Below are 230,686 nucleotides of genomic sequence, written 5' to 3' on the forward strand. Positions count from 1 at the left end.
CAGTACGCGAATCCTGATTTCGTTCATCTGCGTTTATTTTTTCTGGGGTTCAACTTATCTGGCCATGCGATATGGCCTGGATGAGCTGCCGCCGTTTGTTATAGCGAGCACTCGCTTCCTCATCTCAGGATCCATACTTCTTGTGCTCTGCGCGATTCGCAGGGTGCGAATGTTTCCGACCATACGTGAATTTGGGGTGCTCGCAACCATTGGCGTGCTTATGCTCGGTTGCGGCAACACAGCCGTTCTCTGGTCGGAGGTATATCTCTCCACCGGCCTTGCAGCCCTTCTTGTCGCTGGCATTCCCCTCTTCGCTGCCTTGATTGAGATGTTTCTTCCCAACAGCGAAGGTCTGCCTGCACGTGGATGGATCGGCATCACCATTGGCTTTGTGGGGCTCGCATTTCTGGTCTCTCCTGAACTCCGCAACAGCTTTCACGGCGACTCGCGACAGGTGATAGCCACAGCAGTCATTCTTGCCGGAGCCTTCTGCTGGACGGCTGGTTCCGTCATCTCGCGTCGCTCGACCATCGGAATCAGCGGATTCGCGGCAGCAGGTTGGCAGATGCTGTTCGGGGGAATATTCAACACCGGCATCATGTTCGCATCAGGCAGCTACCGTGGCGCGCATTGGAATGTGCAGGCATGGTCATCCATCTTCTACCTTGTGATCTTTGGCTCGCTCACGGGCTATACAGCATACATCTACCTGCTCAACAATGTGGCCGTCTCCAAGGTGACGACCTACGCCTATGTCAACCCGGTGATTGCCGTCATCCTTGGCGCAATCTTTATTCACGAGCGTTTCGTCGCCGCGGAGTACGTGGGGATGGCGTCGATCCTGTTGGCAGTATTTCTGGTCACGAGTTCGAAGCTGAAGACGGGCGCACTTCCCGCCGAAGTCAAAGACATCGCGGTCGGACGCAAAGCATAAGAGAAAGCAACACAATCCCTTCGCGCACCCTATAAACTACCGTTCAATAGAAAGCATCGATTCCTGTTGTCGTAAGGCATGGAGCGAGAGCTATGGTTCTGCTTTGGAAGTACTTCGCCTTCGGGTTCAGCGCATTGCTTCCGGTCATCAATCCACTGGTCTCTTCTGAATGAAAAGGACCCACAAACCACCGTGGATAAGGCGCACAAGCAGGTTGAAAGCAAAGAGCAAGCAAAGAACAACAGCCTCGAGCAGTGGGCCTTTTACCCACTTACCTTTCCTGTCACCGCCGGCCCCGGCGGTATTGTAGTTATGCTGACGCTCAGCGCCCATGCTTCCAGAAAGACGCTCAGCGACAACGTGCTTGCGCATGTCGGCCTGGTGCTCGCGGTCATTGTCTTGAGCGCGCTGGTCTATGTCTGCTACGCCTATGAGCCACAGATCACGCGCAAGATTTCGCCGTCAACCGCCCATGGCATTCCAAGAGTGGTGGCCTTTATCCTGCTCTGCATCGGCGTTCAGATCGCCGGGAATGGCGCTGCCACCCTGCTCGCAACCGTCCTTCAACATCGATAAACCTAGTAGCGCTTCAACATCTGTTCCGGGGCTGGATCTTGACGTCCGTTCAGAAGCCAATCGAGCCGGCTCCGAATATCCTCGTCTTTCGCCTCTCCCATGATGCGTGTAATCACTTGCCCCTGTTCATCCAGAATCAGGGTGCCGGGAACGATATCGCCCATGCCGAAGCGCCCCAGCAGCTCGGCACTCCCGCCTACCCAGACGTCGAGATGAATATCTTGCTTCATCAGATACGGCTCGATTTTGCCGCGGTCTTTTGCGTCATCAATCGACACTGCGACAAAGTGGACATTCCTGCCGGCAAACTCTTCGCTCAACTTTGAAAGCCGCGGCAACTCTTCGCGGCATGGAGCGCACCATGTCGCCCAAAAGCTAAGGACGACGATCTGGCCATGCAACCCGGAGAGCTTTTGCGAATGCCCCGCAGTGTCTTTCAACACAAGGCTGGGCACACTCTTCGCATCGGCAATCCGAGTTACACAGATACAGGCCATGCACAGAGCGATGGCTATCAGCTTCTTCATTCCCGCTCTCCGGCACATCTATTTAAAAGTGATGGGAAAGACTTGCGATCACCGTGTAATCCGCGAAGAACGCGTCGCCATTGGTCGTGTGGTTCTGTATCTCCGGCACGCTCGGCGGACGGTTCCGATACAACGCCCAAGGCCCATTCACCGACAAAACGGTGCCCCGGAAGTCATACATCAAGCCCGGATCGAGCGAGAGGATAAAGCCTGGACGGCGAAATCCATCACTGTCACCTAGCAGATCGCGCACCGGAACGCCCTCGCCGCGAATGCCAAGACTGACTGCAAGCCCGCGAAGCTTTGGCACCCCTTGCGAAAGGCCCGCACGGAAAAGGTACTGGTCGGTGACAGACATAACGCTCTGCCCCGGCTGACTCCGAAAGGTAGGAACATTACTCGTATTTTCCGGATTAAAAAGGTACTGGCCTTGACCGTAGAGATCCGATCCTTGCCAGAGGGACTTATACCCAACCGTGCCGAGAACGAATCCCCATCCTCCGTCGCCCGGCTGCATGGACTGGTCGGCCGTGGCCTTGATGACGTTCCCTTTGTAGAGCGCTGAACCTGTCGCGTTATTGATGCCCGTAGGCAGCTTGAGCGACGCGCTTACCGCTACATTGCCGCCATTCTCTGTAGGCGGACGAAAGAGCCACGACTGGGCGCCTAGAGTGATGTCCCCCAATCCACTAACCTGGTAGATTCCCACCGGAGGATAAATCTGGTTGCGGGTTCCGTTGTAGACAGGAACATCGGCAAGCAGGCTCCAACGCGGAGAGAGACGATACTCCACGCCGATGTCGAAAATATTCTGATGGTTCTCAACGGCGTTCGGGCGGGGGATCTCCTTGCTGCCTTGGAAATACTTATTAGAATTGAAGACGCGATAACCGATATCGACGGTGAGGTTATGTATTGACCAGCCGCCGCTGCTGCCTCCTTCGTCCGTCTTGACGAGTTGAGACATGGGTCGCTGGTTCGAGTGGGCGGCGACGCATCCTTGCGCGACAGCGCGTCCGGCTGCTAGCGTCATCGCAGCGAAGGCAAAGGACAAATATAGTCGCTTCTGATTTTTCATGAGGACTCCTTGTAGTGCTATGGCCTCAAAAACCTGCATGGATAACAAGTCTCTAGAGATGTGTCCCAACTCTACTTCGGGAACATAGATCTCGTCTTCAGCCAAAAGGATGAAGAAAACATCATGCTATTGGGCCATGACGTGCCACGTTGTCACCTGCTACTGTCCAGACTCCACGCACAAAGAAAAAATGCGCCGACTTCGTCATGAAGTTTCGGAAATTAATAATCCTTTTTTTTACATTCTTTCCGGAGGCAATTCCTTATGAGAATCATGAAACATACAGTTGCAGGCACAATTGTCCTTGCAGCGTTTACCTTCGCCAGCACCTCAAAACCGTCTCTCGCACAAGGCTGCGTTGCTGCCCATAGCGCCCAGCCAATTATCTCGGGTCTGGATTCTATCGATCACCCAGGTTCGTCCAACCTGCTGCATGGCCTTACCATCACCACTGGTTTCCGGACTTATAGTTCCTACAAGCATTACGTCGGTACGGTCTACCAACTGCAGCGAGAGATCGCGCATAACGAGGTACAGAATCACGTGGACCTCTATGATCTGTCCCTAAACTATCAAATCAATCCGCGCTGGAGCTTCATCGCAGACATTCCCGGCATGACAGCGACACGTCATCAGCAAGGCAACATCAATCGGTATCGTTCCGGCGGCATCGGCGACGTAACCGTCGGCGCTCAGGCATGGATCTGGCGTCCACCAACCGAGAGTCACGGCAACATCGCCCTCTCTGCGTCGATTAAGCTTCCCACCGGCATCAATGATGCCAAGGGGACGACCATCCTGAGCAACGGCCAGACGCAGGTGCGGCCATTCGACGAATCGATTCAACCGGGCGATGGAACCTGGGGATTCTCTCTCGCAACCGAGGCTTACCATCCGCTGCTTTTTCATACCTATGGATACTTCACCGGATCCTGGCTCTTCAGCCCGACAGACACAACCGGCGTGAAGACCTTCCGTTCGCAGCCTGGCGAAGAGATCAACTCCGCAACCGATCAGTACCTATGGCGCGGCGGTGTCTCCCGTGCGGTGCCGAAGGCACGTGGCCTTGCACTCAGCTTCGGCGGACGCATGGAAGGGGTTCCGGTGCGCGATGCCTTTGGAGCAAGCAATGGATTTCGCCGTCCGGGCTACGTCATCTCGATCGAGCCCGGCTTGATGTATTCCTACAGGCGTTATGAACTCAACGTCAGCGGCCCGTGGGCCATCCAGCGCAACCGCAAGAGAAGCGTGACCGACATCGCGCATAACACTCATGGCGATGCAGCTTTCTCCGACTACACCGTCCTCGCCTCACTCTCGCGTTCATTCTGATCAGGTGTACACGCACCTACGCATCAATGCCCGAAGATACGTCTCCGTGTCTTCGGGCATTGTGCAGTTATCCACTTTAGAAAAACTTTTACTTACTTGCGCTTCCAACGAACACCATCTTTGGAATCTTCAATCAGAATTCCCTTTGCAAGCAGATCGTTGCGAATGGCATCGGCGCGAGCGAAGTTACGAGTCTTCTTGGCTTGGGTACGTTCGGCGACAAGCGCATCGATCTCCGCGTCGCCCAGCGATAAATTATTAAGCAATTCCGGAGCGACTTCGCCGAGCCGTCCCTCCGCCTCCGCCCATGCAAGCGCGGCGCGTGTCAGTGCAGCATCACGATCTTCGAGCACTGCGAACACTCCATCGAAGAGTTCAAGCACACGAAGAATCTCGGCGACATTCCCAGCGCATAGCGTGCCCGCATCGGCAGCAGAGTTTGCCGTCCGCACCAGGTCGAAGATTGCCGCTCGCGCCTCGGCAGTGTTCAGGTCATTGGCCAGCGATGCCGTATAGCCTTGCTCGGCCTTCGCAGTGGCCGCGGCAATGTCAGCATTCAGTCCCTCCGCAAAGCCGCCCTTCAACATGCGCTGGTGAAACGTTCGCAGCCGCTCAATTGCGTTGGTCGACTCCGCAAGGCTCTCAAAAGTGAAGTTCATCTGGTGTCGATAGGGAACGGAGATCAACAGAAAGCGAATGGCCGACGCACGGTAGCCCTTCAGCAGAAGGTCGCGGAGCGTATAAAAGTTACCCTCCGACTTCGACATCTTCTTCCCTTCGACCAAGAGGAAGCGAACGTGCATCCAATGCCGCGCAAAGGTCTTTCCGCTAGCCGACTCCGACTGCGCGATCTCGTTCTCGTGATGCGGAAACATCAGATCTTCGCCGCCCGCATGAAGATCGAAAGAATCGCCTAAAAACTTCGTCGCCATCGCGGAGCATTCAATATGCCAGCCCGGCCTGCCCGAACCTAGTGGGGTATCCCAGTGCTGTTCCCCGGGCTTGCCTGCCTTCCACAAGGCAAAATCGCGCGCGGCATCCTTCTCATACTCATCGACATCGACCCGAGCGCCATCTTCAATTCCATCGAAATCTTTCTTTGAAAGTTTGCCGTACTCCGGAAACCGAGCGATGCGGAAGTACCAGCTACCGTCTTCGGTCTTATAGGCAATGTCCTTGGCCGCAAGCTCCTGAATAAGGCGGACCATATCCGGAATGCAGCTGGTGGCATGAGCAACATGCTCCGACGTCTGGATGCCGAGCGCATCGAGATCTTCAAAAAATGCCCGCTCGTACTTGGCCGTATATTCAGCAATCGGCACGCCCGCAGCGGCAGCGTTGCGAATGATCTTGTCATCAACGTCGGTAACGTTCATGACGTGCTTGGTATCAATGCCCTGCTGACGAACGAATCGCCGCAGCACATCGACGTGAAGAAACGTGCGAAAGTTGCCGATGTGGCCATAGTCGTAGACGGTGGGGCCGCAGCAATACATTCGCAGCGCGGGTGCGCCCACTGGTGCCAATGCTTCGACTTTTCCGCTCAGGGTATTAAAAAGTTCTATCGTTGCCACGTACGCTCTATCCTGCCGCAGCCGAGCGCGTAGCGCGGTGCAGACTGCTCTCCTTGGAATCCCCTGTCGATTTTAGCTGATAGCCGGGCACTTCCGCAGAAGCTGGCCTTTATGTCTGCCCCAGCCTAAGTTGGGGAGTCGCAGCAAGGTCCTCCGACGCAAAATCGCCCGCGAGAAACTTTGGCCACGCCGCTGCGGCAATCATGGCGGCGTTGTCCGTCGAAAGCGCCAGCGAAGGAAACGCAATGGGCAGCCCGCGCCGGTCTGCCTCCGCCTGAAATCGGCGGCGCAGCTCGCTGTTTGCCGCCACTCCGCCCGATACCACTACGCCACGCGCTCCAAACGTCTCAGCCGCAGCGAAGCTCTGGCGAAGAAGATTGCCCACCACGGCATACTGGAACGATGCGATCAGATCAAGCGTCTGCGCATCGCAAAGCTCGCCAACAGCCTCGATATCTGGCTTCGCATCGCCCATAACCGCAATCGCTCTACGCCGCGCTTCGACACTCTGCCGCATATGATGAGTTTCGACATAACGCAGGACGGCAGTCTTAATACCACTAAAAGAAAAATCAAATCCCGGTCTGCTCGTAGACACTGGCGCTTTCTTATTGGGCATCGATATTCCCTCGCGATGCGGCCGAGGCTTGATCTGCGCAAAATTGAAGGTGACCGCTCGAGGATTTCCACGCCCAGCCAGAGCATCCAGCCACGGCCCACCGGGATACCCAAGCCCCAGAAGCTTCGCGACCTTGTCGTAAGCCTCGCCTGCCGCATCATCCACCGTACGCCCCACGTTGCGATAGCTCCACGCGCCTGCCTCACTCTGCTGCGCCAGATAAAGATGCGTATGCCCGCCCGACACCACCAGCGCCAGCAATGGCAACTCCATAGCCACTTCGGATCTCTGCCGCGCCTCCATCAGAACCGCGTGGATATGGCCCTCCAGATGATTGACCCCAATCAATGGCTTGCCCAGTCCATACGCTAGCGCCTTTGCATAGGTAATCCCCACCAGCAGGGCCCCCGCCAGCCCCGGCCCTTCCGTCACAGCCACCGCATCCAGATCGTCAAACCCGACGCCAGCCTGGGCCATCGCCTCCCGCACCACCGGAACGATATTGCGAAGATGCTCGCGCGAGGCAAGCTCCGGCACCACGCCGCCATAGTTGGCATGAAGCGACATCTGCGAAGCCACCACATTCGACAGAACCACGCTCCCTGCCCGAACTACCGCCGCCGCCGTCTCATCGCAAGAGCTTTCAATGCCAAGAATCAGGCCCGTACCGCTGGTATCGCGCATCTCTTTATCATAGGGGAAGCTATGGCCAGTCCTGCCAACCCGAACTACATCGCAGCACGCAACATCGTGCTCGCCCTGCGCACTTCGGGCCATCAGGCTTACTTCGCCGGTGGATGCGTCCGTGATCTCCTCCTCGGTCACAAGCCAAAGGACTTCGACGTAGCCACCAGCGCAACGCCGGACATCGTGCAGAAGCTGTTCCCCAAAACCCTCGCCGTAGGCGCACACTTCGGCGTTATTCTCGTCTGCGATGCGTGCGGAATCACCACCGAAGTCGCCACTTTCCGCCACGATGGCGCCTACAGCGACGGCCGCCGACCTGATGCCGTCCGCTTCTCCACCAACCCCCAAGAAGATGTTCTCCGTCGCGATTTCACTATCAATGGCATGTTGCTCGATCCCACCATCTTTGAAAAGACCGGCGATGCCGCATCCGCAACCCTCGACTTCGTGGGAGGCCGCGACGATCTCGCCGCGAGAATCCTGCGTGCCATCGGCGAGCCCTCCCTCCGTTTCGCCGAAGACAAGCTGCGCATGCTGCGAGCCGTACGCTTCGCCGCGCGCCTCAACCTTGATATAGAGCCGCGCACGATGGCCGCCATCCGCAACGCCGCCGCACAGATCGACCAAGTCAGCAGCGAGCGCATCCGCGACGAACTGACGCTCATGTTGACCGAAGGCCGAGCCCGCCGAGCCTTTGAACTACTCGACGTAACGGGCCTCCTGCAGCAAGTCCTGCCGGAAGCAACCCGAATGCACGGCGTTCAGCAGCCTCCGCAATTCCACCCCGAGGGCGATGTCTGGACGCACACCATGCTGCTGCTGGAAAAACTCCAGCCCGGCTCCTCCCACACTCTGGCCTGGGGAGCGCTACTTCACGATATCGGCAAGCCGGCAACCTATCGCCCTCCAAATCCCAGGGACCCCAACGACCATATCCGCTTCAACGGCCACGTTGAGGTCGGCGTCCGCATCGCCGAAACGATACTCAGCCGCCTGCGCTTCTCCAACGAAGACACCGCACAGATCGTCAACCTAGTAAAGAACCACATGCGCTTCGGCGACGTCCTCCAGATGCGCCAGTCCACACTGAAGCGCTTCCTCCGCCTTCCCCAGTTCGACGAACACCTGGCCCTCCACTGGCTCGACTGCACCTCCTGCCACGGCGACCTTACCCTCTACAACTTCGCCCGCCAGCAGTACGAGGCCGTCCCCCCGGAGCACATCCAGCCGAAGCTTCTCGTAACTGGCCGTGACCTCATAGCCGCCGGCTATCGCCCTGGGCCTCAGTTCAAGGCCATGCTCGAAGCCGCGGAAGACGCCCAACTCGAAGGTCGCGCCACTACACAAGAAGACGCGCTCGCCCTCGTAAGAGAGCAATTCGGCGTGCCCGGCAGCCTTGTCTAAAAGAAAGTCGCAAGCAGAATAATTCCGGCAGCCAAGGCTGCGACCTGGTATAAACGATCGGTCCGGACAGGCTGCGTCGATTCCTCAGGACAGGAGGAACCCCTCACTTCCTGTCCGGGCGGAACCTCGGTCACGGAGAATGGCGGTTTGTCGATTGGGGAGCCCATATGCTTCTCCTGATGAAGGAGTAGATGCTCGTTTTAACGCGATGATGCACTTATATGTTCCGTTCTGTTGATGAAAATTGGACGAAGATAGAGGTGCGAACGCCGGCTTGATTCCTTCTGAGAAGATTTTTCGACAAGAGTATAAAATCTCGGCTTATGAGCGATCTGAATCAACCAGAAAAGACACCGGCTGCGCGGGCCGGTGCGGACGAACCGGCGATGTTTGGGACGAAGCCTCCTGCGGGTGCGGGAATACCGATGGTGGCATGGGCGGTGGCCGCGCTGGTGGTCGTACTGGTCGTCGTCGGGATGATCATGGCCGGACGTGGCAAGGGCCGCGCCACTCCCACAAATAGTGTGCAGCGTCTGGCTCCCTATGCCGGAAGCCTTCCCCTCTCGCAGCTCGCCATGAGCGAATCGACCAGCATCTCAGGCGGCAAGTCGACCTTTGTGGATGGGCACATCAAAAACACCGGCACTGCCACGGTGACGGGGATTACGGTCCAGGTGCTCTTCGGCAATCTTGAAGGCTCCGCTCCAACGATCGATACCCTTCCACTAACCCTGATTCGAACTAGGCAGCCCTATATTGACACTCAATCGGTTGCCTCCTCCCCGCTTAAGCCGGGCGACGAACGGGAATTCCGGCTGATCTTCGAGTCCATTCCGCAAAACTGGAACATGGAAATGCCCGAAGTAAGGGTGGTCGGAGTAGAGACAAAGTAGCCAGGCCATCAAGCAGGTCTCGCGTGTATAGGGCCAAACTACGTCTTCATCCCGCCCTTTGCCGTTGCCCCCTGATCGGTAGGGTGATGCAAATCGTGTCAAGATTCTTTTCTGAGATTTGGCAACTCCGCAATAGTTACCAGCCTGCCGGAAGATTTTGCTTGAGTCCGTTCTAATTCGTCCAGCCGCCCTGAACTCACCTGCTGCAATAAAATGTTTGTTTTCATTAACTTGATAGATTAATTAAGTTTGGCATGGCGGTTGCTCTAGTCACGGTGTCGACGTTTGACCAAACAAACGCAGGACTGTACACAAGGAGCAAAACGATGATGAAATCCGGCAGCACTTTTGGCCTCTCAGTTCTCATCTTAGGTGGTGCGATGGGCATCACGGCGCTCGCGCAGTCAAATGAGCCCCCCGTCGTCCAGACATCCACGACTAATGCAGCCACGACTAATTCAGCGGCAACCTCCAGCACAATGAACCCGGCGGATGGAACCACCTATGCCACCGGAAAGCCGTTGACAATGGAGTCCAAAGAAGGTTTCTGGGGTCATGTGAACCCGTTTGCCCGCAAAAAGTGGGTAAAGAGGCAGCTCGATCCGATCAAGGATCGTGACAACGAATTGGATCAGCTGCAAGCAAAGAATGCCAATGATATCCGCGATGTAGATTCACGTTCGCAGGCCGGAATTCACCGTGCCATGGAAGCGGCAAACACCGCCGATCAGCATGCTCAGGCTGCAGCCAGCACCGCAAACTCTGCTCAGACCCTCGCGGGCACGGCGAGCAACCGCACCGATGCTTTGAACACCACTGTTGGCAATCTTGACCAGTATTCAGAGGTGACTTCGGCTTCCATTCCTTTTGCAAAGGGACGCACCGCCTTAGGCCCTAAGGGTAAGGCCGATCTCGACGATTTGGCTACGAAGCTTGCTGGCGAAAAGGGCTACATCGTTGAAGTAGAAGGCTATAGCCGTGGCGGAGTACAGCCATCGCAAGCGATGGCTGACTCGGTCGTCCGTTATCTGGTCGAAGAGCACCAAGTCCCCATCTACCGCATCTACCGCACGGGAATGGGCAAAAATACCGCTAAATCGCAGGGCGAGGACAAGGCACTGACAAACGGTGTTCGCGTCGCGCTGATGCATAACAGTCTGGCGACGATGAACAACTCGGCCAGCAACGCTGTACCGGCCTCACCTCAGACTCCTCAGGCAACTTCGGGAGTGAGCGCACCGCCCGAACAGTAGCCCTTCCCCTTAGGGTGGCCTGGCAATCACGGATTCCAGACCGCCCGCAAGTTTGTCGAGTCAGCGACGAAGATCGCGCTCGCAAAAACCTCTCCTAACCAGAGAGAACCAAGGCAGATTGGCCCCTCTAAACGAGGGGCCGTTTTTTTGCTGCTTACGCCGTCAGTTCAAACTAATCAATTCAAAGTAATCAATGTCCATTTTATCGCTGACCCTTGCGCATGTTTCCAAGGCAGGAATTGCCGGATTCGCAGTTGCCCATTCCGAAGTCGCTGAATTTGTGGGTCAAATACTTCTCTTAGAGCCTGTTGAATTGACAGCCTGGTGAACAGCCAGAAGCTGCTCCAAAACCGCCTTCAACTTATCCAGGTGAAGCGCATTTGCTCCATCCGATTTAGCTTGAGCAGGGTTATCGTGAACTTCGAGGAACACGCCGTCCACTCCCGCGGCCACGGCGGCGCGCGTCAGAACAGGGATAAACTCAGGCTGGCCTCCGGAGACTCCATTGGCTGCGGAGGGCGTCTGGACGGAGTGCGTTCCGTCAAATACGACAGGAGCCAAGCCGCGCAAGACGGGCAGAGCGCGCATGTCGACGACTAGATTGTTGTAGCCGAAGCTGGCGCCGCGCTCGGTCAGCGAGACGCGCTGATTGCCGCTTTCGTGGATTTTTTCGACTGCGTGGCGCATGTCCCACGGTGCGACGAACTGGCCTTTTTTGACGTTGATCGCCCGCCCCGTTTCGGCAGCCGCAACCAGAAGATCAGTCTGACGGCAGAGGAAGGCGGGAATCTGTAAGACGTCCACCGCTTCCCCCACCGGCTTGCAGTCCTGTGGAGTATGCACGTCGGTCAAAACCGGCAGCCCATTGCTCTCAGCAATGCCGCGCAGAATCCGGCAGCCTTCGACCAGGCCAGGCCCGCGAAAACTCTTGATCGAGGTGCGGTTGGCCTTGTCGTAGCTTGCCTTAAAAATATAGGGGACGCCGAGGTCGGAGGCGATGCGCTGGATGGCGTCGGCCATCTTGCGAGCATGGGCTTCAGACTCGATGACGCAAGGTCCGGCGATGAGGAAGAGCTCACCGCGGCCTACAGGCACGTTGCCGATGTCGAATGGGTTGGTCACATGGCTATTTCATCACATCCGCGACCAGCCGTTGCGCAGAGAGAGGCTGTGCACCATACTCATCTGCATGGATTTCGAAATTTCTATTTTGAGAAATCTAACTCTTTTCGGAAAAAGTATGAATCCCGCACTCTAGTTTCTTGCCGCCCCAGCGTCCGCTGCGTGCATCGGCACCAGCCTCGGGAATAGCCGTGCAGGGCTCGCAACCAATGCTGGTATATCCCCGCGCATACAGCTCCAGCTCGGGTATCCCATGCGTCTCCGCGTACTTAAGAACATCCTCCCAGACCCAGTCCGCCAGCACGCTCACCTTCTTCAGGTGCCTGCCGGTTGGCAGCTTATGGTCCTCGACCTTCTTCAAGCCAGCCCGCGTAGGCGATTGCTCCCGCCGCAAGCCAGTAAACCACCAGTCAAACGGCTCCAAAGACCTCATCAGCGGCTCGACCTTGCGGATCTGGCAGCACTGCGTCGGCTGCACGATATGCAGCAGCCCAAACTTCGCCTCATGCTCTTCGAGAGTCGTCAAAGGCATCGCATTCACCAGGTTCAGTCCCCACTCAGCAACCATCCGGTCGCGGTAAGCGATCAGCTCCTTGAAGTGATATCCCGTCTCCAGAAAGATCACCGGCACGTCCCGCAGATGCTCGCGAAGCATATGCAGGACCACCATGTCCTCTGTCTGGAAGCTACTAGTCAGGCACACATTCCTGCCAGCCGAATCGCGCAAAACCTGCGCCACCAGAGCCTCCGCCGTCAACGCTTCGTAATCGACACCAGCCTCAAGAACGCTCATTCGCTCACTCCCGCTAACCGCAAAATCTCGTCGGCATCGCGTCCTTCGCCGAGTAAAACGCCATCCTCGGCAAAGCCTTCAATCCGCGCCAGCGCATCCACATCAAGCGACCGCGCAGTCACTGCGACCACACCAGCCAATTGCAGCGCTCTCACTGCGCCAGCCAAAGCAGCGTCGGGAATCAAGGCATCGTCCACCAGCACCGCAGGTTCACCGCGAAGCTGCAAAGCCTCGACCACACGCTCCGCCACGGTCTTCTGCTCCGGAACCCAAACCAGCACCGTCCGCGCCGTCGTCTCCGACGAAGTCTCCATCGCCGCGACGATCATTCCTGCGCCAACCGTGGCATTCGTCACGCCATCGATCAGAATCAGTGCGCCGGTACTGCGATTCTCTGCATACGAGTCAAAGAAGAGCGGCAGGCTGGTCTCGAACTCCACCTCCGCAATCTCATTCATCTCCAGGCGGTCAGCAGCCACTTCCTCGAGCGTTCCCACATCCACGCGATGCCGGATCGCCCTCACCGTGGCCCGCACCGTCCGCGTCGTGTGCTTGGCAACATACGTCCGCCCCACTACCAGCGGATCTTCGTGCATCCACACCACCATCGCACGAAAATGCCGGCTGATCTCGGGCATTGCATCCGCACCCGAAGCCGACACCAGCATCTCGCCACGGCTCACATCGATCTCGTCTTCCAACTCGACCGTCACGCTCTGTGGATACGCCGCTGCCTCCAGATCGCCGTCATACGTCACAATGCGTTTCACTGTCGTCTCACGCCGCGAAGGCAGCGCAATCACCCGGTCGCCCGCGCGCAGCGTGCCACGAGCCACCTGCCCGGCAAATCCACGAAAATTCGCATCCGGACGCAACACCAGCTGGATCGGAAACCGCACCGGCCCATTCACTTCACCCGCGCCAAGCGGCACCGTCTCCAGATAATCCAGCAGCGTCAGCCCCGTATACCATGGCGTAGCCGCGCTCGAAGTGACAACGTTGTCGCCTTCCAGAGCGCTCACCGGAATCGCCTCAACGCTCTTCAGACCCAGCCGCCGGGCCAGTTCCAGAAACTCGCCGCGAATGGCCGAAAACGTCTCCTCCGAATAGCCCACGAGATCCATCTTGTTCACTGCCGCCACCACATGCGGAATGCCCAGCAGCGAAGCAATGTAGGTATGCCGCCGCGACTGAGACAGCAGGCTTCCCTGTTTTAGATAAGCCTTCGCATCGATCAGCACAATGGCGACATCCGCGGTCGAGGCACCCGTCGCCATATTGCGCGTGTACTGCTCATGCCCCGGCGTGTCCGCGATGATGAACTTCCGCTTTGATGTCGAAAAATAGCGGTAAGCAACATCGATAGTGATGCCCTGCTCCCGCTCTGCTTTCAGACCATCGGTCAGCAGAGAAAAATCCACATGGCCACCCGAAGCCCGGTTCACGCGGCTCTTTGCCACAGCCGCAAGTTGGTCCTCATAGACGCTCTTGGTGTCATGCAGCAGCCGCCCAATCAGCGTGCTCTTACCGTCGTCGACGCTGCCGGCCGTAGTAAACCGCAGCATCTCCTGCTCAAGATGCGCCTCAAGAAACTCTTCAAACCGTACCGGCGACTCAGGTGTAATCGTATGCGTTCCCATTTAGAAGTAGCCCTCACGTTTCTTCGTTTCCATCGAGCCTTCCTCGTCGTGGTCGATCGCCCGGTTCTCCCGCTCGCTTCGGCGGAAGGTCATCAGTTCTTCAATAATCTTCGGCAGCGTGTCCGCGTCGCTGGGCATCGCGCCCGTGCATGGAGCGCACCCGAGGCTGCGCATCCTTACCTTCACCGTCTCGACCTTTTCTCCCGGCAGGAGCTTCATTCCCTCGCGATACAGCGTCAGCGCGCCACCCCGTCTGATCAGTTCGCGTTCCTTGGCAAAGTACAGCGGCACAATCGGGATTTTCTCCGCATACAGATAGAGCCAGATATCCAGCTCCGTCCAGTTCGACAGCGGGAATACCCGGATGCTCTCCCCCTTGCGCAGTCGCGAGTTATATAAGCTCCAAAGCTCCGGCCGCTGGTTCTTCGGGTCCCACTGCCCCGCCGTATCGCGGAAGCTATAGACCCTCTCCTTGGCCCGACTCTTCTCCTCATCGCGTCGCGCCCCGCCAAAAGCCGCATCGAATCCACCCTCTTCGAGAGCATCCAGCAGGCTCCGCGTCTTCAACAGACCGCAGCAGTTCTGCGTCCCAAGCGTATAAGGATTCGCTCCGCTCGCAATCGCCTCTTCATTGCGATGCACAATCAGGTCCGCGCCAATCTCCTTCGTGTACTCGTCGCGAAACGTGATCATCTCGGGAAACTTGTAGCTGGTATCGACATGCAGCAGAGGAAACGGGATCTTCCCAGGATGGAAGGCCTTCTGTGCCAGCCGCAGCATCACCGACGAGTCCTTGCCAATGGAATAAAGCATCACTGGCCGGGCAAACTCCGCCACCGCCTCGCGCATTATCGCTATGCTCTCAGCCTCCAGCGCCTGCAGATGGTTCAAGAGCGCCGGCTGACTTGGCTGGCTTATTGTTGCTTCTATATCGGTGGCAATCATAAGAGTTGTGTCTCCCAAAAGGCTGTATCTCGAAGAAACCTCAAACCGAGGGCTTCTGAGCAAATGGTCTGGGTTGTAGAAAAGGGGGGTATGGGTCGCTAGCGCGGACAGCGCGCCGTGACCATCCGGCAACAACAACACGCGCAGATGATAGGAGACACCATATATATAACTATAAATGCACAGCCTCCTGCCCGCAACCGCACCCTAATATCTGCTAAACTAACTCAGTCGGTACGGCGATCCAGCAAGCCCACCCAGGCGCTTGAGCCCCACGGAACGCACCTTTCCACCGGCATCTCACCGCAGTACATTCGGGGCGTAGCGCAGTCTGGTAGCGCACCTGGTTCGGGACCAGGGGGTCGGAGGTTCGAATCCTCTCGCCCCGACCATTTTTCCAATTTAGACTTTCAAAAATGGGTTGAATGGCTACCTGTAGGCAGACTTGACACTTACGGCGTCTACAGAAAAGTTCGAACACATCGATCTGAGCCGTTTAGCTTTTTCAGTGGATTCCTGCGAAAGTACAGTAAATAAACCTTATTCGCGACTTCGAAGACTTGCTGGTCGTCCAGTGCGCTCTCGGTGCGGGTGAGACCTCCGCAGAAGTCGTTGAATCAAAACGTGTCGGCGCATAAAAAACTCCTATGCTTGCTCTTTTTGGCGGCGAAGAGTAAATAATTGCTCTCAGTTTTCGCAAGCAATCTTGTACTCGGGCCAAATCAAAAACTTGCTGCTTCTTCATGGGAGACTTTATGCAACCGAGGAAACTACGGACGATTTTTGTCGCGGGACTACTTGTCTGCGGCACCCTCTTTACTGCCGCCGCGGGCTTTGCCGCCGAGAGAGCCACCCTTCAGGAGCGCGTTGCCGCGCAGCAGCAGGTGGAGTTCAATATTTATCTTCCACTCGAACATCGGGCGCAGTTGGAGACACTGCTCGCCGCGCTCCATAATTCGAGTTCAGCGCAATACCATAAGTGGCTTACTCCGAATGAATTCAACAGCAGGTTCGGCGCGAACGAGCACTCGGTCGCCACAATCGTGAATGAATTGAATGCCTATGGATTGAGGTCCGACCGGGTTTCCGCTCAACAGATCCAGGTCACCGGCGACGCACGCGCCGTCGAGCAGCTTTTTTTGACAGAGCTGCATGCAGCCACTTTCCCCAATGGCCAGAAGACGATTGCAGCGTCCCAGGCCATCTCGCTACCGGGATCGATGGCGGCCAGCGGCGCAGTCGTCACAGGCCTGTCAGCCTTCATTCGCGTGCACAAGCACTCGCACCGCGCTGCCACGGCCATTCCGGAAAACCGCTACAGCAACGTAGGGCCTTACTGGTTTGACGATCTCAAGCAGGCCTACCTGTATCCGAGCTATCAGGGCTACAACGGAAAGGGCGTGACCATCGGCATCCTGATGACTGGCGGCTACAACCCAGCAGACATGAACAAGTATTTTGCCCACGAACAACTCCCCACCCCGAAGATCACCGAGGTCGACATCGCCGGCGGCGCGCCCTTCGACCCGAACAACTCCTTCGAGACCCATCTGGATCTACAGCAGAGCGGAGGCATGGCGCCGAACGCCCATCTTGTGCTCTACAACATTCCCGACCTGACCGACAACCATATCCTTGCCGGACTGACGAAGATCCTCGATCAAAACCGAGCCGATGTGGTAAGCATGTCCTTCGGCGGCCCCGAGCTCGGCTACGAGCCTCAATATAACGGGGGGCAGGACGAAACGGCGCTCCTTGGCGTCTACGACGATATGTTCGCCCGTGGAACAGCGCAGGGAATCACCTTCATCGCTTCGTCCGGAGACGCGGGCGCGCTGTCGGTCCCGCCCGCGGCCTGTTTCGCTCCCAATGCAACCAGCGCCTGCGGCAGCGTTCTCGCTTCCGTGGAGTCACCCGCGTCAAGTCCGCACGTCACCGGCGTAGGCGGAACGAACCTCGTGACGACGATGAGTTCAACCTCGCTGGACTCGAAGTATGTCAGCGAGGCGGCCTTCGATGATCCGCTGGAAGGCGATATCTTCTATGGAACTCCAGCCACAGGCTCTGTGTGGGCCTCCGGCGGCGGCAACAGTATCTATTACAAGAAGCCGGCCTTTCAGTTCATGGTGAACACCGGATCGAACTACAGGACCGTCCCGGATGTCTCGCTGCACATGGGCGGTTGTCCTATAGGCGCGGTCCTGCCTTGCGGTCCCGACCGCAGCGCAGATATCGTCGCGATCGGCGGCAAGTACTACGGCGTCATTGGGACCAGCGCTTCCGCGCCTGACTTCGCCGGTTTGACGGCGCTCAAGATCCAGCGGATGGGATCGAGGCTGGGAAATGAGAACTACGACATCTACGCGCTGGCGAATTTGCAGCAGGCTGGATCCCTGAAGGTCTTTCATGACGACATTCCGGGTTACAACGGTCTGTATACCAGCCAAAAGGGATATAACCGCGTGCTCGGAAATGGGACGGTCATTGGCATCAACTTCCTCCTGGCGCCCGCCACTCCGGCTGCAGGAACCCCTCAGACTCCCAGCAATCCATAAAACCTGATTTTGCAAAAATAAGCCGATATAGCTCTATGGGCTATATCGGCTTTTGTAATGAGTTCTTACTGTTCGGAGACTATGTCTGTCGGTTGTTCTGTGGTATTTCCAGCATGCGAAACCTGCTGCGCAGGCTTAGCTTGTGTGCTTTGGGAACTATGATTTCCTGCATCGATAGTGATGTCTTGCGCTTCCCCGCTGTCTGGCAGGGTGGCATCGACGCAATGTCGTGAGGCATCGAAGGAAGTGCTTTGTAGTGTTTCGGGTTTGCCGTTCACTCGGATGGATTGGGGCTCACTGTCTATTCCGTAAATTTCCACGCGCAAGTTCTTCCACCACGCTGGATAGCTTCCCCGACGTTTACCGATATGGAGCTGTACGCCTTGTCTGGTTACCTCGCAATGAAAGTCCACACGTAGAAAGTCGCCGCGACTATAGGCATAGCTGATGCCGTCATCCAGGTAGAGGGAGCCTTTACAGTTGTTCCCTGGATAGACTCGTAGCGTGAGCGGTCCTTGTGGCGTCTCCATGGTGCTCTGCGTTAGAGGCTGCATGGGAAGAATCGAGCCTTCGCGCACATACACCGGAAGCACACTCAGCGTTGGGTGGACAACGACCGGCTTGCTTCGGGAGGTGCGGTGCTCGATCTTCTCGCCCGTCCAATAGTCGTACCAGGTGATAGGCGGCAGCCGAACCTGGTATGAATCCAGCTCATCGGGATAAGGCTGCGGCGCGACTAGCAGGTCGGGACCGAAGAGAAACTCGCTCCCCGCATCGAGGTCGATAGGGTGCTTGTCCTTCGTGGCATCGGGGAATTCGAGAAAAAGCGGGCGCACGATCGGCAGTCCGGTACGCGACATCTCTTCAGCCGTCGTATAGAGATAGGGCATCAACCGGTAGCGCTCCTCGATGTAGGCTCGGCGGATGTTTTCCTGTTCGGGACCATTGACCCAGGGTTCCTGATCTGCTGTGGTCCTGGAGGTATGGTCGCGGTCGATAGGCTGAAACGCGGCCAGCTCAAACCATTTGGTCAGTAGGTCGGGCTGTGGTGTCCCGGCAAAGCCCCCTACATCTGCACCGCTCATGGCGAAGCCGCTAAGGCCGAGGTTCAGCAGCATCGGTGTAGTCAGACGCAGATGATTCCATGTGCTGCTGTTGTCTCCGGTCCAGGTGGTCGCATAGCGCTGACCTCCCGCGTAGCTGGCGCGGGTGAGTACGAAGGGTCGCTGATCGGGAGCGAGCGTCCGCAGGCCGTCGTAGGTCGCGCGCGAATTCTCCATACCGTAGACGTTGTGGATCTCCAGATGATTCGCCGTACGGGGCGTAAAGCCCGGCTCGTCGATACGATGCTGCACGTTATCCGGCATGGTCTTGTTGGATACACCGAAGATAGCCGGTTCGTTCATGTCGTTCCAGAAGCCCGCAATGCCATCAGCCACGAACTGCCGGTAGAGCGAGCCCCACCAGGCGCGCGTGCTGGCGCGAGTGAAGTCCGGGAACACAGAAGTGCCTGGCCAGACCTGCCCTGTATAGATCGATCCATCTGGATTTTTGACGAAGTGGTCACCTGCGATGCCCGTGTCGTAGGGTGCATACCCGGCGTGGGGCAGGTCAGCGATGTGCAGATCAGTGATAGCAACGACGCGGAAGTCCTCCTTCTTCAGATCGGCGATCATCTGCGAGAAGTGTGGGAACTTTTCCGTGTCAACGGTAAAGGGCCGGTACTTCTGCTGATATTCAATGTCGAGATAGATGACATCAGCAGGAATTTTGTCGGTTCGCAGGCGGTTGGCGATCTCGCGCACTCTGGATTCGGGGTAATAGCTGGAGCGCGACTGCTGGTATCCCAGCGACCACAGAGGCGGTAATGGGGTGTATCCCGTAAGCCAGGCGTAGGAGCTCAGTACGTGCTTTGGATCCGGACCATAGAGGACATAGTAGTCAAGCGGACCGCCCTCCGAACCGAAGGAATAGGCCGTGTGGCTCTCCTTGCCAAAATCGAAGCTGCTGCGCCAGGTGTTATCCAAAAAGACTCCTGCGGCGCGTCCCCGACGGAACGTGAGAAAGAACGGAATGCTCTTATAGATGGGGTCGGTGGATTCCTGAAAGCCGTATTGATTGGTGTTCCACATCGTAAAAGCCTGGTTGCGGCGATCGAGCGGGCCAACCTTGTCACCCAGTCCGAAGTAATGCTCATCCTCTGGCATCGCCTTATAGACGCGGAATGCGCCCCCGTGAAACTCGACGGGGCGTCCTGGCTCATCTTCCTGGACAACATTTCCCTCGAGATCGGTAATCCGCAGGCGCATGGATGCCAGTTCGACCTGCACGCGCAATACCTGCGTGCGGAAGCCGACGCGCGTGCTGTCTCGCTCCGGCGTTACCGACACCGACTGGGTACGCGCGTCTTTTAGCGCAGCCCACGAAGCATCTTCGGGCAGCTTGCCTCGCAGCCCAACGCGGACCCGAATGACATCGTCGCGGAGTGCGGTAATCTGCATGATGGCGCGGCCACTGGTGAGCTCGATGCCGTTTGGCAAAGGCCGGCTCTGGGTCACGGAGTCGAGAATCACCAACTCATTGCGAGGTGTTTCGCCTGCGGAAGTGGATGAAGTGGAAGCAGGGCTGCTCGCGTGGGCAACCCCGGAGCACAACAGTACAGCCACGGCACAAAGTGCATGTAAATGTGTCTTCAAACCTTGATTTCCTCTCTTACCCGCTGCGGAAGAGAGACCTCTCCCGCAGTTCCGTTTTTTCACTGCACCTGGTAGATGGCTACTGTCTGGGGCGCTACGGTGAGGTGCACGGAGGTGCTGTCTGCGACAGCTTTAGAATTTGTCCGGAGCGCTGGCTCAAAGTGCGTACAGCCTTCGAGCGCGCTGTCCTTCAACGGGAGCGTGAGTTCGCGGGGCTGATCCGCGCGATTTGCAACAACCAGCACGCGATCTTCTTTATGGTTTGCAGTGCAGCCCGTCTGTATGTCGACAGCTCGCACGAAAGCGAAAGCCGATTGATCGGCAAAGATATCCTTCTGCTCGCCGGTTTTGAGAGACGTGTGCGCGGCGCGGTAATGAAGCAGAGCAGCCACAGTGGTGTACATATCCTGCTCCTCCGGCGTACGCCCCTGCGCCGTGAAGGCGTTCTTTGTATCGCCGGGGAAACCGCCGGGAAAGTCGTGCCGGTTGTCGGGATCTTTTCCGCCACGCATCGCAATCTCGTCGCCGGAGTAAATCTGCGGCATGCCCCGCATCGTGGTGAGCAGTCCAAAGCCCATCTTCAACTTCGCCGGCGTCGCGCCGGGCTCGGACATGAAGCGGCCAGTGTCGTGATTGCCGAGAAATGGGACGAGCCGCTCCGGATGCGGATAGAGGCGATCCTGACGCAGCACCTCGTCAAGAGCAGTCATAGGAGCATCTTTGACTAAAGTGTTACGCAGCGCAGAGAACATAGGGAAATCAAAGGGCGTGTCGAGTCCGCTATCGACGCCTTGGTGTGCCACGCCGCCGGCAAAGAATGATGTAATGGCCGGATCGTGGTTGAAGATTTCCCCCACCGTGGTGAGGTGCGGATAGAGTTCGTGCAACGTGGCATGGAAATCGTGCCAGAAGGTGCGCTGGACATAGGGAAAAGTATCGAGACGAAGTCCGTCGAGACCGGCAGACTCTACCCACCAGACTGCATTCTGGATTAAGTACTTCTCCACTAACGGATTGTCCTGATTCAGGTCGGGCTTCACATTGGAAAACCAGCCATCGACGACATCGAGCGACCCTTGTCCTCCCGCATCTGGAGAGACCAGTGACGCGAAGTTGCTTTTTGCCCTGCGATGGTCCATCGGCGTGCCGTGAAACCAGTCGGGCGTGGGCGGGTCCACTGCCCAGGGATGAGCGGGGCCGACGTGATTTGGAACAAGGTCGAGCACGAATTTCATGCCTCGGCTATGGAGGTCCGCAGCAAGGCGCTCATAGTCCGCCAGCGTGCCGAAGTGTGGATCGACCGCGTACATGTCTGTCGCGTCATAGCCGTGATACGCATGCGGCTCGCCGCTGCTCTCATAGGCAGGTGTGATCCACACGGTAGTGATGCCGAGTTGCTGCAGGTAATCGAGGTGCTGCTCGATGCCGCGAAGGTCACCTCCGTGCCAGGCGGTAGGCTTCGTGCGGTCCACCACTCCAAAACCGGGCGGAAAATTGTCGTTGGAGAGGTCTCCATCGGCGAAGCGGTCTGTCAGAATGAGATACATCGCGTCGGCGGAAGAAAATCCGCGATATCCTGCGGGTTTGCGCTGATTCAGTGAATACGGAACAGTCATGGATCCCGAACGGGCGCTCACATGGATATGGATATCCTGTGATGTTGCGCCATCGGTCTTCAACCAGACAAAGGCATAGTGGCCATTAGCGGAAACCTTGGACTTGTCGACCGAGACACCGTTGCCGGAAATCGTAAATTTCGCTTTGCGGAGGTGATCGCCGTGGAGCAGCAGCATGGGAGAAGGCAGCGCCGCCCACCAGTTTGGCGGATCGACTTTGTCGACGCACGGGCCCGCGACCGTGGCGCAGTTGTTCAACGGTGTCCGGCCGGATTGCGCAGAAGAATTTGCAGCGCCGGAAAAAATCAACAAACCGCCAAGCAGACACACCACCAGCCTGTTACAAAACATTGCAAACTCCTCTAAGAAAAAATACGTGACTATGCTGGCACTGAGGGCGCCACAAAAAATGCGCCACGGCGACTGCTTGCCGCCGTGGCGCCCAGGTATGGCAGGTTTAGAACATCACTTCGAAAGCGAGCTGGAGCTGGCGTTCCGAATGAATACGTGTTCCGTTGATCTGACCGAAGCTTCCGCTGTCTACACCCGTAATGGAAGTGGAGCACACAGCAGTAGCAGTACCACCACAACTGTCGAGGTTGCCGTTGGGATTGGTGAAGGCCGGCGTGTTGGTGAGGTTGTAAGCCTCGGCCCGGAAGGTCCCTGCCACCCGTTCGGTGATGGGAAACTTCTTGAACAACGACATGTCGACGTTGCGGTAGCCAGGGCCGGTCATCGCGTTGCGGCCCAGGGTTCCCGGCCGGATGTAGGTGCTGGTCTGTCCGTTAGGGTTGATAACCTGCGGGCGAACGAAGCTGGAAGTGTCGAACCACTCGTAGATGCTCTTCTTGTACCGCACAGGCTGGACCAGATCGGCACGGTTGTTAAGGCCGGCACTGACAAGCGACGTTTTGCCACTCGGCGAGGTGTAGAAATAATCACCGGTTGAGACGTCGAAATGGGTGCCCGAATTGATGGAGGCAATCGTGTTCAACTGCCATCCGCCAATGATTTCGTCCAGTGCCCACGGAATCTGGGAGCCAAACCGCTTGCCTCTACCGAAGGGAAGTTCTGCCAGCGCGCTGAATACGAAGACGTTGCGCTGGTCCTGGTCCGAGTTGCCATAGTTGTCCTTGAAGTCCGGACCTGTGGGCAGGATGAAGAGGCGGTTGCCGGGAGAGTTGGTGCCAGTGGTGAACGCACCGTTCGAGTTGTCCATGGTATGCGACCACGTGTAGGCAGCCGTGTACTGCAGACCATGCGCCATGCGGCTGTTCAGGAAGACCTGCAGACCGTTGTACCGGCCGATGCCGTTAGCTTCGCCGCGTGTGATGGAATTCAACGCCGGATAAAGCTTTGAGTTCGGCGCAGCGCCCAGGATCTGCGAGTTCAGGTTATACCAGGACAGAAGATGCTCTGACGCGGTGCCCACGTAAGAGATGTTCAGCGACGTGCTGGGCATCAACTGCTGCTGCCACTGAAGATTCCATTGCTGAACCATCGGTGTGGGCAGATTAGTATCGACTGAGATCAGACTCGAGTTCACAGGATTCGCACGATTAACCGTCTGGCCGAAGACCGGCAGCGGAAGGCTTCCCGTTGCATGCTGATTATTGTTGTCGTTTGCCGGCGCCTGCCCGGAGAACGTAATGCGGTAGCCGCCGTTCGTCGGAACATCAGAATAGCTGGTCGATCCTGCAAAGTCAGGATTGGAGCTAAGCTGTTTACCGACGCCGCCGCGGTCGAGGAAGTAATAGATACCGTAGCCGCCGCGGAGCACTGTCTTGCCCTCGCCGGTGAGGTCGTAGGCAAAACCAACACGGGGAGCGAAGTTCTTGAAGTTGGTGTGAACGATGCTCCGGGAGATGCCGTTAGCGCCCGCAACTTGCAGGGTCTGCGTGGCGAGATCGAAGTCCGACTGGTTGTTGTTCACTTCGTACGGGAAGGTGAACAGGTCATAGCGCAGGCCGAGATTCAGCGTCAGACGTGGCGTGACTTTCCAGTCGTCCTGGGCGAAATAGCCGGTCTCCCAATTCTGCGTGATGAAGTAGCGATCTGCCACTCCGATGCTATAGCTGCCAGCGAACCCGGCGACCATGTCAGACATGGAAAATCCAGTAAATTGCTTTCCGCTGAAGTCGAACAGTCCTTTGTTGTTGGAGCCGTGGAAGAAGGAGACCTGCCGCTTCTCAATGCTGGTGCCGATCTTCAGGGAGTGCTTGCCGTGAATCCAGGAGAGATTGTCGACAAACTGGTTGCTTGACTGTGGAACGGTGTACTGTCCGCCATCGCCGGTGTAGGCAAGAGTGCCGCCGTTGATCGCTGCGCCGCCACCCAGGTTAGAGTTGCGATTGGCGTTCACGATGCCGAGATTTGCAGATACCGGTATGTTTCCGAACGGCGGCAGATACCCATAGAAGTCATAGATGTGCCCGTACCGAAACTCATTGACGAGGTTGGCGGTGAAGATATGCGTGTAACCCACTGCCTCGCCGCGGGGGTGCTGCGGATTCATGCCCGAACCCGATCCGGCTGGCAGGTTGGGGAAGAGGCTCCCCTTAATCAGTACATCCTGACCATAGCTGTAACGGACGAAAAGAGTATCTCTGTGGGTTGCGATCAAATCCAGACGCACATCAAAATCATCCAGACGCTGAACCTGAGTCGGATTGGTGAAATAGTTGTTCTGGAGCGTGTTGTTGCCCTGGTCCGGACCGTAATTCGGGAGCGGGAAGGCGTTCAGGTAGTTGATTGCCGCCTGATTTTGACGCGATTGCGGAATAATGTTGCCGTTGAATGGCAGACAGGTGGTGGGGTCATAGATTGTCCCCTTTGGGCCGGCGGCGGTATTGCACTTGGTCACCACCGAATAAGGAACACTGGTTGTGATGGTGCTCGCGGAGCTCAGAAGTTCTGAGAAGTTGCCCTGCCGCTCCAGCGCGGTGGGAACGGTTTGGAAGGAGCTGCCGTTGGGCTGCTTCAGGCGCAGGCCCTGGTAATCGCCGAACATGAACAGCTTGTCGCGCCACAGCGGGCCGCCGAGCGTTCCGCCGAACTGGACGCGATGGAACGAGGCAGCCGGCTTGGTGGGTGCGAAGTAGTTAGGGCTGGCGTCGAAGATCTGATCGCGGTCAAAGACAAAGGCGGACCCATGAATCTGGTTCGTTCCAGATTTGATAGAGCTTTGCACGATCGCTCCGCCAGCGCGGCCGAACTCGGCCGGAGCCACCGACGTGGTGACGCGGAACTGCTGGGTAGCTTCAACGGGCGGGAAAAAGATGATGGTGTTTACCAGCGCATCGTTGTTGTCCAGGCCGTCGAGCTCGAAGTTATTGGACTGCGCACGCAGACCATTCACCGACAGCGCGGCGCCACCGGTCTCACTATTGCGCCAGGTCTCGGCGTTGCCGTTGAGGCCGGAAGCATCGGCACCGTAGGGTCCACGGGTAACGCCGGGCACGAGCAGCGCGAGCTGGGTGAAGTTACGCCCATTCAAAGGAAGCTCCGTCACCTGTCGGCCCTCGATGACCGCGCCGGTCGAAGAGGTCGTGGTGTTTACCAGCGGAGCGGCGTCGGTGACCGTCACGGTCGAGTTGACGGAACCCGGATTCAGATGGAAGTTCAGGGCCTGAACCTGTGAAACATCCAGCGCGAGGTTCTGTACCTGGCTCTCGAACCCATCGGCATGGACCTCAGCCTTATAACGGCCACGAACCAGAGCGCTGAAGTTAAACCTGCCGGATGCGTCACTGGTGGTTGCCGAGGAAGCCCCAGTCTCCAGGTTAGTGACGGTGACCTGCGCACCCGAGATGATAGCATTCGTCGAATCGGCGACCGTGCCCTGTATTTGCGCTGTATCGGTTTGAGCGTTGAGGCTCACAGCGAAGAACGCCGGCAGTAGGACCAAAAGCGCGACAGAAACGAACCATCGGCTAATAGAAGGCCGGACGTTTTGTTTTCTTAACATATATATGTTGCCTCCGAAAGCTATTTACCATCGCACGTTTCTAAGAAATCGTTTTGGGTCGTTGCGATGCTGCCTAGAACTAGACCTGCTGTGGGATACATTAGGCAATAGACTGCACCTCTCTTCCTCCGCAAATATTTCTTACTTGATAAGTTATTTGTATTCAATAAGATAAGATGGCAAATTAACTCCACTAACCCTGCATAGGAGCTTAACCCCACCTTCAAAACAGGTACTATTAGATGTCCCGATCAAGTCATTCATGGAAATTGCGAAAGAGCATCAGGAAAAAGGAGCAGCAAAGTTTAGGTTTGGGGTCTTTGAGGCAGACCCGCAATCTGGAGAGCTGCGTAAATCCGGCATGCGGATTCGCATTCAGGCTCAGCCCTTCCGCGTTCTGATTTTTCTACTGGAGCGCGCCGGCCAAATTGTCTCCCGCGAAGAGATCCAGCAGCAATTTTGGGCAGCCAACACCATGGTCGACATGGAGCGTAGCCTGGCCACCGCGATCCATAAGATACGGGAATGCCTCGGGGACACAGTCGGGAATCCTCGATTCATAGAGACGTTGGCCCGTAGCGGCTACAGATTTATTGCTCCAGTCCATCTCATCGTTCCGGCCATTCCGGACAGACCCGCGACAGTCGAACTTAATCCATCGCCGCCTTCTCATACCGAGCTGCAGCCATTACCAGCGCCCGCAAAGCCAGCAGGTATCTCTTATCCCATTGGATCGGTGCGCTTCTGGTCCGGAATTGCGCTCCTCGGAGCTTTAGCGGTAATTGGTGCATATCTAGCCGAACATCGAGCCGAAGCGCGCCTGGCCATTCCGCCCCATGTTGCCCAGGTGACGTTTTCAAATCGCGTTTCGCCGGGCGATCTGTTCTTCGAGAGCTTCCCAGGCACGGCAACCGATGGATCGCGGATTTATTTCACGCAGATTGAGAACGGGCGCCCTGTTCTGGCTGAGGTTCTTATCGCCAATGGCCAAACGGGCATCCTGCCGCTCCCCGAAGAACTGGCCACGCCGTCCGTGGATGGCATCTCCCCAGACGGGTTCCAGCTATTGTTACGCAATCATCTGGCAACATCACCGGAGCAAGCGTTGTGGATCGCCTCGACGATCGGGGGGGCAGCACGTCGGATCCCCGGCATCCTCGCCCACGCCGCGACGTGGATGCCCGATGGACAACACATCCTGTATGCGACTGGCAACGACCTTTATATCGCGCGCGATAACGGGACGGAAAGCCGCAAGCTGATCACCCTTCCCGGCCGCGCCTTCTGGATGCGCTGGTCCCCGGACGGGAGCAAGCTGCGGCTCACACTGGTCAACGATGAGACGCACATTTCTGCGCTCTGGGAGCTCTCTGCCGACGGCTCGGATGCGCACATGCTGCTCGGAAACTGGAACAGGATGCCTGCGGAGTGTTGCGGAAGCTGGACGTCTGACGGCAAATACTACGTGTTCCAGTCCACGGAGCAGGGAGAAAGCAATATCTGGGCAATCCCCGGGCAGCGTAGTCTCTTCGAGGATTCCGCGAAACCTGTTCCGATTACCAATGGCCCGCTCGATTACCAGGCGCCAATCACGGCGCGTGACGGCCACCGGATTTTCTTTATCGGACTGGACCCAAAGTCGGAGCTGCTGCAATTTGAGGCGCGATCCCACAGTTTTGTACCGTATTCCAGCAGCCTTCGCAATGTGCGCCGCGTCGAATTCTCACGTGACGGCAAGTGGATTGCCTGGATTCGACAGAGTGACAGTTCGCTGTGGCGCAGCCGCAGCGATGGATCGGCCGTCCTACAGTTGACTGCACGCCCTATGCAGGTGTTCAGAGTGCAATGGTCCCCTGACGACCGACAGCTCGTTCTAATGGCTCGCTCTACCGGGCAACCGTGGAAGATGTACATGGCGGACGCTGAAAACGGTCATCTGCAACCCGTATTGAACGAAGATCATAGCGAGGCTGATCCTAATTGGTCTCCCGACGGAAAATCCCTGGTCTTCGGGCGTTCGCCCGAGAGGATGGCCGAACCTTCCCAGCCCAAGGCAATCTATATGGTCGATCTGGCAACAAAGCAGGTTACAAAGTTGCCTGGATCCGACGGCCTGTTCAGCCCACGTTGGTCGGCGAATGGCAGGTACATTGCGGCGCTTTCCATCGATCAGACGAGGTTGATGCTATACGATGTGGCAGCAAAAACATGGCGACAGCTCGCCCAGCAGAATATCGACGATCCCACCTGGTCGCACGACGATAACACACTTTTCTTTCATGACTTTGCGAAAGCAGGCCAGCCCATCTACAAGGTTACTCTGACCACAGGAAAGGTAGAACAAGTGACCGATATGGGCGACCTGCACCTCGCGAATGTTGTCGATTACCGATTTGCCGGGCTGGCCCCGGGAGACATTCCTTTGGTCAACGCGATCATATCGGCGGCCGATCTCTACTCGGCAGATTTGCCGCACTAATGTGGGCACACCCGAACTAGCGGTCTATGGCGAGGCACCTTCGGTTTGCTGAGTAGAGGCTCGATAAAATTTACCGGTGGCAAGGATTGTTGAAGGATGGTCAGTCTGCCGAATGTATAGTTTGTGGCGGAACTTCTTTTGATAAAGATCGTTGCACTTGACCCGAAGTGGTGGCAGGCACCTGAAACTGGCATCTTTCAACTCGCGCCAGGCAGGCAGAAGGTCCCCTAATCGTAATACGTAATAAGAAGGATGAGGATTGCATGGAGGTGGGCCACAAACCATATAGCGGCGCCTCGCAGGTACGCTTCGGATGTTTCGAGATGGATCTGCAAAGCGGAGAGCTGCGCAAGTCGGGGGTTCGTGTCAGGCTTCAGGCCCAGCCATTTCGAGTGCTGGCCGTCCTGGTGGAGCATGCCGGAGAGGTTGTCACACGCGAGGAGTTGCAGCGGTGCCTGTGGGGCAACGTGACGACGGTCGACTTCGATCATGGCATGCACATCGCGATAAACAAGATCCGCGAGGTGCTGGAAGATTCAGCCGACTATCCCCAATTCATTGAGACGCTGTCTAGGCGCGGCTACCGCTTCATCGCTGCTGTCTCAGTCGTCGACGAAGTGGTCTCGGAGCGGGTAGTAAGCAGTATTGCGGAGCTACCCAATGATCTGCAACCGCATAACAGGGTGACACAGTTGCTGCCTTGGCTGTTGGCGGCCGTCAGCTCCGCTGCGCTGCTGAGCACCCTCCTGATTTTGTTTCTCCGGACGGAAGTCACCCACATCACGCCGCTCCGTATCCACGAGGTGACCTACTCCGGCCGAGTCTATCCTGGCCAACCACTGCAGGAGAGCCTGGCGCAGACGGCCACTGACGGCTCCCGCATCTACTTTCCTCAGATTGAGAACGGCAGGCCTGTGCTGTCGCAGACATCCATTGGGGACGGCGAGACCAGTACGCTGTCCATTGCCTCTACAATTCCTGCACCGATACTGGAAGACATCTCACCGGATGGCTCCAGGATATTAGTGCGCAACCAACTCGACCGCGAGACCGAAGGGCCGCTGTGGATTGTGTCAACTATTGGGGGTGCCGCGCAGCAGTTCTCCAACATCCTGGCGCACGACGCAACGTGGATGCCGGATGGACAGAAGATCCTCTACGCAACGGGTATGGATCTGATGGTCGCGAACGAAGACGGCACCGACCGACGGAGACTGGCGTCCTTACCGGGGCGCGCCTTCTGGCTACGCTGGTCGCCGAATGGCAAAGTGCTCCGCTTCACCCTGTTGAACACATTGGATCACATCACATCGCTCTGGGAGATGTCGGCCGACGGGAAGACGATCCGTCCATTGCTGTCAGGTTGGAGTCATCCCGAATCAGAGTGCTGCGGTAGCTGGACTGCTGACGGGCGATACTTCGTCTTCCAGTCGGCGCACAACGGGCTTAACAATATATGGGCGCTGGATGAGGGCCGCCTGCTCGGCGGGCTGCTCCCAAAGAAGCCCTTTCAACTAACGAACGGTCCCCTCAGTTACCAGTCACCCATTACGGCACGCACCGGGCATCAGATTTTCTTTCTCGGTCTGAACACACGATCGGAGTTGCTTCAATACGAGCCGGCACTAAAGCTCTTTCTGCCGAACAACAACATCCTCACCTCGGCGCAGTTTGTGCGGTTCTCACGGGATGGGCAGTGGGTGGCGTGGATCAGCCTTCGTGGCAGCACGCTGTGGCGCAGTCGGACAGACGGCACAAGGCGGTTACAGCTAACGACAGCACCGATGGAAGTCTACATGATGCAGTGGTCGGCGGACGGACGAAGCCTGGTCGTGATGGGACGAGAACCAGGCAAGCTGTGGCGACTCTATCAGGTGAACGCGGAGGATGCGGATCTGCACCCGCTGCTCAAGGAGGAGAGGAACGAGGCAGATCCCAACTGGTCCCCGGACGGCACCCAGATTGTGTTTGGCAGGCCGCCGGATGTAATGGCAGAACGGTCACAACCCAAGGCGATCTACCTTCTGGACCTGAAAACCCACACTTTTGCCCCGCTACCTGGATCGGAGGGGCTGTTCAGCCCCCGCTGGTCACCGGATGGCCGATACATTGCAGCTATACCACTTGGACAGCGCAGACTGATGCTCTTTGACTGGACCACCAAAACATGGAAGACACTGGTGTCGCAGCCCGCGGCCGACCCCATATGGTCCCACGACGGACGCTGGATTTACTTCCACAATTTTGTGGAAGAGTCGCAAGCCATCTACCGTGTGTCCGTCCCTGATGGCCACGTCGAGCGCGTGGCTGGTCTAGGCAATTTGCAATCGATTGACATAGCGGATTTCCGATTTGTCGGTCTGACTCCGGGCGATCAGCCGTTGATCCGGGCGCGCATGTCTACGGCCAATATCTATTCTGCCGACCTTAACGATACGATTGGAGCTCCCGTCCATATGGACCACTGAAGACGCACCGGAGTGGATGGGAACGGGGAAAGGTTCTTGTAGTTGTTTATTTTCTAGTGTTAGCAAACAAGAAGTGATTCGAACACAAATGTTCATTTCCAAGTTGTGCCGTGACCCATACGAAATCGTGCGGAGATGCTATTAGAACTCCTCCGAGGGATCAGCAAGTCAATTCATGAACCCGAGAATTGCAACATAAGCCGTTTGCTCCACAGCATCCTCATATCGCAGAGGGCAGGCAGGATGCGTGGGCCGATCACGAAGACCACCCGGAAACCAATTCCTGAGACGTGGGAGCACGCAGCTCGAGGTGTGGAGTAGTAGAAACGGCTATGCGCTTCCCACTTCTCCACACCCCGAATGCAACTATCGATCAGCAAAATCGCGGCGCTCACTAACAATGAATCTGGTACCGGTTGATATTTAATGCACAATCTCAACCGGGTTACTCTCTCGGTCGTCCCATGCCTTCGCGCCTTCCTGTGTGAGCTTACGAGCCGAATCGTCCCACTTGAGCGTTGTGATCTGCCTGTCTCCTTTTTCGTAGGCGTAGGTTGTGCCATCGTCGCTGTAGAGCGTAAATTTTCCGTTGGCACCGGGATACACTTTCACCTTCGCGATCGCCTGCTTATCATGCGTGCTTTCTACCGGGGTACCCAGGGGCAATATAGACCCAGCTCGTACAAAGAGTGGGATCGTATCGATTGGAGCCTTGACGGTGATGGTCTGTCCGCCGTGTACTTTCTCATTCGTCCAGTAGTTATACCAGTCCGTTCCTTCGGGCAGATAAACTTCTCGTGTGGTGGCTCCCTGATCAACCACTGGGGCGACAAGCAATGCTGGGCCAAACATGTACTCATCGGTTATATTCATGACCTTGTTGTCATGGGGAAAATCCATAAACAAGGCCCGCATGAAGGGTGCACCGGTCTGATGAGTAAACCAACCAAGCGAATAGATATAAGGCATCAGCGTGTACCGCAGCTTGAGATACTTCTCGAGGATCGGCTCAGCCTCGGTGCCATAGCTCCAAATCTCGTTGTAGCGGCGCGTTCCATGGGTGCGCATGGTCGGCAAAAAGGTTCCATACTCAAACCAGCGCACATAAAGTTCAGGATAGTCGTCATCATGTCCGACATTATCGCGCGCGCTCGTAGGATCAATGAGCGGCGGATGTGCCGGGGTATGTGTGTAGGGTAGATTCTGCCAACCGCCGATATCGTTTCCCGTATAGGCAATCCCCGAGGCCGCGACGTTGAGTCCGGTTGGAATCTGGCGGCGCAGCGTATCCCACGTAGGCGAAATATCCGACGACCAGAAGATCGCTCCATTTCGCTGTGCGCCCAGATAAGCATCGCGCGAGAGTGTGAGAGCACGTTGTTGCGGCTTGTCCCGGCGAACACCATCATAGATCGCCCCCGTATGAAATAGCGGGTACACATTGAGGTATTGTGTGCCGGGACCGACGCTGAGGTAAGCTCCATCTGGCGGCAGGTCTGGCTCGGTCTCATCAGCCCAGAAAAAGTCAAAGCCTTTCGCTGCAATATTGTCGCGAATCAAACTCCACCACCACTTCGCTGCCTCAGGATTAGTGGTATCGATGTCCGAACCGGCCTTGTCGTACGGCATTCCATCCACCGGCTTGCCCGGCGCCGGTTCATCGGCCGTCACGGGAATCCCACTCGCGTAGTGCTCAAACCAGCCTTTATCCAGCAGGAAATTGTAGTAGCGCGACCCCGGCGCAAATCGCGGCCACACGCTGATCATCGACTCGATATTTTGCGCATGCAGTTGTTTGTTCATCTCCGCGGGATCGGGCCATGCCTCGGGGTCGAAGTCATACTGCCCCATCTTGGTGTAATAGAACCAGTCGACAACAAGAATGTCCAGGGGCAGGTGACGTTCGCGATAGCCTTTGGCAACGGCGAGAACCTCTGCCTGCGAGCGATACCGCTGCTTGCACTGAATGAACCCGTACGCTGCCTTTGGCAGCATCGGAGTCGCACCGGTCAGAAGCCTGTAGCCTCCATAGATCTCATCAGTCGTCTTTCCGGCGATGACAAAAAACGAAACGCGTCTACCCAGTGTCGAGGTCCATTTTGTCTCACCATCAAAGGCCGGGGAAACAGTTGTCGACGATGGATTATCCCAGACGATTCCGTAACCTTTATTCGTTACCAGGAAAGGTACGCAGTAAGACGGAGAAGCTGGCGCTAGATAATTTGCTGCGCACGTAATGGGGCGCTGACGATGATCGAGATAGCCCTCTTGATTTTCACCCAAACCATAATAGTGCTCGTCATCGGCTGCCCGAAAGCTTGCGCCCACAGTATAAAGCGGCAGATCTTGCGCTTTGATCCCGCGCGCGTCCTTTAGTGTGTCGTCCTTCTGATTCAACTCCGCCATCTGCCATCCATTCATCTCAGCGAGTGGAGAGCCGTCGGGCAATGTGACAGAAATATCTGTGCCAGGAACGGAACCGGAAAAGAATTTAGCGGTATCCGGCAGCTTCGCATGAGGATCGTGGCGGTGTGCAGGCGCGACTGTCACAGTCATGCGCGAGCTTTGATAGATGTCAGCCCCGTTCTTACCTACGACATGCTTCCAGCCGGTCTGTTCTGGTTTCGCCACGAAGCCATAGCCCGGTCCCGCTTCTGCCTCTCGCGCGATCATGCTCAAGGTCACGCGCACAACATTTGGCGCATACGGCTCGATCGTAATCGTTTGCCCATTTCGCTCAAGTGGCAACGTCTGGCCAAGCGAGATAGCAGGAATAACTAGCAAAAGCACAAAGATAAAACGATTCATTAGAACCTCTGATATAAATTCAACTTACTACAAGTTCGTCATTAACGATTCGCTAATAGCGTAAGATTCGTTGACCTGTTTCCTGAAATCTTTCGACTCAGAGTTGGGATCATCTCTGAAATTGAACGAGAGGACGGGGTCTGGCGACGCTCGATGGCTGGAAGCAGAAGTTCGGCGGCAGGGTAGTTTGCGGCGCGGGATCGGGCGGTCCACTCAAGCAGCCATAACTGTCAACGTACTAGACCTGCGAGATACGTTAATATGGCGTGGTCACTGATTACTGAATTAGAGGCTACCTTCCTAAGACAACTTGTTTGGGTGACAGGTCTTTAAACAGCCCGAAGCGCGGAGCGGTATGACGATCAAAAGCGGCGGAAAAATTCAACGACTCCACTTAAGAATATTCCTGGTCCTTCTGTTGCTTTGTACGGCGCATGCGCAAGATCCATCGACGAAATTCTCCCAAGCCACACCAACCAGATGGAAAGAAACAAACTGGTGGCCAACCAGCGGGGCGCCTGCGGCTAGGGACTATGTAGGTGGAGATGCCTGCTCAAAGTGTCATGGAGGCATCGCGGCAAGCCAACGAGCTACTCCGATGTTTCAAGCCACGAGACAGCCATCGAACTCACCTTTGCTCACTCATCACGAACGACTTTCCTTCTCCGAGCCGGGCTACCACTACGTTCTGTCTCGCCAGCCGAACGAGACCAACTTTCTGGTTACAGATGCCACCCAGACAATATCGGCGCCAGTTGGCTGGGCGTTTGGGTCAGGTGAAGTAGCACAAACCTACGTGGTAAAGCACGATAACCAATACCTCGAGAGTCGGCTCACTTACTATACGAGCCTGATGGCGCTCGGAATCACGACCGGCCACTCCGCAACAACTCCAGGCAACATCGAGGAAGCACTTGGTGACCCCATTGATGCAGATGTGTTGCCACGATGCTTTGGGTGTCATACAACCGGATCCACTACATCAGGAAAATTCGATCCCGATCACGCAACTCTTGGGCTTACCTGTGAGGCTTGTCACGGGCCGGGCGAAAAGCATGTGACGGCCATGGACAATGGCCTGTCGGAACCAGCAGAAGGAACCATTTTCAGCGCAAAGAATTTGTCGCCGATGGATTCGGTTGATTTCTGTGGCGCCTGTCATCGAACCTCCGCCGATGTCGCAATGCTCCCATCCATCAACAGGGGAATTACGAACCTGCGATTTCAACCGTATAGATTGCAACGTAGCCTATGTTGGGGCGAAAAGGGCGACCCGCGAATCACCTGCGTAGCGTGTCACAATCCGCACCAGCCACTGGTTCGCAACCTGGCCGCATACGACGATAAATGCCTGAAGTGCCATGCCAATACGGGGGAGTCACCGTCTTCCACCCAGGTGGCGGGCTGCACGGTAGGTAAGAGCGGCTGCGCATCATGCCACATGCCAAAGTATGAGATTCCGGCGGTCCACGCAATGTTCACAGACCACTACATTCGAATTGTGCGACCAGGTTCCGGCTTTCAACCCTAATTATCAACAATTAGCGTCGAGTGCACGTCCAGGCGATGCAACAGCACGCACCATTTTTCTACAAGCTCCTAATCCTGATGGAAGACTTCTTCCATAGTGGCCCACCACTCACCTTCTGCGCGGCTTGCGAGAGGTTGCTGCATCGGACCCACAAGAGCCCACCACTCCCGGGTTGTCGGGTCTGCCGCCATCCTTGCCATATCGACTGCGAAGTCTTGTCCGTGATATTCAAAATAGCTGAAGAGAATGCCATCTTTGAGGAAGATCGAATAATTAGAGATATTGCATTCTCTTATCACTTTAAGTATCTCAGGCCACACCGAATGGTGATGAAGCTTATAAGCTTCTTCTGCTTCAGGCTTGAGATGAATCATCATTCCGTAGCGCTGCATCGCAAAAAGCCCTCTCACGCATGGATAAATCCCTGCCAAAGTTACCGATTGATGCCGGGAGCTCAAGCTTGACAGGTTTACTTACTTTCGACTGGAGTATCCAGTTCATCAATTGTGACTATTTAGTAACCCACTATCATCTTCGCGATGAGAGTGGGTCACCAGCTGCAACGAAAATGATCTAGAAGATGAATTTTCCACCCAGTTGCAATTGCCTCGCTGTACTTGCGGTCCCGTTAATCGTCCCAAAGCTGCTTCCATTATTCAGGTCGCTATTGGGAGTACCCATTGTTGGGTGGTTGAAGAGGTTGAACGTCTCAAGCCGAAACTCGAATCGTCGTTCACCCCGTATGGGGAACTGGCGGAAGATTGACGCGTCCATGTTGATATAGCGCGCGGAACGTAGCGAGTTTCGACCGGCAGTGCCAAAGGTATATTGCGCTGGAGACGTGTAGGCCGAGGGGTTGAATCCAAAGCCCTTGGGAACATTCTTTTGAGGATCACCTACAAGATTGGCATGTTCATATCCAGACCAGCCAACGTTCCCAGTGTTAGCGATGTCACTGCTGATGATGGGAGTGTAGGGGAGCCCTGACCGGGCTGTGAGGAAATTGTTGAGCTGCCAATTTCCAAGGATGTAGTCCGCCACGCCATTGCCCGTGGACCAGCGTTGTCCCTTACCAACCGGAACCTGGAAGATCGTGTTTTCGGTCAGGACGTGGGTGAGATCGGTACCAGACACAGAGCGGCTGCCGTATGCGCCTGGGTGGTAGGGATCGACTGGCGAGCCGCCCTCTGCACCGAACCATCCGTCACCGCCTTCGTTGATCGACTTGGACCAGGTATAGCCGACGGAGTAGGACAATCCATTCGAGTAGCGCTTATCCAACTGAAGCTGCGCTGCGTTGTAGGAAGCAGTTCCGGTGCTTCGGTCGTAGAAAGTCGGCCCGATATAGGGGTAGAGAGCCCGTGCCTGCGGATCGCCCGGACCTGGAGTCAGTGCAGTGTTGTAGTAGCCACCTACAACCACCCGATGAGAGGTGGACCCGACATAGTTGGCCGTGACTGCGGTAGAGGAGGTAAGTTGGCGCTGTACACCAACGTTCCACTGTTCCGAGTATGCATTCTTGATGTTCGGATCGTAAAACCACTGCACCTGGTTGAACGGGGTAGCGGCTGGGAACAGACCACTTCCTCCGCCACCAAACGGATCCTGCACGGTCATAGTCGGTGTGGGGGACGTCGCTCCTGGAGTCGTCGGCTGGTTCTGGCCGTTCTTAATCAACTGGCCGATGTCAGGCCAGGACCCTTCAATATTTTGCGCCATCTGGGAGACGGCGGCCCAGTTGTCATATACGACACCGAATCCACCATGGAGGACGGTTTTATTTCCGAGGCGATAGGAAACGCCGATGCGCGGCCCCCAGTTGCCCGTGAAGTTGTGAGCGATCTTGCCGCGCGGATCGACGACCACATGAGCAGGAAGCTGACCACTGGCGTCTGGAATGCACGGTGCGAAGCCTCTGGATGCACAGGTTGGTGGAAGCTTCTGCAGGACGTAGGTTCCATCTGCGAAGTTCATGTCGCCGGTCTCGATTCCGCCCTGCTGACCGATGGTGTCGTTAGTGCCATACGGAGGAAGGAAGGAGTAGTCGTAACGAAGGCCCCCATTGATGGTGAGCCTGGAGGTCGCCTTCCACGAATCCTGGAGGAAGAAGTCCATCACCCCACCCGGCCGGGTCTTTTCGTTTACATTGCGACGGTTGGCCCCGTCCGGAACGCCCAGCAAAAAGGAGGACAACGCATCACCTGTCGCTACTGGTTTGCCGTTAGCATCCAGGGGTGCCGTTGGGCTCGCGGTCTGCTGTGCCAGAAACGTCTGGCTGACCTGCGAGAGGGGGCTGGCGAAAGAATTGCTAATGAAGCCACCCCCGAAATGGATCTCATGATTGCTTATGATCTTGGTAAGTACGCCGCTGACCTGATGGCTATCTGTGGCTTTCGGCGTAAGGTTGATGCTCTCGCCACCACTCGCATAACCATTGATCCCCAGAGATGGAAGCAGGTTTCCACCTCCATTCCCAGCGAAACCGCCGGCAAACGCTTTGGTAAATCCGACTGTGGAGAAGATGTCGCTGATCGACTTGCTCCAGAGATTGGTGGAGTTCGATTGGACAGTTGTTCGAGCGTACTGCATCTGCAGAATAAGGCCCGGGCTAAAGATATGCACGTAGCTGCCTCCCCAGTTACGAGCAGGGACAGAATTTTCGCCCTTCAACCCGGGAAGCCCGCCTGAGTGGCTGACCACGTTGTTGATCATGCTGTAACGGAACCACGCAGAGTCATTCTTGAACAAGTGCTGGTCAATTCGGCCGGTAAACTCGTTCTGGGTTTGCACCGTCGGGGTCGTATCGATAGCGTTGTCACCATTGTTGTCGATGGGCGAACCAGCGGTGGGATAGACGAACTTGGCGTACGCCACCATGCGCTGATCGATCCTGTTCGCCGGTATCTGATTCCCCGGGAAGGGTGTACGAACGTAGACAGGGGGCGCCCCTGGAGGTGCTGTATTGGTGGTGGAGTACGGATCGTAGATCTGAGGTGCGCCGCTCTCATCGCCAGCCAATTGAGCCGCCGTTGGGACCTTCAGAAGCGTGCTGCTGGCGGCGTTATATCGAAAAGCCTGGTAGGCAACGAAGAAAAATGTCTTGTCCTTCCCGTTGTAGAGCTTCGGAATCCAGACGGGGCCGCCGACCGCTCCACCAAATTGGTTCTGATGATAGGTTGGCTTCGTGCTGCTGGCCGGGAGGAAGTATGGACGGGCATCGAGGGCTTCATTGCGGAAGTACTCCCAAGCCGAGCCGTGGAAAACGTTAGTGCCGGATTTGCTGACGACGTTGACGACTCCGCCTAGGACTGACCCATATTCTGCGCTGTCAGTGTGGGATACGACTTTGACCTCTTGAATGGCATCGATGATGGGAGGAACTGCGTAGGTGCTCAGAAGGCTCCCAAAATTATTGAGACCATCGGTCAGGAAGAAGTTGCTCCGGTTCGTCTGTCCGTTGATTGCGGGAAAGGTGAACGCCGCGCCCTCTGCGACAGGCGCGGAAAATCCGCCGCCACCCATGCCATTGTTTTGGCCGGTGCTGACGGGCACAACGCCGGGGGTAAGCGAAAGCAGTGCTGTGAAGTTGCGGCCGTTGGTCGGCAGATCATTGACCTGCTTGGTCGCAAGCACGGTCCCGAGGTTGGAACTGGTCGCATCCAATTGCTGTCCCTCTGCCTCAACGGTAACGACCGTGCTCTCCGAGCCGACGGACAAGGCAAAATCGATCGTTCCTGTCTGGCCGACGGCCAGCACGAACTGCGAGACTTTCTTCAGGCTGAAGCCCGCTGCGGACGCTTCAACCGTGTACCTGCCGGGCGTGAGGCTCGTGAAGACATATTCGCCGGCACTGTTAGTCACGCTGGTGAGAACCACCGAGGTATCCACCGCGGTCAGCGAGATCTTTGCGCCAGGCACTACGGCGGCGGTCTGGTCGCGAACCACTCCATTCAGTGCAGCGGTCGAAAGTTGTGCAATCATCGGAACGGTTAGCAGCAGAACGGCAAATATTGATAGAGTGGCAACCCTAAGCGCTTTATTTCCAATACATTTCATGTCCGCCTCCAAAAGTCTTTCAGATCTGCTTACTTGGTATCCGAGGCCCGAAAGCAATCGGCCTCCACAATCCCGGCCTTTTACTTCTACGTTTACTTTGATCGACACTTTGTAGCTGTCGGTCGTAATCAATGTCAAGGATAAAAACACTTTTTGATGAAGAAAAAAATCCACCGTGGGGTGGAGTCCGAACTCCTCTCCATTTTTCTTCGTCTCACCCTTGATTTCTGCGAGGAAACTCCAGGTGCAGGCTGCCGCTTCAGAGGATCAGATCGATGTAGAGTGTTGTGAAAGCATACTGGGGTTCGAAGCTGCATAAGGAAACGAACCGATATGAGGGCCATGAAAACTCAACGACGCGCGCGAGCGAGGTATACCCAATGGGTCTTGTGCGGCCTGTTCGCGACCCTGCTTGTCCTGGATGGCTTCGGGCAAGCGCAGAAAGCGATCGCCAGCGTGGCTCCAAATCTATTGGTCACAGTTCCAAACCGCGAGGGCTATGTCGGATCGGCAAGTTGTTCTCGTTGCCACCTTGGGATCTACAGGCAGTTTTCCAAAACCAGCATGGGCCGCTCCATGTCTCGGATCACACCGGAATTGCTGCAGACATTGCACACCTCTGCCGACCTCTACGACGCGAAACTGGACCGGCACTTTGAAGTCCATGCCCGAGACGGAAAGCTGTACCAAAGCGAATACCAGACGGATGCACAAGGGAAGGAAATATTTCGCAACACGCAGAAGCTGGACTGGATCATAGGAGCTGGAGCCAACGGGTTAGGAGCACTGGCGGAGCGAGACCACTACCTGTTTCAGGCGCCGTTATCTTTTTATTCGAAAACCGGCACATGGGGGCCATCCCCCGGGTACGAGTTCGGAGACTACGGATTTAATCGCCCCATCCTGGCTGGATGCATCTCTTGCCACAGCGGTCGTCCCCGGCCAGTTCCCGAAACAAACGGGAAGTTTGAGACCCCGCCGTTTACTCAGGTGGCCGTTGGCTGTGAAAACTGTCACGGGCCGGGAGCTGCTCACATTCACGCAATGGATTCAGGAGACAACTCTGACAACGGAAGCATGATCGTCAATCCCGCGGACCTCAGCATGGATTTAGCGAACAACATCTGTATGTCCTGTCACCAGACCGGCAATATACGAGTATTTCAAGAGGGCAAGACATATCAGGACTTCAGGCCCGGAACACCACTGGATCATGTTCTCTCTATCCTGATGGTTCCACCCGACAAGGCATCGCCTCCGCAGGCCGATCACCTGGAACACTTCTATTCAATGACGTTGAGCAAATGCTATCGGTCCAGCGGCGGACGCATGGGATGCATCACCTGCCACAATCCTCACGTTGAGCCCACTCAGGCGGAGGCGCCAGCTTACTTCAACGCAAAGTGTATGACCTGCCACACACAACAGAGTTGCACGCTCCCCAATGTCGCACGACAACGCACGACGCCTGCAGACAATTGCATCGGGTGCCACATGCCAAAGCGCGATGTGCAAGTGATTTCGCATTCAAGCATTACCAACCACCGCATTCTGGCTCGCTCGGACGAAAGCTTTCCTGAGAGCGCCTTCCATCAGACCACGGCGGCATTGCCCGATCTGATTCATCTCGATCCCGTTCCCGGAAGCAAAGAAGATGTGGTTCCGCCGCTCACGTTATTGCAGGCCTACGGCGAACTGGCCGCCACCAGGCCGGAGTACGTTGCCCCCTATTTGAAGGTATTGACGCAACTTGAGCAGACAGCCCCGGACAGCGCCTTGGTGCAGGCCGCCCTTGGCCGTAGAGACTTGAAGAGTGGCAAATTGCCGGAGGCAGTCGATCATCTGCAGCGTGCTGTGAAGCTTGGGTCACAACAAGCTACGGTGTACGGCGATCTTGCAGAGGCAACGACCAGGCTAGGCCAGCCGGAGGAAGGCCTTGCGCTCCTGCAGAAGGCAACGGCGCTCGATCCATTCAATCCTCAACTGCAGCGAAATCTGGTGGCGCGTCTCATCGCGATGAAACAATACACAAACGCTCTTGCTGCAATGGAACACTATTTGGAGATCTTTCCTCAGGATTCCTATATTCGAAAGATGCTGACTCTCGCACGTGGAGAACCTTCACCATAATGATCGCGTCCCATCCTTTGCGAGCTTTCTTCCAGAAAGTGCTCCCTTTAGTACCAACAGGCCTGCTCTTACTCCTCTGCGCTCAAGGGCTTGTCGCGCAGAGCGGGGACGAGATTCGCTTTGAAAATCGCCAGCCGCACTCAGGAGTCGATTTCGTTCTCAACAACGGGACAACCAGCGACAAACCGATCATCGACAGCATTCCGGGCGGCGTCGCACTGTTGGACTATGACAACGACGGGTATCTCGACATCTTCTTCACCAACGGAGCACAGATTCCGACGCTCGCCAAAGATGGCCCCGGCTTTTACAACCGGCTTTATCACAACAATCATGACGGCACATTCACCGATGTCACGGATCGCGCAGGCCTGCGCGGTGCCGGCTATAGCATCGGCGCGGCAGCCGCAGACTTCGACAACGATGGCTGGACGGATTTATATGTCACCGGAGTTAACCGGAACATCCTGTATCACAACAATCACGACGGCACCTATACGGATGTAACCGAACACGCCGGAGTTACCGGCATCGGCCCTGGCGGCAAGAAACTGCTTGCAGTCTCCGCAGCTTGGGTCGATTACGACAACGATGGCCTGCTCGATCTGTTCGTGACGAATTATCTGGATTGGACGCCGGAGACATCCAAGGTCTGCGGCGAACCCGGCAAGCGATTATCTTGTCCCCCCTCGCTCTATCCTGGCGAACCGAACCTGCTCTATCACAACAACGGAGACGGCACTTTCACTGACGTCTCCGCAGCGACTGGCATTGCCACTGAGATCGGCAAGGGCATGGGCGTTGCCATTGCCGATTTCAACGGCGATGGATGGATGGATATATTCGTCGCGAACGATAACCAACGAAACTTCCTGTTCCGAAATCGCCAAGGCAAAGGCTTCGACGAAGTAGGCGTAGAGGCTGGCGTGGCCTACACCGAGGATGGCATTCCGGTTTCGAGTATGGGGGTCGACTTTCGTGACTACCGTAATGACAACCATCCCGGCCTGTTCATCACGGCGCTCGGCGGTGAGACTTTTCCCCTCTATCGAAACGAGGGCAGCGGGCTCTTCAGCATGGACACGTACCCCGCAAGAATAGGGTTCATAACCTACAAGATGAGCGGTTGGGGTGCAGGCATCTACGACCTGAACAACGATGGATTCAAGGACCTCTTCAGCGCAAACTCGCATGTAAGTGAAAACGCCGATCTCGATCCGCAGCAGCATTATCGCCAGGCGAACGCCATCTTCCTCAACCTGCAAAATGGCACCTTTCAGGACGTGAGCGCACAAGCAGGCGCAGCGATGACGGTACGCGCAGCCCATCGAGGCTCTGCCTTCGGAGATTTAAACAACGACGGCAAAATCGATGTCGTGGTCTCCGCCATTGGGAGCCCCGCCGAGCTCCTTTACAACACCTCACCAAACACCAATCATTGGCTGACGATCCAGACTATCGGCGTCAAGAGTAATCGTGACGGTATCGGCACGCAGATCAAGCTCACCTCTGCCTCTGGAGCTGTGCAATACAACGAGGTGACGACGGCCGGAAGTTATGCAAGCTCTTCCGACAAGCGGGTTCACTTCGGCCTCGGCCACGACAAGGTTGTAAAGGAAATTGAACTGCATTGGCCGAGCGGAACCATCCAGGTGCTGCATAACGTGAAGGCTGACCGAATATTGAAAGTGACCGAGGGTGCGTCATGAAGGCATTCTGGATCTGCGTTCTCTGCATCGCGGCTGTTGCGCCAGTTGCTCACGCAGATGGCTGCATCGGGGCAGAGACACAGTTGAAATTGATTGCTGACGATCTCGGGCGTAACGCAGTGGAGGCAGCGCAGAACACACTCGCACCGCTCACGACAATGTATCCAGCATGCCCCCAGCTCACGTTGATGCGTGCGCGGATCGCCGCGGCCCAGGGTTCTACCTCGGAGGCACAGGACCTATTCACGCGCTATCTCGCAATCGTCCCAGGCGATGCCGCCGGCATGGCATACTTTGCGCGTTTCCTGATCGACCAGGCGCAATACCAGCAGGCCGACGATCTCTCCGCCGCAGCGCTCAACAATGAGCCCGCCAATCCTGCGGCTCTCGCCGTGCGTGGGCAGATTCTGGATATGAAGGGGCAGGCACAAATCGGCCTGACACTTTTGAAGAGATCTTGCGAACTGGATCCCGGCAATGCCGACGCCCAGTTCCAGCTCGGGACTTTATATGATCGCGCGAAGCGCCCAGCAGATGCAGTCCTGACCTTTCAGAAGGTCGTCGATCTCGATCCGGAGTACGCGCCTGCGTGGGACTATCTCGCGCTGAATCTCGAGCCGCTTGGCCAGGAGGACCGCGCCGACGACGCCTACAAAAAAGGCCTGGCGGTCAACCACGAAGGACCTCATTTCGATGCGTTTCTCGATTACAACTACGGCCGATTTCTCGCCAAGCGAAACCAGCTCGCCGAAAGCAAGCAGCATCTGGATCGCGCCGTGGACCTCGTTCCCACCTTCCGAGCCACATGGTACGACCGTGCGAAGGTCAACGCACGACTGGGCAACTACGCCCAGGCGCGAACCGACGCCGAAAAGGCCGCCAGTATTACCGACCAGACCGGCGGCATCATCGATCTACAAATCTATGTACTGTTGGAGCAGATTTACCGAAGACTCGGCGAGACGGAACTGGCAGAAAAATACGCCGCATTGACCCGTGAAACGCCGCCGCCAGTGCGCAAGGGCTATGACCAGTCTGTTTCAAAGTGAGTTGGAAATTTCTATTTTTCTGAGTTCGTAAAAGGCTGCTTGTGGACGATGCCCTTGCCTTCTTGAATAGTCACGACCTGTCCAGCCTCGATCTTCGGAAAACTTTCCGTCTTGCCGCTGAGCCAGCGAACCGTCAACTCTGCCGCTGAAGACTTACCCAGGCCGAAGTGGAGACGCAGGTCGCTCTGCGACATAAATGACCCGCCGCTACGAACCTCATCGACTTGCTTCTGGCCACCTGCACTCAACGTAACGCGTGCACCCATTGCATCTCGGCCTGTCGAGGTGAGAACGCGTACCGTCAGCGAATGCCCACTGACCAGAGCCGTATTCTTGAGCAGCGTGGGCACCTCTCCCATATTCACGATCACGATCTCCTGCTCGCCGTCATTGTCGAGGTCTCCAATCGCAAGACCTCGCGACGAGTGCTCGTCGGATATTCCCGGACCGGCTGCACCGGACAAATCGAAAAACTGGCCATCGCCCCGGTTCCAGTAAAGGAGCCGGCGCTGTTTAAAGTGTTCCCCCGTTTGTCCGTCTTCCACTTTCGGATAGACGTGTCCATTGGCGACAATCAGGTCCGGCCAGCCATCATTATCGAAGTCGAGAAACGCAGTTCCCCACCCCAGATAGCGCGTATTGACTGCAAGTCCTGTGTCGATCGTCGCATCTTCGAAGTTGTTGTTGCCGTCGTTCTTGTAGAGAGTGTGCGTGTCGTCTGCGAAGTTGGTTTTAAAAATATCCAACAGACCATCGTGGTTATAGTCACCCGCGCTCACTCCCATGCCAGCCTGTTCGCGTCCATCTTCGTTATAAGCCACACCGGACACGCCGCCGATCTCTTCAAAGCCCTTCCCTTTCAGATTGTGGTAATAGAGGTTAGCCGTCGAGTCGCAGGACACATAAATATCCGGCCAGCCATCGTTATCAAAATCTCCCGTCAGGGGGGTGAAGCCGTAGTAATTTTTCGGGGTCGTTATATGCATCTTGTCGGAAACGTCACTGAAATGACCATGCCCATCGTTCTCGTAGAGTGAGATCGTCTCAGCTGGCAACCCGCGAGGCCCGCACAACACCGGCAGACCCTTCCATTGGCAACTGGACTTGTCTCCCGGCCGCGGAGTTTTCGCTGGATCGAATTCGACATAGTGAGCCACAACCAGATCGAGAAAGCCGTCGCGATTGAAGTCCACAAAAGCGCAACCCGTACTCCAGCGCCGCTGCGCAGTCGTCAATCCCCGCTCTTTCGCCTCGTCGCGAAACTTGCCATTACCCAGATTATGGAAGAAAGCGTTCTGCCCCCACGCTGTAACAAACAAATCGACCTTACCGCTATTGTCCGCATCGCCCGCGCAGACTCCCTGACCCCAGCCCGTGTGCGTCAATCCAGATCCCGTCGTCACATCTTCAAACTTCAACCCACCAAGATTATGGTAGAGATGGTACGGTGCACCCGAACTGCCATCGAGCTTCCCTCCGTTGACTACAAACAGGTCCGGGAGACCATCGTTGTCATAGTCGATGATCGCGACGCCGGTGCCCGTAGTCTCAATAATGTACTGTTTATCTTTGTCTGCGCCGGACACGTTGACGTCTTTCAGTCCGGCCTGAGCCGCAATGTCGACGTAGTGAACGACAGGAGCTTTCATGCCTGGTGGCAACGGCTTGGCCGGGGCTGCCTTCCCGTTGCCTGTCGCCATTCCCATGCCCTGCGCATGAGCTACATTACTCGTGCATCCCCACAGCATTACGGCACACAACAAGACAGTAAAAGGACGGGCAGGACGAGCAAAAAAACGATTCCTGATCACCTCGCGGATTTTAGCATCCTCAAAATACCGGCGCTGACGGCAAACCTTGCCAGCAATAGGGGAGGCGTAAGCGAGCCTCGCGAATGGTGTCGCAAAAACTTCCTCGATCTCCGCCGACCGTCGGTTGGACCGGGTCCAGACTCCGAGCCAACAGCAGTCGCGCAGAATCACAAAGGGCAGGTATGCTTGCAGCAATGATTTTTCGCCTGATATCTCTCCGGGTTGCCTGGTCAGCCGTCGCCCTCGTGAGCTGCTGCGGGATCGCCTTATCACAGCCCGTTTCTTCACACTGCAAAGGCCCAGCGGAGTTGGAGCGAGCCATCGCGACCCACCCCACCGCTGGGGCCTACGATGCGCTCGGCGCTTATTTCGGGCAACAAGAGCAGCTGGCATGCGCCATCCCCGCCTTCCGCTCCGCGCTTCGCCTTGCTCCACAATCATGGGAGGCCCACTACGATCTCGCCATCGCCCTGCTGCAACATGGTGACGCCGCACAAGCAGTGCGGGAGCTTCGCGCCGCATCTGTTCTCAAGCCCGCAACACCAAGAATTCAGATTGCACTTGGGGTCGCACTCAATCAGGCGAACCAACCAGCTGCCGCCGTCGATGTATTCAGATCTGTGCTGAACACCGATCCAAAATCGGTTCCAGCCTTGGACGGCCTGACCAAGGCACTCATTGCGGAGAAGAGATACTCGGCTGCCATCGCTGCCCTTAAGGACGCTCCACCGGACGAAGTATTGGCCCTCAATCTTGCCATCGCCTACTCCAACGACGGAAAGACCAGCGAAGCGGAGCAGACTCTATCTGCAATCGTGAAAGAACATCCCGACTACGCACAGGCACACGTCAATCTTGGCATTATCTATACCCAGCAGAGCCGCTACCGCGACGCCGCCGAAGAGTTTCGGAAGGCGCTGCAGCTTGATCCGAGCGATGACGTTGCTCGCACCTCGTACGCCAAAGCGCTGATCATCCTCGCGCAGTTCGATGTTGCCCTGCCGTTGGCTCAAGACTACCTCCACCGCAAGCCACACGACTTTGAAGCCCTCTATCTTATGGGCGCAATTGAGCGAGGCATGGGCAAATATGCCGAAGCGGAAGGATTGCTGACGAAGGCCGTGGCGCTTGAACCAAACCACTATGACGCACGTTACGATCTTGGCTTTGTTCTTGCCAAGCTTGGAAAGCCGGAGCAAGCCAGGCAACAATTCGAAAAGGCGCTGCAGATCAATCCCAGTTCCACGGAGGCACAGTTTCAGCTCTCGACCGTACTGCGCTCTCTAGGAAGGAAGGAGCAGGCAAGCCAGGAGCTGAAGGTCTTCCAGGAGAAGAAGGCTCAAACCGTAAAGCAGGATGTCGCAGGCGTGAAGGTCAATCAGGCCAATCAATATTTGGTGTCAGGCGACGTACAAAAAGCCATCGACCTCTACCGGGAGGCCCTCTCTGACGACCCGAACAACGCACGCACCCACTATGACTTTGCCCTGGCTCTGGATCGGGCTGGAGATCTCGCCGCAGAGCGCGACGCGCTGATGAAGTCGATTGCACTGGACGCCTCCTTCGCCCCAGCCCACAATCAGCTCGGACTGCTCGATCTACAAGCGGGGCAGATGGCACAGGCCGAGCAACAGCTGAAGCTCGCCATCTCGTTGGACCCGCAGTATGCCGAAGCGCAGAGCAATCTGGGCGTCCTGTATGGCCAGCAGGGCGAGAATCAGAAAGCCGAGCAGTTGTTCCGACAGGCCACCGAAAACAATCCCCAATATGCCCAGGCTTTTATAAATCTTGGTTTGGTGCTCGCAAGCCAGGCGCGCTTTTCAGAGGCGGATGAGCAGTTGCGCCACGCCCTGCAACTCAAGCCCGACAACACCTCCGCACTCACTGCGGATGCCATGGTCTTAACCCGCATGAACCGCCATGCCGAAGCGATCGCCTCCTTCCGCAAGGTGATCGAACTGGACCCTAAAGCTGCGGATGCCCATTTGAATCTTGGCATCGCCCTGGCCGATCAGTTCAATCTGAATGAAGCTTTGGCAGAGTTCTCTGAGGCTGTTCGCCTCGCTCCTGACAGCGCCATCACCCATTACAACCGAGGCAGGGTTCTGCTCGATCTCCAGCGTGGTCAAGAAGCAAAGCCCGAGTTGGAGACGGCGACGAAGCTCGATCCGAACGCAACCGATTCCTGGTATCTGCTGGGTCTATTAGCCAGGCAATCAGGCAATACTGACGAAGCCATCCAGCAGTTCTCCAAAGCCGTCACCTTAAAACCCGACTATGCCGATGCACGATATATGCTGGGTCGCGAACTGCTGCACAAAGGGGACTCCGCCGGAGCGGTGGAGCAGTGGCGCAAAGCGATAGAGATCCAGCCCGATTATGGCGAAGCTCTGTATAACCTCGCCCGCCTGCTCACCAAATCTGACCCTGCGGAAGCGAAGCGCCTGCAAGCTAAATTCGATACCCTGCAGACACAGAAGCACATCATGGATCGCGCCGAGACTCTGGGCAACTTTGCTCTGGCGTCGGCCGCCGCCCACGACTGGCCACAGGCAATCGCCCAGTTGAAGGAAGGGATCGCGCTCTGCAAAGACTGTAGCGCGCTGCCCTTGCTGCACAAGGACCTGGGACTCATCTACTGCCGGTCCGGCGAGTTGGAAAATGGACGTACCCAGTTGCTGGCTGCACAAAAGCTTGCACCCTCTGATCCAGAGATCATTCGCGCTCTCCAGATACTTGACTCACAGCAGAAATAACAGTTGCCATACGCGATTCGCCAACAAGACCGCGTGATGTATACCGAGAACATTGCGGAGTGAGTGCAGACTTCAATAGATGCAACCTTGCGCGAGCGCATGGTGCCTAACGATTGCCAAGAGCCAGCAGGATCGTGGCACCTGTAAGGCACGCAAGTCCCACTCCCAGCAGGGCGGTTGCACGCCGAGGCGCGCGCTTCCATTCGCCGGTCAACACTCCCGACAACGTAGCCGTCATGATCATGAAGATCTGGAACAGTCCCCAGCCGATTGAAGTTCCAAAGGTGCCAAGATAGCTCGCGCTCATGCCGTACAGCGCCATCGATCCCATCCACAGCACCGCCATCAAAGAGGCCCAGAACCAATCTCCCCTGGCCAACTGGAATGTCCTCCACGTCCCGTTCTTCCGCAACAGGTAGAGACAGTACGCGATGTTTGGAACAAAGCCTCCCGTAAGCCCAATGGGCCACACCGCGTAGCCCGCGTGCAGCGGAGAAACGCCAAGTCGGACCGCCTCCTTGGCGATGTCCTGACCAAATACGAATGAGTAGTTCAGCATCGGCGCCATGATGCCGCAGACCACGGCGAGCAGCACTGCCGCAGCATACCCCTGTCGCGATGGGCTGCTGCTCACGGCAGCCGCAACCTTTGATGCGCGCTCTCGGACCTGCCCTCCCCACCCTGTAAAGAACACCCCCGCCACCATGATCACGACGCCACTTGCGATGAAATAAGCAGCGTGCCCGATCGTGACAGCGCTCTGCTGTATCAGCAGCGGAACCAGCGTTCCCAATACAGCGCCCAACCCCACGATGATCGCGTAGGCCACACCTAGCCCCAGGCGATTCACCGAGATGCCAAACAAGATCTGCGCTACTCCCCAGCCCGCGCCGAGTAGCAGCGGAAGCGCCAGCTTTCCAATACCCAACCCGCGATAGATCTCCAGCATGTGGTCGACGAGAACAAAACCCAGCGCCCACGGCAGGATCACGAGAGAGACGACGCTGAACACCAGCCAGATATTCTCCCACTTCCATGATCGTGTGAACTTCATAGGCAACATGCAGTTGCCCGCCATCAGACCGGCAATCATCGTCAGCGCAACGCCATAGAAGAGTTCTGCGGTCACTTAGCTTTGCCCGGTGAGATCAATTTCAGATCACAGGAAGCACCCGGCTCCTGTGGCGTCGTGTACACTCCACCGCTCACCTCGGCAGGCGATACAAAGTGGGAACGCAGATGCGGAATGTGTTCCAGCAACAGCGCATCGTGATCCATCGCGATGTGGTTGAACAGTACCAGATGTTGATGCAGTTGGCCCATATCGCCCACATGCGGCACAACAGGCAGGCCGAACTTCTTCGCCATCAGGCTCACCGCAAGAAACTCACTGACCCCGGCCAGTCGCGTGCAGTCCGCCTGTACATAATGCAAGGCCGAGGACTGCATGAAATTCTTGAAGACGACGCGGTTGGGTATATGCTCTCCCGTTGCAATCTTTACCGGCGCGATTGCATTTGCGAGCACGGCATGTGCCTGCACATCGTCGGGATGGGTCGGCTCTTCAATCCAGAACGGCTTCATCTTTGCCAGTTCCCGGCAACGGCGAAGCGCCACAGGAAGGGACCAGCATTGATTCGCATCGAACATCAGTGTTCCCGCGTCGCCCACACACTCACGCAGCATGGATGCGCGACGCAGGTCACGCTCGGCGTCGTCGGAACCAACCTTGAGCTTGAACGCGGTAAAACCCTGATCGAGCGCCCGCATCGTCAACTCACGCACCTTCATGTCGTCATACGCCATCCATCCTACCGACGTGTCGTACCCGGGATAGCCCGTCGCCAGAATATGTTCTCTCTCAGGACGACTTGCCAGCTTCCCCCGCAGCAGTTCGATCGCATCCTGTGGAGACATCTCATCTTCCAGATAGCTCAGGTCCAGCAGCCGGACAACCTCTTCGGGCGTCAGGTCCAGCAGTAGCTTCCACAGCGGCACGCCCCGGCTCTTGGCCCACAGATCGAAGCAGGCGTTCGTGATCGACGCCAGCGCCAGATGGACGACCCCCTTATGTGGACCCAGCCAGCGCAGGCTCGGATCATTGGCGAGCCGCCGCGCCATACTGCCAAAGTCAGCCATCAGCGTTTCGATCTCCAGGCCCGCAAGAGGCCGCGCCAGCATCTCGATGGCTTCACATACCAGCCGGTTTCCCTCTCCCAGGGTAAGCGCGATTCCTGTCCCAAAAAGATCGTGATCGCTCTCCAGCAATGTCACTGCAAAACAGTACTCCGGATTTGTATGCACAGCATCCGTACCAGCCCCTGCGGGCAGCTTGTATCTCGCATCGCGCGTCGCAATCTTTTTGATCGTGTAAGTCGGCATCACCTCTCCCGTCTGCTATCGTCTGTAACCCAGCTCAGCTCCGCCGCTCACGGGCAGAATGCACCCTGTCATAAATCGCGCCTTGGCGGAGAGCAAAAATACCGCTGCGTCCGCGATTACATCACCGTGCGGGCAAGCGCCCAGTAGATGAATCTCATCCAGGTATCGCCGAATGCTGTCCGGCTCCTGTTGCTCCGCACACCATCGCTCCAACATCGGTGTCCATACACCGGCCGGACAAATTGCATTCACCCGAATCGAATACCCCGCATAGTCCACTGCCAGCGCCTTGGTCAACGAGATCATCGCGCCCTTGCTTGCAACATAGGCAGCATGATCGGCCTGCCCAATCAAGCCCACCATGCTCGCCGTATTCAGAATGCAGCCCTTGCTTGTCTTCAGCGCTTCAAAGGCAAACCGTGTCGTCCAATAAACCGACTTCACATTGGTTCGCTGCATATCGTCCCATTCCTGCTCCGTGGTCTCGTGAAGCGGCCGCGATGGACTCGATATACCCGCGTTGTTGTGGACGGCATCAATGCGTCCGAATCGTTCGGTCACTGCTGCCAGTGCGATCCGCACTGACTCACCATCACTGACGTCAGCACCCAGTGCGATGCACCCACCACCCAGTTCACCCGCCGTATGCTGTGCAGCGGTAAAGTTACGGTCAAGAATCGCGACCGTTGCTCCCTCGCGTACATATGCCAGTGCGCACTCGCGGCCAATTCCATCCGCACCGCCCGTCAAAACGATGACCTTCCCTGTCAACTCATCCGCCATCAGTCTCGTCTCTCCCATTGGCCGTAGGCCGCCTTAGCAAATCGCGCCATCGCCCTTTTCACATAGTGCTCGGCAACCTCACCCTCACCTTCGCGGAGCAGATCCACAATCCGCTGGTGCGCCTCCAGGTCCTTGTCCCACACGGTCGTTGTCTGGCCGCTGGTGGTCACACGCATGCGCACAAATGCGAAGAACGGTAGCAGAATGCGACGCGCGTGCTCAATAATGTAAGGGTTCTGCGACAGCCTGCAAAGCTCCAGATGAAACTGCAGATCGAAGTCCATCAGTTGCTCGCGATTCCCTGCGGCAGCGGCCTCCCGCATCTTCTGTACCGCAGTCTGCAACTTGCCTAAATCCGGTTGGAGAGCCGCGGCAAGACGCGCAGCCAGCCCTTCGATCGCACCGCGAAGATCGTAGAGGTGCGCCACATCCTCTTCGCTCAGATTAATCACACGTGCGCTGCGTCCCGACTCCTTGGTGATGAAACCATCCCGCGCCAGAATATTGATCGCCTCGCGGATGGAGCCCTGCGCTACACCAAACTTCGCTCCCCACTTGCCTTCGACAATACGTTCACCGGGGGCCAGAGAGCCTTCGACGATCTCCCGCCGCAGTCGTTCGGCCAAGTCGGTCTTTACCAGTCCATCTGTCGCTAAAGAGGAAAGAGTTGGCATATTTTTGAGCGCTTAAATTTCAAGCGCCTTCACCATAGCCTTACCGAACCTGCAATGTCAATTGCGCTGAATATATCTATAAATATTAGAAATATTGAGAATGATCCTTGACAGTACCACCCTACGGGCCTTATGGTTTCCACCCATATGAGCGCTTATACCTATCCCCGCAGGCAATTTCTACAAATGGCTCTCGCCGCCTCCGCCGCCCCTCTCTTGCCGAGCGCGGCCTTCGCTTCCCTACTCGAGGAGGAGCGCACCGCCTGGTACCGGAACGCCAAATTCGGGATGTTCATCCACTGGGGACCCTATTCACTCGCCAGCGTTGAAGCCTCATGGCCCATCATGCGGCCCACGCCCGGCGGAATTACCGAAGCCGAATACCGTGCCCTGCCTGCACGCTTCAACCCCACAAAATTCGACCCTCAGGCCTTCGTCGACCTGGCTCGCAGCGCCGGCCAGAAATACATGGTCTTCACCACCAAGCATCACGACGGCTTCTGCATGTTCGACTCGGCTTACACAAAACACAAAATAACCAATACCCCGTACGGCAAGGACATCGTCGCGCAACTTGTCGCCGCGGCAAAACACTCTGATATGCCGCTGGGCTTCTACTACTCTCCCCCCGACCTCTATCATCCCGACTTTCGCGACACCTCAAAGCTCGCCAAAGAGAATTGGGAGGGCGAGCCGGATCGCCCCGAGTGGCCACTCTACCTCGATTACATGGAACTCCAGCTCACCGAACTGCTAACTCGTTACGGCCCGGCTGCACTGATCTGGTTCGATGGTCTCAACAATCAGAGAAAATACAACGGCACCCATGTCCTCGATCTCATTCATCGGCTACAGCCACGCACACTGGTCAACGATCGCATCGGCGTGCCCGGAGACTTTCAGACTCCTGAACAGTTCATCCCCAACGCCATTCCTACACGCAACGTCGTGGTCACCGGCATCGATCCCAGCGTGCAGAACAAGCTCGTAGCAACCGCCGTTCCAAGGCCCGAGGACTTCCAGCTTTGGGAGACCTGCATGACCATCAACGACACCTGGGCCTATAACAAGCACGACCTCAACTACAAGTCTGCTGATTTTCTGATTCGCAGTCTGGTCGAAGTAGCGAGCCGGGGTGGCAACTTCCTCCTCAACGTAGGGCCTCAGCCCGACGGAGTCATTCAGCCGGAGTTTCAGGAGCGTCTACGCGCTATCGGAGACTGGCTCGCCATCAACGGTGACTCCATCTACGGAACAACCTACGGCCCAGTACAGGGAGTCAAAGGCGTCCGCACCACAGCAAAAGGCGGTACGATCTTCGTCCACGTCTTCGATTGGCCCGCATCTTCGCTTGAGATGAAAGGCGTCGATCCGAAGATTCTCTCAGCACACCTGCTTGCCAATGGCCAGCCGCTAAAGTTCAATCAGACCGAGAGTGGATTGCGCATCGACTTGCCTGCACGCGCCCCGGACGGAAACGTAAGTGTTATCGCGATGAGGACTCTTTAGCGTGCGAGGCTCGAACGACGCACAGACAGACAACCAGACCGAAATCGAGCGGCCTGTTTTTTGGAAGCAGCCACGATGAAGATGTTTTCAAGAATCACGTTACTGCTGTTATTGAATGCCATGCCCTTCTGGGGACAGGCGCCGCTCCCGTTCCTTCATCAGAATGATGTGGTCATCTTCCAGGGCGATTCCATCACAGACGGAGGACGATGGCGCAAAGGGGAAGATTACAACCACATCATGGGCCAGGACTATGCCTACATCCTGGCGGCGATGGTCGGTGCGCAATATCCGGAACGACATCTCAACTTCATGAACCGGGGCATCAGTGGAGATCGTATTTTGGATCTTGCCGCTCGTTGGCAGTCCGATACGCTTGCACTCAAGCCAGACGTGCTCAGTATTTTAGTTGGGATAAACGATACCCTCTCCGCCGGCCCAAAAGCTGAGACCGTCGAGGAGTACGAGCAAACCTATGATCAACTACTGGCGCAGACGATCGCCGATCTGCCGCACGTAAAAATCGTGCTCGGCCAACCATTCTTACTTCCAGTCGGCAAGCATCAGGTCAACTACGCAGCAGAACTGGCGGAGGTAAAGAAACGACAAGCCGTCGTGGAGAAGCTCGCAGCAAAGTACCATCTTCCCCTTGTCAGGTACCAGGATGTCTTTGACGCCGCATCGAAAAAGGCGCCAGCAGACCACTGGAGCTGGGACGGCATTCATCCCACCTACGCTGGCCACTGGCTGATGTCGCAGGCATGGCTACAGACTGCAAACACCTTCTGGTCCACCCCCTAAGTTGGAATCTTCGGGTCATGACCATTGCTTCCGTCCATCAATCTCTCTGGAAGACTGCGCTGGCGTGGACTCGCTCTCTGCACGACTGACTTTAGACGATCTGCTCCAGCCACTCCTTACTGTATACATGTCCAAGTTCGCCTAAAGCCTTCGTCTCTCCTGTTTCTGTTTCGACCACAGGCAAATCCGAAATTATCCTGAAGCGCTCAAGTCCTCCTGCATATGACAGGTTGCCTGATCTGTCTCTTGAACTGCGGGCTTTTGAGGGCAGCGCTGCACGATTCACTAAAGCTGTGTCCAGGCGCTGCGCATAGTCCTCGCGAATGAAAAATGCGTCATTTGCCGCCAGCGTCGTTCCAAGAAACCTGTACCCTTTACGTGCCGCCAGGGACCGCAGAGCAGCGATCGAGGCACCGAAATAGAGATGGCTGAAATGACTCTGGCTACACATAAACGCCGGGTCATAGGGAACAGTGACAGCATGTAAATCCCCAAATACGGCGTTGTACTCGCAAACGCAGATCACTGGCTGAACTACGTCAATAGCTTCCCATATCCAATAGTCATTGCCATCAACATCGATGCTGAGAAGTCCCACTTCTCCCGAGAATCCAGCTTCGGCAATCAGGTCGTTGATATTTTCCCGGGTGATAAATGCAGATTTCGCCGTGAGATCATATCGCCAGAAAAGAGCGCCTTTTTTAAGATGGTCAGCCAGTGCAGGGTCTCCGTCCATGACAAGACCTCGCCAGTTACGGTTCTCCAACAAAAACCGCGTGTTCGCTTCGCGGTAGGTCTCTACCCCAAACTCGATAAAAGTATGCAAGTGGGCAGGGATCGCAGCACGCTCGATCAGCCAATCGATAATTCCGTCTTCACCCCACTGCGAAAATACTTTGAATTCGATATCCTGCAACGACTGGATCGTTTCCATGGAGCGCGTCCGCCAACACGCCATCCGCCCTTCAATCAGTAGAGAATCATTGACCTTTTCATCAATGCTGCGCGTTGTTGCGTCAACTGGGCCATTGATAGCTCTCCTTAGGAGACCAAGAAATTGCGATTTGATGGATCCGGGCATTATGGGTTTTCTATCCTGTAGTCGCTAGATTCAAAATGAAATACCTCTTCTCTTCAGAGATCAGGCTCTTAAAAAATATATACCGTCACTACACCTATAACCCTTAGCGCCATACCTTCAGGCTCGAAGCCGCGCCACCATCCATCAAGCCTTACTCTTCGCCACAACCTCTCGCGTCTCTTCCTCCATCAGCCAGCGCCGTAATTGCAGAATGTCATTCGCCCGCGCGATGCCAATCGGCTTACGCGACCCATGAGACTGCACTACCACCACATTCTCAATATTCTTCAGCAGCATATCGCGATTCACCTGGTCCACCGCCTCCTCCGGATACGCCAGCACATAGTCCTGCCGCGCCAGTTCGCGCATCTTGAAGTGGTGGTCCGGCGGCTCGATCTTCAACAGATCGTGCGCCTCCACGATCCCCACCAGCGACCCATCCTTCTCCACCACCGGCATCAGCCCAACGCCGCTTCCCGGCGCAAGCGTCGTCAATACCGTCCGCAACTCCTCATCCGCATCGATCACATTGAACTGTTTCTGCATGATCTGGTCGATCCGCGCGCGCATCAGCACCGGCACCGAGTAGTCCTGCAAAATAATCAACCCACGCTTCACCAGCTTGCCGGTCATGATCGAATCCCGGCTGAACAGCCGCACAAACCCATCCGAAACCATTACGCACACAATCAGCGGAAGCAGCGCATTCGGATTGTGGCTCAACTCGAACAAAAACACGATGCTCGTAAATGGTGCCCGCGCAATCCCACCAAACACCGCGGCCATCGCCACCAGCGCATAGAACGCCGGGTTGCTGACTAGATGGGGAAAGATATGTTGCAGCCCAATTGCGAACGTCGCCCCAATGCCCCCGCCCACAATCAGCGACGGAGCAAACACGCCGCCCGTAGTTCCCGATCCCAGCGAAATAACCAGCGCCCAGAACTTCGCCACCGAGATGCCCAGCAGTTTGCTCATCGTCAGCCGGTCATTCAACATATCGCGAATCGTGTCGTATCCAGTGCCAAATACCTGCGGATAAAAATACCCAATCACGCCCAGTATCAGCGCGCCAATCATCGGCGACCAGATGAGCGCATGTTTAATGGGAAGCTCGTCGAAAAAATCTTCCATCCAGGCCAACGCGCGAATCATCGCCAGCCCCACCATTCCCATCAGGATGCCCATCACCCCAAACAGCCACAGCTCATTCATGCTGGTCAGCTTGAAAGCCGGCGTAGGAAACAGCGGCGTCCATCCTACAAAATGAATGCGAACCCCCGTCGCCACCGCAGCCGCAAGCGCCACCGGAATAAACGACCGCGCCCGCAGCTCGAACAGCAGCAGCTCAATCGCCACCAGAATCCCCGCCAGCGGAGCGGTGAACGTAGCGGCCATACCAGCCGCTGCGCCCGACGCCAGCAGCACGCGCCGATAGTACGGTGTCAGCCCCACCGCCTGTCCAAACAGCGACCCAAACGCCGCGCCCGTCTGTATGATTGGCCCCTCCGCTCCGAACGGGCCGCCAGTCCCAATCGCCAGTGCGGTCGCCAGCGGCTTCAGCAGCGCCACCCGAATCCGCATCCGGCTATGCCCAAACAGCACCGCCTCCATCGCCTCGGGAATCCCATGCCCCTTCAGCGTCGGCTCCCAGAAATGAACCATGATGCCGACCAGAAGTCCGCCAATCGGCGGAATCAAAATCACCCACAAGCCCAGGTGGTTATACGCCGGGTTCGTGATCGCGAACGAAGCCTTGCCGTAAAAAAAGAGATTCGTAAAAAGGTAGATCAGCTCCAGCAGGCCTTCCGCCACAAGGCCGCCGATCAACCCGACCAGCAGCGCATAGCCGCATATCTTGATGACCTCCGGCTCAAGTGCGACGCCAAACTGGCTTTTTTTCTGGGGCTTGCTTTCAGGGGTTGGCGTCGTCACTTCAGTGAATGGATAATCGGCCATCAGGAAACCTCCGCACTTCGCTACAAGCATCTCAAGCATTCCGGATGAATCAAACGATCCATCCGGCCAAACTCTCATGCAGCAAGCCCTGGCACCAGTGGCCAATCAAAAAATCCGCGCGGCAGCAGCAACCCAGCGCGTCACCATCCACTTATTCCACTTGGCTGTGCTCCTTCGATCCCGCTTCCAGACTTGGCTGCGTGGGCTCATCTCGATAAGTCTTCAGCGCCTGCAGAATATCCGTTTTGGTCACGACACCTTCGAGCTTCCCTGCGCCACTGGTCACGAGCAGCATGTGCTGTCGATGCTCACTCATCAGCAGGCGCAGCCCTTCCATCACATCGCAGTCGGAACCTACTCGCGAGGCGTGCCGATTGGTAAGTTCGCGCACCCGCATGGTGTCCCACTTCTGCGGCGATACCTTTGCAATCGCCCACACCTCGACAATCCCCAGCAACTGGTCCTCCTCGAACACGGGAAACGTCGAGTGGTGATAGTGAGGAGACAGCAGATCCGTAAACTCACGCAGCGTCAACGCGCCCTGCACCGAAACTACTTTCTGCTGCATCACGCTGCCCACCACTACATGCCGCAGCTCCTGCACCCTGACGCCTTCGTGCAGCTTCTGGTCACCAGAAGCCGACGCATCGCCCGACACCGCATACGCCACCGCCGCGCCAATCAGCGCGGGAATAATAAACGCATGTCCGCCCGTAGCCTCCGCGACGAACACCACCGCCGCCAGCGGAGTCTTATAGCCCGCGGCGATAAACGAAGCCATGCCCACGGCAGCATACAGTTCAATCGAAGAACTGTGCACCACAGCCTGCGCAAACGCTACGCCAAAGCTGCCGCCGGTCAGGAACAGCGGAACGAACATCGCGCTCACGCCGCCAACGCCCAGCGTAAACGCCGTCGCCGCCAGCTTCAGCACACCAAACACAACCAACTCCAGCGTGCTGTGGTGCGTCCCCAAAATCATTCCCACCGCTTCGTAGTTAGGGCCAAGCGGCACCAGCGAGCCATGGAAGAAGTACAGAAAGATCACGCCGCAGATACCGGTCAGCAATCCGCCAATCGACATCTTGACCCAGTGCGGAAGTGAAGACTTTACGCACAGCGTCCGCAGGCGCCGAAAGGTAATGACAAACGCCATCGCGATCAGACCAATGATCAGCCCCAGCAGAGCGCACCAGAAGAGGTCGCGTCCCGTAAACGAGGTTGCGCTGGCAAAATCGAACAGCGGAGCCCCACCAAGAAACGAGCTCAGCGTGATGTACGAGATCACCGAGGCAATCAGCGACGGGACCAGCGCCTCATGCGCCAGGTCGTCCTTATAGGGCATCTCCAGCGCAAAAACGATACCAGTCAAAGGCGCACGGAAGACCGCCGACATACCCGCCGCCGCACCGCAGATCAGCATGATGCGCCGGTCTCGCGCATCGAGATTCAACCACCGCAGCTTCGCCCAAAGCCACGAGCCGATGGCCGCGCCGCCATAGATGCTCGGCCCCTCAAGCGCCGAACTGCCACCAAAGCCCACCGTCGTAATCGCCGCCAGCAGCTTCGGCAGAAACGGCCGCATGTTAATGTCGCCCTGGTGCTCGTGGTACGAGCGAATGACCTCTTCGGTGGAGTGCTCATCCGGGTCGGGCGTCAGATATTGCATGATCAGGCCCGTCACCGCAAACGCAACTACCAGCCCCGGCACAATCGCCCAGTGATGCCCCAGGTAATAGCCCAGCACCACCGGCCACAGCTTGCCCAGGATAATGATCGCGATCACGGTGATCGCCAGCCCCGTCGTCACCCCGATAATGGGCGCGATGATCAGCCACTTATGCAGGTCGCGCGAATAGGTAGCAGTAAGGTCCTCATGCACCAGTGGCATGTACTTGCGCAGTAGCGGGTGCCGCAGCACCCAGTTATCTTTTCTCGTTCTGATGGTTTGCGTCTGATCCATTTGATTAACTGTCTTTACCTTTGCCGCGACAAAACTGTCGAATATTCTTCCAATCCAAAACCAGAAAAGCTCTTCCCAGTCAGATGGCCTTTTTCTTCACTTCGAGGACCTGGGCGGGCACCTTCGGGACCTTCATTAACGCTTCCTTGGCAGCCTTTACCTCTTCTTTATGCAGCTCCGTCAACTGGGCAAGAATCTGCTCGCCCTGCTCAGTCAGCGAAACCATTACGAACCTGCGGTCGTTCGTGTCATGTTCCTTGCGCACCAGTCCGCGCTGTGCTGCCCGCTCCACCAGACCCACCACCGAGTTGTGCCGCTCCTGCAAAAACTCGGCCAACTCGGACACCGAAGCCGTCCCTCGGCCGGTATATCCGGCAACCCCAAGCATCAGTTGGTGCTGCTGCGGCGTGACCCCGCACTGTCGAGCCGCCTTCTCGCTGAAGCGCAGGAACTTACGCAGGTTATAGCGAAACCACGCCAGATTCCGAATCGCATCTTCGGTACGAAGCTGAACCGCATCGGATGGAATCGCATGAGGAGAAGAATGCCGCGTCATAAAAATAGTATATCGCATCGTGATTGAATATATATCCTACCGTGATGCATTAATCGCACCGTGAAATTCCCACGATGAGATCGTGTACAGCCAAAGTCGTCGATTATTCCGACCTCATTCTCATCCCCCACATCGCCACGCAGCCGGTCAGTTCCTGCTTGAATCTTCCAAGGCGTAGCTTCATAAACGCGGAACCTTAGATTCGCTTTGGGGAAACGACTTCAGCTGTGCCGAAAGCGATCTGCTCGCCATAAACGCCGAACCGAACCTTAGTTTTGCTTAAGGGCACGGCTTCAGCCGTGCCGCAAGCGCTCTGCTGGCATGGGGCTTTTAGCCCCTGAGGTACGGTTTTCGTTCCATGGGTGGCGCCTCCCTTACTCAGTCGTGCCAAACGCAGAGGGAAGCAATTTGTCTCAGCCGAACCTAAAACCCCAAACAAGCTGTCAAGTCCTGAACCCCAAAAAGCATGCCCAGATATCCGTCCAAATGCAACAAAATAAACAATTTAGATCGATAAAAATAAACCGCTCCAACCTGCAAATCAGTTCCACCCAAATTGCTAGACTGGAAACAGTCAGAGTAAACCAGAAGGCCCAGCGGAGAAGCTGGGCCTAAGTCCTTTAGAAACAAGACTTTGAAAATTATCTCCAATAGAATGAAGACTTTACCAGAAAAGTATAGGGGGGAGGGTACCTATGAAAGGACGGAACCGGCGCAAAACTCGGTCGCGACGGCCTGGGCAATCAACTGATTCAAGACAGCCTCAGCCGCGCTCGACCAGCCACCCCTCCACCTCATCCAACCCGTCCACCGCGAGATACTCCCCGCCGCACCCCTCGGCCTCCGTGCCCTGAATCAAAAACGCCTGCCGCAACCCCGCCGCGTTTGCCGCCGCAATATCGCTGCAGCGATCGCCGACCATGACGCTCTTCCCCAGCTCCACGCCAAACTCCCTCGCTCCACGGCGCAGCATCCCAGTTCCCGGCTTGCGGTCCTCGTGCTCCCGCTTATAGTCGCCAACCCCATGCTCAGGATGAAAGGGACAGTGATACACCGCATCAAGCTCCACCCCTTCCGCCCGAAACGCCTCCCGCATCCACACCATCACAGCCTCAAAATCAGCCTCACTATAAAACCCGCGAGCGATGCCAGCCTGATTCGTCACCACGATCAGTCGATAGCCTAACCCAGCCGCGATCCGGCAAAGCGAGAAGATTCCATCGACAAACCGCACATCCTCCACCTGGTGCAGATATCCCACTTCATGATTGATCACACCATCACGGTCCAGAAACAAAGCGCGTCCACTCATAACTTTGCCACCACCGTACTCATCGGAGTCACAACTCGCGGCGGCATCGGCCGCTCCGACCGCCTCTGCTCCATCACCGCCTCGACCTCACGGATCACCATCTCCACCGAAACCTGACGCACGCATCCATTGTGCAGACACGGCGCATAGTCGCGGCCGTCATAACAGGGCCTGCACGCAAATCCTTCTCCGCCCCACAGCGCCACAGTATCTGCCCGCTGCGGCAACCGTCCCCTCGGATCGGTTGGCCCAAAGATGCTAACAATCCCGACGCCCGTAATTCCAGCCATATGCAAAGGCCCGGTATCGTGCGTCACGATCACATCACTATCTTCCAGCAACGCAAGCATCTCCGGAAGCGTCAGCTTGCCGGTCATGTTGGTCACAGCCAACCCCGCAAACGCCGCAACAGCCCACATATCTCCAGGCCCACCAGCAAGAATCACTTCCACCCCACGCTTCAGCAAAAACGATGCAAGGGCAACGTAATTCTCGACGGGCCATCGTCTCAATGCATCATCGCGCATCATATTCTTGGCTCCCGCCGGCGCAAGCACCACCCGCGCCTTGCCCTCCGTCCGAACCAACGGAGACACAGGCAGCCGTTCCGCCCGCACTGGAGTCAATCCCACCGGTCGCTCGCCATCCTGCCATCCGAGCAGAATCCGGGCATACTCATCGGTGTGGTGTCGCCCAGGCAGCAACATCCTGGCTCGATCCGTTTGAGACAAGATCACCTTCCGCCGCGCCCGGATCGGCAGCATCACGATCCGATAACGCGCATCGTAGTAAAGCGTCACGCAAAGGTCATACTTCGTCCAGCCGACCGTCCTCCACAACCCCAATAACCCGCGGACCCGCTCGGTCGCAGAGCCCTTCAGTATCGCCCGGTCATCCACCACAATCGTTCGTATCCAAGGGTAACAACCAAGCAGCGGCGCCACCGCCGCTCCGCCTACCCAGTGCACCTCAGCACCGGCAAGATGGAGCGCATAGGCAGCAGGAATCGCCATGACGACGTCGCCAATGGCCCCGAATTTTATGATAAGAACGCGTCGAATCGTACCCTGCCAGATCTTTGTGTCCATTGATCACAGTCAAGCGACATGCTGCTGAAAACAGTCGCGCCTATCATTCCACGCAAAATGAAAGCGGCCAGATAAATCTCTTCCAGCCTACTTCTTGTGCGTATCCTCTTGCCGGTAAACCGCTCCCGAAGTCTGAACCTGGCTCCGCAGCTTGATCAGTTCAAGCACCTCTGGATCATTGGCCTGTTCACTGCTTGGAGCAAATAGCGCGCGTCCACGCTCCGCGGCAGAAGTGCGTGGCTCGCAAAGGTAATAGATAGCAAGACTGTTGCGTGGTTGATTGGGAGGACATGCGACGGGATCCGGCAAGCCATGCCAGGAATTCTGCGACGTATCAAAGATAACAGCGCGGTTGAACAGACATGGTATCTGCTTGGCTAGTTCCCCAGGAGCATTCTTCGACTCTTCGTGCCTCCAGAACCCAAGCGCGCCGCCCCATTCGGCTTTCCATCCCGGCTGCATATAGATAATCAGATTCAACCGGCGCTCTAACCCGGTCTTGGGGTGGATGGAGTAATCCAAATGCATGTTGAGTTTGCCACCGGTCGCATGGGAGTGCCAGCCGCCACCGTGTAACCCTGGGTCGGCGTAAAGTCGCTCTCCCGCCAATTTGCTCATCTCGCTCACGAACTGCTCGGAGTTGAGGTAGCGGAACAACTGATACGTCGCCCGCGGGAACCTGTCCCAGTGGTTGCAGGCCTTCTTTACCTCAATCGCGTTGTTGTACTCGTTCCATACCGGCCCGTCGAAAGCCGGGAATTCGCCAGCCACTGCATTTGCAACCTCAGGTGAAAGAAAATTATCAATCACAACATGATGGAACGGCTCGGCAGCGCGGAATTTAGGGACCAAAGCGTCAAAGGCCGGGGGAGAACTAAGCGGGGGCGTAAATGACATGACTAGCACATTCTATCCGGTGGGGGCGGGATAATGAAAGCTGGCTCAGATTTGATCCGTAAACTTCAGCCGCCCCTCCTTCAGATAGACCTCGATGCCCTGCCATACAGCGGACAGATTCTTCCACTCGAACCGCCGCACGCGGTTTGCCATCCGGAGCAGAAGAAAAATCGTAATGGAAATGGCGGGCACAGGAGCGTGCCGCTTGAGCAACCGCATTCCCGACGTGGTTGCGAAGCGATCGATCAGTGGGCTGCGCTTCGGACTGCTCGCCCCTTCCTTGTGCAGGATCGCAGTATCCTCGGCAATCGACAGTTCATATCCGGCGCGGCGTAAACGGATACAGAGGTCGCTATCGTCGCAATACATAAAAAAGCCCTCATAAAATATCCCAACGTCTTCGCACACCTTTCGAGGCAGAAGCATACACGCGCCCGTCAGGTACGCATTCCCGCCAAAGTCCGTGGGTTGCACAAAATGAGAGACAAAGCCCGTCCACAAGTTGATACGTCCACCGCCCCACGCCTGTACTTGTGCCGGATCATGCATGTAATACAAAACGCCGCCGATTACACCAGCTCGTGGATTGGCGGAAGCTCGGCGCACGAGCTTTTTCAGGGTATCGGCAGGAGCAATCGTATCGTTGTTCAGCAGCCAGACGTACTCGGCCCCTCGTTGTAATGCCAGCCGGGTTCCCACATTGCAACCCGAAGGGAAGCCCAGATTGCGCTCCTCCTCGATGACCGTGACCCAGGGATGAGCCTCTCGAATCCGACGGCAGGAATCGTTGGTAGAGCCATTGTCGACGACAATAACGTCTAATGCATCGTAGTCCTGATGACGTAGCGAATGAAGACACTCCACCGTGTCCTGCCAGCCGTTCCAATTCACGACAACACACGTCACCCGGGGGGAAGCCCCAGCATCATTTTCCTGCATCATCCCCTCAACCATTAGGCAATGCCCGCTCGTAAAGTCTACAGTCTCTCTAAGCCACGCACTCACAATATCCAACAAAACCCTCGCACGGTGTCCCCCTCACCTGCCATCCACTAATTGCGCATCTCACAAGACGTACGGTTGTGGAGACAATCTCCTTAAGGAATAAGGCAAATCAGAAATGTCAGTAAGCGCTACGGCAAGCACCTCATCCTCCACCAATCAGTCCCGCCTCTCCCGCTGGGTTCTTTTTCTCTCATTTCTTGTAGCCATGACCCCCTTGGCCTCGGCTTTCAGCACTCCCCTGACCGGTTCGGCGCTTGATGACGGCTATTTCGACATGTACAACCTCGATTTCCCCGCCGCTCACCTCAAATTCCAGCAATGGATGTCCGCTCACCCGGAGGACCCCATGGGGCCGGCCTCCGATGCCGCAGCCTGGCTCTTCGGCGAGTTCGACCGCCTCCATATCATCGACGTACAGCTCTTCGCTGACCAGAGCCGTTTCGACAACCGCCAGCGTCTCACCCCCGATCCCACCGTCCGCAAATCCTTCGATGACCGTGCCGACCAGGCAAACCGGCTCGCTGATGCCGCGCTCCAGCGCAACCCCAAAGATGTCACCGCCCTCTACGTCAAAACCCTGATCTGCGGCATGAAGTCCGACTATGCTCTGATGATAGATAAACGCGACATCGCCGCCCTAAACCTCAGCAAACAGGCCAGCGCCTACTCCCTGCAGGCCCTCGCTATCGACCCCACGCTCTACGATGCCTATCTAGCGACAGGCGTCGAAAACTACATGCTCAGCCTCAAGTCAGCACCCGTTCGCTGGATTCTCAACCTCACCGGCGCTAATACAGACCGCGAAGAAGGAATCCGTCTGCTCCATCTCACTGCGTCAAAGGGCCACTATCTCGCGCCCTTCGCCCGCATGATGCTTGCCGTTGCTGCCCTGCGCGATAATCATCCGCAAGAGGCCAAAGACATCCTCATCGCGCTCTCGAAGGAGTTTCCCCAGAACACCCTCTACCACCGCGAGCTGGCGAGAATCCACTGATTTCGCCTTGAATCCGCGACTTGAATCCACGTCTGCGTGTAGGCTGAATGCATCGTTTGCAGCCACCCCATCACGCAGCACAGCAGTTCGCCATCAGGCAACAATAAGGGTCTTATAAGCATGCGTATCTCGTCAGTCGGAACAGCCTACCCTCCCCATCGCTACTCTCAGGCAGCAATCACGGAAGCGCTCAGAAACCGCTGGCAGGATCGCCTCGAAGAGCCCCGGCTGATCAACCGCATCCACGCCAACTGCGGCGTCGAGTTCCGCAACCTCGTCTTCCCGCTTGAGGTCTACGAAAGCCTCTCCGGCTTCGGCCCCACCAACGATGCCTGGATCAAGGCCGCCGTCGAACTGGGCCAGCAGGCGATCACTACCGCGCTTGACCGCGTCGGCCTTACCCCTGCGGATATCTCCGCCATCTTCTTTGCCTCCGTCACTGGCATCGCCAGCCCCACCATCGACGCCCGCCTCATCAACCTGATGCCCTTCCCCACCAACGTCAAGCGCACTCCCATCTTCGGCCTCGGCTGCGTGGCTGGTGCCGCCGGCATCTCCCGCGCCTCCGACTACGTCCGCGCCTTTCCCAAGCAGTACGCGCTGCTGCTCTCGGTCGAGCTCTGCTCCCTCACCTGGCAGGACAACGACCAGTCTATTGCCAACCTCATCTCCACCGGCCTCTTCGGAGACGGCTCCGCCGCCGTCGTCATCTCCGGTGCTGAGACCGCCCTGGCTAAAGAGGGCTGCGGCCCCCGCGTGCTCGACACCTGCTCCACCTTCTACCGCAATACCGAACACATCATGGGCTGGGACATCGGCGACCTCGGCTTCAAGATCGTCCTCTCCCCCGATGTCCCCAAGGTTGTCAACGAGCACCTTCGCGGCAACGTCGAGAGCTTCCTTGCCGCCAACAACCTCACCATGGACGACATCTCCAGCTACATCTTCCACAGCGGCGGCCCCAAGGTCCTCGAGGCCATGGAAACCTCTCTCAACCTTCCTCCTAACGCGCTCGCGCCCTCCTGGAAGAGCCTCCGCGACGTGGGCAATCTCTCCGCCGCCTCGGTCCTCGCCGTCATGGAGGACTACCTCGTCAACACGCCCGGCAAGCCCGGCACCTATAGCATCCTCGCCGCCATGGGACCCGCCTTCTGCTCCGAACTCGTCCTTCTTCAGTGGTAGGTCATTCGTTCGGCCTGTTTTTCTCAACCACTAATATAGATATAGGTCGGGCTTCCCATCCTTCGCGATTTTTGTGAAGGATGGGAAGCTACACCTCGCCCGAGCCTCTTGACTGTAAGGGATCTCCGTTACTCGTTCCTGCTGCTTCACCCTTTTCCTCACACCATAACGCGGGCTACCTTTACACTGACAGAGGCATCGCTGTAAGTTGAACTAGCACTAAGAGGAAGCCGGGTAAGAGTATGGACGACATCGCGCAGCGCTGCATTGAGATCATCGCAAAGTCGAAGGGCATTCCCTCGGACTCAATCACCCTGGAGAGCACCTTCGACGGGCTCAACATCGACTCGCTCGACAAGATCAACATCTCTTTCGAGGTCGAAGAGGCATTCTCCATCGAGATCCCCGACGAAGCTCTCGGCACTATCAAGACCGTCGGCGACATGGTGCGCGGCGTCAGTGATCTCCGCGAAAACCATCCCCCCGCCGCAGTCACCACACACTAGCCGCGGCCACCGCGAGGAAGATACCAAGTGAATCGCGTTGTAGTTACCGGCCTCGGCTGTGTCACCCCCATCGGCAGCACCGTCGAAGACTTCCGCACCGCACTCTTCTCTGGCCAGACCGGCATCGGCCCCTTCCCCGACTTCCCCGAAGCACCCGGTGAAACCCAGGGCCTCCGCTTCACCCAATCCGCCCGCGTCAAGGACTTCGATCCCCGTCAGCATCTTGAATCGGGCATTGTCGTCTCCACCGACCGCACCACTCAATTCGCCATCGTGGCCGCCCGCCAGGCCGCCCAGCACAGCAACTTCCTCCAGCACCATGCGGCAGATAGCGTCGCCATCATCGTGGGTTGCGCCTGCGGAGGCCGTCAGGCCGAAGAGACCGAAACCGCCAAACTCTACACCCGCGACGCTCGCGTGCACCCGCTCACCGTCACCCGCACCATGGCCTCTGCCGGAGCCAGCCACATCTCCATCGACCTCGGTATCACCGGCCCCGTTCTTAATATCTCCACCGCCTGCTCCTCCGGAACCCACGCCATCGGCCTCGCCTTCCAGATGGTCCGCGCAGGCATGGTCTCGGCAGCCATCACCGGAGGGCACGAAGCCCCGCTCACCTTCGGCTTCCTCCGCGCCTGGGATTCGATGCGCGTCGTCTCTCCCACCCAGTGCCGCCCCTTCTCCGCCGACCGCGACGGCATGACCCTGGGCGAAGGCAGCGCCATGCTCGTCCTCGAAACCCTCGAGTCGGCCCAGGCCCGCAACGCCCCCATCTACGCCGAAATCGTCGGCTTCGGCAGCTCCGCCGACGCCCACCACATCACCCAGCCCGCTCCCGAAGGCGCAGCCGCCGCCATGCGCAAGGCCCTCGACGATGCCAGCACATCACCAGATGGTGCCAACGGCCTATTGGATCAGGTCGGCTACATCAGCACTCATGGCACCGGGACCCAGGCCAATGACGCCACTGAAGCCGCCGCCATCCACCAACTCTTTGGCTCCCGCGCCTCCCAAATTCCTGTCAGCTCCACCAAATCTCTCCACGGCCACTCGATCGGGGCCACCGGAGCCCTTGAAGCAATGGCCACGATCCTCGCCCTTTACAGCGGACGGCTCCCCGCCAACGCCGGCGTCACCCAGATCGATCCGGCTATCGACCTTGATGTCATCCTGAACGTCCCTCGCGAAGCCACTCCCCGGCTAGCTCTCTCGAACTCCCTGGCCTTCGGCGGCCTCAACGCCGTCCTGGCCGTTCGTCCCTTCGGAGACATCGAACGCCACCCATGAAATCCAGCAGCCGGTACTGGGCAACCCGCATAAAACGCCACATCCTTCTGGCAGCGTCTGCCGCAGCCGGAACCGCTCTCATCTACCTCGCCACAGCCCCGCCGGACTTTCGCCATCGACTAAGCATGTCCACGGCCTACGCCAGCCTCCTTTTTCTTTGCACCACGCTGCTTCTCGGCCCCTGGAACACCCTTCGTCGCCGTCCTAACCCGGTCAGCTTCGATCTCCGCCGCGACATCGCAATCTGGGCCGGCTTGCTCGCGATTCTGCACACAGCCGTCGGCCTGACCGTTCACCTCCGCGGCCGCATGTGGATGTACTTCCTCAAGCAGCGCCATCCGATCAAGTTCCAGACCGGCCTCTTCGGATCAGCCAACGATATCGGGCTGCTCTCAGCTCTATTTTTCCTTGTGCTGCTCGTTATTTCGAACGATGTCTCGCTCCGCGCCCTAGGGCTTCAGCGCTGGAAGTCGCTTCAACGCTGGACATACGTCGCAGTCGGTCTGGCCATCGTTCATGGAATCCTGTTCCAACTGGTCGAGAAGCGTCGCCTGCCCTGGGTGCTCGTCTTCGCCACCTTATCCATTTTCATGGTTGTCGTACAGCTCGCCGGGGTCGCCTACATTCGTGCCCAGCGCCGGACCGATGCATGAAAATGCTAGTGGCTCTGCAATAACCCATGCCTATGGTGCGCACGAAAGATGTAGTGCCCGATCAACCATCCAGCGGCGCTCCCAACCAGTACATCCGTCGGAAAATGCTCCTGCCCCATCACCCGCGTGAGGCTCACCCCGGTAGCCATCGTATAAATCCCCACCTGTGCCCATCTTGACGGATACTCCCCCGCCATCACTGCGGCAGACGACCACGCCAGCACGCTGTGAGTCGATGGGAACGACGAATCGGACACGCTTCCGTCGAAAAAATGTCCACGAGCGTTATTGATCAACGGCCGCTCCCGCCGGAAGACCAGCTTCATCGCCTCGTCGACCACTAGTCCATCTACCAGCGCTTCGCCGCTCAACAGGCCCGTCTCCCGGGCGTGTTCATTGCCCTTGAGATACCCCATCCCATAAAGCGCCACCGGCGCGGCAATAAACCCGCCAAAGAGCACATTGGAGGCATTCACACTAGTGTTGTTGAAACCCGCATCATGGGTCACGACCGAGGCCATCGCATGATGGTCCGTCGCAATCCCCACACCTGTCGCCGCCGCCAGCGGCACCAGCCACACCAGATCACCCTCGCGAATCCGCGCCGGACTCGTCCAGATCGCAGCCTGATCCTTCAAGATGCTCAGTGGCGTCCCTTGAAGCGTCACAGTTGCTTTTTCATCAGAGTTGGGCTGCGGCGCATCCGGCAACGCCGACGTACTGCCGTGAAACTCCTGCTGACTGCCGCTTCCACTCGCTCCCTGGGCAATCGCGCCATTAGGCAAACCAAAACAGCACAGAAGCGCTGCAATCGTGAACATTCGGGAACCTTGCGAGCGCAAGGCCCGGGGAGTTTTGTTTACAGTCATGTCGCCTCAAAAGTCGTAATCTAAAACGGAACCGCTGACAGCAGGCGCCGCCTTATGCCCGTTTTTCAATCATAACTGTGACAATATCCACGTGGCTCCATCCGACGGAAGCAGCACAACTGGACCAGACAGGAAATCTCTTTGATCTCGATCCTCATCCTCACCCGCAACGAGCAGCATGACCTCCCCGATTGCCTTGCCTCCGTCGCCTGGTCCGACGACGTCCACGTCTTCGACTCCTTCTCGACCGACGACACTGTAGCCATCGCCCAGGCTGCCGGAGCCTACGTCCATCAGCGCACCTTCGACGACTACGCCACCCACCGCAACGCCGCCCTCACCTCGATCCCCTTCAAGCACCCCTGGGTCTTGCTGCTCGACGCCGACGAGCGCCCCACCCCCGAACTCTCCCACGAGATGCAGCAAATCGTCCTGGCCGCCACCAGCGAAACCTCAGGTTTCCGCCTCCGCCGCCGCGACTTCCTCTTCGGCACCTGGCTCAAACACGCGCAGATCTCGCCCTTCTACATCCGCCTCGTCCGCCCAGAGCGAAGCCGCTACACCCGCGCCATCAACGAGGTCATCGAAGTGGAGGGCGTCATCGCCGACCTCAGCTATCCACTCGACCATTACCCGTTTTCCAAAGGAATCGCTCACTGGATCGCCAAACACAACCTCTACTCCACCATGGAGGCTGAGCTAATCCACCGCCAGCAGGGGCTGCAAAATCCATCCTGGAAGGCCGCTCTGAGCGACCCCGACTTTCACACCCGACGCCTGCACCAGAAGGCAATCTTCTATCGCCTGCCCGGTCGCCCCATCATCAAGTGGCTCTACATGATGTTCCTGCGCGGAGCCATCCTCGACGGCCCGGCGGGCGTAACCTACGCCACCCTGCAATCCATCTACGAATACTTCATCGTTCTGAAGACAAAGGAACTGCAGCGCGGCGGAGCGTGACCTATCTCCGCCGCACAACCGATCAGAAAAGAGGAATGAGCCCTACAGCAGTTTGATCGAGGAGACCTTCAGCGTGTCGCCATCGACATCGCCCTTGACGTCCACCCGAAGATGATCTGTCTCCTTCGACTTCTTCAGCTCTTTGACGATCTTCGCATTGCCTGCCGCGTCGAACTTCAGAAACTGTTTGTCCTCGGTCACAATGCCGAAACCGCTCTTCTCGCATTTCAAAGCGCAGTCTCGCGTATGTGCATCCGGGTTATCGGCCACTTTGCTGGCACAATTCTGATCAACGACGGGAACGTTCTGGAACGATTTTGTAGCGGCGAATGCCGGCGAAGCCAGCAGGCCAACCGTGAGGAGCGAAACAAGTACTTTCATTGGTATTCTCCGTTTCATTTGAGTTTTCAATTACGACCGTATCGCAGCAAACTCCGGCATTGCAACGATACTCTAGTTCACTACTGCCTGCCCATAGGCTTCGCGCACCGTTGAAAGCTGCGAGAGCGCAAACGCGCCGACGGCAATCTCAAGATCCCGAACGGCAATGTCGTAGAACATCCCCGTCGTCAACAGGTTCAGCGCTATGCCAATCAACCACAGCATGACAATGTAGCTGCCAATCTTCGTCCAGCGGCTCAGGACCAACACGCCTGCAACAATCTCCACAACGCCGACGATGTGCATGAAAGCAGGCGTACTCAGGGGAACGATCTTGGTCACATAAGGGCTAAGATACATCCCCCAGTCCGTCAACTTGTTGAAATATTTATCAATTCCAGAAACGATAGGCACCACACCCAATGCAATCCGTAGCGCCCACCAACTGGCATTGAGGCGTTTATCGAACGTCGTCATCTTCTACCTCTCACGCAAAAGACTTCGAAGCGTCGCACTCGGTTACAAGAGAGACAGATTAACCGGGAAGTAAAGATGAGGCCCGTCCCTGTAACCTCCTGGGTTCGGCGCACTCTATTAGATGAGCACGCTATGAAAACGACCGGAATCCTCGAAAATTCGAAAGCACTCACTGACCTGGAAATCATAGCCCGCGTCCAGGCAGGAGAGCGCGCGCTATACGAAATTATTATGCGCCGCTACAACCAGCGTCTCTATCGCGTCACCCGCGCCATCCTGCACGACGATACCGAAGCCGAAGACGTCATGCAGGACGCCTACGTCCGCGCCTACACGCATCTCAGTCAATTCGCAGGCCGGTCGGCATTTTCCACCTGGCTGACACGCATCGCCGTTCACGAGGCGCTGACCCGCCTTCGCTCGCGCAACCGACATCCGCAGGTAGACGTTACCGAATACGACGGAGAGATATCGATGAAGATGCCCGGCACATCGTCCAACCCGGAATACAACGCTTCGGCGGCACAATTGAGAGAGTTCCTGGAGGAAGCTGTGCTCAATCTCCCCGAAAGCTACCGCACCGTCATCATGCTCCGCGATATCGAAGAGCTGAGTACCGCCGAGACTGCCGAGGCGCTCGATCTTACCGAAGAAAACGTTAAGGTTCGCTTGCATCGAGGCCATGGAATGATCAGAAGCTGGCTCTTCGAGCGCATCGGAACCAAAGCAAAAGAAGCTTTTCCCTTCATGGGCATCCGCTGTGACCGTGTCGTCGAAAACGTCTTCGACCGCCTCGAAAAACTTGCTGCCGCGAACCCGCAGATTCAGTAGACCTCACACTTAATCTGGCCACTTCCACCCGGTAATCTCCTCCCTGTCGATCCCATTCTCGTGCGCGTAATTTACGCTGTCGATAATCTGGTCTTGCAGCCACTGCTTCGTATGAGCCGCGGTAGCCTGCAAACGCGGCACCCGATCGATGACATCGATTGCCAGGTTGAACCGGTCCACCTGATTCAAAATCGCCAACTCCAGTGGGGTATTGATATTTCCCTGCTCCTTATATCCGCGCACATGGATATTGTCATGATTTGTGCGCCGGTACGTAAACTTATGAATCAGTGAAGCATAGGCATGGAAGTTGAAGATCACCGGCTTGTCCTTCGTAAACAGGCTGTCAAACTCACTGTCCGATAGTCCATGCGGATGTTCCGTCTCCGGCATCAGCCGGAACAGGTCCACCACATTCACAAAACGTATCTTCAAATCCGTGCACCGCTCTCGCAGAATAGCTACCGCCGCCAGCGCCTCAGAAGTGGGAATATCGCCCGCACAGGCCATCACCACATCCGGCTCTTCGCCCGCATCGGTGCTGGCCCAGTCCCATATCCCAATGCCCTTCGTGCAATGCCTCACCGCCGAATCCATATCGAGATACTGCAGATGCAAAGCCTTGTCCGCGACAATCACGTTCACATAATTCGTGCTCCGCAGGCAATGGGCTCCAACGCTCAATAGGCAATTCGCGTCCGGCGGCAGATAGATACGAGTCACGTGCGGGCTCTTGTTCGCCACCACATCAAGAAACCCGGGGTCCTGATGCGTGAATCCGTTATGATCCTGCCGCCAGACCAGCGATGTAATCAGCAAATTGATCGATGAAATCGGTGCCCTCCATCGCAACTCCAGCTTGCTCTTCTCCAGCCACTTCGCATGCTGGTTGAACATCGAGTCGATGATATGGACGAACGCCTCATAGCTCGAGAAAAATCCGTGCCGTCCCGTCAGCACATAGCCTTCGAACCATCCCTCCAACGTGTGCTCACTTAACATCTCCATCACGCGGCCATCGGGAGCGATCTCCGTCCCATCCGCATCTTCCGGCAGGATCTTCGACATCCACGTCTTCTTGCTGGCCTGGTAGATCTCCTGCAATTTATTCGAAGCCGTCTCGTCCGGCCCAAACACGCGGAAGTTCGTCATGTTGTTCCGCATCACGTCACGCAGAAAATGCGCCAGCGTATCAGTCGATGAAACCTCGATCTGCCCGGGATTCTCCACCTTCACCGCATACTCACGAAAGTCCGGCAGATCGAGCGGCTTCCGCAACAGCCCGCCATTCGCATGGGGATTCGCCGTAATCCGCCGCCTGCCAACTGGAGCCAGTTCTTTCAGTTCGGCAATCAGCTTGCCTTTTTCATCGAACAACTCCTCCGGCTTATAGCTCCGTAGCCACTTCTCGACAAGCTTCAAATGGGCGGGGTTCGTCTTCGGATCGAGAATCGGAATCTGGTGCGCTCGCCAAAATCCTTCGACCTTATGACCATCGAGCTCTTTCGGCCCTGTCCATCCTTTGGGAGACCGCAGAATAATCATCGGCCAACGTGGCCGCTCAAGCGTGGTTCCCGCCTTCGCCGCCCGAGCCTTCTTTTGAATCTCGCGAATCTCCAGCACGCATTTCTCTGCCACCTCTGCCATCAACTGGTGCATCACCGCCGGATCATCTCCCTCCACCACATAGGGGTTCCATCCATAGCCTTTGAACATCCACTCCAACTCCTCCGGCGGAATACGCGCGAGAACCGTCGGATTCGCAATCTTGTACCCATTTAAATGCAGCACCGGCAGAACCGCTCCATCGCGCACCGGATTCAGAAACTTATTCGAGTGCCACGAAGTTGCCAGCGGCCCCGTCTCCGCCTCGCCATCACCCACCACCACGGCCACAATCAAGTCAGGGTTATCGAACGCCGCGCCAAATCCATGCGACAGACTATATCCCAGCTCTCCACCCTCGTGGATCGACCCCGGCGTCTCCGGTGTGCAATGGCTCCCGATTCCGCCCGGAAACGAGAAATGCTTCATGAACCGTTGCATCCCCTCCTCGTCGTCGCTTTTATCCGGATACACCTCCGAATACACGCCTTCGAGATAGCAGTTCGACAGCGTCGCCGGAGCGCCATGCCCCGGCCCCGAAAGATAAATCAGGTTCAAATCGTATTTCTTGATCAACCGGTTCAGATGCACCCATGTAAAGCTCTGTCCTGGGTCCGATCCCCAATGCCCCAGCAGCCGGTTCTTGATATGTTCGGCCTTCAGCGGCTCCCGCAGCAGAGGGTTCTTCTGTAGATAAAGCATTCCCGCACTCAGGTAGTTGCAGGCGCGCCAGTAGGCATCGATCCTGCGCAACTCATCGACCGTCAGAGGACCGGTCTCGATATTCTTTGCCTGCTTCGTCTTGGATATAGGGGTAGAAACGCTGCTCATGGCAGTCTCCTCAAATCTGAACCAACTTCGCTGTTCGTGAATCTACCGTCCGGCCTGGATCATGCGATCCACATGCACAGCAATCATCAGATCTTCTTTCGCTGGAGCGACGAAAATCGCCGTCTTTGATTCAGATGCACTAATCCGCCGCACTCCTTCGCTAACCTTGCAATTTAACTCAGAATCAACAGAAACTCCCAGCGCCTCCATACCGCCCAGAATCTCCGTCCGCGACCGCGCATCATGCTCCCCGATCCCCCCGGCAAACACAATCGCATCCACTCCACCCATCAACGCAATAAAGCCGCCCACTGCCTTCTTCACACTGCGGGTAAAGATCTCCAGCGACAGCGCCGCCCGCTGATTCCCTTTGCCGGCAGCCTCCCGCACTCCCCTCATATCATTCGGCAGACCGGACAATGCCACCATGCCAGCCTTGTGATTTAGCAACTTCTCCACCGACGCCGCTCGATCACCCTTCTGCTGCCTGAGCAAATAAAGCACCAGCCCCGGATCGAGATCACCCGGCCTCGTGCCCATCACCACTCCGCCCGTCGGCGTCAGCCCCATCGTCGTATCCACCGATCGGCCGCCGACCAACGCTGTCACACTGCATCCGCTGCCCAGGTGGGCGATTACCATCCGTTGCGGCAGACGGATCTTCGCTTCCCCCATCTGCCGCACGATCGATTCGCAGCTCAACCCATGAAATCCATACCGCCGCACGCCCCGCGCTCGGTACTCCATCGGAATCGCATAAGCCATGGCCGCCTCGGGCATCGTCTGATGAAACACAGTATCGAAGCAGGCGTAATGCGGTACCGCCGGAAACCGCGATCTCATCTCGCAGATCATCTCAATGGCCGAAGGATCATGCAGCGGAGCAAATGTCACCGCCTCTTCCAGATCCTGCATCACGTCATCATTAATCCGCACATGTTCCTTCAGCTTTGGGCCCGGATGCACCACGCGGTATCCCACCGCATCCACGTCAGGCATTCCTGGGCCACGTACCGCGCCCACCACCACTTCGATCGCCTCGGCCGCGTTGTCAGCCTTTACAGCCGAACTCCCCCCGCTCAGATCCCGCCCATTTACATCCTTGAATGTGAACGTGGTCTTCCCGCTGCCGATCCCACTTACCTCACCCTCGTACAGTGATACAGGTTCACGCGTGCCCGCCTCAAAGAGTGAAAACTTGATCGACGAAGACCCGCTATTAATCACCAGAATATGCATGGCACATCCTCTCCGGAGACTTCACCCTATCACTCGTCTTCTACGGCAGATTAAACGGAAGCACTCTTTGCAGGTAAGGATTTGCCGTCCGTTTTATGCATCAGGTCAATCACAAGTTGATACAGCCGGTTCCTCATCTCGAACCGGTCTCCTGCGCGGGTAACATAGCGCACCAGAATATCGATCCCCGCCCCAGCCGGGCGCATCTCCACTGAAGAAGCCGCCGAAAACAGGCTCAGGTCATGTTGCTTCGTCGCCCGTTGCCACTCCTGCTCCGCCTGCTTGCCACCCTCTTCGGTCTCCTTCAGCACCGCCTTGTGGATCTGATCGATCATCTTGAAGGTGTCTTCGCCCTGCGGCACATTCACGCTGATCTCGTCCCACATCCACTGCCCCGTGGTCGAAAAATTAAAGTACTGTCCCGAGATCGCGTACTTATTCATAAACGTCACTCGCCGCCCCGTCGGATGCCCCTTGTCCGTCCAGTTTCCCGTCTCCAGCAGTGCCGTCCGGAACACTCCGATCTCGATGACCTCGCCCGCCACACCATTGATCTCCACCCAGTCACCCAGGCGTATCCCGTTCTTCCCCATCAGCGCAAACCAGCCGAAAAATGAGAGGATGAAGTCCTGAAACACTACCGTCAAACCGGCCGTGGCCAATCCCAGAATCGTCGGTGTATGACTCGGCGCGCCAAAGATGACCAGCAACACCAAGACCAGGGTCACGAACTGAATCGCCAGGTGCACAATCGTCCGCAGCGTATGCAGGTTGCGTTGCTCCATCTTCGACCTGTTCAGCATCATCCGCACCAGAGCGCCCATCAGCGCGGCGCACAGCAGCAGAAAAGAAATCAGCGCGAACGACTGCAAGAGCAAGTGAGTGACGATCCGGTGCTGCAACTGAACCTGTGCCAGCCACTGCTCATACACCTTGGAGAGCTGTTGCTGCGTCTGTAATCTGTCGTCAAGAATGGAATGCACCTGCGCAATCGCGTGCATCTGCCCCATCCGGGCCACCCGCCCTCTCACCGCCTCCTCGGCATCGGCCCCGCTCGCGCCGCTCCCACTGGCCGCAGCCTCTGCCGCACTCGCCTTCTTCTCAAGCTCCGCATGTTGTGCCGTCAGCGCCACCACATCCGCATCCGCCTCGGCCTTCGCCTGCGTAATCAGGTCCATCCGGTTCCGCTGATCGAACCACGACTTCGCCCTTCCATACAACGTCCCATATTTCTTTGCCGAAGCCACCGCAGTCGGCGCACTGCTATCCGCCTGCTCGTCGTACTTCTTCATCGACGCCTCACGCGCCGTCAACTCCTGCTGAATCGCTCCCCGCTGATCCCCGCTCATCCGCGCCAGATCGTCAGTGGCATCGCTCAGTTCATCATTGTCCAGCGTCAACTGCGCCTTCGCCACATCCAGATCGTCCGATTGCACCGTCCCATTCGGCGACTTCGACAGCGCCGCCGCCTCTTTCGTGAGACGGTCCACCGTTGCCTGATCTTCCTTCACCATCTCCTTCAGGCTCGCAACCTTCTGCGACAGCGACAGCGCATCCCCCTTCAGCACCGGCGTATCCAGCGCGGCCATCCGCAGCGCCATGGCGAACGCCTGATCGACCTCATGGTCCGCCAGCCGCTCTGCATCATGAGCCAGCCGCTTCTCCTCCACCGAAACCGCCATCGAAGCCAACGCCTGTGCCGTCTGCCATGGCCGCTGGTCCACCAACGTCTCCACCGAATCCCCACCGCCGCCCCGCAAAAACGGAAGATTCGCCATCGAGCCCCGCGTCAAATAACTCGCCACCAGAAGCACCACCAGCACCGCCGCCGGCACCGCAATCAAAAGTCTCCGCATATCCTTCATCTTTCCACCCTATAACTTCCTCTGATCTCCCACAAAAGTCTTAGACCCCCTGCTGCCCAAAATCGTCCCGCTCCATCTACACTCAGTTCATGTGTGGAATTGTTGGTTACATCGGTCCCCAGCCCGTCGTCCCCGTCATCATTGAAGGCCTTCGCCGTCTCGAATACCGCGGATATGACTCCGCCGGCATCGCCGTAGCGGGCAATTCCAGCGGCCTCGAACTTCGCCGCGCGCCCGGCAAGCTCCGCAATCTCGAAGCCGTCATCGCCGATTCGCCTATCCACGGCACCTTCGGCATCGGCCACACCCGCTGGGCCACGCACGGCCGCCCGACGGAAGAAAACGCGCACCCCCACCGCGACTGCACCAAAACCCTCGTCGTCGTCCACAACGGCATCGTTGAGAACTATCTTGCCCTCAAAAAGCAGCTCACCGCCGCCGGACACACCTTCGTCACCGAGACTGACACCGAGATCATCGCCCACTTGATCGAAGAAGAGATCAAGCAGGCCCCCGGCATCGTCCTCGAAGAGGCCGTCCGCCGCACCGTTCATCGCCTAACCGGAGCCTTCGCCATCGGCGTCCTCTCCGCGAACGAGCCCAACAAGCTCGTCGCCGCCCGCATGGGCCCGCCCGCCGTCATCGGCATCGGCGACGGCGAATTCTTCCTCGCCTCCGACGTCCCCGGCATCCTCCACCACACTCGCAACATCCACTTCCTGCAGGATGGAGAACTAGCCGTCCTCACCACCTCCGGCGTGACCCTCACTGACTTCGAAGCCAAGCCCCTTCCCCTCAAGGTCCAGCGCATCACCTGGGACCCTATCATGGCCGAGAAGGCTGGCTACAAACACTTCATGCTCAAGGAGATCAACGAGCAGCCCCGCGCCATCCGCGACACCACCCTCGGCCGCGTCTCCTTCGATACCGGCAAAGTCTTTCTCAACGAGATGCAGATCACCGACGAGGATTTCCGCACCGCCAGCCAGATCACCATCGCCGCCTGCGGCACCAGCTGGCACTCCGGACTCGCCGGAAAGTTCATGATCGAGCGCCTGGCTAGACTCCCGGTAGATGTCGACTACGCCAGCGAGTACCGCTACCGCGACCCCATCGCCGACCCCCACGCCATCGGCCTGCTCATCACCCAGTCCGGCGAAACCGCCGACACGATCGCCGCACAGCGCGAGCTCATCTCTAAGGGCAGCAAAACCCTCGCCATCTGCAACGTCGTCGGAGCAGCCGTCACCCGCGAAGCCCAGGGGACGATTACGACGAACGCGGGTCCAGAGATCGGCGTCGCCTCCACCAAGGCCTTCACCGCCCAGCTCACCGCCCTCTTCATCCTCGCGCTGCACCTCGCGCAGGTCCGCGGAACCATCACCGACGCCGAGTCCCTCCACCTCGTCGACGAGCTATCTAAAATCCCCTCCAAGGTCGAAGACATCCTCCGCTCGGTAGACGATCAGTGCTTCCAGCTCGCCAAGGTCTTCCACACTGCCAACGATTTCCTCTTCCTCGGCCGCGGCATCCACTATCCCATCGCCCTCGAAGGCGCGCTCAAGCTCAAGGAGATCTCCTACATCCACGCCGAAGGCTACCCCGCCGGCGAGATGAAGCACGGCCCCAACGCCCTGATCGACGAGACCCTCCCCGTAGTCTGCATCGCCACTAAGGACCCCGATGACCCATCGAGCGTCCTGAAGTACGAAAAAACCCTGAGCAACATTCAGGAAGTCACAGCCCGCAGCGGCCGCGTCATAGCGATCGCGATCGAAGGCGACGAAGAGATCAAGCACCTGGTAGAACACACCATCCACATCCCCCAGGCACCCGAACTCCTCCTACCCATCCTCGAAGTAGTCCCGCTACAACTCCTCGCCTACCACATCGCAGTAAGACGAGGCTGCGACGTAGACCAACCCAGAAACCTGGCGAAGTCAGTAACGGTTGAGTAGCTTAAATCCCACCCTGCGCAAACCGTGGAATGACAATTGTTGTGGATTTTTTGCTGCTGTAAGTCATTGAAATAACGTGCACGGTTCAGAATTGACAAAAAAATCCGAATTATGGATATTTTTGACAATTTCCTCACCCCTCGGGTTTGTTTGCGATGCAGTGCGTCGGCTACCGGTGAAGCGACGCCCAGGTGGAGGCGAAGTTTTCTGCCTACTGAAATAATAGATTTGCCTACTGTACAAATATTCCGCCTGGTAGTGACGGACAACAGTTCCATGAACTGACGCTTTGACCCCGGCTAGCAGCCCAAATAATTAAGATGGAGGTCGGCTAATGAGATGGTCCGCCGCTTGCTTCTCATTCCCAGCAGGTGATCGTTGAGAGCAAGCTGTGCCAGGAGGATCATCGCTATGCAGATACATTCGATTGGCATCGACCTGGGCAAAACGGCCTTTCACTTGGTGGCGTTGGGAGCAGCAGGCAAGGTGCTGTTGAAGAAGAAGTTTACTCAGAAGCAGTTGCTCGCTTACACCGCCAACCTGCAGACTTCACTGATCGGCCTGGAAGCTTGCTCGGGCACTCACTTTCTCGGCCGGGCACTGTGCAAGCAGGGCCATGAGGTGCGGCTGATCGCAGCCCAGTTCGTGAAGCCTTTTGTGAAGTCGAACAAGAACGACTTCATCGATGCCGAGGCGATTGCTGAAGCCGTTGAGCGCAAGAACATGCGTTTCGTCCCAATCAAGACCGATGACCAGTTGGACCTGCAAGCGATTCATCGCGTTCGCGACCGGCTCGTGTCCCGGCGTACAGCCGTGATCAACCAGATCCGTGCATTTCTGCTAGAACGCGGCCTGGTATTCGCGAAGAGGCCAGCCCAACTCAAGGCCGCGATGGCAGACGTCCTGGAGAACGCAGAAGCGGATCTCACCCCCATGATCCGCAACCTCATCAACGTCTGTGGGACGAGTAGAAGATCGTCGATCGGCAGATCGAGGAGCTTGGCGATAAGTTGGAACGGATCTCCGCTGCGGATGCCGGCTGCCCGCGTATCCGGAAGATCCCAGGCATCGGACCGGTTGTCGCTACTGCGATCGTTGCGGCGATCGGCAACGGCGCCGCTTTCCGTAAGGGCCGGGAATTTGCTGCATGGCTCGGCATCGTGCCACGGCAGTACTCAACCGGAGGCAACGCCAAGCTGCTGGGTATCAGCAAGCGCGGTAACGTGTACCTCCGCAAGATACTCATTCCTGGCGCCCGAGCAGCCGTGTTGCGGATGAAGCGCGATAGAGCACCCATCGGTGCGCGGCTCGATCGGCTGGATGCCAGGGCTCACAAAAACATCGTCATCGTGGCCATGGCGAACAAGCTTGCTCGGATCGCCTGGGCGGTGCTGTCGAGCGGCAACGAATACAGGCGAGCAGCTGTGCCAGCATAACGGGCGCGGAAAAGACGCCTTCGACTTGGAAGCGCTAGCGCTCCCACTTTCCCGCACCACGACGACGAACAAGCTCTCCACCGAAGTCTGCACAGGGTCAGTAAGGACGAAAGAACAGTCACTCTGGGACTGTCGATGAGTGCATCGGCGATTTGGCATCAACCCAGATGGATCAGTGACGGGAAGGGTGTTTATGGGGAGGAATCCTCCAAAGTGAGCGCAACGCGCGCTCGATGTGCCCTGAAAAAATTGTGGCCTCACGCCAAATCGCATGAGCGGAGTTCCAGGATGCCGGCGATGGTGAGAAATTCACATTGGGCGATACACAACCCGTTGCAATCACGGCGGACCATGCAATTTCGCGAGAAAAGTAGATTGGGGCGGGAACACTCAAATAGCGGCCGTGATCGGGCTCGAAGGTGGGCTCCCTCTTCTTTTGCGAAATTCTATTGATGAATCCGCCGTCTCATCAGGTATACAAGTCCCAAACTTATTCCGGGTCCCGCTTTCCGGACGGCGGCTGCAGAGCGTACTCAAGGTGAATCCACTATCAGGTCTACGGCATCGTAACTATAGCGGTGCCTGGTCGCCTTTGTGCGTCCTCGAGACTGCAGGCGCCTACTACCCAGAGGCCTGCGCCTCATCATCCATCCCGGTTGACGTTATGGGGTGGACCACTCGCCAAGCGGGTGCTCGATTAATGTTGAGCATTCCCTGGCCATCAACAATTGGCGCACCAGCTATCGAAGATAGCTATAGGAGTATGAATGGAAAGCTTCAAGGGAAAAAGAGTTCTGATCACGGGCGGTTCCATCGGCATAGGGCAGGCCATCGTTACCCGGTTGGTCAAGGGCGGCGCGCATGTCGTGAATCTCTCTCGTTCGAAGGGAGACTGGACCAATTTGTCGAGCGAGCAAGGCTCGGTTGAAACCCTGACATGTGATATCGGGGATAGCAAGGCCGTGTTGGACGCCCTGGAGCAACTGAAACAACGGCAGGACTCCGTCGATATTCTAATCAATAACGCTGGAATCGCTCTTGGCGCGCCGAAGGTTTTCTGGGAGCAACCGCTTGAAGATATCCACCGGGTCATCGCAACGAACGTTCTCGGCCTGGTCAATGTGACGCATGCCGCGATGAAGCTCTTCCTTGGGCCTGCGGCAAAAGGAACGATCCTCAATATTTCTTCCATCACTGGCCTCGAAGTTCCGATCAAGGGCATGGGCGAAGTAAGCTACCATGCCTCCAAAGCTTTCATGGAAGGCTTCACCAACACACTTCGTCATGAAGCCATCGGTACGGATATACGGGTCCTGACGTTGCGGCCCGGCTTCGTACGGACAAATTTTCATTTTGATCGAATGGGCAAGGATCAGGAGAAATTTGAAGGCGTCTTCGAGGGGCTGGAACCACTCTCATCTGAGGATGTTGCCGACGCGGCCATCTGGGTTCTCTCACAACCAGAGAGGATCAGCATTAAGGCACTCGACATTGTCCCGACTCCGCAACGCAGCCTGACGCAAAACGATCGAGAGTGGAATTCGCGGCATCAACCGCATTAGACAATGCGGATTCCTAGCAGTGATCTGATACGCAAACGGGTCTCGTAATGCCGGATGCTACCTCGAAAAGCATAGGCCCAAGGAAAATGAGTTGCCCACGTTGGGCCGACCGGTGCTGGCTGTGCCGCGCTGCAGCGCGGGAGCCAGGTCTCGAGAATCCTGCTTGGGCCACACTGCCGCGCGTACACCCACTGGCTGGGCAAATACTCCATAGACAGACTGGAAGACCTCATGAAGAACTTGTATCGAATTGATTGTTGTTGGCTTGTATGGTGACCGCGAGGGTTGCCTTCGCGCAGACGTCGACTCCGCGCGTTCTCATTCTGGTGACGAGCGCCGATCGGTTTCCCGATGGAAGGCAAACTGGCGCCTGGCTTGAGGAGTTCGCCACGCCTTATAACGCTCTTGTACATGCAGGCGCGAAAGTTATGGTGACGAGCCCGAAGGGCGGATCGAGTCCGATCGATCCGCACAGTATCGGAACACTGGAGCAAGAAGCCGCTTGGAAGGACGCGAGACAGCCACTTTCTTCGACCGTGCCTCTCGCGTCAATCCATCCGGCGGACTACGATGCCATCTTCATTCCGGGTGGCCATGGCCCGCTCTTCGACCTGGCCACGGATCCGGCCGTCGCAGTGACGATCGCGGCCTTTGCTCGCTCGGGTAAGCCTGTAGCGTCGGTCTGCCACGGTCCTGCCGCTCTTGTCGGCGTGACGTCGGCCGATGGCAAGCCGTTCGTCAGCGGTAAGCGGATCACCGCATTCAGCGACTCGGAGGAGAAGGCTGTGGGGCTTTCCGCCGCGGTGCCATTTTCGGTGCAGCAGAAGCTGATCGCGCTTGGTGGCAAATACTCCCAAGGCCCTGACTTCAAATCGTATGCTGTCGTGGACGGCACGCTCATCACGGGGCAAAATCCCGCATCGAGCGAACGAGTCGCAGAGCTTCTGCTGCAGATGTTAAGGAGATAGTGCAATCGCTCTCAATCCAGTGGACTGGAAGGTGCTTTCGGGGCAGTTGCCCGGATGGAAGCCTGGGCATACTCCCGGAGTCGATGCGGCAGGCGTCGTTGTGGCTGCCGGTGAAGAGGCCTCGATTGCGGTCGGCACGCGAGTGGCTTATCACTGCGATCTGCAGCGTCCAGGCAGCTTCGCCGCACACACTGTCGTCGACTAACGCGCATTGATCCGCATTCCATCCGAAGTCGGCTTTGCGGTTGCAGCGACCGTTCCGTGTCCAGGCATCACTTCGTGGCAGGCGCTCGATAAGCATAGATGTTGCCGTAGCCGTAGGTGCGTCCCATCGCCAGCGTCTGGTCGAACCAGCCCTTGAGGATGGCAGGCAAACCGAACCACCACAGCGGAAACTGGAGAATCATCAGGTCGCAGGCTTCGATCTTTCGCATCTCGGCTTCCAATTCAGGACTGAAGCTGTTGTGTTCGGTCGCGAATGGTAGGCGCTTACTGATCGAGATCCCGTCCAACGAGAGAGGGGCCGTCGTCACGACACCTGATGTTCAAGGCGCTGAATGAACTGTCTGTCTCTCCGGGCTATAGGTCTGCGTCGAGCACGATGCGATAGTTCGCCTTGCCGGCACGCAGGTGGTCCATGGCTTCGTTCGCTTGCGACATGGGAAAGTGCTGGACCTTGGGGCTGATGTTGTGGCGGGCAGCAAAGGCGAGCATGCTGTCGATCTCGCCGCGGGAACCCGTGGGTGAACCAGAAATGGACTTCTGGCCGAGAATCAGACTGAACACCTGAACCGGGACTGGCTCCAACACGGCGCCGACAAAGTGCAGCTTACCGCCGGGCGCGAGGAGATTCACAATAGCGTCCCAGTCAAGCGGCGCGTTGGCAGTGATGAGGACAAGGTCCAACGTTCCGGCGAGCGGTTTCATCTCGCTGGTGGAGCGGCTGTTGACGACCTTGCTTGCGCCGAAGCCGCGAGCTTCGTCAGCCTTAGCAGGCGACGATGAGAAGGCAACGACCTCGCAACCCCATGCCTTGAGGAACATCAGCGCCATATGACCCAGGCCGCCGATCCCGAACACGCCCACGCGCGCCGTGGAGCGCGTATTCAGATGAAGAAGTGGCGCAAAGACGGTGATGCCGCCACAGAGTAAGGGACCAGCGGAGCTGGGATCAAGCGCATCCGAGATGGGGACGGCCCAGACCCAGTGCGCGCGAACACGGGTGGCAAAGCTGCCGTGATGTCCGACGATCGTGGGCTGCCCTTGAAGACAGAGTTGCTGATGGCCCTGGATGCATTGCGGACAGTGGAGACAGGAACTCGCCATCCAGCCGATGCCGACTCTCTGACCTACCTTGAGCCCTTTGGTCTGGGCGACCTCCCCCATCGCCGAGATGCGGCCGATGGCCTCGTGTCCGGGGACAAACGGATACGTAGTGATGCCCCACTCGTTCTCGAGCATGGAGAGATCCGAATGGCAGATCCCTGTGTAATCGATCTCGATCTCGACCTCTTCTGGAGCAAGGTGGCCCACCTCGTAGGTGAAGGGTTCGAGGCGGCCGCCGGGGGAGTGTGCGGCTAAAGCTTTGATGGTTGGCATCCGATTCCTCCTGAACGAGTAGCGATGATACACCAGCACGATCACGACGAAGCTGCACTTGGCATCTAACCAATAGCCAAGCGGTATTGGAGGATGTTATGAGAGACAAATTTGCAGTCATTACAGGCGGATCAAGTGGCATCGGATTTGAACTTGCCAAGATTTTCGCTGAAAACGGATTCGACATCTTGATTGCGGGCCATAACGCCGAGCACCTTCAGGCCGCTGCTTCGAAACTTCGTGAGACCGGAGCGCACATCGAAGTTTTCGCATCGGATCTGTCACTGGACGAAGGCGTGATCTCGCTCTTCGGCTTCATTAAGTCGCTCAGACGTGAGTTGGATGCTGTAGCGATCAATGCTGGGCGAGGCGTAGGGGGACGCTTTGTCGATCAAACTGATTTCAAAGACGAATTAGAGCTAATGCGTCTGAATGTGATCTCCTCGGTCCAGCTCGCCAAACTGGTCCTGCCTGCGATGGTCGCAAGAGGTCAGGGAAGAGTCTTGTTCACCGGTTCCATCTCGGGCACGACGCCCGTACCTTATGAAGCTGTGTATGGCGGTTCGAAGGCGTTTATAAACTCGTTTTCAAAAGCGCTTAATTACGAACTGAAAGATTCGGGAGTCACGACTACGGTCCTCATGCCCGAGGCCACCGGGACGGACTTCTTCCATCACGCGCAAATGGACGAAACAAAGGTCGGGTCAGGACACAAACAAGACCCCGCGCTTGTTGCCAAACAGGGCTTCGAAGCCCTGATGGCGGGACACGAAAGCGTGTTTGGAGGAGACATGACCGCCAAACTGAAAGGGCGGGTCGTAAATTCGATGCTTCCAGACAAGGCAAAGGCTTCTATGGCTGCCCACCGATCGAAACCAGGCAGTGCGAAGGAGTAGAGGCTTCCCAAACAAGAAAAGCCACCTGCCCGTGTATAGCCTCGCGTAAAGCAGTAGACGTGATCGCGACTGCGATTAACTTCGATAGCTCCATGCAGATAGAGTCGTAGGTCACATCTACCAGATGTGCCCTACGACGAAACGCCACGATCCATTCACAATTGGCCCAAGCAGAAGTTCATGCGAGTTACTTCTGCGGATAGTCGTAGAAGCCCGATCCGGTCTTGACGCCGAGCTTTCCCTTGGATACGTACTGTTCCAGGAGAGTTCGAGGTTCTATGGGCAGATTCGGATTGACTTGCGCGTAGTGCTTTTCAATGTCAAGCACCACGTCCAAACCGACCTGGTCCATCAACTGGAACGGGGCAGTCGTGCTTCCCATGACTATCTTGAACATCTGGTCGACGTCGGCGGGTGTTGATACACCGGTCGCGACAACGAGGAGGGACTCCCGCTTGATGGCAGCCCAGATGCGGTTGAAGATGAAGCCGATGCTCTCCTTCAGGACGTGGAATGGAATCAGCCCGTATGTCGGCAGTTGCTTCATGAGGGCTTCGATGACGCCCGGATCGGTCTCACCGCAAGTCATCACGTCCAGCGCGTTCAGCCCCGGGGGCATGTAGAAGTGCGTATTCGCTACGCGCTTGCGTCCTTCGGGGCTGACATGATCGATGAACTGGCTCGAAGGATAAGACGAAGAGTTGCTCGCCAGGATCGCATCCCTAGGAGCAAGCTGATCCAACTGGCGGAAGATATCCTTCTTCAGTTCAAGCTTTTCGGGAAGGGCCTCCACCACAAGCCAGCAGTCCCGTACAGCGTCGGCGAGATCGGTCATCGGTCGAATCGTTCCCTCCGATGCTCCTGGCGTCTTTTCGACAAGTGAGGGAAGCTCTTGTCCGATATATTTTTTCGCTTGTTCCAGTGCGGTCTCCGACTTGTCGAAGATCCGCACCTCTGCGCCTTGCGTAGCGAGCATCAATGCGATACGGCGTCCCAGCGTGCCGGCCCCGAGTATCGCCATCGGTCTCGCCTTAAAGTCGGAAGGTAAGGTGTAGTTCATATGGGATCCTTTGCTTTCACGCCTCGCACAGCGAGAGTGAAGGGTTCAATTGCGAGTTAGAGATCGCCGTCGCATTGCGCAGCGTGATTCCTGGGTTCTCTTCCACGGAGACGAACTGGATGCCTGTGAGCGGACCTCCGTGCCAAATCTGCTTCGATGCATGCTCCCCATCCAAGTCGATGGAGCGGACTGTGCCTCCGAGATCTGTAACGAACGCGCGCCTCGAGGCGAGGTCCAAAGAGAGTCCGATCCCTTCGTGTAGGCCGCGGTAGATCACTTCGTGGTCAGTGCAACCAGCAGGGGTGATGCGGGCGCGATTGAGGGAATTGCCGTCAGGAGCAGCGCCCCGGTCCGTCCAATAGAGCAAGGACTCTTCGGGATCGATCTCAAGGTCGATGGGCTCCGGCAGATTGTCGAAGAGAAGCTCAATGTCAGTGCGATCTTCCGGCAGCACGCCCGCTGGAGGCGTAAGCGCGGCGCGGAAGATGCGTCCTCTGCCGGCGTCTTCGGGACCTTTCTGCGTCCAGTACAGGTGATTATTCGGTTTGTCGATCGCAAGTCCTACGCAGTGGCGCGTAGCATCTTCCTGTTGTCCTGGCGCTCCAGCGCGGATGAGCGTTTTCACATCGGTCCCGTCGAGCCTGCAGCGCATCACACGCATGCCTTCACGGTCACACCAGTAGAGGTAACCATCTTCCCTGTCGAGCACCAACTGCTTGGGGGTGACGGTCTCTCCATTGCCGACCAGGAGGCGCCGGTCAGTCCCATCCAGTTTGCAGGATTCAATCGTCCCGTCCGCAGCGTAGAAGTCCGGACCCCACTTACCCATCGTGGAGAAGTAGATGGTGCTGGAAGCTGGGTCAACGTAAATGCCATCTGGCGCCTTTTCAGTCTCCAGCAGTACCCGGGATGACGACCCGTCGCTGGAGATCGCCACGATTGCACCCGGGTCGATGATCAGGGCGTACAGTGTGCTGAGAGGAATGGTCGAGTTCAAGAATCTTGCTCCTTCGGAAAGGGGTCGAGAGTTTCGGCCTCCGTGATTGATTTCGTTCGCTTGCAGTGCAGTGGTAGCGTCTAGGCGCGATCTAAGCACTGCTAAGATTATGGTACGGCGCATCGCGTCGTCACGTCAAGGAGGCCCTTGCATGGCACGAAAGTCCCAGTCTGTTGAGAATGTGTCCCAATACCACCATGGGGATCTCAGGAGCGCACTGCTGGAAGCGGCACTTAAAGCGCTCTCTGAACCCGAGCCCCAGCCACTCTCATTCCGTGATCTTGCACGAAGACTCGGCGTGACTACAGCGGCTCCTTACCATCACTTCAGAGATCGCACCGATTTGCTGGTGCAGCTTGCCATTCAAGGCCTTGGGCTGCTCTTCCTGGAAGTGAATGCGGCCGCTGAACCAGGAGACAGCCTGAAGGCGAAGATAAGGGCTTTCACATTGGCTTACCTGCGCTTCGCGCGAACCCAGCCCGGATACTATCGCTTAATCTTCTCGCCGGAGGTACGCAGCGCGGGAGAGTCAGTTCCGGAGTTCCGCGAAGCTTCAAACAAGAGCTTCGATCTCATCTGCCGGATGTTGGCCGAGGACGATCCTGATCTCTCCAAGAAAGCTGCCAGAGAACGTGCTGTGTCTCTATGGGCACTGTTGCACGGCTTGGCCGTTCTGAGCTCTGCAGGTACGCTGACACGACGGCTTGCGGCAGCCGATGAAAACCGCGTGGCGGTGGACGCGGCGATCAGACTGCTCTGCTGACTCGCTTCGAGCGAGGCGCAAAGGAGTCCAAGAGCGGAAGAGTCCGCGCTTCGACCTGGACTACAACTTCCTTGAGGATGCTGCGACTCACTTGGAAGACAGCGACGAGGTACGAAGTGTCCGATATTCTATCCACTGGCCGTGGACGGACAACGGCGAAAGTAGCGGGCTTTCCTTAGCAATTTATTTTTGCAGGCTAAGCATCGCCGTGAAGTTCTGCAACTCATCGTAGCGCGCCTCGGTATTGCGCGCGTAGTCACTGTAACGCGGGTCGTCGAGCAGGGCATGATCCACGAAGTTGCAGCAGGGCTCAATGGGAATCTGAGAGTTGTGCTCGATGGCGTCGGCCATCATGCGCATGTGGTCGGCCAGGGTGGCCCGCATGGTGCGCAGGCCTGGTTCGTGGAGATAGTGGCTGTCCTCAGCACTGTGAAGCACGGCCAACTGGTTCCATAACAGGGCGGCACTGGTCAGAGCTGAACGAAGGATCATATCGCCGGTTTCAATATGTCTGCTCCGCTCCGCCCCAAATTCATACTGGACCGCGCCGTTCATGCTGCGTAGCCCAGCTACAGCTTTGCCCAGCCTGTCTCGGAGGATATCTGCTTGGTGGAGAATGTCCGGGCGTGGCTTGCCAGAGTCGATCGCTGTGAAGAGGTCGGCTCCAAGTCGAAGGACGGAGACAAAACTGCTTCGCATGAGCGTCGTTGTGCGCACAGGCCAAAGCTGATCGAAAACCAACACCATCACGGCCAACGCAATCAGCACACCGATAAAGCGATCGCGCGCCGGTGCGAGCCCCGTCGGTGCGCGCAGCCCCTCAAATGCCACTACGTAAAAAGAGAATGCGATCTGCAGCCCGATGTAGTTGAACTTCGGCCCCGCGGCAACCCATGCGGAGAGGAATGCAATCACGATCTCAAGGACCACCAGCGACGTGATGGAATCCATGTAAGGGAAGAGGAAGACGATTGCGCCAATGCCAAGAAGCAATCCGCCGATCAACGATCCCAATACACGGAACGCGAGCTTCTGCTTGGTGGCGCCGGTACTGCTGAGTCCGGTGACGAGCACGGTTGTGACGGCCGTGGCAATCCCTGGCCAGGCCAACGCGTGGTAGAGAATGTAACAGAACGTAGCGCAGAGGCTTATCTTCAATCCAAATGCGATGCTCTGTTTGCTCCGCAGTGCGCCGGGTATGAAGAACGGAACATCTTTGCTGGGTAGCGCGACAAGCTCCCTGTGCTTCACTGGCCCAATATCGACGGGCATCGTGAGGATCGCGTGCAGCGCGCCTTCGACACGGTCAAGCAAGCTATAGTGGCCTCCCGGTCCTAGTTGAATTCCCGTGCCAGGTGCGGATGGAATGCCCGGGACAACTCGCTTCAACTCATCGGCAAGCCGGGCGCAACGAGCGCGCGTTTCAGTGTCAATCTCTGCTGGATTTTGCAGCCCGAAGGCGGCAGCCACGTCCATCAGTTGGGCAAGCATGGTGATGCGCAGACGCATTGCAAGTGGGAGTACACCGGTGTCCAGATTGCGCTCGACGATCGTGTTGTAGAGGGCCATCATCTGGCTCGACCCGGCGACGGCAATGCGCGAGACCTCGGTGGCGGCGTGAAACCGCTCCAGAGGAGGCGCATCTTCGGCATACAGACGGAAGAGTCGTTCCAGCGAAACGTACCGGATGCGGCGTTGCTCCTGTAGCTTCTCCGCAGGGTGCCGCGCACCGAAGATGTATTCGATCGCAACAGCGCTGCCAAGCGAGATTGCAAACGTGCCCACGAGATACAGCGAGCTCTTTACGAGGCGGTCCGCGGGGGCGTGCAGCTCCCACAACGAAATCACTGTGCAGTAGATCAGACCGAAGCTGGAACCGAGAGCGGGGTAGTTGGTCGCGACCACAAACATTCCCGCCACGAACGTGACGACAGCAACACTTAACAGGCGAGCAACAGGATCGTTGTCCGAGACGATGACGACCGCAAACTCAACCGCGATGGCAAAGATCACAACCCCGCAGGAGTAGAGACTGCTGCGGAAAGAGACGGCCGGACTGTCGCGGCCGATAAGAAAGATGAAGTACATTCCCAGCGCGATGAAGGGCATCTGCAGCGCTTCCATCAGGACCAACGCGATGACGGAAGCGAGCACAATGCGCAAAGCGCTGCTGACTCGCCCGGGCGTTGGCTGCAGGTCCTGAAGCAACGCGCGCGTCCATGCGATTCGGGGCGGCACATACTCCGAAGGCTGCACTGGAATCGCGTTCGTTGTTGCCATGCGGCCCCCGGTTAGCGCACTACGGTAACGGCAGTTGCACCGATTCTGAACAACTCCGGATCGGGGTCCAGCACGCGAATGCGTACCGGAAAGCGCGACGAAAGATGGACCCAGTTCAGCGTGCGATCGATGTTGGGCAACCCCTGTGCCACTGCGCCGTCTTCAGGGAACACTCCGTATCCAACACTCTCGACTTTGCCACTAAAGCGCCGGTCGGGGTGGCCCATCAGATACAGATCGACATGATCACCAATGTGAATATTCTTGAGCTTGGACTCGCGGTAGTTTGCGATGACATACCAGGTGCGGGTGTCGATGAGTGTGAACAGTGGACCACCCGGACGAGCGTAAGCCCCGACTGAGATATTCATGTTAGTCACGTACGCGTTGAAGGGTGCAACCACGCGGGTGCGCTCCAGATCGAGCCGGGCACTCTCGACTTTCGCGGCTTTGGCTGGTCGCTGCGATTCCAGCGTTTCTACTGTATCGATCGTGTGGATCGCCTGTCCCAGCTTGGCTTCCTGTTCGGCTGCCAGCGACGTCGCCTCCATTTTGCGAAATCCGGCCTGCTGTTGTGCCGCCTCAGCCTGGGCGAGCCCCGCCTTGGCTTCGTCATAGTTCCCCTGCGCGACACGCACGGCGGTATTCGCTGAGTCGATTTGCTCGACCGTCACATACTGCTTTGCGAGCAGAGGCTCAATGCGATGCAGGTTATTCGTTGCGAGTTTCAGTTGAGCTTCCGCGGCCGCCAATGCCGCCTGTTCTCGCGTAACGGCGGCAGTAGAGACGGCGATCGCACTGCCGGCAGTCTGCACGCCCGTGCGAAAGCTCAGCAACCCGGCGCGTACCGCATCGGCTGCGCTGGCCTGGGCCGCTATGTGGCGGCGAGCATCGACGATTTGTTGCTCGAGCGCCTCCTGATCCGACAGCGCCTGTTGCAGAGCATACTGATACGGCCGAGGATCAATCACGAAGAGCGTGTCCCCTTCTTTGACGAATGCATTGTCCGCCACAGGTAGCTCGACAATACGGCCACTCACTTCTGGTGCGATCTCGATGAAGTTGGCTCGAACGCTGGCGTCATCCGTTCGCGGGTGAAGGTCAACCTGTAGCGCGGCCAGACCCAGAGCCACAAGTGCGGCGACCATTACGCCAATGCCGATCCATCGGCCAACGCGAGGACGCGAGTCGGTTGGGGCGACAGGTTGAGCGGGTTGGGTATCTGCTTGTGCCACAGGGAACTCCTACCGGAAGAAGATCAGCCAGAGGAGGCTGGTAAATAGGATGACGACGCACGGATAAAAGAGAGCCAGCGGGCCAATGTAATTCTCAAGCTCAAACCGTACCATCAGGGCGCGAACGCCAAAGGTCATCGGAATCGCGATGGCCAGGCACAGCATCCAGACTGGAAAAAACGAGCCAATGATGTCAACACTTGGCGCATGCCCGCAACCGGTAAGCGGCAGGCAGGCTCCAGTGATCGCGGAGATGGCGCGTCTTGGATAGTTCATCTGGATAAACCATCCTGTGTCGAAAGTTTGGTTGCAGGCGGCTGGCTGCGCAACAGATTTCCTGTGACGAACTCCAGGTCAACTGCTCCGAGGAAAAGCTGCGATCGCGCGGTCACACCTGACAGCCGAGCTTGTGCCAATTGCTTCTCCGCAGTCACCACGTCGATCAGATTCTTGACGCCATACTTGTAAGCATCAAGGGACGAATCGTACGACTCAGTCGCAGCCTCGACCAGAGACACCGCGGCCTGCTGCTTACGCAGCGCAGTTCGAAATCCGATGTACGCAGACCACACTTCACGCGTCGCCTGATCATGCTTTTCGGTCAGTTCGTCCTGAGCCTCGCGTTTCTTCGATTGCGCGGCGGCAAGCTCATTGCGGCGAGCGCCACCATCGAAGAGCTTCCACTCCAGGTGCATGCTGACATTCCATATTGTCTCGTTCGCGTTGCCCAACTGCCCATAGTCAACGGTCGGCCAGATTGACGACTGTGCTCCCGTCGCGGAGAGTGTAAGGCGTGGCAGATACTCTGCCCGGGCGGCACGAATACGGTCGTCTGCGGCCCGAATCTCTGCAGCCTGCGCGGCTAGATCTGGGCGTGCCGCAACAGCTCGATCAATCAGTTCTTCAATCGAAAGCGTCAGCGACTCAGGCAGCGGTGCGTTGCTCAATGCGTCGATGTTGATGTTAGGCGAAGGTTCCGCGCCGACTTCTTCGGCAAGCTGCACTTTGGCAATCTTCTCATCGCCATCAGCAGACTCCATGTCGAACATGGCCTGCGAGGTTTCGGCCCTGGCATTCAGTACGTCCGGTCGCGTGGACCGACCGTTAGCAAGCTGGGCTTCAGCTGCATCCTGCGTCGTCTGTGCAGTCTTCAGGGTCTCGCGTGTGGCCTGCAGACGCTCCTGAGCAGTTAGCAACTTGTAATACGCAGCGGTGATCTTGAACGCAACATCTTGGTTGGCCTGCACGAAGTTGGCTCCTGCGGCGATCTTCTCGGCCACCGCGGCATCGACCCTTGCGCTTCGCTTGCCCGAGTCGAACAACAGGTACTGCAAGCTAAGCTGCGGTTGTACGATGGGCACTTCAACCATGGTGTATCCACGTGGGGCGAGCGGCTTGGGAAAGGGCTCGATGGAGCGCTGATCCTCGCCAATCGCCTCGAATACCAGCACCGGGAAGTACGCACTCTTCTCAACGCCTAGTTCGTCCGCGCGCTGCTTGGCTCGCTCCCACGCAATGCGGGATCGAGGGTTGTTATGCTCTCCGAGGTCGATTAATTCGGTCAGTGAATAGGCGCGGCTCGAATCAAGAGCCGCAGTCGTTGCTATAGGAACCGTGTGAGCGGCGCAATCAGCAGCGCCATCTGGCGAAGTTGCGATGCCAGCACAAAGCGACTGCGCGTGAAGCGAGGATGCAACGCAGGCGCAGCCAAGCAACATGAATCGATAAAACATGGCCAGGTGTCGAGCAATTGTTCGATCTGTGCGTTTGACGGTCAGGGCGAACTCCCCTATCTGTGCCACGAAATCAGACACATGGATTACTCTCAAACGGTATTGCTCGACGAGGAGGAGATCCTCGAATCTCTAAGTCTATCTCACCCTTCGAAAGAGGTCATCTTGCCGATAATGTATATCCAGACGTGGTCAACCGGTCGGGGGTATGTTTGCCAGCGCGATTCGGCTGAGCCTAGGTTAGCGATAACAGGGCGAGTCACTCATCGAGCTATTTGTTTCCGAATTGCCTCCTGCTACTTGTTCAAGAAATCAACCATAATGCGGCCAAGATTACGAAAATCATGCACAACCTGGCCCAGAATTCCGGCGAACGAGAATGGGCACCAACTTTCTCCTCCGCGATTAGAACTCCACCGGGGCTTGCTTATCTTGCAGCGTGAGGGTGCCACCTTCAGCCAGCTTCTTCATGTTTCGGAGCATCTTCTCGAAGAGCAACCGGTAGGTTTTCACTTGGTTCTGCCGTGCAGCATCATCGGGCTGCTTAGAGCTATCCCACACAAGGGTGTAGTAGATGGTAGCTCGGCGCGATCCGAGTGGACGCGCCTCCGGCGTTCCGCTGATACATCGGATATAGGCCTGTATCACGCAAAGGCTGGGTGTAGGTGTAGCTATACTGCGTTTACCCAACAATCACTTCATTCACAATGGATCGCACCCTTCCGAGACCGCCATCTCCCTGCAGATACTTGCAGTCCTACCACTCGGGTGAGTTCATCCACTTGGGAATGTGGGCCGGTGTCGCGCCCTTGCGTTCTGCGACTGCCTTAACCAGGTCGACCAGAGCCATGTTGGCTTTGCGCGCTTCGGACGAGAAGCGGGGCACTATGTTACGGAAATCCGTGGGATCGAACTTCGTGTTCTCATCGATCTTGCCGGTGAGGAACCCGGCGCCAAGTGGGCTAAAGGAAACGAAGCCGATATCAAGTTCCTCCAGAGTTGGCAGAAGCTCGGCCTCGGGACCACGACAGAACAGGGAGTATCATCATGCGGAGCGAGATGATCCAACTGCATTCGTTCCGCACACCTCCGAACCACATACCATATGACATTCTCGGAGATTCCTTTACCCCACGCGTTCCGTGACGGCTAACGGCCCGAAAGATCTTAACTGTCTTGAGCTATGGCTGCTTCCGTCAGCATCGTGTCGTTTGCGCCGGCCTAACGCGCAAAATGAGAGCAAATGTCGCAAATCACCATCTGGCGGCGTTCCAGTTCTCCTCCCTCCCAGCCGTCCCCTTACCTATTCCGCTATTTTCTGGCAATAATTAAGGACGACATGTCTAAACAACAATTTCAAACCGAAGTCTCCCAGCTCCTGCAGCTGATCGTCCATTCGCTCTACTCACATCCCGAGATCTTCCTTCGCGAGCTCATCTCCAACTCCTCCGACGCTCTCGATAAGCTACGCCACCTCACCCTCACCGACGACGCATACAAAGCCCTCGTCGGCAACGGCATCGAGCCTCCGCGCATTGAGCTCGAGCTCAATGAAGACGCCCGGACCATCACCATCTCGGACACCGGGATCGGCATGAACGAGGAAGATCTCGTGTCGCATCTTGGAACCATCGCACGCTCGGGAACCAGGACCTTTCTCTCGCAGCTCTCCGGCGACCAACGCAAGGACTCCAACCTCATCGGCCAGTTCGGCGTCGGCTTCTACTCCGCCTTCATGGTTGCCGACAAGGTGGAAGTCATCTCGCGCAAGGCGGGTGACGACAAGGCGTGGAAGTGGATCTCCGACGGCAAGACCGGCTTCGAGATAGAGCCTGCTGAACGTGCCTCCGCCGGCACCACCGTCCTTCTCCACCTCAACGAAGAAGGGGCGCAGTACGCCAATAGCTATCGGCTCCAGGAGATCGTCAGGAAGTACTCCAACCACATCGCCTTCCCCATCTTCCTCACCTATGACAAGAGCGAGGGGAATGCCGAAAAAAAGGAGTCGATTAAATCCCGCGTCACCGAACAGGTGAATGCAGCCTCCGCGATGTGGCAGCGCTCCAAGTCCGAGCTCACCGACGAGGACTACAAGGAGCTCTACAAGTCCCTCACCGGCGACTGGGAAGACCCACTCCTCTGGTTCCACACCCGCGCCGAAGGCACCCTTGAGTACACCACCCTCTTTTACATTCCCGCCAAGGCTCCGCTCGATCTCTACCAGACCGACTACAAAACCGGAGTCAAACTCTACGTCAAGCGCGTCTTCATCATGGACGATTCAAGGGAACTCCTCCCGCAATACCTCCGCTTCGTCCGCGGCATCATCGACTCCGAAGACCTGCCTCTCAACGTCTCGCGCGAGATCCTGCAGCAGAACAAGGTCCTGGCCAGCATCAAGGCGGCCAGCGTCAAAAAGATCCTCTCCGAACTGAAGTCCCTCTCCACCAGCAATCCCGAGAAGTACGCGCAGTTCATCGCTGAATACAATCGCCCACTCAAGGAAGGCCTCTACGGTGACTTCGCCAACCGCGAGACGCTGCTTGAACTCATTCGCTTCAAGTCCACCAAGGTCGATGGCCTTACCTCGCTCGCTGAGGCCAAGGCACGCATGCAGCCCGAACAGAAGAGTCTCTACTACATCACCGGCGGCAACGAGGCTCTCCTCCGGAACTCGCCCCTGCTCGAGATATACAAGAAGAAGAACATCGAAGTTCTTATTCTCGACGACGACATCGACGAGATCGTCTTCTCCGCGATCGACAAGTACGGAGAAATCGATCTCAAGGCAGCCAACAAAGGCGCAGCTAGCGAAGATCTGAAGAGCGAAGCCGAGCCCGAGAAGGCCGAATCGCTGAAGCCCCTCATCGAGAAGCTCAAGGCCACGCTCGGCGACGCCGTCAAGGAGATCCGCATCTCGACACGCCTCGCCGACAGCCCCTCGGTCATCGTCTCCGACGAAGACGAGCCATCTGCCCGCATGCGTCAGATGATGCAGGCCATGGGCCAGAAAAACCTTCCAGAGCTGAAACCCACGCTCGAGATCAATCCCGATCACGAGATCATCAAAAAGCTCCTCACGAAAACCGACGATGCAGCCATACAAGACGCCGCATGGCTACTCTTCGACCAGGCCCTGCTTCTGGAAGGCGTTCCACTCAAAGACCCGGCGACCTTCGTCCAACGTCTCAATCGCGTGCTTAACCAATCCATCTAAACCGAAATCGCCTCCCCCGGGGAGGCGATACTTCGATGCTTGCAGACTGTTTTGAAAAATCTCCGAATTCCTCCTATTCGTGAGCCTGGAAACAGGTATATTCGTCTCAGTTCAGGCCCCGTTTTCGTGATTCACACCAGAGCTCGTTTGCAGGAGGTGTCTCATGCCTACTCAGGCCTTCTCGTCCCAAGTTCAGAGTGTCCTGGACGCCTATCTTACGGCGGCGCTAAACTCTTCGACCAATTCCGTGAACATCGACGGAAGATCCATGCAGGTCCCATATCCCTATCCCTCTCCGGCGGATTGGCGTGATTGCTGGATCTACTTTCTGCTGATCGATCGCTTCCATAACCCCAGCGCTCCGCCCGCCTTCACTTGGAACAAGAAGTACGGCTTTCGTCAGGGAGGCACCTTCAAAGGGGTTCAGGCGCAACTGACCTATCTCCAGCAACTGGGCGTCAAGGCCATCTGGCTCTCGCCGGTACTCAAAAATACGCGCCCGGAGATCGACGGGTTCGCCTACGCCTATCCTGGCTACAACACGCAAGACTTCTTCAGTCTGGAAGGACGTTTTGCATCCGACGGCACGGAAGCGACTGCCGAGATTGAACTCGCCGAACTCGTCAACGAGGCACACGCACGCGGCATCTACGTGATTGTCGACATCGTCCTGAACCACGCCGGCCGCATCTTTGACTATGTATGGCAGGACCAGATACAGCCTTCGTTCACCGATCATGGGTTGCTTTACGGGCCTCCCGGCAACGAACCGCCCATTCAGTGGATGAATGGATTCGGGGCACCCCGCGGCGATTGGCAGAACGAGGTGTCACCCGCCGGAGCCGGGCCGGATGACACAATCTGGCCGATCGACCTGCAACGTCCCGTCTTCTTCCGCAGACGCGGCTCCAAGGACTCGGATTCGCCTGGCCCCCCACTGAACTATGTGCCTGGCGACTTCAGCGTGATGCGCCAACTGTGCGCGGAGTACGACGCATCCGTCCCAGGTCAGGAAGCGCTGCGGGTCCAGTACGGTGTGTACCCGGTACTCAGCATCCTCATCCGTGCCTACCAATATCTAATGGCCAAATACGACATCGACGGCTACCGTATCGACACCGTGAAGTACGTGCGCGCGGATATGATTGCGACCTTCGGCAATGCCATGCGTGAGTTCGCCCTGAGCGCGGGCAAGCGAAACTTCTTCACCTTCGGCGAAATCTATGACTCCGACGGCACGATCGATGAGTTCGTAGGTCGCAACGGCCCGGACACTCAGGGATTTGGCATCGACTCTGCGCTCGACTTTCCGCTATTTTTTCAACTTCCCGTCGTCATCAAGGCGCTTGGTCCCAACCCACCGGGCGTCGAGCCCCTTGCCGCACTATTCAAGAACCGGAACATCGCCGAGGAAGGCCAAATCTCTTCTCACGGGGAGGCTGGGAAATACTTCGTCAGCTTCATCGATAACCATGACCAGAATGCCCGATTCAACGCGCCGGGCACTCCGCCCGAACAGGTCTCGATGGCGCTCGCACTGCTCTTCACCCTGCAGGGAATTCCGTGCGTCTACTACGGCACGGAGCAGGGGCTGCAGGGCACTATCGATGGCCTTGATGCGTGTGAATCGGTCCGCGAAGCGATGTGGGGAAACCTGCCTCAGCCGTTCAACCCCGCGTCCAGTTTTTATAAGTCGCTGCGGGCCATCGCAACTCTTCGTAACGGTGATACCGTCTTGCGCTATGGCCGTCTGTACTTCCGTGAAGTCTCCGGCAACGGGCACGACTTCGGACCATCCACCGGAGCAGGCGGAATTATCGCCTTTTCGCGGATACTGTCGAGCCGCGAAGTACTCGTCGTGGCGAACACCAGCGGTTCCAATGGATTCAATGGTGCGGTCCTCTGTGACGTCGATATTAACCGGAACGGAACAGCCTTTACCGTTGCCTACAGCAATAAGGGAACCACCGGCACCGGCCATACCACGATCGCGCCCGGAGTCATCTATGCCGGAGCTTCTTCCTCGCCCTCTTCGCAGATTGCTTCGCTGCCGATCCTTCTCGCTCCATGGGAAGTGCAGATCCTCGTGCCAAAGGTCTAATCGGAATTCGGCCATTCTGCAATGGCCATCGAGGCTGAAACGCAAGGCGGGTGTGCCATGCTGTCCATCTACGATATCAACTTAGTTGAGCTAGACCCGTTAGTAGAGGCTGCCAACTTATGCTCATTCTGGCCCCATAGAAAGCGTTGTAAGTGAGTCTTCGGGGTAGGCCACCATCCCGAACTCCGGCACATCCAGCCCTTGAAGCTCAACCTCTTTGGAGACACGCATTGGGCGAATCATGTTGACCGCCTTAAACACCGCGTAGGTAAACCCGAAGACATAAATCGCCATGAACGTGGCTCCTCCGAGTTGCAGGAGAAATTGTGTGGAATCTCCGTGGAGCAGTCCAGTCACGCCCATGCCGGTTTTTCCCAGGTATGATGTCACGCCCACGCCATTCCAGCCCGCGCCATAGGTACCATCGGCGAAGATGCCGACGCAAACTGCGCCAAACCAGCCGCAATACCCGTGTACCGAGATGGCTCCGCAAGGATCATCGACCTTGAGTATCCGTTCGTTGAAGAGCACACCCATGTCTACAAGCACGCCAGCCAGAATGCCTATGACCACTGCCGAGTTAGGTGACACAAATGCGCATGGAGCCGTGATTGCGACCAACCCTGCAAGCATCCCATTGCAGGCCATCGTCACATCTGGCTTTCCAAACAGGAAGTACCACAAGGTCATCGCCGCCGCCGCGCCAGCCACCGCTGCCAGATTGGTATTCACAGCGATCACCGAGATTCGCAGGTCGGTTGCACCAAGCGTCGAACCGGGATTGAAGCCCATCCAGCCAAAGAGAAGAATGAAGGTCCCTGTCACGACATAGACCAGGTTGTGCGCAGGAAACGCTCGCGGCTTCCCGTCGGCTCCATACTTGCCGAGCCGCGGACCAAGTATGACTGCAAGCGCCATGGCGCAAAAGCCGCCGACGCCGTGAACTACTGTCGATCCTGCAAAGTCCACATAACCATGGGCGAGATGCCTGGTTATGCCCAGTTGTGAGAGCCATCCGCCGCCCCACACCCAGCACCCGAACGATGGGTACAAAATACCACCGATGAAAAGCTCGCAGAGCAGAAATGCCCAGAAAGTAATCCGCTCGCAGATTGCTCCGACAATAATGTAACCAGCCGTCTCCATAAAGACGACTTCGAAGAGCACCAGGCAAAGCGAGCCGGAATCATATGCGGGCCCACTCAGAAAAAATCCCTTGCCGCCTAAGAATCCCCATAAGCCACTCCCGAGCAGGAAGTGATTCAGCGTAGGTGTGCCACCTAGATTTGTTGGAGCCGCATTGATTGCAGTGCCCCCGTACTGAAAGGCAAAACCGCAGACATAATAGGCGAGAAACGCAAAAACATATGCTGCAAAGTTCAACATCATCAAGTGCCCGGCGTTCTTCTTCCGTACCAGTCCGCATGTCAACAGGGCAAAACCAGCCTGCATGAATAGCACCAGATATCCGGTAAGTAGTGTCCACGAGAAGTTCGTGGCAATACGCATGTGGCCGACACTATCTGCAAGTCTTAGCGCGATGGGCTCTTTGGCGGACTGCGCCTGATAGGCATCGTAGGCTTTCTTATTCTGGGCATAATCCGGTGCCGTCTTATCGGTCGGTTCAGGAACTACAAGAGGATTCCCCGCAGCATCCGTAACTGCGGTCTTGTCTCCAGTAGCAAGACCAGCGGGATCGGGTTGAGCCTGCTGCTGTGCCAGCGCAAGGTTCATCGAACCACTTAGAAGCAACGCAGAAAGAAAATAGATGACTGTCTTTTTTAATGACCAGTGTATGCGGCGGCTGGAAAAAGTGTAGGGCATCTTAGGCTCCTTTTCGCTCCACGGCTACGGTATGGCTGGCCCGCAGTAATCAGAAATCGGCAGAATCTATATCGCGGTTGGACCACGCTCCCCTGTACGTATGCGGATTACTTCGTCAACGGAGCTCACAAAGATCTTTCCGTCGCCGATGACACCAGTGCGAGCACTCTCTATGATTGCTTCAAGCGCCGGTTCCAAAAGTTCATCGTTCACTACAATACTGATGTACAGCTTGGGCAGAACATCAACCGTGTACTCTGACCCACGGTACGTCTCCGTGTGCCCCTTCTGCCGTCCGAACCCTCGGGCTTCAAAGATGGTGGCACCGGTGATCCCCAAATCGTTGAGACTCTCTTTGACTCCATCCACTTGAGAAGGCCTGATCACAGCATCTATACGCTTCATCTCTAAGATCTCCTTTCCTGGACCTAGGAAACGGAAAGTCTACGCGGATACCGTAAGGCTTTAATCGACACGAACCTACTACAACCTATTTAGGTTGTAAATATAGAAATCATTGTTGAAGTTCTTGCTTGTCGGAAACGCGAAGTCGACCACAGCGGCACGATCTGTAAACATTGAAGAAGCAAAAGATGCGCGATCAAAAGTCAAAATTATGTGCTCTATCAAAATTATTTATCTTTGTTTTTAGCTCAGACGTAGCGATCGAATGCAAGGCTCCCAGCAAACCGAGAGTCATCTCCCCGACCGCGAAACCTTGACGATGCGATGAGATCTCGGCGTCGGGGACGCGAGGCCTGATCACCTCCCCGGAAAATTACCGCTGGAGCAGCTTCAACTACTACGTCACCGGCCACGCCATATCGAAATCGAATCCGACTGGACACACCGCCGTCGCGAACGCACAGACCACACGGTAATTGCACTACACAGTAGAGAATTTTGAGGTGAGAGCGAAATCTTTCGGCTGGGTGAACCCGCCCATCCTGTTGACGCATCCTATTTCAGGTACGTCTCAATTCCGCGCCCCCAACTTCATCGTAACAGCGCCAACTGTCAGCGTTGGCGGCTCAGGTTTAACACCATTCACTAGATAAGGAATTGAATTCATGACATCTACACTCACCTCTTTTAAAACGCGGCAGTTGGGCAATTCCGATCTCCACCTCACACCCATAGGCTTTGGTGCGTGGGCGATTGGCGGTGGAAACTGGGAGTTTGCCTGGGGATCTCAGGATGACAGCGAATCGGTTGCTGCCATCGAGCGCGCGCTCGATCTGGGCATCAACTGGATTGATACGGCGGCAATTTATGGCCTCGGGCATTCCGAAGAAATTGTCGTGAAGGCTCTGAAGAATACTTCTCACAAGCCCTACATTTTCACCAAGTGTTCCATGCGCTGGCATGAGGATCGCAGCATCTATCGCAGCCTCAAAGCGGCCTCGCTCCGTGAGGAGTTGGAGAACTCGCTGACGCGGCTGGGCGTTGAGACCATCGATCTCTATCAGATTCACTGGCCCGATCCGGACGAGGATATTGAAGAGGGGTGGGAGACGCTGGCGAAGTTTAAGCAGGAAGGCAAGGTGCGATACATCGGGGTCTCGAACTTCTCCGTTGATCAGTTGAAGCGCGCCATCAAGATTGCTCCTGTCACGTCGTTGCAGCCCCCTTACTCACTGCTAAATCGCAACGTTGAAGCAGAGATTCTCCCGTTCGCACAGCAGAACAACATCGGCGTGATCAACTACTCCCCGATGGCATCCGGCCTCTTGACCGGCAAGATGACGCGGGAACGGATCGAGAATATGCCGCAAGACGATTGGCGTCGCAAGGCCCCTCAGTTCAAGGAGCCCAAGCTCTCCCGCAATCTCAAGCTTGTGGAGTTACTCGCAGCGGTTGGCAAGACGCACGACGTAGAGCCTGGCGTCGTTGCAGTGGCCTGGACGCTTCACCACCCCGCGATCACGGCGGCCATCGTTGGAGCACGTCGTTCGGACCAGATTGAGGGCACCATCAAGGCCGCGAGCTTTCGGTTGACTGAAGAGGAATATCAGCGAATTACCGCCTTCCTCGATGCAAATCCTGCGTAAGCGGTCACCATGCAACACCGAAGAGCTTCAAAACTGAATCGCAACCGCGGTGCCACAGAACTCCGGGCGCCGCGGTTGCGATCTTCGATAATGGTGATGCGATATCGGCTATAGCCGCTTCACGATTTGTTGAACCAGGGCAGGAAGATGGCGGACATCCTTCAGGCACTCCTCATTTCACAATAATCTGGGCCTTCACCCGGTCGAACTCCGCACTGGACAGGATGCGCCTACGCACGAGATCACGCGTCGAAGCATACGGCCGGTGTTCGACGATCTTTCCTGCCAGCTCCGGAGTTACGCCCGGCAGCGTCTGGAGCTGAGCAGCCGATGCATCGTTGATGTTCAACGGTCCCTTCCTCGTAAGCCCCTCGGCAACGCCGCGAGCAATCGCGCCAGCGTCCCGCTTCGCCGCTGCCGTCGCATCCGCCGTATGCCGCTGCAGCGAATCGGTATTGTTCGGGGAGCACCCAACCACAAACAGAGCCAGCAACAGAAAGAACGCCGCTACGGAAACAGACTTGACCATGAATATGAGATGCAACGCTAGTACCTACCGGGTGGCCCACGCATAGAAATCCACCCCCTTGCCGAGCCAAAAAGTCTATGGCATACTTAGCTCCCCAATAGATATCCCACAAAAGAGGTAGAGGAAAATATGCGTCTCAGAATCGGTCTCCTGGTCGTAGCCACCTTCGCCACGTCCTGCAGCGTAGCTGTTGCCTCCCCTCTTTCTCCCAGCCAGGTTACCCAGATCGTGTCCTTCGGCGACAGCCTCTCCGATGCCGGCAACGCCTCCATCGCCACCCTCGGCGCCGAGCCCGGCCCCGGTTACGCGACCAGACCCGTCACGGGCGTTCCCTTCCCAGTCGGGTATTTCACCAACCCGCCCACCGCGACAGGCCCCGCCGGTCTCTGGGTCGACCAACTCGCTGCTAAGCTGGGAATCACCGACCCTTCACCGGCTCTCGCGCCTCTTGGCGGGACGAACTACGCGGTCGGCAGTGCAATGACCGGCAGCACAAACCCTGCCGACATGCAGAATCAGGTGAACCTCTTTCTGGCTACCCATCTAGGCGGCGCTTCCTCCTCAGCCCTGTACACCTTTTGGGGCGGTGGTGACGACATCCTCGGCGCCCAGAATCCGATAACCGCGGCCGACAACATCGCGTCACAGATCAAACAGGTCGCCGCCGATGGCGGGCACAACTTCCTCTGGCTCGACCTGCCTGGCCTGGGCGGAGTTCCAGCACTCAACGGTGATCCCGCCGCAGCCGCCGCGGCAAACTTTGCCTCCCTTGAATTCGATCAGGAATGGGCAACCCAGGTGAGCACTCTGGACAGTCTGGGGATCAACGTCATCGGAGTCAACATCGACACACTGTATAACGACATTCTGGCGAATCCGGGAGCTTACGGTTTCAACAATGTGACCGACGCCTGCATGGCAACCGCTGGCTGCAACCCCGATACGTTTCTCTACTGGGACAGCTTGCACCCCACAACTTCCGCCGATGCGCTTGTCGCCGACCTTGCCTATCAGGACGCCTTCGGTAGCACCGTCGTCACACCTGAACCGCCGACCATCACGCTATTCGTTCTGGGTGGGGCAGGCCTGCTCCTGCTCTGGCGCTCAAAGCGCAATCCGCTGGGCGCACCGCACGGTCTAGAAGGCAAAACATCAATGTAGTCCTGATGATGGCGAGCGGCTGGCCCATATATCCGGCTACCACAGTAGCGTGCTGCCATCTCAAACCGGCATCAGCCTAAGCCCAGGCTTTACCCATCCCATCGATCCCCGAGGCCGCCAGGTCTGCCGGACTCATGACCGGATGCATCTCGATCCCGGCATTGAACGAGAGCATCCACGGCTCGGCCATCGCTGGAATCTTCGATGCATCAGTTACGTCCACGACCACAACGCCGCTGCGTTGGCCATGCCGGTCCGTAAAGTACGCAGCCTCCGGCTTTACGTAGTCAAGAATCTTCTTCATTTTGGCTCCGGCTGAGCCATCCTTTACCGCTGCGTTGAAGGTCTCAACCGGAAACGTAAGGTACATAATCATGCGCATAGGAATCTCCTTCTACTGATAGCAATGTTGAGAGGGGGCCCTGTCACAGAAGGAGCCAAAAATACGCCCGCAAACGGAACGAGTCAAGCAAATTGCGCCGCTGCCCATACGACTGTTTCGCCGCGGTCGAAGCGTGGAATTCGTCTGCAAACGATAGGTGCCTGGAGTGATAGGCTTTTGCTTATGAATGGCCCGACCCTTCAAGAACGACTCGCCATCTTGACCGACCATCTTGCCGAAGCCGAACGGCGATACGCTGCAGGAGAACCCTATCCCGATCTCAGGGGAGGCTCCTGGCCCGAAAGAATCTCCAAGATCAAACAGCACATCGCCGACCTGCGCGAAATCATCGCAAACGAATAATTCTCATCGGATGAGACAGCCCTGAAATCTCGGGTTTACCCCCTTCGCGCTTTGCGAAGAGGGGAATGTAAACTGCCCCTAAGGCTCTGCCAAGACCATCAAACGTCACGAAACCGGCAGCAACCACTCAACCCAATCCCGCATTCCCGCCCAAATAGAGTTCATCCAGCATGTCTCAGAACCATATCCAAGAGCACATCGACCTGATAGCAAAGCACGAACAGGATTTTCTACTCCATCGCACCTCTGCGGAACGCCTTGGGGACTCGATTGCCGGCTTCGCCGGAAGCCTCCCGTTCGTTTGCATCCATCTGGCAATCTTCGCCGGTTGGATGGCGTTCAACACAGTTTCGTCCCCCCACCTTCGGCACTTCGATCCGCCACCTTATTCCCTTCTTGGCACGATTGTCGCAATCGAAGCCATCCTGCTGGCCAGTATGATCCTCATGCGTCAATCACGCATGAGCAGGCGCGCCGACGAACGCGATCATCTCATGCTGCAGATCCTTCTGCTGACCGAGAAAGAGATCACCGCCGTACTGGGAGTGGACCGGCAGATCGCCGAAAGAATCGGTCTTCAACAGGTAGCCCACGACAGGAACATCGAACAACTAAGCCAGGACACCTCAATCGACGACGTAGCGCAAACCATCAAAGACACACTACCGTCTGATTAGATTCGCCATAGCAGGCAGAAACCTGCAACCGCCAGAACCAGCACCCGAAGGCGGTGCAGATTGTCCCAGCGGCGATGCTGTTGCTGCCAGTCGGCGGCGGAGCGGGCGGCGATCCGGTTATTGATCGGGACGAGAACCACAAGGGTGAAGACGATCACACCGAGCCAAAGCACAGCCGCTGTCAGCAGCAAGGGGTAAGCAGCAGTGCCACGGTGTAGCCATGCCTGAACCGCAAGCAGCAGAAGACCGGCCCCGTACCAGAAGGGCATCACTCCTCCCAGCATTCGGGCAAAGATACTGAGCGCTTTAGCCTGCGGTTCGACGTCCAACTTTCGCATGACCGGATTGATAAAGGCGGAGACGCAAAACTCTACGCCAATCAAAACAAAGATGACGAAGACGGTGACGATATTGAAAAGGTGCATGAACACTCCCTGATTACGGCTTGGGAGAATAGACGCTGGACCGAGAACCGCTGATGCAGAAGGTTGTACTGACAAAGTTGTCAGTACAAAATGAAGTCAGGAGTTTTCCATGCCGGTCTCAAAGAAGGAAGTCTCGCCCTGTCCCATCGATGCGATGCTCTCGGTCATCGATGGCCGGTGGAAAGGCACCATTCTGTGGAGGTTGCTCGATGGCCCCATGCGAACCAACGAGCTGCGCCGCAGCATTCCCCAGATCACCGAGCGCATGCTGATACGCCATCTGCAGGAACTGGTGCAGGACGGCATTCTGGAGCGGCACGAGGAGAAACAAGTGCCGCCCTGCGTAAGGTATTCCATCTCCAGCTACGGGATGACGATGGTACCCGTGCTGGAAGCTATCTGCGTATGGGGGCGTCGGCATCTAGAGACAAGTCACCCGAGTAAGAGAGAGCGTCTGCCCTCCATTACCTAGCCCAGTTTCATCGCCTGCTGTGCGCTCACCCTGGCCTGCTTCAACGAAGCCACGGGATCGCTCGTCGGGTAGTATTCCATCGCAATCCAATGATCGTAGTGCAACTCCGCCAGCTTGCGATAGATCATGGTGTAGTCGATCTCTCCCGTTCCCGGTTCATGACGGCCTGGAACATCCGCGATGTGGATCAGGCCGACCCGGTCGATGTTCTTCTCAAACTTCTCGATCAGGTTCCCGAAGCTGCGCTGCTCATGATAAACGTCGTACAACACCTTCAAATTCGGCGTGTTAACCGCTTCGGCAATCTCAAACCCATCGCTCACGGTCGCCAGAAAGATCGTCGGATTCTCCAGAAAATCAATCGGCTCAATCACTATCTCAATCGACTCCTTCGCTGCCATCTCTGCGGCACGCTTCAGGTTCTCGATAGAGGTTTTCTTCTGCTCCTCCGGCCCGACGCTCTCCACCCGCTTGCCCGATAGCAGGATCACCTGCGGACACTCCAGTTCCTTCGCCGCTCGCAGGTGCTCTCCAAACTGAGTCAGAAAAGCTTCCGACTCGTCCGGCACCGCGAATCCCGCCTTCACTCCGCTCATTGAGTCGAAGACCATTCCGTGCGAGCGCATCCGCGCCATCACCTTCTGTCTCTCCTCGGGCTGCCACTGCTTGAACTCGCCAGTCAGTTCGATGCCCTGATAGCCGGCCTCCGCAACGATCTCCACACGCTGATCGAACGGGATCTGCCTCCCCAACGCCCACAGCATGTACGAGAAGCGCACTGGCTTCGCACCCTGAGCGGCGGCCAGGGCCCACTTTGGAGCGAGCAACGCACCGGTCGCTCCCATCGCTAACTGACTAAATCTCCGACGATTCATAACACTCCCCGCCGTCATACTTTTTTGAGCACACGAAGCTGTCCATCTTTCCATATCGAACAACTTCGTCTCAAGAAACGGCGACGCAGATAATAGTAACCGCCGACACGGAATTTATCCGCTGCAACAGTAGGATTTCAGATATTAAGTAAGTCTCGGAACGCCCTTGCCCCACGTCTCGGGCGGGGCAAACTCCGGGCGGAATCGCGGCGTCTCCATATCCCGATCATTCGAGGTAAACACTCGATCACCTTGCGAAACCAGGTAATCCGCAGTCCTCGCCGCCAGTGCCTGAATGGTGAGGCCGGGGTTCGCAGATCCCTGCGTCGGCATGATGCTGCCATCGCAGATGAAGAGATTCGGTATGTCGTGAGACCGGCCAAACTTGTCCACCACAGAGGTGCGCGGATCCGAACCCATGCGCGCCGCGCCGACCAGATGAGCATAACGCGCCTCGTGGACGACCTCCGTGGCGCCAGCCGCCTGCATCACTTCGGTCGTCTTCTTCGTGGCGGCTTTGATAAGGCGATGGTCGTTCTCGTGCAGGTTGAAGCTGACGTGAGCGATGGGAAGGCCGAAGCGGTCCTTCTCCTCCGCCAAAGTGACGCGGTTCTCGGGCCACGGAAGGATCTCGCCGAGAAAGCCGAAGCTGGCCCAGTGGTTGTAATCCATCATCTCCCGGCGCAGGCCCCATCCCCACGCCTTCTTCGCGGCGACCATCTGGTGGGCAAAGGCAATAGGCAGCGGGCCGACCGTCTGGATAGCGAAGCCACGCGCGAAGTCGTTCTTTGGATCAGTCTCATAGAACTCTTCGGTCAACGCATGGGCGGGCGGGGCCTTGTACATACGAACCAGTTGATCGAAGCGCCCGAGCACGACGCTTCCGGCCTGCGCCATCAGGTAGCGTCCTACGGTGTCGCTCGAATTGGCGAGCCCGTTTTCAAATCCAGGACAAGCGGAGTTCAAAAGAAGACGCGGCGTCTCTATCGCATAGCCACACAAGATGACTGATTTGGCGCGCTGAAAATGCTCTCCGCCATCCTTGTCAAAATAAAAAACGCCATTGACGCGGCCATCTCTGCCGACACTCACGCGGCTGGCCATCGAGTGGTCGCGAATCTCCGCGCCGCTGTGAAGCGCATCCGGCACATGCGTGATCAGAGTGCTCGCCTTCGCTCCAACTTTGCACCCTTGGATGCAGAAACCCCGATAGATGCAATGGGGGCGGTCTCCATGCGAGCCCGAAAGGATCGCCACCGGCCCGCCGATGGAGACGGGGATATTGAGCGCGGAACATCCTCGAATCAACGCATTGCCCACGCCGCCCATGGGGTGCGGTCCATACGGATAGCCATGCGGATGCCCCCACGGGTAGTAGGCTGGCCCGGCAACAGGCATCTCCAGTTCAAGCTGCTCGTAGTAAGGACGAATCTCTTCGTACGTGATCGGCCAGTCCGCGCCGACGCCATCGCGAGTATAAACTTCAAAGTCCGAAGGGTGCAGCCGCGGCGTAAACGCCGCCCAATGCACGGAGCCGCCGCCTACGCCTCTGCCACAATTATTGGCACCAAGCGCAAGGGGATCGGTGCCCCCAGTCACTCGCGGATCTTCCCAATAGAGTTCGTGCGAGCCAGCCTCATCGCTCACCCAATCGCGTTCCGTGTCCCAGAAAGGACCAGCTTCAAGCCCGACGACATTGAAGCCGGCGCGCGCAAGACGCTGCAACAGAACGCCGCCAGCAGAGCCTACACCGACAATAACGTAATCCACCTCTTCCAACTCTTTAAAACGGCGCATCGGAAGGTCGATGTGCTGCAGCGCGCCAAGCATATGCTTCTTACTGTCTGCCGGTGATTCAAACGATCCAAGAAACGGTTTCTTCACGACTGCCTCTCCCGCACTTTGACGTGCGACCGATGCTGAAGGGCCTCGGTAAGAAATTCATGCGTCGCCTCGATCTCGTCGGAAGCCGAGTGCAAAGGAGCCACCCACTCGTAGCGGTGCTCTTCCACTTCCCAAGGCTCCGCTTCACCGCGCTCAAGGCGCATATAGGCCCGGGGATACGCAGGTCCGCCGAAGCCGATCTCGTCCCATGCCCAGGGATGTGCATAGTAAGCCTCGATTGCGTCACCGATGATCAGTTGCCAGAAGCGATGCACCGACATGCGCTTCCAGATTTCTTTTGCGGCCTCGGGCTTGCCATCATGAATAGCCTTCAATACCAGATCCTGCTGTAGATGCGGAAGCACAAGAAAATCTCCGCCATATCTCTGCTGCGCCTCCTGCTGGATGGCGTCGAGCCCGAGACGATAGGCATCGCGATCATGGGGCATGTCTTCGAACCGATACCCGGCCGTCCGATCATGACTCAGCCGGTCATCCAGTGCAGGAAGGATAGGGATTCTGCGATTCGGCGCGCGATCTGTCTGCGGAATGAGATGGTCGAAGACAGTGCCCCAGAACTTCGCCTCGTCTGCATTGAAGAATCGTAGAGTCGAAGGATTGTCGACCCGTTCCGTGACCACCTTGCGCGTGGCAGAGTCCCAGAAAGACTGTTGCGAAAGGGTGCTGAAACCAGCGTAATAACCAGGCTGCAAACGAGGAGGCAATGCCTCCCCGGTATTCGGGTCTATCGGAAGAAGAGCGGAATCCGGCTCCTCAGCAATTTGCTTTAGATCTCGACGGTTCATCGTCTCCTCCGTCCCAGCATGCTGGCCAGAATGCCAAGCATTCCCGCTGCGCCGAAGAGCAGCGGCGCGAATATAGGTGGCCCGTACATGATGTTGTAGACGATGTGCTTGCGTCCGCCGGGCCGGCGAAGAACACCGCGCGCGTGATAAAAGAATCCCGCTGCAGCATCGGCACAAGATAACACCGACAGTGCAGGCAGCACGGTAGTCGCAACCTTGCGGCTTTTGACAGCGCCAAAGGCCGAAGCAGCAAGCATCGGAGCGAGGATCACGGGAGTCCACTGCGCCTTGTATCGAAAGTTATTTTTGTAGTGCGAGTACCACGCCTCAAAACCGCTCAGCAATGCGCTGATGCCGGTAGCAATCGCCATCTGACGCTGGAACCGGCCCTCGCGCATGTCCTGCTCGACCGACAGAACTTCGCGACTTAGCTTCCGAGGAAGCACCCGAGTGAGCCCCGTATCGAGATGTTCAGGAGATGCATTCTTCAGTAACCTCGGACTATCTTCGCGCCGTAGAAATGAAGCAATCAAGCCGAGATAAGCGCTCGTGCCGAATAACAGCGGCGCAAAGATCGGAGGCCCCATAATCATGTTGACCATGGGCAGACGCCAGCCGCCGGGTTTGCGCTGCACGCCGCGCACATGGAAGTAAAAGCCGATGGCGGAGTCAACCAACGTAAATGCAGAGACGGCTCGAAGGACAGTACGGGCAGCCCAGCGGTTGAAAAAACCGGCAACACCAGCGCCTGTCAATGCAGCGCTCAGGATCACCGGCGTATACATCACCCGCTGGCTGTAGCTGCCGCGATAGTGTTCATACCCCACCTCAAGCCCGCTCATCAGGCTGGAGAACGCCGTCAGAAGAGAAAGGCTGCGCTGGAATCGCCCCTCGCGAATATCGTTTCGCACGATCTCCAGATCATGCATTGGCCTTTGAAGCGAAAGCTCTTCGTCAGAAATCATCCCCTTCAAATGACCTCACGAATCTTGTCTTCCGCAATGTCTTTGATGATGGACATCCCATGCTTTTGTCCGCGGAGAATGGACTCGGCAAACTTGATCGCCTGCTTCGTCGTGGCCTTCCCTGGCATCGGCGGTTCATTGGGATCGACCACGGCCTGTATGACCGCAGGTCCATCGTGCCGCAGTGCCTCAATGAGAATTCGTTCCACGTCTTCCGGCCGTTCAATGGTATATCCCGCCGCGCCGCATGCTTCGGCAACCTTGGCAAAGTCGATGGGCTGCAGCTCCACGCCATACTCCGGATTGCCCTCCAGAATCATCTGCTCCCACTTGATCTGGCCAAGCACATTGTTCTTGATCACGATGACCTTGACCGGGAACTTATATTTCACCAGCGTCGCCAGTTCTCCCATCAACATCGTGAGACCACCATCGCCGACAACGCACACTACCTGCCGCCCAGGGAAGGCAGCGGCGGCACCGATGCTGTACGGCAGTCCATTCGCCATCGTCGCAAGCGAGCCGGAGAGAGAAAACTTCATCGTGCCGCGCATCTCGATATATCGCGCAGTCCACGTCGCAATGGTTCCGCTGTCCGACGAGACGATGGCGTCATCATCGAGCAATTTATTCAGCGTGTGTGTAACAACCTGCGGCTTCAGCGGCATGGAAGTTCGCGTGCCGCGCTCCTCCATCAGCTTGTTCCAACTCTTCATGTTCTCTTGCGCTGTCTTCAGGAACTTCTTCCCCTTGTTCTCCTTCAGCAGAGGAAGAAGGTCAGTGAGAATAGCTTTCGAGTCGCCGACAAGACCAATATCCACCTGATGACGCAGGCCGACGCGCGCGGCGTCGATCTCGATCTGAACGCACTTCGCCTGGCCCGGCTTGGGCAGAAATTCCATGTAAGGAAAGCTTGTGCCGATCATGATGAGCGTGTCGCACTCATCCATCACATCGATGGAAGGCGCTGTGCCCAACAGGCCGATGCCTCCCGTTGTATAAGGGCTGCGATCTGGAAGTACGGCCTTGCCGAGCAGCGGTTTGATGACCGGGCCGCCAACGAGTTCGGCAAGCTGAGACACTTCTTCGCGGCAGTGCAATGCTCCTCTGCCGGCAAGGATCGCTACTTTAGATCCCGCATTGATAATGTCCGCAGCCTTGCGAATGAGCGCCGAATTCGGATGGGCCGATGACGGCGCGCTCCAGTCGCCGCTGTGTTGCGGCACGTTGCCGCCGCTGCGGTGCTTATCAGAGACGGGCCACTCCTGAATGTCTTTGGGGATAGTGATGTGGGAGACGCCGCGACGCGCATAAGCCGTGCGGATGGCAGCATCGACGCAATTCACAGCATGAGTCGGCCCCATCACTCGCTCGTTGAAGACAGATACATCCATGAACAACTTGTCGAGGTCGACATCCTGTTGGTAATCCATGCCGATCAGGTCGTGAAACGTATGCCCTGTGATGGCGAGAACCGGCTGCCCATCGCACTTGGCATCATAGAGACCATTGAGAAGATGAATGCCGCCGGGTCCTGAAGTAGCCACGCATACACCAATGCGGCCTGAGTATTTAGCGTATCCAACCGCAGCAAATGCTGCCGCTTCCTCATGCCGCACTTGAATAAATCGAAGTTTGTCTTTATGTGTTCGCAGTGATTCGAAAAAGCCATCTACGCCATCGCCAGGAAAACCGAAGATGGTATCCACTCCCCATTCCAACAGGCGTTCCACGATAAGATCAGAAACTTGCTGCGCCATGAAAGACTCCTCTTCCTTATTAGGTAAGAGGCTTTTGTATCGCAAAAGGATGCTCTTGCCCAATCTGCGCTCGGATGATGTGAAAGTGACTCACCCTCTAAATCAGATAAGCCGCAGCGTCTCTTTCCTTTAGCTCCATACCCATGCCCGCCCGGCTGAGATCGGGAGACATGCTTCCCGAAACCGGCTCGCAGAAGCCATCGAAAAACATTCGTTCGATACGGGCATGGTCATGAAAAAACTCCATGTGAATTGCCCGAGGCACAGCGCAGCAGACATGAAGATGCATGCTCGGCCCGCAATGAGAAGAGAGTGGAACATTATGCGCCCAACAGAGAGCAGCCACGTCCAGAAAGCCGCTGATGCCTCCGCAGCGCGTCGCATCCGCCTGTAAAACGGTGACAGCCTGAGCGTCGAGCATCTGGCGGAAGTACCACGCGGTATAGCCATATTCGCCCGCAGCCACGTCCATCCCCGCAGGCACATGCATGCGCACTTGATTGAGACCAGTGAGATTGTCGGAGCTTACCGGCTCTTCAAACCACGTGACCGCCTCTTCACCGAAGACCTTCGCAAGTTGAATCGCCTGTGCGACCGTGTAAGCTCCGTTGGCGTCGACAAAAAGCTTTGACGCCTCGCCGATAGCGCGCCGCGCCGTAGTGACGCGATGCGGATCACGCGCGGCATTCGTGCCCACCTTCATCTTCATCATCGTGAAGCCCTGCTGCGCCCATCCTCCAAATTGCGCGGTGAGCTGCTCGTCCGTGTACGAGGTAAAACCGCCGCTGCCATACACAGGAATCGAATCGCGTACCCTTCCTAGGAGGCTTACGAGAGGAACATCCAGAAGCCGCGCCCTCAAATCCCACAGCGCATTATCGATGGCAGAGATAGCCATCATCGCCACACCCGTGCCTCCAAGATTGCGGACCGCTCTCCACATGGCCTGCAGAATGGCACCGTGAGCAAAAGCATCCTGCCCCAGCACAACCTGATGCAGCAGAGTTTCGACAAGCTTGGCGGTCGAGCTATCTGCGTAGGTATACCCAAGAGCACGCTTGCCGCCTGCTTCCAGACGTACCAGCACCATCGTTGTACTGTCCCACGAAAATGTCCCATCCGCCTCGGGAGCATCCGTTGGAACGGTGTAGACAGACACACTACCTTTCGTTAGCTTCGCATCCTGCGTCATGAGCACCACCTGAAGAGTTAGGTGGGAACTTCGGCTTAAATGGTTGTAACCGCCGCCCCAGTCAGCCGATTATCAGAGACTGGCTTCGACAAGTTTCCAATCTCTAAGCCACGGCAAGCGCAACCCGCTGCTGAAGCAGCTTCAACAGTCTCGCCTCCTCCGCCCGCAGAGCCTCTTCCGCATCCACCTCTTGCTCCTGCACGCGCTTCACCGCCTCCATGACCCCGTTCATATAGCACTCCAGCACCGCAGGATGCACATAGCACTTCCGGCAGACAGATGGTGTGTTCCCCAGCCGGGCCGCGACCTGCTTGATCGCCTGCGCCACATTTCTCTTCGCTTCCGTCTCCGAATCGAAACCGGCAACCTCCCGCAGCGCAGCGCACGCCAGCACCGATCCCGCCCACGTCCGAAAGTCCTTCGCAGTAAACTCCTGACTCGAGATCTCGCGCAGATATTCATTCACGTCCGCCGAATCCACCGAGTGGTACGTCCCATCTCTATCGACGTATTGAAATAACTCATACCCCGGAATGTCCTGACATCGCTCCACGATCCGCGCAATCCGACGGTCTGTGATATCGATCGTATGTTTTACGCCGCTCTTGCCCTGAAAGCTAAACGTCACCGTCCCACCATCCACCTCAACATGCTTGTTCCGCATCGTCGTCAGCCCGTACGACTTGTTCTGCCGCGCATACTCTTCATTGCCCACGCGGATCAGCGTCGTCTCCATCAGACGCACAATCGTGGCCAGTATCTTTGGCCGTGGCAGCCCGGGCATCGCCAGGTCCTGCTCCACCCGTTCTCGAATCCCCGGCAACGCCGTGCCGAACAAGATCATCCGCTCATACTTGGTCTCATCACGCACCTCGCGCCATCGCGGATGATACCGGCTCTGCTTCCTTCCCTTCGCATCCCGTCCCGTGACCTGCAGATGTCCCTTCGGATTAGGACAGATCCACACCCCCGTCCACGCCGGTGGAATCACCAGCGACTTGATCCGAGCCAGCGTCTCCTTGTCGCGCACCGGTTTGCCATCGCTATCGATATAGCGGAATCCCTTGCCTGCTCGCTTACGCTGAATCCCCGGCTTCGCATCAGAGACATAGCGCAACCCCGCAGCCTTCGCCGACTCGGCAGGATCGGTGACAATCTCTAAAATCTGTTTCCGTCGGGTCAAGATCTATTCCTACAAAACGCATCAAGAAGGCATCTGAAAATCTTGGATGCAATCCTCGGCCACGCGTCCATCCTCCGCGCGCAAAACTTTCCAAGCGGCCTTTGACGCGCCGCCGTCATCAAACCAACAATATCCAGTTCGCGGGCAACTGCCATGCGACCGGATCGAGGAGCCCCATCCGCATGGCAAAAGATTGGATCGAAAGTTTAGCAAGCGATATTAAACAGAAGAACCACGAAGCCGCAGAACTATACGGACGCGAGCAACACAACGCCGCTATCATCGCCGATCTGGGCATGCCCTTCTTTACCACCCTCGCCTCCTGTCTCGAAGAAGACATCGCCGAGATCAGGCGTGAGTTGCAAGGCGATCTCACCTCCTCGGACACCACCTTCCAGATCATCAACGGCAATGACGTAAAGCTCACTCGCAGCCGCTTCCCCTGGTTCGACGCCCACGTCACCCACCAAGACGCGAAGATCGTTCTCGACTACGCCAAAGATCGCGGTGTCGCTGGCGACCCCAACCTCGATCGCAAAATCGTCCACTTCGACTTCAACGTAGCCACGGACGACGGCTTCTCCATCCAGGAAGCATTCAGCGACAATCCCCGCCGCTTCCAAACTCCGGAAGAGCTGGCAAAACACATCATCGAATTGCTCTTCCAAATCTAACGAACGCTATCGCGGAATATCGCGTACGCAAGAAACTCCCGTCGAACAGGCGTGCCCAGAACCAGGCCCCTTGCTGTTCATATAACGGCTTAGCCCTGCGCGAAATGCTTGGAAACTCATCAGACCCTTCTTAAGAAGTTTGAGTAGCCCGCGCAACGCAGCCCTGAGATATGAAACAAAATCAATTGGAGGAGATCACTCCCACTGCGTCTTGTGCCGCTCCACCCACCAGCAGGCGTCATTTCCTCTCCGCGGAAAGACGGACCGGCTGCAAGTTACCGGCACTACGCCCATAAAGTCATACTCCATCTTGTTCCCCTTCAGCGGAGTCGCCAGCAACTGGTTCACCTGCACCACTCCGACCGGTCCCCGCCGGATCTGAAATACCACCCAGTCCCCGAGATAAAGCAACAGCCCCGCTACTACCGCCCCCAACAAGATTCGCAAGATCCATCGCTTCATCCGCTCCCCCACGTCAACTCATCCCGATACTAAATGCCTCCCTGCGCCCACCATCGGCAGCGGCAGAGGCACGCCTTCTAAAAGCAACTTCCTCAATTCCCCGACAACCTGAAGAGCATCCATAGCATCATCCATATTATGGCCGGGATTTTCATCTGGTTTCGACGAGACCCCGAAAGCCGCAAGCTGAATCGCTGGACTCGATAGAACTGTAAGCAGTATCTTTTTTCGAACCGCAAATCACATCGCTACGGGAGAGAAACAATGGCACGTTCCAGATCTCTGACCATCGCAGCCGCCGCACTTCTCAGCCTCACTGCCTTCGCCGCTCCAGTCTTCGCCCAGAGCGCCCCCTCCAGCTCCACCTGGTCCCAGGAAGACACCGTCCGCATCATTCAAGAAGTCCAGAAGAAGATCAGCAGTCTCCCCGACTACGACGTCTTCGACTGGATCACCTTCGGCATCCACGGCAAAACCCTCGTCCTCAACGGTTACGCCTCCCGCCCAACTCTCAAGGATGAAGCCGGACGCGTCGTCAAAGGCATCCCCGGCATCTCTTCCGTCGAAAATAATATCGAGGTCCTTCCCTACTCGCCGAACGACGACCGTGTCCGCGCCGCCGTCTATAACCGCATCTACACCTCGCCCACGTTGCGCAGATACAACGCCAACCAAGGCGATCTTGGCCGCGCCATCGGTCCGGGCGCAGGTATCGCCCTGGCCGCCGGCGGCATCACCGCCAATCCGCCAGTCGGCTACCATGCCATCCACATCATCGTGAAGAACGGCAATGTCATCCTCTACGGCGTCGTCGCGAATCAAAGCGATGCAGCAGTCGCCGGAATGCAGGCCAACTCCGCTCCCGGCGCTTTCGGCATCACCAACAACATCATGGTCGAAGGTGCTCCATCCAAAGCCAAGTAGTCACAATTGCAGGGTGGCGGCTACCTCCGCCACTCTGTATTGCAATAAGCCTTTAAAATCGGTGTTGAACCTTCGCGCCCGCACCCACCCTACAAATTGAACAACTCCCGCAGCCGTTTCGTCTGTGCCCGGCTCACCGGAATCTCCGTCTTCTTCGGATCATCCATACGAAGCTGATAGCTCGATTTAAACCACGGCACCACCTCGCGGATGTGCTGAATGTTCACCACAAACGAGCGGTGCGCCCGCCAGAACGTCTCCGGATCGAGTTGGTCCATCAACTCCTCCAGCGTCCGGCAGTTCGAGTGGCCTTCCACCGTAGGGGTCACCACCGTAATCGTTCCCTCTTCGATCGAGGCAAAACAAATCTCCTTCTGGTTCACCAGCAGCAGCCTGCTCTGCGCCCGCACAATCACCTTGCCCGATTGTGCCTTCCCCCCCTGCGCCTGCTCTTCCATCAGCCGCAGCAGCGCATCCAGCTTGGCATCGCTGGCCGACTCCGCAGGAGCCGCCAGCCGCGCCGCCGCCTTCTCAATCGTTTGCATCACCCGCTTCTGATCGAAAGGCTTCAGCAGATAGTCCACCGCATTCACCTCAAACGCCCGTACCGCATATTGATTGAACGCCGTGGCGAACACCACCTGGGGCAGCGGCACCTTGCGGTCCAGCAGCTTCTTCAGCACGCCAAATCCGTCCAGCCCCGGCATCTGCACGTCGAGAAACACAACATCAGGCTTATGCGTCCGGATCAGGTCCACCGCCTCGATCCCATTCGTCCCCTGTGCAAGGACCTCGACTCCGCCGCCCCGCTCCAGCAGATACTGAAGCTCCTGTCGCGCCAGCGGTTCGTCATCGATGATGAGCGCGGTCAATGGCATACACAAACAATACTAGGAATTCTCTAACTACGGATCAGTTTGAAAGAGCAGATCTTCCCTAGTCGCTATACACTCGAAGCCGCGCCGGCGCCTGGTCCTCGGCAAGATCATGCCCGCACTGCGTGCAGTAAACATCCGTGATCTGCACGCTACGAAAGCACCGTCCGCAAACCGGAGCCACCTGAAACTGGCACTGCGGACAATAGTGGATACCCGACGTAATCTCTGTACTGCAATGAGGGCAACGCGAAAGAATCGGCTGCCGCAGCAGGAAGTAAACCACCGCCCCAATCCCGCCCGGCATTACGATCACAACCAGCATCCACAACCCGGCCGACATATTGCGGCGCTTCACATCGCGGCTGACATACCCAATCAGCAACACATAGGTAGCAAGCGCCGTCCCCCACGAGTAGCCCATCAAAATCCGCATGGGAAGCATCTCGTGACGATGATGGGGCATGACTCCTTGGAACAGGTACTGAATCGCGATGAACACAACAATCGCCAGGATCACCGACCACGCGGGAATCAAATTGAGTTGATCTTCGTCCGTCGTCGCCTCCTGCGTTCTCTCCGGTTTCTGACTCCAGGGCATGGTCATTGTGCGGCCTCTCCGCCAGAACGGCTACGCATCCGTCGAAACAAGACCGTCAACAGCAATGCCATCGAAACGGGAAAGAACCAAAGAAAGAGTACAAGGAACTGATCACTCGAATCCGGAACGCCAATGGGAATCAGTTCGTATCCATCCAGCACGGTCCATACTGCCGAACAAATCATCAGCAGGAAGGCAGAACAGATCGTCAGCGGAATCCAAAGGCTGCGCACACGGCTGCGATACGCCTGCATCTTTTGTGCCCGCTCCCGCACCACGCGATGCGTCCGGTTCACCATAGCCGCCCCGGCGGTCACGTTCATATTCGGCAAGGCTGCGCGGCCATCTGCGCGGCTGCTCTTCATCAGTAGAAGGTGCTCATCGGGAATGCTCTTCATAGCGCCGCCTCCCCTAGAGGACGCAATGCGCGTAGCCGCTCCATCTCCGGCTTCAGCGCCGCCAGCCCGCGATAAAGTCGCGACTTCACCGTCGACAGGGGCGCACGGGTCACACTGGCGATCTCTTCGAGAGAGAGTTCCTCGTAAAACCGCAGCGCCAAAACCTCGCGATAATTCGCATCGAGCTTCATCAGCACCTCACCCACTTCGGCGCAGTTCTCCCGCTCCTGAAACTGGTCGAGCGGAGAAGGACCCGCCATAGCGATCTCAAACGGCCGGTCGTCGTCTCTTCCCTCGCTCATCTCATCGAGGCTTGCCATCGTGCGCTTGCGAGAGAGATCGATCACCAGGTTACGCGCAATGGTAAACAGCCACGTATCGAATCGCGCCTTCCCGTTATACTGCGCTCCCCGCAAAAGGACGCGCATCCAGGTCTCCTGAAACAGGTCCTCAGCAACTTCACGCTTACCCGTAAGAAACAGCAGATAGCGCATCAGTCGATGCTGATAGATCTCGATCAGTTGATCGAGCAGCTCCGGGTCCTGCTTCTTCAGCCCCTGCGCAATAGCAATATTCTCGCTATGGGCTTGAGCGGTCGCAGCAGCCGACAACGAAATGGAACCAAGTTGCACAGTATCTCTGACGCGACGGTCAGCGAAAAAGACTCTATTTTGGCTCAACTTATCCATAAAAAGCGAAGATCCCATTAGGCATAGCGCACTACCATGAACGCTCTTATCAAGCTTTCATTCTAATGGCACCAGGCGCTGGTTGTGCTTAGTTCCGCTTCAAACTACGAAAGTACCGGCTGTACTCAGGGCTGCGTCTTCAAAGGCTAAAGAGAGAGCCCCGATTGTGCTTAAGGGCACAGCTATCAAGAGATAGGAAAGCATCGGTTGTGTTTAAGGGCACGGCTTCAGCCGTGCCATAAACAACTGCCGCGAAGCGGCCTCCTCTCTGCCGAAGGCTGGAGTGCAGCCCAAAGGGCGAAACGACTGATCTATTGCCGTTGCTTCTTGCCTGCACCACCCAAACCTCAAATTCTCAGCAAAACCGCCTGTCAAGCCCTAAAGCTTCCTAAAGCAACATCGAAACCCTGAGTAAATCAAATAAAACAAACCACTTCCGCCACAAACAAATAAATCCAGAAAACCTGCAAAACAGTTCGACCCAGATCATTAAAATAAAAAATAGAAGAAATGAACCAGGACACTTACAAAAACTCTATTGCTCTCTCTCGAAGAGAATTGGCTCATAAACCATTTGCCAAGAAGAGTTTACCCGTAACTTCAATCAATTCAAGACTTTAGAATATATCTCTTTTAGATAGAAGACTTTGCGACCAAAGTACCCCCGGGGGGAGGAGGTCCAAAGGGAGGAACCAAGCCGAGCGGGTAAACTTAGATATGGAAGTTCTGTACGGCCTTCACCCAGTCGAAGAAGCCATCCGCTCCGGTTCGCGCCAGCTCGACCACGTCAGCGTAGCCCGCGAGCGCCGCGACGACCGTCTCGAGCGGCTCATCCAGCTTTGCCGCAGCGCAGGCATCCGCGTCTCGCTCGAACCCCGCGACCAGCTCACCCGGATCGCTCGCACCGACGCCCATCAAGGCGTCCTGGCAGTAGTTAAAGAGCGCCAATTTCTCGGCGTCGAAGACCTCCTGAAGCCCAAAGCGGAAGGCCAGCACCGTTTCTTCCTCGCCCTCGACGGCATTGAGGACCCTCACAATCTCGGGGCGCTTCTTCGCACCGCCGAAGGTGCCGGAGTTGATGGCGTCATCCTGCCCGAGCGCCGCTCCGCTCCAGTCACCGCCACCGTCGCCAAGACCTCCGCCGGTGCCTCCGAGCACGTACGCATCGCCCGGGTCACCAACCTCGTCCGAGCCCTGGAGCAGATGAAGCAAAAGCACGTCTGGGTCCTCGGCCTCGACGAGCGAGGAACGCCCGACTATACCGACTTCGACTTCAAGACCGATTGCGTCCTCGTCCTCGGCCGCGAAGGCGCCGGTCTGCACGACCTGGTCAAAAAGACCTGCGACCATCTCCTGCGCATCCCGATGGCCGGTCAGGTCTCGTCCCTGAACGTCTCCGTAGCGGGGGCGGTCGTGATGTACGAAGCCATGCGCCAAAGGCGACCGCCAGCAGAAAAGCCTGCAAAGAAGCCAGAGGAAGCCCGCAAGGGATTAGGATCCTGAATTTGAATTTGATGTCCGTTCTTACGCAAAACCGCCTTTGCCTGCTCGCACTCACTCTCTCTCTGGCTCCGCTGTCTTCCGTCGCTCAGGTCAAGCCATCTGCAACCGCGCCCCACGAGAAGGTTCTCTTTAGCAGCGACAAGCCTCCCGCTCAGCCCGCAACAAAGGCCGCCAAATCCATCGACACCGTCAGCGACACCGAACGCAGTTCGCTCACCTTCACCGCCTACGATCTCGACGTCCATCTGATTCCCGCCAAATCGCAGATGTCGGTGCGAGCGAAGCTAACCGTGCGAAACTCGGGAACCGAACCGCTGACCGATCTCGCCTTCCAGTTGTCCTCCACGCTGAACTGGGACAGCTTCGCCATGCGCAGCGGCGACCGCATCCTGCCGCTCCGCTTCGCGCAGCACCTCATCGACACCGACACGGATCACACAGGTCAGGCAAAAGAAGCCATCGTAACTCTGCCAGAGCCGCTGGCTCCCAACGCGACGATAGAACTGACGACGTTCTACTCCGGCGAGATCGAGCAGTCAGCAAAGCGGCTCGAGCGGATCGGAGCGCCAGCCGCTCAGGCCACCGCAGCCGATTGGGACAAGATCGCCCCTGACAGCACCGCACTTCGCGGCTTCGGAGACGTTCTGTGGTATCCCGTCGCGTCCGCTCCCGCTCTGCTCGGCGACGGTGCCAAGCTCTTCCAACTCGTAGGCAAAACCAGACTGGATCAATCGAACGCAACCATCCACCTGCGCCTCGCAGTCGAGTACATCGGCAACCCGCCCGATGCAGCCTTCTTCTGCGGCCAGCGCAAGCCGCTGGTTGCCATCAATGAGAACATCGATGCCGCCTCGGCGGCCAATCAGCCCGGTCTGGCAACGGCAGACTTCCCCAACCGTCCGCTGGGCTTCCGCTCAGCCAGCCTCTTCGTCACCAGCGGAGCCGCCAGCACAACCGACGGCAACCTGATCGCCGCCGTAACTGACCATTACGACACACTGCCCAGCTACGCCGCGGCCGCGGTCAAGGTACAGCCGCTCCTGAAGGAGTGGCTCGGCCCCACACCTCTGACCACGCTCAACATCATCGACCACAACGGCCAGCCCTTTGAAGACGACTCGCTTCTCGTCGCTCCGATGCGCGCCATCGATCCCGACGCCCTTGCCTCACCGCTGCTCCACTCGCTGACACACGCATGGTTCCGATCCTCCCACGTATGGCTCGACGAAGGCGTACCCCAGTTCATGTCGCTGTTATGGGTCGAGCATAGCCAAGGCCGCGATGCTGCGCTCCAGCAACTCCAACAACAAGTCAACACGCTGGCCCTGGCCGAGCCAGTATTATCCGAGAACGCCGACCTGACGCTCGAAGGACAGAGCCTGATCCGCGCAAGCGATGAGATCTACTACCGAACCAAGGCGGCAGCAGTATTGCTGATGTTGCGATCAATCGTTGGCAACGATGTGCTCAAACAGGCATTGCAGAACTATCGTCAGAGCGGCCAGGATGAAGACCCAAAGCAGTTTCAACGAGTCCTGGAGCAGGCGTCTCACAAAGATCTCAACTGGTTCTTCAACGACTGGGTTTATCACGACCACGGTCTACCTGATCTAACCATCACCAATGTGACGCCGCGTCAGCTACCGGCGCAAGGGCTGAAGGCGGCGAGCTGGCTGGTTGCCATCGAAGTACGCAACAATGGCGACGCAGCCGCCGAGGTTCCAGTCACGGTCCGTTCCGGCACGCTGACCACAACCGAACGGCTCCGCATCATGGGAAGGTCGAGCGCATCGACCCGCATCGTATTCGAAAGCACCCCCGAGGAAGTGATCGTCAACGATGGCAGCGTTCCAGAGATTGGCTCGAGCACCCATACCAAGCAGATTGTGATGCATTGATCTTAAGGCCGTCTCGTCCGCCGCGAACGACGGACAGCGGGATGAGCCGACGTCGCTGCCCACACCTGCACTCCGCCCCATGAGCGAGTGGCGGTCAGATCCACAGGAACGGCAACGTTTGTGTGGTCGACCGGCAACACTTTTGCCAGCCCGTCTCCAAACTCGGGTAAGGCCGTTCCAAGCGCGAGCAGGCGCGCAGATGACGCCATACCGGAGAGATGGAGTGTATATCCAGTTGCGTCGAAGCGACCTTCCAGCACTGCCGGTTCTTTGCCGCCAAGAGCCAAGTCCGTCGGCGCCAGAACAAAGGTGCTTCCGGCTGTTGGCGGTGCGGGGTTCCTGGTGCGCGAATGCGCTTTTATTGCTGGCTGGGTCAAGGAATGAAAGGCGACATCGCCGGTAACCAGCGATGCAGATCCTGCTCGCGCTCCCATCAACTTGGCAGAGGTGATAAACATCGCTCCATCCCACGCAGGAACGGACGCACCGGGATGATAAGAAATATTGCCGGTCAGCGTTCCGCCCATGGATACATCCGCAGGAACCCGCTCGTTGACCACATGCAGCCAATCCAGAAGCGTATCGGCCGGGATGCCGGGAATGGCTACATCGACGGTCGCAGAAGTGGGCTTGCGAACGTCGGGAAGAGATCCTGAGAGCATCAGCACCTGGGTTCCGGAGGAGCCGGAAGGCGGCCAACTGCAACGAACCTGGTCGAACGAGTGGAATAAATTCGTAGCGGTGCCTAGGCACTCCACTTCAATATTCAAGGGACGCTTCGGAATAAAGTCGGCGCGGCGGGCGTCATTGGCAATGAACTTCGTCTCTACCGAACTTTGACCTACGGTTCCCTGAACGTGTGCCGACAGCGTCATGTCTCCGCGCCAACCGGCGTCACGACCAAACAGCAGACGAGTAGCGCCGCCGAGGGGAGCGTCGCGCCATTGCCCCTGAAGGTCGATCGGGACCTGGCGGAGGGATGCGGCACGCCCGAGCGTTCCTTCGACCTGAATGGTGCCGGAACCAGAGAGGCTGGTATCGGTGCGGACAGGATTGGCCTTGAGTCGAAGATGCCATTGCTCCGGCTTCGGCAGCCAGAGTGCGAATTCAGCGTCGGTAAAGGAAAGGGGCATCTTTTCCTGATCCAGCTTGATATTCAACCGCGCGCCGGTCGCTTCGATGTAGGGAAAACGGGGTGCCGGTCCCGCTTTTTTCTGTGCGGTCGGAGCCGCTTCGATGTGGGAAGCTTGCAGCAGAATGCTTTCAAGGTTCCACTTGCCATTGGCAAGATGCACCAGATTGACACTGGGGTCGGTGAAGCTGATCGTCGAGAATTCGACCCGCTTGGTCCACAGCGAGCGGATACGAAGCGTCGCCCGCACGGAGTTGGCGCGAATGATCGGTTCGGAGCCAAAGGCCGGGTCTTCCTCGACGACCAGATTGTCCAAGGTGAACCCGGGCAGCGGCAGCAGATTCAGGGTGACGCGATCCAAATGGACGGGACGACCAAGACTCTGGCTGATGCTGGTGGCAATACGGCGCTGAAAGCGATTGACGCTGATCAGCGGCGGGACAATCGCCAGCAGGAGCAGCGCCACAAGAGCCAGCCCAAGAAAGAGAAAGCGGCGTGGGTGGCCGTGGCGGGGCGACTCTGTGTCGCTTTGCGCGTGAGTTGGATCCGTTTCCTGCATGAACAATGGTTCCGCGTCGCAACACCCCGGACGCGGCTTCAGCCTTTATCGAATGATGTGAAATGTACGACGCCAGCGGGTCTCGTCAAAGAAGTGTATGAGAATGTGAGCCATGAAACTGAGACGATCGCCCATGCTGGTTTTTTCGATCTGGTCAGCCGGGGTTTCGAACGACCAGTAGACGAAAAGCGGCCTGCCTACAATATTTTGCCGGGGAACGAATCCCCAATAGCGGCCATCGAGGCTTTCGGTGCGGTTGTCGCCCATGGCGAATACCATGCCGGGCGGCACTACGAGATCGCCATTCTGAATGTGGTTAGGCAGATCGAGCGCCCAGCTTGCCGTCACCTCGCCTGACTCCATGGGACCTGGCGGAACATCCGGGAAGTCGTCACGGTAAGGATTGTAGGCATGTTGCGGATCGCCGTCGGCGGACGGTTTGCCTGCCTGGGGTTCGTTTTGTTCTACGCCATTAAGATAGACAATTCCGTTACGAAGGTGGATGCGGTCGCCGGGGATGCCGATGGCGCGCTTCACCAGGAAGAGGTCCGGGGTTTCAGGATTAGGTTTATAGAAGACAATGACGTCGCCGCGGTGGACGTCGCGATAATGCACAAAGGGAGCCCATTTGGTGGGCGGAGCGAAGGAGGTCCGGTCGACGAGGACGTGGTCTCCGATCAGCAGCGTCTGCGTCATCGAAGCCGAGGGGATCTCGTAGTTCTGGAAGACGAACGTCATGACGAAGAGTCCGATCGCCAGAACGGTGCAGATAGAGGCTAATGATTCCAAAGGAGTTTCGGTTTGATCGACCTGTTTGGCCGTAACTTCTTCCGGTTCGGATGCCATTGTGCTCATTTTCCGTGCTCGTCTCCAGAGGTACAAGTGTCAGTGTATCGCCGATTCGTGATCGGGATGCGGTGGAATCTGCTTACGGTGATCCTGCCGGGCCAGGACTTCGGCGAAATGCTGGGGGCGTGCGGCGGTGTTCTGGGTGATCTGCTCCTGGCAACTGAAGCCGTCACTGACGATGATGGCGTCTTTATTGTTGCGGACAGAGGGCAGGAGAACTCGTTCGCCGAGAGTTTGGGAGATTTTATATTTGTCCTCTTCAAAGCCGAAGGGACCGGCCATGCCGCAGCAGCCGGAGTCGAGGAGCTGTACGTCGGCTCCGGTGGCGCGGAGGATCTGCATCTCGTCCTTCATGCTCATCGTGGCGTGGTGATGGCAGTGGCCGTGGACGATGATCTTTTTGTCGATCTGCGGGGGGCGGTAATTCGGAGCGTGCTTCACTAAAAATTCGCTGAGCAGCAGGGTCTGGTCGCGGAGCTTTGCGGCGCGGGGATCGTTGGGCAACAGGTTGGTCAGCTCGTCGCGGAAGACGGACGCACAGCTTGGCTCGAGGACGACGATGGGGGTTCCGGCGGCAAGTTGCGGAGCGAGAGCGTCGAGGATTTTGAGGAGATAGTTCTTGGCAGTGTCCAGCATGCCGAAGTCGTAGAGGGGGCGACCGCAGCAGAGGTGTTGGCTGGGTAGGCCTACGCGGAAGCCTGCGTCGGTCAGGACAGAGTAAGCCGCACGCATGGTGGAGGGGTGGAAATAATTGTTAAAGGTGTCCGCCCAGAGAAACACGTCTTTACCGGTGACAGGTTGCGATTTGCGGCGCTCGCGCGTGAAGGGTCTGGCGAAGCGCGGCATGGTGCGTTTGGGGTGAATATGCAAGACGGACTTCATCAGGCTGCCGATGACGGGCGCGTTGTTGATGGCGTTGACCAGACCCGGTGCGATGGAGGCGAGGCGCGCCCAACGATCGATGCGTCCGAAGGCGTAGTGAAAGAGGGGGCGGGATGCGTGCTCGTAATGATGGGCGAGGAACTCGGCTTTGTAGGTGGCCATGTCCACGCTGGTGGGGCACTCGCTCTTGCAGGCCTTGCAGGAGAGGCAGAGGTCGAGCGATTCCCTGACCTGCTCGTTCTTCCACTGGTCGGGGAGAACTTCGCCTTGCATCAACTCCCACAGAAGATGCGCGCGGCCCCGGGTGGAGTAGAGTTCTTCGCCGGTGGCCATAAAGCTGGGGCACATGGTTCCGGCATCCTGTTTGCGGCAGGCGCCTACGCCTACGCAGCGGAGAGTTGCAGCGGCGAACGAGCCGTCGTTCTCGGCGTAGGCGAAGTGGGTTTTGGGCTGCCAAGGCTTGTAGTCGGCTCCGAGGCGAAGGTCTTCGTGGGGCTGGTGCGGGTCGATGAGGTTGCTGGGGTTGAGCCGGTGGTCGGGGTCCCAGAGCTGTTTGAACTCGCGGAAGGCCTGCATGAGTTCGGGGCCATACATTTTGGGGAGGAGCGCGGCGCGGGCCTGGCCGTCACCGTGTTCGCCGGAGAGTGAGCCGCCGTGGGCCACCACAATATCTGCTGCGCGGTCGATGAACTGGCGGAAGGCCAGCACGCCTGATTCGGATTCGAAGTCGAAATTGAAACGCATGTGCACACAGCCCTGGCCAAAGTGGCCGTACATGGGGCTGGTGTAGTTGAACTCCCGCATGAGGGCATCGATTGCGCGGAGATAGGAGCCCTCCTGTGTGGGATCGACGGCAGCGTCTTCCCAGCCCTCCCAGTGCATGGACTGGCCTGGGACAAAGGCGGTGGCTCCGAGGCCGGACTCGCGAATGAGCCAGACACGGTGAGCTTCGTCGCTGTTATAGATGCGGCAGGTTGGTTTTGCGGGGAGATCTTTCAGAGCGGCGGCGAGTGAGTGTGCCTGCTGGTCGGCGTCGGCCTGACTGTCCGCGCCAAACTCGATGAGCAGGAAGCCGCGGCCTTCGGGAAGGAGTGACAGGTCTTCTTCCAGCTTGTGCTTTTTGCGAAGGGAGTCGAGGAGATGGCCGTCCATACCTTCGAGGCCGATGGGTTTATGGGTGAGGAGTTGGGGGACATGGTCTGCCGCGATGAAGATGTCTTCGAAGCCGATGCCAACGAGTGTACGGCACTGCGGACTCTTCATGAGGCGCAGCGTTGCTCCAAGGACGATGGCGCAGGTGCCTTCGCTGCCTACCAGCGCACGGGCTACGTTGAAGCCATTTTCGGGAAGGAGTTCGTCCAGGTTGAAGCCGGAGACGCGGCGCGGGATGCGGGGAAACTCTGCACGGACGAGGTTCGCGTAGGAGTCACGGAGCCGTTTGAGCTCGGCGTAGATGCCGCCGATACGGCCTCCGGCGGCAATGTGATTTTCAAGCTCGGCTGCGGTGGTGGGGCCTACGGTGAGACGGGTTCCGTCGTAGAGAAGGAGGTCGAGCGATTCGATGTTGTCGACGGTCTTACCGCCCATCAGGGCGTGGACGCCGCAGGAGTTGTTGCCGATCATGCCGCCGAGAGTGCATCGGCTATGCGTGGCGGGGTCGGGGGCGAAGGTGAGTTCGTGCTTCTCTGCCGCTTCGCGGACGCGGTCGAGCACGATGCCGGGTTGGACATGGACGGTGCGGCCGACGGGATCGACTTCCCCCATTTTGTTCATGTACTTCGAGAAATCGAGGATGACGGCGGCGTTGCAACATTGACCGGCGAGCGAGGTGCCCGCTCCGCGAGAGAGGATAGGAGCGTTGAAGCTGCGGCAGATGGCTACGGTGTTGATGACGTCGAGTTCGTCGTGAGGAATGACGAGGCCGATGGGGATGTGGCGGTAGTTGGAAGAGTCGGTGGAGTAGCTGGCTTTGGAGGCTGCGTCGAAGCGGACTTCGCCTCGGATCTTTGCACGGAGCTGCTTTTCAAGCTCGGAGGCGGAGGCGAATTGTTCGTGCCAGCGAGCGTGAGAGCTGGGAAGAAGGACAAAGGGCGACGCGGTAGACATGAAGGTACTGCACTCCGAACAGTACCCTCATTTTATGGCTTGCGAGCATCGTTATGATTTTGCGGGAAGCGAAGACGGGCTATGCCTTGAGGCTAAAGTCCTCACGGAGCAGTGGTGAGTTGCTGGTGGCGAGCTTCAGGATGAGTTCCCCGAAGAGCGTGTTGGCCCAGGCAAACCAGGAGCGCGTGAAGTCCTTCGGATTGTCCTGCTGAAACGATTCGTGCATGAAGTAGGTGCCGCCGGTGGTGTTTCGCAGAGCATAGAGGCACTGCCGGATCTCTGCGTCATTGTTCGAGGTGAAGGCACGGGTCATAATGGACATCGGCCAGATGTAGCCGAGGCCGATGTGGGGGCCGCCTACGCCTTCTGCCGCCTTGCCCTGGAAGAAATAAGGGTTGTCTTTGCTGAGGACGAAGCCGCGAGTGCGCTGGTAGAGCGGATCGGAGATAGAACAGGCGCCGAGGAAGGGCAGACTCAGGAGGCCGGGTGCATTGGCGTCGTCCATGCAGACGTGGTTGCCGTAGCCATCGATCTCGTAGGCGTAGATTTTGCCGTGGGTTGGATGGTCGACGATGCCGTGGCGGGCGACCGCGTCTGCTACTTCGGTGGCGAGCGCCTTGCAGTCGGAGGCGAGTGTGGGATCGGAGGACGCTGTGGCGAGCTCTGCCAACTTATGCAGCGAGGCCACAGCGAAAAGATTTGCCGGAATAAAGAAGGGATAGATGCAGGCGTCGTCCGAAGGACGGAACATGGAGCAGATGAGGCCGTTGGGACGGACCGGGTTCCCGTATCCGGAGAGCATGAGGGTGTCGGTGGGCGATTCGGCTGCCCGCTGGAAGTGATAGGGTCCTTGATTTGTTTTGCGCTGCTGTTCGCGGAAAGTACGAACGATGGTGCGAGCGGATTGTTTCCAGGTTTCATCAAAGGGCGCGGAATTTCCGGTTGCACGCCAGTAGGAGTGCGCGAGCTGGATGGGATAGCAGAGGGAGTCGATCTCCCATTTGCGCTCGCCGACGCCGGGGTGCATGTCCGTCTTGTCCTGTAGGGACCACGAGAGCGGCGGGCTGGAGGTTGTGCGCACAAATGCGTTGGCATAGGGATCGATGAGGATCAGATGCGCCTGTCGGCGGATAACGCCTTCGAGCAGGCGGGACAGGGCTGGATCTTCTTTTGCGAAGGGAAGGTAGGGCATCACCTGTGCGGAGGAATCGCGCAGCCACATGGCATCGATGTCGCCGGTGACGACGAAGGTGTCGGGCTTGCCGTGGATGGTGGAGGGGAATACGGTCGTGTCGAGGGTGTTGGGAAAGCAGTTTTCAAAGATAGCGGCTAGTTGAGGGTCCGCAATTTGTTTTTTTGTGCGGACGATCGCTGCCTCGATAGCTTGACTGACAAAATGCCGCTTCGAGGGGGCAGGCCGATGATTGTTAAAAGAGGCGGCAGGTGCGGCGAAGAGCGGCGAGGAGGTGGCCGCAGCAGCGACTAACATGCCTGAACCATGAAGCATCTGGCGACGGGTAAAGAGGCTGGGCTGCTTTTCGGTTACGGCTGTATCGCCTGGTGCGAAGGGGGGAGTTTTCATTGTTTCCGATTCATCCTCTGCCGATTGATCGGCTAGCGTGAGTATAGCCAAACTGTGGCATGTAAGCGCTTGCAAGCAATTGCTATATGATGAGGGCCAGGATTCAAAGCCCCTTACTCCTGCTCCTAAAAGGTTCTCGCGCATGAAGCTCAAACTCGTCCTCGTTCTCGGTCTTGCCATTCTGGAGACAGCCTCCGTGTTAGGTCAGGGACGTCCAAGATGGACGGAAAAGCAGGCGAATGACTGGTACGCCAAGCAGCCATGGCTTGTGGGCGCAAACTTCATTCCATCCGATGCCATCAACGAGCTTGAGATGTTTCAGGCGGCCACCTTCAATCCCGGATTGAACGACAAGGAGCTTGGTCTCGGCGAGTCGATTGGGATGAACACGATGCGAGTGTTTTTGCAGGACCAGCTCTGGCAGCAAGATCCCGAGGGCTTCAAAAAACGGCTCGATACATTTTTGAGCATCGCGGCGAAACACCATATCCGGCCGCTGCTGGTGTTGTTCGATTCGTGCTGGGAGACTGACCCGCATCTGGGACCCCAGCATCCGCCGATTCCGGGGGTTCACAACTCGGGGTGGGTGCAGAGTCCGGGCAAGCGGGAGTTGCTCGACCGCTCCTATGAGCCGAAGTTGAAGGCATACGTCGAAGGCGTGGTTGGAGCGTTCGCAAATGACGATCGCATCCTCGGTTGGGATGTGTGGAATGAGCCTGACAATGGCGGCGGGGACAAGGAAGCGGACGTTCCGGCGAAGGTGAAACGCGTGGACGAACTGCTTCCGAAAGCTTTTGCGTGGGCGCGAGCGGCGCATCCGTCACAGCCGCTTACCAGCGGCGTCTGGGTTGGCAACTGGTCTGATCCTGCGAAGGAGAGTGCGACTACCAAGATTCAGCTTGCCGAGTCCGATGTGATCTCGTTTCACAACTACGGCTGGCCGGAGGAGTTCGAGGCACGGATCAAGGAGCTGGAGCCGCAGCACAGGCCGATTCTCTGCACCGAGTACATGGCGCGCGGCGCGGGAAGCACGTTTGACGGTTCCCTGCCCATCGCGAAGAAGTACAACGTCGCGGCGATCAACTGGGGACTGGTGGCAGGCAAGACGCAGACCTATCTGCCTTGGGACTCGTGGAAGCGCCCTTATGTGCTGATAGAGCCAACTGTCTGGTTCCATGAAGTGTTCCGTCAGGACGACACACCTTACCGACAGCATGAGGTCGATCTGATCCGCCAGCTTACGGGCCGTGGCACGCCTGCCAACTAGTTTGATGGCGGTATTGAAGCCCCTCTGGAACAGACATGCTCTTACGGCACGATTGAAGACGTGCCGTAAGAGTTGTTCTCCTTCTGATCACCGTCGAGCTATTGCATGGGTATCTCGATGACGGTCACACTCGCGTTGGGGAACTTGTGCGAGAAAGATCCGTGGACCGCTTCGGTTTGAGTGACAGGTTTGACCTTGTTTGGATCCTTCGCGTCATTCTCGGCAAGGATGCTATCTGCCGCGAGCGTTGTGACCTTTGCCGATCTTCCCTTGACGCCAAGACTCGTCAGGTCGAAGCTGGCTGTCAGCGATTGCGTCAGGTGGCGATTCACGCAGAGAAGGATCAGAGACTTGCCTCCCGTAGACTCGGCCGCCACTACATCGAGATAAGGAACGTTCGCGATCTCGGGCAAGCGCTTGACGCCTTGCGTTACTGAATAGGCCGGCGAATTCGATTGCACCTTGAGGAGAGTGTGCGGCTCAGCGTTCGCGTACTCTCGGAGAACCCAGTACGCGGGTGCCCCATAGACCTGCCCGTGCTTGCTCCAGATGCCACCGAACTCCATGATGCCGGTCATGTCAGAGATGGGAACGATATCCGAGTTGCGGATGATCATATTCAGGAAGCCGCCCGCGAAGAGCGCTCCGCCCATATTGGTGAAGTTCAGCCCTGTATGCGTTTCGGAGATCATCAGCCATTCGGTAAAGGCCGTCTTCACACGGTCGCGATGCGGACTCTGCTGGATCTGCTCGTGGATGGCGTGCATCTGCTTTTCAAGACCGATCGGCAGAGCGAGGCTCGCCATGGTGCGGAACTGAGAGGTTGAAGCGGGCATCTGCACACTATCGTTGACCACAAAATGAGTGGAAAGATAATCGAATGTTCCTGGAGGATTGCTCAACTGCGCGGCATTCCAGTCGCGGAAGTGGTCTTCATCAGCGCCGGTGGCGATCAAACGCGCTGTTGGATCGACCTTACGCACCGCTTCGCTTACGTTGCGAGTCTTCTCGGCCACGCGCTCCAGACTCGGATAGCCCACCTGGAAGTCTCCCCAAAGCTCATTGCCCAACTCCCACAGCAGTCCACCTTTGTGATTGTCCCAATGCTGATCGACATACTGCACCCATGCCGCGGCCTTCTGCGGAGTATCCGTGCCGAGGTTGAGCGCGATTTGCGGTTGTGCATGAATGAGTTTGCAGAATTCAAGGAACTCGTCGGTGCCGAAGGTGTTGTACTCGGGGATGCCCCATGAGACGTTAAGCTTGCTGACCCGCTTGTCTCGTGGGCCGATGCCATCTTTCCAGTCGTAAGCGGAGGTGAAGTTGCCGCCGAAGCGGATGAGAGGCGAATGCAGATCGCGGGCCATCGCGATGACGTCGGGGTCCATGCCGTCGACATTATCGGCAGGCATGAGGGAGGCCTGATCCACTTCGACGCGCGCATCATTGTTGAGCGCGATGACAAAATCTACCGGATCGAGTGGAGCTACTTGTCCCGCCTTGAGCGTAAGTTGGAAGGTGTACTTCGTCCATGAAGCCGCCGCCGCATTGAGGCTCTGTGTGGCGAGGATGCTGTCCTTCTGGCCATGGGCGCGGAGAGAGACTGTGACAGTGGCCGGTCCCTCCATATGCTTCAGCCAAACGCTTCCGGTGTAGCTAAGTTCGCGGTGCACGGGTAGGTACACCATCTGGCGGATACCTACTTCTTTGCCCGGCAGCGACATGATGAGGAGCGAGCGAGTGGAGTTAGCCGCGTCTCCCCATACAGGGAGATAGCGCGTGCCCTGCGCCTGGTCGAGCGGTTCCCATGGCAGGGGGATACCGAGTTGTGACGCTCGCCGCAGCTCTGGACGCTCACGCAGCATGTTGGCGATGTTCCCTGCGCTCCACAAGCCATCTTCAAAGCTGGGATTTTCGAGCGCATCGGCCCAGAGGCCGCCGTAGGTCGACTTACCGATAGGCTCAAGAAAACTGCCGAAGACTGAGGCGGGAATTACTTCAGGCGTTGCAGGACGGGTGATGTTCACCTCGATGGGCGCATCGGAAATAGTAGCATTTGTAATCTGCGCGGACAGTGTGCCGGGGGTCATGACTGTGAGACCGGTGAAAAAGGCAACTTGTGCGAAAGTTCTTAGAGAAGGAAGGGTACGACTCACAGGTAAGGCCTCCTTGTAGAAAAGCCGGATCGTTAGAAAGAAATGGCGGATAAGAAAAAGATGAGGGCGGGAAGCTGATAGCTTCCGCGCCCCCAAAGGATAGCTCGGCGATAGTCGGCCGCGCAGATGGTTAGAACTGAACGCGCCCCGTAATCTGAATGTTTCTGGGGCCGTTGATGTTGCTTGTTGGAACGCCGAAGAACTGATCGTAGGGTTGAGTGTCCGGCGTAGCGAAGATATGACGGTTGAACCCATTCAACAGTTCGACTTTGAGGGTGAACAAGACATTCTCTGTGACAGGCGTCTTTTTCAGGATGCTGAAGTCCTCGTTGTAGTACTTGAAGTTGCGGATTTCTCCGGTAACGCGGGGCACGTTTCCGAAGAGGAAGCCACCGTTGTCGCAAGTAGGACATGTAACCACATTTCCTACCTGCCGCGCCCGGCGCACACGGTAGTCAGCCGTGTTCTGGTCGATAAATGCAGGAGCGTTCTGTAGAGCAGCATACCCCGGATTGTCCGATTGTCCGTTCTGAGGATTGGTCGGAATCATCAGACCGTTGAAGATTGAGTCAACATTCGGATCCGGACCGGCCAGACTGTTGTTGTTTTTCAGCTCGCGGAATGGATCCAGCTTCCCACTGCGGCGAGCGTTGCTCGATAGTTGCGAACCTGGGTTCCGGGTAAAGCTGATGCAGTTGTCCCAGCCGGGAATGCCGCTGGCGCAGCCGAAGGTAAACGGCTCGCCGGACTGGTAGCGCTGGACCCCGCCGACCTCAAAGCCGCTGATGAGCGCGCTGGCAAACCGGTTATGGAAGTTGAGGAACTTCTTGTTCTTTCCGAACGGAAGCTCATAGAGATAGCTGATGACGAAGGTGTGCGGGATGTCCTGGTTCGAAATTGATTTTTGACTCTTCGAATTGAACGGGTCCTGCTCTTGCTGAACTCCGTTGGTTACATTAATGAGCGAATCCGCATTGGTAATCGTCTTCGACCATGTATAGGAAGCCTGCATATTCAATCCCTGGGAGAAGCGGCGTTCCAGACTGGCGATGAGCGCTTCGTAGGAAGAGTGGCCGACGTTCTGCAGGCAGCAATCTGTCGCAATGTAGCCATACTGCGGGAAGGGGCGGATAGCCCGTTGCACCTGGCCGTTGAAGGCCGTGTAAGGCTTTGCCACTCCATTGGCCACCAGGTCATAGCTGGTGAGAGCATCGCCACGCGCGAAGTTGGACTTCGCCATGTTGTTGATGTTCTCTTCCTGCGACTTGAGATGCGCGCCCGAGTTGCCGATATAGCCAACGGTCATGATCAGGTCCTTCGCCAACTGCTGCTGGACCTGCATGTTCCACTGATTCAACATTCCTGGACGACCATACGACGATTTGATGAAGTTGCCGAACGAATTTGGCGAGTCTGCGTTGCCGTTATCCAACTGGCCGGGATCGAGGTTGATGCCGGCTTGATAGGCAGGCAAGCCGCCGTCGATGCTGAAGGCCGGATCGAAGCCGTTGGAACCGAAGTTCGGATTGGCGGTATAACCGGTGCGGGTATCACCCCCGAAGTCGCTGTACTGCAGAGGAGCATAGAGCACCGCGAAGCCACCGCGGAAGACGGTTTTGCCATCGCTATTGCCCGGCGTATATGCAAAGCCAATGCGAGGAGCGAGGTCCTTGAACCAGGTATCTGCCCAACGCTTATTGCAGTTGTTGCAATTTGACGCGAAGACAAGTGCTCCAGGGGTCCCGGTCTTGGGGTCGATGGCTGTCGTGCTGAAGTTAGAGGTGTCATTCCGCTTCTCACGACGCGGACGGTCCACGCTGTAGCGAAGACCGATATTGAGCACAAGGTTATTGGTCGCCTTCAAGTCGTCCTGAATGAAACCGGCGTAGTAGTCCTGCAGCCACTGCGCCTGATGGAAGGGCACGGAAACACCGCCGAAGTCAGCCGTACCAAGCAGAAGGCTGGCGAAACCGTTCCCGGTACCCTGCGAGAAAGCACCTGTCTGGGTGGCCTTTGTTTCGCCACCCTGAAAGCTGAAATTACCGTTCAGCCCATCATTCGCAATTGCCGAATACTGCTGATAGCGGTAATCCAGGCCAAACTTGAAGCTGTTACGACCTTTTTGCCAGCTTATGGAATCGTTTAGGCGAATTCCGTTATCCACGTTATCGTCGTTCTGGTTGCGGCTGAGATCACTGTAGCCGCCGATAGAAAAGTGAGGCAGGCCAGTAGTGATGTTGCCTATGCCCAGTTGCTTGGCATAGTTAGTACCGCTGGCAGCCTCGAAAGAACCGTTGATTGAATTGGTCCGATTGGTCCCGATATTAAGGTGATTTAGGATGTTCGGCGTGATGACGTAATCCCATCCGCCGCGCCCGTAATGGGTGATGAAGTCCTGCGTCTGGGTGATGTAGTCCTGGGGACCGAGGAATGCACGATTCGTCGGGCTGTTGCGGGTATTTTCACGGGCGCTGTAGGAGCCGTAGATCTTATTTTTGTCGTTGATCGACTCATCAATACGAACTGTGTACGTTGTGTTGGTGAGCGGCGAAGACGAGGTAAGGGTGTAGTTGTTATTCAGCGCATTGCTAGTTGGAGCGGGATAAAGATTGGCGATGTTTTGCCCAACCTGGCTGAAGCGGGCCGATGGGATCACGTTGAAGTTTGCCGGGAAGGGGGACGTTGCCGTCGCCGGTGCCGTTCCGAAAGGCAGTCGGCAACGGACCCCATTCACGGTCCTTGTTGTCGAAGGATCGAAGATTTCACCGAAGAAGATGGGGCTTCCGTCGCAGGGGTTTATCTGGCCGGTGGGGCCGTTGATCAGCCGGTCCTGGAAGTTACCGGCTCGCTCTGCCGTCGTAGGAACGGTGCTGGTTTGCGGTCCACCGAGTGTCTGGCGGTACTGCTCCCAGGCGAAGAAGAAGAAGGTCTTGTCCTTGCCGTTGTACAGGTGTGGAATAACGACCGGACCGCCTAGACTGCCGCCATAATCGTTCTTCTTGTCGTTACCACGATTGAAGTTCTTTTCCTGCGGATCGCCAATCGACTGGTAATAGGCTTTTTTGCCGTTGTTGAACCAGTCATTCGCATCCAGAGCTTCGTTCTTGAAGATGTCAAAGACCGTGCCGTGGTAGGAGTTGGTACCGCTCTTCGTGACAAAGTTCTCGATACCACCTGTGGTCCGGCCAAACTCGGCTGCAGGGGTAGAGGTCGTGACTTTGAACTCCGAGATAGCCTCGACCGAAGGTGCCGCCTCGTCGAACGAGGAGCCGTTCTCCGTTCGCACGATTGAAGCACCGTCCAGAAGAATTTCGTTTCCGAAGTTCTGGCCGCCGCCTAGTTTATTGAGAAAGATACCGTTGCTGTTGTTTGCGGAACCTGGTCCCGTTGTGCCGGGAACGAGAAATACGAATGCTTCTGGCGAGCGCAGCGCGCCGACACCGCCGAGAGCGAGGGGAAGGTCGACGATCTGTCGAGTTGTAACCGTTCCGCCGACCTCGGAAGATTGCGTTTCAATGGTGGGGGCGTTGGATTCAACCGTCACGGTCTCGTTCGTGCCGCCGACGCTCAGTGTGATGTTGAAGGCAGTTACCGTTCCGACCCGAATCTCGACCCCGGTATTGACGGTCGACTTGAAACCGGGTGCCGTGGTCGAGACCGTGTACCGACCTAACTGAATGGAGGGAAAGCGGTAGCTTCCGGCACTGGTCGATATGGCACTGTAAGTGGAACCCGTCGCCTCATTCTTGGCGGTTATGGTCGCATTGGCGATCTGGGCGCCAGTGCTGTCGAGTACGTTTCCCGAGAGCTGCCCTTCGTTTGTTTGGGCGGCTGCAAAACCGACGAAAAGAAAGATTACTGCCAAAGCGGTCGCACCGCTGACGATATACCGCTTAAATTGATGAATTAGGCTCACATGCCCTCCAAAAAAGTTCTGCTTTTAACTCACTGCTGTAGCGCATTTGTAAGCGCATCAGGGATGTCGCGCTCTACGTTGCGTTTTCTCGATGGAAAATTCTGTGCATTTGTAACCGGTTACAGTCTTCTGTAATCGAATGCTAGCCATCCGGTCATCTGACTGTCAACCTTTTAATTGAATTGAGTCTCCACCTGTGCACTCACCCGCAAATAAATCTGCCAGTTGAGGCCCATTGGTTTGAACCGAAACCTTTTACTTTGTCACAGGAGTTGAGCGCGTTCCATAGAGCTTTTCACTCAGTGCCAATTCCGTTTTGGCCTTAGCTGCAAGTCCGAGGCGGCGGTAGAGACGCCCCAGTTGATAATGCAAGCGGGGATTTTTCGGGTCGAGCACCACAGCTTGCTCAAACTGCTGTTTGGCTTGAAGGAGTTGCTCCGCCTGCAGATAGGCGCGCGCCAGGGCCTCGCGACACTTTGGGTCTCTGGGCGAAATCTGTATGGCGCTCTCCAAGGTAGCCACCGCCTCGGCGGACCGATTCTGGGAGATCAAGAGGTTGCCATAGTTCAGTAAAGGCTGTTCGCTGGGATGCGGCACTCCCTGCTGGGCAGCGATTGCGTGGGCATAGGCGTGAAGCGCTTCGGAAGGACGGTTTTGTGCCTCATACGAAAGCCCCAAATTGTTCAATGCCCTTACATCTCGAGGCGCGATCGCTAGAACATGCTCGAAAGCCTGCTGGGCAGCGACGAAATTTCCCTGGTTCATCTGCGAGCGGCCCAGATCGTACCAAGCCTCAGCGTTGAGCGGATCTAGTTGAACCGCCAAGGCGAGCCAGTGGATCGCATCCGGGTAGTCATCAATAAGCACGTAGTCCAGGGCGACAATTCTGAGGTCGTTCGCCTGAGGCGCTTGTATCGCCGCTGCGTTAGTAAAAACAGTGAGCGATTCTTTTGGCTTGTTTTCGCGTTGGAGTACGTACCCCAGAAGATAGAGCGCGGGTGCCGAGCGCTCGTGCTGCTGCAAATAGGTCTTGAGTGCGCGCTCTGCTCCGGGGAGATCGCCAGCGGTCGCCAGCGCCTTGCCCTGGGCCAGAAGCGCATTCGCAGACGCCGAATTGCTCGCCGGCTTCTCCGGTGCAGACAGCGAAGGCTGTTGGGCCTTCGCCATTCCGACGGTTAATGTGATCAATAGAATGACGGAGAGGTACAGCGAATCGCTCTTGTTTACCGGGAGCATTATCATGGCGCGGCTTTGTTGCCTCCGGTCGCCGTGAGCTTATCCGGCTCGTCGACCTTCAGTATCTTGTCGCCCTCCACATTCTCGAGCTTCTGGACGATACCGCTGGGCCAATGGATTTCAATCTCCTTCGCCACAGCATCTGTGCCAAGTCCGAAGTGAGCCCGTTTGTCATTGGATGAGAGATAGCTTCCCGCTGTCGTCACCGTCACATACTGCGCGCCCTTCGAGGTGGTCAACTTGATCACGGCGCCGATACCGTCACGGTTGCTGCGATGTCCCACGAGATCGATCGAAAGCCAGTGGTTCCGTGTGGCGGTTTCGTTGTGGAGAATGTGGGCAGGCCCACCATTGGTTGTGACCACCGCGTCCACACGCCCATCGTTGTCCAGATCTCCAACCGCCATTCCCCGCCCCACCCACCGTTGCTGAAAGACGCTGCCTGACTGGCTCGATACATCGACAAATCCCTTACCGGTGTTCCGTGCAAGCAGCATCGGTTCCTCGTAGTGGAGTTGCGGATAGTTCAGTGCCACCGTATCCAGATCATGGCCTTGCGCGATCAGCAGATCTTTCCATCCATCGTTATCGTAGTCAAGAAACTGGATACCCCAGCCGGAGTGCAGCAGACTGATTCCAGCGATGCCCGAGACATAGCTGTCGTAAGTAAAGCTGCCATCGCCGTTGTTGCGATAGAGAGCGTACTTCTGGTTGGCGAGATCAGTGACGACCAGGTCAGGAAGGCCATCGTTGTTGTAATCCTGAAAGTCGATTCCCATTCCGGCGTAGGTGCGGCCATCGCCATCGACAGCGGTCTCCGCCGTCAATCCCGTCTCTTCAAACGTGCCATCTCCCTTGTTCTGGTAGAGAAATTCCAGCATGGAATCGTTCGCAACCGCGACATCGATTTTTCCGTCTTTGTTGAAGTCCGCGATAGCAACGCCCAACCCTTTGCCCGGCGCGCCCATGCCAATCTTCTGGGCAACCTCAGTGAAGTGCCCATGGCCATCGTTGTGATAGACCAGCGGCGGAATTGCGGGAAACGTATCTGGATGACAGTAGGCACGATATCCTTCACGGTGTTCTCCGCACCAGATATCGTTGAAGTCCCATTTCATATAGCGCAATACGACCAGATCGAGCAGGCCGTCGTTGTCCAGGTCGACCCAGGCGGCGCTGGTAGACCATCCGCTACCTCCGGTTCCGGATTGCTCAGTTACATCTGTAAAGGTTCCGTTGCCATTGTTGTGGTACAGATGATTGCCGCCATACCCGGTTACATAAAGGTCTTCGTATCCGTCATTGTCATAGTCGCCCACGGCGACGCCCATATCGTAACCTACGCCTTGCAGTCCGGCGCGTTCTGTAACGTCCTCAAAGGTTCCATCCTTCTTCTGATGGTAGAGACGGTTCCAGTCCTTCTCGCTCTTCTTTTGGGGAATAGATCCAAGTGGCGTTGGGTCGGACAAGGGAGCGCCATTCGCAAAGAAGATATCCAGCAGACCGTCGTTGTCATAATCAAAAACGGCAACGCCTGATCCCATCGTCTCAATCAGATACTTCTTCGAGGTATGCGAGGCTACGCCTGTGAATTTGATCCCGCTCGCGCTGGTAGTATCGACAAAATTTCCTGGCACAAGAGGCGCGGCCGCGGATGACGAACCCGATTGAACAGGGGATGGTATTTGCGCCAGTGTATCTCTCGGAACAGCGATCGCCAAGGCAGTCAGCACGCAAATCGACCATAAATTTACTGCATTGGATCTCACTCAGCCGTTCCTGCCCTTCCCCATGGTTCGCATATTCACGCCGTCGCCGGGACATGATTCATTCTTTAGTAAATCTAATCTGTCTGGGACTAAAGATACATGCTTTCCGGAATGGGGATTCGAACAACGATCAGTCGAATAGTGCTCCGCTCGCTAACATATTGGTTACATAGCTAAGTGATTCAATTTAGCTCTAGACCCTAGACCGATTCTGAGGCCAGGTGTAAATGGCACTCCGTGCTTCGAGGCCCTTGGTTCCTGACAACTGCGTTTTGTCAGAACCTAAAAAATGAACCTTGAAGAAAGCATAATCTGATGGTTATAAGTATGGAATTGGGAGGTTGCAATCTGCATGCCTGCTCCGAGCGCAATTCCTGTGCGGCTCTGTTCCTCTTTGGGGTGGAACTTGAATCTGCTGGTTGTAAGACCGGGGGTCAGAAAATTCTGGGATCTCCCACCGTTCTTGCCGTCAAAAAAGTAAGTGGCGTTTGCCTCGATTTCAGGCCATAGATATTTGCCCAAATGATATTGGGCGGTTGTATTCCACGCAATTGAGCGGCCCAGTTTAACGGTGTCGCCCGTCGGCAGCGTTCCCCCCAGCGAGGAGATTACGTCGAACCTGCCAAACCCCTTGCCGGCAAGGAGAGTGGGCGAGATGGATGCGTCCGTGCTGCCATTTGTGTGATCGCCCGTCGGAATGGTGGCGACCACCTGCATACTCAGGGCGTAGTTTCCATGCTTTTGATTGGAGGAAAGGAGGCGATATTTGTAGAGAAACGCTACATCACCAAAGCCGTCCGTGGTCTTGGAGTGGTGCTGAATATAGGGAGGGTTATAGACATCGAACTCGCTGTTGAATCCCGGAACCAGATTGAGCCCTCGACCGGCGCCGTAGTTCCAAGTGGAGGTGCGAGCAGGTGTAATCTGACGCATCGCGTCAAAGCGAAAGACCTGAATCACCATAGGGTAAGGCGCGAAAACCGGAACCGACCATGAGGGCTGCTTTGCCTGTGTCTGCGTTGCGCGAACTTCCCAGTTTTGGAAGAAGTTATCCTGTGCGCCGACAGAACCGGCCAATGATAAAAGGCAAATGATAATTCCAAATTGTCGAATCATATATTTTGCTAAGATCATGGACGCCAGGCCTCCGGTCAACACTCTAATGGTTGAGAGGAATATCAACCATTAGGCTGCCTCCATAAAAGTTGGAACTGCTATAGATAGCTTCGGACTAAAGTCAGACCTTCCTGTCGTCTTTTTGCGCTGGCGGCCTGCCGCGTACTAAACTTCAGAAAGGAAGAGTGGCCGAGTGGTTGATGGCTCCAGTCTTGAAAACTGGCGTACCTGAAAGGGTATCGGGGGTTCGAATCCCTCCTCTTCCGCCATTTAGTCGATCTGATCGCGTAAATTGCCTACTCCGCAATCGAATATTATGATGTGGTGTGCGTCGTTTGAGGCGGAATGTTCGTAGCCTGTGCGTGGTCCGACGCAGAAAGATCTGTCTCTCCGGCATGAAATTCAGACTTTCCTTTGCGCTCATCTTCCTGCTGTCGCTGTCGAAGGTGTTCAATGCCCAGCAGCTTGCAAAAGCGGGGGACGACTCTTTGGCGCAGGCCAGAACCTTGCTGCAGTCTGGAGATCTCGCCAAAGCGGAATCCAACCTGAGAAGATATCTGACACAGCATATCGATTCAGCCGAGGCACACTTTCTGCTCGGGTATACGTTATTCCTCGAACAGAAGCCCGCAGAATCTCTTAAGCAGTACACCGCTGGCGCGCACAACCAGCGACCTTCACCCGACGATCTCAAAATTGTCTCCTTCGATTATGTATTGCTGGGCGACTACACGGACGCGGACAAGTGGCTGAGTATCGTGGTGGCCGAGACTCCCGAGGATGCTCATGCCTGGTACCTGCTGGGACGGGCCAAATATAACGAAAATCACTTTGCACAAGCTATCGATTGTTTTGGGCGCGCGCTGAGCCTTAATCCACGTGACGTCAAGAGCGAGAACAATCTGGGATTGTCCTACCAGGGATTAAACCGGATCGATGACGCTCAGAAAGCCTATCTGCTGGCGATCCAATGGCAGCAAGACGCTGCGGCGAAGAGCGGGCAGCCCTATCTCAATCTGGGTATTTTGCTTACGGAGCGCGGTCAACCGGCGCAAGGACTTCCTTATCTACAGCAGGCTGCGATGCTTGAACCTGCAAATCCTAAAGCGCACGAGCAACTGGGGCGAGCGTATCAGATTTTGGAGATGCTTCCGCAAGCGGAGGAGGAACTGAAAAGAGCGGTTGACCTTTCGCCAAATGTCTCTGCACTTCACTTCAGGCTCGGACAGATCTACCAACATCTCGGGCGGAAACAGGAGGCACAGGAGGAGTTTGCGGTATGCGCGAAGTTGAACAGCACGCACTCGTCTGAAGACACACCGAATCCGGCCTTCCCAAAAACAGCATCGCCGCAATAGCCGCACGGAGTGGTCCATAGCTCATCGCTATGATGTTTGCGCTGGACTTGACCGCCACTATTTGTCAGTCAACCTTCAACTGAGTTCGGAGGCGGATGTCATCCGATGACGCCCCTATCATTACTTCGAACATGCCTGGAACGACAATAAATTTGTGGGTGGTCACGTCGTAGTAAGAGAGCCGCGAAGACGGCAATGAGATTGCGATGTGCTTTGTCTCTCCGGGATCGAGTTGCACACGTTCAAAACCGCGCAGGCTCTTCATCGGCTGCACCACGTTCGACTTCATCTGGTGAACATACAACTGTGCCACTTCCGACCCTGATCTGGAGCCCGTATTCTGCAGATCGAATGAGACTTCGACCTGACCCACGGTATTCACGGTGGCTTGGGACAATTTCAAGTTGCTGAATTTAAATTGCGTATAGCTGAGGCCATGGCCAAAGGCATAAAGTGGTATCCCCTTGAAGTAGAGATAGGTGTATCCCTTGGAGACATCGTATTCATTCTGCGGCGGCACTCCATCGAGGTTTGCGTAGACCGTGTAGGGTAGGTGGCCACCCGGGTTGTAGTCGCCCAGGAGTACCTGCGCGATCGCAGTGCCGCCCGACTCTCCTGGGTACCAGGCATCGAGAATGGCGGGGAGATGGTCGTTCGCCCACGTTATCGCCAAGGGGCCGGCATTCATCAGCACAAGAACTGTCTTTGGATTGGCCGCGTAGACAGCTTCCATTAGTTCTTTCTGCGCGCCCGGAAGATTCAGGTCGCGGCGGTCTCTGCCCTCGGCTTCAACTTTCAGGTTCGTGCCGAGAAAGAGAATGGCGACATCTGATTTTCGCGCGAGATCCACTGCGCGTGCGATAGCAGCGGGATCAGCAGGTTCGACAAACCCGGCACCCTGTTCGTACTTCACGTCTACTCCGGATCCCAGGGCATCCTTCAACCCCTGAAATGGACTAACCTTACGCGTGGGTTTTCCGTAGTAATTTCCGGTCTCGTAGGCTGTATCTCCTGCTGGACCAATCACCGCGACGCTCTTCAGGGTTTCCTTCTTCAGAGGCAGAAACTTGTCGTGATTCGAAAGCAACGTCATCGACTCAAGCGCGGTCTGTAGCGAGAGCTGCAGATGTTGATCGGAGCGAATGACGCTGGCGGTAATCTTCGAGTAAGGATTCATCGCAGGAGGGTCGAATGCGCCGAGTCGAAAGCCTACCGTAAGCACTCGCGCTAAGGCACGGTCCACGTCGGCGATGGGGAGGCGGCCACTCTTCACGGCCAATGGAATGTTGGTCTCGAACTGCGCGTCGTCAGAGTCGCATCCTGCCTGTATGGCGCGCGCGGTGGCTTCAACGGGGTCTTCCGTGACGTGGTGTGCGGTCACCAGCAGATTCACACCGCCAAGATCGTCGGTCACAAACCCGTCGAAGTGCCATTGTCCTCGCAGAATGTCTGTTAGCAAATATTGATTGACCGCATCTGGCGTGCCGTTGATCGCGTTGTACGAAGCCATCACCGACTGTGCATGGCCCTCCGTGATCGCGGCTTTCCACTGGGGCAGCCAGTATTCCATCAGGTTGCGTTCATCCACCTCGGCAGACAGCCGCTGGCGATTCGTCTCAACGTTGTTTACAGCGAAGTGCTTTACGGTCGCCGCGACTTTGAGATAGTGCGGATCGTCACCTTGTAGTCCCCTGATGTAAGCCACGCCCATGCGCCCGGTTAGAAAAGGGTCTTCGCTGAAGACCTCCTGAATACGCCCCCAGCGTGGATCGCGGCTGACATTGATAACGGGGGAGCGATAGATCAAGCCATGCTTCGAGCGGGGACCATCGGCGCCGATATTGTAGAGTGCTCGCGCCTCATCGGACATCGCTCCCGTGATGGTCTGAATCAGCGGAGTGTCCCAGGTCGCTCCCATCGCAATGGGAGCAGGAAATAAGGTTGTCGGCTGCTTCGACCAAACGCCGTGCAGCGTCTGGTTCCAGCCGCCCCACGCCTTTATGCCGAGCCGCGGAATCCCGGTATTCAGGTGATTCAACTGCTGCGCTTTTTCTTCGAGGGTCATACGCGAGATGAGATCGGCGACCCTGACCGGGACCGGCTTGGAAGGATCAAGATACGCTGGCCGAGTTGCATTCTGCGCAGATGCCGTGCAGAGGAAAAGCATAACGCTACAGAGAATGGCAATCGACCTCATCGTTCGGGCTCCTTTTAGATAGTGGTTTGTTTGGCAAGCTCTTTCGAGCGACAGAGTAGAGCCTATTTGCTGCTGCGAAGTGGTTCGATCACGGCGGACATATCTTTCTCAGCCAAGCCTTTTGCAGCAGCCGTTTCAAAGAGCGATCGAGCCGCTTCTGCCATTTTGAGGTCCACATTGCAATGCGCCGCTTCTTCCTCTGCATAGAGCAGATCTTTTGCCATCAGCCTTAGCAGGAAGTTCACTGAGTAATCGTGGGCAGTCATTCGTGTCGAGATAGCGCCAAGCAGAGGGCTGCCAGGGGCTCCCGCTTTGAGCACTGCAAGTGCCTTCTCGACATCGAGTCCGCTTCGCTCAATCCATGTCAGTCCCTCTGCCAGCGAAGCTACCTGGACGCCGCAGAGAAAATTATTGATCAGCTTCATCTTGGCCCCGCTCCCCAAGGGCCCCAGATGAACAATCTCTTTACTCATCGCCTTCAACACGGGCGTAGCGGCATTCAGGGCCACATCATCGCCGCCCACCAGAAATGAGAGCTGGCCACCCTCTGCCTGCATGCGGCTTCCGGTGACAGGAGCGTCGAGCAACGCCGCACCTTTTTGCGTAGCGACGGTAGCAAGCTCGGCGATCCACGCCGGACTTACCGTGCTCGATTCCACCAGAATCGTGCCCTCTCTTACCGTGCTGAGGGCGCCGTGCTGGCCCATCCACACTTCGCGAGATGCTGCATCGTCTGCGAGCATGCTGATAACAACCGACGCCTTCGCCGCGGCTTCCGCTGGCGTCGATGCAAAGCGTGCACCGCTGTCTATGAGCGCCTGAGCCTTCTCAGGAGTCCGATTGTAGACCGTCAGCGAAAATCCAGCCTTCAGCAGGTTCGCCGCCATGCCGCCGCCCATCGTACCCAAGCCTAATATTGCTACATCCTTATCCATAGAAGCCCTCCTCTTGATCGTTCCCCTCAGTCGAGCGGTCGCACCGTGACTGGACTCTTTGCATCTGCCTTCTCTACGTGAACCGGATTGCGAAGGGCGCGTCCGAACCCTTCATAGTGAACCTCCATCCAGTCTCCGTCTTCAAGAACAACACCCTCGCCGAAGCTAAGTGAGTGCGCGCCGAAGAAGTGCACCTGTACGTCGCCCGGCTGGCGGTGACCTTCGAACTTGAAATGATGATGTTCCAGATTGGCCAGGCTGTGGCACATATTCTCTTCGCCAGTGTTGATTTTTTTCGACCACAGGGTCTTCCCTCCGCGCTCGATTCGGACCTCACCGGCAATCGACTGAAAATCGCCTCCGATGACCAACTCCGGTCCAAGGCTGCAATTTCGCAGCTTCGAGCCTGCGAGGTTCAGGTAATTGCGCTTCTCGAAGCGATGGTCGGAGAACTCATTGCCTGCCGCAAATCCAATGCGATAGGGAGTACCGTCCTCGCCGACGATGTAGACGCCGGCCACTTCCGCCTCTTCACCACCGTCTTCCGCGTAAGCCGGTATCGTCAGAGGCTCAAAAGGTGCCTTCAATATGGAAGCGTTCCCTTTGTAAAACCACTCCGGTGCGATGCCGACCTCTCCATGCGCGGGGTGGCCGCCCTCAACGCCCCACTGAAACATCCGCATACTGTCTGTCATCGCTTCGGCTGTCTTTGCGGCATCGGCAACGTGCATAGCCTGCCGATCCTTTGCGCTGCCCAGATGCGTCAGGCCGGTACCCGCGATCATCACGCGCGACGGTTGACCAGGAACATCGATAGGTGAAAGCAGATGCCACTCTGACTCGCCTGCATACACAGCGTCGTACGGCAATACTTCTCCGCGCGCCAAGTCGAGCACCTGTGCACTCAACTTTTCGCCGCTGCGCAGGCACTGTTGCACCAGGCTGTAGACACTCTCGACATCGGTTAAACAGCGAAGATTGGGCTCTTCAACCAGCGCAACCCTGCGCGACGCTCCATTGCTGATCTGAACAAGACGAATCATAATCTCCCTGCTTTACTCAGTGATTTGAAACCGTTTTAGTGAATCTTCGTTGACCGTAAGTCCCAACCCGGGAGTGTTCTCGTCGAGATCGATATAGCCGTCCACGGGGGTTGGTTCACCGTCGAAGATGTACCAAAAGAGTTCGTTACCAACTTCGACATCCACTTTAGGAAAGAACTCTGCCATCGGCGAGTTAAGGCTGGCCATGACGACGTGATAGTTATGCATCTGTCCGGCATGTGGGATGACCGGAACCTGGTATGCCTCAGCTAGCGCCGATATTTTGCGAGCCTGACTGATGCCACCTACGCGGTTCGTGTCGAACTGAATATAGTCGAGTGCATTCGCCTCCAGCAGTTCGCGGAAGCCGAAGACAGTAAACTCGTGCTCACCACCTGCGATCGGCACCCGCCCGTAGGCCTTCAGTTCCGCATATCCGCGCGTATCGTCGGGGATGACAGGCTCTTCCAGCCACCGCAGGTGGAAGGGTTCCAGCAGCGGTAACATGCGTTTTGCATAATCGAGTGTCCAGCCCATGTAAGCATCGGCCATCAGATCGATGCCATCGCCCACGACCTCGCGGACCGTCCGCAGCAGATCGATATTGCGCTGCATCCCAGCCGCACCATCGACCGGCCCCCAGCCAAAACGCAACTTCATCGCCTTATATCCCTGATCTTTGTAGCGCTGCGCCTCAACGCGAAGCTCGTCGAGCGGCAGGCTATACAAACGGCTTGCATAGACAGGAATTTTCTTCTTCGTGCGTCCACCGAGCAATCGATACACAGGCTGTTTGGCCGACTTCCCCAGCAGGTCCCATAACGCAATATCGACTGCGCTGATGGCTACCATCCCAACACCCTTGCGCCCAAATGCCATCGTCCGGCGATACATCTGCTGCCATAGGTACTCCACATCCCATGGGTCCGCACCGATCAACAGCGGCTTGAGGTAATTGTCGATGCAGGATTTAGTGACAAGCGGGGAGAGTGCCGCATTGCCTAGGCCCACCAAGCCGGCATCTGTAAAAATCTCCACGAGTACCCATCCGTGAAATGCAAAGTTGCCCATCGAGGCTTCGCGGAACATGACCAGGTCCATGGGGTTGGTGCAAAAGTGAGGAGGCAGCGGTATGGTTTTGCCTTCCCACTGAACAACGCGTGTGCGTACTTCTGTAATCTTCATGATTGGCTCTCTATGATTTTCATGATTCGCTGCTTGTGGTTAATAAATCTGGAGCTCGAAGTAGTTGCACCTTGCCCTCCATTAGCAAGATGGCAAGAAAGCCGATGATGTGAAAAGTCCCTACGATACAAAACAGCGTTCCATATCCAAATCCGTGACTTAGCAGAAAACCCGCGACGACACCAAAGATCGCGCCGCCGATCGCGCCGCCAAATCCAACAAGGCCCGCCACAGATCCCACTGCTGACAACGGAAAGATATCCGCAGGTAAGGTCATAATGAGTCCCGACCACGACTGCTGACAGAAGAACGCAATGCTAAACAGTAGCAGCGCCCAGCCTACGGGCACATGCGGCACAAACATGACGACGGGCATGAACAAGGCGCTGAGTCCGAGAACAAACTTCCGCGAAAAATCCAACGAGCGACCTTTGGCCAACAACACACTGGATAACCAGCCACCCAAAAAGCTTCCTACTCCCGATGCCGCATATGGAATCCACGCGTAATAACTCACATGTTTGATATCGAAGCCGCGCACATCATAGAGGTATTTCGGCAGCCAGAAGAGATAGAAATACCAGGCAGAGTCACTCATGAATTTAGCGAAGACCAGTACCTGCACCTTGCGCATGCCGGCTATTTCCAGAAAAGACAGGTACTGCGCAACCACACGCGCATCGAGTGTAGCGATAGAAGCATCATTATTCCCTCGATAGCGCGCCCACCACCATACGACCCACGCCAGTCCAATCGCCCCTGAGGTGAAGAACACCATACGCCACCCGCTGGTGAGCAATACGATGCCAATCAAAGGCGGGGCCAATACTGATCCCACTGCTGTGCCGGCGTTGATAATTCCCATCGCGGTAGAACGCTGATGCATGGGAATCCACTCCGCAACGACTCTTGTGGCCGCGGGAAACGCGCCCCCTTCTCCCATTCCCAGCAGGCAACGAGCGCCTAATAGAACTGCAAAGTTCATAGCCAGCCCGTGCAGGGCGCACGCCACGGACCACCAGAGCATGATGAGCATAAATCCGCGGCGCGTGCCCAACACATCGAGCATTCTGCCACCTGCCGCATACAACAACGCATACGGAATCAGAAACGCGAATTGGAGCCATGAGAACTGCTGGTCGCTGAGTGGTATCGACCGCTGAATCGCCGATATCGCAACCGGCAACGTCTGCCGATCAAAGTAGCTGATGGCAATCGCCGCGGTGACCATCGCGACAAAGTACCATTGCAATTCGATCTGCTTATGTTCCTTGAGATTACTTACCAGGCTCGCCACCTCGTCACCATTTCAAGTGCATCAGCGAAGTGGCCTGACGTGGGAGTGCCGTGACAACCGTCACCTTGCCAGCGCTCACATCCAGCCACGTTGGAGAACGCAGAAGCTCCAGTTGTCCTGACTCTTTCAACTGCGCATATTGCGCGTCAGTCGGCGTCTGCGGCGATCCCATCGCCTTCCAGACATGATAAGAATTGCTGTGCGTGTCGTCGATCCGATAGTGCTCCAACAACACTCGCTTTACATTCGGGGGAATTCCCGCAATGGTCACCTTCACTTCCGAGCCGGCCGCCGGAACGTCATCGTCGTGGTAGTTCCAGAGCATCACGGCTGCTTCATGATCGCCCTTTGTTGCGAAAGCATCCACGTCATCGCTGCTCCTCACCCCCGAGCTGAGAATGTCGTTCAACGAAACCTGTCCCGTGCTACTGGTGCTGACTCGTTCACCCGACATCAGACCAGCCATACGAAAGACATTCAGAATGGGCTTATCGATTCCGTTGGTTGACAGCGTACGGAATCCCTCAAAGTAATCCTTGCCCTCAAACTCGAATGACCAGGAGAGCATTGCGATCAGATTTACCTTGTATTGGTCCTGCAGATCGAACAGGGCCTTGATCGCTGTGGCCGTGTATGCCGGATACAGCGGACCATTGCGATATGCGTTTGCCGGGTTCACTTTCATCGAGCAGGCAGCACAGCCTTCTGGATCGGCCTCGCTAAGAATGATAGGAAGATGGGCGTACTTGGGATAGCTCGCCACAATACTGAAGCCCTTTGCCACTGCCTTCAATTCATGGGAAAGCCCCATCTGCACATGGCCATCGATAACCGTCGGCTGTCCTTTGGGATGAAATGAGATGAAATCAAGAGGTACTGCCTGTCCATTGGCGGCGCTCTTGTCGTTCAGGCAATGCTTGAGAAAGTTATTCAGAAAGGCAGCAGCTTTCTCCGAAGCAGGGCCAGTGCTCGCCGGGCCCCCTACGATGGCGTTCGGTAGCGCTTTGCGAACCCCATCCACAGCATAATCGTAGAGCTTGTAATACTCCTCTGGCGTGCCATGCCAGTAACCGATATCAGGCTCGTTCCAAACCTCGAAGTACCATGTGCTGACCTTTTCCTTTCCATAGCGTTGGACCAGATGTTCCGTGTATCGCCGCACCAGTTCTCCCCAAAGCGCATAGTCTCTTGGCGGATTGTTGGATGCACCGGAGATTGTGTTCTTCGGATAGCGGACCTGATATTCACTTACGCCCGGGACGTTTGCAGCGAGGTCTTTCGGCATAAAGCCCAGCTCCACTACCGGACGGACTCCAGCTTTCTGAAACTCGTCGAAGGTCTTATCCGTAATGGTGAAGTCATATACCGGCTTTCCATTTGCATCCACACTAAATACATTCGAAGAACTCCACTTCAATTCGGCAACGCCATTACCCGAAGTCAACAGATGATGGGCGCGAATATACACGGGTGCCGGGCTGAGATCGTGCAACTCAGTCAGCAACTGCTGGCCATACTTCATTGTTGTGTAGTTCGATTCGTCGTATCCAAACCAGCTATAGATGGGCTTGTAAGTCCCCGAAGGCTTCGCAAGATCGACCTGAACAGATACCGGATTTGCTGGAGGAGCCTGCGCCGCAGCCTGAATGGCAGCGGCGCAGAACAGGGTCATTGCAAGCTTACGCATGGTTGTGGGCCTTTTCATTAGAAGTTGTACTTGAGCGCAAATTGAATATCGCGCGAGGGAATAGAGGTTGAAGTTATCGTGCAGCAAGACGAGGCGTCAATCGTCGAACTTGGGGCATTGAAGCTGGTCGTATTTGGCAGGTTGAAGAATTCGGCGCGGAAAGAGAGTGTAGACTCTCCCGGCATTGCAAAGTCCTTGAAGATTGACGCATCGTATTGGCGGAAGGCGTCCGATTGCAGTGTATTCGCGCGGACCTGTCCATAGGTATACTGCGGGGCCACGACATATTTCGTCTTGTCGAACCAGTTCGTCAACGTCTGATGGAACGTCCGCGACCCTCCGGCGGGATTCAGATTCGGCCGCTGGCCGCCAACACCGGTATTCGCCCTGTCCGACGAGACCACGGGTGTATAGGGAGTTCCGCTACGCAAAACAATAATCGTCTGGACCTGCCATCCACCTAACGCCGCATCCACAACCCTGTTGCTGTTCCCCATGTATTTTCTGCCTCTTCCTACCGGCAACTGATAGGTTCCACTGATCGCCAGATTCTGAGGGGTGTTGTACGGAGAATAGGTCCTCTCATACCCCTGATTGCCGCCAATCGCAGGCGATTGGTTCGACTGCATGAACTTGGACCAGGTATACGAGATCAACCCCGTCAGACCATTGCCTGCACGATGCTCAATCTTCGTCTGCAGTGACTGATAGGTCGTTCCAAGATCCTGAGATTGATAAGTGATCGTTCCCCAGGGCTGGTAAGGGCGTCGCGCCTGTACTCCACCGGGAGCCGGCGTCGGATCGTTGAAGTCGTCCGTACTCTGTAGATGGACTCCGTGATTGCCTACATAAGCGATATCGAATACCGTCTTAGGCGAGAGTTGCTGCTGCACACCGAGACTATAGTGCTGGTTTGAACCGACCTTCAAATGAGTCAGTGTCGGCAGAAGCGATGGATTTGCAGTCGCAGAACCAAGTTGCGAGCCGAGAAAGAAATTCGCTGTCGTCCGGGTCGGGACAACATTCTGCGTCTGATTGACCGTCTCCGACAACAGGAACGGTAGAATATTGCGATTGACTCGACCACCGGTTCCTTCAGGCTCATAGAAAATCCCGAAGCCGCCGCGAACAACTGTATCGTTGCCCAAAGGACGCCATGCAAATCCTACTCTGGGGCCAAATTGAGTGCGGTCGGTATACGTAATCGAATAAGGAAGCCCTGCCTGGCTGCTGGTCTGTATATACTTGCCGAAAAACTGGTAGGCGGCAGGAGCAGCATATTGCGACGATAGGTCGACCTTATCCGTATTGCTCTCAACGATGATCGGCTTGGACTGCGTCGGATCGAACGTGCCCAGCTGTCCTTTATAACCATTCAGCCACGGCGAATACTCGTACCGCAGACCGACGTTCACCGTAAGCCTTCCGTTCACTCGAATGTCATCCTGGGCAAAGTACTGGTGATACCAGCGTTGTCCGCCAAAGTTATTCCCTGGGTAGGCACGGGCCACAGAGGCTGGATACCCAAGCAGGAAATCCGCGAACGCATCCCCACCGGCAGGCTTCGTTGGAGTGGCAGTCGGGTTCTGTGTCTCGATGCCGGTAAAGTTGAAGATGCCGGCGTAGTTTGAGCTGTCATACCCAATCCACTGATAGTAGCGGACTAGCACTCCAAACTTTAGAGAATGCTTTCCCTTGAGAATTGTGAATGTGTCCGTCGGTTCAAACACGGTACGGTCCTGCGACTTGGGACGTTGATCGAAGGCCGAGCCCTGTAGAGCGCTGTACCCACTGAAGGAATAGTCCGGGAAGGATCCGCCAGTCCCTGGCCGAAGTAACCCGCTGAATCCCTGAATGCCATTCACCCCGTTGAAATCAGGCCCTTGCAGGAATGCAGCGAGCCGCACATGGCTGGGAAGGTAATGGACGCGGAAGTCCTGAACCTTATTCGCGCCAATATTTGTGATGAGGCCTACGGCGATGTCTTGTCCGTTTGAGGTCAGCGATGCCGTCTTTAGCGCTGGCGCGGCGTTAGGGTCAACCTCGCGATTATTGACGTACACCCAGCGTCCGAAAAGGCGGTTGGAGGAATTGATCTGATGGTCGATTCGTATGGTGAACTGGTCCCAGTCGATCGCTTGTGACGGAACTGCCTTGAAGCTGCTTGCACCGCTGTTTGCATGTGGAATATAGGCCAGTACCGCCACTGCCTGCGATGGAATCCGCGATGGGCAGATAACGTTGAGCACTCCATTACAACTGATCTGGTTGCGCGTCGTGGTCGTGCCAGTCGTTGTGGTTGTCAGCGGATCATAGATTGGTTTCAACCCCGGCGCACTGAAGTCCCCATTTCGTTCGGCATCTGTCGGCACAATGCTGTTGATGACCAGTCCCTGACGAAGCCTTTGCGCTTCATAGTCAAGGAAGAAGAATGTTCTGTCTTTCCCGCTGTACAGATGAGGAATCGACAGTGGGCCGCCAATAGCGCCCCCGAACTGATTGCGCTTCAAGATGGCGCGGGTAGCGGAGAAGTAGTTGCGCGCATCCAGCTTGTCGTTGCGAATGAATTCGAATATGCCGCCGTGAAACTTATTCGTGCCGGATTTAGTGGTTGCGTTGAAAAACGCGCCTCCGCGGTTGTACTCCGCGGAATATGGGCTCTGCTGCACGCTGAACTCCTGTAGCGCGTCGATCGAGGTCTGGATGAACGTGCCGCCCTGGTGTTGTTCACTCACGTCTACGCCATCCAGCAGAAAGGAGATCGCGCTGCCCCGAATACCGCTGATCGTATTCCCATCCACCACCTCTGGCCGGATCGCCAGCGAATTGCCCGTCGGCGGCAGCAAGGCCGCGCCCGGCGTAAGTTCCGCCAGCCGGAAAAACCCACGGCCGTTCAGAGGCAGGCTCGTCAACTGTTGATTGGTGATAACAGTCCCTATCGTCGCCGTATCAGTGCTGAGCAGCGGCGTCTCCACCGTCACATCAATCGTCGTAGTCTCGGCGCCTAACTGTAGCGCAAGGTCTTCACGGACCACTTGGCCGACCTGCACTTCGACGTTTGACGTACTAACAACCGAAAAACCTTTGGCTGTAACGGTCAGGTTATAGACTCCGGCCTGCACCGGAGTAATCACAAATTCGCCGCTGGAATTTGTGGTGGCTGTCTGCACGATATTGGTTCCAAGATTGGTCGCTTTGACCACCGCATTCGGCACCAGCGCTCCCTGAGGATCGGTGATCTGCCCTACGAATCGGCCTGTCTCTACCTGGGCCTTCGCTCCTGGAGCGCAGAGAAAAAGAACCAGGCATGCTGTTATGAGACCCATTGCGACGCGGCGATCGATCTTTATCATGTACAACCTCGTATATTGCCCTCGCGGATATCGGGGCATCTTTTTTTGACGTGTGCAAAGGTAGTACCAAGATGCGAGAGATGTCAAATAAAATATCAATGGGGCTCGATATATCTTCGGAATATCCCTAATTTATTAGGGTTCCTTAGGAAAAATTAAAGTGAAGTGACTAATCGCCGGGGACGAAGAAGTGCCGAGAACCGGACATAACGGTCGTACCAAAAAATACATCTCCGCGGATCAATGATTTGACAAAGCATGCGATGGTGCGGATTATTTGAGAAATGAATGGAAGACGGAAGTCTCCGATCGACGATAGTGAACACATTCTTCGCAATAAGGATGATGTCACTCACCTGCTCATTCTCCGTTTCCAGCAACTGCTGAGCGATGGCGTACTCGCTCCAGGCACAAAGCTCCCGTCCGAGCGCGAACTGGCCGCAAATTTTGGAGTCGCGCGGTCATCTCTGCGTCAGGCGCTCAAGGTCCTGGAGATCATGGGCGTCATAACGCAGAAGGTCGGCGATGGCAGCTACCTGAACAAAGACGCATCCTCGGTTCTCGCCGTGCCCATGGAATTTTTGTTCTTGCTCGATGACACGTCACTTCAGGAGCTGACCGAGATGCGCCTGATGATGGAACCGGCGCTCGCCGCCAAAGCTGCCGAACGTGCGAACTCCCAGCACATCGCCCTCTTGAGGCAATCCATCGTCGATCTTGAACAGAGCAAGCACGACCGCGTCAAGCTGGTAGCAGCGGATATTCTCTTCCACCGTGCCATCTTTCAGGCGTCCGGCAACCGTCTCGTGGGGCGACTCTTTCACACCATTCACCGTGCCATGTTGAATATGATCATGGTGACTTCGCAGCTCGTCGATCTCGAACACACGCTGCACTTCCACAAACCTATTTTGGATGCCATCGAACAGCGTAATCCTGAACTTGCCGCCCGCCTGATGACTGATCACCTGAATGATGCTCAAGATCTGTTGCTACACAGCCGCGATCAGGAAAGATCGCGTAAATTGCGAGATCATCTTGCTGCCAGCTCGTCGCTCCACAAACGCCCTGCCAAGGCAGCGCCGAAATCAACCGGGCGCTCGAAAGCCAAAAAAACTCCAACTCGCATTCATTCATGAATCCGAAAGTAGGCCCGCGGGCATTTGAACGCTGGCAACCGGCGCTCCATGTATCAACCTTCTGAGACTCAAGGTAGAATTGGCTCTGCAAAGCCAGTTCACACCAGTTTTTTTGGTGGCAAGGATCATGCCCGACTGTGACAGACGACACCATCCAGGATCGAGTTCTAAAGGTCATCGCGACCACAAAGCGCATCCCTCTCGCGGACGTGCGCCCCGACAGCAGCTTTGAGTCGCTCGAGATCGACTCACTCGACCGTCTCAACATCCTCTTTGGCCTCGAAAGCGAGTTCGACATCGAGATCAACGATGACGATGCCAAGGAGATTCAGAACATTCACGAGATGATCGAAGGCATCACCCAGCTTGTTCAGGCGAATACGAAGACGCCTTCTTCGCCCGGCGAGTAATATGCACCGCGTCGTCGTCACGGGAACAGGTGTCATCAGCGCTCTCGGCAACAATGCGTCCAGCTTCTGGCAGTCGATGATCTCAGGGACCTCCGGCATTCGCGAGATCACCAGCGTCGATGTCTCGCAACTCCGCTTCAAGAACGGCGCCGAGGTTCTGAACTACGTCCCCGAGGAGCACTTTGCACTAAGAGATATCGACATGATGGATCGCTTCGCGCAGTTCGCCGTCGTCGCTGCCCGCGAAGCCATCGCCGAAGCCGGCATCGAATGGACCCCGGAGCTGCGCGAAACTACCGCCATCGTTACGGGCTCATGCCTGGGGGGCAGGAGCGCAGAAGAGAGCGGCTACTGGGAGCTCTTCCACAACGGCAAAAATCGCGTCCATCCTTACACCATTCCGCTCGGCATGAGTAACGCCGGCACCAGCCACATCAGTATGCAATTCGGCATCGAAGGCCCCGCATATAACATCTCTACGGCCTGCGCCTCCTCCGCCCACGCCATCGGGGATGCCTTCTGGATGGTCCGCTCCGGCGTCGCTCCCATGGCGATCGCCGGAGGCAGTGAAGCCCCCTTTCTGCTCGGCGGCCTCAAGGCATGGGAGGCAATGCGTGTCGTCAGCAAAGACACCTGCCGCCCTTTCTCCGCCGAGCGCAGCGGCCTCGTCCTTGGCGAAGGAGCCGCAATGCTTGTGCTCGAGACTCTCGAAGCGGCGCTCGCTCGGGGAGCACGCCCCCTCGCCGAGATCGTGGGATTCGGCATGTCGGCTGACGCCGCTCACATCACACAGCCGGTTACCAAAGGCCCCGTTCGAGCAATGCGCATGGCCCTGCGCGACGCCAACCTCGCCCCCGAGCAGATTGGCTACATCAACGCCCATGGAACCGCCACCGAGGCCAACGATCGCATCGAAACCGCCGCCATTCGCGATACCTTCGGGACGCACGCCGACAAGCTCGCTGTCAGCTCTACCAAATCGATGCACGGCCACGCGCTCGGAGCCGCCGGCGCCCTCGAAGCTGTCGCCAGCATTCTCAGCCTCAGGCATGGCATTCTTCCGCCCACCGCCAACTTTCTTACAGCGGATGCCGCCTGCAATCTGGATGTCATCCCCAATCGGGCCCGTGCGACCGCCGTCGAGGCTTGTCTCTCGAACTCGTTCGCCTTTGGCGGACTGAACGCTGTTCTGGCCTTCAAATCTCTAGGCTAGACATTTCCAAGTTCTTCACCCACTCCACAGACCGCGCGATACCCTCATCCATCGACACACGCGAAACAAAGCCGAGTTCAGCCCGGGCCTTGCTGTTCGGAAACTCCTGATCCCTGCCCAGCAGAAACACCGCATGACGCGTCAGCATGGGCCGCCCTGGCAGCCTCCTCATCCAGCGGTACGGAGCCTCCATCGCGCTCGCAATAGCCATCGCAGCCCCGAATGAAAGATTGATCCACGGCGGCTTGAACCCCAGTCCCGCAGCCAGCGCCTCCACGTAGGTCTTCCAGCTCGCGCCCGTTCCATCCGACAGGTTGTACACCTGCCCTGCGGTCTCTGAGCTACGCGCCGCTGCAATGATCGCGTCTACGGCATTGTCGACATACAAAAAGCCGCCAGTCGCTCGTCCTCCACTGACATACGCCATCTGCCCCTTCCGAAGCAGCTCCGCAAAGTCCGTAACGAATGCCTTCCCCCTCGGCCCGTAGATGGTCGCAGGCCGAAGCACCGTCACTGGAAGCCCCTCGCTCGAGGCTCGCCATACTGCCTCTTCTGCCAGAATCTTCGTTCGGTTATAAGGAAGCCCTATGTCGCGCACCTCACCCGTCTCTGCGCACGGAACGACTGGGTAACCATAAATATCGGTCGTACTGACATGGATGAATCGCTGAAGCTGGCGCGCTTCGACTGCCGCCGCCAACAACATCTCCGTACCTCTGACATTGCTTCCGAAGTAAACCTCCGTAGAAGCCCAGTCCGTCGACGCCGCCGCGCAATGAAAGATATGGGTAGCATCTCGCACGGCCTCGATCAGCGATTCGCGGTCCGTCAGGTCTCCGCGAACGACACGCAACCGGTGTGGCGAGATTGCTGAAAGATGCCTCAGGTCAGAGCTGCGGCGCGCCAGCACGGTCACCTGCTCGCCTTGGCTCGCCAGCACCTCCGCCAGCCGTCCACCCAGAAAGCCACTGGCTCCCGTCACCAGGACGGGCACCTTATGCGCTCCGCATCTTCTCGAAAACATCAAGCGCAAACTGGAGATGCTCCTCCGTATGCGCAGCCGTCACGCACAGCCTCAGTCGGGCTGAACCCTGCGCCACTGCCGGAAATAACACCGGAGAGACCAGAATCCCGTAGTCGCGCAGCTTCCGCGCAAACAGTGCCGTCTTGGCGTCATCGTGCAGCATCACCGGAATCACCGCCGTCTCCGACAGCCCTGTGTCATATCCGAGGCTTTGCAACCCCTCGCGAAGAAATAGCGCATTCACCTGCAGCCGAGCAACTCGCTCCGGTTCATCTTTTAGAATTTTCAGCGCCGCACAAGTAGCCGCGGCAACTGGCGCAGCCATTGCGCCCGAAAAGATAAACGGGGCCGAAGCATGCTGCAGAAAAATAGCCAGCCGTTGCGAGACCGCCGCAAATCCGCCACTGGATGGAATCGCCTTTGCCAAGGACCCGGTCCAGATATCGACCTCCGCCGTCGGCACACCGAAGTGCTCATCCGTCCCTCTCCCGCGCTCGCCCAACACGCCGCTGGCGTGCGACTCATCCATCAGGAGAAAGCAATTAAACTCATTCTTCAGGGCGATCAGGTCTGGAAGGCAACCGATGTCGCCGTCCATCGAAAACACTCCATCGGAGATAATCAGCGTGCGATTGGCTCCGGTCTCCTTCTCCAACTGATGCCGCAGGGAGGTGGGGTCATTGTGCGCAAAAGTCTGGATGGGAACACCCGCCAGGCGACAGGCATCCATAAGGCTCCGGTGCGACAAAGCATCTGCAATAACGCGATCGGCAGGCCCGAACAATGCGCCGATGACGGCAAGATTTGCCGCGTATCCAGACGTAAAGGTGATCGCCGCCTCCGTCCCTTTGAACCGCGCCACCATCTCTTCCAACTCGTGATGAAGATCGAGCGTGCCGGTCAAAAGACGGGCTCCCCCTGTCCCCGTGCCGTACTTCCGTACGGCCGCTATCGCCGCCTCGTCTACCCTTGGGTCCCCGATGAGCCCCAGGTAGTCGTACGATGACAGCATCAGCATCTTGTGGCCGTCCATTTCGACTACCGGCCCAGACCGCGTGCTCAGAGAAGCCTGAAATGGATAAGCGTCCATGGAACATGCCAGCGCTGTATTTTCAAATATTCTTCGCGCCCGCGCATCCATCAGATCACGCTTTTTATAGCTGTCTTCAACGTTGCCAATGAAGTAGTCCTGAAACATATGCCCCGAAGACGAGGGAAAATCCTTCTTGACCGTGGAGGAATTCTTTGGAAGGGGCGGGGACTGATTCATGAGTATTTACTATACTGCGGTTTCAAACTGCCCACTATATGGGGCCCGCATATGGAGAACGATGAAAGCGATGACTTATCGACACTAACTTCTTTATTTTGTTCAACAGCTTGTAAACGATTGGCAACATGGATGGACGCGCTCCCATTTGCTGTTTTGCTCACTATTTTCATGTCACTGCATGACCTTCCCACCAAATCCCTCATTTCTGGAGGAGCGTCCCACAACTCCCTTCATTTCACGACCTGAAGGCCTGGTTGGACGATCCTGTAGAGAGTGCCGCCTATCTGCGGGAACTGATAGGCAAGCCAGGTCAGTACCGGGAGCGCCCCGAAGGTAGCAAGGCGGAGATAGAATTCCCATCCGAGTTCGTTGGCTGTCGTGTCGGTGATACGGCTCAGAATGGCGTTGCGGTGCATTTGGGCGAAGACCCAGACGAAACCCAGGGTCAACAGGGCTAGAAGGATGGTGAAGCACCAGTCGATGAAGGCGTGCGGCTGGAACGGGTAGGAGTTCCACGCGATCAGCGCAAGAACGAAAGCGGCGGACACAAAGAGCATCAGATAGCGGATATTGAGGAGCACGGAACGGATTAGGGCGACGTAGCGGATCACGAGGAGTTCTTCGGCGAGTTCGACGAACGAGGGTTCGCTGGGTGAAGCTTCTTTTGGCTTCACTATTTCGTCTTGCTTTTCCTTGGGCAGGCTGACCTCTTCGACGAGACCAGTTCGCTTCTCGTCCCAATATTGATCGAGGAAGTCGTCGATGAGAATCGTGCAGAACCGGGCATAGCCTTGCTCGATGTGGAAGATGCTGCAAAGGTCAGCCGATGACGCGGGGACGTCCCAGATGCACTCGGAGGGAACCGGAGATTCCTTCTGTCTGGCTCGCTCGAGCGTCGTAGCCAGTGTTTCGCTCGCAGCGGGAGCGGTGGGTGCCACAGACGCTTTTACCTCGGAAGGCGGCTGGACTTCAAGTGGTGGCGCGGGCGGCGTGGAGGGGACGGATTCCCGCTTACCGCCGGCGTGGATGCTCTCAATGAGCTCGTGGATACGGAGATTAATGACTTCGTATTCGTCTGAGAGTTTCTTCTTCAGCTCGGTGTTGTCCTTGAGGTCCGGATGATGGACGAGTTGGCGAATGGCCTCCGTGGAGCGGCCCATGTCGCGCCAACGAATGTGAAGACCCTTCTGGCGAAGCATGCTCAGCCAACCCCCTCCCTTGTATCGGGTGAAGGCAAACCTTATGGGCATCCGTTCGAGGGGCTCGAGCAGTCCCCTGCTTATAGACCCCCAAATGAGGATGACCCTGAGCCAGCCGGAGAGGGCGACCATGATGAGAGGAAAGAAGAGAGCGGTGATGAGGAGTTCATAGAACGTGGGGGCGTCGGTCCAGAGGAAGGTGCTGAAGATAAACCGGTCGAGGCTGTGAACGTGCGTCGCGAAGATACAGAGGTAGAAGAGAACTCCATAGATGCACCCCAGGACTAGATCGAGGTGATGCCTGGCCCAGTTCGCAACCCTGCCAGGCCATCTTCCCGGATCGCTTTTCAATTTTGTCCCAAACCGCCATATAACCTCTCGGGTAATGAGCAGACAGGTGATGTTGGCATAGAGGCAGTTGTCGCTGGAACCGGTGCAGCTCTCGAGGGTGTTGTCGGGAACGAAGAGTGGGTAGGCGTTGTGAGAAGGCGAATAAGGATGAGCAAGAGGGGTAAAACGCGGGAGCCGGGGCCTGTGTATGTCGGAGAAGCGGAGCCTAGCTGTCTGATAGATAGCCCAGAGATACCAGGCAAAGAGCAGAAGGAGAATCGGGAGGAGGGGGCAGACTCCGCTGAGCGGCTGGAGGCAGCGATAGCTGAAGTAGAGACCGGCGTAGCTGTGATAACCCTCGAGTCCGTCGCTGTTACAAATTACGGCCCACAAACCGATAATGCCGACGAGAGCGGCCAGGGCAATGACATTGAAAAATCGGTATATGGGGCGCCGTTTCGGCCATAAGTAGCGCCTAGTCTTCCAGCCGGTGCAGATGCAAGCCATGAGCGCGGAAACGAGGGTTAGCCATGCAAGGATATGGCCGGTGAGCGCGAGATGAAAGTAGTGGCCAACCCGGAGTAAAGGATAATCCACGACAAAGGCTATTGCTGCGAGCACGGCGGTGCCAATGTTGAGATGGACGGCGCGGCGGTGGGGAAGGTCGTTATGGTCGATTGCGAGATCGCGCGTGGAGGGCGACCAGAAGTCGGCTGCCAGCAAGAGCACGCAGTGGCCTATGCAGGCGAGAAAGATAAAGGCGACGAGGATGCCCCAGAGAAGAGCGGGAGAGATACCAGAGTTCCGGTTGATCGATTCGGGGACATCATTCCAGATTTTGCGAGTCGGCGGGGGTGGAGTCTTGGCCGAGACCGTAGTAGCACTGTCCTCCATGCATGGACCAAGGAGAAAAGACTGCGCTTTTGGCGGCGTGGCAGAGGGTTCTTCCTTTGCCGGCCAGATAGTAGGCAGGATCGCGTCGAAGCCGCTGCCGCACCAGTTGAGAACGGCAAGGGGATAGTAACCGTCAGCACCGATGACTGTCGCCCAGAGAGGAATCTGCTGAAACTGTACCGGAGGTGAAGGATCGTCTTTTCTGGGGACAGGGTAGTTGCGGTATCCCGCAAGGTGGGGCAGGTCGCCGTAGGGGCCGTTCCAGAAGGTAAAGCTGGCTGCGTTATAGATTGCCTCCGCCTGATAGTCGGCATGAAGCCACTGCACATGTTCCCCGAAATCGAGCATTGAAAGGAGGTAGGGAGAGATGGAGATGGAGCCGATGTAGGGGGTGTTGTCGGCGTCGCGCTCGAACAGGAGGTCGCCGCCGCTGAGGATGACGAGGCGGGCGTCGGGGCAGGCGCGATGGAGGAACTGAGCCAGAAAGATGTCGTCGAGAACGTTTGAGGCCGAGATGAGGATGAACTGGCTGCGCACGTGTTGGAGTTGATGGGCGATGGCCATGAGCTGCGCTTCGATAGATAGCGGACTCTGATTGGTGGAGAAGCGCGGAACCGTGTCGTCGGCGGTGTAGTCCTTGAGGGAAAGATTGAGATAAGGCGTTGGCGGCGCGGAGGGGTTGGGCTTGGAGGTCTGGGAGGCCTCTGCGTTGCGAAGCAGTGAGAGTTCGCGAGGAAAACGAAGGTAAAGGATTGGGCCTTTTGTTGCCAGATCCACGTCGGACGGCCGTGAGCCACGCGAAGGGGTGGCGTTAGGCGGCGAAGGATTCGCAGCGGCTGGGGCCTTTCCGTGCCCAGATCTCGCATTTTTGCCCTTCTCAGCTGATGCTTTTGTGTTGTGCTCGGCTTTCTGTTCCATAGGTTTTGTAGCGTTGCTTCCGTAGACGGTTAAGGCCTCGGACAGCACGGCGACGCGCCTGAGGTCGTATCCGGCTGCAGCAAGTGATTGCAGGAAACGTTCCTGTTCGAACCCGACATTTTCCCCGAAGGAGCGGTAAATATGTCTTCCCGCTGGATCAAGCTCACGGGCGGCGATGAGGGTGCTGGTGATACCGCTAATCGACACGCAGTATTCACTGGCATTCGGGAAGGCTGCTTCTATTCCAGCGTGCAGAGAAGAGGCGGACCCAGAGTAAAACGGCCCGAGGATGGATACCTTATTTGCCGCAGCGATTTTTGCGCAGGGCTCTTCCGTCGTGCCTGGCTGCTCAGGCTGCCGATTCTTTGACGCGTCGGCTGCACTGCCGGGCTGGAGTGCGGAAACTGGCGCCGAGTTGTCCGTTTCATTGACGGATTGAGTTGACGTCTCCGCCGGTTGGGGCGAAGACCAATAGGGAATGGAAAGAGTCGCCTTGCAGTCTCTTCTTAATAGCTTTTCGTACGAGAAAGCTTTCTGAAGTTGATTGCCGTTGACGCCAAGAGATGGTGTTTCGCCGACCAAAAAGAGATAGATAACGCGGCGATAGTTCGTCCATTCGAAGCCATTCATGCGGCGGCTGTCCCATTCACTCGCATCGGGAGCATAGCGAAGGATGATAAGACCTGGTTGGCGTTCGCGGGCGTTGTCCTCCTCGGTGGGCCTGGTGGCGGTCGAGGTAGATTCACCTGTCGAGGACGTGCTGATCTGGCTTCGCCATGGAAGCCAATAGTTACTGCTCACATAGTGGTTGTCGGCAGCGGCAAGAAGGATCGCGTCGATCGATCGATCGAAATCGAGAGCGAGATGGCTGTGAATCGGGTCTGGAACCGTGGCGACGATAGTGCTGATCTCAGTGGGATGATCGGTAAACCTGGGTATGTTCCAGGCATTGGGTCCACACGAGGCCTTGTCCTCAGATGGCTTGAGTTGCAGCTTCAGTCCGTCCGTCTGGGCAATAGTAACGCCATGAGGAGAAGTTTCCTGACTTGAGGGATCAACTGTTCGCGCGGCGGACCAATAGCTACGAGAGGCCAACCATGGACCTTCGCCTGTGGCGAACTTTGCAGTTGATTCCACATTGGGAACCTCGTGCTGGTCCGTATTGGGAGTTGTCCGGGTTCGGGCCTGAAACATCATCCCCGCCAGTAGGGTTGCTCCAAGGGTAACAACGCCTGTTCCTTTGTTCATATGCGTCCTTCTGGCTTAGCTTTCTGCCTGGAGGCTGATTCAGATGCGTATCCGAATATGCTCCCCAACCGAGACGCCGGATGAGTAAGTCGGATCCGACGTTCGTTGGACTAAGGGCTCTGAGAGGAAGAATGGGTTCCGCTCAATTAACTCTTAACTCTTCGATTTGTCTTTCGAACCTTCGTCGTGGCTCTTCTCGCGAGGCTTCACCGTCGAGCGGACGACCATGATCTTGTTCAACGCATCGAACCAGAAGGGTGCTCCGAGAGAGATAGCAATGGCGGTGAGAAACCAACCGAGCAGCATGCTTGGCCGAGCAGTAATCCAGTCGAAACACTTAGCAATTTTTTCTCGAGGAGTTTTTGCGTTCGGATCGCCCGGTGGCCAGCCAACTGGAATTCCCAGATCGTTTATCTCGTCGAACGAATGCTTTGCTTCGTTGATTCTTTTGTCAATGGTTTCACCTGTGCCGTCATTGGGGCCCGTGGGATTTTTGGTCGCTTCCGCAGCGGCAACTATCGATTGGCGCATCGTAGAGTCTTTGGAGAGCTGCCTGACGATTCGGATGGTATCGGCGTTCATGGCCACGGCCATAACGAGCCCAATCCCGAAAAGGACCCGCAGTGTCCGGTATTTGTACCAGCCAGAGACCCGATCCATCGCGCTGTTGTACCAGGCTTCTACGCTCTTCTGGAGCTTTGTGGCATCGTCTCCAGCCATCGCGATCATTGACATCAGCGGTTTACCCACCTTCTCGGTATCGGCATTTTCGGCCAAGGCGGTCGCAGCAGTTTTGAACGCCTGGGTGATTGTCGCGGTCTGCTGGACAATTGTGGGCACCAGACCGCCGCCGACTGGAGGAACCTGAGCCGCGTGAGGCTTGAGCTCCGAAAAGGGTTGGGCGATGGAATCGAGCAATGCAATCGCAAAGTTTTCGGATGGAATATAAGAGGGCAGATTCCTGCGCTTCTTCTTGGGATCGAACTCTCCTCGAAATAAGCCGTAGACCTGTCCGTGGTTATAGACCTTTTGCACGAGGCCGGTCACCGATTCATCACTGAGGAGGGTTTGAATCCCGAGCAGCAATTCCTTTCCCCTCATGTTGAGCGAAGAGAGGATGAGTTCGGCAATCGTGGTCGCAAAGACACTGAGGAGCAGAAATATGAATACCACTCCGATGGCTATGTCTAGCATCGAAGATCCGAACATAAGCGCCGACCTCGAATTCCATTTGCAGAGCGCTTCGCTTCATGTGGTTGAGCGAAACGAGAACTGCAACAGAGTTATGTAACGACCTAACCTAGGGCCCGGGGTGGAGCGAATCAACATACGTTCGGGGAGGAGCCAATGTCAAGGATTTCGTGGTGTGCGTGTGTGCCCGATATCGTAGCCTCTATGGTGCAAGTTCCCGTAGACAATCGGGCAATGTTGCCGCATACTGTCTGTTCATCAAAACAGGTGAACGGCATGATGCCTGATAAGTCAAAGCCCGGAATACAGAACCTCAGGCATGTTGTCGTCCTAATGATGGAGAACCGCTCCTTCGACCACATGCTGGGTGACCTTACTAAGACGAACCCCGCCATTGACGGTATCAAGGGAACTGAGTCCAACCCTGACACGACCGGCGTTCAAATCCCCGTTCAACCGCTGGCGGAATATCAAAGTCAACTCGATCCCGACCCAAACCACCACTTCGCCGCCGTCAACCTGCAGATATTCGATGACCCCCTCAACGGTCCGCCTCTGCCGCCCACCATGCAGGGCTTCGTCAAGAGCTATTTCAACCAGCAGCAGAACGTCGCCCACTCCCACGACATCCTTTACTACTTCACACGAGACAAGCTCCCCGTCCTCACTACCCTTGCGACCGAATTCGCAGTCTTCAACCGCTGGTTTGCCTCCATCCCCGGTCCCACCATCTGCAATCGTGCCTTCGCCCACTACGGTACCTCCTTTGGTCAGGTCAGCATGGACGTCTTCTACGAGGGCAAGCAATACAAGAGCATCTACAACCGCATGCTCGACGCGGGCCGCACCGTCAAGCTGTTCTATTACGACACGGCCAGTTCAACCATGGAGGTCGTCAACCTCCTGCAGAACGAACCCAGTCTCTTCGGAACCTTCAGTGATTTTCTCCGCGCCTGCGATCAGAACGCGCTGCCCGATTACTGCTTCATCGAACCCAACTACACCGACCACGATGCTCCGGACGGCAGCGGCGAAGCCATCGCGTGCGATCAGCACCCCGACCATGACGTCCGCGCCGGCGAGCAATTCATCGCCACCATCTACAACAAGATCCGAGAAAATCCTGCGCTTTGGTCCACCACTGCTCTTCTGATCGTCTATGACGAACACGGCGGGATCTACGACCACGTTTCCCCACCCGCCTGCACCTCAGACGGCTTCGTCGCACAGCCAAGCGAAACCGGAACCCACGACGCGTTTCACTTTGATCGCCTCGGTGTACGCGTCCCCGCCATTCTCGTCTCCCCCTGGGTCCCGAAAGGCACTGTCATCAATGACGTGTTCGAGCACGCCTCCATCCCCGCCACCGTGACCCAGTGGTTTATCCCGAACTTCGACGCCACCCATGCTCGCTCTCCCCGCGAAATCGCCTCCAACACCTTCCTCGACCATCTCTCACTCAACACCGTGCGAGACAGCAACGACTGTCCCGACTTCCAACTCAGCTGATTTGCAGGAGGCGTCATCATGACCGCCATTCTTGTACCTGGGCCCCCGAAAGAATCCTTCAACAAACACCGCCCTCTCTCCGACCTGCTTCTGTCGCAGGTCAAGCATTTCCAGCACGTCGAGGCCAAACTCGACCCGTCATTACGCACGAACTTCTCCCCGCGGGACGTGCTCACAGAGAACACAGCAGCCCAATACATCGCCCAGATGACCAACATCCTGCGAGGCCTCGCCCCAGTAAAGGCCGCACCCGACGGTCCCATTCCCGTTCCATTACAATCCAAAGTCGCCACAAAGCCCATTCGGCCTTCCAGTGGAATTCCCCTTGCCGCCGCTGCGGACCCAACCGTGAACAGCAAACCCGGCTCCGCTACACCGACACAAGCCGAACCCAACAAGCGCAAGTCGCCTCGGCGCTCGGGCAGGAAGCCGTGAGGGACCCCGCGCGTTCCTTGCTCATCACCCGGCTTGCGCTCGTCGTCATAGCCCTCGGGGTGGTGCCATCACTGGCGCAGTCCGGCAATGAGAGCCGCGTCCACTCGGACTTCCGTCGCGAGGGCGAAGCCCTGCAATCGTGCAAGACCTTCACCTTCGGCAATCTCGCCAACTGCGCGGAGACTGCCGCCACCGGCCAGCCCATGCACGTCGCAGTCGGCAGCCTCGCCCCTCAGAACGGCGTCGCCGCCGGTCTGGCATTCGTTGAACACAAAGATTTTATCTCAGATTGGCGACTCAACTGGGATCTTGACGCCGTCGCCAGCGGCAACGGCTCCTGGCGAGCTGGCTCGTATATGAAAGCCTACCGCCAGCCCGGCGGCAAGATCATCGTCGTATACCCCGGAACCACTTCTCCACCAAAGCACAACCCCCTCTACCGCACTGCTCCGCTCTTCAATCTTTACGCAGAGACCACGTCGCTCAACCTGATCTACTACTACGGCCTGGGACCCCACACCCTCCCGGCGGCACGCAGCTTCTTCGGCCTCACACAGACCATCCTTGGCACCAACGCAATCGTGCCTCTTGCTGGCAAGGCCGGCCTCTCGATCATCGGCGAGCTCAATGGCCGCTTCCCTCAACTGCGTGGCAACCGGAACGGAGGCAGCCCGTCCATCGAACAGGTCTACAACGAATCCACAGCTCCGGGTCTCACCAATCAACCCGGATATTTCCAAGCCGGTGAAGGTCTCCGCCTCCGTCCCTCTCTCTTTCGCGATACGCTACGCCTTAATTACCTTTTGCAGTTCCAGCAGTTCGTCGCCGCCTCCAACTCGCACTACAGCTTTCGGCGCTGGACCACCGACCTGAACCACACCATTCCTCTGTACCGAAATGTGCGGCTCACCCAGGCCAACGACCAGAACGGACCAGACAGCTGCTCTATCAGTTCCTCGAATACGAATTGCCCCCGCGTCTCCCTTACGCAGAATCTCGAAGGCTCCATCAACGTTCGCCTCCTGATGACAGGCTCTATAGCGAGCGCCGGAAGCGTGGTTCCCTTCTACTTCGATCCCACCATTGGCGGCTCCGACCTCAACGGACAACCCATCCTGGCCAGCTATCCCGACTACCGCTTCCGAGCCCCCAACCTTCTGCTCCTGCGCGGAACCTTCGAGCACTCCCTGGGCAAACTCCCCGCAGGGTTTCTCTTCTCCGTCGACGAGGCGAAGGTCGGCCTCAACCGCAGTGACATCTCCTTCGATCACCTGCAGCATACCTACACAGCTGGTCTCACACTCCACGCCGGGGGTCTTCCGGTCGTCTACCTGCTCTTCGCGTGGGGTGGCAACGAGGGCCATCACACGACGGCCAGCATCAGCAACGTTCTTCTGGGCGGTTCTTCGCGACCCTCCCTTTTCTAAGTTCTGGGTCTGATCTTCCGTGTAGTTGCGAGGCAAGCATGTCTTATAAGATCGCAATTCTAGGTGGCGGTGTTGGCGGCCTCAGCGCCGCACACGAATTGATCGAGCGTGGATTCGCGGTCTCTGTGTTCGAGCGCAACCACGTCTTCGGAGGCAAAGCGCGGAGCCTATATGTCCCCAATTCCGGTACCGGCGGACGTCGTGACCTTCCCGGTGAGCATGGCTTCCGGTTCTTCCCCGCGTTCTACAAACATCTGCCGGACACCCTGAAGCGAATCCCGTTCCCGGGCAATGTAAGTGTCTTCAACAATCTCGTGCATGCGACGCGCATCGAGGTCGCACAGGCCGGGAAGCCGCCTCTGATCCTCACCGCAAGGCTGCCGCAAACTATGGAGGATTGGCTGCTCGCCTTCAAGGAACTCTTCGAAGGCATCGGCGTTCCCGACGACGAGGTGCTCTTCTTCGCCGACCGCCTGCTCACTCTTCTCACCAGTTGTCCTGAGCGCCGGGTATCGGAGTATGAACAGATATCGTGGTGGACCTTTGTCGCCGCCGCGAGCCACTCTGCCATCTATCAGACGCTCCTGGCAGAGGGCCTCACGCGATCTCTTGTAGCTGTCCGGGCTCAGGAGGGAAGCACACGGACCGTCGGATACATCCTTCTGCAATTGATCTTCGGCATCCTGACGTGGGGAGGATTCGACCGCCTGCTCAGCGGTCCGACAAGCGAAGTGTGGCTCTTGCCATGGGTACAGTACCTTTCCCAAAAGGGCGTCCAGTTTCAGCCCGACACCACCATCAAGGCCTTCAATAGCGATGCCAGTGGGCTCACCAGCGTCACCGTCGAGCAAGGTGGCCAGCAAGCCGAGATCTCGGCGGACTTCTACATCTCCGCCCTGCCAGTCGAGATCATGACAGGTCTGGTCACCAGCGAGATGAAGACGCTGGCACCCTCGCTTGCACACCTTGACAGCCTCCGGACAGCATGGATGAACGGTATTCAATTCTTCCTCAAGCAGGATGTCCCGCTCGACTTCGGTCATACCCTCTATGCAGACTCGCCGTGGGCGCTCACCTCCGTGTCGCAAAGACAGTTCTGGCAACAGGCTAATCTTGCCGACTACGGAGACGGGCAGGTGGGCGGCCTTCTCTCTGCGGATATCTCCGACTGGGAGACGCCCGGCATCCTCTACGGCAAACCGGCAATGCAATGTACCGCTCAGGAGATCAAGGATGAAGTCTGGGCACAGATGAAGGCCCACCTCAACGTCGCCGGAGCCGAGCCCATCCGCGACGACAATTTGCTCACCTGGTTCCTCGACCCCGACGTACAGTTCCCGAACCCTTCTGCAGTCACCAACCTCGAGCCGCTACTCATCAACACAGCAAACTCACTGCAATATCGTCCGAACGCGGCCACCGAAATACCGAACCTGTTTCTTGCTTCCGACTACGTGCGCACCTATACCGATCTTGCCTGCATGGAGGCGGCGAACGAGGCCGCCCGCCGTGCAGTCAATGCGATCCTCACGAAGACTGGCTCAACGCAGCCACCAGCCTCTTTATGGGAGATGCAGGAGCCTGATTGCTTCAAACCTCTGATCGAGTACGACCGTCTGCGATTTCGCATGGGCCTGTCCCACACAAGTATTGGACCGATCTAAATCTGATTCAGATCGGATTTGCAGCCGGCCAGCATCCGGAGTTGTTAGAGGCTGGATTGAATCGTGCGGAAGTGCTGGAGTACACTCTGTTTTTGCGCATCGAGACGAGGTCGGGACAGATTCCGGACTTTCTCACTTACACTTTCCTTCCTCCGAGATTTGTTTCCGCCTTTGGGAGGCATTCTGCGATCCATCTTCGTCAACTATCGAAGGAGCGATTCGGCGGGCGAAGCTGGCCGCCTCTTTGATGATCTAACGTCGCACTTTAGCCCTGAGTCGGTATTTATGGACGTGGCGGGAATCGAGCCTGGGCGGGATTTCAGGAAGGCCATCGATCAGAGTGTGGCAACCTGCACTGTTGTGCTTGCGGTGATCGGGCAAGAGTGGCTGGACATGAGGGATTCTCATGGAGGTCGGCGCCTGGACGATGCAAGCGACTTCGTGCGGATCGAGCTTGCTTCGGCGCTTCGACGGGATATACCGGTGGTGCCCGTGCTGGTGCGCGGAGCGAAGATGCCCTCAGCGGAACAGCTTCCTGATGACCTGAAGGAACTGGCTTATCGAAATGCGGTTGAATTAACCCACGCTCGCTGGAAGTCGGATGTCCACGTGCTACTCCAGGCCCTGCGGCCCTATCTTAACGTCGGAGACGTGAGTGCGACTGTGGAGCATCGCGAGGACCGAGAAAGAGAGTTGGGTCGTCCCGTGGAAGAGGCGTCCGGGGAACACAGGACAGGCAGCAGATCCGATGCGGCCGCTTTGAAGTTCGAGCCACAGACGATGGAGCGCATCATCAAGGAACTCGCGGCATTTATCGGGCCGATCTCAGAGGTTGTCATAAAGCGGGCGGCGAAGCGATGTTCGTCGGTCGAGGAGCTTTACGAGATGGCGGCGCGTGAAATCGAAACAGAAGCAGACCGGGCGAAGTTCCTTCGGTCGTGCCGGAACTAGGCTGGTCGTACGGCTACTCTTCTTCAAACATCTTGAGCGCTTTTGCAAGGCTAAGCTGCATCCGGTTGAAGGATGAGGCGACGGTTGCGATCTCGTCTTTGCCGTGGACTTTGATCGGAGGCACGTTCTTTTCGCCGCGGCTGACACGGTCGGCAGTCGTAGAGACTATCTTCAGCGGCCGAATCACGAACAGGTAGACACCGGCGTCCAAGGCCAGAATGGCGACCACAAGTGTAAGGATGAGATAGAGCAGCAGCTGGTGATACGCGCGGTTGGCGATATCGATAGCAACCGTCATTGGCACGGAGACAATCTGAGCACCTACGATCTCATTGTTCTTCCATCCGAAACCGTTCGTCGAGCCGTAGACGGCGAGCATGGCTCGCGGAGCAGCGGATGGAACGCCGTGGCACTCAAGACAATCTGGACTCACCTTAATCGGATTCGCAATGTAAAGCGATTGGCCGGAGGGGGTTGAGCGCTGGCTCGTGATCTGTGGCTCACCATGGTTCCGAAGCTCGTTGATGATGTCGGCTTCCCAATCCGAGGCTCTGTCCTCGAGATTTGTAGGATTAAGTGTGGTTTCCCTATAAATGTAATCGGCGTATTTGGGGTTGTCCTTGCGGAGATTATTGAAGGTGGTTGTGGCTGCATAAAAGGGAATGGTTTCGGAGAGAAAGTGTACCCGGTGCCTGGGGTTTTGCTGAAGAAGCGGGGACAGATCGGACGCGGTATAGTCGCGCACGGATTGGGCGCTGGCCAGCATCAACCGCGCCTGCTCGAGGACTTCCCGGCGCGCATTCCGGATAAGGAAGGAATAGGCGAGATGAGAGATTAAGAGGCCACCCGCCGCGAAGATGACAAGCAGAATCAGATTGAATTTAGCCAGGAGTTTCATGGGTGCTCGGCTCCATTCCGATTGAGACCACTCGAGAACGAATGAGTTACCGCACTGTTATAGCACCCAGTCAACCAGACCGCTGCTAAGAAATGCCGGATGTATATTGCAGGGAGCGTATCGAGGAGACCTCCCATGGTTGAAACGACGGAATCGGTTATCGGCGACGATCCAATCTTTGACCGGCTCGAAGACCAGATCAAATGGTACGACCGGAAGAGCCGATCGGCGCAGCATATCTACAAGCGCGTCAAGGTGGTGGAAATCCTCGCGGCTGCAATTATCCCGTTGCTGGCAGGCTTGAATTTCCCGCACGATAAGTTGACGACCGCAGGTCTCGGCGTACTCATCACGGTCCTGGAAGGGATTCTCCATCTAAACCAGTACCAGCAGCTTTGGAGCACGTATCGCTCTACCTGTGAAGCGCTGAAACATGAGAAGCACGTTTATCTGGGCAAAGCAGGACCCTATGCGGGACTGGCCGATCCGCACGCGCTACTCGCCGAACGAGTCGAGGCCTGCGTTTCGCAGGAACACGCGCAATGGAGCTCGATCCAGCAACCGACAGGGAAGGCGCAAAAGACCAACGAACCTTGATCCATGGATTACGGAGGACCTGCCCACCTCTGCGCGAAAGTCATTGGAAATTTATCGACAATCTTTATTGAAAATTAGTTTGCCCGCGCATACTCTCATTGAGAAATGCTCAGACAAAACCGGAGGGTTACTTGTGTCCAACTTCACCTATAGCGACTCGGGCCTCGGTTTAACGAAGCGGTTTGAGGGTCTTAATCTGAACTCCTATCAGGACCAGGTAGGAGTCTGGACCATTGGCTACGGACACACCGGACCCAGCGTGCATGGTGGCCTCACCATCACTCAGGATCAGGCTGACCAATTGCTCCTGAGCGATATCGCAGCCTCGGTCACCTGCGTCAACGGCGCGGTCACGGCCACGATCAACCAGAACCAGTTCGACGCACTGGTTGATTTTGTCTTCAACCTCGGGTGTTCGGCGCTGCTCTCCTCAACATTGCTGCGCCACCTGAATGCCGGTGACTTCGCGGCCGCAGCTCCACAGTTTCTGCTTTGGGATCACGCTGGCGGCGTTGTAATTCCCGGCCTTCTTCGTCGTCGTCAGGCGGAGAGAGACCTGTTCCAGACTTAGGGGACTGCCTGAAAAAGTGGCAACTCCGTCTTCACCTTCTGCATGAACTCGTGATTGCCGACGTTTTGTCACTGGTAAAGTCTACTCATTTGCGCTCGCCTCGAGAGGTATTTATGGCAACCATCAACATCACCGATAGTTCCGCCGCCCAAGCCAGCATCGATCTCGCAACGTCTGCTTCGGACTTTGGGTCAAACCCAGCTTCTGCCTTGCGTTTCATCGATAACGACATCGTCAAGATGCTGGATCTGACGATTGACCAGGCGCCGCTCTCGAATCTTTCTCTAGGGTTTAGCTACACACCCTCCTTTGCGGTTGGGGCAGATTCTAAGTTCACCGTCGGCGGAGCTCTCACCTCGACCTTTTCCATCTTTCGCCGTCCACCGCATCCTGAGGCCGGAGCACCTCTTCCAAATCTCTTCCCGAGTGATCCCCTCGGCGACGATCCGCTGAGCCTGAGTGATACCTGTTACACCATGCTGCAATGTGCCGTGGGCCTGAACCTTGAGGCTACCGACAAATCTTCGCCCTACGCATTTGTCGGAGGCTCGAAGCTGCAGGCCTCAGCTTCGATATACCTTCCGTACCCGAAATCATCCGGTTATCCGACACTCAAAACCGCGCTGGCCGAGGCATTCAGTAATTACTCAATCCCTACGACACGCCTGGCATTGGCGGCACTCCCTGAAGGACACATCTTCACGTACGATGTGTCGGGAACACTTACCGCTACGGGAAAATTCAACCTGGTGGCGGCCGTGAATCCCACCGTGTCAGCTGGAGTGACAGAGACCATCGAGCTGCTGAGCGTCGATGTCGGCCCGGAAGTCACGGTTGGGGGGTGCATTACCCTCGCCTCCGACTTCCAGATTCGGGTCCGCAAGATCGGCGCCAATTCTCTTCGGATCGGGCACTATCGCAAACGCGGTTCCACCCTCACCGTTACCTTTGATGCCGGTGCGAGCGTCGATGCAACGGCGGGCGGTGTCGATCTCATTGCCCCTATCTTTAAGTTGCTGGGCTCCGGCTCTGACGTGAGCAAACAATGGCTCGAGCAGCAAGGTGCGAAGGATCTGGCCGACGACATTCAGGATTCGCTCACCAAAGCGGTCCAACAGAAATTATCGATTGCACTCGACGCAGAAACCGATGTTACCGCCTCCGATAGCTCCGCGTTTCTCTTCGATTTTGACCTGGCGGAGCTGGATACGCAGGGCCAAAGAGCATTGGATGCCCTGCTGATAGGAGATCTGGGCCAGTTGATCATGGCCGGTCCACTACCGAAGGGAATAACCAAGCACGCAAGCGTGCTCGATCGGATACGGAGTACGACTCACACACTCTCAGTGAACTTCCTGGGGGTTCTCAGCTATGCGGATATCACGAAATACGCGCTGCAATCGACTGCAAAGTACACGGAGAACGGAGAGATCGCGCTTATGGACAAGGCTACGGCAAGCCAGACTGCCGTCACTGCGACTCCGCTCGTGGCCTCACAGCGCCTCCATCATCTATTAGCAGATCTGTTCACGGCCACCGTCTCCTATCACTGCTCCGCTGGCAATGCCGCACCAGACTTCACAGCCATCCAGCAGTTCTACGACTATGAACGCAAGGTTGATCCTTCTACGCTAGGCTGGTTCCGCGATCTGGCCATCCAATTGGGGAAAGAGTATCAATTGCCCGGTGGTCCGTTTGGTGGCCCCGCCTGGATGAACATACTGCTTACCTATAAGAAACGTGACGCCATGTTGCTATTTTTGGATTCTTCAGGCCACGCTCGTCCGCAAAGCGACTTCGTCATCATCGGTCGCCGGGCGATGGCTGCAGCCGTTGAGGCGAACCCAGTTGTCGGCTATCTTGCTCATATGCAGGAATCCGAACCTTACTGGGATGCAATCGTGGACAAGGATCCAGGGAATCTTGCGTGGCCCATGAATGGGCTGCAGAAGACCGAATTTGGCATGGCCTGCTTTGCTGTAGGTAGTTGGGCCTCCTCTATGAGCAAGGTGTCGAAGTTAATCGAACAGATGATTACCTACACAGGAAGCCATGATGCAAGTAGCCTTCCTGCAGACAAAAACTTCCTTGACCTGCGCTCTCAGTTGGCTTCTCAGCTCAAACAGGCTAGTTCCAAACTGGTTGGGACATGGGTTCCAGGTTGGAGCATTTTCGCTGTGTATTTCTGCCATGCGCCCTCATCTGGGAACGTGGCGCTCGGCTTCCTTAAACAGAGCTTCATCGATTCACTCCCGTAAATGGGACAGTATTGAATACTGTGCACGCCACACTTTCGCGACCAGCATGCTTACTCAAGGGATGAACCTGGTGAGGTCAAGGGACTCATAGGACACGAGGACGTGAAGACCACTGTGAAATACCTGCACCTCAACACCCAAGGGAGGCTGCGGCAGTAGATCAATCCGAGCAACAGTTTCCAAGTTGCTGCGTCTTTTCAAGGAGGTGGCCTGAAGTCGATTCCCACCAAACTCCCACAATCGTTCTGAAGGAATCAGACCCAACCAAGTTTAAGTAATTGAAATTATGGAGCCGATGAGCGGAGTTGAACCGCTGACCTACTGATTACGAATCAGTTGCTCTACCAACTGAGCTACATCGGCCTGCCTCACCCATTCTAGCGGTACATCGCCTATCCGCCAAATCGGATTTCCTCTACCCAAGGCGTCGCCCACACCCTTCTGCCAACCGTCACGCAATCACCGAGAAAAGCGAAGAGGCCACCCGGCAACAGGGTGGCCTCTTCTTTAGGGAGAATAGTTCCAACGGAGGCAAAGCCATCAGAACTTTCTGGCGAAATACTAAGTTTGCCAAAATCCGGTGTCAAGGCCAAAACTTCATCGGCATAACTCTTTATTTAGGAAATAGTTACAGGGGTTACTTCTTATACAACAGAGGCGTCGTATTCGCTATATATTCGCTCTTCATCGCACCCCAGCTTTCTAAACCACCCTCAAATCAGCCGTTTAGGATGCCTACTGCACCGTCGCCGGTGCAATGATGTCATCCTTCCGGGTGAGGCGTTTGCCCTTCAAGGTGGATCTTCTCGGATCGACCGCTAAGGTCGATCCGCAAAAACTCCGGCTCGGTGGCGGCAGGCTTCCCTTGCAAGACGCGGATCGCCGCCCTTCCAAACCCCAGAAACAGCCCGAGTATCACCGCGGCCAGCGCCAATATGCCCGACAGAATGGCGATGCTGGTCAGCAGGCTCACCGTCTTGTAGATCTCCGTTCTAAACTCTGGCGGAGGTGTCTTGTTCCAGGTAAACACATCGCGCAGATGGATTCCCTCGACCATCTTCTGCGCGGCATCTGGACTCCATGAACCCGTCGTCATCGAGACGAGCGGTCCTTCGCGCCGCAGCTTCACCGTTCCCGCTGCTGCGCCCTGACGATTCATCTCTGCCACAATCGCCCGTCCGTGGTTGCCTGCTATCTGCGGCGTCGGATAGAGCAACAGAGTCAACATGCCACCACCCTTATATTTCGCCATCACCACTTCGGCGCTTTTATCGAAGCCGATGATTGCTCCAGGCAGCACGCCGCCCATCGCCTGATAGCCCACCGGTCCGAGCGCATATCGTACCGACTCAACTTCCAAGCCCTTCGCGGGCAGCAGCGTCGGCAGCAGCGGAGATTGCGCCTTCGGGCCTCCCACCTTCGGCAGCGTCGTCTCCAGCCGCCGCAGATCGTTCACCACAGGGGCGCCCGCGTTGCTCGCGTTCGCCACGACGACGGTCGTTCCGCTGCGAAAGATAAACTCTCCCGCGCCTGATGCCGCCATCTCGGAGCCAATCTTTCCATCTCTGGGCATAACCATCCGCGAGTCGGGCTTGCGCAGGAAGGTAAAGGCGCTCGCCGCTCCCGTCGCATCGCCAAACTGGTATGCCTCGAGAATCATCGTCCCGGTTTTATTGGAGCGACGGTAGGTCATCTGGCTGGCCCGACTCAAACCGTCCTCTTTCAATACCGCTCCGGTCACTCCCTCTGGTTGCAGGCAGTCGACGCACGACGGCGAGGTTCCCTCTGGCTGCCATGGACCAAACTGCGTCGGCAATAGAGGGATCGGAGGCTCCACCAGCATCGTCTTCGCCGTCTGCCCGAAAGCCGAAGGCATAAACCCGACCAGGCACAATAGCAAAACGCAATGCACCATCCGACGAAGATTGAAATTGAAAGTACCCATAGCGAATCCGCCCTTGCTATCGGTCAGACTACACCAGCATCCATCGGTAAGCGAAGCACCCACTCCAGCCCTCTTTCGACTCGCGCCACCAGTGTCCTCTATCGCCAAGGCTATCCACCATCACGCGGCGGCCAGCGAAAAAAGAGCGCCTGCTTCGCAATACCCTACTTTGTGCTCGCCCGCTCCACGGGCAACTTCACGCCGCTTAGGCCAGCCTCATACCTCGCTACACCGCGATACACGCTCTCTGCCACCCGCTCCCGATAGGCCGGCTCTTCCAATTGCCTGGCATCGTTGGGGTTCGTCACAAACGAGATCTCCGCCAGAATCGATGGCATGTTTGCCCCAATCAGCACCACAAACGGGGCCTTCTTTACCCCTCGGTCCTTCAATCCCGCATTGCCCTTCTCCAACCCGCTATACAGGCTCTCCTGCACGTCGGTGGCAAACTCCCGCGACTCCGCAATCTTGTCCTTCAGCGCAATCTTTTTCACCAGATCGCTCAACTGATGGATGGATTGATCGGAGACCGCATTCTCTCTCGCAGCTACTTCCAATGCGTCCAGTTGCGTCGTGAAGTTCAGGTAGTATGTCTCCACGCCACGCGCGCTCTCATCCCGTGAGGAGTTCGCATGGATCGACAAAAATAAATCCGCTTGCGCCTTGTTCGCAATCGCAGTCCGTGTCTCCAGCGGGATAAACGTGTCATCGGACCGTGTATAGATGATCTCCGCGCCCAGCCGCTCATGCAGCAGTTTACCCAGCCGCAGAGCCACATCGAGCACCACGTCCTTCTCCTCAATCCCGCCATAACCCAGCGTGCCCGAGTCATGGCCGCCATGCCCGGCGTCGATCACGATGCGCCCGATCTTCAGCCCCAGCGCCCTTACCAGCGATGTCTCCCCATCCGCCGTAGGCACGGCAGCCCGCGCCGGAACCGCCCCCGCAACCTCGGCCCTGGTCCTCTTTGTCCGTCGAGAACCAGCAGTGGTATCCAAACTCTGTCCGGCAAGCCCCGAATCGGGCTCCTTTACCACCGCCGAAATCGGCTGCGAGGTCGGCCTCCGGGTCGCCTCCACCCTTCCCGGCTGGTCGCTCAAAGAAGCCACCTCTACCAGGCTGTTCGACTTCGCCTCGACCGTATTCGGCACAGGCCGCGCCGTGGTCGCCTTCGTCACCACAGCAGTCTCAGGAGCAGCTGCGGCTCGCACTGCAACCCCTGTTCCCTGATCCTTGTCCCCTGATGCCTGCTCTTTACTTCCCCCATGAATGTCGATAATCAGGCGATAGGGATTCGGGAGCAAAAAGGCCGAGTATTCCGTCACATCGTTCACATCCAGAACTACCCGCGTCATGTCGTTGGTAAACTGCGCCGCCCGCACACGCTTCAAAAAGCCATCATCGGTCACCGTAAAACTCTTGCCTACCAATTGCTGCGCCAGCCGAGTCCCGTGCAGATCAAAATAGATGCGGTCCGGATGCGGCACTCGGGCGGCTTCATAGGTCACGTCATCGCCCAGGTCGATGGCCACGCGTGTATAGTTCGGAGTCGACCAGTGTCGAATCCCCGTAACCTGCGCCAGCCCATGCCGCTTCCCTGGTGCCGACGCCACATGCGTCGGCCCCGCCTCCTCGCTGACAAGTTCGGATGTAGCCACCCCCCCCTGCTTCACCGCGGCCGGCATGCTCTCCTCCCCCTGCTCCGGTACGATCGCTTTCCTTGTGGTCACTGGCATTGGGGCGAACGTACCCCCCGTCGCCCCTCCGTAGTTCACAGCAGTCGGTTCGCTACTCTTCTGATCCCTTCCTTGCCTGGTGCCTGCTCCCTGATCCCTGGTCTCCAGTTTCAAAGATGCCAGCCCCGCCCGGGCCTCCTCTGCCTGCTCGCTCTTCGGGTACTCTTTCACGAGTAGCGCATACTGCTTCCGCGCTCCGTCAAAATCATGCAGATCGTTCTCATAGATCTGCGCCTCCGCCAGCAGGGCCGCGACGCGCAGCGAGCTTCCCGGATACTGCTTGCGCAGAAACTCATACTGCCCTACTGCGTCCTTCAGCGACTTCGTATCATGCGATCCGTGTCCCTGTTCGACCAGCAACTCCGCCACGGCATTCACCGCCGCAGCGGCATAAGTGTCTCCCGGCGACTCATGATAGATCGTGCGAAACCCATCCATCGCCTCTGTATACTCCGCCCTGGTCCGCGCTCCGGCAGGAATTGCCTCCAGCTTCTCCCGCCCCTGCATCGCCTGCTGCCACGGCGATAGCTCCACGCGAGGACGCGCCGCCTTCCTGGCTTTAGCTGACGCCCCCTGCGCCATCGCGCAGCAGCAAAGCACTGCGACGCAACCCCTGCCTAACCACCGCTGCTTTCGTATCCTCAAGCCCATCATCTATCTAAAGTTTAAGAGACCACGCCGCCCAGCGCCTGTGAAAAGAACAGCGGTACTCCTCCCGATACCCCCACAAAAGCCGCAGGATCTTAAGTAAAAGGGAGATAAGGGAACGCTTACCAATACCAAACAAAAGGGCCGTCCACTCGGGACGGCCCTTGTACTTCCTTGCCGCGACAGAGCTTACTCGCGCTCAGACCGCTTCCAGTTGATCAGATCGCCCAGCGTGGTGCTGCTGCTCGACGAGGAAGAGGAGGAGGAAGACGAAGAACCCTTCGGCGACTTCTCACGCTCCTTGTAGCTCTCGACCTCGGCGCGGCTGGCTTCTTCACCAACTGCCCGAATGCTGAGTCCGACCTTCTTCTCTTCCTGGTTCATCTTGACGATCTTGAACTCGTGCTCCGAGTCAACATCCATCGCCACCGGCTGGTGGTTCGCATCGACCGCCTCGGAGACGTGGCACAAGCCCTCGACTCCTTCAGCAATCTCAACGAAGGCGCCAAACTGTGCCGTGCGCAGAATCTTGCCCTTGATGACGTCGCCAACCCGGTGCTGGGCAAAGAACGTATCCCAAACATCCGGCTGCAACTGCTTGACGCCCAGCGACAGGCGGCGGTTCTCAGGCTCGACGCCGAGAACAATCGCCTTCACCTTCTCGCCCTTCTTCAGGACCTCAGAAGGATGCTTGATGCGCTTGGTCCAGCTCAGGTTCGAGACATGCACCAGTCCATCGATTCCATCTTCGATCTCGATGAACGCGCCGAAGTCGGTCAGGTTGCGAACACGGCCCTCAATGATGGCGCCGGTCGGATACTTATCTTCCAATTGCTCCCAGGGATTGTCCTGCAACTGCTTCATGCCCAGCGAGATGCGGCGGTCGTTCGGGTTCACGCTCAGGATGATCGTGTCTACCTCATCGCCCGGCTTCACCATCTTCGATGGATGCTTCATCCGCTTCGACCAGGTCATCTCCGAGACGTGAACCAGTCCTTCGATGCCCTGCTCCAGCTCGACAAACGCGCCGTAGTCAGTGACCGAAAGCACGCGGCCGCGAACCTGCGCCCCAATCGGGTAGCGCTCAATCGCATCCAGCCACGGGTCAGGCGTCAATTGCTTGAAGCCCAGCGAAACCCGCTGCTTGTCCTTGTCGAACTTTAATACCTTTACCTGAATCTCGTCGCCGACGTTAACCAGGTCGCGAGGATGCGTCAACCGGCCCCAGCTCATGTCGGTGATGTGCAGCAGGCCATCGAGGCCGCCCATATCCACGAACGCGCCGTAGTCTGTCAGGTTCTTCACCGTACCGGTCAGAACGCTGCCCTCTTCCAGAGTCGCCAGAGTAACGGACTTCTTGGCATTCTGGTCTTCTTCGAGCAATTCCTTGCGGCTGATGACAACATTGCCGCGCTTTTTGTTCAGCTTGATGACGCGAACTTCGATCTCGGTGCCGATGTAGCCGTCCAGATTGCGGACAGGGCGAACCTCGACCTGCGATCCCGGCAGAAACGCCTTGATGCCGATGTCCACGGTAAGACCGCCCTTGACGCGGCTCAATACCATGCCCTTCACCGGGGTCTTCTCGTTCGCGGCCTGCTCGAGCTTGTCCCAGACCTTATGGCGCAGCGCCTTTTCGTAGCTGACCAGGTAGCCGCCCTCGGCCTCTTCCCGCTCGACCACAACCTCAACCGCATCGCCAACCTGGAACTTCGGCGCGCCATTGATATCCAGCACTTGTGCCAGCGGAATCAGACCTTCCGACTTGAGCCCAATATCGACAACGACATGCTTGTCCGTAATCTTGAGGACGGTTCCGGTAACGATGACCTCTTCGGCGGTCAAGTTCTGGGCAGCGGCGGCATCAGCAGCCTGCTCGCGGTCAAAACTTGCCAGCGCAGCCGCAAAGTCGGCGGCGTCGTAGTTCAGGTCGTCATCAGCGGACTCGTCGCCAGCGGCAGCCGTAACGGTTGCCACATGACCAGCTTGCGCACTTTGGTGAGCAGATGTATTAGTGCTCGTCGGAGTATCGTGGGGCGCGTCGTGGCCGGCAATTTCAGGAGCAGTCTCATGCTGCTGGTTGGAGGTGGATTCAGAAGACAGTTCGGCGTGTGCCGCTGTCGCTTCGGGCGCTAGGGTTTCCAGTTCGGTGGTCAGGGGTTTGCTCTCGGTGTGTTCAGGATTATGGTCGTCTACCATGATGAATGCGGACTCCGGGATCCAAGGATCCATTCCAGTTCAAGCGGCGCTTGCTTCGGGACCAACCAGCATTCCTGAGGGGACACTAATTGTTCCATCCCCGTTACAGCTTCGGCAGGTAGGAATGAATTACATCTAGCAGAGGAGCGGCTGCACTTGGGTCCCACACGCAGTGGCTCACCTAAAAGCATAGAACTTTGAGTGCCATACGTCAACCAATGTTCGTTCCTATCCGATGGATTCTCCGAATTTTCACCTTATACTCGCTTCTATGGACCGTCTTTGGACTCCCTGGCGCTACAACTACATCACTCGCGCCGACGAGCAGGCCCGCACCGGCGTCCCTCCGGCCCTCAGCGGTTGGCCCGCCGCTGAGGACAAGCACTGCGTCTTTTGCAACATGATCGCCGCCACCGACTATGCCATCGCCCACGGCATGGATCAGGAGGCCGCCGAACAGGCCGCCCACATCGTCCATCGCGGCGCGCTCTGCTTTGTCTGCCTTAACGCCTATCCCTATGCCACCGGCCACGTCCTCATCCTGCCCTACCAGCATGTCGACTCACTCGCCGCCCTCCCCTCGGAGGCCGCACAGGAGATGATCCTCACCGCTCAACGCATCGAGCGTTGCCTCCGTGAGGTCTACCACCCCGACGGCCTCAACCTTGGAATGAACCTCGGCGAATCTGCCGGGGCCGGTGTGGCCGACCATATCCACCTTCATGCGCTCCCACGATGGAGCGGAGATACCAATTTCATGACCGTCACGGCCGAGACTCGAGTTCTTCCTGAGACACTTGACGGCACCTGGACGAAACTCCGCGAGGCACTCGCCCCAAGTACAACTTCGGCACCAAAGTAATCATCAAACGCTCTAGACGAGGGCGAAGGCCTTCGCCGTATCGAGGGCAAAATGTCGATTCTTCCAACCTCCCCTGCCTCGTTGAGGACAGGCCCCCCGGTGATCAACAAAAGCCGAGGTAGCTATCTTCCTCAATCCCGTCCTTACCTTGTCACCGGCCAGAAAAGAAAGTCCGCATTAGCAGCTCAGGAATGTCTCGCACTCTTCCCCCATGAGTCGGAGGATGCCCGACTCACTGGCTGCACCCGCTCCCTCTACCGACGCCTTTTGGCGCTGAATCTGCCTGGCTCTCATCGCATTAAGGCACACGCGGAGACCGCTCTAACCATCGATTCCATAAACTCCAGAATAGCCTGACCATACAGTTGCTTTAAACCACAAGACCCTGCCGCCTCGCAGGGTCTTATTCTGTATGGCATCACTCATTCCGTCTGGTCAGTGGGCGGCGAGACATTCGCATCCTGCGCTTTTCCATCGATTTCGTTCCTGTGCCTGTGCTCCCGCGTCGCCTCAAAGCTCGTGATCTTCCATTCTCCGGAAGGCAGATGCTGATAAATCCTGGTATATCGGAACATACCTTTTACAGGCTTCCCATCGTTGGTCCCCTCCACCTCTGCCCGCGAGGTCACAATGGCAACCGCTCCGACCAGCTTCACCTTCATGTCGCTCAACTCCAGCTTCGTCAGCATAAGCCTGCGGTCAGTCACCCTGCGCAGTTGCTGTGCTTTCGTATCCACCTCTCCTGTCATCGAGATGCCGACGTAGTCATCGGACATCATCTTGTCCATGGTCGTGGTATCACCGGCGAGTTGGGCAATCCGCCACTGCTCCTCCAGATCTTCCACCTGCTGTTTCGCATCATGTTTTTTCGGATGAGGCGTCGGATTTGCGAGCGCCTGGCTCATTCCTAGAGCGCCAAGCACAATCACGAGCGCAGTTGCCGCCACTGTGAGACGGAAGCGAATTGGTTGACCACGTAGCGTCATAACGCGTACCGGATGTTAGACCGCTTCGAGCTAAGAGTCAAAACAACTTTCGTTACACCCACTTAAGGCTCGAAAATCTCACATTTGCCCACCCGCCAGTAAAACATCCTATCCGGCAGTTATGGGAACCTCAGCCCCTTAGACTCCTCCAAACTCTAAGAAGTTTTCGTGTGAGTACGGTCAAGGCTGATTGGTAACCGTAGAGGCTGACTTAAGTTTTTTCAATTCATCCAATGCACGTTGAGAATCCTGCCGCCGTCCCAGCTTTTGATATACGCGAACCAACTCATAGTAGGTACTCTGCTTGATGAACTCCGAGGGATCGCTCTGCAGCGACTTTTCCAGCCATTCCGCCGCCTCTTCGTTCTTCCCAACCTTCGACAGCCCCAGCCCTAGGTAGAAATCGCTGGGAGCGGGACTGGAGTGCACGCTGATGGCCTGCTGCAGCAGAGAGATTCCAGCCTGCGGATCTCCTCGTTCCACGTCGATCTTGCCCAGGTTATAAAGAGCGATGCCATTGTTGGGATCGAGCTTGACCTCCTGCTCATAAGCCTTCATGGCATCGTCGAAGCGGCTTAACTTCTGGTATTCGTCGCCCAAAGATTCGTAGAGGTCGGAGTTCGTAGGCTCCTTCCCCACCGCCTTCAGAAACTCCGCCACAGCCTTTTCAGGCTGTCCTGACGCCGAGTAGCTCTCTCCCAGCGCTTTATGGACGCGCCAGGAATCTGGGTCGAGCCGATATAGAGCCTGATACGACTCCTCTGCGATCAGGCTGTGCGCTCGTCCGCGCAGATAAAGAATATTTGGATCATTTGGAGAAAGTGCTGCCGCTCGGTCCAGCGGCTCCGTCGCCTTGTCCGCATTGCCTGCACCCAGTTCAACGATGCCAAGCCAGGTCAAAGCCTCTACATCCTGAGGCTGAAGCCGCAACTCCTCCCGCAAGTCGGCGCTCGCCGAATCCACCTCATGCATCTGATATTTTGCAATTCCCAGAAACATGTGTGCACCAGGCAGCTTCGGATTGAGTGCAATCGCCTTTGCAAGCGCCTTCTCCGCAACATCCGGCCTTCCCTCACGAAGCTGTACCAAACCCAAATCCAAAAAAGCATCGGCCATCTGTGGCGCGGCCGCCGTAGCCTTAGTGAAATACCTCTCTGCTTCCGCGGTGTTGCCCTGCTGCATTGCGCCTGCGCCGAGCTGCATCAGATGCATGGCTTGCGCATCACCCTTCCCGCCGTCCTGATTGTTGTTGCTTTGCGCGGGAAGCAGAGACGACGCAGCCAACAGAAAGAAGAGAACAGAAAACGCACTGCCTGTCTTGCTACGAAATGGAGGTGGCATCATAGATTTCGACATGGCTCTCGTCGTTCAGCGTGATTCGGTTGGAGGGACGAGACGGAGACGGTTTGCTCCCTGGCTATTGTCTTGGTTGGCCAGTTGGGTGGCAACCGAAAATTCGCGCTCAGCCTCTGTCTTCTTTCCCAGGCGGGCAAGGGTCAACCCAAGATAGTAGTGTCCGGGCTGATAGTCAGGCGCGGCGCTAATTGCTTTATCCAGAAACTCTTCCGCTTTTTCGTATTGCTTCAGCTTGAAACAGGCGATGCCGCTGCCAGCTAACGCACCTCCGTGCCGGGGATTGCGGGACAGCGTTTTGTCGAAATTCGCCAGCGCCTCAGCATAATTGTGCTGCTGAATCGCAATGTCGCCAACCTGATAATAGGCTTCGGTCTGCACTGGCTGAAGCTGGATCGATCGCTCAAATTCAGCTTTAGCCTTATCGAATTGCAGTCCTTCCTGGTAGATACGACCCAATGCGTAGTGTGCGGTCGGGTCATTCGGCTTGACCTCAAGATAGGCCTTCATATTCTCTTCCGCCGGAGCAAGTTGCCCCAGATCGAGCTTGACCCGAGCTACTGCATATAAAACTTTAGGATTTGTGGTGTCGATCTCCCAAAGATGCGCCAGCGTGAGGTCCGCATCGCGATACAGGCGCATCTCGTCTTCAAGAATTCCCAAATCGTAGAGCAGCCGCGCATTCTCCGGCGCGAATTTCTGTGCGCGAAGCAATGCAGTCAAAGCAGTATCCTTATCGCCGGCCGCGCGCGCCGCCAGCGCCAGCCGTTCACTTACCTGGACCTCACCCTCCTGCGCTGCAAGGTTATGTGGATCAGCCGCCAGTGTTCGTTCGAAAGCGTCCCGAGCTGCCACATTCTCCCCGGTCGTCGGCGAGCTCTGAGCCTGCACCGACCCCAATCCCGCAGCGGGCATTACTCCAGCGAAAACGCACAACAAAAGAACTCCTCGAATCAGCATGGCGCCAAAAAACCTCATCCCGCTTTACGAACCTTCATCATCTTAGAACCTGCAATCAACAAAAACGCTCCCCTAAGGGAGCGTTCGTCAATCACATCACACGGAGCTTCAGCACACAGCCGTCAGATTCTCTACCTGCCGATCGCGCATCCGCTGGTAAAGGCCGCCAATCGCATACTGATGGAAATGCGGCGCATTTCTGTGATGGTCCAGCGCCGCCTCGTCCCGAAACTGCTCATAGATCAGCACCGTGCACAGATCGCCCTCGATAAAATGGGCGACATAGTTCACGCATCCCGGCTCCTGCCTCGACGCCACCGTCAGATGCCGAAGCATCTCGGCGATCTCCGCGTGCTCCTCCTGCGCAAACGTCATTCTTACCGTGAAACTCAACATAAACTAGCTCCTATGCCCTCAGCACTTCTTCAAATCCGGCAATCGTCATCGTCTGGTCGCGGTCCGGGCCGGTCGAGACCATGCCGATCTTAGCACCCGACTCTTTCTCGATAAAGTGAAGATAATCCTGCGCCAATTGGGGCAGTTTGTCGAACTCTGTAATGCCCTCGGTCGACGCCTTCCAGCCCTTCAGTGTCGTATAAATCGGCTGAATCGACTCGAAACCCCTCATATCCGCTGGAATCACATCGGTGATCTTGCCGTCGATCTTATAGCCGGTGCATACCGGAATCTCGACGCACTCGTCCATCACATCCATCTTGGTGACTACCAGCCACTCCGTGCCATTAATCATGTTGCTATAGCGCAGCAGAGGCAGGTCCAGCCATCCGCAGCGTCGCGGACGCCCCGTCACCGCACCATACTCCTGCCCGCGAGCGCGCAGCAGATCGGCAGAACTATCATGAATCTCGGTCGGGAACGGCCCCTCGCCCACACGCGTCACATAAGCCTTCGTGACCCCAATCACGGTGCCGATCCGCGTCGGCCCAACTCCGGTGCCCGTTACTGCCCCCCCTGCCGTAGCCGACGACGAGGTAACAAACGGATACGTCCCATGGTCGATATCGAGCAGTGCACCCTGCGCCCCTTCGAACATTACCTTCTCGCCATTCCGAATGGCATCATTCAGCATCACAGCGGTGTCCGTAACAAATGGCGCGATCTTCTCGGCGGCCCGCGCATATTCCTCATACATCGTCTTCGGATCCAGAGGAGCCGTTCCGAACAGCGCATGAGCGATCGTATTCTTCTCGTGGCAGGCGTTCTCGATGTGCGTCCGCAGCAGCGCCGAATTAAGCAGATCGACCACGCGCAGGCCGCTGCGGTGCATCTTGTCTTCATACGCCGGCCCAATCCCGCGGCTGGTCGTCCCAATCTTCGTCCGGCCCGGCGCATTCTCCGCGGCCAGCTCGATCATCCGGTGATAAGGCAGAATCACCTGCGCGCGATTCGACACAAAAAGCTGGCCATCCACTGGCAGGCCCGCGTCCTTCAGCTTCTTCACTTCGCTCAGAAACGCCATCGGGTCGAGCACGACGCCGTTGCCGATCACGCCCTTGCACTCCGGCCGCAGCACGCCGCAGGGGATCAGTTGCAGCACAAACTTCTTGCCCTTGATGATAACCGTATGCCCGGCATTATGGCCACCTGCATAGCGCGCCACCACGGAAAACTTCTCCGACAGCACATCGACGATCTTGCCTTTGCCTTCATCGCCCCACTGGGCACCCAAAATAACCGCTGATTTGCGTTGACTCACGAGGAATGTGTTCTCCAAAGGATTGGTTTGGCCGGAAAGAAGCGCATCGCAGAAGCAAGCGCGCTTCCCTTCCATCATATCTTGTCCGGCCCAGACTTATGCCCCTTGATTCTAGGAACCTCAGTTCTTCCGGCAATGCAGGAGTACTGCCGCCTTCTCCGCGCCTAAGAGGATCACGATGACCCCTAAAGCAGCTTATCGAAGTAATCGATAACAACAACCGTAGCCTTCGTCGGCAGCACAGGATGAGGATAGGGCCGTAACAGCGCGGCAAGACTTGGCCGCAGGTTTCGCTCAAAGGCAACGAACTGCCTGTTGTACACCTGCCCATACTCCGCCGTAACCAGACTTAGATAATCTCCCAATACAAGCCCTTTGGTCTTGCCCTCAAGCATGTTTTCGATGCACGCTACCACTCTGAAGATGAAACCTTTGAGCTGTGCCACACCAGCAGCGGCATCATAGTGCCCCTCTGCGTTCAGGCTCCATTCCGTCTCATCCAGCAGTCGAAAAAAAGCTACGCTCAACTCATGCGACCGCTTGAGTTGAGCCTCCACAGGTGAACCCGGATGTCCTTCGAAATGCTGACGGGCTCTCGCCACAGTTCGCATCAACTCCCCGAAGCGGTTGTATCTTTCGAAGACCACGGTCACATAAAGCGAGACCACCGCGCCCAGCAGTACCAGCCACACATCTTTCCAGGACAAACCGCGCGAATTCTCGTGGCCTGAAGGTGACGAAGTATTCCTATCCACTGCAGAGACCCTGGCTATGCCCGGGCTCTCTAATGCTGCTGCAAGCTTGCTCTCTTCTTCGACCCTTACCGACGGCGCTCGGTCTGCATTCGCCGCTAATACCAACAGACACTTTTGACCCTCAGCTTGGCTCGCACGGCCGGAGCCACCCGCCAGCCCCAACGCCACAGCGATCACGATCCCGGCCCTTGATCTCATAGGACGTCCCTTGGTAAATGTGGACTGACATCCCTGGCCCGCAGGTCGTCCCATGCTCACCCGGCACTGCGACCGTCGATGGGATAGTAGGACCAACAAATAGAACCGGTCAATATCGATCTTCGTTGAGCCTCGCAGTCGACGGTTTCTCCATTTTAAAAAGGCTGAAACACGACGAATAGCATAAACTGGCACGTCTTCAGATCGCCCATCACCTATGCGCTCAACCCGGTCACTCTACGGCATTGCCATCTTCCTGTCGGCGTTTCTCCTCTTCCTGGTCGAACCCATGTCGGCGAAGCAGCTCCTTCCCGCGCTCGGCGGTTCGTCCGCGGTCTGGCTCACCTGTTTGGTCTTCTTCCAGCTCACCCTCTTGCTCGGATACCTCTACGCACACTGGCTCACCCGCCGCCCCTTCAACCGCCGCCAGCAAATTCTCTATCTTGCGCTTCTCGTCATCGCCGTCCTTGCATTGGCTGCCCAAAAGTTCATGCGCCCTGACCTCAGCCAGGGCTCCCTCCACCCTGTCACAACTATCTTTATTGATCTCGCACTGACCATCGGCCTCCCTTTCCTTCTCCTCGGATCGACGAGTCCTCTCCTGCAAATCTGGCTCTTTCGCAGCCAAGGCGGCAGCGTCTCCTACCGGCTCTTCGGTCTCTCAAACGTAGGCTCTCTGCTCGCCCTCATCGCTTACCCCACGCTGGTCGAACCTTATCTCGCCCTCAAGACCCAGCGCCTTCTGTGGGCTGCCAGCTTCGTGGTCTACGCGGCCCTGTGTGCTCTTCTGTCGCGGCAAGTACCTGCAACAGAACAAGCGCCTGCAGTAGAGATCACCAACTCCACCGATCCTCCAACATCATCTGCGACAAGATGGCTCTGGTTTCTCCTACCCATGGCCGCAGCCATGCAGCTGAGCGCCGTCACCAGCCATATCACCAGCAATATCGCCGCTATCCCCCTACTCTGGATACTCCCCCTCGCGGTCTACCTCATCACCTTTATCCTCGCCTTCGAGTTTCCCCGCTTTTACAGCCGCAGCATCGTCGTTCGTCTGCTGATCGTCATGCTCGCCAGCCTTGGGTACGCCATCTCCAAGGTAGACAGCAGCTGGCCAATCGGCATTGCGATCCTCTTTTTCCTCACAGAGTGCTTCGTGGCCTGCCTCTTCTGCCACGCCGAAGCCTACGCGCTGCGTCCCCGGCGCCCCTCCGAGACCACCCTCTTCTATCTCCTTGTCGCCGGCGGCGGAGTCACGGGGACCTTCTTCATCGGCATCGCCAGCCCCCTCATCTTTGCGGCCAACTACGACCTGTCCATCACCTTCCTCGTCACCGCTCTGCTTGCCCTCGCCGTCACCTGGACGGATGGCTGGGGCCAGCGCCTCCTATGGGCCACCGGCAGCATATTGGTGCTTTTCCTCAACTTCGCACTGCACGCCGCTTACGCGCAGCAGGCTCTGCTGGAGACCCGCAATTTCTACGGCAGTCTCCGGGTAAAACATGACGTCACCCACGAGGGCCAGCCCCTGCGCATGCTGCTCAATGGCACTATCCAGCACGGCAACCAGATCTTCAGCCCTGGCCTGATGCGCACCCCGACCACTTATTACGGAAAGGACTCTGGCATCGGTCTCGCCCTCGCCAACTGCTGTGCCGACCGACCGCGCAACATAGGCGTTGTAGGCCTCGGAACCGGAACCCTGGCCGTTTACGGCAAACCCGGCGATCGGATTCGCTTTTACGAGATCAACCCCCACGTCCAGCCCATCGCGCGCAACCTCTTCACCTACATCCGTGACTCTCCCGCCGCCATCACCATTACCGAAGGCGACGCCCGCACCTCGCTCAGTCAGGAAGCGCCTCAGCACTTCGACGTCCTGGTCGTCGATGCCTTCACTGGAGACGCCATTCCCATCCACTTGCTCACCACCGAGGCCCTAACCCTCTACCAAAAACACCTCGCTCCCAACGGCATTCTGGCCTTCCACGTCTCCAACCAGTACCTCAACCTCGCCCCCGAAGTAGCCCAGTTAGCTGCCTCTGTCCACATGCAGGCGAAACTCTTCGATACCCCCTCTATCGACGCACGCGGCGAGTTCAGATCGACGTGGGTTCTGGTCACGGCCAACCCCACCTTCTTCACCCTCAGCGAAGTTGCCGCCATCGCCACCCCCATCACCCCCGTTCCCCGCCTACGCGCCTGGACAGACGACTACTCCAGCCTCCTTCCCATCTTTCAGCCTACCGGCCACTAAACCTCATGCTTGAATCGATCTTCGATAATTCTTCTCTATGAGAAGAACAGCGGTTGTAAAGGTGGCTCTGATAGCAGATCCTCATAAATCCTGAGAATTGGGTAAACTTATAGAGGATGGCCAGTGTTTTGGATATCGGTATCAGGCCTGTCTCCCCCGACGGCCGAAGGCTATGACAACAAAGGCAGCGACGCCCAACCAGCATGCAGTAGAACGTTGATCCAGGCGATTATAAGAACGACAGCACCACCTTTTGAGGTGTCGATTAACAAGTACAAGGCTCTAATATTGGGTATATTTACACGGCCAAGAAACATCATCTTCATATAGATAACGCTCTTCAGCCTGGAACAAGGCCAGAAGAGTAAGAGGGAATCGTGTCAGTTTCACCCATTGCATTACCCACCACACGATTGGAACAAGACACTGAAAGCATAAGCATCCGTGTGCAAAATCGACCGGAAAAAAGATTTCATGAATTGGATTCAATGCGGGGTCTGGCGGCTCTTGTCGTAGTATTTCATCATTACGCCCACATGTTCTTTCCAGATGGAAAAATAGGAACGGGGGTTACGAAGCTTGTTCTTTTTCCATTTCTCGCTGGACATGCATCGGTGATGTTGTTCTTTTTACTGAGTGGTTTCGTGCTGAGCCTGCCATTTATTCGAGGGAAAAGCCAGCCTTATCTGATCTTCATTCAGCGGCGCGTATTACGCATCTACGGTCCTTATCTGGGAGCGCTACTTCTGTCCCTCGCAGGATGTGCTTTATGGCACAACCGGTTCGGAGCTATTCAATGGGCTTCGATCACATGGAACCATCCAGTAGAACTTAAAAGTGTGATTCAGCACGTCTTATTCATTGGAGACTATGACTATACGCAATACAACACTGCGTTCTGGTCTCTCGTCTACGAAATGAGGATTTCGTTAATATTTCCTCTGCTTTTTATCATCGTAAGTCGACTGAGTTTGATCAGCTCCATCTTCGTAATTGGTGGTTTCACGCTGGCAGGTATTCATGTCGGCGTTCACCAGACGCTAATCACATTTGAATATATAGCCATCTTTCTTGTAGGCATATTGCTTGCCAAGAACATGGATCGGGTGGGTGTTCTCTATAAAAGCATAAGTCCAATGTGGCGCATCCTCTTTGCGCTGCTATCCGCTACAGTTTATATTTGTGGGCATTCGCTGGTAGTGTATGGACCAATCTGGCATCTGGGAGATCTCCCCACAGCTCTAGGTGCCGCCGGACTAATGGTTATAGCTTTGAATTCTGTCCTGGCAAGCCGTCTACTAGATACGCCGATTCCTTCTTTCCTTGGCAGAATTTCTTATAGCTTGTACCTTGTCCATGGAACCGTCCTCTTTGCGATGACCGCCTTGATGGGAAATAAGATCTCGCACCTCTTATTCTTTGGACTCTACCTCACCGTATCTATCCTTTTATCCTGGGGATTTTACCTGGGAGTGGAGGCTCCATTTATGGAGATGAGTAGGCGTGTCGGACGTAAGACCTAAATCGCAAGCTATCATCCATTCGAAACAGAAGACGATCTTCGTCGGCTATTGAGCCGGGATTATGACCAGCAATATCTCTCATAAACTTCTGTCGTCCTCCTGGCAATCGATAGCCAGGACTCATCACCGAAATGCATGTCTCGTACGTTGGAAGCCAGTTGCCCCCGCAGGACGGGATTTTGTATCAATTCAATCAAAGCTCCGGCAAGGTTGGCGGAATCCTTCTGATCAACCAGAAGCGCATTTTTGCGGGTGGTCAACAATTCACGAAAAACGGGTAGGTCGCTGGCTACGATCGCTTTACCTAATGCCAGTCCGGTCGCCAGAGCCCCACTGGTCGTAATCGCACGATAGGGGTATACAACGACATCCGCAGTTCGATAGAGCGCAACCAACTCATGAGTAGATATGAAGCGCAGTTGCAGGTTGACATGTTTCAGGTCCAGAGACTCCACCTGCGCGCGAATCTGCTGCAGCAGATCGTCAGAGCCCGTCCCCGCGATCACGAGGCAGGCATCGTCACTAATAGCCTCGACCTTCTGCCATGCGTTCAGCAGCAGATCCACCCCCTTATACGGGAAGATAATTCCCTGCCAAAGGACCACCACCTTGCCGACCTCAATTGGAATGTCTTGAAGCGCCTTATTGGAAGCTAATTCTGGTAGATCATAAAAGAATGGGCCGTGGGGAATGACTGATATTTTTTCCGGAGCCACGGAAAACTCCGCCACCAGTCGCGTCTTGATGTGATCAGAATGGCAGATGATCCCGTCGACCATCGAATACAGGTCACGGAATATCTCGGTGTAAGTGTCTGCCGTGTCGTGAGGAAGGAGATCGTGGACAGTAAGAACTATTTTCGAACCCCGCTTTCGGCACAGTTCCAAAAACCAAAGATCCAGTGGAAAGCGCCACTTCAGCATGGGCAGATATTGCACATGAATCACATCGGGAGGAGAAACCAAGAAGCGTGCCGAGAGGGCAAGCAGATTCACCATGCCCTCCCCCAGCTTTAGAACCCTGCGCAACAGCCGCGGCAATTGAAACTTCCCTACGATATCAAGCAATCCTGGATCGACCTTGACGCCACGACTTGAGAAGCAGTCCGGATCTAAATAGTAGGAGATTGAGCCCACCATCAGGTTCACGTTCTCCACCAGCAAAGCCCTGGAGATGTAGGCCGTGTAGTAGGGCACCGTTGCCCATAAATCCATCATGAAAACTTTTGGCTTCCGGATTTTTTCCCTCACTTACAAGTCCTCGCCCTCATGCCCGGAGCAACCACGTCTTCGTACATCCGGAGATACTCAGCGGTCATCCGGTCGGCGGAGAACTCATCTTCTATCAACTTTGCTGCCGCACTCCCGAGTTGCTCACGAAGGTTGACGTTTTGCAGCAAATCTTCAATCGCTGAAGCCAGTGACTCCACATCTTCCGGAGGGACGATCACTCCGGTGCGACCATCCAGAACCACGGTTGGCACATCGCCTACGGCAGTCGCGACCAATGGTAATCCGCTGGCCATCCCTTCAAGAATCGCCATTGGCAGACCCTCCTGCCGCGATGATGAAACCATCACGTCCAGCGACGCATATACCGACGGCATATCGTCTCTACGGCCGACGAGAGATACACTCTCCCCAATTTTCAAAGTCTCAATCAATGCTTCTATTGAAGCTTGCTCAGGGCCTTCACCTACGACCACAAACTTTACGGCTGGACACTTCACCAGGACGAGTGCAGCAGCCCGCAGGAAGATATCAACTCCCTTCTCTTGAGACAGACGGCCGATCCAGCCAACGATGAGAGTTTGACCCACTGCTGTATCTTTACGAAGCGATGGAATTGCTCTCGCGAACGGCCGCAGGTCAATTCCATTTTTGATCAAGTGAATCCTCTGCGCATTCACTCCCGCACTCAGCAACCGTTGCCTTACTTCGGCTGAGACAGCGACCACACCCGCATAATTCCGCAAGACAAAGCGATCCACTATTCCGTAGAAGGAAACGAGCGGGCCGTCCTTGATCCAATTGTGACATGTAGAAAAAAAAGGCGTTCGTGACCTACGCAATGCAAAGTAGACATACACATCCGCCTTATAACCGTGGGCGTGGACAACATCCGCCTGCGCGCTTGCGACCAATCTTCGAATGCTAGCAATCACCGTTCGATCAATCTGACCATCACATGGAATCAGATGCGACTCAATCCCCTCCCGAAGAGCGTTTTCATGGAGTTGCAGATTGGGATTCGAAGAATTCGAGAAGACTCCCAGCACGCTGTGGTGCGAACCCTCATTCAGGGTGCGTGACATGTTGAGAATCACAGACTCTGCTCCGTACATTCCCCCGCTGCTGATGACGTGAAGAACCTTCATTGAGTCGCCCCGGCATCGCTGTCGGACTCCTGTCGATTCACCAACGACCAGAGCTTCCCGTAGAGACTGTCTCCCAGTAACGCCTGCGCAGTAGTTTTGATCCGATACTGCTGTCCGAGTCGCGACAAAACTCCACTCTCCGGTCGCAGCGCGCTGGCAATCCAATCCCGTTTCATGTCCCCTCGGATATTCAGGCGGCCTATGATCGAGCCGTGAGGTGTCTGCTCTGCGCGAGGAATTGAAGTGTAGACTTCTGTGTAGCCAGCTTCCTCACATGCCGCCAGGACACGCCGGTTGTAGCGCCCCCCTGGCAAAGACATTGTAGTAATTGATGTGCCCAGTTTGTCTTCAAGGGTCAACCTGGATCGCCTGAGTTCTCCATCTAATTCATCTTTACTGCAATGCGTCAGCAGCGTATGACTCCACCCGTGTGCGCCGATCATTTGTCCCGATCCGTGCAACTCGCGCAACTCCTGCCAATCCATGTAACCTTTCTTCTGTCCTGTCCAACCCACAGTGATGAAAAACTGCGCGATGAAGCCCCGCGATTGCAAGAGAGGCATCCCGTATTCAAGGTTGGAGATATGACCATCATCAAAGGTGATCTCAGGCCTTAAAGAACATCCCTCGGTTTCGCGGATTTGGCGAAACAAATTGAGATGCTCTTCAAACGCGCTGGTCGCAACGACATAGGAATAGTCGCTGCTTATGGGCCTAAGTTCGTGATAAAGCAGATGAAGACTTCGCAACGTCCGTCGCACTCATTCCTTCGAAATTCGGCCTTAGGTACAGCAAAACGCGTCACGCTGGAACGGCATTTCAATGTTTCGCTAAGTTGTATATTAGAACACGATACATTCTGAAGGAATGACGCGAAGGAGCCAGCATTTCGGCCGCCGTCAACATTCAAGCGACTATCAACCGAACGGGAAGAATTGAATTGGCATCTACGCTTTGGAAAACCTTGCGGGCTGACGCTTACCGCTACACGGGCAAGGGTGGGTGGCGCCCATTTTTAAATGCATGGATTCATGATCCCGGGTTTCGCTTTACCTATTACATGCGCAAGGTCGACTATTACAAGAAACGAAAAAGGTCGCTCTGTATCTTCCTGTACATCTATAACCGTATCCTGTTTCAACATTACCGCTTTAAATATGGCTTCGACATCTCTCCCACCACCAGCATCGGAGAAGGGTTTTATCTTGGCCACTTCGGTGGTGTTGTTATCAGTCCACATGCGGTTTTGGGATCCAATATCAATATTGGTCAGGGAGTGACTATTGGAGCTACAAGCCGTGGTTCGCGCCAGGGAGCCCCTACCCTTGAAGACAAGGTATGGGTTGGGGCCAATGCAATCATTGTTGGAAACATCACCATTGGTTGCGAATCGCTCATCGCTCCCGGCGCTTATGTTAACTTCGATGTCCCCAGCAAAGCCGTCGTTCTGGGGAACCCCGGTAAAGTTGTTTCGCATTCGGGTTCCGCCGGCTACGTAAATAGAGTCTTTGGCGAATCCTAAAGCGCTAAGCAGCCATATTATCGGCGCCGAATCAGGGATGAAAGTGAAAAGCTCCAATATCGTATCCGGCACCCGCTGGCAGCGGCACTCCGTCGTGATCGGTAGGAAGCTGCCGCGGGGCCACACCGCCTCCACGTGCCGGGCTCGAGGCCGTCAGGTGAAAGTCAATGTCGTCAAGGGAAGCTTCTCCATTCCAGACGGGCATCCTGACTATCTTCGGATCGGAACAATGTTGCGTTGAACCCGAGGGACAACTTCGCATGTTGTAGTAGATATTATGATCCTGGGTCACAAACGGATTGCCCGGTACGTTATCGAAGTAGAACACCGCTGGCACCTCGCGGTCGGCAGGATTTTTATAGCCAATATTTAGATTATTTTGGTATGTGACAGTTGCCTTCTTGCAGCTTATCCAGCAGCTAATGTCATAACTTGTCGTTCCATAGCCGGCAAAGCTGTTGTTCTGAAAGAGATAAGTTCCACTATCGGTGATCCTGAAAGCAATTCCTTCGCCTGCCGCCCGGCAGAACAGGGAAAGATATCTGTGATAGCCCTCCGGCGCTCCGGGGAACGGCGCGGACATCCGGCTACAGTTATTCACGGTCAGGTTGTTCTGAAAGACAACGCCTTTCATCGCACCAAATTTCCACTGCTGGCCCATGTTGCCATAAGACGACGAATTTTTGATCGAGATCAGGCTGCCGCTGGTATGCAGCAGATCAAATCCATCCTGCGTGTTGTATCGGAAGACACAATGGTCACAGGTAAAATTCAGCGGAGTATCCGAAGTCCCTACGCCGTCGCCATAACCAGCGTCATTTTGGTCGAAGCAACTGAAAGCTGGAGTTGAATGGCTGATCGGGTACTCCTCATTACAGCCACTCCATTCCACAGTCAGATAAGAAGCATTCACCGTTGCGTCGGGCGAACTGGCGGTTCCATTGCCATCATCAAAGTCCCAACCAGCCATGCCATTGAATCCTAGCCGCACATGATCGACAGTAAATACCCCTCCGATTGCACCCAGAATGCCTCTTGACGTTAGACCATGTATATCCAGATTTCTGAGGGTGACATCAGCAGTCTTATTGCTTGTAACGATACCAATAGAAGCATAATCGGACAGTGGGTATGAGCTACTGCATCCTTCTGACGCTGGATATCCCGCACCGGCACGAGTACATTGGCCATGGTCTGTCAGTTCGAGACACTCGATATCAACATGCTGAGAGCCCCCCAGAACAATAATCGCGTCGAGTCCATAGCCTCCAAATAATTGCGTTTTCTTATTGCAGCTTGCATAGTTTTCGCCAAGCAGCCGCGTTGGATGGTCGGCGGTTCCCGATGGCACAGGCGGCATAGAGCATCGATATGGGTCGCCGGCACAGGAGCCCCACCCGTCATTTGGATTCGGCCCCTTGTAACCCATGCGATAGGGCCCACCTCGTATGATGACGGTATCTCCGCCACCAATGATCCAGTGATCGTCCCCTTGCTCTTGACTCGTGAATAAGTAATAGGGATGATTAAGGGCACAGGGCTGCTTTGACCCTCGGCCTGAATAGGGTGCATCTGCCCTGCCGGTGCATTGTTTACGGTCACCGCCGTCTTGCCGCACAAACCAAGTGGACAGTGAAGGCCTCGTTGAAGGTGGTTCGGTCAATTTGGCTGCTGCTTGAACGGGTTGGGTCTGTCGGGGTCCAACGGTAAGAAATATAAATAACAGGCAAAAGACGCCAATCGCACATCGCTTGAGCACCATTTAGACTCCTATTAATGCAATACCTGGTGAGTGATTCGGGTGATCTCAGCCCGCAGCATCCGTGTTTCACACCAAGCTTGCATTGTAGCCGGGTTCATTCGATTCCCCGAAATTTTCTGCAAGTCACTATGATATGCTGGGCGTCAGGTTGTCCGGCGCCCGCATTAGCTATTCCGCACCTGCTTCTACTCCCCCTCTATTGCCGCCCATAAGGAGCTTTTAGCGTTGTCATCTCCGCTGCCGCAATCGCTGAGTTTTGAGTCAGGCAAAGGCCCCAGTGTACTCGTTGTCATCTTGAACTGGAACTCTCCAGAAGAGACGAAAACCGCCGTTGCATCTGTATTTGCGATGGATTACCAAAACCTCAGGGTGGCGATCATTGAAAACGGATCAATCGACAACTCGGCGGAGATACTCAAAGAGCTTGTCAGTGACCGCGTTCAACTGATCCTCTCCCCCGAAAACCTCGGCTACACCGGCGGTTGCAATCTTGGCTTCGACTTGGCTGTTCAGAGCAATGCCGATTATGTCTGGCTGTTGAATAGCGATGCCGTTACCGAAGCAAATGCATTGTCCTCGCTCATTCGAATCGCAGAACACGACCACACCATTGGATTGATTTCCCCTATCATCGCGACCCTACATGACCCATCAAAGTTGGTTCATGTAGTAGGAAGATTCGATCCCAAAACCCCCCGGTGTGATTCGACCAAAGATATTGAGGTTGGGCGCCGATGGATAACCAGCGATCCCGGCCAGATCATGCTGCTAGGCACAGCCCTTCTGGTAAGAGTTGCCATGGTGCGCAAAATTGGGGGTTTCGACGCGGCGCTCTTCGCCTATTGGGAAGATACTGACCTTTCACTTAGGGCCAACAAGGCTGGATTCCGCAACGTGGTTGACTTTAACTCCGTCGTGTATCACACGGAAAGATCAGCTAAAGAGACCCCTGACGAAATAAAACCTCATTTCTGGTACTACATGGCGCGAAACGAGATCTATTTCTGGAAAAAGCATGTGAGCTTATTCGGCAGAATCAAGCCATTATGGTGGCAATACACGACTCAATTAAAGTTTCTAAAACTCGTTAAAGGCAACGAAGTCTCGCGCCAGGCCATTCTCGCCGGACTTTGGGATGGATGGTTCAGAAATACAGGAGCGTATCGTTCCAATCTCCGCATGCCATACCTGGCCTCCAAGATTGTTGAAGCGCACAGTGAAATCCGCTAGGACTGGACGAACAATTTCTGCAAAAATCTAGCGATTGGTTCCGGGCTGTTAGAGATGAGGAGCTTCAGCCGCAGCTTCGGCGTCAGGTAGCGATTGGGAATCGCAGATAAGAGTTCCTTGCATGCCGTAAACCTACCCGCTGAAAACGCGCCATAGGATGCTCCTACCCGACGAAGCGCTATTTGATCCGCCAGTAGCTCTTTCGTAGACTCTGTCACTGAATGGTTCTGAAGAGCATAATTCAAAATCTCGATCTCGCCACACGTTGTCGCGAAAGTGCTTCCTGAAAAATTGGACGTATGCTTTCTGATTCCGACCACCGGTTCGGTAATAATCCCAATTGGAGCATGCTGAACACAGCGAAGCGCAAATTCCAGGTCCTCGGATAGCACTCGTCCAAGAGAATCCTTATAACCACCAATTCTATAAAAAAAATCTCTGGACATCAGCGTCGTAGATGGAAAGATAGGCTGAAACGTTAATAGTTCGTCATAAAGTGATGCGCCGCATATCAAGGCAAAATCGAGCGCCTTTTCACAATGGGCAAAGAAAGTCGGCCTCGCACCATCAAACTTGGTTTCGCGGGCCCAGTTCCCTTCTGTGACGATGGAGAAGTTAGTAAATGAGTGTTGCACTTCTGGATGCCGAAGGTGAAGCTCCATCTGCTTTTCAAGCTTGTCTTGTCGCCACAGATCATCACTGTCACAGAATGCGATGTAAGGAGAAGTCGCGAACGAAGCTGCTATATTCCGGGCAGTGCAAACCCCGGAATTATTAATGCGATGATACTTTACCTTCGGGTAGAGCCGCGAGACCACATCTTGCGTGTCGTCCGTCGAACCGTCATCGACCACGATGATCTCTGCAGGCGAATAGGTCTGTGAAAGAATTGAGTCAAGAGTCTCAGGGAGGAAATGCGCTCGATTATAGGTCGGCACTAATACGCTGACCGCCGACTCAGGTGTTTCCCAATGCCCCATAACTCGTTCCTACCTCTAACCTGCGGCTACAGTCCCTATTGCCCGATATTATCGCTTCGAAGCAACAATATCGGCACTTATCTGGCCCAGCAGTGCTGCACGTGTATCCCAGTCAAATTCCGTCCTTGCCCGCTGCAATCCTTTCGCTCCCATACTCTCCCGCAAACTGGCGTCCATAAGCAATCGTTGCAGGGCATCCCGTAATTCAAAGTCTTCATCGCTATCGACTAGAAATCCTGACTCGCCTTCAGCGACAGCTTCAGCGGTTCCCCCGGAACGTCCGCCGATGACTGGCTTGCCCGCGGCATTTGCTTCCAGAAATACCATCCCAAAACCTTCAATGTCACCCGCCTCTTCGGTGTTAGGCATCACAACAATATCAGCCATATTATAGTGTTGGTTCAACTTATCATCCGCAACAAACCCAGCAAAGACCACCTTATCCCGAAGGTTGAGTTGGTTAGCGAGATCGCGCAGTTCTGCTTCGATTGACCCACGACCCACGATTACATACTTGAACGGCGATACCTCTGACCGAAGTGCCGCTAAAGCCCGCATGACCCGCGCGTGTCCCTTACGTGGGACTAGTCGCGCTACCGTCATCACCACAAGTTCGTTACTCTCAATGTTGTAGTGTTGACGCAGACTTGAATCAGCCGCAACTGGATAGAACACACTCGTATCCAGGCCTGGAGTTATCTTGTGGATCTTATCCCGCTGAATTCCTATCCGTATTAAGTTCTCAATTGCAAAGGCGCCGTTTGCAACGACTGCGTCCGAATTTCGATAAATAAAGTTTCGTAGCCGAGGCTGAAATCTTCGTTTGTCCGTCAGCGTGATGTCTTCTCCATGACAGTATGCGACATACGGTATCCCTAACAACTTTTTCAGTATTACCCCGATCATCCCCCCCGGATAAAGGTCTCCGCAATGGATAATGTCTGGACGATGAAACACCGAATCGACGAACGCTGTCAGTAATGGGCCGGCAATCTTTGGGAGTTGGGAATAACTCAGATCGGGCAACGGGGTAAAGCGCCGTTTAATTTTGAATGTGGCCGTTTGTTCTCTTGTGTCGAATTCCTGCCATCCTGGTACCTTGCTCGTCTCAATGGTAACTTCGTGGCCCAGGCCTGCAATTCGCTTAAATAAATTGTAGTAGTAAAAGCGGGAACCTCCCGCATGGGGAAGGAAAGTATCGGTAAGCACCACGACTCGCAAGCGGTCCGTCTTTTTCATAATGTGGCCTCTGCTTGTACTCGTCTCGATTGGCGCCACTTCTGGAAGAGAGCGTGTGCATCATTGCGAAATACGAGCAATAGGCAAATTACGTACACGGGGAGCGTTGCGAGAATCTGACCAAAGAAAATAATCATATTAGGGGCATGCCAGAATCTATCCGCTAGGATGCTGGCGATGCCATAGGGAACGACGCACAGAGTCACCTTTGTCCAACCCTCCCATAAGAACCGGCCAACAGACACTCCAAGAATTTTATGAACATAGCGCGGCCAGAAAATCATATAGATAACGGCAGTGGAAAGTGATGTGCCCCAGGCTACCCCATAGAGCCCTACCGTCTCCACCAGGACGAGACTGAGACCAAGATTAACGAGCGCTTCAATCACTGCCCATTTCGCCACGGGCTTGTGCTTTCCGATCGCCATCATGATGGCGCCAGCCGTCGAACTTGCCACACTGAAAAACTGGGCGATCATCAAAATCTGTAGTACTGTCCCGGACGTCTCGCTATATTCTTGACCAACCCATAGTCCGATAAAGGTTTTACCGCGAAAGAGCAGTGCAACACTGATGGGCAACATCAGGGCGAGCGTACCCTGGGTTCCGCGTATCAGCAATTTTCTAAGCTCGTCAAACTGACCTGATGCTTCCAGATTGCTCGCCAGTGGCGCGAAGGTAGTGGATACCGCGGAGGAAACCTGGCTTGAATACGAAACAAGGCTGCTGCCGATCGAATAAAACGCAACCAACCCCACCGACAAAAATGCGCCCACCGCAAGGTTGTCCGTATTAATGATGACCTGTACAGCAATAATCAAGACAAATGTCGTGAAGCTATACGACCAGATTGCCTTTAGGATCTCCCCACGTGGACGCCGCACTGGCACTCTGGAAGCCGGAAACATCTTCAACGCGATGGCCGCGGTGACCAGCCCCGTCAAGAGAACGACCGTAAACTCCCAATAAGCGAGCGCCACCAATCCTCTGCCACTGCGCAGCAGGAGCAGAACGCCGCCTGCACGGGCAAGGGTTTGCATCACTGTTACCCAACTCAAGATGTCGAAGCGGTGAATTGCTGCAAGCACGGCACCAAAGACGCCCGAAATGAGAGTGACGGCGATTCCCAGCGCGCACATCAATACGGTTATCTGGGAAGCTCTTCGCAGATCGGAGGGGACCTTGAACAGATGAGGGAAGGAAAGCGCCAGCAGGATACTGATAACCACGACCACCGCTGAAATGAGCAGCCTGAACCATAGCGCAGCACCGATAGCCGCCTGCGCGTCTTCAAGATTCCCTTCCGCGTCTGCTTTGGAGACAAACCGTATAACCGCACTGCGCAGCCCCAGATCAAGAAGATTCAGGTACGCCACCGTCGAAACCGCAAGTATCCAGACGCCGTACGCCGCAGAGCCGAGGTGCCGCACTACGAATGGAGTGAGGAAGAACGGCACCACCATGCCGACTGCCACAGCTGCCCAATTCATGAGTACATTGAATGCAAAACGCTTAGTATTAGCCATGAGCCTATGTATTGCAGACAAATATTGTTGGTATCAGCGATAAAAGTAAACGATATTAGCCATTCCCCAAATGGGAGGCATAGTCTGCATCCCTCTAGAGTTCCACCATATATAGCTATCAGATGAGAGAGGCTCTTCGCTTCTATCATCATATACAGTGGCAATTTTCTCCAAATAAGGAAGGGTCTTCCTATACCACTTGAGTCGCAGACTCATCGTTGGATCGGCAAATCGATGTCACGTATCATGAGGGGAGCAGCACCGATCCGCCCCTTGCATCTCGCAAAGCAAGAGAATATCTGATCTGTGTAGCGCTAAATGAATAGCAGGGCCCATTTGGCCGCGCCTGCAAGGGAAGTTTGTGAACATTAAGCTGACTGTCTGGACTTGCGCGTGGTGCGATCCTTGCGATCTTGCTGGCCCTCCGGTCCATTGCCGTCATTCATTCTTCCCCCCGTACGGGTTTTCAACGAATACGCTTCTGGCTTCCCGGAGCGCTCGATGAGATCACTTTTCTGGATCTCCTTCGCCGTTGTGGCATATGCCTACTTTGGTTATGCCGTCTGGCTGTGGCTTTACGCCCGCATACGCAACAATCCCATTCGGAAACAGGCGATAACGCCAACGGTTTCCATTATCATCGCCGCACGCAACGAGGAAGCAAATCTCCCGGCCAAGCTCAAGAATCTTAGCCTCCTTGACTATCCGCGCGGTCACTTGCAAGTCGTAATCACCTCAGATGGTTCAACGGACCGCACTGCGGATATCCTTCGTGAAAACTCGGCCACAATCACTTCTGTCATCCTCGATGAATCCCACGGTAAAGCCTTGGCTCTGAACCACGCTGTCCGACAAGCGACTGGCGAAATCCTCGTCTTCCTGGATGCACGCCAGTCGATAGAGGCCAACGCTGTTTCGGAATTGGCCTCCTGCTTCGCAGACCTGCAGGTGGGCGCGGTCAGCGGCGATCTTTTACTCGAAGCCGCGCCTGGACTGCCATCTACGGACGGACTCGGCATCTATTGGAAGATTGAAAAGGCAATTCGCAAGCTCGAATCCGCTTCGGGTTCAGTTGTAGGGGTGACAGGAGCTATCTACGCTATCCGGCGCGAACTGTACACGGAGATCCCTGCCGGGACCATCCTTGACGACGTCTTTATTCCGATGAATGTGGTGCGCGCCGGTCAGCGGGTCATATTCCAACCCTCTGCCATTGCGCGAGATCGGCTTTTCAGCGAAAAAGGAAAGGAGTTTTCCAGAAAAGTCCGCACCTTGACCGGCAACTACCAATTGCTCCGAATTTCACCCTGGCTGCTCTCCCCCGAGAATCCGCTCCTCTTTCGCTTCATCAGCCACAAACTCCTACGGCTTCTGGTTCCGCTGCTTCTATTTGTCATGATCGCAACATCAGCGCTAGCCGGGGGTTCTTTCTATCGGGCAATTCTCTTCGTCCAGGTACTTTTCTACCTGCTGGCTGCCCTCGGAAGCCTGGCCGGCCCTCTTGGGAAATTCAAGCCGATCGCCATAGCCAATACCTTTGTCGTACTAAATGCAGCTGCGGTGCTCGCCTTCTATAATTTCATTACCAGGCGGAGTAGGGTATGGGTCAGATGAACTTATCTCTTTTGCCAGAATCTTGCTTTCTTACTTCTTAACCGCTGGGAGATGATGTCGTGGGAACAGGAATTGGACACTATATCCCGTTGGCTTTTTACCTGGGCTGCTTCGTCATGGCAATTCGCGCCCTGACGGGAAAACCACTCCAGACATTTTATTTCGTCATTCTGTTGATCCCCTACCGCACCATGCGGGATCATTTTCTCGGCTATCCTCTGGGCCCTAACGTTCTGACGATTCTGGTACTTTCGATCATTGTCGGGGCGATTATCCAAGGGAAAAGGCTTCCGAAGTCACGCCTCTACCTCATTTGGCTCATCATGGGGGTCTATCTCTATTTTTCGATGTGGCTCGGGTTTGCGCTCGGCCATGCAAACGCGCCCCTTTGGATCCATGACCTCAACTTCTCAACATGGAAAGACTACATGATGATTCCGCTGATTTTTGTCGCAGCGGGATTAGTTGTCGAAGACAGGAAGGCTGTTCGAAACGTAATCCTGTTTACAGCGATTTCATTGCTGGCCATCGACCGAAGCTCATTGATGGATAGCATGTCGCGAACCTGGGGGAGTTTTGACGAGAGTAAGCGTGACGGCGGCCCGCTCGGGTTCGCAGGCGCAAATGGCCTTGCGGCATTCCTGGCCCAGTTTGCCATGTTTTTCTGGGGCTTCGGGCAGTTTCTTAAACGCAAAAAGGCCCGATTGCTGTGTTATGCGTTGGTCGCTACCACCCTGTTTGCGACCATGTACACCTTTTCCCGTGCAGCTTACCTCGCAGTCGTGGTCGTCGCGGTTCTGCTCGGCATAATGAAGGATCGAAAGCTTATTCCTATCATTGCCATCTTTTTGTTTACCTGGCAGGCTATCGTGCCGGTCGCCGTAAACGAGCGGATCTCCATGACAAGAGATTCTAACGGCCAGCTTGAAGCGTCTGCGCAGGAACGCGTCGATCTCTGGGAAAACGCCAAGAAATCCTTCTACAGCGAGCCAATCTTCGGGAACGGCTATGCAACCTTCCAATACGGAGACCATGTCGCCGATCTGAAAGATACTCATAACTGGTATGTTAAAGTTCTCGTTGAAACAGGCATTGTGGGCGGTCTGCTTGCCCTCCTGATGCTTCAACAGATGCTTGCCCTGTCCTATGGACTCTTCAGGCGAGCAAAGGACCCTCTTTACAGGGGTTTCGGTTTTGGCCTTTTTCTTACCATCTGCGCCAGTATTATTCTCAACTGCTTTGGTGACCGATGGACCTACGTTGAAGTCACCGGACTCATTTGGGCTCTCGTTGGCACTGCTGCATCAGCGGCAAATTTCGTTGAGGCCCCGTCGACGGACGCAAAGCTTGCGGCACTCGATTCAAGCACCGCCGTCAATCCATACATGGCTTATCACTAAGTTTTACCGTTCTTATTACTTGCACCACGAGTTCTTCCAGCCGCCATGATTACTCTCTTGTCAACCGCCAGTCATCAGAATGTCGAAGACCCCCTGCTGCCTCATGTCCTTCTCGTCGTCGATCAATTTTCGAAGAATCTTGGCGGCGGTGAGCGAATCGCGCTTAAACTGGCCGCTTTCCTGCCGCAATATGGATATCGGGCGTCGATTCTCACTTTCTCAGCCGATCCGGTGACCACCGCGTTCGAGTCCGCTCCGTGTCCCGTCTATCTGCTTCCTTTGGAACGCACCTACAATCTCACCGCACTGAAGGGAGCCTTGGCGCTTCGCCGCCTCCTTAAGCAGCAAAACATCCAGATAGTCCAGACTTTTTTTGAAAGTTCGGATATCTGGGCTGGGTTCGTAACCAAAGTTCTCTCGGGCGCGAAGCTCATCTGGAGCCGCAGAGACATGGGGATCTTGCGGACCAGAAAACATATAGTCGCCTATCGCCTTATGGCAGGTCTGCCGGATGCAGTCTTCGCCGTCTCTGAACTTGTTCGCCAGCACTGTATCGAAGAAGATGGCATCGATCCCGACCGGGTCCAAACCATCTATAACGGCCTCGACCTCTCCGATTGGAGTGCCTCGTCAGACAATCCAAAAGACAGACTGCTTATCACCACTATAGGCAATATCCGTCACGTCAAGGGCCATGATGTCTTCATCAAAGCTGCCGCGTTCATCGTGCCGCAGTTTCCCAACGTCTGCTTCAGTATCGCCGGCGGAGTTCTGGAGCCTGCTTACTTTAGCGAACTCCAAGCGCTCATCCAGAACCTGAAACTTGGGGATAACTTTCACTTCGCTGGCGGTGTCACTGATCTGTACGAACACCTCTCCGCAGCCGATATCTTCGTCCTGCCCTCTCGCAGCGAAGGCTTCTCCAACGCCATCGTCGAAGCCATGGCGGCCTCACTTCCGGTCGTCGCAACCAACGTCGGCGGCAACGCTGAAGCAGTCGAGAACGGCGTCAGTGGGTTCGTAGTTCCTTCCGAAGATCCTCAGGCGCTCGCCGAGGCAATCATGAAACTTCTCACCGATCCTGCGAAAGCAATGGCAATGGGAGCAGCTGGAAAGCGACGCGTCGCGGAGAAATTCACGATTGAGGCGATGATGACGCAGACTACTGCGACATACACAAAGCTCCTCGCCCAAAGGTAAAGTTCACCGCAAACAGAAAGCGGGAGGATCATATCCCCCCGCTTCATTCGGTATTAGTTCTTCGCTAACAGCGCACGACTTTGGGAGAGCGAATCCCCTTCGTGGCATTACGCGAGTCCACAACTAGCTGCGATTGGCTCACAATATCCTCATAGTTGTAGTCGGAGTGGTCGGTCACAATTAGAACGCAGTCATACTGCTCCAGATTCTCGAGCGGCGTGCAGGTCATGTTCAGGTTGTAACGTCGCCCCCTGCCCACGGTCGGGAAGTAGGGATCGTTATACAGCACCTCTGCGCCTTCCTCGCGCAGCAATTCGATAATCGTCAGCGACGGTGACTCGCGAAGATCGTCGATATTCTTCTTATAGGCCATCCCCAGCATCAGAATTTTTGCGCCATTTACGGCCTTCTTATGCTGGTTCAGAGCTTTCCCTACTGCGTTGACGACATGCGCAGGCATCGCCTCATTGACCTCTCCGGCCAACTCGATAAACCGGGTATTGAAGTCATACTCTTTGGCCTTCCAGCTCAGGTAAAACGGGTCGATCGGAATACAGTGGCCGCCAAGGCCGGGTCCTGGATAAAAAGGGTGAAAGCCGAAGGGCTTCGTCGCCGCAGCATCGATGACCTCCCAAATGTCTACTCCCATCTTCAGGGAGAGCTGTTTCAGTTCATTCACCAACGCGATATTCACGCAGCGGTAAATGTTCTCCAGCAGCTTCGTCATCTCCGCCACGCGTGTCGACGACACCTGCACTGCGCGGGTAAAGATGCCTTCATACAAAGTCGCCGCCAACGTTGTGGCGATCTCCTCATGTCCACCCACCACCTTGGGGATGTCGCGCCTTGCCACCGTATCATTGCCCGGATCTTCGCGCTCTGGCGAAAAGGCCACATAGAAGACGCCGTGTTCCGCCGCCGCCCCTTCGCTCTGGACCTTTAGCCCCTTCGTGTTTCCCGCCTCCAGAACCGGAATCATCAGCTCTTCCGTCGTGCCTGGATAGGTGGTGCTCTCAAGAATGACGAGTTGGCCCTCGCGAACCCACGGGGCAGCGGCCTTGGCCGTATTCTCGACGTAGCTCAGATCCGGTTCACGATGTTCCGTCAGCGGAGTAGGAACGCACATGATAATAGCGTCCATATCAGACAGGTGGGAAAATTCGGTCGTCGCGCTGAAGCCCTGCGCGCGCGCGCCCTGGATCTCCGTGGCCGGGATGCGGAAGATATATGACCGGCCTGCTTCCAGGTCTGTCACTTTTTTGTTGTCGATATCGAAGCCCGTTACTTTAAACCCGGCCTCCGCAAGCAGAAGTGAAAGCGGCAATCCGACATAACCGAGTCCAATGACTCCAATTCGGGCAGTGCGGCTCTTGAGGCGATCAAAACGTTCCTGGGCAATCTGAGGAAGAACAACCGGGTTCTTGGTCAACATATATTTCAATTATCGCATTCGCCGTAATGAAGCAGCGTCTTCTCGAAAGATCGCTGATTCCCCCATATTTTAACGCTTCACCTGGAAGAACCGAGCCGTCCACCTGTGTGGCGCAAAATTCGAAAACACCCATTCCTCTTGAAAATATCGGATAATGAAGCTGTTCGTCCGATACGATTTATTCCATTCAAACCGTTTTCTTGCTAGGTCGCACCAACAGCACAAAAGTTGCATGGACTTGCGCGAACGAAATTGACAAACTGGCTGCTCCTGCATCAGTACTCGGGATGACTGACCGGCGGATATCTCCGCTCCGATAAACTTTAAACACAACCAGACACACTCATGCCTGGTGGAGGATAGATGGCCCGTTATTTGATTACAGGAATTGCAGGTTTTATTGGTTCAACGCTCGCCCACGCCCTCGTCGAGCAAGGACACGAGGTTCGCGGCATCGACAACCTCTCCACGGGCAACCTGGAAAATCTGGCTGACATCCGGACTCGGATTTCCTTCCAGGAGATGGACCTTCAAGACGTGGCGGGCATGAAGTCCGCCTGTGAGGGCATCGATTACATTCTCCATCAGGGCGCGCTCGCCTCTGTTCCCCGGTCAGTCAAGGATCCCGTCTCTTCACATGAATCCAACATCAACGGTACCTTGAATCTTCTGGTTGCGGCTCGCGATGCCCGTGTCCGCCGCATCGTCTATGCTGCTTCCTCTTCGGCCTACGGCGACCAGCCTACACAGCCCAAGCAGGAAGACATGCTGCCACGCCCGCTGTCTCCCTACGCCGTTCAGAAGCTTACCTGCGAGTACTATATCCAGGCGTTCTACCGCTCCTATGGCCTGGAGGGCGTCTGCCTGCGCTACTTCAACATCTTCGGCCCCCGCCAGGCTGCCGACTCGCCCTACTCCGGCGTAATTGCCCAGTTCACCTACAAGATGATGGCGGGCGAAACACCAACGATCTTTGGCGACGGCCTCACCAGCCGAGACTTCAACTATGTTGACAACGCGGTGAGCGCCAACCTTCTGGCCTGCACCGCACCCAGCGCAGTCGCCACTGGACGCGTCTTCAACATCGGCACCGGCAAGAGCCACACCCTCAACGAGGTCTACGCCACCATCGCCGAACACCTCGGCTTCACCGCCAAACCCATCTACGGACCTCCCCGCGAAGGCGACATCCAACACTCACTGGCGGACATCAGCCGGGCCACCAGTGAGCTTGGCTACAGTCCCAAGGCACACTTCCACGATGGCCTAAAGAAAACTGTGGCCTGGTACCTCGAAGAAAAGCAGAAGAACGAAGCCCCTGCGCTCAGAGGTTGAATCGCTTCAGTTGCTGTCACATTCTTCTTAGGAAAAAATAGCCGCCAGATAAAATCTGGCGGCTATAAATCTTTGTCTCCAGCCTCACAGGAAGTCGCTCCCGGCAACTTCTCATGAAAGCAGGGATGCAAAGTTAGGAGCGCATCTTGCGCATCAAGGCTCCGTTGGAACCAAACCGGCCGATTTCAAGAAGAATCAGCGAGTTGGGTTGCGGAACGCTCGAAGTTAAGCTGCTAAAATTTATCCTTTTGGAAGCTCCCGTGGCTCTGATGGACATCAGCTTCAATGCGCGTCACCTCCGTCCCCGGATTTCTCTCAGGATTCCTCGACACCCCTACATGCATCTCAATCACCAAAGCACAAGCTTATGTAATTCAATTACATAGCGAGAGCAATCGACCGAAAGGATGCAAAACATTGCACGATGCATGAAGAAAAGGTCGCATAGTCGCGCCTAAGTAGCCAATCGTATGGAGAGTTTAGGAGTGCGGAATCCTCATTCGAAGACAATCTACGGGTCCGACTCTGATATCGCAGTAGCTTAGCTCCCACAAACCAGACCTGCTTGCTAAAAAAATTCACAGAATCACTGCGGGATCTCTGCCAATACCTTCCGCAAAGATTCATGCCAATCCATCATTTGCCACCCAAGTCTGTCCTTCAACTTCCTGCAATCCAAACGAGAGTTCGCTGGCCGACGAGCCGGCGTCGGATATTGGGTTGTCGATATGGCCTCAATCGCCGCGAACTTTTGGCCCGGTTCCCGCTCCTTTTGCAGGCGTAGCGCCTCCACAGCAAATTCATACCATGTAGTCTCACCGGCGCCTGCCGCGTGGTAAACGCCACTCCGGTCCGCAAACACTTCTAACTGACGATTCTGATCAGATCCATCCTCACATTGCCGGATCACATGCGCTGTCATCTCCGCTAAATCCCGACTCCATGTCGGTGCACCATGCTGATCTGCGACGACGCGCAACGTCTCCCGCTCTCGAGCCAACTTCAAAATCGTTAGAAGAAAATTCTTTCCCCGTGCCCCATACACCCAGCTTGTACGAAAAATCATATGGGCCGCACCGCTCTGGGCCAATGCCCTCTCTCCCGCCAGCTTGCTCGCTCCATATACGCTCACCGGCGCGGCCGCATCTGTCTCAATATAGGGGACTGAACCCGTCCCATCGAAGACATAGTCTGTCGAAAAGTGAATGACGCCTGCACTGATTCGCAGGGCCTCCTCACCTATTGTCCTCACGGCCTCAGCATTGATGGCAAATGCAAGCTCCGGTTCACTCTCGGCCTTATCTACCGCCGTATATGCAGCCGGATTTACGATCCATCGCGGCTGCACTGTTCGAATTACTGCACGTACACTTTCAGCGTTGGCGAGGTCCATCTCGTCTCGTCCTGGCGCGACGACGTCTCCCAAGAGCGCCAGTGCCTTCACTAGCTCGCTGCCAACCTGCCCGGTGCCACCCGTGACAAGAATCCGCTCGCGCACCGTCGAGTCTGTATTCACGGCCATCAATATACCGTCTCTTCAAGCAGTCGCAGCAGGTATTGCCCATAGGTGCTCTTAGCAATCTTTGCCGCGAGCGCCCTCATTTGTTCGGCATCGATATATCCGAGGCGATAGGCAATCTCCTCGGGACAAGCCACTTTGAGGCCCTGACGCTGTTCAATGGTATGGATAAACGTCGCCGCTTCCAGCAGCGAGTCATGGGTTCCCGTATCGAGCCAGGCCATCCCGCGTCCCAGCAACTCCGTCCGCAACTGACCCCGCTCCAAATACCAACGATTTACGTCGGTTATCTCGAGTTCTCCCCGTGGAGAGGGTTTCAGTCCCTCTGCCACGCCAACCACCTGCGCGTCGTAAAAGTAAATTCCCGTCACCGCATACCGCGACTTCGGCTTTAGGGGCTTCTCTTCGAGAGAGATGGCCCGTCTTTGCTCATCGAATTCAACAACGCCGTAACGCTCTGGATCGAGCACCGGATAAGCAAACACCGTCGCTCCAGGGCCACCCGCAGCGGCCTGTTGAAGCGTTGTAGCGAAATCATGCCCATAAAAGATGTTGTCCCCAAGTACGAGGCAGCACCCATCACCCGCAAGGAACTTTTTGCCGATCAGGAATGCCTGCGCCAATCCATCGGGCGATGGCTGCACGGCGTATTCAATCTGAAGGCCCCACTGCTCGCCGGTTCCCAGCAATTGCGTGAAGCGCGGCGTGTCTTCCGGCGTCGAGATGAGCAATATCTCCCGAATGCCCGCCAGCATTAGGACCGACAATGGGTAATAGATCATCGGCTTGTCGTAAACCGGCAAAAGCTGCTTTGAAACCACCTGCGTCACCGGATGCAACCTGGTACCGGAACCGCCGGCAAGAATTATTCCCTTCACAGAGTCTCCTTGGCTGCCGCTTGTTTAGTCTCGGCGTGCGTAACAGCTCGATTTCCGTAGTTCTGAGCAACCCAGTTTTGATAGGCCCCGCTGGTCACATCTTCCACCCATGCGGAATTCGCCAGATACCATTCGACAGTCCTTCTCAGTCCGGTTTCGAAACTCTCTTCAGCCCGCCATCCCAACTCGCTCTCTAGTTTCCGCGCGTCAATCGCATAACGGCGATCATGCCCAGGTCTATCGGTCACATACTTCACAAGCTGAAGATGAGGCCTGAACTTTGACTCGGGGACCATCTCATCCAGCAATGCACAAAGAGTGGTTACCACCTCCAGATTGCTCCGCTGATTTCCTCCCCCAACGTTGTACGTCTCCCCAACGCGGCCACGCTCGAGGACAGCTTGAATGGCTCGACAATGATCCACGACGTACAGCCAATCCCTTACCTGCTGGCCATCGCCGTATATAGGGAGAGCTTTGCCTTGAAGAGCATTTGCAATCATCAGCGGAATCAATTTTTCTGGAAACTGAAACGGTCCATAATTGTTCGAGCAATTCGTGATGATGGCTGGGAGTCCATAGGTATGTACCCATGCACGCACCAGATGGTCGCTCGCAGCCTTCGACGCAGCATAGGGACTATTCGGCGCGTAGGGCGTCTCTTCATGAAATGCCGGATCCTCTGGACTTAGCGTTCCATACACTTCGTCGGTGGACACATGCACGAAGCGGAACCGCTTCCGCTCGTCGCCGGACAGCGAACCATAGTATTCGCGCGCAGCCTGTAGGAGGGTAAAGGTTCCATCGATGTTCGTCCGCAGAAATGCTTCGGGCCCCGCGATGGAACGGTCAACGTGACTCTCGGCAGCAAAATGAACGATCGCGGCAGGCCTATACTTTGCCAGTAATTGGGCAACTAACTCTGCATCGCAGATGTCACCTCGCACAAAGGTGTAAGCGGAATCATCTTTGACGGAAGCGAGGTTAGCTAAATTACCTGCATAAGTCAGCTTGTCGAGATTGACTACTTGACCATTTCCTCTCGACAGGTAATCCAATATAAAATTGGAGCCAATAAAACCAGCTCCGCCCGTCACAAAAACGCGGTCTATCATCTTGCCTCAATTCTCATTTTAGGTTCGACTTCTTCTCTAAACGAATAGGCTAAACCAAGCGCGAACGCCGTCACAACCCACGGATAAGTCAAATTCAACTGACCACCAAACAGATGTACTATTGGCTGCAAAAGAGCAAGATTGGTGATGTACAAGGGCACTTGCATCTTGCGGAGATAGATGAACGGGAGAATAAGGCAGATCGCCAGATAGAAGGTCAGTGGCACTCCCAACTCGGCCGTCATACCCGCGATCCCCAGTCCAGGATCGTCGTTTATGGGTGCGAAAGCAGCCGCTCCGCGATATTCCGGTGCGTCTCTCACAAGCCCATAGTTGCCCCATCCCACGCCGACAATTGGATGTGCTTCAACCATTTTAGGAACAATAAATGCACCCGCAACCCTGCCCAACACAAAATTTGCATCTTTTGCGTGCCGATGCGAAAGCCGTTCATAAGCCAGAGTTAATCGCTGGTAGTTTCTGAACGCCGCTCCGAGATCAATGAACTGATATATAGTCACGAGGAATATTCCTATTGCGGCAATAAGCAGGACTCGCTTCCTGAAACTTTTGGCCAGCAGACCATTGAGTAGCAGGATAACTAGAACGGCGCAGAAGGCCGCTTTGGATTGACTTCCTAAAAAGGCAATGGCAAGTATTACGAATGCAAACCGCAGACGGTTCTTATTTATCCAGCCAACTTTATAGAGCGTAATACCGATCAGAAATACGCTGATTAGATATAAACCGTAGGGGCCGCCTTCGTTATAAAATCCGCGCATCCTATGAGATGAACCATATGAACCCAACTCGGCGATCTTGGCGACGCTAATCGGATAGCTCACGATCGAAAAAAATGCACTTACAACGCCTACCCAGAAATACACCCGCATCGTAAACGCGATCTTACTTCGATCTATGCGGAATCTGCTCGCGAGGTAGAGCATGATCGAGACAGAAGCAAGAAGCTCGATAATGCGTGAAACTGTAATTACAACCGGGTATTTCAGAACACTGACAGGACCGGGGAAATAGAAGTCGTAACGCAGCGCAAAAATTGAAAGGATAAGCGTCGCAATCGAGAAAAATAGATACCAGATTGCAATTCTGAGATACGGGCGAAACCACCGGATTACGTAACCACTCCTGCAAAAGACAGTCAGAAGGACGAGCAGCTCAATAAAATAAAGTATCTCAAGATATTGGACCTGCCCGACTTTTAGAACAATTGTCGAGGCCAGAGTTCCAGTGAGGAACAGAAATATCTTCAACCATCGAGAGTCCGCCGTTTTGCGGCCTAAAGTCGCCTCTCTCTCCTGTTCCACAAATTACCTTTCCGAAACCACTCCTGGGTCACTCAAGCATGCTTTGATTAGCCGCTTCGCAGGTCGTTCCATCAAGACCCAACCCAACCCGGCAAGGAACCCAAGTACTATCCCGCCAAGAACAATGAGTTTTCGAGGGGGGCCTGCCTTCCGTTCCGGCACGATTGCTCGATCCACAATTTGAAATTGTGGCCCGGGATCAAGTGATTCTATGCGCGCTCTTTCATACTGCTGCGTAAGAGTATCGTAGAGCGTTTCGTTCAGTTTTACATCTCGCATTTTCCGCACAAGTTCCATCGCCAGTCCAGGCAAGGCGGCTGACGATGCCAGCCCTGTTCCCGGCTTCTGTTTCGCCGAGTCCGCTTGCTGTCGTTCCAGTTGAGCCCGGAGTTCCGCGAGCTCCGCGCGGGCTTGCATCACTTGTGGATTGTCTTCTGTTGCACCCATCCGCATGCCTGAGAGCTTCGCCTCCGCACTTCCAATCGCGGCCTGTAGATCGACAATCGTTCTCAAACCGGCCTGGGCCGTGCCCTCAGGTAAGACAATCCCTGTTTTTTCTTCAGTTTGCTTTAGAGCAACCTCGGCTGCATCGAGTGCCTCTTTCTGACTCTCCATCTGTTCTTCATAGAAGGCCCGTCGATGCGTAGACGACGACGCAACCATTGAACCGTTCAAGCGATAAAGGGCCTCCAGATACGCGTTCGCAATATTCGCCGCGAGCTTCGGGTCTTTGGCGGAGACCTCTATTGAAATCAAAGAATTCTTGTCAACTTTAAATTTTGCTTTCCCCTTTAGCGTGTTGCGAGCATCGACCTTTTTTTTTGCATGGTAAATTGCCATGAGGCCAAGATGATCGATCACGTCGTCCTCGACCGACCTGCTCGCAAGCATGCCGAGATACATATCGCTGGGGTCTTGCTGAAGCAATAAAGCGGCTCCTGCGCCTCCCGCGCTACCTCCAGCCCCTGATAAATTGGGAATCATGGTGTCCGATGCCCGGGGCGGCAGAAAGACAGCATCCGCAGCGTACCACTGGGGCCAAGCGAAGGCGATCAAAATTCCCAGTACGAGCCCGGCCAATGTGCATGCGTAAACCACACGGCGGCTCCGCAATACTCCGCGTATCGCGCTTATCAGATTCCACTCCACTTCATCGTCCCTGACAGCCTTTGCCATTGGCACGTCCGAGTGTCCTGCTTCTCCAAGTATCATTGACTCGCCATTCACTACTTCAACAAATTAATTGCTGCGATACCGATCCCAAATTGACTGACGATCGTCCCGATATCAATCAGATTCCGCATGATCGACATCCTCTGAAGCTGCGGTGGAATTACGATAGTATCGCCAGGAAAGATCGTAGCTTTCTTGATGTTCCCATATTGCTGGCTGTAGACCGATCCGTCAGCACGCAGCACAAACGCGTGCTTCATATCCGCCTGACGATCAGGGCCGCCTGCTTCTCGAAGGTAGTCGATCGTGCGCTCTCCCCGCTTGAAGAGGAAGGCATTTGCGCTGTAAACTTCACCTTCGACGCTGACAGTTGCTGGAACCTTGGGCACAACGAACCGATCGCCGTCCTCCAGCGCCAAATCTGGAACGCTATCCGCTCCGCGACTATCTGGCTTCAGCTGAAGCACGATCCTTCCATTCGGCTGTGCCCGCCTTAATTGAGCAATAGATGTCTGCGCACTTGAAGCCGCTGCGGTGGCCGCGGCTGCATCCTGCGCATTGAGCGCCGTCGCGTTACCTGCCGCGGACGCCGTAGCGGCCTGTACTTCCAACTGGTCGGCATACTCATTCAAACGCTGCTGCTGCACCCGTCGCGTCGATTCTCGCGTAAACTCCGACGCATACAGATAAGCATCCGGAGTAAAGCCTCCCGCCCGCCGCAGCAACTGTCTCAGGGTTTCTCCGGGCCTCACACTATAGACCCCGGCACCCACAAACTCACCCTCCAGACGTACAAACCTGGTCTGCTCAGACGTGGGCACTCGAATATCCGCAGTCGAAAAAATGGTCACTACATCACCGGGCTGCAGTTCCAGATTCTGGGATTGATCGCCATCCAGAATCACTTTGCCCAAGTTGAATGGCAGCAGGGATGTTTTCAATGTTGTGGCGTTCTGCCGTTCGATCACCGCGTAGCTCCAATCAATATCGGGAGCACTCAAAACTACGTTCGTCTTTACAGGAAACCGGCCAACTCCTCCCGTCAAAGCCTCGCCGACTGAATTCCCTCCTGCACTCGTATTGGGCGTTCCCCTTTGCGCAGGATTAGTTTGGTTCGGAGTCGATGAAGATGATTGTCCGGGAGCAGGAGGCATTTGGTTCGGAGCTTCGCCGCCGTATTGGTCCTGATAGTTGCCGTATTGATCCTGAACAACACCATATTGGTCCTGAACAACATACTGGTTTTGATCAGCACCATATTGGTTGACCTCACCCTGATCAGCAATTGAATTCGATTGCGTCCCCATACTATTCAGTTGTTGCGGCGAGCGATTTTGCAACGTCGAACTATAGGGGCTATAGACACTTCTCGGCTGCAGCACACCTTGAGCATCTCGCACGGGCTCGGGCTCATAGTTGACCGTCATTTGCCCGAGATCGTTTTTTCTTTGCCAGAAACTCCGCGTAATAAGTGCATCCTTGTTCGGGATCAGGTCGCTTACCCTCATCCCAGGGTGCCAGACATATCGCCCTGGATTCGCAACATTCCCTCGCAAGGTCACAGCATCTTTGAACCGGTCGACAATTGCATTGATAGTAACAATGTCCCCATCCTGTATTTTAAACGGGCTGGATTCCGATAAATTGACTTCCAGAATGCTGCGTACAACATGGTCATAGATGCGCTCTACGCGGGCCTGCGAGTTCACGGCGATGTTTGTTCGACCGCCAGCTAACTTAAGAACCTGCTCGATCGTTGTCTCATCCCGAAGTTCATAGATCGCAGGATTATTAACACTACCAACCACCGCAATCTGCTTGCCCGCGGGGGGAATGAAGATTACATCTCCGGATGACAATTGCACATCATTGCTCTTATCGCCATGCAGCAACATGTCGTACAGATCGAAATGAACAATTGTTTTTCCCCCGCGTTTCACTTGAATATCACGCAGGCTTCCCTGTGGCTTCGGTCCTCCGGAAAGGAAAAGGGCATTCAGCAAAGTGCTCAACGAACTGATCGTATAGCTGCCAGGCATTTGGGCCTCACCCACCACAAATACCTGGATTGATCGCAGTTGCCCCATGTTCACATTCAGGTCAAAGTTGCGGTAGACCCTGGCCAATTGAGAACGCAGAAAATCCGTCAGCTGGTCAAAACGTAAGCCGGCAACATGAATCGTTCCAGCTCCGGGCAATGAAATTGCTCCCGTTCGATCTACGGTAAACGTCTCGCGCAGATTGACCTGGCCCCAAATCTGCAAGCGCAATTGATCTCCGGGCCCGATAACATAATCTGGCGTAACCGCTATATCTCCGACGGGAGCAAATGTGGAAGGGAGAGCATTGGCAAAGGTTGAAGCACCAAAGATAGGCAACGTCCGTCCGGTCGTGGCAGCCACCATTTGCTGAAACTCTGTGGGACCGGGCTTTCGTCGCAATCCCAAAATCCGCTGCTGGTTCCTGAGTGCTTCCTGTTGAAGCCGCTGTGCCTGGGTCAGGTTTTGCGTGCCAGTGGATATGCCTGTCGACGGGTTCGTCAGATCGTTACTATTTTGTAATGTGCCCGGCGAAGTCGCGCCAGAATAGGACGTTCCTGCCGGAACAGTGGGCGGGTAAGCCTGCGGAAGCAGCTCAGGAGTTTGACCCTGGTCCGTATACAGACCCTGTTGCTGGCCGTTACCATGACGCACTCCAACGCCCGCGAAGAGAAGGCTGAAAATCAGGAGACTAATCGGCCAGCGACCGGTCATTTTAGAAGAACAATTCGTATGTGCCGCTGTCACGGATGCCAGATTCTCGTCTTTGCTCATAGGAAACTAAAAACACTCAATCGCCAATCTACAAATCTCTCCCTACAGCTTACCGGACTTTTTAGCGATTTGCTCAAAAGCGGGCAGCCGGGCACCTTCCCGATCATCGAATCAGGTCTTATTCAGGAAAAGGGTGAAATTCGCCGCCACAAATCCAGCTCACATCAAATGATCCTTAGAACGACCCAACCGATGAAACCCGTGATCCTTAACTTCATGGAGATATAGTGATCCGTTCCGTCGGTGCAAACTGACGTTACCTCACGATCAAAGCCCCGCACATGGCGAACATGTGCGGGGCTTTGATGTTAGTAACTTTGCTTAGAAGGCGTAACGGAGACTGAACTGGAGCTGACGCTCGGAGGCATAAGTGTTGCCCTTTGCGTTGACACGACCGAAGGTGCTGCTTGTCGGGTTCGTGTCCGGGTTGTCCAGGTTGGGATGGTTAAGATAGTTGAAGGCCTCGGCGCGGAAGATCAACTCGTGATTTTCGTGGTTGGGGATAACATGCATTCCCTTTTCCAGAGCTGCACTGAAGCTCTGAAAGCCTGGGCCATAGACATTGTTACGAGAGCCGCGTGGAGCGAAGGTGCCGGCTGCTGCGTGAGAGTAAACACCGGGTTCGAACCACTGGTTAGTGTTCTGGCCTCCGGCGAACTGATGGAAGAGTTTAGGGCTGCGGCTATGTGCCCAGAGCTGGTTGCCCGAGCCTGGCCCGACACCCGCATAGTCGTTACCCTGCGAGACACTAAGCGGCTGCCCCGACTGTCCCTGAATAGTCCCGGAGAACTGCCAGTTGCCGAGCGAACTCCGTACCAGGCGATTGGTGGCATGGGTGGCGTAAGGAATGTTCCAGACGTAGTTGATGACCAGCACATTGCGAGTATCAAAGTCGCTGGGACCATAGAAGATGCTCTTGTCGTATACGTTGGGCAAGCTCGTGCCGTTCGAGGAACCGAAGTCCATGCTCTTGGACCAGGTGTAAGCCACTCCAAAGAGCAGCCCCTTGACCAGACGCCGCTTGAAATTGGCCTGCATCGAGTGGTAGATGGATGCGCCCGCATTCTCTGACTCGATGATCGTCGAATAGCCCTTGTAAGGACGAAGAGCATCGGGGGATTTGACGGTCGGATTGGCTTGAACGGTACCAGGTTGGAGTTGGTTGATGTTGCCTAGCTGTTCGAGGTGAATACCGCGGCGTCCAACGTAGGCAAGGGTAAAGGTCCCGACGTCGTGGAACTCCTGCTCGAAAGTCAGGTTCCATCCGTAGGAATTGGGGCTGGGGTAGTTGTACGAATGCGAGGTGAACGAAAGCGGAGTATTGTTCGTTCCGATGCCGCCAGGATTGTCAACGCTGCCGTCAGTAACGGTGGAGGACGGTTGGAATGGTGCATTTCCACCGACCTGCACGTTATCGCTGATACCGAGCCGCTGAACGTAACGACCGCCGCCACCGCGAATGACAGCATTCGGGCTGATCTGGTAGGCGAAGCCAACACGCGGCTGAATGTCCGTATACACAGTCGGGTTGTAGCCGCGGGGAAGGTTGTGGAAGTTGGCGGAATAGCCATTGGCGAGGATAGCGTCCGGCACATGCCCCTTGGCTACACTCGGAAAACCGTTGCCCGGGATGACGACGCCATTAAGAGCCGTGCCTCCCGTTGTAAAGCCGGTATTCGGATCTACGGTGGGGGCATTCGCTGGATTGTAGTAGACAGGATTGAAGAAGGACTGGTTGCCCCAGATCGCATAGTAAGGGGTGTTGATGGTGTACCGGATACCGTACTCAAGCAGCAGTTTCGGTGTGACCCGCCAGTCGTCCTGAGCAAAACCGGAAAACATGTTGCTGCGGAAGAGCGTGTAAGAACGCTGGCCGATCTCTCCGTAAGTATCGAAGAGGCCAAGGGCGGCGTTTGCGACTGCAGCCTTTGACGTCTGTGAGATGCCACCACGCGTATCGGTGAAGGTGAAGAGTCCGTTCTGGTTGTTGGTAGAACCCGGGATCGTGCTGCTTACGTTGATCTGGTCGAAGTTGTTTTCGCCGGAGTACTCCCAGAGGCCACCGAATTTAAGGGTGTGATTTCCAATCAACTTGGTGAGGTTGTCTGCAAGGTCATAGACGATTCCACCCGAGCGCGAAGGATAGGGACCGCCATCGAGTGTGCCGAAGTTTGCGATGTTGATGGTCGGAATCTTGTTGGGGAGTACCTTGACGGCACCATTGTAGAGGAAGGGGTAGTTGATTCCGTACTTGGTGCGGTCGTAGAGCCCCTTCGATGTGTCGATGCCGATGTTTACATGGTCGGCGGCGCCAGACACGATCAGGTCATTCACGGTCGTGGCATTAATCGTCCAGGTGTAGTGGAAGACACCAACCTGATTTGGCCGGGTGAAGATGCGGGGAGTGCGATTGAAATTACCGTAATGCGGCTCGTAATCGTTGTAGTTGTAGTTGAGTATGCTCAAGCGGAAGTGATGCGCATCCGCAGGGACATAGTCGATCACAACCGAGTCCTTGCGTTGCGCCTCAGTATAGAGAGCTGAGTCAAGCCAGTTGTAGCCGGGCGCGTTGGTATTGGCCGTCGGATAGGCATTGAGCAAACCTAGACCATTAGGGCTCAGATCCGACTGGGGGATGACGTCATTGGCATACGCAACTCCGGTGTTCGGGTTAACGATCTGCACCGGCTTGCTGTAAAAGATGTTGGGTCCCAGTAACTCGCTGAAGTTGCCTGTTCGCATGAGATTCGTAGGCACCTTCTGTGTCGCCAGATCATCATGGTTGTAGCGAGTGTATTCCTGACCGACCAGGAAGAAGAGCTTCTTACGGTCCTTGTTGAAGTGGCCGGGAATGTAGAGTGGTCCGTTGAGATTCCATCCGAATTGGTTGTAGCGGAACGCTTGGCGCTTGAGACCGGAGAAGTTACGGCTCCAGGTGTTGGCGTTGAGCGCGGTATTGCGGAAATACTCGAAAGCACTGCCATGAAACTCGCTCGTGCCGCTCTTGGGTACGATCCGGATTTGACCGCCGGAGGTCCGGCCGTACTCGGCAGGATAGCTCGTGGTAAGAATCTGCTCCTGCGAAGTTGAGTCCACATCGGCAACGCCAACGCTGGTGCCGTTCGCGCGGGTGCGGACCATCGGCGCACCGTCGAAGGTGATCACGCTCTCCTGGTTGCGGGCGCCATTAACGTTGATGTTGTTGTCGAGGCCAAAACCAAAGGCTGCCATGGATTGTCGGCGAACGACTCCCGGCTCGAGCTGGGAAAGGTAGAGCGGGTTGCGGCCGTTGAGCTGGATGCTCTTGACCTGCTCCTGGGTGACGAGTTGGCCTACCGAGGCACTCTCAGTCTGAATGGCGTTGGCGCCGGCTTCAACGGTGACTTCCGTGCTGGTATTGCCCACCTTCATGGAGATGTCGACACGACGGCCGATACTGGGATCGACATGCACGTTGTCAAGCGTCGTACTTTGAAATCCGGGCGCCTCGACACGGATACTGTAGTCACCCGATGTGAGGTTTGGGATAGTAAAGCTGCCCTTATCGCCGCTGGTGGTCTGCTGTTCTCCCTGCGTGGCGTCGTTGTGAACGACCACTTTTGCGTTGGGGACCACGGCCCCGGATGCGTCCGTGATAGTGCCCGACAGAGAAGAAGAATCTGATTGCGCAATGGCCGAGACGCCAATGCTGAAGAAGCACGCGACGATGAGTGACAACACGAAGCGAGAGATTGATTTTTTGCTGTTCAAAACAGCCTCCATAAATAAAACAAACGACGAGTGGTGTTGAGGTTACGTTATCGCTAACCTAATAAGACGTACAGCGATTTGTAATAAAGCGGAATGGGAAAGTCAAGGGGTAATGAAATACCCGCAGAAAAGAGCAATAAAGAGATACACGCGCATCTTTAAACTCTTGTGTCGGGCTGGTTGCGCTATCACGATGAAGGATCAGATTTACGCCCTCTAATTTTATCTGTCAACAGAAAAATCGTATGTCTGATCTATATTGAAACTGAGTATTGTGAGTAATGTGTTAACTCTCTCATAAAAAACGGTCAAAAGGTGCGCGTGCGCAAGTCACTACCAAAAAAGAAAGCCACTCTGGAGGATGTCGCCCGGGCCGCCGGTGTTGGTCCCATGACGGTCTCCCGCACAATCAACGGCCACCCCTATGTTGCAACGGAAACAGCGAAGAGAGTTCTCGCTGCCGTTCGTCAATTGGGATATCGACCAAATCATGCCGCTCGCGTCTTGACCGGTCAACTCTCAAAAACCATCGGCCTCATCGTTCCCGACCTGGCTGATTCGTTTTTTTCCATTGTTAGCCACGCCGTTCAGGAAGCCGCCCGTGAGGCAGGATACATTGCGTGGTTAGCTGCCTCCAATGGCGATCCGTCCATTGAAGAAGCGCAAATCGAAGAGATGACGCACCATCCAGTGGATGGAATTCTGCTCGTTCCGGCGAACAGCCAGAGCAAATATCTGAAAGCCGTAGTCTCAGGATCGACGCCACTTGTCACGATCGATCGCCCCATTGACGGTGTCCTGACAGACTCTGTTGAGGTGGAAAACCGAGCGGGAGCACGAATCGCAGTCGAACATCTCATCGGCCACGGCTATAAGAAGATCGCCTGCGTGGTCATGAACTCTCACCTGCAACCGGTGAAGCAACGTATTGCAGGTTACGAAGAGTGCTTGAGGCATGCAAATCTTTCCCGCAGGAAAGTGGTCTTATCGGACCAGAACGCTCAAGAAGTCTTGTCGAAGCTGTTCGCTTCCCCCGATCGCCCCGACGCGTTATTTACCGCAAACAATTCCTCTACGATCTGCGTCATCAAAACACTCAGATCGCTGAAAATTAAAGTTCCAAGAGACGTCGCCTTGATTGGCTTTGACGACGTTGACTTCTACACCTTGCTGAACCCTCCGGTGACCACGATACGGCAACCTGCTGTTGAACTTGGGCGCACCTCTACTCGCCTCCTGCTGCAAAAAATCAAGAGCATGCCCTCAACCTCCAGCGCCAGAACGGTTCTTCCCGTCACTCTGATGATTCGCGAATCCTGCGGATGTAAACAAGAGGTAACGACCTGAAAGACAGAGGCATCATAAGCCGCTGTCTGCTGATCTCCTGAAATTGCTCGTCTCCTGGCGCACATCCCCAGTTCGAAACATCGGATACACTTTTGTAGTGGTACGCATGCGATACTCAGCGATCGGTTGCGGTTCCACCTTCTGTTAGTCGGGGCCTGTAGCTCAACGGTTAGAGCAGGGGACTCATAATCCCTTGGTTGGGGGTTCAAATCCCTCCGGGCCCACCATTCACCTTTTCAACACTGGGTAACCTCAGTTCGCGGCCAGAAGAATGCGCAGGTCGCGGAGATTATTCCCTGTAGGCCCGGTCACAATCGTTGAGCCCAGCGGAGCCAGAATGCTGTGAGAGTCGAACTCCCGCAAGTATTTCTGGGCCGCCGCATCTCCGTACTGAGCATCCGTTTCAAGCGTTCCTTCATCCACCACTGCTCCAGCCGCCTGGCTGTTGCCATCGATACCATCAGAGCCAGCCGATAGAATCACTGTCGAGGCATCTGAAGGATCAAGCAAGGTCGCCGCATACAGACTGAAGTGCTGGTTCCGTCCGCCTACGCCAGTCAGCCCCCGCTTACTCAACGTACTGGGCAGCTTTACCGTCACCTCTCCCGCCGAGATCAGGCAGATCCGGGGGTGGATGCTTCTCAAGCTGCGCAATCGGCCCACCAGATACTCCGCCGCCGCCTGGTAGTCCCAATCATCACAGGTATTGTCGATCACCGCATGAAACCCAAGTCCTTCGGCCCGAACCCGCGCCGCTGCCGCCAGTTGGTCGGAACTCAGCAGGGTGATCGCCTTCCCCGCAAAGCTCCCCGGTTTTGGAGTTTCAGGGAGATCAAGGCGATCAAAAAATCGACGGACGGCCGCTGGGAACTGATCCTGCAACCCATACCGCGCTACGATCTCTCGACACTGATCCACTGTTGATGTGTCGGGAAGCGTCGGCCCCGAGGCTAGAGCATCGAGATGATCCGGCGCAACGTCCGAGACCAGCAACGAGAGTGTTGCCACGCCAGCCGCGGCCACGGCAAGACGACCGCCCTTCACCGCGGAAAAATGTTTGCGGATGCAGTTGATCTCTGCGATGGAAGCCCCACTATGCACCAGTTCCTGATAGAAGCTCCTCATCTCCGCCAACGTGATGGAAGGGTCAAGAGGAAGTTCCATCATCGCGGAGCCGCCCCCACTGATCAGAAACAGGCACAATGTGGCGGCAGCATCGCTTCGTCCCTCACGCAAGCCGTGCAGCATCTCCAGCGCAGCCCGTGCCCCTGCTTGGGAGGCCTCATTGGGCAATGGATGTCCGCCCGCGAAGAATTGAAAGCCCGGCGGCAGATTTGCAGGTTGCGCCCCGGCAATCAGGATACCTGCCACATCGTGAGGCAATCCCTTCAAGCAATTCAAGAGGGCACCAAGCATCGTTGCCGACGCCTTACCCACGGCGACGATGCGAAGGTGCTTCAAATGCTCCAGATCGATTGCTTCGCTGCCCCCAATCAAGACTCGACGGCCACTGTCACTGACGCGAACCAGCCGCGCAAAAGCCTCTTCCACACTGCAATCTGTCAGCGATTGGATAAAGATACTCCGCGCCATCTCTCGCAATGTTGCAGTCGTGATTGTCATAAGACCCTCTGGGAGATTCAGTCAGGCTGGGGCGTTTGCTTCCCTGCTTTTGCCGCCAAAGCCAACAATGCGGCGCAGACAGCCAGTCCACTCATGGCGTAGAGACCACCTTCAAAGCTGTGGGTGAGATCACGAATTCTGCCTATGGAATAAGGCCCAAGAAACGCTCCAACACCGCCAATCGTGGTGAGAATGGCAACCGCTGCCGCTGCTGCCGCGTCGCCGACGACGCTGGTGGTCAACGTCCAGAACGGGCCCATCATGCTCCACAGCCCCATCGCAGCCAGGGTCATGGCGATAATGGCGACCACGATATTATGTGCCACCGCTGTCCAGGCAAAGCCGCTTGCCGCCAGCAGCAGACAACCCGCGATGTGCCAGCGTCGCTCATTGGTCCGGTCGGAGTTCCACCCTACAATCACGGTAAAGATGGCCGCCGCTAGATACGGCACCGTAGCGTATCGCGCAATGACGCTGGCCGTATGCGCGCCGCCGGAAAAGCTGTTGAGGATCAGCGGCATCCATAGATTTACGATATACACGCCAACCTGGCTGACGAAGTAGGCCCCGGCAAGAAGCCATAACATCGGCAACCGGATAGCGTCGCGTAGCGCGTGGTGCTCCGCCGCGCCGTAGCGGATGCGGTCGCGCTGCAACTCGTCCGCAAGCCACGTCTTCTCCTCCGGCTTGAGCCAGTGGACTTCTTCCGGCCTGTTTTTGAGCAGAAAAAGCACAGAGATGCCCAGCAAAATCGTCGGGATACCTTCCGACAGAAAGAGCCACTGCCAGCCTGCCAGTCCTTTGAACCCATCGAGGCGCAACAGCGCACTCGAAAGTGGGCCGCCGACTACACCTGCGAGCGATGTCGCGGTCATGAACTTGGCAACAGCGCGTGCACGTTCATGCGACGGGTACCAGTAGGTGAGGTAAAAGATCATCCCCGGGAAAAACCCGGCCTCGCACACTCCAAGCAGAAAACGAAGTATATAAAACGACTCCGGCGACCGTACAAACATCATGCAGGTAGAGATGACGCCCCACGAGATCATGATGCGGGCAATCCAGACCTTCGCGCCGACACGCGCCAGCATCAGGTTGCTCGGCAGGTCAAAAAGCGCCGAGCCTATAAAGAAAATTCCCGCGCCAGTCCCATAGACAGTATTGCTGTAGTGCAACTCCCGCTGCATGTCCATCGCGGCAAACCCGACGTTGACACGGTCGAGATATGCCACGATATACAGCAGAAAAAGATAAGGGATAAGTCGCAGCGTTATCTTCGCATAGACTTCTCTGCCGTTGACGGATTCCACTACCTGCACCATGACTCCACTTTAGTTCGTCTTATCCGAAGCTGGCGACGCCAACGGCGGCGGAACGTACATCGGCAACCCGGTCACCGGCCAATGATTGACCTGCGCATCGACGTTCAGTGCGATCGCAGCCGCAGGCGACGATGAAGGAGTAACTGCAATGTTCCATCCATCCACGACGACCAGCGGCACGTCACCCTTAAGGTCGGCAGCGCTTGCTTCAATCGAGATGGTCTTCGTCTCGTTGGGCACAAGCGAAACATAGTTGTCGCTGTAGTAGACCGGCAGCACGCGCTCGCCGGATTGCTGACGCCGCAGTTGCAGATGCGTCATGAGCGCAACCTGAGCGCCCGAATTGTGCAGCGTGACAGACAGCAGGCATTTGCCGTCCGCATCATGCCGCTCGACCTTGGCATCGAGCGTGATGGTGGATAGCTGATTGAGCGCCGTCAGATCGTCCTGATGCGCAGGCAGCGCACGCCAGTAGAAGTTGCTCGAGAGCAGTTTGCCTGACGCATCGTGCAGGTCCAGTTTGACGAAGTAAACCGGCGACAGATTTGTTGGCCACGCCACCACGCCCAGACTCGTAGCGACACTGGGAGCAGCCGTGACCGCGAAGTCATGCTGGTAGGGGATAGAGCCGTCGAGATTGTAGATGGAGAGATGCGCCGTGGCATTGGTCAACGCAGTGGGTAGATTATTGATGACCTGAATGTCGTCATTGCTCTCGTTCAGTTGAATGTGCTGCAACTCACCCGCCTTCTCCACCGCGAAGAGCGACGAGTTGGGCTCAAGATCATGATGATAGAGCTGCCAGACAAAGCTCGGCTGCGCGGGATTGCTCATCCACGTGATGACCGCCGTGCTGGGGTTGAAGAGCTTGGCGTTGCGGCCCTCGTACATTGCGCGAAAGGCCTCATAGTTTGCAAGCTGCGCCTTGCGAACAAAGTCGGCTAGGTTGGCCAACTTGCCATAACGAGCTTCGATGACGTCACGATAGGTGTCGCCACCGGACGCTCCGCGGGCAAAGTCATGCTCGGCCCAATCATCGTTGATGATCTCCCAATCCTTCTGCGGCATCATTCCGTGAATCGACTCGAGGGTCGGCACGGAGACGCTGCCGATCTCAGTCTTGAATGCATGACTGAAGACGTAAAATTCGCGAGGCGTGCGCCAATGGTATGGGCCGCCGGAGTTGACGCCGTGGCCGGCGGTGGAACTCGGCTG

General features: G+C 56.3%; 173 protein-coding genes, 4 tRNA genes and 1 pseudogene (2 of these 178 only partly in view). 69 read left to right on the top strand and 109 right to left on the bottom strand.

Annotated features, from left to right (window positions below; all coding sequences use genetic code 11):
• Together P4G45_RS13930 and P4G45_RS13935 are read left to right on the top strand one after the other, a co-directional pair.
• Window positions 1–934, top strand: the 3' portion of a protein-coding gene (locus P4G45_RS13930) for an EamA family transporter (protein WP_348267083.1). The gene continues 29 nt to the left of window position 1, outside the view; 934 of the gene's 963 nt are visible here — the last part of the coding sequence; its start codon lies beyond the left edge, outside the window; its stop codon occupies window positions 932–934.
• A 192-nt stretch (window positions 935–1,126) separates the two neighbouring features.
• Window positions 1,127–1,510 carry a MarC family protein gene (locus tag P4G45_RS13935; RefSeq protein WP_348267084.1) on the top strand — a complete coding sequence of 128 codons (384 nt, stop codon included), beginning with the start codon at window positions 1,127–1,129 and terminating at the stop codon, window positions 1,508–1,510.
• Window positions 1,511–1,512: 2 nt separating this feature from the next.
• Here the strand turns inward: P4G45_RS13935 and P4G45_RS13940 are convergent, their stop codons facing one another.
• Both P4G45_RS13940 and P4G45_RS13945 read right to left on the bottom strand, forming a co-directional pair.
• Window positions 1,513–2,037 carry a TlpA disulfide reductase family protein gene (locus P4G45_RS13940; RefSeq protein WP_348267085.1) on the bottom strand — a complete coding sequence of 175 codons (525 nt, stop codon included), beginning with the start codon at window positions 2,035–2,037 and terminating at the stop codon, window positions 1,513–1,515.
• A 22-nt stretch (window positions 2,038–2,059) separates the two neighbouring features.
• Complete coding sequence (locus P4G45_RS13945) at window positions 2,060–3,115, bottom strand: hypothetical protein (RefSeq protein ID WP_348267086.1); 1,056 nt, start codon at window positions 3,113–3,115, stop codon at window positions 2,060–2,062.
• Window positions 3,116–3,388: 273 nt separating this feature from the next.
• Here P4G45_RS13945 and P4G45_RS13950 point away from each other — a divergent pair, with 273 nt between their 5' ends.
• A complete protein-coding gene (locus P4G45_RS13950; RefSeq protein WP_348267087.1) occupies window positions 3,389–4,447 on the top strand; it encodes a hypothetical protein in 1,059 nt (352 codons plus the stop codon).
• 92 nt (window positions 4,448–4,539) lie between these two features.
• Here the strand turns inward: P4G45_RS13950 and cysS are convergent, their stop codons facing one another.
• The gene (gene cysS, locus P4G45_RS13955; protein WP_348267088.1) at window positions 4,540–6,021 is read right to left on the bottom strand and encodes a cysteine--tRNA ligase; all 1,482 of its coding nucleotides are present in this window, start codon (window positions 6,019–6,021) and stop codon (window positions 4,540–4,542) included.
• Window positions 6,022–6,130: 109 nt separating this feature from the next.
• A complete protein-coding gene (gene tsaD, locus P4G45_RS13960) occupies window positions 6,131–7,324 on the bottom strand; it encodes a tRNA (adenosine(37)-N6)-threonylcarbamoyltransferase complex transferase subunit TsaD (protein WP_348267089.1) in 1,194 nt (397 codons plus the stop codon).
• A gap of 21 nt (window positions 7,325–7,345) precedes the next feature.
• Here tsaD and P4G45_RS13965 point away from each other — a divergent pair, with 21 nt between their 5' ends.
• The 3 genes from P4G45_RS13965 (at window position 7,346) to P4G45_RS13975 (ending at window position 10,877) form a co-directional block, all read left to right on the top strand.
• Entirely contained in the window at window positions 7,346–8,731 is a 1,386-nt protein-coding gene (locus tag P4G45_RS13965; RefSeq protein WP_348267090.1) for a CCA tRNA nucleotidyltransferase, read from the top strand.
• A gap of 323 nt (window positions 8,732–9,054) precedes the next feature.
• Window positions 9,055–9,624, top strand: coding sequence for a DUF2393 family protein (locus P4G45_RS13970; protein ID WP_348267091.1), 570 nt, complete (start codon window positions 9,055–9,057; stop codon window positions 9,622–9,624).
• A gap of 326 nt (window positions 9,625–9,950) precedes the next feature.
• Window positions 9,951–10,877 carry an OmpA family protein gene (locus P4G45_RS13975; protein WP_348267092.1) on the top strand — a complete coding sequence of 309 codons (927 nt, stop codon included), beginning with the start codon at window positions 9,951–9,953 and terminating at the stop codon, window positions 10,875–10,877.
• A gap of 285 nt (window positions 10,878–11,162) precedes the next feature.
• On the opposite strand, the gene kdsA is transcribed toward P4G45_RS13975, so the two are convergent.
• From kdsA to cysD, 4 genes are all read right to left on the bottom strand, one after another.
• The gene (gene kdsA / locus P4G45_RS13980) at window positions 11,163–11,999 is read right to left on the bottom strand and encodes a 3-deoxy-8-phosphooctulonate synthase (protein ID WP_348267093.1); all 837 of its coding nucleotides are present in this window, start codon (window positions 11,997–11,999) and stop codon (window positions 11,163–11,165) included.
• 97 nt (window positions 12,000–12,096) lie between these two features.
• Entirely contained in the window at window positions 12,097–12,792 is a 696-nt protein-coding gene (locus tag P4G45_RS13985; protein ID WP_348267094.1) for a phosphoadenylyl-sulfate reductase, read from the bottom strand.
• Complete coding sequence (cysN, locus tag P4G45_RS13990) at window positions 12,789–14,432, bottom strand: sulfate adenylyltransferase subunit CysN (protein ID WP_348267095.1); 1,644 nt, start codon at window positions 14,430–14,432, stop codon at window positions 12,789–12,791. Before cysN ends, P4G45_RS13985 begins: the two co-directional genes overlap by 4 nt.
• A complete protein-coding gene (cysD, locus tag P4G45_RS13995) occupies window positions 14,433–15,377 on the bottom strand; it encodes a sulfate adenylyltransferase subunit CysD (protein WP_348267096.1) in 945 nt (314 codons plus the stop codon).
• Between the two features lie 315 nt (window positions 15,378–15,692).
• On the opposite strand from cysD, the gene P4G45_RS14000 reads away from it, so the two are divergent.
• Together P4G45_RS14000 and P4G45_RS14005 are read left to right on the top strand one after the other, a co-directional pair.
• Window positions 15,693–15,769, top strand: a tRNA-Pro gene (locus tag P4G45_RS14000).
• A 363-nt stretch (window positions 15,770–16,132) separates the two neighbouring features.
• On the top strand, window positions 16,133–17,932 hold the full coding sequence (locus P4G45_RS14005; protein WP_348267097.1) for a S53 family serine peptidase: 1,800 nt from the start codon (window positions 16,133–16,135) through the stop codon (window positions 17,930–17,932).
• 65 nt (window positions 17,933–17,997) lie between these two features.
• On the opposite strand, the gene P4G45_RS14010 is transcribed toward P4G45_RS14005, so the two are convergent.
• The 3 genes from P4G45_RS14010 to P4G45_RS14020 all read right to left on the bottom strand — a co-directional run bounded on the left by P4G45_RS14010 (window position 17,998) and on the right by P4G45_RS14020 (window position 26,124).
• A complete protein-coding gene (locus P4G45_RS14010) occupies window positions 17,998–20,628 on the bottom strand; it encodes a TIM-barrel domain-containing protein (RefSeq protein WP_348267098.1) in 2,631 nt (876 codons plus the stop codon).
• Window positions 20,629–20,687: 59 nt separating this feature from the next.
• The gene (locus P4G45_RS14015; protein ID WP_348267099.1) at window positions 20,688–22,595 is read right to left on the bottom strand and encodes an alpha-amylase family glycosyl hydrolase; all 1,908 of its coding nucleotides are present in this window, start codon (window positions 22,593–22,595) and stop codon (window positions 20,688–20,690) included.
• A 106-nt stretch (window positions 22,596–22,701) separates the two neighbouring features.
• Window positions 22,702–26,124, bottom strand: a complete 3,423-nt coding sequence (locus tag P4G45_RS14020; RefSeq protein ID WP_348267100.1) for a TonB-dependent receptor — start codon at window positions 26,122–26,124, stop codon at window positions 22,702–22,704.
• Window positions 26,125–26,473: 349 nt separating this feature from the next.
• Between P4G45_RS14020 and P4G45_RS14025 the strand changes: the two genes are divergently transcribed.
• Together P4G45_RS14025 and P4G45_RS14030 are read left to right on the top strand one after the other, a co-directional pair.
• Window positions 26,474–28,690, top strand: a complete 2,217-nt coding sequence (locus P4G45_RS14025; RefSeq protein ID WP_348267101.1) for a winged helix-turn-helix domain-containing protein — start codon at window positions 26,474–26,476, stop codon at window positions 28,688–28,690.
• A gap of 269 nt (window positions 28,691–28,959) precedes the next feature.
• Window positions 28,960–31,158: a winged helix-turn-helix domain-containing protein gene (locus P4G45_RS14030; RefSeq protein WP_348267102.1), complete on the top strand. Its 2,199-nt coding sequence runs from the start codon at window positions 28,960–28,962 to the stop codon at window positions 31,156–31,158.
• A 423-nt stretch (window positions 31,159–31,581) separates the two neighbouring features.
• Here the strand turns inward: P4G45_RS14030 and P4G45_RS14035 are convergent, their stop codons facing one another.
• A complete protein-coding gene (locus P4G45_RS14035) occupies window positions 31,582–33,966 on the bottom strand; it encodes a glycoside hydrolase family 31 protein (RefSeq protein ID WP_348267103.1) in 2,385 nt (794 codons plus the stop codon).
• Between the two features lie 598 nt (window positions 33,967–34,564).
• Here P4G45_RS14035 and P4G45_RS14040 point away from each other — a divergent pair.
• Window positions 34,565–35,497 (top strand): multiheme c-type cytochrome, encoded by a 933-nt coding sequence (locus P4G45_RS14040; RefSeq protein ID WP_348267104.1) that lies wholly within the window; start codon window positions 34,565–34,567, stop codon window positions 35,495–35,497.
• A 68-nt stretch (window positions 35,498–35,565) separates the two neighbouring features.
• Here the strand turns inward: P4G45_RS14040 and P4G45_RS14045 are convergent, their stop codons facing one another.
• Together P4G45_RS14045 and P4G45_RS14050 are read right to left on the bottom strand one after the other, a co-directional pair.
• Window positions 35,566–35,889, bottom strand: coding sequence for an L-rhamnose mutarotase (locus P4G45_RS14045; RefSeq protein ID WP_348267105.1), 324 nt, complete (start codon window positions 35,887–35,889; stop codon window positions 35,566–35,568).
• A 181-nt stretch (window positions 35,890–36,070) separates the two neighbouring features.
• Window positions 36,071–39,553 carry a carboxypeptidase regulatory-like domain-containing protein gene (locus tag P4G45_RS14050; protein ID WP_348267106.1) on the bottom strand — a complete coding sequence of 1,161 codons (3,483 nt, stop codon included), beginning with the start codon at window positions 39,551–39,553 and terminating at the stop codon, window positions 36,071–36,073.
• 342 nt (window positions 39,554–39,895) lie between these two features.
• Here P4G45_RS14050 and P4G45_RS14055 point away from each other — a divergent pair, with 342 nt between their 5' ends.
• From P4G45_RS14055 to P4G45_RS14065, 3 genes are read left to right on the top strand one after another with little or no spacing between them, the layout of a single operon-like run.
• Complete coding sequence (locus P4G45_RS14055) at window positions 39,896–41,683, top strand: tetratricopeptide repeat protein (protein WP_348267107.1); 1,788 nt, start codon at window positions 39,896–39,898, stop codon at window positions 41,681–41,683.
• On the top strand, window positions 41,683–43,392 hold the full coding sequence (locus P4G45_RS14060; RefSeq protein ID WP_348267108.1) for a CRTAC1 family protein: 1,710 nt from the start codon (window positions 41,683–41,685) through the stop codon (window positions 43,390–43,392). The genes P4G45_RS14055 and P4G45_RS14060 overlap by 1 nt, the downstream gene beginning before the upstream one ends.
• A complete protein-coding gene (locus P4G45_RS14065; protein WP_348267109.1) occupies window positions 43,389–44,441 on the top strand; it encodes a tetratricopeptide repeat protein in 1,053 nt (350 codons plus the stop codon). The genes P4G45_RS14060 and P4G45_RS14065 overlap by 4 nt, the downstream gene beginning before the upstream one ends.
• An 11-nt stretch (window positions 44,442–44,452) precedes the next feature.
• Here the strand turns inward: P4G45_RS14065 and P4G45_RS14070 are convergent, their stop codons facing one another.
• Entirely contained in the window at window positions 44,453–46,141 is a 1,689-nt protein-coding gene (locus P4G45_RS14070; RefSeq protein WP_348267110.1) for a CRTAC1 family protein, read from the bottom strand.
• Between the two features lie 419 nt (window positions 46,142–46,560).
• On the opposite strand from P4G45_RS14070, the gene P4G45_RS14075 reads away from it, so the two are divergent.
• Window positions 46,561–49,008 (top strand): tetratricopeptide repeat protein, encoded by a 2,448-nt coding sequence (locus tag P4G45_RS14075; RefSeq protein ID WP_348267111.1) that lies wholly within the window; start codon window positions 46,561–46,563, stop codon window positions 49,006–49,008.
• A 106-nt stretch (window positions 49,009–49,114) separates the two neighbouring features.
• Here the strand turns inward: P4G45_RS14075 and P4G45_RS14080 are convergent, their stop codons facing one another.
• Genes P4G45_RS14080 through P4G45_RS14095 form a run of 4 tightly spaced genes read right to left on the bottom strand, consistent with a single transcriptional unit; the run spans window position 49,115 to window position 52,847 of the window.
• Complete coding sequence (locus P4G45_RS14080) at window positions 49,115–50,137, bottom strand: L-rhamnose/proton symporter RhaT (protein ID WP_348267112.1); 1,023 nt, start codon at window positions 50,135–50,137, stop codon at window positions 49,115–49,117.
• The gene (locus P4G45_RS14085) at window positions 50,134–51,390 is read right to left on the bottom strand and encodes an enolase C-terminal domain-like protein (protein WP_348267113.1); all 1,257 of its coding nucleotides are present in this window, start codon (window positions 51,388–51,390) and stop codon (window positions 50,134–50,136) included. Before P4G45_RS14085 ends, P4G45_RS14080 begins: the two co-directional genes overlap by 4 nt.
• A 15-nt stretch (window positions 51,391–51,405) precedes the next feature.
• The gene (locus tag P4G45_RS14090) at window positions 51,406–52,191 is read right to left on the bottom strand and encodes an SDR family oxidoreductase (RefSeq protein WP_348267114.1); all 786 of its coding nucleotides are present in this window, start codon (window positions 52,189–52,191) and stop codon (window positions 51,406–51,408) included.
• Window positions 52,173–52,847, bottom strand: coding sequence for a GntR family transcriptional regulator (locus P4G45_RS14095; RefSeq protein WP_348267115.1), 675 nt, complete (start codon window positions 52,845–52,847; stop codon window positions 52,173–52,175). The genes P4G45_RS14090 and P4G45_RS14095 overlap by 19 nt, the downstream gene beginning before the upstream one ends.
• 186 nt (window positions 52,848–53,033) lie before the next feature.
• On the opposite strand from P4G45_RS14095, the gene P4G45_RS14100 reads away from it, so the two are divergent.
• Together P4G45_RS14100 and P4G45_RS14105 are read left to right on the top strand one after the other, a co-directional pair.
• Complete coding sequence (locus tag P4G45_RS14100) at window positions 53,034–54,356, top strand: alpha-L-fucosidase (RefSeq protein ID WP_348267116.1); 1,323 nt, start codon at window positions 53,034–53,036, stop codon at window positions 54,354–54,356.
• A 75-nt stretch (window positions 54,357–54,431) separates the two neighbouring features.
• The gene (locus tag P4G45_RS14105) at window positions 54,432–55,157 is read left to right on the top strand and encodes an SGNH/GDSL hydrolase family protein (RefSeq protein ID WP_348267117.1); all 726 of its coding nucleotides are present in this window, start codon (window positions 54,432–54,434) and stop codon (window positions 55,155–55,157) included.
• A gap of 91 nt (window positions 55,158–55,248) precedes the next feature.
• On the opposite strand, the gene P4G45_RS14110 is transcribed toward P4G45_RS14105, so the two are convergent.
• From P4G45_RS14110 to P4G45_RS14145, 8 genes are all read right to left on the bottom strand, one after another.
• Window positions 55,249–56,238, bottom strand: a complete 990-nt coding sequence (locus P4G45_RS14110) for a hypothetical protein (protein ID WP_348267118.1) — start codon at window positions 56,236–56,238, stop codon at window positions 55,249–55,251.
• Window positions 56,239–56,382: 144 nt separating this feature from the next.
• Entirely contained in the window at window positions 56,383–58,197 is a 1,815-nt protein-coding gene (locus tag P4G45_RS14115) for a chloride channel protein (protein ID WP_348267119.1), read from the bottom strand.
• 151 nt (window positions 58,198–58,348) lie between these two features.
• On the bottom strand, window positions 58,349–60,160 hold the full coding sequence (locus tag P4G45_RS14120; protein WP_348267120.1) for a chloride channel protein: 1,812 nt from the start codon (window positions 60,158–60,160) through the stop codon (window positions 58,349–58,351).
• Window positions 60,161–60,239: 79 nt separating this feature from the next.
• Complete coding sequence (locus P4G45_RS14125; RefSeq protein WP_348267121.1) at window positions 60,240–60,716, bottom strand: MarR family transcriptional regulator; 477 nt, start codon at window positions 60,714–60,716, stop codon at window positions 60,240–60,242.
• Window positions 60,717–61,479: 763 nt separating this feature from the next.
• Window positions 61,480–62,028 carry an HAD family hydrolase gene (locus P4G45_RS14130; RefSeq protein ID WP_348267122.1) on the bottom strand — a complete coding sequence of 183 codons (549 nt, stop codon included), beginning with the start codon at window positions 62,026–62,028 and terminating at the stop codon, window positions 61,480–61,482.
• A complete protein-coding gene (locus tag P4G45_RS14135) occupies window positions 62,025–63,116 on the bottom strand; it encodes a glycosyltransferase family 9 protein (RefSeq protein ID WP_348267123.1) in 1,092 nt (363 codons plus the stop codon). The genes P4G45_RS14130 and P4G45_RS14135 overlap by 4 nt, the downstream gene beginning before the upstream one ends.
• A gap of 87 nt (window positions 63,117–63,203) precedes the next feature.
• On the bottom strand, window positions 63,204–64,013 hold the full coding sequence (locus P4G45_RS14140; protein ID WP_348267124.1) for a 2OG-Fe(II) oxygenase: 810 nt from the start codon (window positions 64,011–64,013) through the stop codon (window positions 63,204–63,206).
• 45 nt (window positions 64,014–64,058) lie between these two features.
• The gene (locus P4G45_RS14145) at window positions 64,059–64,955 is read right to left on the bottom strand and encodes a glycosyltransferase family 2 protein (RefSeq protein ID WP_348267125.1); all 897 of its coding nucleotides are present in this window, start codon (window positions 64,953–64,955) and stop codon (window positions 64,059–64,061) included.
• A gap of 178 nt (window positions 64,956–65,133) precedes the next feature.
• On the opposite strand from P4G45_RS14145, the gene P4G45_RS14150 reads away from it, so the two are divergent.
• From P4G45_RS14150 to P4G45_RS14170, 5 genes are all read left to right on the top strand, one after another.
• Window positions 65,134–66,012 (top strand): hypothetical protein, encoded by an 879-nt coding sequence (locus P4G45_RS14150; protein ID WP_348267126.1) that lies wholly within the window; start codon window positions 65,134–65,136, stop codon window positions 66,010–66,012.
• A 120-nt stretch (window positions 66,013–66,132) separates the two neighbouring features.
• Window positions 66,133–67,194, top strand: a complete 1,062-nt coding sequence (locus P4G45_RS14155; protein WP_348267127.1) for a 3-oxoacyl-[acyl-carrier-protein] synthase III C-terminal domain-containing protein — start codon at window positions 66,133–66,135, stop codon at window positions 67,192–67,194.
• 242 nt (window positions 67,195–67,436) lie between these two features.
• Window positions 67,437–67,700 carry an acyl carrier protein gene (locus tag P4G45_RS14160; RefSeq protein ID WP_348267128.1) on the top strand — a complete coding sequence of 88 codons (264 nt, stop codon included), beginning with the start codon at window positions 67,437–67,439 and terminating at the stop codon, window positions 67,698–67,700.
• A 27-nt stretch (window positions 67,701–67,727) separates the two neighbouring features.
• Window positions 67,728–68,987 carry a beta-ketoacyl-[acyl-carrier-protein] synthase family protein gene (locus P4G45_RS14165; RefSeq protein WP_348267129.1) on the top strand — a complete coding sequence of 420 codons (1,260 nt, stop codon included), beginning with the start codon at window positions 67,728–67,730 and terminating at the stop codon, window positions 68,985–68,987.
• Window positions 68,984–69,640 carry a hypothetical protein gene (locus tag P4G45_RS14170; protein WP_348267130.1) on the top strand — a complete coding sequence of 219 codons (657 nt, stop codon included), beginning with the start codon at window positions 68,984–68,986 and terminating at the stop codon, window positions 69,638–69,640. The genes P4G45_RS14165 and P4G45_RS14170 overlap by 4 nt, the downstream gene beginning before the upstream one ends.
• Window positions 69,641–69,645: 5 nt before the next feature.
• On the opposite strand, the gene P4G45_RS14175 is transcribed toward P4G45_RS14170, so the two are convergent.
• Window positions 69,646–70,461 (bottom strand): phosphatase PAP2 family protein, encoded by an 816-nt coding sequence (locus tag P4G45_RS14175; RefSeq protein WP_348267131.1) that lies wholly within the window; start codon window positions 70,459–70,461, stop codon window positions 69,646–69,648.
• A gap of 189 nt (window positions 70,462–70,650) precedes the next feature.
• On the opposite strand from P4G45_RS14175, the gene P4G45_RS14180 reads away from it, so the two are divergent.
• A complete protein-coding gene (locus P4G45_RS14180; protein WP_348267132.1) occupies window positions 70,651–71,469 on the top strand; it encodes a glycosyltransferase family 2 protein in 819 nt (272 codons plus the stop codon).
• A gap of 42 nt (window positions 71,470–71,511) precedes the next feature.
• On the opposite strand, the gene P4G45_RS14185 is transcribed toward P4G45_RS14180, so the two are convergent.
• Window positions 71,512–71,850 carry a hypothetical protein gene (locus P4G45_RS14185; protein ID WP_348267133.1) on the bottom strand — a complete coding sequence of 113 codons (339 nt, stop codon included), beginning with the start codon at window positions 71,848–71,850 and terminating at the stop codon, window positions 71,512–71,514.
• Between the two features lie 72 nt (window positions 71,851–71,922).
• Window positions 71,923–72,327, bottom strand: coding sequence for a DoxX family membrane protein (locus P4G45_RS14190; RefSeq protein WP_348267134.1), 405 nt, complete (start codon window positions 72,325–72,327; stop codon window positions 71,923–71,925).
• A 132-nt stretch (window positions 72,328–72,459) separates the two neighbouring features.
• Here P4G45_RS14190 and P4G45_RS14195 point away from each other — a divergent pair, with 132 nt between their 5' ends.
• Complete coding sequence (locus P4G45_RS14195; protein ID WP_348267135.1) at window positions 72,460–73,158, top strand: RNA polymerase sigma factor; 699 nt, start codon at window positions 72,460–72,462, stop codon at window positions 73,156–73,158.
• Window positions 73,159–73,167: 9 nt separating this feature from the next.
• Here the strand turns inward: P4G45_RS14195 and P4G45_RS14200 are convergent, their stop codons facing one another.
• The 3 genes from P4G45_RS14200 to P4G45_RS14210 are packed head-to-tail and all read right to left on the bottom strand — an operon-like array spanning window position 73,168 to window position 78,689.
• Entirely contained in the window at window positions 73,168–75,594 is a 2,427-nt protein-coding gene (locus P4G45_RS14200) for a phosphoketolase family protein (RefSeq protein ID WP_348267136.1), read from the bottom strand.
• 42 nt (window positions 75,595–75,636) lie between these two features.
• A complete protein-coding gene (locus P4G45_RS14205) occupies window positions 75,637–76,833 on the bottom strand; it encodes an acetate/propionate family kinase (RefSeq protein WP_348267137.1) in 1,197 nt (398 codons plus the stop codon).
• Between the two features lie 50 nt (window positions 76,834–76,883).
• A complete protein-coding gene (locus tag P4G45_RS14210; protein WP_348267138.1) occupies window positions 76,884–78,689 on the bottom strand; it encodes a mechanosensitive ion channel domain-containing protein in 1,806 nt (601 codons plus the stop codon).
• A gap of 98 nt (window positions 78,690–78,787) precedes the next feature.
• Here P4G45_RS14210 and glmS point away from each other — a divergent pair, with 98 nt between their 5' ends.
• From glmS to P4G45_RS14240, 6 genes and pseudogenes are all read left to right on the top strand, one after another.
• A complete protein-coding gene (glmS, locus tag P4G45_RS14215; protein ID WP_348267139.1) occupies window positions 78,788–80,656 on the top strand; it encodes a glutamine--fructose-6-phosphate transaminase (isomerizing) in 1,869 nt (622 codons plus the stop codon).
• A gap of 411 nt (window positions 80,657–81,067) precedes the next feature.
• Window positions 81,068–81,550 (top strand): annotated as a pseudogene (locus P4G45_RS14220) (IS110 family transposase); the annotation flags it as partial.
• A gap of 116 nt (window positions 81,551–81,666) precedes the next feature.
• On the top strand, window positions 81,667–82,092 hold the full coding sequence (locus tag P4G45_RS14225) for a transposase (protein ID WP_348267140.1): 426 nt from the start codon (window positions 81,667–81,669) through the stop codon (window positions 82,090–82,092).
• A gap of 767 nt (window positions 82,093–82,859) precedes the next feature.
• Window positions 82,860–83,654, top strand: coding sequence for an SDR family NAD(P)-dependent oxidoreductase (locus P4G45_RS14230; protein ID WP_348267141.1), 795 nt, complete (start codon window positions 82,860–82,862; stop codon window positions 83,652–83,654).
• A 269-nt stretch (window positions 83,655–83,923) separates the two neighbouring features.
• A complete protein-coding gene (locus P4G45_RS14235) occupies window positions 83,924–84,622 on the top strand; it encodes a type 1 glutamine amidotransferase domain-containing protein (RefSeq protein WP_348267142.1) in 699 nt (232 codons plus the stop codon).
• Between the two features lie 19 nt (window positions 84,623–84,641).
• Complete coding sequence (locus tag P4G45_RS14240; RefSeq protein ID WP_373695287.1) at window positions 84,642–84,827, top strand: alcohol dehydrogenase catalytic domain-containing protein; 186 nt, start codon at window positions 84,642–84,644, stop codon at window positions 84,825–84,827.
• Between the two features lie 67 nt (window positions 84,828–84,894).
• Here P4G45_RS14240 and P4G45_RS14245 read toward each other — a convergent pair whose 3' ends face one another.
• Window positions 84,895–85,155, bottom strand: a complete 261-nt coding sequence (locus P4G45_RS14245) for an NAD(P)H-dependent oxidoreductase (RefSeq protein ID WP_348267143.1) — start codon at window positions 85,153–85,155, stop codon at window positions 84,895–84,897.
• Window positions 85,156–85,201: 46 nt separating this feature from the next.
• Window positions 85,202–86,221, bottom strand: coding sequence for an NAD(P)-dependent alcohol dehydrogenase (locus P4G45_RS14250; protein WP_348267144.1), 1,020 nt, complete (start codon window positions 86,219–86,221; stop codon window positions 85,202–85,204).
• A gap of 98 nt (window positions 86,222–86,319) precedes the next feature.
• Here P4G45_RS14250 and P4G45_RS14255 point away from each other — a divergent pair, with 98 nt between their 5' ends.
• Window positions 86,320–87,117 carry an SDR family NAD(P)-dependent oxidoreductase gene (locus P4G45_RS14255; protein WP_348267145.1) on the top strand — a complete coding sequence of 266 codons (798 nt, stop codon included), beginning with the start codon at window positions 86,320–86,322 and terminating at the stop codon, window positions 87,115–87,117.
• A 187-nt stretch (window positions 87,118–87,304) separates the two neighbouring features.
• Here P4G45_RS14255 and P4G45_RS14260 read toward each other — a convergent pair whose 3' ends face one another.
• Window positions 87,305–88,177 (bottom strand): 3-hydroxyacyl-CoA dehydrogenase family protein, encoded by an 873-nt coding sequence (locus P4G45_RS14260; protein WP_348267146.1) that lies wholly within the window; start codon window positions 88,175–88,177, stop codon window positions 87,305–87,307.
• Between the two features lie 16 nt (window positions 88,178–88,193).
• Window positions 88,194–89,174, bottom strand: a complete 981-nt coding sequence (locus P4G45_RS14265) for a 3-hydroxyacyl-CoA dehydrogenase (protein WP_348267147.1) — start codon at window positions 89,172–89,174, stop codon at window positions 88,194–88,196.
• Window positions 89,175–89,325: 151 nt separating this feature from the next.
• On the opposite strand from P4G45_RS14265, the gene P4G45_RS14270 reads away from it, so the two are divergent.
• Entirely contained in the window at window positions 89,326–89,937 is a 612-nt protein-coding gene (locus P4G45_RS14270) for a WHG domain-containing protein (RefSeq protein ID WP_348267148.1), read from the top strand.
• A gap of 183 nt (window positions 89,938–90,120) precedes the next feature.
• Here the strand turns inward: P4G45_RS14270 and P4G45_RS14275 are convergent, their stop codons facing one another.
• From P4G45_RS14275 to P4G45_RS14300, 6 genes are all read right to left on the bottom strand, one after another.
• Window positions 90,121–92,217 carry an FUSC family protein gene (locus P4G45_RS14275; RefSeq protein ID WP_348267149.1) on the bottom strand — a complete coding sequence of 699 codons (2,097 nt, stop codon included), beginning with the start codon at window positions 92,215–92,217 and terminating at the stop codon, window positions 90,121–90,123.
• A gap of 11 nt (window positions 92,218–92,228) precedes the next feature.
• A complete protein-coding gene (locus P4G45_RS14280) occupies window positions 92,229–93,452 on the bottom strand; it encodes a biotin/lipoyl-binding protein (RefSeq protein ID WP_348267150.1) in 1,224 nt (407 codons plus the stop codon).
• A 9-nt stretch (window positions 93,453–93,461) separates the two neighbouring features.
• Window positions 93,462–93,728, bottom strand: a complete 267-nt coding sequence (locus tag P4G45_RS14285; protein WP_348267151.1) for a YtcA family lipoprotein — start codon at window positions 93,726–93,728, stop codon at window positions 93,462–93,464.
• The gene (locus tag P4G45_RS14290) at window positions 93,725–95,266 is read right to left on the bottom strand and encodes a TolC family protein (protein ID WP_348267152.1); all 1,542 of its coding nucleotides are present in this window, start codon (window positions 95,264–95,266) and stop codon (window positions 93,725–93,727) included. Before P4G45_RS14290 ends, P4G45_RS14285 begins: the two co-directional genes overlap by 4 nt.
• Window positions 95,267–95,590: 324 nt before the next feature.
• Window positions 95,591–95,875, bottom strand: a complete 285-nt coding sequence (locus P4G45_RS14295; protein WP_348267153.1) for a hypothetical protein — start codon at window positions 95,873–95,875, stop codon at window positions 95,591–95,593.
• A 67-nt stretch (window positions 95,876–95,942) separates the two neighbouring features.
• Complete coding sequence (locus P4G45_RS14300; protein WP_348269264.1) at window positions 95,943–96,221, bottom strand: aldo/keto reductase; 279 nt, start codon at window positions 96,219–96,221, stop codon at window positions 95,943–95,945.
• A gap of 303 nt (window positions 96,222–96,524) precedes the next feature.
• Here P4G45_RS14300 and htpG point away from each other — a divergent pair, with 303 nt between their 5' ends.
• Both htpG and P4G45_RS14310 read left to right on the top strand, forming a co-directional pair.
• Entirely contained in the window at window positions 96,525–98,402 is a 1,878-nt protein-coding gene (gene htpG, locus P4G45_RS14305) for a molecular chaperone HtpG (protein WP_348267154.1), read from the top strand.
• A gap of 163 nt (window positions 98,403–98,565) precedes the next feature.
• Window positions 98,566–100,503, top strand: coding sequence for an alpha-amylase family glycosyl hydrolase (locus P4G45_RS14310; RefSeq protein WP_348267155.1), 1,938 nt, complete (start codon window positions 98,566–98,568; stop codon window positions 100,501–100,503).
• 123 nt (window positions 100,504–100,626) lie between these two features.
• Here the strand turns inward: P4G45_RS14310 and P4G45_RS14315 are convergent, their stop codons facing one another.
• Both P4G45_RS14315 and P4G45_RS14320 read right to left on the bottom strand, forming a co-directional pair.
• Window positions 100,627–102,327, bottom strand: a complete 1,701-nt coding sequence (locus P4G45_RS14315; protein WP_348267156.1) for an ammonium transporter — start codon at window positions 102,325–102,327, stop codon at window positions 100,627–100,629.
• 66 nt (window positions 102,328–102,393) lie between these two features.
• The gene (locus P4G45_RS14320) at window positions 102,394–102,732 is read right to left on the bottom strand and encodes a P-II family nitrogen regulator (protein WP_348267157.1); all 339 of its coding nucleotides are present in this window, start codon (window positions 102,730–102,732) and stop codon (window positions 102,394–102,396) included.
• Between the two features lie 665 nt (window positions 102,733–103,397).
• Here P4G45_RS14320 and P4G45_RS14325 point away from each other — a divergent pair.
• Window positions 103,398–104,378: an aldo/keto reductase gene (locus P4G45_RS14325; RefSeq protein ID WP_348267158.1), complete on the top strand. Its 981-nt coding sequence runs from the start codon at window positions 103,398–103,400 to the stop codon at window positions 104,376–104,378.
• A gap of 172 nt (window positions 104,379–104,550) precedes the next feature.
• Here the strand turns inward: P4G45_RS14325 and P4G45_RS14330 are convergent, their stop codons facing one another.
• The gene (locus tag P4G45_RS14330) at window positions 104,551–104,907 is read right to left on the bottom strand and encodes a helix-hairpin-helix domain-containing protein (RefSeq protein WP_348267159.1); all 357 of its coding nucleotides are present in this window, start codon (window positions 104,905–104,907) and stop codon (window positions 104,551–104,553) included.
• 129 nt (window positions 104,908–105,036) lie between these two features.
• On the opposite strand from P4G45_RS14330, the gene P4G45_RS14335 reads away from it, so the two are divergent.
• The gene (locus tag P4G45_RS14335; RefSeq protein ID WP_348267160.1) at window positions 105,037–106,068 is read left to right on the top strand and encodes an SGNH/GDSL hydrolase family protein; all 1,032 of its coding nucleotides are present in this window, start codon (window positions 105,037–105,039) and stop codon (window positions 106,066–106,068) included.
• A gap of 76 nt (window positions 106,069–106,144) precedes the next feature.
• Here the strand turns inward: P4G45_RS14335 and P4G45_RS14340 are convergent, their stop codons facing one another.
• Window positions 106,145–106,450 carry a DUF3303 family protein gene (locus P4G45_RS14340; protein ID WP_348267161.1) on the bottom strand — a complete coding sequence of 102 codons (306 nt, stop codon included), beginning with the start codon at window positions 106,448–106,450 and terminating at the stop codon, window positions 106,145–106,147.
• Window positions 106,451–106,633: 183 nt separating this feature from the next.
• On the opposite strand from P4G45_RS14340, the gene P4G45_RS14345 reads away from it, so the two are divergent.
• Together P4G45_RS14345 and P4G45_RS14350 are read left to right on the top strand one after the other, a co-directional pair.
• Window positions 106,634–106,813, top strand: coding sequence for a hypothetical protein (locus tag P4G45_RS14345; RefSeq protein WP_348267162.1), 180 nt, complete (start codon window positions 106,634–106,636; stop codon window positions 106,811–106,813).
• Window positions 106,814–106,983: 170 nt separating this feature from the next.
• Entirely contained in the window at window positions 106,984–107,490 is a 507-nt protein-coding gene (locus P4G45_RS14350) for a DUF1003 domain-containing protein (protein WP_348267163.1), read from the top strand.
• Here the strand turns inward: P4G45_RS14350 and P4G45_RS14355 are convergent.
• Complete coding sequence (locus tag P4G45_RS14355; RefSeq protein WP_348267164.1) at window positions 107,487–107,915, bottom strand: DUF1772 domain-containing protein; 429 nt, start codon at window positions 107,913–107,915, stop codon at window positions 107,487–107,489. The genes P4G45_RS14350 and P4G45_RS14355 overlap by 4 nt on opposite strands.
• Before the next feature lie 109 nt (window positions 107,916–108,024).
• Here P4G45_RS14355 and P4G45_RS14360 point away from each other — a divergent pair, with 109 nt between their 5' ends.
• The gene (locus P4G45_RS14360; RefSeq protein ID WP_348267165.1) at window positions 108,025–108,387 is read left to right on the top strand and encodes a helix-turn-helix domain-containing protein; all 363 of its coding nucleotides are present in this window, start codon (window positions 108,025–108,027) and stop codon (window positions 108,385–108,387) included.
• Here the strand turns inward: P4G45_RS14360 and P4G45_RS14365 are convergent.
• From P4G45_RS14365 to P4G45_RS14395, 7 genes are all read right to left on the bottom strand, one after another.
• Window positions 108,384–109,262: a TIM barrel protein gene (locus P4G45_RS14365; RefSeq protein WP_348267166.1), complete on the bottom strand. Its 879-nt coding sequence runs from the start codon at window positions 109,260–109,262 to the stop codon at window positions 108,384–108,386. The genes P4G45_RS14360 and P4G45_RS14365 overlap by 4 nt on opposite strands.
• A 144-nt stretch (window positions 109,263–109,406) precedes the next feature.
• On the bottom strand, window positions 109,407–111,146 hold the full coding sequence (locus tag P4G45_RS14370; protein WP_348267167.1) for a GMC family oxidoreductase: 1,740 nt from the start codon (window positions 111,144–111,146) through the stop codon (window positions 109,407–109,409).
• Window positions 111,143–111,952 carry a gluconate 2-dehydrogenase subunit 3 family protein gene (locus P4G45_RS14375; protein WP_348267168.1) on the bottom strand — a complete coding sequence of 270 codons (810 nt, stop codon included), beginning with the start codon at window positions 111,950–111,952 and terminating at the stop codon, window positions 111,143–111,145. The genes P4G45_RS14370 and P4G45_RS14375 overlap by 4 nt, the downstream gene beginning before the upstream one ends.
• Window positions 111,949–112,917, bottom strand: a complete 969-nt coding sequence (locus tag P4G45_RS14380) for a hypothetical protein (protein WP_348267169.1) — start codon at window positions 112,915–112,917, stop codon at window positions 111,949–111,951. The genes P4G45_RS14375 and P4G45_RS14380 overlap by 4 nt, the downstream gene beginning before the upstream one ends.
• A gap of 5 nt (window positions 112,918–112,922) precedes the next feature.
• The gene (locus tag P4G45_RS14385; RefSeq protein WP_348267170.1) at window positions 112,923–114,677 is read right to left on the bottom strand and encodes a thiamine pyrophosphate-dependent enzyme; all 1,755 of its coding nucleotides are present in this window, start codon (window positions 114,675–114,677) and stop codon (window positions 112,923–112,925) included.
• A 97-nt stretch (window positions 114,678–114,774) separates the two neighbouring features.
• The gene (locus P4G45_RS14390; RefSeq protein WP_348267171.1) at window positions 114,775–115,869 is read right to left on the bottom strand and encodes an enolase C-terminal domain-like protein; all 1,095 of its coding nucleotides are present in this window, start codon (window positions 115,867–115,869) and stop codon (window positions 114,775–114,777) included.
• Window positions 115,870–115,972: 103 nt separating this feature from the next.
• A complete protein-coding gene (locus P4G45_RS14395) occupies window positions 115,973–117,052 on the bottom strand; it encodes a DNA topoisomerase IB (RefSeq protein WP_348267172.1) in 1,080 nt (359 codons plus the stop codon).
• Between the two features lie 182 nt (window positions 117,053–117,234).
• Here P4G45_RS14395 and P4G45_RS14400 point away from each other — a divergent pair, with 182 nt between their 5' ends.
• Window positions 117,235–117,726, top strand: a complete 492-nt coding sequence (locus P4G45_RS14400) for a hypothetical protein (RefSeq protein ID WP_348267173.1) — start codon at window positions 117,235–117,237, stop codon at window positions 117,724–117,726.
• Between the two features lie 195 nt (window positions 117,727–117,921).
• Here P4G45_RS14400 and P4G45_RS14405 read toward each other — a convergent pair whose 3' ends face one another.
• Window positions 117,922–118,188 (bottom strand): hypothetical protein, encoded by a 267-nt coding sequence (locus tag P4G45_RS14405; protein ID WP_348267174.1) that lies wholly within the window; start codon window positions 118,186–118,188, stop codon window positions 117,922–117,924.
• 264 nt (window positions 118,189–118,452) lie between these two features.
• Between P4G45_RS14405 and P4G45_RS14410 the strand changes: the two genes are divergently transcribed.
• Window positions 118,453–119,112: a BON domain-containing protein gene (locus P4G45_RS14410; protein ID WP_348267175.1), complete on the top strand. Its 660-nt coding sequence runs from the start codon at window positions 118,453–118,455 to the stop codon at window positions 119,110–119,112.
• Window positions 119,113–119,201: 89 nt separating this feature from the next.
• Here the strand turns inward: P4G45_RS14410 and P4G45_RS14415 are convergent, their stop codons facing one another.
• Genes P4G45_RS14415 through P4G45_RS14430 form a run of 4 tightly spaced genes read right to left on the bottom strand, consistent with a single transcriptional unit; the run spans window position 119,202 to window position 121,618 of the window.
• Window positions 119,202–119,990 (bottom strand): LytTR family DNA-binding domain-containing protein, encoded by a 789-nt coding sequence (locus tag P4G45_RS14415; protein ID WP_348267176.1) that lies wholly within the window; start codon window positions 119,988–119,990, stop codon window positions 119,202–119,204.
• Between the two features lie 58 nt (window positions 119,991–120,048).
• Window positions 120,049–120,588, bottom strand: coding sequence for a zinc ribbon domain-containing protein (locus tag P4G45_RS14420; protein WP_348267177.1), 540 nt, complete (start codon window positions 120,586–120,588; stop codon window positions 120,049–120,051).
• A gap of 2 nt (window positions 120,589–120,590) precedes the next feature.
• Complete coding sequence (locus P4G45_RS14425; protein WP_348267178.1) at window positions 120,591–120,986, bottom strand: hypothetical protein; 396 nt, start codon at window positions 120,984–120,986, stop codon at window positions 120,591–120,593.
• The gene (locus P4G45_RS14430; protein ID WP_348267179.1) at window positions 120,983–121,618 is read right to left on the bottom strand and encodes an RNA polymerase sigma factor; all 636 of its coding nucleotides are present in this window, start codon (window positions 121,616–121,618) and stop codon (window positions 120,983–120,985) included. The genes P4G45_RS14425 and P4G45_RS14430 overlap by 4 nt, the downstream gene beginning before the upstream one ends.
• Window positions 121,619–122,392: 774 nt before the next feature.
• Between P4G45_RS14430 and rlmB the strand changes: the two genes are divergently transcribed.
• Both rlmB and P4G45_RS14440 read left to right on the top strand, forming a co-directional pair.
• Complete coding sequence (gene rlmB, locus P4G45_RS14435; RefSeq protein ID WP_348267180.1) at window positions 122,393–123,178, top strand: 23S rRNA (guanosine(2251)-2'-O)-methyltransferase RlmB; 786 nt, start codon at window positions 122,393–122,395, stop codon at window positions 123,176–123,178.
• An 11-nt stretch (window positions 123,179–123,189) separates the two neighbouring features.
• Complete coding sequence (locus P4G45_RS14440; protein WP_348267181.1) at window positions 123,190–125,076, top strand: M1 family aminopeptidase; 1,887 nt, start codon at window positions 123,190–123,192, stop codon at window positions 125,074–125,076.
• A 2-nt stretch (window positions 125,077–125,078) separates the two neighbouring features.
• On the opposite strand, the gene P4G45_RS14445 is transcribed toward P4G45_RS14440, so the two are convergent.
• The 4 genes from P4G45_RS14445 to P4G45_RS14460 all read right to left on the bottom strand — a co-directional run bounded on the left by P4G45_RS14445 (window position 125,079) and on the right by P4G45_RS14460 (window position 132,111).
• Entirely contained in the window at window positions 125,079–126,767 is a 1,689-nt protein-coding gene (locus P4G45_RS14445; RefSeq protein ID WP_348267182.1) for an AsmA family protein, read from the bottom strand.
• A 45-nt stretch (window positions 126,768–126,812) separates the two neighbouring features.
• Window positions 126,813–127,622, bottom strand: a complete 810-nt coding sequence (gene lepB / locus P4G45_RS14450) for a signal peptidase I (protein WP_373694123.1) — start codon at window positions 127,620–127,622, stop codon at window positions 126,813–126,815.
• A gap of 30 nt (window positions 127,623–127,652) precedes the next feature.
• A complete protein-coding gene (locus P4G45_RS14455; protein ID WP_348267183.1) occupies window positions 127,653–130,604 on the bottom strand; it encodes an FAD-binding and (Fe-S)-binding domain-containing protein in 2,952 nt (983 codons plus the stop codon).
• A gap of 79 nt (window positions 130,605–130,683) precedes the next feature.
• The gene (locus P4G45_RS14460) at window positions 130,684–132,111 is read right to left on the bottom strand and encodes a glycoside hydrolase family 125 protein (RefSeq protein WP_373694205.1); all 1,428 of its coding nucleotides are present in this window, start codon (window positions 132,109–132,111) and stop codon (window positions 130,684–130,686) included.
• Between the two features lie 217 nt (window positions 132,112–132,328).
• On the opposite strand from P4G45_RS14460, the gene P4G45_RS14465 reads away from it, so the two are divergent.
• Window positions 132,329–133,453 (top strand): cellulase family glycosylhydrolase, encoded by a 1,125-nt coding sequence (locus P4G45_RS14465; protein ID WP_348267185.1) that lies wholly within the window; start codon window positions 132,329–132,331, stop codon window positions 133,451–133,453.
• Window positions 133,454–133,551: 98 nt separating this feature from the next.
• Here the strand turns inward: P4G45_RS14465 and P4G45_RS14470 are convergent, their stop codons facing one another.
• From P4G45_RS14470 to P4G45_RS14490, 5 genes are all read right to left on the bottom strand, one after another.
• The gene (locus tag P4G45_RS14470; RefSeq protein WP_348267186.1) at window positions 133,552–135,609 is read right to left on the bottom strand and encodes an alpha-L-arabinofuranosidase C-terminal domain-containing protein; all 2,058 of its coding nucleotides are present in this window, start codon (window positions 135,607–135,609) and stop codon (window positions 133,552–133,554) included.
• Between the two features lie 130 nt (window positions 135,610–135,739).
• A complete protein-coding gene (locus P4G45_RS14475; protein ID WP_348267187.1) occupies window positions 135,740–139,525 on the bottom strand; it encodes a TonB-dependent receptor in 3,786 nt (1,261 codons plus the stop codon).
• Between the two features lie 255 nt (window positions 139,526–139,780).
• Window positions 139,781–140,767 carry a tetratricopeptide repeat protein gene (locus tag P4G45_RS14480; protein ID WP_348267188.1) on the bottom strand — a complete coding sequence of 329 codons (987 nt, stop codon included), beginning with the start codon at window positions 140,765–140,767 and terminating at the stop codon, window positions 139,781–139,783.
• Window positions 140,764–142,398 (bottom strand): CRTAC1 family protein, encoded by a 1,635-nt coding sequence (locus P4G45_RS14485; RefSeq protein ID WP_348267189.1) that lies wholly within the window; start codon window positions 142,396–142,398, stop codon window positions 140,764–140,766. The genes P4G45_RS14480 and P4G45_RS14485 overlap by 4 nt, the downstream gene beginning before the upstream one ends.
• Window positions 142,399–142,812: 414 nt before the next feature.
• Complete coding sequence (locus P4G45_RS14490) at window positions 142,813–143,646, bottom strand: hypothetical protein (RefSeq protein ID WP_348267190.1); 834 nt, start codon at window positions 143,644–143,646, stop codon at window positions 142,813–142,815.
• A gap of 179 nt (window positions 143,647–143,825) precedes the next feature.
• Between P4G45_RS14490 and P4G45_RS14495 the strand changes: the two genes are divergently transcribed.
• Window positions 143,826–143,915, top strand: a tRNA-Ser gene (locus P4G45_RS14495).
• Window positions 143,916–144,041: 126 nt separating this feature from the next.
• A complete protein-coding gene (locus P4G45_RS14500; protein ID WP_348267191.1) occupies window positions 144,042–145,004 on the top strand; it encodes a tetratricopeptide repeat protein in 963 nt (320 codons plus the stop codon).
• Window positions 145,005–145,068: 64 nt separating this feature from the next.
• Here the strand turns inward: P4G45_RS14500 and P4G45_RS14505 are convergent, their stop codons facing one another.
• The 7 genes from P4G45_RS14505 to P4G45_RS14535 all read right to left on the bottom strand — a co-directional run bounded on the left by P4G45_RS14505 (window position 145,069) and on the right by P4G45_RS14535 (window position 156,701).
• On the bottom strand, window positions 145,069–147,201 hold the full coding sequence (locus tag P4G45_RS14505) for a glycoside hydrolase family 3 C-terminal domain-containing protein (protein WP_348267192.1): 2,133 nt from the start codon (window positions 147,199–147,201) through the stop codon (window positions 145,069–145,071).
• Window positions 147,202–147,263: 62 nt separating this feature from the next.
• Window positions 147,264–148,136: an NAD(P)-dependent oxidoreductase gene (locus P4G45_RS14510; RefSeq protein WP_373694124.1), complete on the bottom strand. Its 873-nt coding sequence runs from the start codon at window positions 148,134–148,136 to the stop codon at window positions 147,264–147,266.
• Between the two features lie 26 nt (window positions 148,137–148,162).
• Window positions 148,163–149,179 (bottom strand): AraD1 family protein, encoded by a 1,017-nt coding sequence (araD1, locus tag P4G45_RS14515; RefSeq protein WP_348267193.1) that lies wholly within the window; start codon window positions 149,177–149,179, stop codon window positions 148,163–148,165.
• Between the two features lie 12 nt (window positions 149,180–149,191).
• Window positions 149,192–150,364, bottom strand: coding sequence for an L-rhamnonate dehydratase (locus P4G45_RS14520; protein ID WP_348267194.1), 1,173 nt, complete (start codon window positions 150,362–150,364; stop codon window positions 149,192–149,194).
• A gap of 19 nt (window positions 150,365–150,383) precedes the next feature.
• A complete protein-coding gene (locus P4G45_RS14525) occupies window positions 150,384–151,661 on the bottom strand; it encodes an MFS transporter (RefSeq protein ID WP_348267195.1) in 1,278 nt (425 codons plus the stop codon).
• 4 nt (window positions 151,662–151,665) lie between these two features.
• Window positions 151,666–153,348, bottom strand: coding sequence for a beta-xylosidase (locus P4G45_RS14530; RefSeq protein WP_348267196.1), 1,683 nt, complete (start codon window positions 153,346–153,348; stop codon window positions 151,666–151,668).
• Window positions 153,349–153,365: 17 nt separating this feature from the next.
• Window positions 153,366–156,701, bottom strand: coding sequence for a carboxypeptidase-like regulatory domain-containing protein (locus tag P4G45_RS14535; RefSeq protein WP_348267197.1), 3,336 nt, complete (start codon window positions 156,699–156,701; stop codon window positions 153,366–153,368).
• Between the two features lie 284 nt (window positions 156,702–156,985).
• On the opposite strand from P4G45_RS14535, the gene P4G45_RS14540 reads away from it, so the two are divergent.
• From P4G45_RS14540 to P4G45_RS14550, 3 genes are all read left to right on the top strand, one after another.
• Window positions 156,986–157,840 carry a FadR/GntR family transcriptional regulator gene (locus P4G45_RS14540; RefSeq protein ID WP_348267198.1) on the top strand — a complete coding sequence of 285 codons (855 nt, stop codon included), beginning with the start codon at window positions 156,986–156,988 and terminating at the stop codon, window positions 157,838–157,840.
• A 137-nt stretch (window positions 157,841–157,977) separates the two neighbouring features.
• On the top strand, window positions 157,978–158,250 hold the full coding sequence (locus tag P4G45_RS14545; protein ID WP_348267199.1) for a phosphopantetheine-binding protein: 273 nt from the start codon (window positions 157,978–157,980) through the stop codon (window positions 158,248–158,250).
• A 1-nt stretch (window position 158,251) separates the two neighbouring features.
• Window positions 158,252–159,463, top strand: a complete 1,212-nt coding sequence (locus P4G45_RS14550) for a beta-ketoacyl-[acyl-carrier-protein] synthase family protein (RefSeq protein ID WP_348267200.1) — start codon at window positions 158,252–158,254, stop codon at window positions 159,461–159,463.
• Here P4G45_RS14550 and P4G45_RS14555 read toward each other — a convergent pair.
• The 4 genes from P4G45_RS14555 to P4G45_RS14570 form a co-directional block, all read right to left on the bottom strand.
• Window positions 159,447–160,457 (bottom strand): SDR family NAD(P)-dependent oxidoreductase, encoded by a 1,011-nt coding sequence (locus P4G45_RS14555; protein ID WP_348267201.1) that lies wholly within the window; start codon window positions 160,455–160,457, stop codon window positions 159,447–159,449. The genes P4G45_RS14550 and P4G45_RS14555 overlap by 17 nt on opposite strands.
• A gap of 1 nt (window position 160,458) precedes the next feature.
• Entirely contained in the window at window positions 160,459–161,757 is a 1,299-nt protein-coding gene (locus tag P4G45_RS14560; protein WP_348267202.1) for an aminotransferase class I/II-fold pyridoxal phosphate-dependent enzyme, read from the bottom strand.
• 233 nt (window positions 161,758–161,990) lie between these two features.
• Window positions 161,991–166,349, bottom strand: coding sequence for a hypothetical protein (locus tag P4G45_RS14565; protein WP_348267203.1), 4,359 nt, complete (start codon window positions 166,347–166,349; stop codon window positions 161,991–161,993).
• Between the two features lie 153 nt (window positions 166,350–166,502).
• Window positions 166,503–167,543, bottom strand: a complete 1,041-nt coding sequence (locus P4G45_RS14570) for a hypothetical protein (RefSeq protein WP_348267204.1) — start codon at window positions 167,541–167,543, stop codon at window positions 166,503–166,505.
• A gap of 153 nt (window positions 167,544–167,696) precedes the next feature.
• Between P4G45_RS14570 and P4G45_RS14575 the strand changes: the two genes are divergently transcribed.
• The 5 genes from P4G45_RS14575 to P4G45_RS14595 all read left to right on the top strand — a co-directional run bounded on the left by P4G45_RS14575 (window position 167,697) and on the right by P4G45_RS14595 (window position 173,526).
• A complete protein-coding gene (locus tag P4G45_RS14575) occupies window positions 167,697–169,049 on the top strand; it encodes an alkaline phosphatase family protein (protein WP_348267205.1) in 1,353 nt (450 codons plus the stop codon).
• Window positions 169,050–169,067: 18 nt separating this feature from the next.
• On the top strand, window positions 169,068–169,484 hold the full coding sequence (locus P4G45_RS14580; RefSeq protein WP_348267206.1) for a hypothetical protein: 417 nt from the start codon (window positions 169,068–169,070) through the stop codon (window positions 169,482–169,484).
• Complete coding sequence (locus P4G45_RS14585; protein ID WP_348267207.1) at window positions 169,481–170,911, top strand: hypothetical protein; 1,431 nt, start codon at window positions 169,481–169,483, stop codon at window positions 170,909–170,911. The genes P4G45_RS14580 and P4G45_RS14585 overlap by 4 nt, the downstream gene beginning before the upstream one ends.
• Window positions 170,912–170,949: 38 nt before the next feature.
• Window positions 170,950–172,575 (top strand): FAD-dependent oxidoreductase, encoded by a 1,626-nt coding sequence (locus P4G45_RS14590; protein ID WP_348267208.1) that lies wholly within the window; start codon window positions 170,950–170,952, stop codon window positions 172,573–172,575.
• Between the two features lie 171 nt (window positions 172,576–172,746).
• Complete coding sequence (locus P4G45_RS14595; RefSeq protein ID WP_348267209.1) at window positions 172,747–173,526, top strand: toll/interleukin-1 receptor domain-containing protein; 780 nt, start codon at window positions 172,747–172,749, stop codon at window positions 173,524–173,526.
• Window positions 173,527–173,539: 13 nt separating this feature from the next.
• On the opposite strand, the gene P4G45_RS14600 is transcribed toward P4G45_RS14595, so the two are convergent.
• Window positions 173,540–174,424, bottom strand: a complete 885-nt coding sequence (locus P4G45_RS14600) for a DUF3365 domain-containing protein (RefSeq protein WP_348267210.1) — start codon at window positions 174,422–174,424, stop codon at window positions 173,540–173,542.
• A 135-nt stretch (window positions 174,425–174,559) separates the two neighbouring features.
• On the opposite strand from P4G45_RS14600, the gene P4G45_RS14605 reads away from it, so the two are divergent.
• From P4G45_RS14605 to P4G45_RS14615, 3 genes are all read left to right on the top strand, one after another.
• A complete protein-coding gene (locus P4G45_RS14605) occupies window positions 174,560–175,021 on the top strand; it encodes a DUF4231 domain-containing protein (protein WP_348267211.1) in 462 nt (153 codons plus the stop codon).
• A gap of 133 nt (window positions 175,022–175,154) precedes the next feature.
• Window positions 175,155–175,592, top strand: a complete 438-nt coding sequence (locus P4G45_RS14610) for a lysozyme (protein WP_348267212.1) — start codon at window positions 175,155–175,157, stop codon at window positions 175,590–175,592.
• A 113-nt stretch (window positions 175,593–175,705) separates the two neighbouring features.
• Window positions 175,706–177,850: a hypothetical protein gene (locus P4G45_RS14615; RefSeq protein WP_348267213.1), complete on the top strand. Its 2,145-nt coding sequence runs from the start codon at window positions 175,706–175,708 to the stop codon at window positions 177,848–177,850.
• Between the two features lie 287 nt (window positions 177,851–178,137).
• On the opposite strand, the gene P4G45_RS14620 is transcribed toward P4G45_RS14615, so the two are convergent.
• The 4 genes from P4G45_RS14620 to P4G45_RS14635 form a co-directional block, all read right to left on the bottom strand.
• Window positions 178,138–178,213, bottom strand: a tRNA-Thr gene (locus tag P4G45_RS14620).
• A 400-nt stretch (window positions 178,214–178,613) separates the two neighbouring features.
• The gene (locus P4G45_RS14625) at window positions 178,614–179,795 is read right to left on the bottom strand and encodes a DUF6599 family protein (RefSeq protein WP_348267214.1); all 1,182 of its coding nucleotides are present in this window, start codon (window positions 179,793–179,795) and stop codon (window positions 178,614–178,616) included.
• Between the two features lie 164 nt (window positions 179,796–179,959).
• On the bottom strand, window positions 179,960–182,113 hold the full coding sequence (locus P4G45_RS14630) for an N-acetylmuramoyl-L-alanine amidase (RefSeq protein ID WP_348267215.1): 2,154 nt from the start codon (window positions 182,111–182,113) through the stop codon (window positions 179,960–179,962).
• A gap of 255 nt (window positions 182,114–182,368) precedes the next feature.
• Window positions 182,369–184,378: a 30S ribosomal protein S1 gene (locus P4G45_RS14635; protein ID WP_348267216.1), complete on the bottom strand. Its 2,010-nt coding sequence runs from the start codon at window positions 184,376–184,378 to the stop codon at window positions 182,369–182,371.
• A gap of 271 nt (window positions 184,379–184,649) precedes the next feature.
• Between P4G45_RS14635 and P4G45_RS14640 the strand changes: the two genes are divergently transcribed.
• Complete coding sequence (locus tag P4G45_RS14640) at window positions 184,650–185,240, top strand: HIT domain-containing protein (RefSeq protein WP_348267217.1); 591 nt, start codon at window positions 184,650–184,652, stop codon at window positions 185,238–185,240.
• 422 nt (window positions 185,241–185,662) lie between these two features.
• Here the strand turns inward: P4G45_RS14640 and P4G45_RS14645 are convergent, their stop codons facing one another.
• The 6 genes from P4G45_RS14645 to P4G45_RS14670 form a co-directional block, all read right to left on the bottom strand.
• Window positions 185,663–186,145, bottom strand: coding sequence for a nuclear transport factor 2 family protein (locus P4G45_RS14645; RefSeq protein WP_348267218.1), 483 nt, complete (start codon window positions 186,143–186,145; stop codon window positions 185,663–185,665).
• 261 nt (window positions 186,146–186,406) lie between these two features.
• Window positions 186,407–187,582, bottom strand: coding sequence for a tetratricopeptide repeat protein (locus P4G45_RS14650; protein ID WP_348267219.1), 1,176 nt, complete (start codon window positions 187,580–187,582; stop codon window positions 186,407–186,409).
• A 12-nt stretch (window positions 187,583–187,594) separates the two neighbouring features.
• Window positions 187,595–188,557, bottom strand: coding sequence for a tetratricopeptide repeat protein (locus P4G45_RS14655; protein ID WP_348267220.1), 963 nt, complete (start codon window positions 188,555–188,557; stop codon window positions 187,595–187,597).
• Window positions 188,558–188,647: 90 nt separating this feature from the next.
• Window positions 188,648–188,935, bottom strand: a complete 288-nt coding sequence (locus P4G45_RS14660; protein ID WP_348267221.1) for a putative quinol monooxygenase — start codon at window positions 188,933–188,935, stop codon at window positions 188,648–188,650.
• A gap of 10 nt (window positions 188,936–188,945) precedes the next feature.
• Window positions 188,946–190,256, bottom strand: a complete 1,311-nt coding sequence (locus P4G45_RS14665) for an adenylosuccinate synthase (RefSeq protein WP_348267222.1) — start codon at window positions 190,254–190,256, stop codon at window positions 188,946–188,948.
• 185 nt (window positions 190,257–190,441) lie between these two features.
• A complete protein-coding gene (locus P4G45_RS14670; RefSeq protein ID WP_348267223.1) occupies window positions 190,442–190,963 on the bottom strand; it encodes a hypothetical protein in 522 nt (173 codons plus the stop codon).
• Between the two features lie 463 nt (window positions 190,964–191,426).
• Between P4G45_RS14670 and P4G45_RS14675 the strand changes: the two genes are divergently transcribed.
• Together P4G45_RS14675 and P4G45_RS14680 are read left to right on the top strand one after the other, a co-directional pair.
• Entirely contained in the window at window positions 191,427–193,466 is a 2,040-nt protein-coding gene (locus P4G45_RS14675; protein WP_348267224.1) for a fused MFS/spermidine synthase, read from the top strand.
• Window positions 193,467–193,843: 377 nt separating this feature from the next.
• Window positions 193,844–194,989, top strand: a complete 1,146-nt coding sequence (locus P4G45_RS14680; RefSeq protein ID WP_348267225.1) for an acyltransferase — start codon at window positions 193,844–193,846, stop codon at window positions 194,987–194,989.
• A 59-nt stretch (window positions 194,990–195,048) separates the two neighbouring features.
• Here the strand turns inward: P4G45_RS14680 and P4G45_RS14685 are convergent, their stop codons facing one another.
• Genes P4G45_RS14685 through P4G45_RS14695 form a run of 3 tightly spaced genes read right to left on the bottom strand, consistent with a single transcriptional unit; the run spans window position 195,049 to window position 198,127 of the window.
• A complete protein-coding gene (locus P4G45_RS14685) occupies window positions 195,049–196,239 on the bottom strand; it encodes a glycosyltransferase family 4 protein (protein ID WP_348267226.1) in 1,191 nt (396 codons plus the stop codon).
• Window positions 196,236–197,366: a glycosyltransferase family 4 protein gene (locus tag P4G45_RS14690; RefSeq protein ID WP_348267227.1), complete on the bottom strand. Its 1,131-nt coding sequence runs from the start codon at window positions 197,364–197,366 to the stop codon at window positions 196,236–196,238. The genes P4G45_RS14685 and P4G45_RS14690 overlap by 4 nt, the downstream gene beginning before the upstream one ends.
• Window positions 197,363–198,127 (bottom strand): polysaccharide deacetylase family protein, encoded by a 765-nt coding sequence (locus P4G45_RS14695; protein ID WP_348267228.1) that lies wholly within the window; start codon window positions 198,125–198,127, stop codon window positions 197,363–197,365. Before P4G45_RS14695 ends, P4G45_RS14690 begins: the two co-directional genes overlap by 4 nt.
• Before the next feature lie 179 nt (window positions 198,128–198,306).
• Here P4G45_RS14695 and P4G45_RS14700 point away from each other — a divergent pair, with 179 nt between their 5' ends.
• The gene (locus tag P4G45_RS14700) at window positions 198,307–198,888 is read left to right on the top strand and encodes a serine acetyltransferase (protein ID WP_348267229.1); all 582 of its coding nucleotides are present in this window, start codon (window positions 198,307–198,309) and stop codon (window positions 198,886–198,888) included.
• Window positions 198,889–198,919: 31 nt separating this feature from the next.
• Here the strand turns inward: P4G45_RS14700 and P4G45_RS14705 are convergent, their stop codons facing one another.
• On the bottom strand, window positions 198,920–200,650 hold the full coding sequence (locus tag P4G45_RS14705; RefSeq protein WP_348267230.1) for a choice-of-anchor Q domain-containing protein: 1,731 nt from the start codon (window positions 200,648–200,650) through the stop codon (window positions 198,920–198,922).
• A 225-nt stretch (window positions 200,651–200,875) separates the two neighbouring features.
• Here P4G45_RS14705 and P4G45_RS14710 point away from each other — a divergent pair, with 225 nt between their 5' ends.
• Complete coding sequence (locus P4G45_RS14710; RefSeq protein WP_348267231.1) at window positions 200,876–201,880, top strand: glycosyltransferase family 2 protein; 1,005 nt, start codon at window positions 200,876–200,878, stop codon at window positions 201,878–201,880.
• Here the strand turns inward: P4G45_RS14710 and P4G45_RS14715 are convergent.
• Genes P4G45_RS14715 through P4G45_RS14725 form a run of 3 tightly spaced genes read right to left on the bottom strand, consistent with a single transcriptional unit; the run spans window position 201,877 to window position 205,625 of the window.
• Window positions 201,877–202,860, bottom strand: a complete 984-nt coding sequence (locus P4G45_RS14715) for a glycosyltransferase (protein WP_348267232.1) — start codon at window positions 202,858–202,860, stop codon at window positions 201,877–201,879. The genes P4G45_RS14710 and P4G45_RS14715 overlap by 4 nt on opposite strands.
• A gap of 48 nt (window positions 202,861–202,908) precedes the next feature.
• Window positions 202,909–204,099 (bottom strand): glycosyltransferase family 4 protein, encoded by a 1,191-nt coding sequence (locus P4G45_RS14720; protein ID WP_348267233.1) that lies wholly within the window; start codon window positions 204,097–204,099, stop codon window positions 202,909–202,911.
• Window positions 204,096–205,625 (bottom strand): polysaccharide biosynthesis C-terminal domain-containing protein, encoded by a 1,530-nt coding sequence (locus P4G45_RS14725; RefSeq protein WP_348267234.1) that lies wholly within the window; start codon window positions 205,623–205,625, stop codon window positions 204,096–204,098. The genes P4G45_RS14720 and P4G45_RS14725 overlap by 4 nt, the downstream gene beginning before the upstream one ends.
• A gap of 501 nt (window positions 205,626–206,126) precedes the next feature.
• Here P4G45_RS14725 and P4G45_RS14730 point away from each other — a divergent pair.
• Genes P4G45_RS14730 through P4G45_RS14740 form a run of 3 tightly spaced genes read left to right on the top strand, consistent with a single transcriptional unit; the run spans window position 206,127 to window position 209,839 of the window.
• Window positions 206,127–207,239, top strand: coding sequence for a glycosyltransferase family 2 protein (locus P4G45_RS14730; RefSeq protein WP_348267235.1), 1,113 nt, complete (start codon window positions 206,127–206,129; stop codon window positions 207,237–207,239).
• Window positions 207,240–207,298: 59 nt separating this feature from the next.
• Window positions 207,299–208,639 (top strand): O-antigen ligase family protein, encoded by a 1,341-nt coding sequence (locus tag P4G45_RS14735; RefSeq protein ID WP_348267236.1) that lies wholly within the window; start codon window positions 207,299–207,301, stop codon window positions 208,637–208,639.
• Between the two features lie 45 nt (window positions 208,640–208,684).
• Window positions 208,685–209,839: a glycosyltransferase gene (locus tag P4G45_RS14740; protein ID WP_348267237.1), complete on the top strand. Its 1,155-nt coding sequence runs from the start codon at window positions 208,685–208,687 to the stop codon at window positions 209,837–209,839.
• A 64-nt stretch (window positions 209,840–209,903) separates the two neighbouring features.
• On the opposite strand, the gene P4G45_RS14745 is transcribed toward P4G45_RS14740, so the two are convergent.
• Window positions 209,904–211,271, bottom strand: a complete 1,368-nt coding sequence (locus P4G45_RS14745) for a nucleotide sugar dehydrogenase (RefSeq protein WP_348267238.1) — start codon at window positions 211,269–211,271, stop codon at window positions 209,904–209,906.
• 363 nt (window positions 211,272–211,634) lie between these two features.
• Between P4G45_RS14745 and P4G45_RS14750 the strand changes: the two genes are divergently transcribed.
• Window positions 211,635–212,606 (top strand): SDR family oxidoreductase, encoded by a 972-nt coding sequence (locus tag P4G45_RS14750; protein WP_348267239.1) that lies wholly within the window; start codon window positions 211,635–211,637, stop codon window positions 212,604–212,606.
• Window positions 212,607–213,192: 586 nt separating this feature from the next.
• On the opposite strand, the gene rfbD is transcribed toward P4G45_RS14750, so the two are convergent.
• Genes rfbD through P4G45_RS14780 form a run of 6 tightly spaced genes read right to left on the bottom strand, consistent with a single transcriptional unit; the run spans window position 213,193 to window position 221,309 of the window.
• Complete coding sequence (rfbD, locus tag P4G45_RS14755) at window positions 213,193–214,128, bottom strand: dTDP-4-dehydrorhamnose reductase (RefSeq protein ID WP_348267240.1); 936 nt, start codon at window positions 214,126–214,128, stop codon at window positions 213,193–213,195.
• Entirely contained in the window at window positions 214,128–215,003 is an 876-nt protein-coding gene (gene rfbA / locus P4G45_RS14760; protein WP_348267241.1) for a glucose-1-phosphate thymidylyltransferase RfbA, read from the bottom strand. The genes rfbD and rfbA overlap by 1 nt, the downstream gene beginning before the upstream one ends.
• Window positions 215,000–216,118, bottom strand: a complete 1,119-nt coding sequence (rfbB, locus tag P4G45_RS14765; RefSeq protein WP_348267242.1) for a dTDP-glucose 4,6-dehydratase — start codon at window positions 216,116–216,118, stop codon at window positions 215,000–215,002. The genes rfbA and rfbB overlap by 4 nt, the downstream gene beginning before the upstream one ends.
• Complete coding sequence (locus P4G45_RS14770) at window positions 216,115–217,443, bottom strand: hypothetical protein (RefSeq protein WP_348267243.1); 1,329 nt, start codon at window positions 217,441–217,443, stop codon at window positions 216,115–216,117. The genes rfbB and P4G45_RS14770 overlap by 4 nt, the downstream gene beginning before the upstream one ends.
• A gap of 3 nt (window positions 217,444–217,446) precedes the next feature.
• Complete coding sequence (locus P4G45_RS14775) at window positions 217,447–218,619, bottom strand: GNVR domain-containing protein (RefSeq protein WP_348267244.1); 1,173 nt, start codon at window positions 218,617–218,619, stop codon at window positions 217,447–217,449.
• 50 nt (window positions 218,620–218,669) lie between these two features.
• Window positions 218,670–221,309 carry an SLBB domain-containing protein gene (locus P4G45_RS14780; protein ID WP_348267245.1) on the bottom strand — a complete coding sequence of 880 codons (2,640 nt, stop codon included), beginning with the start codon at window positions 221,307–221,309 and terminating at the stop codon, window positions 218,670–218,672.
• Here P4G45_RS14780 and P4G45_RS14785 point away from each other — a divergent pair.
• Window positions 221,301–221,657 (top strand): hypothetical protein, encoded by a 357-nt coding sequence (locus tag P4G45_RS14785; RefSeq protein ID WP_348267246.1) that lies wholly within the window; start codon window positions 221,301–221,303, stop codon window positions 221,655–221,657. The two genes, P4G45_RS14780 and P4G45_RS14785, sit on opposite strands and share 9 nt — an antisense overlap.
• Window positions 221,658–221,750: 93 nt before the next feature.
• Here P4G45_RS14785 and P4G45_RS14790 read toward each other — a convergent pair whose 3' ends face one another.
• Window positions 221,751–225,179: a carboxypeptidase-like regulatory domain-containing protein gene (locus P4G45_RS14790; protein WP_348267247.1), complete on the bottom strand. Its 3,429-nt coding sequence runs from the start codon at window positions 225,177–225,179 to the stop codon at window positions 221,751–221,753.
• Between the two features lie 315 nt (window positions 225,180–225,494).
• Between P4G45_RS14790 and P4G45_RS14795 the strand changes: the two genes are divergently transcribed.
• Together P4G45_RS14795 and P4G45_RS14800 are read left to right on the top strand one after the other, a co-directional pair.
• Window positions 225,495–226,526 carry a LacI family DNA-binding transcriptional regulator gene (locus P4G45_RS14795; protein ID WP_348267248.1) on the top strand — a complete coding sequence of 344 codons (1,032 nt, stop codon included), beginning with the start codon at window positions 225,495–225,497 and terminating at the stop codon, window positions 226,524–226,526.
• Between the two features lie 151 nt (window positions 226,527–226,677).
• Window positions 226,678–226,753, top strand: a tRNA-Ile gene (locus tag P4G45_RS14800).
• A 25-nt stretch (window positions 226,754–226,778) separates the two neighbouring features.
• Here the strand turns inward: P4G45_RS14800 and P4G45_RS14805 are convergent.
• The 3 genes in view from P4G45_RS14805 to P4G45_RS14815 are tightly spaced (at most 17 nt apart) and all read right to left on the bottom strand, a layout consistent with a single transcriptional unit that may run on beyond the window.
• Complete coding sequence (locus P4G45_RS14805; protein ID WP_348267249.1) at window positions 226,779–228,149, bottom strand: DUF4147 domain-containing protein; 1,371 nt, start codon at window positions 228,147–228,149, stop codon at window positions 226,779–226,781.
• A 17-nt stretch (window positions 228,150–228,166) separates the two neighbouring features.
• The gene (locus P4G45_RS14810) at window positions 228,167–229,471 is read right to left on the bottom strand and encodes an MFS transporter (RefSeq protein WP_348267250.1); all 1,305 of its coding nucleotides are present in this window, start codon (window positions 229,469–229,471) and stop codon (window positions 228,167–228,169) included.
• A gap of 9 nt (window positions 229,472–229,480) precedes the next feature.
• Window positions 229,481–230,686, bottom strand: the 3' end of a protein-coding gene (locus P4G45_RS14815; protein WP_348267251.1) for a sugar-binding domain-containing protein. It continues 1,473 nt past the right edge of the window; the window shows 1,206 of its 2,679 coding nt (coding positions 1,474–2,679); its start codon lies beyond the right edge, outside the window; the stop codon is at window positions 229,481–229,483.

The organism is Edaphobacter paludis (genome assembly GCF_039993895.1).
In the GTDB taxonomy this organism is placed as follows: domain Bacteria; phylum Acidobacteriota; class Terriglobia; order Terriglobales; family Acidobacteriaceae; genus Edaphobacter; species Edaphobacter paludis.

Excerpts from the sequence above, each read along its gene's own strand:
- P4G45_RS13940 (WP_348267085.1), bottom strand. The coding sequence starts at position 2,037 with ATGAAGAAGCTGATAGCCATCGCTCTGTGCATGGCCTGTATCTGTGTA.
- P4G45_RS13945 (WP_348267086.1), bottom strand. The coding sequence starts at position 3,115 with ATGAAAAATCAGAAGCGACTATATTTGTCCTTTGCCTTCGCTGCGATG.
- P4G45_RS13950 (WP_348267087.1), top strand. The coding sequence starts at position 3,389 with ATGAAACATACAGTTGCAGGCACAATTGTCCTTGCAGCGTTTACCTTC.
- tsaD (WP_348267089.1), bottom strand. The coding sequence starts at position 7,324 with ATGCGCGATACCAGCGGTACGGGCCTGATTCTTGGCATTGAAAGCTCT.
- P4G45_RS13965 (WP_348267090.1), top strand. The coding sequence starts at position 7,346 with ATGGCCAGTCCTGCCAACCCGAACTACATCGCAGCACGCAACATCGTG.
- P4G45_RS13970 (WP_348267091.1), top strand. The coding sequence starts at position 9,055 with ATGAGCGATCTGAATCAACCAGAAAAGACACCGGCTGCGCGGGCCGGT.
- P4G45_RS13975 (WP_348267092.1), top strand. The coding sequence starts at position 9,951 with ATGATGAAATCCGGCAGCACTTTTGGCCTCTCAGTTCTCATCTTAGGT.
- P4G45_RS13985 (WP_348267094.1), bottom strand. The coding sequence starts at position 12,792 with ATGAGCGTTCTTGAGGCTGGTGTCGATTACGAAGCGTTGACGGCGGAG.
- cysN (WP_348267095.1), bottom strand. The coding sequence starts at position 14,432 with ATGGGAACGCATACGATTACACCTGAGTCGCCGGTACGGTTTGAAGAG.
- cysD (WP_348267096.1), bottom strand. The coding sequence starts at position 15,377 with ATGATTGCCACCGATATAGAAGCAACAATAAGCCAGCCAAGTCAGCCG.
- P4G45_RS14005 (WP_348267097.1), top strand. The coding sequence starts at position 16,133 with ATGCAACCGAGGAAACTACGGACGATTTTTGTCGCGGGACTACTTGTC.
- P4G45_RS14015 (WP_348267099.1), bottom strand. The coding sequence starts at position 22,595 with ATGTTTTGTAACAGGCTGGTGGTGTGTCTGCTTGGCGGTTTGTTGATT.
- P4G45_RS14025 (WP_348267101.1), top strand. The coding sequence starts at position 26,474 with ATGGAAATTGCGAAAGAGCATCAGGAAAAAGGAGCAGCAAAGTTTAGG.
- P4G45_RS14035 (WP_348267103.1), bottom strand. The coding sequence starts at position 33,966 with ATGAATCGTTTTATCTTTGTGCTTTTGCTAGTTATTCCTGCTATCTCG.
- P4G45_RS14040 (WP_348267104.1), top strand. The coding sequence starts at position 34,565 with ATGTTTCAAGCCACGAGACAGCCATCGAACTCACCTTTGCTCACTCAT.
- P4G45_RS14045 (WP_348267105.1), bottom strand. The coding sequence starts at position 35,889 with ATGCAGCGCTACGGAATGATGATTCATCTCAAGCCTGAAGCAGAAGAA.
- P4G45_RS14050 (WP_348267106.1), bottom strand. The coding sequence starts at position 39,553 with ATGAAATGTATTGGAAATAAAGCGCTTAGGGTTGCCACTCTATCAATA.
- P4G45_RS14055 (WP_348267107.1), top strand. The coding sequence starts at position 39,896 with ATGAAAACTCAACGACGCGCGCGAGCGAGGTATACCCAATGGGTCTTG.
- P4G45_RS14060 (WP_348267108.1), top strand. The coding sequence starts at position 41,683 with ATGATCGCGTCCCATCCTTTGCGAGCTTTCTTCCAGAAAGTGCTCCCT.
- P4G45_RS14065 (WP_348267109.1), top strand. The coding sequence starts at position 43,389 with ATGAAGGCATTCTGGATCTGCGTTCTCTGCATCGCGGCTGTTGCGCCA.
- P4G45_RS14070 (WP_348267110.1), bottom strand. The coding sequence starts at position 46,141 with ATGGCGACAGGCAACGGGAAGGCAGCCCCGGCCAAGCCGTTGCCACCA.
- P4G45_RS14085 (WP_348267113.1), bottom strand. The coding sequence starts at position 51,390 with ATGCCGACTTACACGATCAAAAAGATTGCGACGCGCGATGCGAGATAC.
- P4G45_RS14090 (WP_348267114.1), bottom strand. The coding sequence starts at position 52,191 with ATGGGAGAGACGAGACTGATGGCGGATGAGTTGACAGGGAAGGTCATC.
- P4G45_RS14095 (WP_348267115.1), bottom strand. The coding sequence starts at position 52,847 with ATGCCAACTCTTTCCTCTTTAGCGACAGATGGACTGGTAAAGACCGAC.
- P4G45_RS14100 (WP_348267116.1), top strand. The coding sequence starts at position 53,034 with ATGGCTCTCGCCGCCTCCGCCGCCCCTCTCTTGCCGAGCGCGGCCTTC.
- P4G45_RS14105 (WP_348267117.1), top strand. The coding sequence starts at position 54,432 with ATGAAGATGTTTTCAAGAATCACGTTACTGCTGTTATTGAATGCCATG.
- P4G45_RS14110 (WP_348267118.1), bottom strand. The coding sequence starts at position 56,238 with ATGCCCGGATCCATCAAATCGCAATTTCTTGGTCTCCTAAGGAGAGCT.
- P4G45_RS14115 (WP_348267119.1), bottom strand. The coding sequence starts at position 58,197 with ATGGCCGATTATCCATTCACTGAAGTGACGACGCCAACCCCTGAAAGC.
- P4G45_RS14120 (WP_348267120.1), bottom strand. The coding sequence starts at position 60,160 with ATGGATCAGACGCAAACCATCAGAACGAGAAAAGATAACTGGGTGCTG.
- P4G45_RS14125 (WP_348267121.1), bottom strand. The coding sequence starts at position 60,716 with ATGACGCGGCATTCTTCTCCTCATGCGATTCCATCCGATGCGGTTCAG.
- P4G45_RS14130 (WP_348267122.1), bottom strand. The coding sequence starts at position 62,028 with ATGAGTGGACGCGCTTTGTTTCTGGACCGTGATGGTGTGATCAATCAT.
- P4G45_RS14135 (WP_348267123.1), bottom strand. The coding sequence starts at position 63,116 with ATGGACACAAAGATCTGGCAGGGTACGATTCGACGCGTTCTTATCATA.
- P4G45_RS14140 (WP_348267124.1), bottom strand. The coding sequence starts at position 64,013 with ATGTCATTTACGCCCCCGCTTAGTTCTCCCCCGGCCTTTGACGCTTTG.
- P4G45_RS14145 (WP_348267125.1), bottom strand. The coding sequence starts at position 64,955 with ATGATGCAGGAAAATGATGCTGGGGCTTCCCCCCGGGTGACGTGTGTT.
- P4G45_RS14150 (WP_348267126.1), top strand. The coding sequence starts at position 65,134 with ATGTCAGTAAGCGCTACGGCAAGCACCTCATCCTCCACCAATCAGTCC.
- P4G45_RS14155 (WP_348267127.1), top strand. The coding sequence starts at position 66,133 with ATGCGTATCTCGTCAGTCGGAACAGCCTACCCTCCCCATCGCTACTCT.
- P4G45_RS14160 (WP_348267128.1), top strand. The coding sequence starts at position 67,437 with ATGGACGACATCGCGCAGCGCTGCATTGAGATCATCGCAAAGTCGAAG.
- P4G45_RS14170 (WP_348267130.1), top strand. The coding sequence starts at position 68,984 with ATGAAATCCAGCAGCCGGTACTGGGCAACCCGCATAAAACGCCACATC.
- P4G45_RS14175 (WP_348267131.1), bottom strand. The coding sequence starts at position 70,461 with ATGTTCACGATTGCAGCGCTTCTGTGCTGTTTTGGTTTGCCTAATGGC.
- P4G45_RS14185 (WP_348267133.1), bottom strand. The coding sequence starts at position 71,850 with ATGAAAGTACTTGTTTCGCTCCTCACGGTTGGCCTGCTGGCTTCGCCG.
- P4G45_RS14190 (WP_348267134.1), bottom strand. The coding sequence starts at position 72,327 with ATGACGACGTTCGATAAACGCCTCAATGCCAGTTGGTGGGCGCTACGG.
- P4G45_RS14195 (WP_348267135.1), top strand. The coding sequence starts at position 72,460 with ATGAAAACGACCGGAATCCTCGAAAATTCGAAAGCACTCACTGACCTG.
- P4G45_RS14200 (WP_348267136.1), bottom strand. The coding sequence starts at position 75,594 with ATGAGCAGCGTTTCTACCCCTATATCCAAGACGAAGCAGGCAAAGAAT.
- P4G45_RS14205 (WP_348267137.1), bottom strand. The coding sequence starts at position 76,833 with ATGCATATTCTGGTGATTAATAGCGGGTCTTCGTCGATCAAGTTTTCA.
- P4G45_RS14210 (WP_348267138.1), bottom strand. The coding sequence starts at position 78,689 with ATGCGGAGACTTTTGATTGCGGTGCCGGCGGCGGTGCTGGTGGTGCTT.
- glmS (WP_348267139.1), top strand. The coding sequence starts at position 78,788 with ATGTGTGGAATTGTTGGTTACATCGGTCCCCAGCCCGTCGTCCCCGTC.
- P4G45_RS14230 (WP_348267141.1), top strand. The coding sequence starts at position 82,860 with ATGGAAAGCTTCAAGGGAAAAAGAGTTCTGATCACGGGCGGTTCCATC.
- P4G45_RS14235 (WP_348267142.1), top strand. The coding sequence starts at position 83,924 with ATGGTGACCGCGAGGGTTGCCTTCGCGCAGACGTCGACTCCGCGCGTT.
- P4G45_RS14250 (WP_348267144.1), bottom strand. The coding sequence starts at position 86,221 with ATGCCAACCATCAAAGCTTTAGCCGCACACTCCCCCGGCGGCCGCCTC.
- P4G45_RS14255 (WP_348267145.1), top strand. The coding sequence starts at position 86,320 with ATGAGAGACAAATTTGCAGTCATTACAGGCGGATCAAGTGGCATCGGA.
- P4G45_RS14260 (WP_348267146.1), bottom strand. The coding sequence starts at position 88,177 with ATGAACTACACCTTACCTTCCGACTTTAAGGCGAGACCGATGGCGATA.
- P4G45_RS14270 (WP_348267148.1), top strand. The coding sequence starts at position 89,326 with ATGGCACGAAAGTCCCAGTCTGTTGAGAATGTGTCCCAATACCACCAT.
- P4G45_RS14275 (WP_348267149.1), bottom strand. The coding sequence starts at position 92,217 with ATGGCAACAACGAACGCGATTCCAGTGCAGCCTTCGGAGTATGTGCCG.
- P4G45_RS14285 (WP_348267151.1), bottom strand. The coding sequence starts at position 93,728 with ATGAACTATCCAAGACGCGCCATCTCCGCGATCACTGGAGCCTGCCTG.
- htpG (WP_348267154.1), top strand. The coding sequence starts at position 96,525 with ATGTCTAAACAACAATTTCAAACCGAAGTCTCCCAGCTCCTGCAGCTG.
- P4G45_RS14310 (WP_348267155.1), top strand. The coding sequence starts at position 98,566 with ATGCCTACTCAGGCCTTCTCGTCCCAAGTTCAGAGTGTCCTGGACGCC.
- P4G45_RS14315 (WP_348267156.1), bottom strand. The coding sequence starts at position 102,327 with ATGCCCTACACTTTTTCCAGCCGCCGCATACACTGGTCATTAAAAAAG.
- P4G45_RS14320 (WP_348267157.1), bottom strand. The coding sequence starts at position 102,732 with ATGAAGCGTATAGATGCTGTGATCAGGCCTTCTCAAGTGGATGGAGTC.
- P4G45_RS14325 (WP_348267158.1), top strand. The coding sequence starts at position 103,398 with ATGACATCTACACTCACCTCTTTTAAAACGCGGCAGTTGGGCAATTCC.
- P4G45_RS14330 (WP_348267159.1), bottom strand. The coding sequence starts at position 104,907 with ATGGTCAAGTCTGTTTCCGTAGCGGCGTTCTTTCTGTTGCTGGCTCTG.
- P4G45_RS14335 (WP_348267160.1), top strand. The coding sequence starts at position 105,037 with ATGCGTCTCAGAATCGGTCTCCTGGTCGTAGCCACCTTCGCCACGTCC.
- P4G45_RS14340 (WP_348267161.1), bottom strand. The coding sequence starts at position 106,450 with ATGCGCATGATTATGTACCTTACGTTTCCGGTTGAGACCTTCAACGCA.
- P4G45_RS14345 (WP_348267162.1), top strand. The coding sequence starts at position 106,634 with ATGAATGGCCCGACCCTTCAAGAACGACTCGCCATCTTGACCGACCAT.
- P4G45_RS14350 (WP_348267163.1), top strand. The coding sequence starts at position 106,984 with ATGTCTCAGAACCATATCCAAGAGCACATCGACCTGATAGCAAAGCAC.
- P4G45_RS14355 (WP_348267164.1), bottom strand. The coding sequence starts at position 107,915 with ATGCACCTTTTCAATATCGTCACCGTCTTCGTCATCTTTGTTTTGATT.
- P4G45_RS14360 (WP_348267165.1), top strand. The coding sequence starts at position 108,025 with ATGCCGGTCTCAAAGAAGGAAGTCTCGCCCTGTCCCATCGATGCGATG.
- P4G45_RS14365 (WP_348267166.1), bottom strand. The coding sequence starts at position 109,262 with ATGAATCGTCGGAGATTTAGTCAGTTAGCGATGGGAGCGACCGGTGCG.
- P4G45_RS14375 (WP_348267168.1), bottom strand. The coding sequence starts at position 111,952 with ATGAACCGTCGAGATCTAAAGCAAATTGCTGAGGAGCCGGATTCCGCT.
- P4G45_RS14380 (WP_348267169.1), bottom strand. The coding sequence starts at position 112,917 with ATGATTTCTGACGAAGAGCTTTCGCTTCAAAGGCCAATGCATGATCTG.
- P4G45_RS14385 (WP_348267170.1), bottom strand. The coding sequence starts at position 114,677 with ATGGCGCAGCAAGTTTCTGATCTTATCGTGGAACGCCTGTTGGAATGG.
- P4G45_RS14390 (WP_348267171.1), bottom strand. The coding sequence starts at position 115,869 with ATGACGCAGGATGCGAAGCTAACGAAAGGTAGTGTGTCTGTCTACACC.
- P4G45_RS14400 (WP_348267173.1), top strand. The coding sequence starts at position 117,235 with ATGGCAAAAGATTGGATCGAAAGTTTAGCAAGCGATATTAAACAGAAG.
- P4G45_RS14405 (WP_348267174.1), bottom strand. The coding sequence starts at position 118,188 with ATGAAGCGATGGATCTTGCGAATCTTGTTGGGGGCGGTAGTAGCGGGG.
- P4G45_RS14410 (WP_348267175.1), top strand. The coding sequence starts at position 118,453 with ATGGCACGTTCCAGATCTCTGACCATCGCAGCCGCCGCACTTCTCAGC.
- P4G45_RS14415 (WP_348267176.1), bottom strand. The coding sequence starts at position 119,990 with ATGCCATTGACCGCGCTCATCATCGATGACGAACCGCTGGCGCGACAG.
- P4G45_RS14420 (WP_348267177.1), bottom strand. The coding sequence starts at position 120,588 with ATGCCCTGGAGTCAGAAACCGGAGAGAACGCAGGAGGCGACGACGGAC.
- P4G45_RS14425 (WP_348267178.1), bottom strand. The coding sequence starts at position 120,986 with ATGAAGAGCATTCCCGATGAGCACCTTCTACTGATGAAGAGCAGCCGC.
- rlmB (WP_348267180.1), top strand. The coding sequence starts at position 122,393 with ATGGAAGTTCTGTACGGCCTTCACCCAGTCGAAGAAGCCATCCGCTCC.
- P4G45_RS14440 (WP_348267181.1), top strand. The coding sequence starts at position 123,190 with ATGTCCGTTCTTACGCAAAACCGCCTTTGCCTGCTCGCACTCACTCTC.
- P4G45_RS14445 (WP_348267182.1), bottom strand. The coding sequence starts at position 126,767 with ATGCAGGAAACGGATCCAACTCACGCGCAAAGCGACACAGAGTCGCCC.
- lepB (WP_373694123.1), bottom strand. The coding sequence starts at position 127,622 with ATGAGCACAATGGCATCCGAACCGGAAGAAGTTACGGCCAAACAGGTC.
- P4G45_RS14455 (WP_348267183.1), bottom strand. The coding sequence starts at position 130,604 with ATGTCTACCGCGTCGCCCTTTGTCCTTCTTCCCAGCTCTCACGCTCGC.
- P4G45_RS14460 (WP_373694205.1), bottom strand. The coding sequence starts at position 132,111 with ATGCTTCATGGTTCAGGCATGTTAGTCGCTGCTGCGGCCACCTCCTCG.
- P4G45_RS14465 (WP_348267185.1), top strand. The coding sequence starts at position 132,329 with ATGAAGCTCAAACTCGTCCTCGTTCTCGGTCTTGCCATTCTGGAGACA.
- P4G45_RS14480 (WP_348267188.1), bottom strand. The coding sequence starts at position 140,767 with ATGATAATGCTCCCGGTAAACAAGAGCGATTCGCTGTACCTCTCCGTC.
- P4G45_RS14490 (WP_348267190.1), bottom strand. The coding sequence starts at position 143,646 with ATGATTCGACAATTTGGAATTATCATTTGCCTTTTATCATTGGCCGGT.
- P4G45_RS14500 (WP_348267191.1), top strand. The coding sequence starts at position 144,042 with ATGAAATTCAGACTTTCCTTTGCGCTCATCTTCCTGCTGTCGCTGTCG.
- P4G45_RS14505 (WP_348267192.1), bottom strand. The coding sequence starts at position 147,201 with ATGAGGTCGATTGCCATTCTCTGTAGCGTTATGCTTTTCCTCTGCACG.
- P4G45_RS14510 (WP_373694124.1), bottom strand. The coding sequence starts at position 148,136 with ATGGATAAGGATGTAGCAATATTAGGCTTGGGTACGATGGGCGGCGGC.
- araD1 (WP_348267193.1), bottom strand. The coding sequence starts at position 149,179 with ATGATTCGTCTTGTTCAGATCAGCAATGGAGCGTCGCGCAGGGTTGCG.
- P4G45_RS14520 (WP_348267194.1), bottom strand. The coding sequence starts at position 150,364 with ATGAAGATTACAGAAGTACGCACACGCGTTGTTCAGTGGGAAGGCAAA.
- P4G45_RS14530 (WP_348267196.1), bottom strand. The coding sequence starts at position 153,348 with ATGCGTAAGCTTGCAATGACCCTGTTCTGCGCCGCTGCCATTCAGGCT.
- P4G45_RS14535 (WP_348267197.1), bottom strand. The coding sequence starts at position 156,701 with ATGATAAAGATCGATCGCCGCGTCGCAATGGGTCTCATAACAGCATGC.
- P4G45_RS14540 (WP_348267198.1), top strand. The coding sequence starts at position 156,986 with ATGAATGGAAGACGGAAGTCTCCGATCGACGATAGTGAACACATTCTT.
- P4G45_RS14550 (WP_348267200.1), top strand. The coding sequence starts at position 158,252 with ATGCACCGCGTCGTCGTCACGGGAACAGGTGTCATCAGCGCTCTCGGC.
- P4G45_RS14560 (WP_348267202.1), bottom strand. The coding sequence starts at position 161,757 with ATGAATCAGTCCCCGCCCCTTCCAAAGAATTCCTCCACGGTCAAGAAG.
- P4G45_RS14565 (WP_348267203.1), bottom strand. The coding sequence starts at position 166,349 with ATGAACAAAGGAACAGGCGTTGTTACCCTTGGAGCAACCCTACTGGCG.
- P4G45_RS14570 (WP_348267204.1), bottom strand. The coding sequence starts at position 167,543 with ATGCTAGACATAGCCATCGGAGTGGTATTCATATTTCTGCTCCTCAGT.
- P4G45_RS14575 (WP_348267205.1), top strand. The coding sequence starts at position 167,697 with ATGTCAAGGATTTCGTGGTGTGCGTGTGTGCCCGATATCGTAGCCTCT.
- P4G45_RS14580 (WP_348267206.1), top strand. The coding sequence starts at position 169,068 with ATGACCGCCATTCTTGTACCTGGGCCCCCGAAAGAATCCTTCAACAAA.
- P4G45_RS14590 (WP_348267208.1), top strand. The coding sequence starts at position 170,950 with ATGTCTTATAAGATCGCAATTCTAGGTGGCGGTGTTGGCGGCCTCAGC.
- P4G45_RS14600 (WP_348267210.1), bottom strand. The coding sequence starts at position 174,424 with ATGAAACTCCTGGCTAAATTCAATCTGATTCTGCTTGTCATCTTCGCG.
- P4G45_RS14605 (WP_348267211.1), top strand. The coding sequence starts at position 174,560 with ATGGTTGAAACGACGGAATCGGTTATCGGCGACGATCCAATCTTTGAC.
- P4G45_RS14615 (WP_348267213.1), top strand. The coding sequence starts at position 175,706 with ATGGCAACCATCAACATCACCGATAGTTCCGCCGCCCAAGCCAGCATC.
- P4G45_RS14625 (WP_348267214.1), bottom strand. The coding sequence starts at position 179,795 with ATGGGTACTTTCAATTTCAATCTTCGTCGGATGGTGCATTGCGTTTTG.
- P4G45_RS14630 (WP_348267215.1), bottom strand. The coding sequence starts at position 182,113 with ATGGCGCAGGGGGCGTCAGCTAAAGCCAGGAAGGCGGCGCGTCCTCGC.
- P4G45_RS14635 (WP_348267216.1), bottom strand. The coding sequence starts at position 184,378 with ATGGTAGACGACCATAATCCTGAACACACCGAGAGCAAACCCCTGACC.
- P4G45_RS14640 (WP_348267217.1), top strand. The coding sequence starts at position 184,650 with ATGGACCGTCTTTGGACTCCCTGGCGCTACAACTACATCACTCGCGCC.
- P4G45_RS14645 (WP_348267218.1), bottom strand. The coding sequence starts at position 186,145 with ATGAGCCAGGCGCTCGCAAATCCGACGCCTCATCCGAAAAAACATGAT.
- P4G45_RS14650 (WP_348267219.1), bottom strand. The coding sequence starts at position 187,582 with ATGTCGAAATCTATGATGCCACCTCCATTTCGTAGCAAGACAGGCAGT.
- P4G45_RS14655 (WP_348267220.1), bottom strand. The coding sequence starts at position 188,557 with ATGAGGTTTTTTGGCGCCATGCTGATTCGAGGAGTTCTTTTGTTGTGC.
- P4G45_RS14660 (WP_348267221.1), bottom strand. The coding sequence starts at position 188,935 with ATGTTGAGTTTCACGGTAAGAATGACGTTTGCGCAGGAGGAGCACGCG.
- P4G45_RS14675 (WP_348267224.1), top strand. The coding sequence starts at position 191,427 with ATGCGCTCAACCCGGTCACTCTACGGCATTGCCATCTTCCTGTCGGCG.
- P4G45_RS14690 (WP_348267227.1), bottom strand. The coding sequence starts at position 197,366 with ATGAAGGTTCTTCACGTCATCAGCAGCGGGGGAATGTACGGAGCAGAG.
- P4G45_RS14705 (WP_348267230.1), bottom strand. The coding sequence starts at position 200,650 with ATGGTGCTCAAGCGATGTGCGATTGGCGTCTTTTGCCTGTTATTTATA.
- P4G45_RS14715 (WP_348267232.1), bottom strand. The coding sequence starts at position 202,860 with ATGGGGCATTGGGAAACACCTGAGTCGGCGGTCAGCGTATTAGTGCCG.
- P4G45_RS14720 (WP_348267233.1), bottom strand. The coding sequence starts at position 204,099 with ATGAAAAAGACGGACCGCTTGCGAGTCGTGGTGCTTACCGATACTTTC.
- P4G45_RS14725 (WP_348267234.1), bottom strand. The coding sequence starts at position 205,625 with ATGGCTAATACTAAGCGTTTTGCATTCAATGTACTCATGAATTGGGCA.
- P4G45_RS14730 (WP_348267235.1), top strand. The coding sequence starts at position 206,127 with ATGAGATCACTTTTCTGGATCTCCTTCGCCGTTGTGGCATATGCCTAC.
- P4G45_RS14740 (WP_348267237.1), top strand. The coding sequence starts at position 208,685 with ATGATTACTCTCTTGTCAACCGCCAGTCATCAGAATGTCGAAGACCCC.
- P4G45_RS14745 (WP_348267238.1), bottom strand. The coding sequence starts at position 211,271 with ATGTTGACCAAGAACCCGGTTGTTCTTCCTCAGATTGCCCAGGAACGT.
- P4G45_RS14750 (WP_348267239.1), top strand. The coding sequence starts at position 211,635 with ATGGCCCGTTATTTGATTACAGGAATTGCAGGTTTTATTGGTTCAACG.
- rfbD (WP_348267240.1), bottom strand. The coding sequence starts at position 214,128 with ATGGCCGTGAATACAGACTCGACGGTGCGCGAGCGGATTCTTGTCACG.
- rfbB (WP_348267242.1), bottom strand. The coding sequence starts at position 216,118 with ATGATAGACCGCGTTTTTGTGACGGGCGGAGCTGGTTTTATTGGCTCC.
- P4G45_RS14775 (WP_348267244.1), bottom strand. The coding sequence starts at position 218,619 with ATGGCAAAGGCTGTCAGGGACGATGAAGTGGAGTGGAATCTGATAAGC.
- P4G45_RS14785 (WP_348267246.1), top strand. The coding sequence starts at position 221,301 with ATGACGCACTCCAACGCCCGCGAAGAGAAGGCTGAAAATCAGGAGACT.
- P4G45_RS14805 (WP_348267249.1), bottom strand. The coding sequence starts at position 228,149 with ATGACAATCACGACTGCAACATTGCGAGAGATGGCGCGGAGTATCTTT.
- P4G45_RS14810 (WP_348267250.1), bottom strand. The coding sequence starts at position 229,471 with ATGGTGCAGGTAGTGGAATCCGTCAACGGCAGAGAAGTCTATGCGAAG.